Raw genomic sequence first — 230,686 nt, 5'->3', positions numbered from 1 at the left:
CCAATTAAATATCATTTAAACATTACTTACACATATAATTAGCTATCTTGCACTGCTAGCTTATCATCGGCTAAATGCTCATCTAAATCTATTTCTAGGGGTACCTGAATCCTAATTGTTGCACCACCATCGCTATTATTACTTGCCGTAATTTCGCCTTGATGAAGTGCTACAAACTCTCTACAAAGCGCAAGCCCTAAACCAGTACCACCAGCGCCACTGTTCGTTTTGCTGCTTTGTACAAATTTAGTAAACACGTGCTCTAATTCATCCTCAGGTATACCTATTCCATTGTCTATTACATCAATAATGGCGCTATCTTGATCAGCCATTAAGTTCACTTCAATACGACTTTTAGGTTCGCTAAATTTAAGTGCGTTACCTAACACATTGCGCAATAGCTGATTAATTTGCTCTTCATCACACTGCACAACCACTGGCCCGGGTTTTGAAAAAACAATTTCAATTTCTTTTTCCATAGCCGTACCAGAGACATCATCAATACTGGTTTTTATAATACTTTCTATATTGTATGGGCGTGGATTAAATGGAAATTTCCCCACATCCAATTTTGATAAATCAAGTAAGTTGTTTAATAACGACAATAAACGCTCGCCGCTGCTTTCAATACGCGACAAGTACTTTAAAAGTTTATCTTTAGCAAAATCACCTGCTTCTAACTTACTCAAGCCAAATCGAGAAAAGCTTAATATAGAGTGCATAGGGGTGCGTAACTCGTGCGACATGTTAGCCAAAAATTCCGATTTGCTTAAATTGGCAGCTTCGGCCACATTTTTAGCGTGCTCTAGCTGCGAAGTACGAGCTCGCACTTGCTCCTCAAGTAGGTCTTTGGCTTCAAGGAGTAATTCTTCTTTTTGTTTTAAGTGAGTTACATTTTTAAATATAACCGCCAACGCAATTTCGCCATGGTGGTCTATTTCGTTAAACGAGCCAACTAGCGGAATATACCCGCCGTCTGTTTTTTGCAAACGTAGGTCGCTACTAAATTGGCGGTTACGATTAAGTGTGCTGATTTTATTTTTTATTTCAGCACTTGATTCTTCATCTAAAAATTCAAATACCGAAAAGCCCGCGAGTTTGTCAAAGGGTAGCTTAAACAGCCTTAAGCAGGCATCGTTTGCTTCTATTACTTTGCCGCTGCGTTCAAATAGCATAATGGCGTCAGGCGTATTTTTATAAATAACTTGTAGTAGGCTGTCTTTTTCGATTAATGCATCAACGGTATCTTGTAAACGCTCAACTAGCTCAGCGTTACGGCGTTTTAAAAGCTCTGTTTGCCACAATTTATGTACCGATTGCAGCAGTACGCTATCGGTTAGAGGCTTTATTAAAACATCTTCAACCCCTTTACGAATTGCCTCAATCATTGAAACTTGCTCAGGGCGTGCGGTAAACAATAAGCATCGGCAATCTGGCTGAGACATTTTAATAGCAGAAAAAATATTTAAACCGGTGCCATCTTCAAAGCTAAAATCGCTAATTAAAATATCTATACTGTTTTCATTAGCCACTGCCACCGCTTCGGTTGCGCTGGTTGCGGTTAGCGTTTTGATATGCGCCCCGACTAAATTACTTTTCATTTTTTCAAGGCGCTCAGGCATATGATCAACAAGTAAAATAGTGGGGAGTTTTAAAACGTGGCTAGAGCCAAGCTCTAAGAGGTTTTCGAGTAATGAGGTAATTTCTTTATTTGAAAAAAACGGATAAATAACCGTTGCATCTGGGACTAACTTATTAAGCTCGCTAAAGGCGCTAAGTTGCTCACCGCTTTCGGCTTTAGGGGCAAGTAATACACAGCGGTCTTGTGAGATTTTTTGAGCTATCGACTTTACTACTTCACACGGCACTCCGTAAGCACCAATTACCAAGTCATACTGGCTGGTGTTAGAGTATAAATCAATCATAGAGTAATGAACGAGCTCAGCCTCACAACCTATTAATTCTAGTAAAACTTTCACTCTCATTGCGATAACACTGCTGCTATCTACAATTAAAATTTTTCGACTCATTAAGCCACACTATCGTAAACACTTTATATGTTAATAGCGTAGCCTATAATTTCTTAGTTGGTATAGGTTGTTAGACTTAATTTTGATTTTTTTACCGATAAGCTCCACAACTATTTTGGTAGATGCTTACCGAATATTGTTAAACTGTAGCGTGTGTTATCCATTACCGCGATATGAGGCAACTCACCCCATACGCTAAAACCAAAGTGCTTGAATAACTTAATACTTGGTAAGTTGTGGCTAAATATAAAACCAAGCAATACATCAATTTCGAGCTGTTTAGCCTCTATTTGGGCAAACTCCATCAGCTTTTTGCCAAGTCCTTTACCTTGCGCCGCTTTGGTAATATAAATGCTCATTTCGACGGTGCCATCGTATGCGGGGCGCCCATAAAACGATTTATAACTTAGCCAGGCAAGTACTTGGTCATTTTCGCAATAAACATAAATAGGCCGTTTATCGGTGTGGCTATTAAACCACTCACGTTTGCTCTGTACCGATACTTCTTCGGTATCGGCGGTCACCATACGCGAGGCGATCGTTTCGTTGTATATTGCGACAATGGCAGGTAAATCTTCTATAGTGGCTAAACGTGTAGTCATAACAGCTTAATATTGTTGATCACTTTTGTGCATATTAGCGTAAGATAGACTAGTCAAACAATTATAAATTTAGGCGTTGAGTATGTTAAAAAAAACGATACTAGGGCTCAGTATTTTTATTACGAGCTTAGCTGCCCAAGCAAATGACACGTTACCCAGCAAACAACAGCAGCAACAATGTGAAGACTTTACAAATGTAGAGATACGTAAGCTGCGCTCAAAAGAATCCTTAAACTTATGCCAATTTAAAAACCGCCCTTTGCTCATTGTAAATACGGCTAGCAATTGTGGTTTTACATCTCAATTTGAGGGCCTTGAAAAAGTACACCAACAATACAAAGATAAAGGTTTAGTGGTATTAGGTTTTCCATCTGATGATTTTTTTCAAGAAGAAAACGATGAAAAAGACATAGCAAAAGTGTGTTTTATTAATTACGGCGTTACGTTTACTATGTTTACTACCAGCGAAGTTCGCGGCAGTGATGCAAATCCAATATTTAAACACTTAAACGCGCAAACCAGCTCACCTAACTGGAACTTTTATAAATATTTAGTTTCAGCTGATCGTAAAACAATTAAACGCTTTAACAGTAAAGTAGCTCCTAATTCAAAAGAATTAATTGATGCAATTGAAAATACGCTACTCATCAATTAAGTTTATACTGGTACTGCGAGTTAAAACTAACTAGACTGGCTTTAATGGTTAAATACACCAACTTTAAACAGGAGATTTTATGGCAGTGGCAAGTGCAAGGCACATTTTAGTTGACAGCGAAGCAGAGTGCTTAGATTTAAAAGCTAAGATTGAACAAGGCGAAGACTTTGCAGAGCTTGCAAAAACATATTCAAACTGTCCTTCTGGTCAAGACGGCGGAGCACTTGGCGAGTTTGGCCCAGGTATGATGGTACCTGAGTTTGATAAAGTTGTATTTTCAGCGCCAATTAATCAAGTACAAGGCCCTGTACAAACACAGTTTGGCTATCACTTACTAGAAGTGACAAGCCGCTCAGAATAACGTTGACTTATCGCAACACAAAAAGCCGCTTATGCGGCTTTTTTTAGGAGCAATTATGAAACTTATAGGATCTAACCCTTCTCCATTTGCGCGCAGAGTAAGAATGTGGGCAGCACAAAACAATGTTGACTTAGCGCTAGTAAACCTAGATATTTTTTCTGAGCAAGACCGCCCTACCTTAGCCAGTAACAACCCAGGAAGAAAAATACCGGTTTTAATTGATGGCGATTTAACGCTAAGCGATTCAACCATTATTTTACGTTACCTTATTGCCAAGGCTGGTAAAACACCACTAAGCTGGTCGCAAGAGCACCTACTTAATATTATCAACGCCTGTAACGACTCGTTAGTAGAATTAGCACTTAGCAGACGCTCAGGATTTGATACTAGCGACGATAAATTATTTTTTAATCTGCAAAACGAACGAATTGCACAAACATTAAGCTATTTAAATAGTCATTTAAACGATGATGAATTTAAAGGCTGTGAATGCCTTAACATCAGTTTATACTGCCTACTTGATTGGATTTGCTTTCGTGAATTAACAGACTTTAGCCAACACGCTGCTTTAGTCAGTTTTTATAACGACTATGGCACGCGTCAAGCTGCAGTAAGCACCGATCCCAGACTCTAAACAAATAAGGTAAACACATGAGCGATATTGAAATTGAATCACAACTAGTTAGCTTTGTAGAAAAAGTACGTTTAAGCGAGCAAGTGTGGGCGTTAGGTGGCGACGACGGCGGCTTTGTAGTGTGCGAATCTAACCAGTTTGCCGAAACGGATGTACTGCTTTTATGGGAAAGCGAAGACGCAGCAAAAGCCCAGTGTAAAGAAGAGTGGCAAGAATTTACGCCTGTAGAAATTAATTTAGATGAATTTTTAGATGAGTGGGTAGAAGATTTAAACGAAGACAGCGCATTAGTTGGTTTAAATTGGAATGACGACCAAGTGTGTGTAGAAATAGAGCCTGTTGGCTTAGCACGCGCACTTAGCGAATAACTGCCACTATAAATTAAATAGTGAATACAACACCTGCTTTTTAAGTGGGTGTTTTTGTTTTGTAGCTAAAAACATAAATACTAGAATCGATACTCGCATGTTTATCTGTTTTAAGTATAAAATATAACATGTCATTAATTTCAAGGGATTACGTTGAAAACCCATCTTGGCCGCCGCCCTTTTTCAGCAATGGAGCTGCATACGCTTTATAACGGCTATATTTATGGCGATTTTAAAGTAGCAAGAGAGCAAGCAAAGCATTGGCATTTTTGGTTGCCTTTAATTGCCTATTACAGTGGCGCATATAGCGATGAAATTGGCTGCTTAACGCTTGACGATCTTGAGCTTAAAAATGGCATTTTATGTTTTAATTTTCATACTAATGGAAAAATAAAAGCGCGCTTGGTTCCGGTGCATCAAGCCTTAGTTGATGCAGGGCTTAACGACTTTATTGCCTTTGTTAAAGCACATAATCACACACGTTTGTTGTTTGATTTACCGGCTAAGTCTGGCCGTTACAGCGAAAAAGTACGCATTTGGTTTACTGGTGAAGGTGAACGTGCGGGTTATTTGCAAAAATGTGCCATTCCCACTGTTGATCAACTTGGTATGAAAACCGCCATAAGTAGCCTACGACTTAATTTTGAGCAACAAGTGCGTATTTACGCATTACAGGCTAATTCAAAAGACGCCTTTAATTATTTAATGGGGTTTAACGAATACCCCAATGATAAATTTGACGATACCGCCTTACTAAACAACGTAATACAGCAAATTCGCACCATTAACCCACAGCTGCATTGGCAGCGCTTTAAGCAGCGCCAGAGCCACTGACACTATTTGTTACTATTTTAAATCCAAGCAGCCACTTTATTAAATTACTCTCATAAAAAAAACTGCTAGGATATCTAAATCTCAATTTTTAAGGGCATAGAAATGCCTGTTTGAGTCAGTTTCTAACAACAACAATCTAGGGATCACTATGTTTTTAAAAAGCCTATTAACAGTAAGTGTTGCTTTAGCAATGACTACTGCCAACGCTAACGAGTTCGTTATCGAAAAGCTTGCTAAACCAAGTTCACAAAAGGTGTCGTTAACACTCGACCCAAGCCAAGACACCTTTACAGGGATGACAGAAATAGCCCTAGAAGTGTTAAAACCCACTCATTACATTGAACTTAACGGCGTGGCTTACGCTGTTAAAATGGCGCAGTTACTAGGCGATGAAAACTGCGACTTAAATAACGAAATGCTAAAAACAGAAAAAGTAAAATTTAGCTGTGATGAGCAAATTCAGCCGGGTAAGTACACCCTAAAAATAGATTTTTCTGCGCCGTATAATCGCCAAAGTGTGGGCTTATACAAAACAATTGATCAGGGCACACCTTATTTATTTACTCAGTTTGAAATGAATGATGCACGCCGTGCATTTCCGGTATTTGATGAACCAAGTTATAAAATACCGTTTCAGTTGACGATTACAGCGCCAACGTCTCAAAAGGTTTATGCCAATACGCCAGAGCTTAAAACCGCAGTTAACGGCGAGATGACAACGCATTACTTTGATAAAACGCCACCTATTCCTTCTTATTTAGTGGCTATGGCCGTGGGCCCTTTTGAAGAGCTTGAAATAAAAGACATGCCAATTCCAGGGCGTGTTATTACCCCGCAGGGTAAAATTCATTTAGCTGATTACGCAAAAGAGAACATGCCAAAAGTACTTGCTGCACTTGAGGCTTATTTTGGTATTCCTTATATTTATAAAAAGCTCGACTCGGTAGCAGTACCCGAGTTTCCTTTTGGCGCAATGGAAAACTCAGGCCTAGTAACCTACCGCGAAGATATATTACTGGTTGATTTAGCAGCTGCTACACGCAGTAAAAAACAGCGTAATGTGTCGATTATTGCTCACGAGCTTGCCCATCAATGGTACGGTAACTTAGTTACCATGAAGTGGTGGAACGACTTATGGTTAAACGAAGCATTTGCCAGCTGGATGGCGGCAAAGATTACTAAGCAGCTTAATCCAGAATTTGAATCTCACCTTGATTTACCACAAAACAACGTAATGGCATTAGATGCTCGCTTAAGCACTAAGCCGATTCGTAAACCAATTAAAACCGAAGCCGATATTATGGATGGTTTAGGGCTTGCCTACAGTAAAGGCAGCGCTGTACTGGCTATGGTTGAAAACTGGATTGGTGAAGACGCATTCCAAAAAGGGATTCAAAGTTACTTAAAAAAATTCTCGTATAAAAACGCCGAAGCAGCCGATTTATGGGAAGCACTAGGTAAAGCTTCTAATAAAGATGTTGCGAGTGTTTTAAAATCATTTATTGAACAGTCTTCTTTTCCGCTTGTAGATGTAAAACAAGACGGTAAAAAAATTACTATATCGCAAAGTCGCTTTGCTAATGCTGGTGTAGATGCCCCCGCACAGCTTTGGAATGTCCCTGTTGGGATAAAATATGGCGCTGGCGATAAAGTAAAAACAGCCAGTATTTTACTCAATAAGCAAAGCCAAACCTTAACACTTGATTTTGAGCCACAGTGGATTTATCCCGATGAAGGGGCGCTAGGTTATTACCGCTGGGTAATGGACGATGCGCAGTTTGATTCACTAATAAAACATGCTCCGCAAGCACTTAATGATCGTGAGCGCTTAGCGCTGCTCTCTGCCACTGATGCACTACTTGATGCGGGTGTAATATCGGCGGCTAAGTTAATGCAAACCTTAGAAGTATTTGTGAGCGATGATCACCCTCGTGTTGCAAATACAGCGCTGGGCTACTTGGTATCGCAAAAAAATACCTTTAAAGATGAAAGCAACGAAGCGTTATGGCCTGAGTTTATTCGCAGTGCAGTAATGCCTGCAGCTAAAAAATACTCACTAGAAGCACAAGCTGGCGAAGACGGTGCAGTATCGCAACTACGTGCGGGTGTTGTTTCCTTGCTTGGTTTTGATGGCGAAGATCAACGTGTGATCAGCAAAGCAAAAGAGCAAACGCAAGTGTACTTAAACGATCCGCAAAAAGTGGATCCGTATTTAGCAGCTACCTACTTAAAACTTGCCGCCTATAATGGGGATAAAGCCTTACTTGATCAATTTATGGCAACCTTTAAAACCACTAAAGATCCACAAGTACGCACAAACATGCTGGCTGCAATGGGCTTTATGGGTAAAGCGCAGTTACAAAAGCAAGTATTAGCGTACACCCTAACCGACGAAGTAACCGCGTCTGATATGCGCACTATTTTAGCAGGTCAAAGTTATAGCGAGCCACGCCAAGCATTATTTATTGAGTGGATATACAACAATTACGACAAGGTAACACAAAGCTTACCGCCGTTTTTTGTGCCTAACTTACCGTACTTTACGACCGCGCGTTGTGATGAACAAAGTTTAGCAACCACGCAAGCATTCTTTAAAGATAAAATTGAAGAAACACCGGGCTACGCGCGTACGCTAAGCAAGCTTGAAGAAAGTACCCATGATTGTATTGCGCTTAAAGAGCGTGAACTGGCATCAGTTAATGACTTTTTAAAAAGCAAATAAGTATAATTAAAAGTAAATATGTATAATTAAAAAAGCCGCTGAGTTATTCACTCAGCGGCTTTTATTTACCCGTTAATAATCTGTGTTAGCTTGGCAATAAAGTCTTTTGCTGCTTGCTCTGAGTTAATTTTAAAGGCCACACCATAGTGAATCGGCTGCGCACTTTTGTGAATACGTGTAGGAAAGCGCGTCATCTCGCTACTATGAAAATAACCCTGTACTCGTGTTACCTCATCAATTGTTGCAAAATCATCGCTAAACACCTCAAAGGCTGGGCGAATAATTATTTTGCCTTTACCCGCTTCGCTGTGGGTATAAATTGCTTCTTTAGAATTTGCTAACATGTACTCAGCAATGTTTTTAATTTTAAAGTTGCTTCTGCACTTTAACTGAATGAGCTGCTCTGTTAACTCATCTGCACTATAAGCCACGTGGTGATCCCTTTAATGTTTAATTGTGCATTACATTAGCCTATACGCGCTGCAAAGTCCGAATTATTTTACATCGCATACAAAGGCAAGTTTGTCATTTTTATAACTCATTCGCGTTATGTTTGTCTCGCAATATGGGCTTAAGTTAAGCCATTGAGAAACCTCATCGGTGCCACTTAAATTACGCATATATACACGGTTTTTAACCGCATAAGCCACTGTATTAGCATCTTTTAAAATAAAGTCTTGTACTTGCTCTGGCAATCTAAGTAAATCTTCTACCTGTTTAGATTGCGGGTTAAAGCTTGCTAAAGTATGCTGATCATTTTTTGTGTAGCTAAATAAAAATGTTGCGGTTTTACTGTTATAAATAAGCGTACGCCCTATGTTACTTGCTACCACCTCGCCTTTTGCCGCAGCAACCGAAGTATATTGCAATGTATGTGGCTCACCCAAAATAAACATCACTAAGTCGTTTTGAGCGCCCCACGCGTGGTAGCCAACAGGTTCAATCCAATCAAAAATACGGCTCGGTGCTTGCTCAGTATCAAGTGGGTATTGCCACAACTTTTGTTTGCTATCTTGCTCTACCACAATAGCCGATAAACTTTGTTTTGAGGGCATAACCGTGGGCGAATATTCGCTCACTGGCGTATTTGTTATGTTGCTTATTTGCTTGGTTGCTAAATCATAATAGGCAATATCGGTTTGACTTTGCTCGCTTGAAATAACTTCATGGGTGAAATAAATACCCTTGTTTGTTAAATAAGGTTGGTTGTTATAGCTATTTTTGTCGCTCACTATACTCACTTGCATACCGTAGGGTGTATTTAAATCAGCAAGTAATATTTGGCTTTTAGGCATGCTAGCCTGCGCTGTAGCAAGGCTTAGCGCCGCTAAAGAGACTAGCCCAAGCCATGGTTTAATAAGTTTCATGCTTTCTCTCGTTTTATTTTTAAGCACCTCATGATAACGTTATTTGCCGATGGCGTCACTTGACCTAAGTCAGTCAACTCTTTATAACTAACTTGGTCCTAAAAAAGAGAAAATACATGTCAGCTAAACATCCTATCATTGCTATTACAGGTTCGTCGGGTGCGGGAACTACCACTACCACCAATGCAATTAAACATATTTTTCGTAGCCTCAACATTGATGCGGCTTTTATCGAAGGAGATAGCTTTCATCGTTACACGCGCCCAGAAATGGATAAAAAAGTACGCGAAGCACAACAAGAAGGTAAACACATAAGTTACTTTGGCCGTGAAGCCAATGACTTTGGCGCATTAGAAACCTTATTTGGTACCTACGGCGAAACAGGCCAAGGCAAGTTACGCCGATACTTACATACCTTTGACGAAGCAGTGCCATACAATCAATTACCGGGGACCTTTACCCCTTGGCAAGATCTTGAAACAAACACTGATTTAATGTTTTACGAAGGCTTGCACGGTGGCGTGGTTGATCAAGATCATGATGTAGCTAAGCACGTGGATCTACTTATAGGCATGGTGCCTATTATTAACCTTGAATGGATCCAAAAATTGATCCGCGATACGCAAGACCGCGGCCACTCTCGCGAAAAAGTAATGGACTCAATTGTACGCAGTATGGATGACTACATTAATCACATTACACCACAGTTTTCGCGCACCCATATTAACTTTCAACGTGTGCCAACGGTTGATACGTCAAACCCATTTAGCGCAAAAGATATTCCTTCGCTAGATGAAAGCTTTGTGGTTATTCGCTTTAGAGGAATTGATGACGTTGATTTTCCGTATTATTTACAGATGATTGAAGGCAGCTTTATGTCGCGTATAAATACCCTTGTGGTGCCAGGCGGTAAAATGGGTTTAGCAATGGAGCTGGTGCTTACTCCGCTAATTAAAGACATTATTGTTAAAAAGCGTGCTCTTGAAAACCTAGCCCCTTTAGATATACCCATTTAGCCCCTCTTTTATGATTTACACTTCTGACGTACACTGCTGCTTTTGCTAACAGTGAGGGATAACGTGTCGCACTCATTAAAAATTATTGTGGGCTCTAAAAACCCAGTAAAAATTAACGCTGCAAAACATATTTTTGCAATGTACTTTCCTAGTTATGAAATTGATTGCCAAGGCGTTGATGCTCCCTCAAATGTTCCCGATCAACCAATTGGCGAGGAACAAACCCGTATAGGCGCACAAAACCGAGTTACTTACTGTAAAAGCATGTACCAAGCAGATTACTACTGTGCAATGGAAGGCGGTGCAGAGCAATTTAGCTATGGTGCTGCCACCTTTGCCTATGTTGTTATTAATAATCGCTCTGAGCAAGCGATAGGACGCAGCAGTAACCTGCCGTTACCGCAAGTGTTATATAACGCGCTGCTAAGCGGAGAAGAGCTTGGCGATGTGATGGATAAAGCATTTAACACCCATAATGTTAAGCAAAAAGGCGGCGCGATAGGGCTTCTCACAAACAACCATGCCACTCGTCAAAGCACCTACACCCAAGCGCTTACCTTAGCTATGGCTCCTTTTTTACACCCTAGCCTTTATCAGGAAAATTAATGAAATACAGTTATGTACTGTTTGATGCAGACGAAACACTATTCAGGTTTGATATTTTAGCGGGAATGACCCGCATGTTTAAAGCGTACAACATTGAGTTTACTCAAGCTGATTACATCCATTACCAAAAAACTAATAAGCAGCTGTGGATAGATTATCAAGATGGAAAAATTAGCGCCGATTACTTACAAGTAACCCGCTTTAACGAGTGGGCTGTAAAATTAGGGGTACCCGCTAAAGAGCTAAACGATGCATTTTTAGATGCTATGGCACAAATTTGTGAACCACTCCCCGGCGCAATCGATTTACTAAATGCACTCAAACCGCATGCACGATTGGGTATTATTACTAATGGCTTTGCACGTTTGCAAGCCCTGCGCCTAGCGCATACCGGCCTTGAAAATATGTTTGATTGGCTGGTTATTTCGGAACTGGTAGGCATTGCTAAGCCTAACAAGGCTATTTTTGAGCACACATTTGAGCTTATGGGTAACCCAGACAAAAGCAAAATATTAATGGTGGGCGACACTGCCTCTAGCGATATTTTAGGAGGCAATAATGCAGGTATTGATACCTGTTGGCTACAGCACCCTGGCGAGCAGTTACCAGCAGGCATAATCCCAACCTACACCATAACTGAACTGGCACAGTTACCAGCAATTTTAGCGCTTTAAGCTGCGCGTTAATTATTAAAAATTAATAGTAATTAGCTGCAACTCGCTAATTTAAGGCAAAAAAAATGACGCTATTAAGCGTCATTTTTTATAACTGTTTGTGAGCGTGTATTTTTAAAAAATACTAAATTAGGCCGTCGCTAATTCAAGGCCGGGTGCAGGCATCGTAACAGGCGTTTCAAATGTTGCCCACTCCCATGCTGACTCTGTTGCCATAATTTTGCGAAGTAACTTATTATTTAAATCGTGACCCGATTTATAAGCCGTTACTTTACCTAGTAGGTTATGACCTGTCATAAACATGTCGCCCACACAGTCTAATATTTTGTGTTTTACAAATTCATCGCTGTAGCGCAAACCATTTGGGTTTAGTACTTTAAAGTCATCAAGTACTACTGCGCTGTCCATGCTGCCACCAAGTGCTAGGTTATTAGCATGCATGTATTCAATGTCTTTCATAAAGCCAAAGGTACGTGCACGGCTAATTTCTTCAGTAAAGCTTTGCGCAGTAATATCTAAACCAATGCGCTGGCGGCTTTCATTAATGGCCGGGTGATCAAAGGCAATTTCAAAGTCGATATGAAAACCATCATATGGTTCTACTTCGGCCCATTTATCGCCTTCTTCAATACGTACTTTTTCTTTTATACGAATAAAGCGCTTCGCAACATTTTGCTCTTCAATGCCGCCTTTTTGTAACAAATAAATGAACGGTAATGCACTACCATCCATAATCGGCACTTCTGAGCTGTCTAATTCAACAACTAAATTATCGATACCCATTGCAGCAACCGCTGCAATTAGGTGCTCAGTCGTTGATAAGCGAACGCCATCTTTGTTAATTAAACAGGTACACAGCTGCGTATCACCAACGGCTTCAGGTGTTGTTTCAAAATCAACAACCGGATCAAGGTCGACACGACGAAATACAATCCCGGTATTTGCGCTCGCAGGTCGGAGAGTTATTGTGACCTTCTCACCTTTATGAAGTCCAATTCCTATGGCTTTGACTACTTGTGCAATCGTACGCTGTTTAATCATAGGTTCGCTCACTTTTAAATCAGTTACAGTTAGACGGCGGAGTTTAACATAAATCCTTTTGCCTTTCAATATTTGTACATATTTCAAACAAAAGCATTAGTAAATGTTAATCAGCCTGCTTACGTAAAAAAGCCGGAATATCAAAATAATCTCCGCCTTCTGATTTATCCGCTTTTTTACTGTTTTGCGCTGATGAACTTGCCGTGTTGCTTGAGCTTGTAGATGGCGCTTGTTCTTTGCTTTCTACTTGCGTGCTTGGCGTCGTTTCTTCAGTGCTTGTGCCCTGGCTTGCAAAGCTTGGTACGTACATGCTGCTAGATTGGTTTGATGAACTTGCTACATCAGAACCTGATGCCTTTTTAAAGCCGTTATCAACAATACCAAACTGCGGACGACGATCGCCGCCTAACCCCGTAGCAACAACGGTTACACGTAACTCGTCGCTCATTTCTGGGTCAATAACTGCACCCACAACCACGGTTGCATTTTCAGACGCTAGCGCTTTAACGTGGTTACCCACAATTTCAAATTCTTCAATCGCAATGTCCATACCCGCAGTAATATTAACCAAAATACCTTTAGCACCGGTTAAATCAACGTCTTCTAGTAATGGGCTTGAGATAGCCGCTTCTGCAGCTTCTTGAGCACGATCTGGGCCTGATGCAGAGGCTGTGCCCATCATGGCAGTACCCATTGCTGACATTACGGTACGTACGTCGGCGAAATCCACGTTAATTAAACCAGAACGTGTAATTAGCTCCGCAATACCTTGAACCGCACCAAAAAGTACATCGTTTGCTTTAGCGAAGGCATCTAACAGTGTAGTCCCTTTACCTAAAACTTTAAGCAATTTATTGTTCGGAATTGTAATAAGTGAGTCTACAATTTCTGACAATTCGTTAATGCCTTGTTCAGCAGCTGCTGCGCGCTTTTTGCCTTCAAAGTCAAAAGGACGCGTTACTACAGCAACCGTTAAAATACCTAATTCTTTGGCAATTTTAGCAACCACTGGTGCAGCACCAGTACCTGTACCACCACCCATGCCGGCAGCAATAAATACCATATCTGCGCCTTCAAGGCTGGCACGGATTGTTTCTGCATCTTCTTCAGCCGATTCGCGGCCTACTTCTGGGTTTGCACCTGCACCTAACCCTGAGGTTATTTGCGTGCCTAGTTGTACGGTAATATCGGCAGCGGAATTACGTAATGCTTGTGCATCCGTATTTGCGGCTATAAAGCGCACGCCTTCTATTTGTTGTTTTACCATGTGCTCAACAGCGTTACCGCCGCCACCGCCCACGCCAATTACCTTAATTACAGCTTCTTCGCTGTGTTGTTCCATCATATCAAACATGTTTACTCTCCGACTTGAGTACTTTAAAACTCGCCTTGGAACCATTTAGTAATGCGGTTCCACCAATTATTATTATCCTCTGCTTTCGACTTTTGTGCATTCATCGATTGCATAGTGCGCCCGTATTGTAACAAACCTACAGCGGTTGCGTACGAAGGATCGTCTACGTAGTCTGTCAAACCAACTATCCCGATTGGTTTGCCTATTCTCACTGGCATTTGGAAAATGTCTTCAGCCACTTCCATTGCGCCAGTCATTTTAGCAGTCCCGCCTGTAATAACGAGGCCTGCCGCAATTTGGTCTTCTAAACCTGAGCGACGAATTTCTTCCATCGCTAATTCAAATAATTCTCTAAAACGAGGCTCTACCACTTCAGATAAAGTATGGCGCGACATTAATCGTGCTGGTCGCCCGCCTACACTTGGTACTTCTATGGTGTCTTCGTTACTGGCCATTTGGCTACTTGCACATGCATATTGTACTTTGAGTGACTCAGCATGTGATATAGGTGTACGAAATATTTTTGCAATATCACCGGTTACTTGATTACCCGCCACTGGTATAACCGAAGAATGACGTAATGCCCCGTTAATATAAATAGTGATATCCATTGTACCACCACCAATATCAAGTACCGCTACACCAAGCTCTTTTTCGTCATCGGTTAAAACCGAGTAACACGATGCAAGTGCGGTAAATATAAGCTGATCAACCTCTAAACCACAGCGCTCAACACATTTTTCAATGTTTTTAGCCATGTCGTTTGAGCAGGTAATAATGTGTGCACGTGCTTCCATACGTACACCGCTCATACCAAGGGGGTTTTTAATGCCCTCTTGCATATCAATGCTGTATTCTTGCGGTAATGCATGCAGCATTTTACGCTCTGCCGAAATAGGCACAGAGCGCGCTATATGAATTACATTTTCAATGTCTTCATCGGTTACTTCTGTATTATTGATAGCAACCACGCCGCTTTCGTTTTGACATTGTATGTGCTTGCCAGAAATCCCTAAGTACACTGAGCTAATACGACAATCAGCCATTAACTCGGCTTCATCTATTGCTCGGCGAATCGACTCAGACACTAAGTTTAAATCGTTAACGCCGCCTTTATCCATACCATGAGATACTTGGCTGCCCACACCAACAATGCTGAGCTTGTTATCTGCGGTGATTTCACCTACCGTGGCCACCACTTTTGAGGTACCAACGTCTAATCCAATCACTAGGTTTCTTTCTGCTGACTTAGTCATGCCTTACTCTTATTTTGTAATTGCTGTTCTTGCACAGGCTTATAGCTAACTGCAAGGCCGGTATCATAGCGTAAATCTATTGCATCTATTTGTGCATCTGCACGCTTTTCCATGCGCGGGTACACATCTATAAACCGCTGTACTCGCTTTGCTTTGTCTTTGCGCCCTAAATTTAAGCGCACACCATTATCTAACCATAACTGCCACGAAAAACGCTCCGAAAGGGCTAAGCTTTTTAACGTTAATGCATTTACCTTTAGCATTTCGTCAAACTGCTTAAAGGCAATCCACGCTTCTTTTTCGCTGCCTTCTGGGCCGTAAAGTTGCGGTAAATCATTGGCGAGTTTATCGCTACTTGCTTCAAAGGCATCGCCACTTTGGTTTAGCAGTAAATCGCTATTCCAATGGGCTACGGCTTCGTGTTCAACTACGTACACTTGTATTGTATCGGGCCATTGCTTGCGTACCGATACGGTTGCAACCCAAGGTAAATCTTTTACCAGTTGCTGTACGCGTTTTACATCTAGCTCAAAAAAACTGCTTAAATCGGCCTTTTTTATTGCTTTTATTATGGCCTTTTCGTCAGTGTATTTGGGCTTTCCTAGCACTATTAAGTGCTTTATTTGTGCATCTTTGTTCTCTACTAGCCAATCAGATACACCGGTAGTTATTTGCACGAGCCCAATCACTACCACCAGAAAAAAGCTCACACCAAAAATTAGCGACCAATTAAAGTTAAGTTGCTGTTTTAACTGTTGAGCTTTTTCTAAAAGGGGATGCATATTAAAGCGTTTGCCCCAAAATGCGAACAACTAATTGCTCAAATGTTGCCCCGTTTGCTTTTGCCGCCATGGGCACCAGCGATTTTTCGGTCATGCCAGGGACTGTATTTACTTCTAATAAATAAAAATTCCCCAGCTCATCTTGCATGGCATCTACACGGCCCCAACCGCTTGCACCCACTAAATCAAACGCCTCTAACGAGATAGCCTGTAAATGCTGTGTATCTTGCGCCGATAAATCTGCAGGGCAATGATACTGTGTTGTATTTGATTGATACTTAGCTTGGTAATCGTAAAAACCATTTGGAGTCGTCATTTCAATCACAGGCTGTACTTCATCGCCTAATACAGTCACGGTAAATTCGCGCCCAGTTATCCACTGCTCCACTAACACTTGGCTATCAAACTTAAAAGCGTGTGTAAGGGCATCTTCAAGCTCTTGAGCGGTACTTGCTTGCGCCATACCTATGCTTGAGCCTTCGTGCGATGGCTTAACCATTACTTTTTTAAACTCATCCATAATGGCTTTTGCATCAAAGCCTTTTTTAGCATCAACAACTGCATAAGGCGCTGTGCTTAGCCCTGCAGATTTAAATAAATGCTTACAACGGACTTTATCCATTGCCAAGGCTGAGCCTAATACAGTGCTGCCCGTGTATGGCAAGTTCATAAATTCAAGCGCGCCTTGCACTGTCCCATCTTCGCCACCACGGCCATGCAAAGCAATAAAAACACGATCTACCTGTAATTCTTTTAGCTCCCACAAAGAGCGATTTTGCGGGTCAAAAGCAATGGCATCAACGCCGGCATTTTGTAGTGCATTAAGCACCGCTTGCCCTGAACGTAGTGACACTTCGCGCTCTGCTGAGTTACCCCCAAGCAGTACTGCTACTTTACCAAATTGCGCGTTTTCTTGCGTCATACTTCACCTTGCTTTAATTTTTCCACCGACATACCTGTTGCCGCTAATGTTTTAACCAATTGTCCTATATTACCAGCGCCTTGCGTTAAAACTAAGTCGTTATTTTGTAAGTTATCTGCCAATACACCAGCAAGCTCTGCGCTCGTTGCTACATGTAGAGGCTCTTTTCCGCGCTGACGTAAGCTGCGGCACAGGCTTTTACTGTCTGCGCCAACAATAGGCTCTTCGCCGGCACTGTACACATCTAGTAATAAAAGTTGATCTACATCTGCCAATACTTTTACAAAGTCTTCGTATAAATCGCGTGTACGGGTAAACCTGTGCGGTTGATAAACCATAACTAAACGTTTTTCTGGCCAGCCTTCGCGTACCGCTGCAATGGTGGCAGCAACTTCTGATGGGTGATGTCCGTAATCATCCACCAGCATGACATTGCCGCGCTCGTTTTCAAAATTGCCATAATGCTGGAAGCGTCGTCCTATGCCTTCAAATTTTTGCAGCGCCTCTAAAATTGCGTGGTTAGCAATGTTTTGATCTTTAGCCACTGCAATTGCCGCCGTGGCATTAAGTGCGTTGTGCTTACCTGGCATATTAAGCGTTGCACTTAAGCTTTCACCGCTTTTATGTGTCACTGTAAAAGTACAAGTACTTGCTGATTGGCTAAAGTCGCTCATGCGGTAGTCGGCATCTTTTGACTCGCCATACGTGATCACAGGGCGACCAAAACGCGGGATCAGCTCACTTGCTACCTGCGAGTCTATGCACACTACGGCTAAGCCATAAAATGGCAGGTTATGAATAAAGTCCACATAAGTGTCTTTCATTTTCTCAAGACTGCCGCCATAGGTTTCCATGTGATCTTCTTCAATATTGGTGATCACCGATACCATAGGCTGTAAATGCAAAAACGATGCATCGCTTTCATCTGCCTCAGCAATTAAAAAGTCGCTCTTGCCCACTTTTGCATTACTGCCCGCGCTATTTAATAAGCCGCCAATAATGAAAGTAGGATCAAGCCCCGCCTGAGCATAAATGCTGGCAATTAAACTGGTTGTTGTGGTTTTACCATGTGTGCCCGCAATGGCAATGCCATGGCGAAAACGCATTAATTCGGCAAGCATTTCTGCACGGCGAACTACCGGTATACGCGCTGCTTTTGCAGCAATAATCTCAGGGTTTGTTTCGTCAATAGCACTTGAAACAACAACTACGTTGGCATCTTTTACGTTGTTTTCGTGATGGCCTATAAATACTTCAGCACCGGCTTTAATTAAGCGTTCGGTCATTGCGCTGTGCGCTATATCTGAGCCTGTAATGCGGTAGCCTTCAAAAGCCAGTACTTCAGCAATGCCGCCCATACCCGCACCACCAATACCAATAAAATGGATGGTTTCTATTCGACGCATAGCAGGTCGAGTTTGTTGTTCTTGTATTGACTTATCTTTCACTTATTTTCTCTTATTTGTTACTTGCTCACAGTGCGAGGCAACGCTTGCTGTGGCATCTAAAATGGCTTGCTGCTTAGCATTGCTGGCCATTTGTTTAATTAATATAGGCTTTGCCAAATACGGGTTTAATAGCTCAACTATTGAATCTTTATTAAACTGCGGCTGAGGCATTAAAAGCGCGCCATTTGCGGTTACTAAATATTTTGCGTTGGCGGTTTGATGATCGTCTACCGCATGAGGAAACGGCACAAACACAGCCATTTTACCCGCGGCGGCAATTTCACTAACAGTCAGTGCACCAGCGCGGCAAATAACAATATCGGCCCACGCGTAGGCGGCGTCCATATCATCTATAAATTCAGCAACTTTTAGCTCTTCATCTGCAATGTTGTTTTTCGCATACGCGCTTTTCACGCCCTCAATATGGCCTTTACCTGTTTGGTGCCACACTTTAATTGGCGCTGTTTTAGCAAGTAAATTAAACGCCTCTGGCAGTGTTTGGTTAAGCACTTGTGCGCCTAGCGAGCCACCCACCACTAAAATATTAATAGGGCTTGAAACATCACGTTTAGCTACATTAGCAACGCTTGCACGAACTGGGTTACCGACTAATTCGGCTTGCCCTGGTGCAAAGGCGCTTGGAAACGCAGCAAGTACTCTGTTAGCAAATTTTGCCAACCACTTGTTGCTCATTCCTGCTACTGCATTTTGCTCATGAATCACTAGTGGAATGCCTAAACTTTTAGCGGCAATGCCGGTTGGCCCGGTTACATAGCCGCCCATAGCAAGCACTACATCTGGTTGCTGAGATTTCAATACCTTACGCGCCTGCAATATTGCATTAAGTACCATGAATGGGGCTTTAATAAGACGCTTTAAGCCATTACCGCGTACGCCCTTTACATTAATAAAATCAATTTCAATGTTATGCTTTGGTACAACATCCGCTTCCATTCTATCTGGCGTGCCTATCCAGCTTACTTGCCAGCCTTGCTCTTTTAAATAATCGGCTACAGCAATACCTGGGAATATATGCCCGCCTGTACCACCGGCCACAACTACTAATTTTTTACTCATCGCTTACCTCCGCGTGAGGTGGCTTGTTTGGTTGCCATTTTGGTTTCAAAATCAACACGCAATAAAATACCGGTGGCAATCGTCATTATTAATAAACTTGAACCACCATACGAAATAAACGGCAAGGTTAACCCTTTGGTCGGTAATAACCCCGCACTGGCGCCTACATTAACCATGGTTTGAAACGCAAACCAAATGCCAATAGCAAACGCAAAATAGCCTTCGTATTCTTTGCCACATTTTAAAGCTTGTTGGCCTATTAAAAGCGCCCTAAATACAAACACAGCCAACACACATAAAATACTTGCTACACCTACAAGGCCTAGCTCTTCACCTATAACGGCAAAAATAAAATCGTTATGCGCCTCGGGTAAATACTGTAACTTTTGCACGCTGTTACCTAACCCTTGGCCAAACCAGCCACCTTGGCTGTAGGCCATAAGCGACTGCACTAACTGATACCCTTTACCAAATGGGTCTTCCCAAGGGTCTAAAAAGCCCACCACTCGCGCCATTCTGTATGGCTCTACAATAATCAGTAATACAACAAGCCCTACGCCCGTTAAAATAAGTACAAAAAACTGCCATAACTTTGCGCCGGCCAAAAATAATAGCCCCACAGTTGTTACAAACATAACCACCACGGTTCCTAAATCGGGCTGCAGTAAAATAAGTAAGGCATATACCGCAAATACAGCGATAGGCTTAGCAAAGCCTTTAATATTTTCTTGTACTTCTTCTCGTTTTCTTACTAAGTAGCCTGCTATATAACTGAAAAAGTATAATTTAGCGGCCTCGGCTACCTGAAAACCAACAGGTCCAATGGGTATCCAACGCTTAGCTCCGTTGACTTCGCGGCCTATTATTAACACGGCAATAAGTAGCACCATACCAAGCAGCAACAAATACGGGTTTGAGCGTTTCCACCAATCCATAGGCACGCTGGCTGCAATCCAAAATAAAACAAATGCCATCGCTAAAAACATGCTATGGCGAATGGTAATATGGTATGAGTTATCAAACAGCCTTTCGGCTGTGGGCATTGAGGCGCTGGTCACCATTATAAAACCCACCCCTATAAGCATTAACATGCAATAAAGCAGTGGCACATCGTAAAGCTGTGCTGAGGGTTTTGGGGTGAGTGTTTCTTTTAAATCGGCAAAGGCAATCATAATTGCCCTTCCATTACACATTGCACAAAGTCATCACCGCGTTGCATGTAGTTGTTATACATATCAATGCTGGCACAGGCAGGCGCAAGTAATACAATGTCACCGCGCTTGCTAAGTACTTTAGCGAGCGATACCGCCTCTTGCATTGTGTTTACTAAGTGCGATTTACTCGTTAAAGCAGCAAGCTCTGCTGCATCTTTGCCAAAGCATACAAGCGCTTTTACATGACTTTTTATATATGGCTTTAACGCACTTAAATCAGCGCCTTTGGCATCACCACCGGCTATAACAATCAGGTTTTCGTGATCTGAGACCAAACTATCTATTGCCGCTATAGTGGCGCCAACATTGGTGGCTTTAGAGTCGTTAAAGTATTGAACACCATGTTGCTCATCAACAAACTGGCAACGGTGCGCTAAACCATTGAATTGAGAAAGCGCCGCTGCGTACTGTTCTTTACTAATATCAAACGGGCTTAATAACGCCATAACCGCAAGTGTATTTAAGTAATTGTGCTTACCAACGACCGCAAGCGTGCTAACAGGTAAGTACGCCTCGCCTTTTACTATAAAGTGCAGCTCATTATTGCGCTCAGCTAAGTGATAATCACCGTGGTCGGTGCCAAAGCTCATTTGCGGCGCTAAAGCGCGACTGATAGGCTTAGTTTGAATATCATCTGCGTTGCTTACTAAAAGCTCAGCATTGTTATAAATGCTTAATTTAGAGTTGATATAGGCTTGGTAGCTGTCGTAACGATCTAAATGATCTTCAGATATATTTAATACCGCTGCGCTTATTGGTTTTAAGCTTGAGCAGGTATCTAGCTGAAAACTCGAAAGCTCCAGCACATACACGTCAAAATCATCACTTAGTAAATCCAATACCGCAGTGCCAATATTGCCACCTAATGCCACCTTATAACCTGCTGCTTTTAATACCTCGTAGGCTAAGGTAACAACGGTTGATTTACCATTAGAGCCTGTAACAGCAACAACCGGTTTTGTATTTATACGAGCAAACAGCTCTACATCACCAATTACTTCAATGCCTGACTCTATTGCTTGAGCAATTGCGGGAATTTTTAAGCTAAGCCCGGGGCTTATGATGATCATATCGGTTTTACAAAGCGCGGCGCTAGCTAAATCACCAAAATGCGTATTAAGCTCAGGAGCATGCTCGCTAAGCCAATCCATACCTGGTGGCGCAACACGGCTATCAACGACCTTTGGTGCAAAACCATGAGATAATAAAAAACGCACAATGCCCAGACCGGTTACACCGAGTCCGAGCACTGTTATATGTTTGTTTTTTATCTCGTTTAAATACTGCATTTATCGAATCTTTAATGTCGCAAGGCCAGCAAGTACTAGCACAATTGAAATTATCCAAAAGCGCACAATAACACGTGGCTCTGGCCAACCTTTTAGCTCGTAATGATGATGAATCGGCGCCATTCTAAAAATGCGCTGTCCGCGTAATTTGTATGAGCCCACTTGTAAAATTACCGATAAAGCTTCCATCACAAACACGCCACCCATAATAATAAGCAGTAGCTCTTGGCGTACTAAAATAGCAATAATGCCCAGCGCGCCGCCAAGTGCCAGCGACCCTACATCACCCATAAACACTTGTGCTGGGTATGTGTTAAACCATAAAAAGCCTAACCCTGCGCCAACAATAGCGGTACACACAACCACCAGCTCACTAGCAAGCGGTAAATGCGGGATATGTAAGTAAGCCGAAAAGTTAATATTACCGGTTAAATACGCAATTATGGCAAGTGCTGCCGCCACTAAAATAGTCGGCACTATCGCCAGGCCATCTAAGCCATCAGTCAGATTTACCGCGTTTGAAGTGCCTACTAATGCAAAGTAAGTAATTACAATGTAAAACAAGCCTAGTTGTGGCAATACATCTTTAAAAAATGGCACAACAAGTGAGGTTTCTGACGCTTGCGTACTCGTTGCATACAGTGCAGTTGCCACCACTAGAGCAATAACCGATTGCCAAAAATACTTCCATTTAGCAATTAGCCCTTTAGGGTCTTTACGTATTACTTTGCGGTAGTCATCTATAAAGCCCACTAAACCTAATGAGCCAATTACAAATAAGGTTGCCCATACGTATTTGTTTGATAAATCAGCCCATAATAAGGTGCTGGTAAATATGGCGCCTAAAATAAGTAAGCCTCCCATAGTAGGAGTACCTTTTTTAGATAAGTGAGATTCGGGGCCATCATCTCGCACTACTTGGCCAATTTGCATTTTTTGTAACGAACGAATGAGCTTAGGGCCAAAATAAAGCGACATCATTAACGCTGTTAATATGCCTAAAATGGCACGTAAGGTTAAATACGAAAAAACATTAAAGCCACTGTAATATTGGGTTAAATACTCTGCCAGCCAAACTAACATTATGATACTCCATTGATGGCTTGTTGCTGGCCATTTACTAAATCGGTTACTAATAATTCCATGCGAGAACTGCGCGATCCTTTCACCACAAGCGTGGTTTTATTGTTTGTGTTATTAAGACTGGTTTGAATTTGCTTGAGCATCTCTTCGCGGTTAGAAAAATGACGGTTTGGCTTATCAAATACATCGCTTGCGTATTTACTTAACACACCCAGCGTATACAGCTCATCAATGCCTTGTTGTTTTGCGTATTCGCCTACTTCTTGATGATAAGTTCTGGCTTGCTCACCAAGCTCTCCCATATCGCCCAGTGCTAAAATACGGTGCCCTTGAATATCACTTAATAAATCAATGGCTGCTTTTACCGACTTAACGTTTGCATTGTAGGTATCATCAATAACAGTCAGTGAATCAGTTACTTTTATTAAATTTACCCGCCCCTTAACATCGCCCATGGTGGCAAGTGCGGTGGCTATCTCTTCAAGTGATACATCAAACTCGCTGGTTAAAGCCGCGGCAATAAGCGCATTGCTCACGTTATGCTTACCAGGAAGAGCAAGCGTTACTGGTACTTTTTTATCTTGTGTACACAATAAAAAGCTTGCGCGAGCGTTTTCGTCTAGGCTGATATTTTCAGCCCAAATATCAAGTTTTTCAGTACTTGAAAAACACTTAACAGTGCGCCCTTTTAATTTATCAAGCCAGTATTGGCTAAATTCGCTATCGCAGTTAACAATGGCAACGCCATCGTCTTTTAGGCCATCAAAAATCTCACCTTTTGCCTTAGCAACCCCCATTAGGCTGCCAAAGCCTTCTAAATGCGCTGCGGCCACATTACACACCACAGCTACATCGGGTTTTGCCATGGCGGTAGTGTAAGCAATTTCGCCTAAATGATTAGCGCCAAGCTCTATAACAGCAAAACGGTGCTGCGGCTCTAAACGTAATAGCGTAAGTGGTACGCCAATATCGTTATTAAAATTACCTTTTGTAGCAAGCACATCTCCGTGCACCGATAAAATAGCGGCGCACATTTCTTTTACCGTTGTTTTACCCACGCTGCCCGTAATAGCAATGGTTTTAGGGTTAACCTGCGCCATAACCGCCGCACCTATATTACCTAATGCAATACGGGTATCGCTAACAACAAACTGCACAATATCTACATCTACTTTATGCTGAACAATAACGCCAATAGCGCCTTTTTGTTTAGCGTCAGCAATAAATTTATGGCCATCAAAATTAGGCCCTTTTAAAGCTAAAAACACCTCACCATCGCAAATGCTGCGGGTATCGGTATTAATATTTACTACATTGAGATTATCACCTAGATAATCGGTTGCTAGCACATTTGCCAGCCAATCAAAGTCCATTGGGATCATTGAGTTATCCCTCTTACTGCTTTTTTTAGTTGTTCTTTTACATAACTGCGATCGCAAAAGTCGATACGTTGATCGCCAATAATTTGGTAATCCTCGTGGCCTTTGCCGGCAATTAAAATAACGTCATCCGCATTTGCATTTTCTATTGCATAGCGAATGGCTTTTGCTCTGTCAGCCTCTAAATGGGCTTTTTCAGGCTGCGATAAACCCGCTGCCACATCTGCTAAAATAGCATCTGGGTTTTCTGAACGCGGATTGTCGCTGGTAACAATAACCTTATCTGCATTTTGCTCTGCCGCTTGCGCCATTAAGGCACGCTTGCCTTTATCTCTGTCGCCGCCACAACCAAAAACACAACTAACCCCACCAGGCACATGCTTTTGCAATGCTTGTAAAGCCAGAGCAAGTGCATCAGGCGTATGGGCGTAATCAACAACGCACGTGGGTAAATTAACTTCGCTAAACGCTTGCATACGCCCAGCAACGGGGTGTAAATGCGCGCATCCGGCGGCTAACTGCTCAAGCGGATAACCTAGCCCCAACAATGTTGCCAGTGCCGCAGTTAAATTATATAAGTTAAACTCACCAAATAGAGGCGATGTTACGCTAATATCGCCCCAACTTGTGCTCAATTGCGCCGAAATACCATTTTTAGAATATTCAACATCAGAAAAATACACATACTGTGCATTTTTAGGTGCTAAATTTTTACGACCATAACAAATAAGATTTTTAAAACTGTATTTTTCAAGCCATTGCTCTGCTTGCCCATCGTCTTGATTAAGCACCACTAGCTGTGGGTCAAAATCGCGAAACAGCATAAGCTTAGCGTCGCCATAACTTGCCATATCGCCGTGATAGTCAAGGTGATCACGCGATAAATTAGTAAATACCGCCGCTTTAAATTGGCATTGTGCCACACGCTGTTGCACTAACCCGTGCGATGAAACCTCCATCGCCACAAGCTTTTTATGCTGCTGTTTTAAGTCATGCAATATGTGCTGAACGTCAACAGCCGAAGGCGTGGTATTAATAAGTGGCGTAAGTGTATCAGGGTGGCCATAACCTAATGTGCCTATAATGGCCGAAGGGGTACTACAAAACTGCGCTAAATGCGCCATCATGGCCGTTGTTGTAGATTTGCCATTAGTGCCCGTTACACCAATTAAATCGAGAGATTGGCTTGGGTTTTCATAAAATTGACTCGCTAGTTCTGGGAGTTTTTTATCAAGCTCAGTTACTAAATACAGTGGCTCAAAAGTGACATCAAATTCGCAGAGCCTATCGGCAATAATGGCTGTAGCGCCGTTTTCAATTGCTTTGGCAATAAACTGTCCGCCATCAAGCGCATGGCCTTTTATAGCCACAAATACATCGCCTGGCGTTACATCACGGCTATCAAGGCGTAAATCTTTAACTAGCTGCGAAGGTGCATCTATGTCGATGTATTTTAAAATAGCCTTTAAATCACGCATCGTTATCTTTACCTTTTACGTAAGCCACTTCTTCCTTATCAGGGGCTACGTTTAATATTCTTAATGCGTTAGAGACGATTTCTGCAAATGCAGGGCCTGCGGTGGCACCTCCATAGTACACATCGCCACCGGGCTCATTTATCATCACTACCACAGCCAAGCGTGGATTACTTGCCGGTGCTACACCTGCAAAATAACCTACGTATTCATCACCGTAACCACCAGCAACCGCCTTTTTAGAAGTACCGGTTTTGCCTGCCGCGCGATAGCCATCTACTTTTATGTTTCGGGCTGTACCGTCTTTTTCAAACACGCTTTCCATCATGTGAACAACGGCTTCTACGTCTTTTTGTTTAAAAATACGCTCGCCTTCTGGCACACCGTCTTGCTTTAAAATCGTTAACGGACGATTAATCCCACCGGCACCTAACATGGTGTAAAAGCGGGCCATTTGCGCCGTACTTACCGAAATAGCATAACCAAACGATAACGTGGCAATTTCAAAATCAGACCAGCGGCGGTTTGGATAAAATAAACCACTACTTTCACCAACCATGCCTGTGCCGGTATCGCTACCAAAGCCCACTTTTTGATATAAGCCAACTAAGTAATCTTTAGGTACTTGCTGCGTTACCTTGGCCACGCCCATGTTTGATGAATACTTTAAAATTTCGCGAAGCGTCATTTCACCGTGGTTACGGGTATCTTTTACTAAACTGCCGCCTAAACGCATCCAACCTGGGTAGGTATCAATGGTGTCGTCGGCTTTAATTGCGCCGTAGTCTAGCCCAGCTAAAATGGCTAGTGGCTTAACGGTTGAGCCTGGTTCAAACAAATCGGTAATTGCGCGGTTACGGCGTTTATGTGGTTGTGCATCGTTCAAATTATTTGGATTAAATGATGGGCTATTTACCATGGCCAAAACTTCACCGGTTTTAACATCAACCACCATGGCCGACCCCGATGTCGCTTTATACGTGAGTACAGCAGATTTTACTGCCTTATAAGCAATTGCTTGAATACGTTGATCAATACTCAGCTGAATATTTTCAGGCTCTACACGCTCACGCTCATCTAATACTTCAACTTCGCGGCCTTGGGCATCTTTACGAATAGTGCGGCGGCCTTCTTCGCCTGTTAAGGCATTTTCGTAGAGTTTTTCAATGCCTTCTATGCCTTTCCCATCAATATTTGTAAAACCAATAATGTGGGCCGTTACCTCTCCCGCGGGGTAATAACGTTTAGATTCATCTAACAAATGAATACCAGGTAAGCGTAATTGGCTAATGTAGTTGGCAACAGCCGGTGTAACTTGGCGCTTTAAATACACAAAACGACGGGTGGGATCATTTAATAAACGCGAATTTATTTTTTTAGGATCGATACGTAATACATCTGCCAGCTCACGCCAACGCAGATCATTTTCATAATAAACAGAGGTACGCTTATCAAGCTCAGCGGCATTTTCTGCAAGCGTTTTATGATCTTCACCGTTTTTACGTGCTTGTTTTATAACTTTAGCAACAAGTGACTTATGCAATGCTTTAGGATCGGCATACACACTGACTACCGGCACACTTACAGCAAGCTCTTTGTCTTGACGATCGAAGATCATACCGCGTTGTACATGTAGTTTTTCTACACGAACGGTGCGTTTATCGCTTTCTGAACGGGCTTTATCTGGCTCAATAACTTGTAAATAGGCAGCACGCGACACCAGTGTTACAAACACTAAAAACACCACAGTGCACACCAACATAAAGCGCCATGTGATTAAGTTATTGACCTGTTTTTTGCCGCGATTTCTCATTGTATTATTATTACCTGTTCATCCTGACTGGTAGGGCGCTTCATTTGAAGCTGCGTGGTAGCAACTTCTTCAATGCGCGCATGCTGCGAATAAAACTCTTCTTCTACAAGTAAATAACGCCATTCAAGGTCGAGCTCATCTCGCTCTTGTAGCAGCGTATCTTGCTTAATTAGCTGCGCGCGAGCCGAGTGCGTAACCTGTACTACTGCAAAGCTTGAAGCGAATATCACAACCAACAAGGCCGAGGTTAGCTTGTTAGCTCCTAGGCCTTTTAATATTTCTAAAAATAAATTGGGTTGGCGATGATTCGCTTTAGTGTTCATCCAAGCCTCTGTGCAATCCTAAGTACTGAGCTGCGAGAACGTGGATTACGCTCTATTTCTTCAGCACTTGGTTTAATAGCTTTACCCACTGCTTTTAACGTCAGGTTTTTATTTATTTGTGCGTCGGTTAAAGGCAGACCTCTGGGTATCGCTTCTCCCTTACTCTGTTTTCTAATAAATTGCTTCACTATTCTGTCTTCAAGTGAATGAAACGAAATAACCACTAAACGTCCACCTGGCTTTAATACTTTTACAGCAGCTTGCAGTGCGGTTTGAATTTCTTCCAGTTCACTGTTTATGTAAATTCTGATTGCCTGAAATGTACGTGTGGCTGGGTGTTTAAATTTATCTTTAACGGGCACCGCTTCATCGACTAAATCGGCAAGTTGCTTGGTTGTGGTAATTGGCGTGTGCTCTCTTACCTCAAGTACTTTGTGGGCAATACGCTTACCAAATTTTTCTTCACCGTAGGTTTTAATTACATGGGTAATGTCTTCAAGCTCAGCTTCGGCTAGCCACTGCGCTGCACTGCGCCCACTTGTTGGGTCCATGCGCATATCAAGAGGGCCGTCTTTCATAAAGCTAAAGCCACGCTCTGCGTCATCAAGCTGGGGTGAGGACACGCCAATATCTAATAAAATGCCATCAACTTTACCTAACAGATCGTTTTGCTCTGCAACATCGTATAAGTTAGAAAAGCGGGTGTGAGCTATAGCAAAGCGTGCGTCATCGGCAAATTTTTCAGCCGACTTTATTGCTTGTGGGTCTTGATCAATGGCCTGTAAACGCCCTTGCTCACCAAGTCGAGCAAGTATTTGACCTGAGTGTCCGCCACGTCCAAAAGTACCATCCATGTATATGCCGTCTGGCTTAATTGCAAGAGCATCGATGGTTTCGTCCATTAATACGGATACGTGTTCAAATTGCGCAGTCATTAGCTTGTGTTTGCCTTTTTTAGTGCCGTTAGAGTGTGAAATTATCTAAATCTTGGTTTGCTTCAAAATCGCCGAGCCTTTCCAGCTCAGTGTCTTGGCGCATTTGTTCGTGCCAACGCGCTTCATCCCAAATTTCAAATTTATTCATTAAACCAACTAGCATGATCTTTTTGCCAAGTTCTGCGTGGCTACGCAATGAAGGCGCCAGCAAAATTCGACCATTTTTATCAAGTTGATACTCTGTGGCATTACCTAACAACATACGTTGCATTCGGCGAGCGCGTGGATTCATATTAGAGATTTTAGATAAGCGGCTTTCTATTTCTTGCCACTGTGCAAGAGGATACAACCATAAACACGGCTCGTTTAGCGCAATGGTACATATTACCGTTCCTTGATCTTCAGACAGCAAAGCGTCTCGGTACTTAGTCGGTACCGCAAAACGTCCTTTATCATCCAAGCTCAGTGAACTAGCGCCACGAAACATAAAAAGCCTACTTTTAAATTGTGTAATCGAGTTTCGATTAATTTGATCCAGTTAGATCCACTAAAAACCACTTTTTACCACAGTGCTCCAGTTTAGGGCTTGACAAGCCTTTTTGTCAAGTAAGCTGACCAGCTTTAACGTCTCGCTAAGCTAGAAAAAATAAGGCTTTACGCAAAGCGATTGAATTACGTGGGAAAAAGTGGAGGTAGTAGATAAAATTTTTTTAAAGCGTTGCTAATAACGTTTGGTTTACATAATTTGCTTACTGAATAATCAATGAATAATTACAAAAAAATGAATCTAGAGCCTGTTGACCTTTAAGGATTATAATTTGTTCAATCTAGGGGGTATTTAATCGCGGCGTGAGGTTTGTAACCTAGTGGGCTAAGTAAAAACCGAGTAACAAAGAGTAAATGCCCCCTAGGCAGAACCCTTCGGGCAGCGCCTGTTTGACATTTATACGTCGTTATCGCCTATTTATGGGGAATAACCACACTACATAGGCTCTACCTTGCCTAAATCCCAAACAGACTGCTGCAAATTAAATCTCGAAAGGTAAACAGGCCCTAGGTTTATAGGCATGTAAAATTTACTTAGCACAGCAGCAATACTTACTTCATGCTGCTTTTTATTTAATCTACCGCACCCTACCTTAAATATATAAAAACAATAAAATCAAGTGGTTAAATTATTTTTAATGGTTGGTTTAATCGTTGCATCTGCCATAGCACCAGTTAAATTTTTTTATTTTATTTATTAAGGATTGATTATGGCTACTGCAACAAATACAAAACCGAATACTGAAACAAACATGAAACCTGATCTTAAACAAAAAGAGAGTGAGGCACCGTTGACTGAAAAAGCAACGTCTGTAGCACACGATGCAGTAGATGCACTTTCAAGCAAGGCATCAGTTGCTGAGTCAAGCGTACGTAAAGGCGCTTCAAGCTCTGCAGAAGCACTAAGCGAAAAACAACTTATTGCTCGTGAAAAACTATCTGAGTGCAGCGCAAAAACGCGTGCTTTTGCCTCAGAAAATCCGCTAGCAACAGCGGGTATTGCTTTTGCGGCGGGTATGCTTGTAACGTCACTATTTCGTCGTAAGTAATAAATAATGAGTAGCTCACAAACAACAGCAACCACGGACGGTAATGCTCAAAATCAAACAACTGACGACCCTAGCCAAAAGGATGATTGGCAGGATCATATAGCAAAGATCATTGAATACTCTGACCAGCTCAAGAAGGATTATAAAACGCAAGGAAAGCTTACCCACCAACTTGCAAAGGCTGAGTGGAAGCTGTCGTTACGATCAATGGCGTTGATCACTATATTTTTAGGATGTTTTGCCAGTGGTTTGATTTTGTTGTGGGCCGGCTTACTAGGTGCAATTGGCTACGGTGTATATGATTTATTTGGCTCGGTTTGGCTTAGCTTTGCTACTGCTGCACTCGCGCAAATAATTTGTTTAATTTGGCTTTGGCGAAATACCGTATACCTAAGCAATAAAATTGGCTTTAGTAAAACGATTAAAAGTGTGAAGCAACTTTTAAATCTATAAGGAAATAACCATGCTCGTTAATTTTCTAATTAAAGAACCCAATGAGAACGTTGACACGTTAAATAAGCAAATGGATTTACAGCATGCATTAAAACGCCAGCACCATGCAGCAATAAAGTATCGCTTTAAGCGCTTTGCAGCCACCAAGGTAGGATTGGCATCAGCCTTTTTAGCCGGAGCAACGGTTCAAGCTGGCAAAAGCGAAACCAGCTTTGTGCGAAAATACGGCTGGCTGGTAAAGTTATTTGCATAGCAGCAATTGCATTTATAAAAGCTTTTTTAAAAATGCAATTGCCGCTTACTTTAATGCCTTCTAATACCTCTTAGCCCAACTCATCTCTATTATGGTTTTGGCTAAAGTTTAACGCCGGCCCTTTTGGAATAATTTGCGTTGGGTTGATCATTGTGTGGCTAAAATAGTAATGCCGCTTAATATGCTCAAGGTTAACCGTACTGGCTACTCCCTCTATTTGGTATAACTCACGTACATAGTTACTCAGCGCTGGGTAGTTTTCAATGGTGCGTAAATTACACTTAAAATGCCCTACATACACGCTATCGAACCGAATGAGTGTGGTAAATAAACGCCAATCCGCTTCAGTTAATGTGCTCCCCATCAGGTAACGATTTTTACTTAGTATGCCCTCTACTTTATCAAGTGCTTTAAATAACGCAGTAAATGCATCTTCGTATGCTGTTTGTGTGGTTGCAAAACCCGCTTTATATACCCCATTATTAATATTGGTATAAACAAGGTCGTTAATTTCGTCAATATCAGCTTGTAGTGATTGTGGGTAATAGTCATCCGTATTATTCGTAATTTCATTAAATGCGGTATTAAACATACGAATAATATCTGCAGATTCATTACTAACAATTTTATTTTGCTGCTTATCCCAAAGCACAGGCACAGTTACTCGCCCACTGTAATTTTTATCGTGCTTGGTATAAATTTGATGTAAGTATTCACTATTAAATAAATCATCGCCGCTACTGAGGTTATCTTTATCAAAGCTCCACCCCTTATCTAACATATCTGGACTGACTACCGATACGCTAATAATATCGCTTAGGCCTTTTAGCTGTCTGAATATAAGTGTGCGATGCGCCCACGGGCACGCTAAGGCAACATATAAGTGGTAGCGATTTGCTTGCGCCTTAAACCCACCACTTCCTGTAGGTCCAGGGCTGCCATCTTTTGTGATCCAATTACGAAGCTGCGCTGCTTCGCGTTTAAATTTACCATTATTCGAGTCGGTGTCGTACCATTTGTCTTGCCATTGGCCATCAACTAATAAACCCATAATAACCTCCTCAATTAACTATTAAATGTTACCAAATTCACCGTTTTGATAATCACGCACCGCTTGTTTAATTTCTTCTTGCGTGGTCATTACAAATGGGCCCATATGTGCAATAGGTTGCTCAAGTGGGTTACCCGCTAAAATAAGTATCCCCGCCCCCTTTTGTGAAGATATATCAATGTCACTGTTTTCACTTAATATAAGCAACTTGCCAGCATTAAATGTTTGCTCGTCACCTGTAATAAGCTCACCTGTATGAACATAAATCATCACTTTACGTTGTTTAAGCCCTGCTAACTGCATGCGTGTATTAACGGGGAGAGTAACATTGGCCAGTGCAGCATTGGCCGCTAAGCTTTGCAAACTCGACGTTAACGTAGAATCTTCAAACTGCCAATTACCCGCAAGAGCTTTAAAGCTCACGCCGTGCTTGTTAGTTACTTCAGGTGCTGGATTTTGTGTAGTATCTTGATAACGTGGTGCACGCATTTTTTCGCCACTGGGCATATTGATCCAAATTTGAAAGCCATGCAGCCCCTCTTTTGCATCAGTCAGTGGCATTTCACTGTGCATTACGCCTCTACCTGTACTCATCCATTGTACATCGCCAGATCGGATCGCTTTTTTGTTGCCCATTTGATCTTGGTGTTCAAAGCCACCTTTAATAATGTACGTAAAGGTTTCAATGCCGCGATGAGGGTGCGGTGGAAAGCCACCAATATAGTCACTTTCATTGTTAGACTTTAGCTCATCAATCATTAAAAAAGGGTCGAGATATTTGCCATCAAAACCAGGTATTCGACTTATGTTTACACCATCACCATCTTGGGTGGCGTAAGCAGTTAACACTTTTGCTATGTTCATATTTAAAATACTGTAGTAGATTAATTAATGAGCTTATTAAAGCATTCATAAAACAATACGACTATGTCTTTAAATCGAGCAAAACATTCTATTTTTTAGAAAGTTGAGTGCTTATTTTGATAATTCGTTTATTTGGCATAATAAGCTTCATGATTAAAAACACAGACTTAAGCTGATTTCTAATAACTTTTTAGTGCAACCCTATATTTTGTATGGTTATTTTTGGCTTTTATGTCTACAATCACTTTTTAGGGACGCAGAGCTTAAGGAAAACTTATTTTTACTTCATCGCTTAAAAGTCAGCTGTATAGGCTACTCATCCTACTTAGTATTCCCGGCGCCGCTGTGACGGTATTTACGCTATGGTATGAGCGTGATGCTGCCATTGAAAAAAGTGAAGAAAGAATAGTAAATATAGCTAAGCAATTGACACAACATCAAAAAACAATGGTTGATGATGTTAAACGTATTACTATTTATTTAGCCGATAAAACAGCAAAAAATGAAACACTCCCCACAACCTGCCCTAATTACTTTTACGAAATAAAAGCCCTTTATAAGAATATTGCAAATATAGGTATTGTTGATAAAAATGGCGACCTACAGTGCGTGACAAATGGTCGTAGTAAAAATATTAATATTAGCGATCGTACTTATTTTCAAAATGCCATTAGTAATAAAAGTTTTTCGGTGGGGTATTTTCAATACGACCGAAGTATTCAAGCGCAAAGTGTCAATTTTGCCTACCCAATTATAGATAGTAATAACCAACTAAAAGGCACACTGGTTACCGTTATTGCATTGAATTGGTGGAATATCGCCTTAAGCGAAGCAAAATTACCTAACAATGCCAAGGCCGTTATTGCCGACTCTAATGGCTTAATACTGGCCAACTACCCTAATCAACCACGTAATTTAGGCCAAAAAATTACCGACATAGATTTACTTCACGATAAAAGCTCGTTAACCGTGTTTAAAAATGCAGAAGGCGAAAACCAGGTTTTTCATCGCTCAGTTATATACAAAGACGGCCATGATAATAATTTAGATATTTATATAGCCGTTTCGGTTGAAGATTTTATTAATAAAGTTAATGAAAGCTTTGCTAAAACCATTTTTGCGTTTTTATCGGCTATTGCCCTGTTGGTGCTGCTAGCTAGGCGCTTAATTAAACAAAGTATATTTAAGCCTATCGCTAATTTAACCAAAGCCACAGATGAACTGGCAAATGGCACTATGCCCAAACATATTAAAAAGCCCAATAGCCCAGAGCTGCGCGCGCTTTATGACCGTTTTGCTGTGATGGCACAAACCCGGCTATCTGCAGAGGCTAAATTAAAAAATAAGCACAACGAGTTAATGAGCTTATTAAATGCTTTACCCGATACCTACATACGTATAAATGCCCAAGGCAAAATCCTTTATATTGGCGGCTATATTAGCCCTGTGCTAAATGTTGAGACAGGCAAAGCTTTAAAATTAGTGGATGTACTCTCTGAGGCCAACGCAGAGTTACTGCTTTCTCAATTAGGTACTTTAGAGGGCTCACAAACCATTGAGTTTACATTGTTTAAAAAATCTAAAGAGCACTTTTTTGAGGCAAGAATCAATGCACTCACTAATAATGAATACATTATTGTTCTTAGAGATATAAGCCAAAAAAAGGTCAACGAAAAAGCACTTCATTTAGCGTCGCTTGTTTACAGTAATAGTAGTGAAGGGATGATGATTACAGACCCCGACGGCATTATTTATGACGTAAACCCTGCATTTTGCGAAACAACCCAATACAGCAAAGAAGAAGCGATAGGTAAAACCAGCCGTATTTTAGCATCTGGCAAACACTCAAAAGCATTTTATGAAAAAATGTGGGCAGAGCTCAGAGAAACTGGCCGTTGGCAGGGTGAGATAATTAATCGTAAAAAAAATGGCGACACCTATAGCGAATACCTCATTATAGATACCGTGTACGATGATAAAAATATGCCTACTCGCCGGGTGGCCATTTTTACCGACCTAACAGAAAAAAAACAAGCCGATGAAACCATATGGCGAAAAACTCACTTCGACCACTTAACTGATTTACCAAATAGGCTAGAGCTTAAAGAGCGTTTAAATAAGCGTTTTGATGAAGTAACAGGCGACAAATGCGAACTTGTTGTGATGCTGCTCGATATTGATCACTTTAAAGATATTAACGACACGTTAGGCCATCATTATGGCGATAATCTACTTAAGTTAGTTTCTCAACGGATAATTCAAGCTGCAATAAACGCCAGTTTTGTCGCACGTATTGGCGGTGATGAGTTTGTGATTGTATACGACCACGTTAAAAGCAGTCGCCATATAAACCAAATTGCCAGCAATATACTGCAAAGCCTTTCATCAAGTATACAGCTTGAAGACGAGGAGCTATTTATTAGCGCTAGTATGGGCATTGCATGCGCACCTAGCGATGGCCAAAGTACAGAGCTGCTATTAAAAGCTGCCGATCAAGCCATGTATAAAGCTAAAAATAACGGCCGTAATGGGTTTGAGTTTTTTTCAAAAGATATGCGTATTCATGCGCAAGCGCGTATGCAGCTATTAAAAGATTTACGCTCCGCCATAGAGCTTGAACAATTTGAGCTATTTTATCAGCCTATTGTGGCATTAAACGATTTGCACATTCATAAAGCCGAAGGGCTTATTCGCTGGCACCACCCTAAAAAGGGGTTAGTCTCGCCGGCGACGTTTATACCGCTTGCTGAGGAAACTAGGCAAATAAATGCGCTGGGCCAATTTGTATTTACACAAGCAATACACACCCTAAAAGAAATAAACACCACCATGGGGGAGCAATTTCAAATTAGTATAAATGTCTCTCCTGTGCAGTTATCAACAATCGATAGCGGAATTGACGATTGGTGTGAGATTTTAAAAGCAGCCAAACTACCCGCCTCCTCTATTGTGGCCGAGATCACAGAAGGGCTTATGGTCAACCCTGAGCCACTAACCCAAAGTCGCTTAAAAACATTAGTCCAGTCAGGTGTGCAATTAGCGCTAGATGACTTTGGCACCGGCTATTCATCGCTCGCGTACCTGCAAGAAATGGATACCGATTACCTAAAAATAGATAAACGCTTTATTGATAATATTAAAGCTGGGAGCCAGGAGCTTGCTTTATGTGAAGCCATTATTGTAATGGCCCACCAGCTTGGCCTAAAAGTTATTGCCGAAGGAATTGAAACGCAGCAACAAATGCAGCTACTACTAAAAGCAGGATGCGACTACGGGCAAGGTTATTTGTTTTCAAGGCCAGTCCCTAAAAAAGAGTTTATGACGCTGCTGAGCAGCAAAAAAATGGTTATTGCCAATAATAAATAAGTAGTTACGCAATAAATAGAGTGCCTACACGGTCAGGTAGTTTAATCAATAGTAAGTAGTAACAAGGTTTAAAATGGCAAAGGCAACACTCGAGCAATGGAGAATGTTTAAAGCTGTTGTAGAACATGGTGGGTTTGCCGGTGCTAGCAGCGCTGTATTTAAAAGCCAATCAACCGTGCACCATGCAGTGCAAAAGTTAGAGTCGGCACTGCAAGTAAAATTGCTTGAAGTAAAAGGCCGTAAAGCGTATTTAACCGAAAACGGTAAGCTTATATTGCGCCGCGCTGAATTTTTAATAGATGAAGCCAGCAAAATAGAATCGGTTGCTAATACATTAAGCGAAGGTATTGAAAGCACATTAAAAATAGCAGTAGATGAAGTGTTTCCGCAGCATTTATTGTACCAAGCGCTAAGCCATATTAATGAGCAATACCCACTGGTAAAAATAGAACTGATAGAAAGCGTACTTAACGGCGCAAACGAATTACTTACCAATGCAGTGGTCGACTTAGCAATTACCTCTATTGCGCTTTATGGCATTAATTGCCATAGCTTGTGCGACATAGAATTTATTGCCGTTGCGCACCCTGATCACCCCCTGCACCAGCGCACTGAACCACTGACCTACAGAGAGCTTAAATTACACAGGCAAATAGTTGTTCGCGATTCGGCCACCCACACCAGCCACGACGACGGCTGGCTTGGGGCTGATATGCGCTGGACAGTAAGTCACTTACGTAACTCTATTGATATGGTTAGCCAAAACTTTGGTTATGCATGGCTGCCTAGTGCACAAATTAAACCTTATCTTAAAAACAACACACTTAAGCCCCTTAATTTAGAGCAAGGTACAACCCGCTCCTTAAAGCTTTATTTAATGTGCACCGACAATGACCGTTTAGGCCCCGTTGGCCAAGCATTTACTCAGCATCTCATAAGCTTGTGCAATAACGAGCCGGGCTAAGAGTTTGTCGGCTCATCTACATCAAGGTGATCAGCAACATAGGCTCCGCGTTTACCGCGTTCTTTAGCGGGGCCTTTGGTACTATCTTTCGCTGTTTGTTGTTCGGTTGCCGCATTTATTACCGCCCCAAGCGTAATAATATAGGCACTTATATAGAGCCACATTAGCATAATCACTACCCCGCCTAACGAACCATACGTTTCGTTGTAGCTTGCAAAGTGAGACACATAAAACGAAAAACCAATTGAGGCTAAAATCCATAATACAGTCGCAATACACGAGCCAAGTGTGATCCAGCGCCATTTAGCGGGTTTTCGGTGTGGTGCATAGCGATACAAAAGCACCAATGCAAAATTAAACATAAAGGCGAGTAATGGCCACGATATTAACTTTATTAGTAAGTCTATACTTTCTTTTAAGCCCACTAAATTAAGAACTATGGGTAAAATACCTATAATTAGCAAAGCAAAAATAGCCACTAAAATAGCCCCTACCGAAAATAAAAAACGTACTAACTGAGCATGAAAAAAAGAGCGTTTTTCGTATTCATGATAACTAATATTACAGGCAGTAATAAGCGCTTGGCTGCCTTTAGAGCTACTCCAAATAGTAAGAATAAGTGTACCAATTGCACTTAAGCTTAAACTGGCGTTAGAGGTTTGAGCCAAGCTCGAGACCTGAGATAAAATTAAATCGCTCGTACTTTGCGGTAATAAGGTAACTATTTTACTTAAGTGTTCACTAATATCGGTGGGCGATGAAAAGTACGCATACACAGAAACCATTGCAGCAATAGCAGGAAAAATAGCAAGTAAGGCATAAAACGCAACGCCCGCTGCAACCAGCGATAAGTTGTCTTGGCTCATTTGCTTAAAAATACGTTTGGCTATGTCCCACCAACCAATAACCGGAATGTGCACTGGCTGCTCGGCATGTTGTCCCCGTTTAGGTTTGCTCATTGTTTGCTCCTTTTTATCCTATTATCGAGCAAAAAGTTTGCCAAGCTGTGCTTATGGCATTGGTATTAAACTTGCTGCTTGCTAGATTATTTAAAATACCAAGGTAATACACCATGAACAGCCTTATAACTATGCTAATTGCAGTGAACACCACGGCTGTGAATGCCTTAAACACCCCAGAAAGCGTGCTCAGTTGGCAGTATTTATACGCCCAAAGTTTGCAATTACTTCACGCAACAGCGCAAATATTACCCACTCTTTTATTAGGTTTTATACTTTTAACTATTAGCTACTTTGTCGCCAGTCCTTTGTCTAAGCTGTTAGTAAAACCGCTCATTTATATGACCGACAGTAAACTTGTGCACTTAGTGGCCAAACGCGGGATTAGCATTTTAATTTTATTGCTGGGCGTGTATTTATTTTTACGTTTAGCAGGACTTACCGAATTTGCTATTGCCATTATGAGCGGCACCGGATTAATAGGCTTAATATTGGGCTTTGCCTTTAGAGACATAGCAGAGAACTTTATTGCTAGTTTGCTGTTGAGCGTTCAACGGCCATTTAAAATAGACGATGTAATAGAAGTCGATGGCCGTTTAGGTGTGGTTAAAAAGGTCACCGCTCGCGCAACCACCTTAGTTGATTACGATGGCAACCATATACAAATACCTAACGCCACGGTTTATAAAAATACCATTAAAAACCTAACTGCAAATCCAAAAATGCGTGCCAAGGTGGTGATTGGCATAGGTTACGATAACGATATTCGCTACTGCCAAACACTCGCCCTTGAAATTGCAAACAAGCAAACGGGTGTGATTACTGAGCCACCAGCACAAGTGCTGATCAATAATTTAGGCAGCTCAACAATTAACTTTAATCTGTTTTTTTGGGTTAACAGCGAACAACATAGTCCGTTAAAAGTGGCCTCGCAGTTAATGCGTGAGCTAGTAACCGAATTTACAGCGCAAAACATCAGTATGCCAGATGATGCCCGCGAGCGTATTTTACTCAGTGCACCTGATGAGAGTGATACACAAAAGCCCACCAACAAAGCTGAGCAACCTTTAACTACTCAGCAAAGCTCTAAGCAGCTGCAGCAGCAAAATGAAACGGTTGATGATGTAAGTAGTGATACCGACGAAATTCGTGATCAAGCTGAAAAATCACGGGATCCTGAACAGGGTAAAAATATTATCTAAGCTAAACGTATAAGAAAAAATAAAACCACATACAGCCAATTTACAGCTTAATAATGTTTTAAACCCTAAAAAATCAAAAAATATGATTAATTAATGCATTAAATATAACTTTTGTTATACCAATAATAAAAGTTATACACCTATCAACTAATTGATTTTAAATGAGTTATTTATAAACCATCATTTAAGCCGCCTTTAACCCGCCTTTAATTATTAATAATTATTCAAAAAGTTATATTAACAAACCACCAACCAAAAACAATAAAACCAATAACATTCAATACGTTATTAACAAAACCGTGCTTGGCATTATTAATGCAATAACAATAATCTAACAACTTTAGAGCTTAATTATGCACGTGTACAAACAACCCCTATCTAAAAAGGCTAACGAAAGCTTGTCCATAAAATTGCAAGCCCCTTGTGCGGCCTGTGCACGTGCCAGTGCAATATGCGCGTTAACGCCCTAAGCAAAAGTTAAATAGCTCCCACTAAATATTATAAATAATTGGAATAACACTATGACCAGTACAACAAGTATTAATAACAACGAGCCTAAAAAAATGGCGCTCTGGCTAAAAATACTCATAGGTATGATAGCGGGTATTATTGCCGGCATGCTGTTAGGCAATAATGCTGAATATATAAAACCAATTGGCCAGCTATTTATTAGCGCCATTAAAATGTTAATTGTACCGCTTATATTTTGCTCATTAATTGTTGGTGTTACCTCAATGAAAGACACCACTAAAATGGGGCGTATTGGTGTTAAGTCAATCGTATTTTATTTAGCCACCACCGCAGTAGCTATTTCGATTGGTTTGGGTCTTGGGTTGTTGTTTGAACCTGGCGCAGGCTTAAATATGGTTGCAACCACAGTAGCCGATGCTAAACCAAGCCCTACCTTAGTAGACACCATTGTAGGTTTAGTACCAAAAAACCCAGTGGGATCATTAGCCTCAGGTAATATTTTACAAATTATAGTGTTTGCGTTGAGCTTAGGCATTGCTTTAAACCTAATTGGTGAAAAAGGCGAACCCGCTAGCAAAATGTTTGAAAGCCTAGCCGATGCAATGTACAAATTAACTGAGCTTGTAATGAAGCTGGCACCATACGGTGTATTTGCATTAATGGCTTGGGTATCTGGCAAGTACGGACTGGATGTTTTACTGCCACTTATAAAAGTAATTGGCTTAGTGTACCTAGGCTGTATTATTCACGTTTTAGTGTTGGGTGGCGGCTTTGTAGGCTTACTAGGCAAGCTTAATCCACAGCGTTTTTATAAAGGTATTATTGAAGCGCAAATTATTGCTTTTACCACCACAAGTAGCTCAGGTACTTTACCTGCCAGCATTAAATGCGCCACCCAAAACTTAGGTGTATCGCGCACTGTATCAAGCTTTGTACTGCCAGTAGGCGCCACTATTAACATGGATGGCACCGCTTTATACCAAGGCGTATTAGCACTGTTTATTGCCCAAGCCTTTGGTATTGACCTCACCACAACAGATTACTTAACCATTATAGCTACAGCTACTTTAGCCTCTGTAGGCACCGCTGGTGTACCCGGTGCAGGCCTTATTATGCTTTCGCTAGTACTGACCACCGTTGGCTTACCACTTGAAGGCATTGCAATAGTTGCCGGTATTGACCGAATTTTAGATATGGCGCGCACCACCATAAATGTAACTGGCGATTTAATGGTTACTTTATTAATTGGTAAAAGCGAAGGCGAGCTTGACGAAACCCTTTACAACCAAGACAACACAGCGTCTCAACCCGCTAAGCAATAACCCTCGATTTAGTAATTTTATAGAGACAAACCATGACTAGTAAACTTATCTATTTACCCGTTGCATTAGGTGTTATTGCCTTAGCTAAGCCTGCCCACGCAGATATTACAATTGAAGGTTTAAATGGCCTTGAAGCCGTTAAGCTATTTGGCGATATGCGTATGCGCTTTGAGCGCACCGAAGGCGATACAATTGACTCAACAAGCCGCGCCCGTTTGCGTGCCCGATTTGGTATTAAATACGCAGCTACCGAGAACTGGTCAGCGCAAATGCGCTTTAGAACAACCTCAAGCCAACACGATTCAACCCATCAAACCTTTGGTATCACCGATACCAGCGATAACGATGACTTTGGTTTAGACCGCGCCTTTATGAAGTACACAGGGCTTAGTAACACCCAAGTATATATTGGTAAGGCGGCACCCGTTTATATGCATTCATCAGAGCTGCTTTTTCGTGACGATATAGCGCTAGAAGGTGTACAAGCTAACTGGAGTAACAATACGTTTAGCGTTAATGCGGGGCATATTATTCTTGAAGAAAATGTCGATAATGGCGAAGGCAAGCGCGATGCTAGCTGGCAACAGCTACAAGGTGTATATGCTACAAGTTTTAATAACATTAACGTTAAAGCCGGTATTGGCGGAATTTTTGTTAGCGCCTCAGATACGGCCTATGCCAGTGCTGAGTCGGGCCTTGATGATGACCAAGCAGGCAACGTAATGACCTACAACCTTGATGTACGTTATGGCGCAGTGCGCTTTGCAGCCGATTACTACACAAGTGAAGCCGATAGCGAAAATACAGCGTTTACTGTACATGCTCGTTATCAAATTAATAAACAGTTTGGCCTGCGTTTTTACGTGCTACGTACCGAAGCCTATGCATTGCCTATGAATGGCGCGTTTACGCAAACTAATACTCCGGGTTCTTATACCAATATTAAAGGCACACGCGTACAGCTAGATTACAAAATTGCAGAGAACCTAAATGCCGATTTAAGGTGGTTTAGCGTGGATAATATTAATAACGATATACCCACTAACAACAATGGCCGCGATCGCATTCAAGTAAACCTAAACATGAAGTTTTAGTACTAAGGCATGTTGACCAATCGTGATTAAATTTACAGTAGTGAGTTTAGTATTTAGCAAAAGCGATTATTAAGCCCACTCGCTTAAAAGCCAAGCGCCTTGCTTAGACTGCCCTAGCTTGAAAAACGTTAATCTACACAGGTCAACATCCTCTAAATAGGCCCAACCAATAAAAGCGATTTAATAGCCGATATAAAATCGCTTTTATTTTATTAAACAGCCTTAAAAAGACATAACTGCCTTACAAAAAACCTTAATTAACAATTAATTTATTCTTATTTAGTTTAAAGTATAAATAGATAAGACTTAAAACCATGATAAATTCGTTAGTACCTAATTTATATAAAATTAAAATACAGACTATAGTCCCCTGCTGCCAACTAAAAACAACCTTTTTGCGGCTATAAAAGGAACATAAACGCCATTTTATTTGTACTGTTTAGACAATTTACTAACGCACTACCACAACTAAAAAATGCAGAGGTTTACTCACTTGTTTATTAAACAAAACGCTTGGTTTTATGTATTAAAAATAGCGCTACTAAGCCTACTGGGTATTAATAGCCTAAACTGCATTGCACAAGCTAATTTATCGCAGCCTAAACAAATTATAGTGGGCGGAGATTTTAACTACCCCCCTTATGAGTTTATTAACGAAGATGGCGAGCTTACAGGTTACAACGTAGAACTTAGCCAAGAAATAGCCGCTGTAATGGGGCTTAATATAAAAATAAAGCTAATGCCCTGGGCCGAAATAAGAGCCGAGTTTGACCGTGGAAATGTGGATATTTTACAAGGCATGGCCGCCACACCCGAGCGCACCGATCTGTATAACTTTAGCCCGCACACGTTTGTTAACCACTCTATATTTGCGCGCGACAATAGCCCTAAAATAACGCACTACAGCGAGCTTGAAAACTACCGCGTTATTGTACAAAGCAATGGCTCGGCATTTGATATGCTTAACCACTCAGGCTTAAACATTACCCTTATACCGGTTGAAACCCATGCCGATGCCCTGCGCTTGCTTGCCTCTGGCCGCTATGACTTTGCAGTGGTTTCAAACTTACCCGGTTTATATTTAAGTAAAAAATTGGGGCTATCAAACATCACTGCTATTTCTAGCCTAGAAAGAAACCGGCTTTATGGCTATGCCACTAAAACCGCAGATGAAGCGCTGTTATCGCAATTTACTCAAGGCTTAGCTATTTTAAAAAACACCGGCCGTCAGCAAGAAATTTACGACAAATGGTTTGGCCCGTTAAACGTATCACCTTGGTCAAAAGCTGGCGTAATAGCAGGTATATGTGTAGTGGTGCTGCTACTAATTAGTACCGTGGTGATAATTTGGAACAAAGCCCTGCGCAAAAAAGTAGAAAGCCGCACCAAAGAGCTACAAGCCCAGCAGTTACAGCTACTTCATGCAGATAAAATGGCCTCACTGGGGGTGTTGGTTTCGGGAGTAGCTCACGAAATTAATAATCCATGTAGTATTTTAACGTTAAATTTTCCGTTTATAAAAGAAGCCTTTGAAGATGCAACAGACATACTTGATGAGCATCAAGCACGCCAAGGCGACTTTCTTGTTGCCGGTGTAAGCTATCAGCGCTTTAAACATATGCTGCCAGAAATTTTAGACGATATGCACATTGCCAGTAACAAGGTAAAGGGCATAGTAGAGGATTTAAAAAGCTTTGCCGTAAAAGGTGAAGCATCGCATGAGAAAACTGAGCAGCTAGATTTAAACCTACTAACAAACCGCTCTATTCGCTTAGTCACAAATCAAATTAAAAACTCGACAAACCACTTAGAGGTTAACTTAGCCAACTCACTGCCTGCGTTTAAAGGCAGCGGCAGTCGCATTGAGCAGGTAATCGTAAATTTAATTTTAAATGCCTGCCAAGCGCTTGAAGACAAAACGCAAAAAATCATTATCACCAGCTATTTCCATACTAAACACAATCAGGTTGTGCTGAGCATTGAAGATCAAGGCGTAGGCATTGATCAACAGCACTTAATTAAGCTCACCGACCCGTTTTATACCACCAAACGACAATCTGGTGGCACTGGCTTAGGGCTTTCTGTATCAGCGGGGATCGTGGCAGATCACCAAGGCCAACTCACCTTTAAATCAACCCTCGGTAAAGGCACAAAAGTAAAGCTATCACTACCCTTATTACAACACGAGAGTGAACTATGAATACTAATTTATATCCTAGTTTTGAGGTCCTCATTTGTGATGACGATAACAGCTTTTTACGAAGCATATCGTTTGCAATAGAGCGCTACTGCGGCATTAACAACATTGTACAATGTAATGATAGCCGCGATGTAATTGCCAAACTAAACCAAGGGAATGTTCGCGTTGTATTGCTTGATTTAAACATGCCACATATCAGTGGCGATGAGCTTATAGCGCAAATTACAGAGCTTTTTCCGCATATTTCGGTGGTGATCATCAGCGGCATTAACCAAGTAGAAGCCGCTGTAAAATGTATAAAGTTAGGTGCTTATGGTTATCATGTAAAAACAGAAGATCCCGAACGCCTAAGCAATAGCATAATGCAAGTGGTACGTTTTCAAGAGCTAAACCTAGAAAACCAAGCCATGCGCGGCTATCTGCTAGAAAACCAAACAAGCCTGCATCCTGCGTTTTCTAAAATTATCAGTGTGGATCATCAAATGCATTCGGTGTTTAATTACATTGAGTCTATATCAAATAGCCAACAACCTATTCTTATAACCGGAGAAAGCGGCGTAGGAAAGGAGCTTATAGCCAGAGCCATTCACGAAACCAGTAGCTGCAGTGGCGAACTTGTGTGTGTAAACGTAGCCGGCCTTGACGATAACTTATTTTCGGATACCTTATTTGGCCATAAAAAAGGCGCTTTTACAGGTGCTGAGCAAGCCCGCAAAGGCATGATAGAACGCGCATCAGGCGGGATACTATTTCTTGATGAAATTGGCGATTTAAACCTGGCCTCGCAAGTAAAGTTATTAAGGCTTTTGCAAGAAGGCGAATATTACCCAGTAGGCAGCGATACCCCAAAGCGCATCAACGCGCGCATTATTGCAGCCACCCACCAAAACTTACTCACTAAAAAAGAAAATGGCGAATTTAGAAACGACTTATACTATCGTTTAAAAATTCATCATGTAAATATTCCGCCGCTTAGAGAGCGCAAGCAAGATATAGCCTTATTACTCGAGCACTTTTTAACGCTTGCCGCACAAGAATTTAATAAACCGGTGGCAAGTATTCCAAAAGAATTATTAATTTTACTCGAAAACTACGCTTTCCCGGGCAATATAAGAGAGCTGCGCGCCATGGCCTTTGATGCAATGAGCACCCACCAAAGCGGCGCACTGTCTATGAAAGCGTTTGAAAGCGTACGCAGCGCCGTGCCTAAATTAGATATGCAAGCCCAGCTTGCAAAGCCGTTATTTGAGTCAACATCAACACTACCCACTTTAAAACAAGCCGCAGAATTACTGGTGGCAGAAGCGATGAAACGTAGCAACTCAAATCAATCTATGGCAGCGCAACTACTCGGTATATCGCAGCCAGCACTCAGTAAGCGACTTAAAAAAGGACAGCCTGAGCCTTAAAAAACAACAAAGTACTTAATCAAATTTTAGGCACAAAAAAGCCCGCAGCGTTAACTGCGGGCTTTTTTGTTGAATGAGTGAGTTAGCCATATAAGCCGGGTTCTGTCCTTTCCGAAGAAAGTGATAATCATTCGTCTAGGCCATAAATCGCTCTATGGCTCAAGCAACCTACCCGGTTCCAACGTGGGCCACGCCATAAGGAACCCTATTTGGTCTTGCTCCGAGTGGAGTTTACCTTGCAACCAACTATTACTAGCGGCCCGGTGCGCTCTTACCGCACCCTTTCACCCTTACCAACCCGAGGGTTGGCGGTCTCCTCTCTGCTGCACTTGTCGTGGGCTCACGCCCCCCAGCCGTTAGCTGGCACTCTGCCCTGTGGAGCCCGGACTTTCCTCCCCCTGATCATTTTCGTCACAGGCAGCGATTATCTTGGCTAACTCGGCGCGAAGTATACATGAGCTGTGCCTTGTACGCAGTAAAGATTTACTCTTTTTCGTCAATAATTGTTTTATACAGGGCGTTTTTCTTCATTCCAAAGTATTCAGCAACAATACCACAGGCTTTTTTCATCGGCATTTCGCTTTCAAGTAGCGCCAGCATTTTACGCGCCTCTGGCGGTATATCATCTACTTGCTTGGGTTTACCTGGCAACATGAGCACTATTTCGCCGCGTTGCTTGGTTGGGTCATCAGTTAAAAACTGCTTTAACTCACTTACGCTACCATTAAAAAAGGTTTCAAAGGTTTTGGTAAGCTCTTTTGCAAATACCACTTGTTGCTCACTACCTAAGGCCGCTTCTAAATCATCTAGGCTTGCCATAATACGGTGGGTGCTTTCGTACATTATGCTGGTAATGCTTGAGTTTACAGCTTCTATGAAAAAATCTTGGCGGGCTTTACTTTTAGCCGGTGTAAAGCCAATAAACTGAAAACGATCTGTTGGCAGGCCTGAGCAACACACTGCAGTAATAGCAGCACACGCACCGGGCACGGGTGTTACATGCGCGCCTTGCTCGCGGCACAAGTTTACAACGGCATAACCTGGGTCGCTTATCAGCGGCGTGCCGGCATCTGAGACTAGCGCGATATTTTTGCCTTCGTTTAGCCAATCAATAATCTGCTGCGCTTTTTGTTTTTCGTTATGGTCATGTAATGCAAAGGTTTTAGCCTTTATACCAAAGTGGCTTAGTAGCTTACCGGTGTGGCGCGTGTCTTCAGCAGCGATTAAGTCAACTTGCGATAATGTCGCGATGGCACGCTGGCTTAAGTCGTCAAAATTGCCAATTGGGGTGGCAACAATGTAAAGAGTGCCAATTTTCTGTGAATTCTCCTCATTTAACATTGAGGTCTCCTGCGTCAGTCAGTAATATAAGCAAATCGCGTTAACGTATTGGGAAATCATTGTGCGACTTAAACTTGTTAGTCTATTAATTATATTGTCAGGGTTATCGGCCTGTAGCACAACCGAAAAACCAACTAAAAATAGCGATAGCATTAACACCAGTGCGAATGCGCTGCAAAATCAAGCAACCAGTGCCGATGCTATTTATAAATTAGCGCTTAATCGTACCGGTGCAGACAAAATTCAATTACTTTATAGTGCGCGTGATGCGGCTATTTCGGAGCAAAGCTGGCCGTTACTTGAAAATATTTGTAATGAGCTTGAGCAAACCCCAAGTGTAGATAAGATTCAAAACCGCTTATACATTGCTTATGCACAAAAGCAGCAAAATAAAAACGACCAAGCGCTCGTTATTTTGCAATCGCTCGATGGCCAACTTAAACAGCCTGAACACTTTGCTTGGCATCAATATTTAACTGCTAGCATATATGCATCGCAAAACTTTCCTAAGCGCGCCGCACCTTATTTTTTTAGAGCCTCAGAAACTGCGAATAAAAATAATATTGAGATCCCTGCTCTGCAAAGTGCGCTGTGGGATAACTTAACAAAGCTGTCTTCTTATGCGCTGGAGCGCTTTAATCGTGGCTCTGTTATTCAACAAGGTTGGACTAACTTAGCTTTATACCACCAAGTATATGCAAATAGCGGTGTAGAGCTTGACCAAGCCATTAATAATTGGCGCCGTCGCTACCCTGGGCACCCTGCCGTAGCTATTTTACCCGAGCAAGATGAAGCCCTAGCCGACCTAGCACCAGTTAATATAGAGCGTTTAGCTGTACTTTTACCGCAATCAGGCGCAAATGAGCGTTTAGGTGACGCCCTAAAAGCCGGCATTTTGGCAGGGCTTGATAAGCAAACTATTAGCGACACTGTTTTTATAGATGAGAACCTTTCAACCCAAGTGCTAAGCGAGCAGCTGAGCCAATTTAATCCAGACTTTGTGATTGGGCCATTATTAAAAGCGAATATAGATAAACTTGCGCAAGCTAAAACACTTATTGATACCCCAACATTACACTTAAATACATTTGATGGTGAGCGACTTTCGCTGCAGCATTACTTTTTTGCTTTAAACCCTGAGCATGAAGTGCAGCAAGCGCTGGAGCACTTTTTAGCTAAAGGTTATCAAAAGCCTATGTTATTAGCGCCTAATAATGCCAATGGTCAGCGTTTGGTTGATTACTTTAATATTCAGTGGCAGCGCTATAGCGAAACAAAACCGCAAATTGGGTTTTATAACGATAACAAAGACATGCCAAACACAATTACAAGCTTGTTAGAGGTTGATAAATCTAAGCAGCGCATTAAAACGGTTAAGTCTTTATTTAAACAAGAAGTAGAAAGTGAAACCCGCTCTCGTAGCGATATTGATGCGATTTACATTTTAGGCGACGCTATAGAAACACGCCTGATAAAACCTTATTTAGATGTAAATGTAAGTACTTTTGCACAGCGTATCCCGCTTTATGCCAGCTCTAAAAGCCATAGTAAGCAAATAGATCGCACTGATAAAGGCGATTTAGAAGGGCTTTACTTTACAGAGCTTCCGTGGATGCTTAATGCGACAGTTAAACAACATAACTTACGCAATCAATACAACACGCTGTGGCCTGAAAATGCCGATATAAGCCAACGCCTATTTGCCATGGCTTACGATGCCGTATCGGTGCTAAGCGACATTAGGCAATTGAGTGTAATGTCCGGTAATAAGTTTACAGGTTTAAGTGGGAAGCTTTCGGTGAATACAAGCGGACACATAGAGCGTACGCTTGATTGGGCACAATACACAAATAGACGCATAAAAGCCGTACAGCTAGAAACAAAGCAGCCCGTGCCTTTATTTATGCAATCAGCCAACGAAAGCAATACGCTTACGTTTGATTAATCTGGAGCGGCTATGTCGTGGTTTAAAGAGCTGTGGCAAAATAGCCGAGAAAAAGGCCAGTACTATGAACGCCAAGCAGAGAAATACTTAACCCGTGAAGGGCTTACGCCTATTGAGCGTAATTATTATTGCCCCTTTGGTGAGCTTGATGTAATTATGAAACACGGCGATACGCTTGTATTTGTAGAAGTTAAGTTTCGTAAAAACAATGCGAGAGGCGGTGCAAATTATGCCCTTGGCGCACAAAAACAAGCACGATTAAAACGCACTATTTATCACTACTTGGCAGCAAAAAACTTAACTAATCAGCCTATAAGAGTCGACTATGTTGCCATTACAGGTGAAGGCTCTGGCAATATAAATTGGATCAAAAGCGTACTTTAACACCACGCAAACAGATTAGTAAAACGCCCAGCAACAAACAAAAATGACGAATAAATTATTGGTAGTCTATGCAAGATACAATTAAAGAAATTTTTACAGAAAGCATTCAAGTACAAATAGCAGCAGGCGAAGTACTGCCAAGCGCACTAGAGTCTGCGGCATTTACCATTGCACAAAGTTTAATTAATGGTAACAAACTCCTTTGCTGTGGCACGGCAAACTGCCATATGCTAGCGCAGCACATGGCCGGCGTATTAGTTAATCACTACGAAACAGAGCGCCCCTGTTTACCTGCTATTGCGCTATCTCAAGAAAACATCAATTTAGGGCAAAGTAGCCAAGTAGATGAACATGATACCTTTGCTCGCCAAGTACGTGCCTTTGCACAACAAGGCGACTTACTGCTTGCGTTAGCAATTAATGGCAATGAAAAACATATTATTTCTGCTGTAGAAGCGGCACTTACTAAAGATATGAAGGTCATAGTGATGGTAGGTGACGATGGTGGAGAACTCGTTGGCTTATTAGGCCCTAATGATGTAGAAATTCGTACGCCTTCTAAGCGTCCTAGCCGCATTATTGAATCTCACTTAGTTAACTTACATTGTTTAAGTGAGCTGGTTGATTTAACTCTTTTCCCGCAGGATGAAAATTATGTTTAAACGCTCTCTTATTGTTTTAGGTACTGTTGTTTTACTGCAAGGCTGTGCAGCTGCAGTGGTTGCAGGAACAGCTGGTGCAGTAACAGCAGCAAATGATCGCCGCACCATTGGCTCACAAATAGACGACAATAATATAGAAATTAAAGCCAGTATTGCGCTTAGTGAAGTTGAACGACTAGAAAAGTTCGCCAATGTAGACGCTATAAGCGTTAATGGCATTGTTTTACTGGTAGGTCAGGTTGCCAATCAAGAAATGAAAAACCAAGCTCAGCAGAGCATTGAGGGGCTCTCAGGTATACGTAAAATACATAACCAAATTAGAATTGGCTCAAATATTGGAATTACCACACAAACGCACGACTCGTGGCTAACCTCTAAAGTAAAAGCACAGCTTTTAACAGCTAAAGATATACCGAGCAATAATATTAAAGTAGTGACCGAAAACGCCGAAGTATTTTTAATGGGATTAGTATCTGAATCTGAGTCTAACCAAGCGGTTAACATTGCACGCAATGTATCGGGTGTAGAGCGCGTTATTAAAGTGTTTGAATATTTATAAAATACATAAAAAGCCGTTTATGAGGCACATAAAAAAACCGCTTAATTAGCGGTTTTTTTGTATTTAAGCGTTACTTGATAACGCGTAAATGTGAGCCTTTTTTCTTTTCTGGCTTTTCTGGCGGGGTCTCATCAATAATCTCATCTGATGTTTCCACACTTTCAAGGTCAGGTGCAAAATCGTCTTCGTCCTCTAAAAACTCATCTGCAGTAAAGACTGTTCCTTCGCCATTTTCACGCGCATAAATAGCAAGCACCGCACCTAAAGGCACATATACTTGCATTGGCTGTCCGCCAAAGCGCGCATTAAAGCTTAGTTGTTCCATATCTAACGAAAATCCAGTAACGGCAGAAGGGCTAATATTAAGCACTATTTGGCCATCTTGTACAAACTGCGTAGGCACTTGTACTGCTGGGTACTGCGCATCAACCACTAAATGTGGTGTGCAGTCGTTATCTACGATCCAATCAAAAAAAGCACGTAGTAAATAAGGACGATTAGGCGTCATTATAAACGGATCTCACGCTCTGCTTCAGTTAAAGAAGCTTGGAATGACTCACGCTCAAATAAGCGGATCATGTACTCTTTTAGCTCTTTAGCGCCAGAGCCATTAAGCTCAATACCAAACTCTGGTAAACGCCATAATAGTGGTGCTAAATAACAATCTACTAAGCTAAACTCTTCACTCATAAAGTATGGAGCTTCGTTAAAGATTGGTGCAATTGCAAGTAACGCTTCAGTTAACTCTTTACGAGCTTGTGCAGCATCTGCTGTATTGTTAATGATTTTTTCAGCAAGGCTGTACCAATCAGTATCAATACGGTGCATCATTAAACGGCTACGACCACGCATTACCGGATACACAGGCATTAGTGGAGGATGAGGGAAACGTTCATCAAGGTATTCCATGATGATGTTTGCCTGATATAAGCCAAGCTCACGGTCAATCAGTGTGGGTACTGTACCGTAAGGGTTAATTTCGTGAAGTGCCTCTGGCAAGTTATCCTTTTCAGCCAAATGAATATCTACACTTACACCTTTTTCTGCAAGTACAATACGTACTTGGTGGCTATACATACAGTTAGCACCAGAAAAAAGGGTCATTACAGGGCGCTTATTGGCAGCTACGGCCATGCCTATACCTCCATTAAATAACTAAAACAGCAATAGGGGCTTAAGCCCCTATTGCAAAATTACCTTGTAAAATGCTCAAATTAATGAACATCTCTCCAGTATTCTTTCTTAAGCATAAATGCCAAGATAAACAGGATAACTAAAAATCCAATTACCTTAATACCTAACGCTTCTGACTCAAGGCGTGTAGGTTCACCTACATACTCTAAGAAATTCGTTAAATCACGAACCGCTTGATCGTATTCATCAACGCTTAATTCGCCCTTACCATCTGTTTCAGTACCAACAACTTTAGTCACTGTTTGACCATGTTGTTCAACTTCTTCAATGATAGGTGTTGGTAAACCTTGTAGTTCTTGAAGAACATGCGGCATACCCACCGATGGGAATAACGTATTATTTACGCCAAACGGACGAGATTCATCTTTATAAAACGATTTTAAGTAAGTGTAAATCCAATCACTGCCACGCACACGCGCCACATTGGTTAGATCCGGCGGAGCCGCACCAAACCATTTAGCAGCATCTTCTTTTGCGATAGCGTTAAGAATATGGCCACCTACTTTTGAACCATCAAAAATCAATTGCTCTTTGCCAAGCTCGGTTGGAATACCAATATCACGGAAAGTACGTTCATAACGTTGATACTGCATTTGGTGACAACCAAGACAGTAGTTCATGAACAACTTTGCGCCGCGCTGCAAAGAAGGCTGATCAGATATATCGTTACCCGCTTCCATAAGAGGAACCGAAGGTCCCGCAGCCATAACCATGTTAGGCAGCAAGTTTACTGATAAAGCAAATACACCAATAAGTAGCTTTTTCATCATTTCGTTAACCTCTCAGGCAATGGCTTAGTTTTTTCATTCTTACTGTATATAAATAACAGTACGAAGAACATAAAGTAAGTCACAGTACAGATTTGAGAAATTATCGTTTTCATATCAGTTTGTGGAGTTGCACCCACCCAACCTAAAAGAACGAAAGTTACAACGAAACCTGCAATGTTCCATTTGTGGAAACCACAACGGTAACGAACCGATTTAACACGACCACGGTCAATCCACGGTAACAATGCGAGTACCACAATTGACGCACCCATTGCCGCAACACCGATAAGCTTATCAGGGATTGCACGTAAGATTGCATAGAATGGCGTAAAGTACCAAACTGGGAAAATGTGCTCTGGTGTTTTAAGTGGGTTTGCTGCTTCAAAGTTTGGCGCTTCTAGGAAGAAACCATTCATCGCAGGCATAAAGAATACAACCCAACAGAACAAGATTAAGAAACCAACCACGCCCACAATATCTTTTACTGTGTAGTACGGGTGGAACGGTATCGCATCAACAATGTCTTTTTTGTCGGTGTAATACTCATGGAATTTAAATTTAGACTTATCTTCTTCAGCCACAGTGCCTTTTTTGCGTTTTATTTCAACACCGTCAGGGTTGTTAGAGCCCACTTCGTGTAGCGCAACAATGTGTAAGAACACTAAAATTACAATAACCAATGGTAGTGCAATAACGTGTAATGCAAAGAAGCGGTTAAGCGTTGCACCCGATATTACGTAGTCACCACGGATCCAAAGTGTTAAGTCGTCACCAATTACCGGAATAGCCCCGAATAACGAAATGATTACCTGCGCACCCCAGAACGACATTTGACCCCATGGTAGTAAGTAACCCATGAAGGCTTCAGCCATTAATGCTAAGAAAATAAACATACCGAACAACCACAGTAATTCACGTGGTTTTTGGTAAGAGCCGTAGATCATGCCACGGAACATATGCATATAAACAACGATGAAAAACGCAGATGCACCCGTTGAGTGTAAATAACGTAATAACCAACCGTATTCAACATCACGCATGATGTACTCTACTGATGCGAAAGCGCCTTCAGAAGAGGGAACAAAGTTCATCGTTAACCAAATACCAGTAAGTATTTGGTTTACTAGTACTAACATGGCTAGCGAGCCAAAAAAGTACCAGAAGTTAAAGTTTTTAGGTGCTGGATACTGTGCAATGTGCATGTTCCAAACACGTGTCATTGGGATACGGTCGTCAATCCAACTAACAATTTTACCAAACATTAGGCTACCCCTTTTTCTTCGCCCACTAAAATAGTGGTTTCATCAAGAAAAGTATAAGGTGGTACTTCTAAGTTCAATGGTGCAGGAACTGATTGAAATACTCGCCCAGCCATATCAAATTTAGAACCGTGACATGGACAGTAAAAACCATCATCTGTCCCTTCAACTTTTTCACTAAAGTTACCTTGGAAAAAGCCTGGAGAACACCCTAAATGCGTACAAATACCAACAGCGACAAAAATCTCTGGGCGTAATGAACGGTAATCATTTGTTGATGATTCTAGTTGTTGTGGCTCTTGCGATTGCGGATCACGAAGTTGACCTTCATGTTCTTTCATCTGCTCAAGCATTTTAGGGGTACGTGATACAACCCATACAGGTTTACCACGCCACTCTACACGTATTAATTGTCCTGGCTCAAGTTTGCTGATATCTACTTCTACAGGCGCACCCGCAGATTTAGCTCGCTCACTTGGATTCCAAGACGCAATAAAAGGAACAGCAGCCCCAGCCGCACCAACACCACCTACAACAGAGGTAGCTATGGTTAAAAAGCGACGTCGGCCATTGTCTACAGGCGCATTGCTCATCCACTTATCTCCACTATGATTCTCAACACTTGCTATATTGAGAACATCAGTTACAGCAGGTTAATTTTTCGAAATTTTTAAAATAGAAGCGATCATAATTAAAACCCTTGATTAAAACAAGGTTATTCACAGCCTCACGCTCGAATAACCCGACTTGATCAATAGTTTGATAAAGTAAGCTCGAGAATAAAGCCGAATGACTATAATAGCGCTTCTGTAAAAACAATATACTGACCAAGATCAACCCCACTACGAGGAAACAGATAAACTGTACATGGTGATGTTGAACTTGCTCATACTACTTGCCAGCCAATTGTAGCAAAAAATTCCACCAATTAACTGATGGATTTACACTAATTGCGATAATTATTTAACTTTTTTGCAGCGAAATGGGTATTTTAAAGCTTTCGTACATTAAATACGCAGTATTTATAAAATATGATCAGCGCCTAGCCTTAAAAAAGCGGGCTTGAGGCAGGTAAGTACTTAAATTTTAATGCCAAAAACAAAAAACCCAGCATAAGCTGGGTTTTTGAATTCTTGATAACGTAAAAATTAACGTTTTGAGAACTGTGGACGCTTACGCGCTTTCTTAAGACCCACTTTCTTACGTTCAACTTTACGTGCATCACGTGTAACAAAACCTGCTTTACGAAGTTGTGGACGTAATGACTCGTCAAACTCCATAAGTGCACGAGTGATACCGTGACGGATAGCACCAGCTTGACCAGTTGTACCACCACCGGCAACGGTGATGTGAAGGTCAAATTTTTCAGTCATGTCAACAAGCTCAAGAGCTTGACGAACAACCATGCGTGCTGTTTCGCGACCAAAGTACTCTTCTAAAGAGCGCTTGTTGATTACGATGTTACCAGTGCCTGGGCGTAAGAATACGCGAGCACTTGAACTTTTACGACGACCTGTACCGTAGTATTGATTTGCCATGATAGTGCTCCTTAAATGTCTAGAACCTGAGGCTGTTGTGCAGCATGGTTGTGCTCAGTACCTGCGTAAACTTTAAGTTTACGGTACATAGCGCGGCCTAAAGGACCACGTGGCAACATGCCTTTAACAGCTTTTTCGATGATCATTTCAGGCTTTGCAGCTTGAAGTTTATCAAAAGTAGTAGACTTAAGACCACCTGGGAAACCAGTATGAGCGTAGTACACTTTATCTTTGAATTTGTTACCAGTTACAGTAACTTTCTCAGCGTTGATAACGATGATGTAATCACCAGTATCTACGTGTGGAGTGTATTCAGCTTTGTGCTTACCGCGTAGGCGATGAGCGATTTCAGTAGCGATGCGACCTAAAGTTTTACCTTCAGCGTCAACTACGTACCAGTCACGTTTTACTGTTTCTGGTTTAGCAACAAACGTTTTCATTTATAAAAATCCAATGTTTTTCAATTAAAACCACAGGCAGTTATTATTAACTACCGCTCTAAGTATGCTATAACCCCTTCGAGTTTTAGACTTTAGCGCCGCTCACAAGTGGCTAAACTATATGAGGACATAGAACGCAACGTGGCAGACGCGGGAGTATACCAGCACTTAAAACACATTGCTACCGAGCGGTTGTTTTTTCCACAAGAAAATTACAAAAATTTATGCATTTATATAAAAACAACAATAAGGCCACTTTAAAGAGTCGATACAGTCGTATTAGCGCTATGCTAAATGCTCTTTTGCTAAATACTCTAAAGACTGCATTTCTTGCAGGCGGCTAATGCAGCGCTTAAATTCAAAGTTAAGATTACCTTGGGTATAAAGCTGCGTGATCGGTTTTTCAGCCGAAATAATTAATGTTACATGTCGCTCGTAAAACTCATCCACTAAAGCGATAAAGCGCCTAGCTGCATCATCGTTATTTTGTCCAAGCTGTTTAACATTAGAAATAATAACAGTGTTATATAAGCGGCTAATTTCCATGTAGTCGACTTGGCTACGTGCGGTTTCGCACAATTCGCTAAATTCAAACATCACTACACACTTAGCCACTTTGCGTGTGTTGATTAAGCGCCCTTCTATTTCTATGGGTTGATCAAGCTCCCCCGCCTCTGGCGAGAGCTTATCAAAATATTCAAATAAGTTTTTATCGGCTTGCTCATCTAACGGGCTGTGAAATATTTCGGCTTGCTCAAGTGTACGCAAGCGATAATCAATACCAGAGTCTACATTTACTATTTCTGTGTTCGCTTTTACCAGTTCAATGGCCGGAACAAAACGCGCACGCTGTAAGCCGTTTTTATATAAATCATCAGGCACTATATTAGAGGTGGCGACTAATACTATATTGCGTGCAAATAATGCCTGCATTAAGCCGCCGAGTAACATGGCATCTGTAATATCTTGAACAAAGAATTCATCAAAACAGATGATATCGGTTTCGGCTTTAAATATGTCGGCAACAATTTCCAGTGGATTGCTTTTATTATTTAGCTTTTTTAGTTCATCGTGAACTCGGTGCATAAAGCGATGAAAATGCACACGCATTTTACGCTCACCTGGCAGCGCTTCGTAAAAGGTATCTACTAAATAGGTTTTACCACGCCCTACACCACCCCAAAAATAAAGCCCTTTAATTGGCTCAGGTTCGCTTTTATTAAACAACTTTGCAAAAAAGCCTTGTTGCTGTGGTTTTTTATTTGTGAGGTCATCGTATAAACGTTGTAAATGGCGCACTGCATTTTCTTGTGCTTGGTCATGTACAAAGTCATCGCGCTTGAGATCTTGCTGGTAAGTTTGCCAAGGAGTCATATCTAATTACATTTTAAACACAGTTTAATTTGCACAACATATTAACACGCATCTTAACTCGGGGTATATTACCCACAGGATGATTTATATTTGAATCAGGCATTATTAGATATTTTTTCCCAAAGGGGTAAAGTTATGGGCACAGTTACGTGGGTAGGTTTAATTATTATTACTGCTGTAGTGGCATTTTTTGTTGGTGCATTCGTTACTAAAAAGCAATTTAAGCAAGATGAATTAAAAGAACAAGCCGAGCAAGCACAAAACGCGCTTGAGCAGTATCGCCAAGATGTGGCCGATCATTTAGCAAGCACAGGTAAGCTTGTGAATAAAATGAAAGAAAACTACGATCAACTACTCAGCCATGTTGAAGAAACCAATCAACTATTACTTGATGATAAAAACAAAGCACCTAGCGAGCCGTTTTTCTCTAAAGAAACAACAGAGCAATTACAAGCGTCTTTAAAAGAGCGCGAGGTTGACCGTTCATCTGCACAAGCACAACCTGCCGATTACGTCTCGGGTGAGTCTGGTTTATTTGCAGGGCAAAATGGTGATACAAAACCTGCAAAAGCCTCTTAACACACTGAGCACGCTAAAATGTTAGTGCTATCTTGAGGAACTTTTTTTTGACCCCATAGTCTTTAAATGTAACAGCTTTATATTTAAATTCGAAAAGGCTGCTTATGCAGCCTTTTTGCTTTTCCTGTGATGTGGAGTACACCCTGACTATGAAAATGAAATTATCACTTATTAGTGCTGCAATCTTATCTACAAGCTTATTACTAAGCCCTATGGCCTCTTATGCAAAACTGCCTATTGCAGTTAACGGCCAACAATTACCCACACTTGCGCCTATGCTTGAGCAAATTACCCCTGGCGTTGTGAGCATTCAGGTTTCTGGCTCAAAAGAAGTACGCCGCCGTGCAGACCCGCTTGAATACTTTTTTGGTAACCCTCAACCACGTAGTCAAAAGCGCCAATTTAGCGGTTTAGGCTCAGGGGTTATTATAGATGCCGACGAAGGCTATGTAGTAACAAATAACCACGTAATTCAAGATGCCGAAAAAATGGTGGTAACGCTAGAAGATGGGCGTGAATTTGAAGCCACCAAAATTGGTACCGATAAAGAGTCTGATATTGCGCTATTACAAATAGATGCAGATGACTTAACCGAAGTTAAACTGGCAAATTCAGATAAATTGCGTGTCGGCGACTTTGCAGTTGCAATTGGTAATCCATTTGGTTTAAGCCATACAGTAACCTCGGGCATTGTAAGTGCATTAGGGCGTAGTGGTTTAAATATTGAAGGCTACGAAGACTTTATTCAAACCGATGCAGCTATTAACCAAGGTAATTCAGGAGGCGCTTTAGTTAACCTAAATGGCGAACTCATTGGTATTAATACTGCTATTTTAGGTGCCTCGGGTGGAAATGTTGGTATTGGCTTTGCCATTCCATCAAATATGATGAAAAACTTAGTCGACCAAATTATTGAACATGGCGAAGTACGCCGTGGCTCACTGGGTATTTCTGGCCGTCCACTTGATGCAGGCCTTGCAAAAGCACAGCAACTTGACGTTAAACAAGGTGCTTACGTTATGCAAGTAATGGATGATACCGCAGCAAGCAAAGCAGGTATTAAAGCCGGCGATGTTATTATTAGTATTAATGGCAGCGACATTAGTGGCTTCCACGAGCTGCGCAGTAAAATAGCAACGTTAGGTGAAGGACGCGAAGTTAAATTAGGTATTTACCGCGATGGCAAAGTAAAAACCATTAAAGTAACGCTTGATGGTGCATCGGGTGTAACCGCCGCAGGCGATGAACTGCATCCTGCATTCCAAGGTGCAACGCTTGAAAACGTGCAAAAAAATGGCACTAAAGGTATTGAAGTCGCCACAGTAGATCCGCGCTCTCCTTCTGCACGTGTTGGTCTTGAAGAAGGTGATGTGATTGTTCAAGTTAACCGCCAACGTGTAGAAAACATTCGTCAAATGAACAAAATTATCGAAGATACCCAAGGTAATATCGTACTTGGCGTTAAACGTGGCAGAGAGTCTATCTTTGTACTTATCCAATAAGTAACACGTTATAAATAAGCAATAAAAATAACAGCAGCACTTGCCGCTGTTATTTTTTTTGTGCCATCATAAAGAATTGCTCACTAACAATAAGAATCTCGTGCTGAAATTACTAAAATTTGTACTTCCCCCTTTGTTTGTCGGTTTAGGTATCGCTTTTTTAGTGGTTTTTTTCAGCCCTAATATGCGCGCCTCTTTACTCCCTAATGTTCCCTTGCCCAGTGCTATGAGCTCAAATCACCTTAGTTTTGCTGACGCGGTTAAACGTGCTGCACCGTCGGTAGTAACTATTTTTTCAGAAAGCATTTCTAAAGAGCCTCGCTATAAGCAACAAAACACCGTTCAAGAGCTTGGCTCTGGCGTAATTATGGCGCAAGACGGCTACATATTAACTAACTACCACGTTATAAATAATGCAGATCAAATCTTGGTTATATTAACCGATGGCCGACGCTTTTTTGATGTGCAGTTAATTGGCTTTGACACCATTACCGATTTAGCCCTATTGAAAATTAACGCCGACCACCTGCCGGTGATCCCCGTAAACGATAATTACACCACCAGTGTAGGTGATGTAGTGCTGGCCATTGGTAACCCACTCAATTTAGGGCAAACCATCACCCAAGGTATAATTAGTGCCACCGGTAAACAAAAAATTACCGATAGTCCTTATAACAACTTATTGCAAATGGATGCTGCTATAAATGTAGGTAACTCTGGCGGTGCTTTGGTTAATTCAAATGGGGACTTAGTAGGGATCACGTCTGCGCAGTTTAAAACCCGTGAAAACCTAAATATCCAAGGAATATTTTTTGCTGTTCCCTATTCACTCGCTAAAGAAGTAATGGCAAAGCTAATACGCCATGGCCGTGTAGTACGTGGCTATTTAGGCTTTGAAGGCACTGCGGTTGATAGCACGGGCAAAGAGGTAAACGACAGCCTTACTGAGGTTGCAGGTATGCGCATCACCAATTTAGACCCATTAGGTCCTGCATGGCAAGCTGGCATTGAAGAGCAAGACATCGTTATTAAAATTGCAGGGTTAAGTGTCGCCAACCCGCAAAAAGTACTCGAAAAAATAGGCAATACACAGCCCGGTAAAGAAATAGAATTTGAGCTGTACCGTAACGGTAAAGTAGAAAAAATAATGGTTAGAGTTGCAGAGCTCGAAACTAAACTCTAACCAAAATGGCAATAAAAAGGTCGGATAGCAATACGCGTATCCGACCTTTTTTATGTCTAAAGTAAACTGTGTTTAACTCAGCGCACTTAATTAAGAAGCAAGTGTGCTCTCACCTCAAAACAAATAAATATTATTGCGAATGGGTATTAGCTACTTCTGCGCTTAATATTGGCACCTAAGCCACTGAGTTTATCTTCAATGCGTTGATAGCCTCGGTCTACGTGGTAAATACGATCGACTACCGTTTCACCTTGCGCCACAATACCGGTTAAAATTAAGCTTGCAGAGGCGCGTAAATCGGTTGCCATTACTTGTGCGCCACTTAAACTTTGCGTTTCACCACAAATAGCGGTGTGCCCTTCTAAACGAATATTAGCGCCCATGCGTTGTAACTCTGGTACGTGCATAAAGCGGTTTTCAAAAATGGTTTCGGTAATTGTTGCACTACCATTAGCCACTACATTTAACGCGGTGAACTGCGCTTGCATGTCGGTTGGAAAACCAGGGTGTGGCATGGTTTTAATATTAACGGCTTTGAGCTCACGATTACGCATATCTAAATAAATGCTGTCATCGTTTACTTCAACTAATGCATTCGCGGCACGTAATTTTTCAATAACAGGCTCAAGTGAATGAAAATCTGTTTTTTTACAAAGTACTTCACCTGCAGCCATCGCTGCTGCAACTAAAAAAGTGCCCGTTTCAATGCGGTCAGGTAAAATGCTGTGCTCACAGCCGCCTAAACGCTCTACGCCATCAATTTCTATACGGCTTGTACCCGCACCAGTAATTTTTGCACCCATAGCAATTAGGCAATTGGCCAGGTCAATAATTTCGGGCTCGCGTGCTGCGTTTTCAAGCACCGTTTTACCATCAGCAAGTGCTGCGGCCATTAGTAAGTTTTCGGTTGCGCCAACACTGACCATTTCCATGAAAATTTCAGCGCCTTTAAGGCGACCTTCTACCTTTGCATTGATATAGCCATTTTCAACGTTTATTTGTGCGCCCATGCGCTCTAAACCTTGAATATGTATATCAACCGGGCGTGCGCCTATAGCACAGCCACCAGGTAGCGATACCTGCGCCTCACCAAAACGCGCCACTAAAGGCCCAAGTGCCAAAACAGAGGCACGCATTTGCTTAACTAAATCATAAGGAGCAAGCGTTTTATTAACGGTTGCGCCATCGATATACAGTGTATCGCCTTGCCAATTTACAGTTGCGCCTAAGGTGCTTAAAAGCGCCTCAGTGGTCACAATATCGCGAAGGCGAGGAACATTCGTAAATGTACTTTTACCATCGGCAAGCAGTGCGGCAAACAAAATTGGTAATGCGGCATTTTTAGCGCCAGAAATAGTTACTTCACCCGCAAGTGAAGTGCCACCTTGAATTACAAACTGATCCATTAAGAGGCCTTAACTATTGAGGTAAAATAAATTTTTGTTCACGCTTCCACTCAGTTGGCGTAAATGCACGAATTGATACAGCGTGAATTGTACCGTCTGAAATAGTATTCATTAATGGGCCATAAACTAGCTGTTGCTTTTTAACGCGGCTTAAACCGTCAAAGCACTCACCTACTGCAATTACTTCATAATGGCTACCATTGGCTTTTACTTTTACTTCAGATAATTGAAGTTCGTCGCGTAATAATGTTTCGACTTGGCTAGTTTCCATAACTCTCACTCAAATAAAGTTGTTACCTGACCCAACTGCATTAAATTTTGCAATTGCTCAGGTGGATTTTGCAATTCAAGGCGTGTGCCTTGTTGCTTAAATTCAGCAAAAGAGTGAATTAACCAAGCTAAGCCCGCTGTGTCAACCCTCATTACCTCACAAAGGTCAAAATAGATGGTTTTATGCTTGCTTAATGACTTGGCGTTCAGAAGCTGTTCATTGCCAATTGAGCTGCGGGTAAGTTCACCACTTACCCTATAGTGCTGCTCATCTACTTGGCTAATTGCCAATTTAGTCATTGCTGTTGTTGCCTCTAAATTGCACAGGTAACTGGCTCTTTTGCTCTAGTAATTTACTTACGTGTGCAATACCTTGCTGGCGTAAAATACCTTGTAGCTCACTTTGTTTTGCATCGAGTAAGCTAATTCCTTCTGCAATCATATCGTATGCGCGCCACTCGCCGCTGCGATCTTCACGCACTTTAAAATCAATTTTTATGTCAGGTTTGCCATCTTCTATAATTTTAGTTTTTACTACAACTACATCTTTGCCTTTAAATGGCTGCTCTGCGCCAAATTCTACATGTTGGTCAGTGTATTGAGTAAATACCCCCGCGTAAGTAGCAACTAAATAGCCTCTAAACGCCCCAATAAATTCTTGGATGCCTTTAATTGCTTCGGCTTTTTCGGCTTCATCGGTAATTGCACGCACTTTAGACACTTCACTACCCAATACACGAAGTGCTGCATATTTGTAGTCTATGTATGGCATCAGCTCTTCTTCTACAATAACACGAAGGTGCTCTTTATCTTTAGTGATAAGCGGTTGATCTTTTTTAATGCGCTCAAATGTATGCTCTGCTACCTGACGCACCATTTTGTTAGGATCTGTCAGTTTAACTTCGGCTGCGCTAACACTTTGCACAGCTAGGGTTGCACTAAGTGCAATAACGGCTAAAAACTGTTTCAACATAATAATTACTCACTACCTTGGTTGAATAAAAACTGCCCTATTAACTCTTCTAAAACAAGTGCAGACTTAGTATCTGTGATTGAATCACCATCACCTAACGCTTTGCTCTCTACGCCAAATAACTCATCGATTGCTTGATCTTGTGCGTTTTCGGTCACTGTCTCACCTAAACAGCGCTGCTCTGCTGCATTAGGAGAAATAACAGGGTGAATACCTAAGTACTGCTCCCCTAAAATACCCGATGTTAAAATTGAGATTGAGCTAGTGTCTGAAAAACGACATAAATACTGTGCATCTATCGTCATATTTACCACAGGCAAAAACTCCTGTGGGTGTACATAAATAGATTCAACACGGCCAATCACTACACCGCCTACTTTTACCGGTGCACGCGCTTTAAGTGAGCCGATATTTTCAAACTTTGCATTTAGCGTGTAGGTTTCGCCCGACCCGCTAATACCCGAATTAGCCACTTTAAGTGCTAACATTGCAAACGCTAAAATGCCTAATGCGACAAAAAAGCCAACTAAAATCTCTAATTTCCGTGAATTCATTATCTATACCCTATTAGCTGGTAAACATTACCGCTGTCAAAATAAAGTCAAACCCTAATACTGCCAGTGATGAGTGAACGACTGTTTCTGTTGTTGCTTTACTGATCCCTTCTGATGTTGGGATACAGTCGTAGCCCTTATAAAGCGCAATCCAGGTCACTACCATGGCAAATACAAAACTTTTTATCATGCCGTTTAATACATCTTCTTGAAACGATACTTGCGATTGCATTATCGACCAAAAGCTGCCGGTATCTACGCCTAACCAATCAACCCCAACTAAATGAGCACCGATAATAGCAACCGCAGAAAAAATAAGTGCAAGCAATGGCATACTAATAAAACCTGCCCAAAAACGCGGTGCAATAATGCGCTTGAGAGGATCAATGGCCATCATTTCTAGTGAAGAGAGTTGCTCGGTGGCTTTCATTAAGCCTATTTCTGCCGTTAGCGCACTTCCAGCGCGACCAGCAAATAATAGCGCTGTAACCACAGGGCCTAGTTCGCGTAATAAACTAAGCGCAACTAATGGGCCTAGGCTGTCTTCGGCGCCATAGCCAACCAATACAGTGTAACCTTGCAGCGCAAGCACCATACCAATAAACAAACCCGACACCATAATAATTAATAATGATTGCGAACCAACCATATAAAGTTGGCGCACTAACAGCGGTGTGCCTTTTTTAAAGTTAGGTACATTCCACAATGCATTAAAAAGCATGTTGGCAGAGCGCCCTAATGCAGCAAAACGCCCCAGCGTTTTATGACCTAGCTTTTGAAATAAATCCAACATTAAGCGTTTTCTCCTAACAGCTCATCAGCATACGTTTGTGCAGGATAATGAAATGGCACAGGCCCATCCGATAACCCTTTTAAAAACTGCTGTACTAATGGAGATTCATGATTACGCATTTCATCCGGTGTCCCAGCCCCTATTACGCCTTGATCGGCAATAATAATAACGTGATCGGCAATACTCATTACCTCCGTCACATCGTGGGTTACAATAAGGGATGATAAACCTAGCACTTCATTTAACGACTTAATAAGCTTTACCAATACGCCCATAGATATTGGGTCTTGGCCGGCAAAAGGCTCATCATACATAATAAGTTCTGGGTCCAGTGCAATAGCACGTGCAAGTGCTGCTCGTCTGGCCATACCGCCAGAAAGCTCAGAAGGCATTAAATCTTTAGCACCGCGTAAACCCACCGCTTGCAGTTTCATTAATACGACTAGTTTAATTAACGCTTCACTTAACTTGGTGTGCTCTCGCAGAGGAAATGCAATGTTGTCAAATACCGACATATCAGTAAATAACGCACCGCTTTGAAACAGCATGCTCATTTTGGTTCGTGCCGCATATAACTCTTTGCGCGACATACTAGGAATACTGCCACCTTCGAATAAAATATCGCCGGCGTCAGGCTTAAGCTGCCCACCAATTAAGCGTAGCATTGTGGTTTTGCCAATTCCGCTTGGCCCCATAATCGCTGTTATCTTACCTTTAGGAACACTAAAACTCATATTTTTATATATGGTTCTATCGCCTCGCGAAAAGCTAACATCCTTGACTTCTACTATTGATTGCGACAAGTCGCTCTCCGTAACAATGTTCACTCGTGCTCCTATTTTAAGGGTTTTTTAGCCAAGATGGAAAAAACAATTCGTAAGATTTTGTAATACGCCTACAAAAAGCGCTCTAAGGCTGAAGTAAATTGCCTTAACCTTTGCTTAAGCGCATAAAATTCACGCACTGCAATAGTAGACCCTGCTCTTTTGCTTATACTTTCATGTTGGCTTTTGTTACTATTCGCGCCATCTGTATTTTGAACATCTGGCTTAACATAATGGTTACCTCGTTTGTTATTTTAATTCTTGGTTTTGCTGCACTTGTGTGGAGCGCCGACCGATTTGTATACGGTGCGGCAGCGCTTGCTAAAAACTTTGGAGTCCCTACTTTAATTGTTGGCTTAACGGTTGTTGCTATGGGTTCTTCGGCCCCTGAAATGATGGTATCGGCCTCGGCTGCTTTGGCAAATAAAACCGACACAGCGGTCGGTAACGCGGTAGGTTCAAATATAACAAACATCTTACTTGTGTTAGGTATTACTGCGCTGCTACGCCCTTTGAGTGTGTCATCAAGCACTTTAAAACGCGAAATGCCGCTTGTTATGCTGGTATCCTTGGCTACGTGGTATGTATTTTCAGACAACTACTTCTCGCTCACCGAAGGGGTGGCGTTGCTAGTCGCATTTGCTGTGTTTATTGGTGGCTTGATTGTGGTTTCTTTGCGCGCAAAAAATCAAGATGACCCTTTCGTTTCAGAAGCCTGCGATGAGGTTCCTAACGATGTACCAACTAAGAAAGCCGTTTTATGGCTAATTGTCGGCATGGTTTTATTACCTGTTAGCTCACACTTTTTAGTTAGTTCAGCAGTCGATATTGCTAAATACTTTGGTTTAAGCGACTTAGTTATTGGCTTAACCATTATCGCCATTGGCACAAGCTTGCCTGAACTTGCAGCTTCTGTAGCGGGTGTACTTAAAAACGAAGATGATTTAGCCCTAGGTAATATTGTGGGCTCAAATATATTTAATATTTTAGCGGTATTACCGCTTGCAGGTATTATTAACCCATCAGTAGTTGACCCGTCACTTGCAAACCGCGACATACTTATTATGTTAGGTGCTACGCTTGCGCTTATTATTATGTCATTGAACTTTAGAGGTTCTCAGCGTATCAATAGAGTAGAAGGTGGCCTATTACTCATCGCATTTTTGGCGTACCAAGGTTATATTTTTAGTCAAGTAGGGTAACAATGGCACAACTAAATTTTATAGAGCAAGGTTTACGCGTATTAAACATTGAACGCCAAGCGCTTGCTGATATTACACAATACGTTGACGAAAACTTTCATAGTGCGTGTCAGCTCATGTTTGATTGCCAAGGCCGCATTATTGTTATTGGCATGGGTAAATCAGGCCATATTGGTAATAAAATTGCAGCTACCCTTGCAAGTACAGGCAGCCCTGCTTTTTTTGTTCACCCAGGCGAAGCAAGCCATGGTGATTTAGGCATGATAACCAAAAATGACGTGGTTATGCTTATATCAAACTCGGGCGAAACCAGCGAAGTACTTAATATTATTCCGGTGCTTAAACGCCTTGGTGCAAAAATAATATCGATGACGGGCAACCCGCTCTCTACTATGGCAACACTTGCCGATGTGCACGTATGCATAAAAGTAGAACAAGAAGCCTGTTTATTAGGTTTAGCGCCTACAGCAAGCACCACAGCTACTTTAGCGATGGGTGATGCAATGGCGGTTGCGCTTTTAGAAGCACGCGGCTTTACCGCCGATGACTTTGCACTCTCTCACCCTGGCGGCAGTTTAGGTAAGCGATTGTTGCTCACTTTAAAAGATGTAATGCACAGCGGCACAAACACCCCTATTATAGGTGTAACGCAAACAATTAAAGACGCGTTAATAGAAATGTCAGCCAAAGGGCTGGGCATGACCGCTATTGTAGATAACAATCAACAGCTTGCCGGCCTTTTTACCGACGGTGACTTACGCCGTATTTTAGAGCAAAGAGTTGATATACATAGCACCACTATTAGCCAGGTTATGACTAAGTCATGCACAACCGCCACGGCCGATATACTTGCAGCTGAAGCCCTAAACATAATGGAAAATAAACGTATTAATGGTTTAATTGTTGTCAATGATAAAAACCAGCCAATAGGCGCCTTAAATATGCAAGACCTCTTAAAAGCAGGAGTATTATAAATGCAATTTGAAGATCTCTATCAACCGCTAAGCGATGATGCCAAAGCACGCGCCAAAAAAGTAAAACTACTCATATGCGACATTGATGGTGTATTTTCTGATGGCCGAATTTACCTCGGTAACCAAGGCGAAGAATTAAAAGCATTTAATACAAAAGATGGTTTTGGCATTAAAGCGCTGATCAATAGCGGCTTTGAAGTTGCGGTCATTACGGGGCGTCACTCAGAAATAGTACAAACTCGCATGAGCAGCTTAACCGTGCAGCACATTTATCAAGGCCAAGAAGACAAACTTATTGCTTATCAAGAACTCAAAAACACTTTAAAGTTAACTGATGAACAAATAGCCTATATTGGCGACGATGGTCCTGACATGCCAGTAATGGAGCGCGTTGGCTTTGCCGTTGCAGTAAACGATGCACACCCGCTTATTAAGCGCTTATCGCATTACACTACGCAAATGCCTGGCGGCTTTGGCGCCGTTAGAGAACTCACAGACTTACTTATGCTAGAGAATGGCATAGCGCTTACAACACAAGGCACCAGTTCATGAATGCAGCACGCGTTATACTCAGTGCGTTATTCATCGGCTGTATGGTTTGGCTTTGGTACCCTTATTTTACCCAAACCAATGTAGCGCCAGAGCAAGAACCTGAAGTAATTGCAAAGCCCGATTACACCGCTATAGAGCTTAAGCAAACAGCCTATGACGAGCAAGGCAAAATAAGCCATAAAGTCACAGCGGCTAAAATGGAGCTGTACCAACAGCTTGGTTTTACGTTTTTTGAAAAACCTATTTTCACCTTGTATAACGAAAAGCAAACATGGCGAATAAATGCAGACGAAGCAACGCTTTACGAAGATAAACAACTTATTTTAGAAGGCAATGTGGTTGCTAAAAATTTAGTTGATAACGCCATGATAGATAACATCGATGCCGATAACATCGAAGTCGACATTAAAGCGCTAACAATGCGCTCTGAGCAGCCAGTGGTTGTCACTGGGCCTAATTTAAAAATTGTCGGTAAAGGCCTTGAAGCCGATTTAAAAACCGAAGTAATAAAACTAATTAACCATACGCGAACAATATATTATGACCAATAAACTCACTAAAATACTTATTATCCCATCGCTAATGCTTGCATTTAGCGCCTCTGCTGCTGAGCCTGCTGCTCAACCGCCAGCAAATCAAATTTCTATTAGTGCAGACCGTCAAGAAGGCCAACTTAAAGAAAACGTAGGTATTTTTGAAAAGAACGTCGAAATTGTGCATGGCAATCGCAAAATTACAGCCGACCGACTCGAAGTACATAAACGTGAAGACTTAGGGGATAACAAACAACTCCTTATTGCCACTGGCAGCCCAGCCTACTTCGAAGAAAAACAAGACGATGGTACCGTAATGAGCGCCAGTGCAAACGAAGTACGTTACGACGTAGCAAAGCGCTTTTTAACGCTTGTTGGCGATGCTGAAGTCGCACAAGCCGGTCAAAAAATTAATGCTAAAAGTATTACCTACGACATGCAGCAGCAGCTTATTAGCGCAGAAAAAGACGAAAACTCCACGGATCGTGTCCACACAATTTTAGTGCCTGTTGAAGCAAAAATTAAAGAAAAAACAGGTAACGAAGGTCAACCATGAGCACCTTAAAAGCAGAACTATTAGCAAAAAGCTATAAAGGCCGCCAAGTTGTAAAAAATGTAGGCCTTGAAGTAGAAGCCGGCAGCATTGTTGGCTTATTGGGCCCTAATGGCGCAGGTAAAACCACCACCTTTTACATGATTGTAGGGTTAGTACCTAGCGACAAAGGTAAAATTTCTATTGATGATAACGACATTACGTTATTACCTATGCACAGCCGCGCCCGCTTAGGCATTGGCTATTTGCCGCAAGAGTCATCAATATTTAGAAAGCTAACAGTTTATCAAAACCTAATGGCTATTTTAGAAACGCGTAAAGAGCTCAATAAAGCCGCGCGAGAAGAAACGCTTAACAACTTACTTGATGAATTTAGTATTCAGCATATTCGCGATAGCCAAGGTATGGCGCTTTCTGGTGGTGAACGCCGCCGTGTAGAAATTGCCAGAGCACTGGCAGCAAACCCTAAATTTATTTTATTGGATGAGCCTTTTGCTGGTGTTGATCCGATTTCAGTGTTAGATATAAAGAAAATAATAGAACATCTTAAAAACCGTGGCATTGGCGTATTAATTACCGATCACAATGTAAGAGAAACCCTTGATGTTTGTGAAAAAGCCTACATTGTTTCTCATGGGGAGCTAATTGCATCTGGCACCCCAGAACACGTATTAAATGACAAAACTGTACGCGATGTTTATTTAGGCGAGCAATTTAGGCTGTAACATTTAAGCCACACCTACAAGCATCTGCTAATATTAATTATAACAACATAAAAGGATTGTTAGAGATACATGAGGCAATCATTACAGCTGCGCATGGGCCAGCAACTTACAATGACTCCACAATTGCAACAAGCGATTCGCTTGCTGCAGCTCAGTACATTGGATCTCCAGCAAGAAATACAAGAAGCACTTGATAGCAACCCGCTATTAGAAGTAGAAGAGCAAGATTACACGGAAGAGTCGGCTGGAAAAAATGAGCAAAAAGCAGATACGGATGATGTAACCGTAAGCGCATCGGCTGACGATACAACCAGCGAGTACGAGCAAGACAGTGGCGAAGCTTTAAATAAAGACACCGTTAGCGATGATATGGCAATGGATGTAACCTGGGATGAGTACATGAGCGCAGCCCCTGCTGCATCCTCAGGCCCAATGCCGGAAGATGAGTCTATTTATCAAGGTGCCTCTACTGAAACGCTACATGAGTATTTAATGTGGCAGCTTCAGCTTACTCCTTTTAGCCCAACTGACGAAGCCATTGCTATTGCCATTGTAGAAGCTGTAGATGACTCGGGTATTTTAACGCTAAGTTGCGAAGAAATTTTAGAGAGCTTTAACCAAGAAAACGATGACGAAGTTGAAGTTGAACTTGATGAAATAGAAGCCGTTTTAAAGCGTATTCAGTTATTTGACCCTGTAGGTATAGCCGCGCGCAGTTTACAAGAGTGCTTGTGTATTCAGCTAAACCAGTTTGATAAAGACACCCCTTTTATAGAACAAACTAAAATGATCTTAACCGATCACATTGATCTATTAGCGGCACGCGACTATCGTACATTAATGAAAAAGACTAAGCTTAAAGAAGACGAGCTTAAAGAGGTCATGACCCTAATACATACCCTCAACCCAAAACCTGCAGATACCATAGTAAGGGAAGAGTCGGAGTATGTAATACCGGATGTGTCGGTTAAAAAAATAAAAGGCCGCTGGGTGGTAGAGCTAAACCCAGATAGCATGCCAAAAATACGCGTAAATAGTCAGTACGCGGCTATGTCACGTACCGTAAAATCAAGTGGTGATAGCCAATTTATTCGCTCTCACTTACAAGAAGCTAAATGGTTTATAAAAAGCCTTGAAAGCAGAAACGACACGCTGCTCAAAGTAACAAACTGTATTGTAAAACAGCAACAAGCATTTTTTGAACATGGCCCAGAAGCCATGAAGCCAATGGTTTTAAACGATGTTGCTGAAATGGTAGAAATGCATGAATCGACAATTTCGCGTGTTACTACGCAAAAATATATGCATACGCCACGTGGTATTTTTGAGCTTAAGTATTTTTTCTCAAGCCACGTAAGCACTGAAAACGGCGGAGAGTGTTCATCAACCGCAATACGTGCCCTAATTAAAAAGCTAATTGCCGCGGAAAACTCAGCTAAACCATTGAGTGATAGTAAAATTGCGGATATATTGGCAGAGCAAGGAATTAAAGTAGCTAGACGCACAATAGCAAAATACCGTGAATCGCTAGCTATTCCACCGTCAAATCAGAGAAAGAGTTTGATATAAGACGTAAAAAACAAAGAGGAAATGCTTATGCAACTAAACCTAACTGGTCGTCACGTAGAAGTAACTGATTCACTTAGAGACTATGTAAATAATAAATTTGCAAAGCTAGAAAGGCACTCAGATCATATTAGCAATGTGCATGTCATTCTCGATGTAGAAAAACTCAACCAAAAAGCAGAAGCGACTATTCATGTAAGTGGCGCAGATTTATTTGCCTCAACAGAGCACCAAGATATGTATGCCGCTATAGACTCGTTGATTGACAAGCTCGATCGTCAAGTCATAAAACATAAAGAGAAGCTTGCTAGACACTAATATTATGAAATTAAGTACATTAGTATGCCAGGACTGCAGCAAAGCTGCGGTCCTTTTTAGTAGTAAAAAAAGAATTTTAGAGTTTATCAGTGAGCTTGCTCATGAAAAGCTCCCCTACTTACCACAACAAGATATTCTTAATGCGCTGGCAAGCAGAGAAAAGCTAGGCAGTACTGGTATTGGCCGGGGTATCGCCATTCCTCATGGCAGAATGGGTGGCGTAGAAGAGCCGCTGGCTTTAGTACTTGTTAGCGACACGCCTGTTAACTTTGATGCTATTGATAACTGCCCTGTTGATATTTTTGTTGCACTCATCGTACCAGATGGCGATAACCAACAGCACCTAAAGACTCTGGCAACCATAGCTGATAAACTGAGCAATAAAGAATTTTGTAAACAGCTGCGTAGTGCTAAAACCGATGCAGAGCTGTATCAAGTAATTGTTGATCAATCGTAGTAAATACTAAGGGCTATAAATGGAGTTAATTATCATAAGCGGCCGTTCTGGTTCAGGTAAGTCGGTTGCTTTACGCGTGGTTGAAGATTTAGGCTATTATTGCGTAGATAATATTCCGGTCAACTTACTGCCCTCTTTAGTGCGAAGTGTTTCAGATAACTATGACAAAATAGCCGTTAGTATAGATGTTCGTAATATCCCCAAAGAACAAGACGAATTTAACGATATTCTCGAGTACCTTCCTGACTTTGCTAAACCCACACTGTTTTATTTAGATAGTGATGATCAAACACTGATCAAACGTTTTTCAGAAACACGCAGATTACACCCTTTATCCATCGATTCGCTGCCGCTTGATTTAGCAATAAAAAAAGAAAAAGAACTGCTTGATGTACTCGTAACGCGCGCTGACTTTATGCTAGATACCACCGATTTAAGTGTGCACCAATTAGCAGAGTCAATTCGCGAAAAAATACTGGGTAAAAAAGATAAGCAACTTATTGTAACGTTTGAATCGTTTGGCTTTAAACACGGCATACCTAAAGAAGCTGATTATGTTTTTGATGCTCGCTTTTTGCCAAACCCCCACTGGGAGCCTGAACTCAAACCGCTTACGGGCCTTGATCAACCAGTAAAAGATTTTTTGGCAAATCACAGCATAGTGCAAAAATTCACTTGGCAAATTCAAACCTTTGTACAAACTTGGTTGCCACACTTAGAGCGTAATAACCGTAGTTACCTCACTATTGCAATTGGCTGTACTGGTGGTCAACACCGCTCGGTTTATTTAGCGCAAGCCATTGGTGAGAGCTTTGCTATGACGCATCCGAATGTCAAAATTCGTCATCGTGAGCAAGAAAAGTAACCTTAAAATAATAACCTGTTCAGTTTAGGTATAGTAATTTATGCGCTGTGAAGACACATTTTTAATAAAAAATAAATTAGGCTTACACGCCAGAGCGGCAACGGTCCTTGCGCAATTAGCTGTGCAGTTTGATGCTAAAATCACCTTACACCAAGATGATAAAGAAGCCGCAGGCGACAGCGTATTAGCTTTAATGCTACTTGAAAGCAGTAAAGGTAAAGAAGTTAAAGTAGTCTGTGAAGGCCCTGATTCAGAGCAAGCTTTGCATGCGGTTGGGCAATTAATTGCCCAACGATTTAACGAGCAAGAATAATTTAAAGCACCATAGCCTTATAAGTTAAAGACTTATCTGGCCAAATTATAAAGATTTAGTAAATTAGGGTATTCCGACTCGCCTAATTTAGTGCTTTAATTTAGGATAATAAAGCCATGCCCCTGCTAAATTTGGTTACTTAATTTTAAACACTAATTTAGTCCCAGCATTGGGTTTAGCACAAAAAATAAAGAAAATAACAGTGGGCAACTCCACTTACTAAACACCTTTCCATTACACAAAAATATTTAGGATGCCAATGCCAGAAGCGTTTGAACAAGACTATCCACTACAGCAACTAAAACAAGTGACTAAATCACTTAATAGTGGGCAATTTGTTCAAGTAAGACGCATGCTAGCAAAAACAGCACCTTGTGATACAGCACTGCTGCTTGAATCCTCTCCGCATAAAATTAGACGCATGCTTTGGCAACTGGTTGACCCAGATGTGCAAGGGGATGTGCTAGAAGAGCTCTCTGAAGATGTACGCTTAGGTATCATTGCACAAATGGAACCTGAGCATATTGCCGCGGCCACTGAGGATATGGGCCACGATGATTTAGGTGAAGTCCTACGTAGCCTACCTGATACCGTGTACAAAGATGTGGTTAGCGCTATGGATACGCAAGACCGCGAACGCGCTACACAGGCTTTATCATACCAAGAGCGCTCTGCAGGCGCGCTAATGAACACCGATACGGTGACCATTCGCCCAGACGTTACGCTTGATGTTGTACTGCGTTATATAAGGCTACGCGGCGAGCTGCCAGAGGGCACCGATGATTTATACGTTGTTGATAAACATAACTGTTTTTTAGGTGCATTATCACTTAGTACACTGTTAACTAATCCGCCTGAAAAAATTGTTCAAGATTTAATGGATGAAGACTGTGAGTCTATCCCTATTTCGATGGATGAAAGTGAAGTTGCTCAGTTATTTGAGCGCCACAACTGGATATCGGCCCCTGTAGTCGATGATAACGCCCACTTACTTGGACGTGTCACCATTGATGATATTGTTGATGTTATTCGTGAAGATGCTGAGCACAGCTTGTTAAGCCTTGCCGGTCTTGATGATGAAGAAGACACCTTTGCACCTGTTTTAAAAAGCTCGAAAAAACGCTCAGTATGGCTTGGCGTTAACTTACTCACAGCCTTAGCTGCCGCCTTTGTGGCCAGCTTTTTTGAAAGCACCTTAGATATATTACCTATTTTAGCTGTACTCAATGGCATTGTTCCCTCAATGGGTGGTGTAGCAGGTAGCCAGTCTTTAACTCTGGTTATTCGCGGTATTGCCGTAGGCCATATTAACCAAACTAACCAACGATTTTTAATGGCTAAAGAGCTGGCGATAGGCGCATTAAACGGGGTTACTTGGTCAATACTTATAGCCAGTGTAATTGCGCTTTGGCAATGGGATTTTATGCTTGGCGGCGTGCTAGCATTTGCGATGTTTATGAACCTAGTAGTGGCTGGTGTTGCTGGCGCATGTATTCCTATTTTATTGAAAAAAATGAATATAGACCCTGCACTTGCCGGTAGTGTTGTACTTACAACGGTGACTGATATTGTCGGTATTTTTGCCTTTTTAGGCACCGCAACGTGGCTACTTATTTAGCAACCTGAGCTCAGGTTAAGTAGCCACTACACACTAAAACATATAATTAAATTGGTGAGCCCGGTGGCATTGGTAAACCACTGAAGTTTTCAGGCCACTTACCTACTTTTAAAAACTGTTTTATTTGCTCTGCTAAATACTGTTTAAATGCGCTTTCTCCTACACTGGTATTACTTAACATTGAGTTTTGATTGTACTCTTTACTTAATTTTACCAAGTAGAAACGTAGCTGCGCCTGCACCTCTGGGCTTACCTTGTCACTAGTGACTAAATCAGCCATATTTTTTGCAGTTAAAAACTGCACCCGCTGGGTGATTTTGCCTTTCATTGTATTAGGTGATGACACATTAAACACTTGGCTGTAAAGCTGCTCTAACAACTCATCTAAGCTGTAAAAATTATAATTACGTACTTGTTGTTGAGCTAAACGATTTAAACGCTGTGGGTTTAATAATAACGATAAACTATGCTGCGCAGCTACTTCTGGCAAGGCCATCGCATCAAGTGTTATACCCGTACGCCCTGTTATGCTTTCACGCGATTTAGACTCGCCATATGCTTTTGGCGGAATAAGCGCTAACACCGACTCAGGCAAAATTAAATTAGCCGGTTTTAATGTTGTTAAAATAGCACTAAGCGCCGCTTGCTGCTGCGCTTTTGCAACCACTTGTGCGCCCTTAGCAGGTGAGTCGTTACGTGTTTCGTATTCGTAGTTAACCCCCGCAATTAACTTAACTGCAGCCTCGACTTGATAGCGATGAAATAAATAAAGCGGCACGAGTTTTTCTTCTAACTGCGAGAGTGCATCGCCCGTTTTAATGTTGTTAATACCAAATTGCGAAAGCGCTTTTTTACGTACATCAAGCACTCTAAGTAACTCTTGCGCTGGGTTAGTACCGTTATCCCATAAGTGCGCTGTAGGGTGTGCCCCGCCCTTTGCGCGTGCGTCGCTATCAGATATAAACTCAAGGCCCTTTGTTTTGTTCTCTTTTAATATTGTTGCAAGCTCAGCACTTTCATCTTGATTAGTGAAGTCGCTGTAACCATATTTAATAACTTGGGTATCCCATACTCCCATACCGCTTGCATAGCCGCGGGTTACATCAAGCTCGCCTTGCTCGTTAAAGCTAAGTAGTGGGTGCGGGTAATCCATAACCGACGCTCTATCCCCCACCGAGGCTGCAAAGTTATGTGCAATGCCCAGCGTATGGCCAATTTCGTGTGCACTTAACTGGCGAATCCTATCAAGTGCCATTGCCTGTAAGTTTTTAGCCACCTCGTTACCTTTTAAATAAGGCGCACCGAGGGCTTCTGCAATTAAAATATCTTGGCGTACACGCAATGAACCTAGTGTTACATGCCCTTTGAGTATTTCGCCGGTACGAGGGTCTATAACAGAGCTTCCGTAAGACCATCCACGTGTAGCACGATGCACCCACTGAATAACGTTATAGCGAATATCCATAGGATCAGCATTGCTCGGCAGTACTTTGACTATAAATGCGTTTTTATAGCCTGCTGCGCTAAAGGCATCATTCCACCACTTACCGCCTTCAAGTAACGCGCTTTTAACCGGCTCAGGCACGCCAGGGTCTAGGTAATAAGTAATGGGCTCTACGGGTTCACTAATCGGTAAACTTGGATCTTTTTTAGCTAAGCGATGACGCGGTATATAGCGCACAAACATAGATTCACCAAGGGGGGCTGCATAGTCTTTATGCTCAATGCTCCAATACCCTGATTGCGGGTCAAATTTGCGCGGCGTGTATTTATCATCAGGTAATTTAATAAGTGAGTGGTGCATATGTACAGTAAGTGCGTATGCATCGGCGCTTACTTGGCGCACAAATTTACCTGGTTTAGTACCCTTAAACGTTAATACTGCTTCAAGCTCGGTATTTTTTACAAACGCTTTTGAGCGATTCATATACACAGCGCTGCGTGATTCATCAAGGCTAAAGCTGCCTTGCTTGCGCGCTGCAAGGGTACGGCTTACCCCGTGTACATCGCTTAATAAATAGGGTGTGTAATCAATCAGGAGCGTTTTTTCGCTTTGCGCTACCACTTTAAAGCCCGCTAAAATACTGGATGAAAAAGCCTCTTTAATACTTTGCTGCTCAGCTTTGTTAGTGGTATTAGCGCGATAATATGTATTTAGCGCGCGCAACATTACTTTATCACCAAAACGCTCAAACTGAACTAAATGCGTGTTACCAAGTTGGCCTCTATCTAAGCCTATATCGTTAGAGCCAACACCATAGGGTAAGCTTTGCTGAAGCAAAAATTGCTGCTCTAATTTATCTACTTTTAAAAATACTTTGCCGTTTTGAGTATCGTAATAAAACGAAAAGTACCCAGGAAAGTGATTCATTTGCGCAGTAAATTCATCTATAGGCTTAATTGCTGCGTGCGCTTGGGTTATCATAGAGCACAGCACAGTAAAGAATATGTAACTTATTAGTGGTATTTTTTTCATAATCTTATCTTTGTTATTGGCGTTTTAAGTACGATTAGGTGGCACCATTATTACAGTGCTATTTAAACAATACAGGTATTTAAGACGAAATTCAGCGCACTAAGTTAATCTCTCTCACATTTAGATTAGCTAGTACACGTTATCAGGAAAATAGAATGCGTAGACTCCCACCAGTATTACTAGAAGACGGTTGTCCTAGAGAACTTTTATCGTTAATTAGAACCATTTTAGCAGCATGTAAAGAAATTTCGTTTCGTGTTGGCCAAGGTGCGCTTTCTGGCGTATTAGGCTCAACGCTTGATGAAAACATTCAAGGCGAAACCCAAAAAAAGCTCGATGTACTCTCTAATCAGCTTTTAAAAGATATTTTACTGGAGTCTGGGTCAGTTAAAGCCATCGCCTCAGAAGAAGAAGATTACACAGTAGCTGGCAACCAAGACACTAAATACATTGTGGCGTTTGACCCGCTTGATGGCTCATCAAATACCGATATTAACTCGCTAGTGGGTACTATATTTTCAATTATGGAAGCCCCAGAAGGCTCAGATGCCGCCGATCAAAGTATATTTATGCAGCCAGGCCACAAACAAGTTGCTGCAGGTTACGTGCTTTACGGCCCATCAACTATGCTTGCACTTACTACAGGTAAAGGCACACGCATGTTTACGCTAGATAAAACCCAAGGTAGCTTTTTACTAACACAAGACTTTGCCACTATCCCTGCTGATACAAACGAATTTGCCATTAATGCGTCAAACCAGCGTCATTGGCAGCCAGCAATGCAAAACTATATTAATGACTTACTCGCTGGCGATACCGGCCCACGTGCTAAAAACTTTAACATGCGCTGGATTGCCGCTATGGTTGGCGATGTGCACCGTGTACTTAGCCGTGGTGGTTTATTTACCTACCCAACCGACACCAAAGATGCAAATAAACCTAATAAGCTACGTTTACTGTACGAAGCCAACCCCATGGCTATGCTAGTTGAGCAAGCAGGTGGTATCGCCTCTACGGGTACTGAGCGTATTATGGATATTCAACCCGATGCAATCCACCAGCGTGTGGCGGTAATATTAGGCTCTAAAAACGAAGTAGAAACGTGCTTGGGATATCATAAGTAAATTAATTGTCAGTTGTAAAAAAATACTAAGCCGCATTTAATTTAAATACGGCTTTTTTATTTATTCGTTACATATAACCGCAGTAAGTTGGCATCTAAAATAAGAGTCAGCCTAAATATCTAGTCCTTCAATAATGTCAGTAATTGTTCAAGCTTTTGGCTATCAAGCTCTCCCATTTGCTCACTATTACTGAGCGCAAAAATAACCCCTTCGTGTTCGGCGCAATTTATATCATCTCGCGATTCAACCACATTTGCCCATAACTCTAAATCATCTATCTCTATTTCGTGGTTTACACAACGTGTTAGCACCTCAATCAATACCGGCTTTGTGAGTGTATAACAGGGGGTACTTTCTTCTGCTGGGGTAGAAATAATTACGCTAATAGCATCATCTCTTTGCTCACCAAAGGTAATAAATTCGGCCAATGCTTTTTGTATATTCATAATATTTGTTATTCTTGCTGCTCTACTGCTGATAAGACTTAAAATGACGAGATTAAACTGCTCACAATGCCACACTGCGCTTAGTTGTAATGTAAACGATATAAACGCATGCTGGTGTAACCAATTACCTGCTATTTTACCGCTTGAAGAGTCAGCAACAAGCTGTTTATGCCCGCAATGTACGCTTTATAAAATAAACGCTTATTTAGCGCATATTTATACTCAGCCAATCAAAGCACAAATTGAGTTTGCTAAAAAATTTAGAGGTAATGACAATTTAATTGAAGGGCTAGACTACACCATGCAAAATGGCTACATGGTGTTTAGTAAATGGTTTTTTTTAAAGCGAGGTACATGCTGTAAAAATGGCTGTAAAAATTGTCCTTACAGCTAAATCACAACATGTTGATATACAATACGCGGTTAAATAAGTTCGTTGGACACATCGTTGCTGTATTGTGCAAATTTATCCGCCCCTTTAAAACGTAACTCAATTGCTTTGATATGCTCTTCTTCGGCGTGTTTCCAAACGCCCGGCACACTATACACATGCTTTAAATAGCAAAAAAATTTATCGCGTAGTTGCGGATTAAACTGCCATCCTTGAGCTACATCTGCTACTTGGGCAACTAAGCCCTCACGAGTATCAGCATGCTTAACTAAGCCTTCTATATTATAACAAGCCTGCCCTACAGTAATTACGCGCTTATTTAGTAACAGTGCTTCTAAACCTACTGTAGAGTTGATAGTGATCACCGCTTCTGCGCATTCAATAAGTTCACAGGTTTTATTGCCGTTTGCAAATAGTGCAATTGGGTCTTTATCGTATAAATGGGTGTAATGCTTGTGCCACGACGGGTGTTCTTTAAAAACGATCTTTAAACTAGGGTTGTTCAATGCTTTCACTGCGCTTACAACTTCATCGTATAGCATTTCCATTGAGTCAATCCATGGCGAAAAGCTCGCTAATTGCGTATCGTGAGGCACTTGAAAAGGCACAAATATGTAGCGTTCAGGTATATTTTCAGCTGCAAAATCACAGCGTTTCTTATGGTTTTCTCGTGGGACAAGCGCCGGTGCATCAAAGTTTAAGGCATTATTTGCATTAAAACTTAAATAAAAATCAGGATCTCGACTTAGCGATGCATTAAAGTTAATCCCTTGAGGGTCTAAACTGGTGGTACCCGGAAGCAAACCATTTTCATAATAAAATTGCTTAATACCCAGTGCCTTGGCAGCCATAGCAACGGTAGTATTAGGCAGTTTATTACCATTCCATATCACCATTACATCAGGGTTAACTTCAGTTAATAAAGCTAAATATTTTGCGTAACGCAAACGCTCAAAAAAGCGCAGCCCCACTTTGTAAACCGCCGATACTAAAGCATTGTTCCAAAGGTTATTACGGGCGCGCTTACGTTTTAGTTGTGCATTAATAACATCGTTAAAATCAACTTTAAACGCTTTACTTAAATAGTGTATAGCTGAAAGCTTTGGCGCCCCCATAACATGCAGTTGGCAATCCATACTCAGCTTTTTGATTATTTTTTTATAGTACTTTGCGTGTACATTTTTGCGGGATATAAATAGGTAAGACATACAAGCTGTGCGCGCCAATTATTGTTTATAGGAAATAATACTAAGTGGACACTATTACAAAAGTAAGGTTCACTGCTACGAGTAAATAATTTACAGATGTTACCTAAATTCTTATTATTTTACTACGCAGCGGTGCCATCCTAGATAGAATCTCATTTTGTATGCTATGGCTAATATTTTGCTCTTCCATCGCATTTACAAGTAAGTCCACCACATGGTTAAAATCTTTCTCAGTTATGTGCATCCCAGTATGAATATCTACCATAGAGTCACCTTTATACTTGCATGGGCCATCAACTAGCATACACATATGCATAATAAAGCCTTCTCTAAAGTGGCTTATGTCGCTGTGTTCAAAATAATGCAGTACTTGTTCATCATTACCTATTTGGTAAATAAAACTGTCTACAATACGCGTAAGCCCCGCACGGCCATCAAGCTGTTGATAAAGCGATAAATTTGTTGAGCTTGCGCACCCTGCCAGGGCACTTAAACACAACCATAAAATGACAACGTTTTTCATTACCAATACCCTGTTACCGATAAGTACCACCCTGTTTGATCGCTCGTACCTGCAATGCTACCTAAATCTAAGTAAGCAGCGGTGACACTCACGTGTTTGTTTGGCATCCAAGCAACAAATAAATCTTTCCAGTCTTGTTCACCCAAATTAAGGTTATTAGACTTTTGCCTATACTCTATACCTACGGCAACACTTCGGCTCAAAAACACAGCCGTGCTGCCTTCAAATAAAATTTTTGCATCATTATTTGCCCCACCATAACCAAGCAAACCGAGTTGATTAGCCTCACTGTAGCGAGTTGTGACGTTCCAAAACCAGTTAAGCCCCCCTACAGCGCCTAAGTGGAGTTTACTCGCTGCGAGGTAGTAATCAGTGCCACTAGTATCTTGTGCACCTACTAGGGTCGCAACAGCGCCATCATCAAGAGATTTATGCTGTATACCCACACTCAATTGCGGCCAGTCACTGTAAACTATGTCGCCGTATAAACGAACTTTAGCGCCCGTGATAGATTGCTCTATTTCGGTATCAAGTGCAGGCACGTCAAAACGTTGTTGAGCGTAGCTAAGTTCCACACGATTAAATAGGTTAACTTGTGCTCCACATACATCTAAAGTGTAGTCTGTTACATCTGCACGGCTACAAAAGCCATTCACAGAGAACTCGTCTTCGCTGGCGTAACCTGCAAGTTGTGCCCAAGGCACAATACCGCCGCCCCCACTGCCTTCTATTTGCGAAACCCCGGGGGTCGCTAATAATTTACCATCACTTGCTAAACCAGAAAAACTCGAGCTAAGTAATAACCCAAGTAATAAACACTTAACTTTTTTCATAATATTCCTTTAGCCACTGTTCTAATAATTCTGCTTTTAAAGGCCTACTTAGGTAGTAACCCTGAGCATGGTCACAATTCATAAGTTTAAGTAAGTCTAACGAATCCCTGTTTTCAACGCCCTCTGCAACAACGCTAAAGCCTAGTTGATGCCCTAAGGTAATCGACGACTGCACTATGTATTGATCCTTGCGCGACTCATCTAACTTTAAAATAAAGCACTTATCTAACTTTAGCTCATCAATAGGCAGCATTTTTAATCTCCCCAGTGATGTTTGCCCTACGCCATAGTCATCCAATGAAATTTTTACACCGATGGCTTTTAAGTTTTGTAATGCTTTTATGCCTTTTTCTTCATTTTCAATCATGTCGCGCTCAGTTAATTCAACAGTAATGAGGGTTGGTTCAACATTGTATTTTTTTAGAGTACGCACTAACGCTGAATGAAAGCTCGGTGAGGCAATATCTTGTGCTGATACATTAATTGCTGCCTGCATTTCAATCCCTTTAGCCTGCCAATCAGCCACCTGAGAAACCACCGTGTTAACAACCCATGATGTAAGCTCAACAATAAGCCCCGATTGCTCAGCTAAATCAATAAACAGCTCTGGGTTTACCCAGCTGCCATCTTTACGTTGCCAGCGGATCAGTGATTCGACTTTATTTATTTTTTGTGTGTGTAAATGCAGTTTAGGCTGATAGGTCATAAATAATTGCCCATCATCATCGCTAATGGCTTGTTTAAGCTCATCTAACATTTTAAGACGATCTAAATGCGCTTCGTCTTCACCATTTTGGTAATAATGAATACTGTCTTGGCTATCTGTTGCATTGTCTACGGCAATAAGTACGCGTCGCATTAAATCATCGCTGGCAAGACCTTGCATAGGATACTCGACAACCCCAGCGCTAAAGCGTAAGTTAATTTTTAACGTTTTAATGGTATAACACGCTAATAGCTGTGCCATTAAACCAACAATACCGCTTTTTCTCTCTCTGGCAGCGGCGCTTGGAAACACAGTTAAAAACTCATCGCCACCAATACGCGCATGAAAGCCGCCAAGCTCGTCTGAAAAGCCACTAATTCGATTGGCAACCGCTTTTAAACATTCATCGCCTACGCGTGGACCAAGCTTATCGTTTATATGCCGTAAACCTTTTATATCAATAGCAACCAGAGTGTATTGTGTAGAGGGAGTCAGCTCATCATCAAGCACTTCAAGCATAGCCGAGCGGTTATAAAAGCCTGTAAGCGAGTCATGGCGTGCCTGAAAACTAATTTTTTGTTCACGCTCGTTAATATCGTTACCCATGTTATCAAAGGCGTTAGCAAGGGTTGCTATTTCAGTACTTTGTTTAGATGCATTAAATTCAAACGCGTAATTACCTTGTGCAAACTGCCTAGCAATAACTGCAAGCTGAGAGAGTGGAGTTGTTAAGTTATTTGCCAGTAAACTACTGGTAATAACCCCCACCAGCATAGTTAAAATGGCCATAATAATTAGCGTAAACAATAAGTTTTCAAAATCGTTATAGCTTTGCGTTAAATCAGCACTGAGTAAAATTGTTACCGCATCCCCTTGTAGGGAGGGCAACATAATATCTTGGTTTTTATATACAGGATAATCACCAAACAAACGCGTTGTTGTGGTGGTGTTAAAGTAGTTTTTAGGTGAAAAAAACTCTGGGCGATTAAGCAACGAGCTTCTTACGAGGTTGTCCTGCTCAGCAATAAAGCTGACATCCATTCCTGTTAGGTTTTTAAGTTCTAGGGCGACTTCGTCATCAATTTTAAAACCCACTAAGCTGTATGCGACCGTTCTAGGCGCCCTTACAGGTAGTAAAATAACTTGATATAACTGATTATTAAGAACAACAAAGCTCGATTGCTCTGGCGAAGTTAATAACTCATCCAGTAACGGCTTTAAATTTTGAGGGTACAAATCTGCATTAGTATTGGCTGAAATTAATTTACCTGATAAATCAATCAGTAGCATAAGCTCTGCATCAATACGCTGGCTGTGGTTAAACAACACACTACTTATGGTGCCTGCATCGCGAGTGGCAACCGCTTGCTTAAAGCCAAAGTCGGCAGTGAGTACTTTAGCAGCAGTAAGCAGTAGGCTTTCTTTTGCGCTCAGATATTGCTTATATACATTTTGCGCTACGCTAATATCTTGATTTACTTTTTCTTCTTGAAATTTACTTGTAGACCACCAAAAGCTAACAATGCTCACCATAGTGGTCAGTAACACTAAGCCTACACATAAAACAATAATGCGGTTTTTTAAACTGTTAGTCATTACCGCCCTTAAACTTACTGCCAAAAGTATTTCGCGGTGCTGGGGTGGAGGTATTAACCTTAATTAGTAACTCATTGTTATTGTTTATTGTTATCATTTTTTTATTTTCCAACGGTGCAGTTTGTAGCGCATGCCACACACTCAGCGTAGTCGGTAACGGCGTTATGTCTAAGGTTAACTTACCCGTATTATTAGTTTTATAAACGTATTCACTATTGGCTACATAAATATAGCCAACCATAGAGTCATGAATATTACAGCCTAGTACAACAACACCTTGTTGATCAAAAGTCACAGGCTCTTTAGGTTGGCCTGAATAGAGTTTTAGCTGAAAGGGCTTAGCCTGAGAAAAAGAGTAAACATGATGGCGAATATTATCGCTGTTAGGAAAGTTAACCTGCTGGCCTTTTTGCACCACCAGTAAATCAGGCAAAAACGCTTTATGTACTTGGTCCATTACCGCAACGGGTAACGTAGTGCGCTCTGACTTTGCCGCCTTATAAAGCTCAACGACTGCACCTTTTAGTGGCTGACCATGCTGGTCTTGAATGACTAAATCAATATTTGCACCCAGTACGCCTTGGCTAAAAAATAAAGTAGCGGCGAGTAAATAACCTCTTTTATTAAAAACTTGCTGCACTTGCCTAAACATATCAATACCTAAAAGTTAATCTTAGGTTAAGTTAATTAGAGACCAGCACTAATTGCAAGGAATATAGCCCAGTAACTAAAAATAAAGACTGGGCTTTGTTTGTTTTAATACTTTAGTTGTACTATTTTACAATAAGACCGTAATCAGTATCTAAAATATTAATTACTTCTTGGCGAGGATCTTCAGGAATTACAATCTCTTTACCAATGATTTTACTGGCAATGCCTACATAAGTGTTAGACACCTCAAGCATGACCGATTCTGGTAAAATAAAGTCTTTAGCAAGCTGCTCACGCTCACCCATGCGGTCTTTATTTAACAGCACGTCACTTTCTGGCACAGTAGAAATTAATAACTGGCGGAACCCTTCTTTAGAGTTTTCGATTATTTTACCATCGCGGTAAGCCGCGCCATCCCATATGCGCGAAGAATCTGGGGTGCCTACTTCATCAATATAAATAAGCTGTTGGTTACCGTCTAAATCCTCTACATAACCAAACTCAAATTTTGTATCTACAAATATTTGGTCAAGCTTTGCCAGCTCTTCACTAATTAGCTTAAAGCCCTCAACCAATAGCTTTTCGTATTTAGTCACATCCTCTGCCGATTTAAAATTAAATACGTCTAAATTATCAGTGATATTAGCGCGCGTAATATTCACATCATCAACAGGTGGAATATCAGCCACGCCTTCGATAATACCTTTTGTAGAAGGGGTTATTAGTACGTTTTCAAGCTTTTGGTTTGCCGTTAAGCCCTCAGGTAAATCTATGCCACAAAAGCTGCGAACCCCTTTACTGTAATCACGCCACATGCTGCCGGTTATATATTGACGCGCAATCGCTTCTACTTTTACGGTGCTTGCTTTGCGCACAATCCATACATAAGGATGTGGAATATCAACAATGTGGTTACCCGCAAGGCCAGCTTTATCAAATAACTTAAACCAATGAGATGCAACAGAGTTAAGCGCAATACCTTTACCCGGCACGCCGTTTAAGCCATTTTCGCCTTGCCAAATACAATCAAAAGCAGAAATACGGTCTGAAATAACCATAATTGCCAGCTCAGTTCCTTGCGGAACTTTATAGTTTTTTTCTTTAATGAGGCGTGCGCTGTCTTCATCTGTTAGCCAATAAACCGAACGAACTTTACCGCTGTGTACGGCACCTTTAGTGCGAATAGGTAAGTCATCGTTTACGTCTAAAACTTTATAGCTAGTCATGCTATCTCCGGGGTTAGGGATGCTCATAGAGCAAAGTATGGTATGGGGTTATAAGCGCTATATAATAAATCAGCCTACCCTAAAGCTCAATCAGCACTGAAAACTAAATAACCTGAATCTGGTTAAGTGACTGACTAGGGCGTGTTGTAATATGCTGATATTTAAATTTATTTTCTCTAGCCAAAGATTTTCAATGAAAGCAAGGCGAATTTACGCGTCAATAGCTGGCCTATTGCAAGTAAAATCAACGCAGTTAGCGCTGAAAATAGCTGCTAGAAATAGGTTTATTACCCAGAGCTCAGTTTAAATAACCACGCAATATTTATATGGCTGTAATAATGCGGTAAACTTAGCGTGCTAACTAGAGGAGTAACGCTTGGACTACCTAACTGCGACCGCAAATAAAAAATACCTAATGTATATTTCGCAAAATTATTCATACGCTATTTTAAGGCCGCTTCAGGCGCAAATTTTAGCCCATGGTGGAGAAGTTCGGTGGTTTTTAGCGGGTAATGAAGTAAACCCCGACTTTTTAGATGATGATGAGCAGCGCTTGCATACAATATCTGATGTGAGAAGTTGGCACCCTGATATAACTTATATTCCAGGCAATATTGTTCCAAGCTTTATTCCTGGTAAAAAAGTTGCTGTTTTTCATGGTTTTAATTCTGAGAAGCGCAGCTCAGAGGGCAATCATGGCCACTTTGCAATACGAGGCTGCTACGACCTATATTGTACACAGGGCCCTAATACAACCACCCGATTTAAAGAGTTGGCGCAACAACATGGTTTTTTTAAAGTAGTAGAAACCGGCTGGCCAACGCTCGACCCCCTATTTACCGATACACAAACTAACCCATTCGAAAGCGACGACCCACGTCCAACATTGCTTATTTGCTCTACTTTTTCAAAAAAATTATCACTTGCTCCCAAATTATATGAGCAAATAAAGCATTTTAGCCGACAAGGGAAGTGGCGTATTTTAATGCAGTTTCATCCTAAAATGCCCCAAGAATGGGTTGAGAGATATAAAGCATTAAATAATGAAAACTTAACCTTTATAGAAACCGACAACGTACTCCCTTTGCTTAAAGCTGCAGATGTAATGCTGTGTGATACATCCTCGGTATTATTGATGTTTTTATTACTTAGAAAGCCAGTTGTTACGTTTTGCAATCAAAAACCACTCCCTCACTTACTTGATGTAACTGAAGCCGATAAAGTAGAAGCAGCAATAGAACATGCGTTAACTAAACCTAATAAATTAATGCAAAGTATTGAAGACTATTGCCTAGAGCTCCACCCATATACTGATGGTAAATCTAGCCAACGCGTGCTTAATGCTGCAAATGAATTTTTGCACATAAAAGAAAAGCTAAAACCTAAACCGCTTAACCTATTTAGAAATCTTAAAATGCGTAAAGAATTCAACTTTTGGGGTTGGTAACACCACACTGTATGATTGAGCTTGATAATGTAACCTTTAAATGGCATAAAAATGATGCCAAGCCTACGCTAAATATCCCAACCCTTAGAATTGATAAAGGCGAGCATATTTTTTTACATGGTCCCAGCGGCGCCGGTAAATCAACCCTGCTTGCGCTACTGGCAGGTATAAACACACCAAGTAGTGGCAACATACGTATTTTAAATCGTGATTTAAATACACTTAGCAATACGCAAAGAGATGTATTTAGAGCGGAGAATATTGGCTATATTTTTCAAAACTTTAATTTATTACCGTATTTAACACCCATTGAGAATGTCACGCTTGGCTGTGAATTTTCAAAAAGCAGAAAACAAAAAGCCTTACAGCAAACAACAGAGCCCAAGCCAAGCTTACAAAAAGAAGCGATACGCTTATTAACAGCATTAGGCTTAAGTGAGTCTTATCATAGTAAAGATGTTGCCTCGCTCAGCATTGGTCAGCAACAGCGGGTTGCCGCCGCTCGCGCATTTATTGGCAGCCCAGAGCTTATAATTGCTGATGAGCCTACCTCGGCACTCGATACCGCAAATAGAGAAAGCTTTATAAAGCTGTTATTCGAACAGGCTAAGCGCGCCAACAGTACGTTAGTTTTTGTAAGCCATGACGAAACATTAAAACCGCTATTTAATCGTGCAATTAGCCTAGTTAGCTTACAGGAGCAGTTATGATCCTGACTAAGTTAGCTTATAAAAGTTTGCTAAATCGCCGAGCAAGTGTACTGCTCACATTGTTTACCATTGCCATTAGCGTGATGCTTTTACTAAGTATTGAGCGAATTCGCGTGGATGCAAAAACCAGTTTTAGTAATACCATCTCTGGGACAGACCTAATTGTAGGCGCCCGCACCGGCGATATTCAATTACTGCTTTCCTCTGTATTTAGAATAGGTTATGCCAATAATGGGGTGAGCTGGCAAAGTTATCAGTACATCGCAGCTCAACGTGGTGTTAAATGGAGCATTCCTATTAGTTTAGGCGACAGCCACAAAGGCCAAGCTGTACTAGGTACAAGCCGTGATTACTTTACCCACTATCGCTTTGGTAAAAAACAAACGTTAAGTTTTCAACAAGGCCACGCGTTTGAGCATTTAAACCAGGTGGTACTTGGCAGCGATGTAGCGAGCCGTTTAGGGTATACGCTAGGTGATAACATAGTAATTTCACACGGCATGGGTAATACGAGCTTTCATCATCATAAAGACAACCCGTTTACTGTTATCGGTATTTTAAACGCCACTGGCACGCCAGTAGATAAAACCTTACACATACCTCTAGCAGCTATTGATTTAATACATGGTGGTTCACATTCTGCGAATAATGAGCACGATGAGCATAACAACCTAATCGGTGAGCCAAGTCAAATTACTGCGTTTTTAATGGGATTCGACTCGCCTTTATACACATTGCAAATTAGGCGTAATATCAACCAATACAAAAAAGAGCCACTTCTAGCCATTATGCCCACAGTTACTCTAAAAGAGCTGTGGCAAATGCTCGCCATTGTCGAAAAAGTACTCTTACTGTTTTCAGGCGTTGTTATATTAGTCAGTTTATTGGGTATGTTGACCACACTACTGGCCAATTTAAATCAACGCCGAAGAGAACTTGCTATATTGCGCTCAGTCGGCGCACGGCCATGGCAGCTATTTACACTAATAAGCATGGAATCGTTATTTACAACATTATTAGGCTGCCTAGTTGGCTGTGGTTTGTATTATGGCGTTATGCTTATCAGTAGCAGCTATTTGCAAAGCCATGCAGGCATAAGCGTTAATATTGCCATGCTCTCTTACTATGAACTCACTTTAATAGGCGTTATTATGGCCGCTGGGTTTATAATTGGCTTAATACCAGCTACCCGCGCTTACTTTTATTCGCTTAGCGATGGTATGAGTATAAAAACTTAACTTTAGGAATTTCATGATACTTTTTAAATCCGCGCTTTATTACTGCACGCTAGTAAGCTGCCTACTTATTAGCTTTGTCAGTAGTGCAAACCCGCCGAAAGAAATTTTTTGGGAAGACTTAATCCCGCAAGGGCATGTACAAATAGATACCCAAGCACAGGCTAACCACGAAGGCAGTGAACAAAACTGGGTGCAACCAGAGCTAGATGCTCCTGTGGTTGAAGCATTAAATGGCCAATCAGTGAGCTTACCGGGGTTTGTTGTCCCACTTGAGGGCGACAGTGAAGTTATTACTGAGTTTTTGCTTGTGCCATACTTTGGCGCGTGTATTCACGTACCGCCCCCGCCGCCAAATCAAATCGTTCATGTAACAGTAAAAGGCGGCGTACCCATAGAGAGCCTGTATGATGCGATTGTAGTTACCGGCGTTATCAGTACCGAAACCTGGTCTGGTGAAATAGCCCAAGTGGGCTATAAGATGAAAGCCGTCGGTGTGGCACCGTTTGAGCTATAACACGGCTATTTTTGGCAGTGCTTACAAAACACCGTACTGCGCTGCCCTAGCCTAATTTCTTCAAGTGGCGTTTTACACGTTACGCACGGCTCTCCTTTTCGCCCGTACACTAACAACTGCTGTGCAAAATAACCTGGTTTGCCATCACTTTGGGCAAAGTCTTTAAGGGTTGTACCGCCTTGTGTTATTGCCGCTGCTAGAGTGTCTTTAATAATAGGGATCAGGGTTTGATATCGCTTTAGCGATACTTTGCCTGCTTCGCGTCTTGGGTGTATTCCCGCCTTAAATAACGACTCATTGGCATAAATATTACCTACGCCCACTACCACCGCGTTATCCATGATAAATTGCTTCACGGGGACTTTTTTATTTCGCGACTGCTCGTATACACGCTTTGCAAAAAAATCATCCGTAAGCGGCTCAGGGCCAAGTTTTGAAAGTAACTTATGAACATCCCCCGGTGCTTGCCATAAACAGCAACCAAACCGGCGTGGGTCGTTTAATCGCAGTGCCTTGTCATTACTAAGAACAAACTCAACATGATCATGCTTTTTAAGCGGCTCGCGTTTATCCACAACGCGCAAATTGCCCGACATTCCCAGATGTAAAATAGCACTCCCTAATTCGCAGTGCAGCAATAAATACTTTGCACGGCGCTCAATTCGCTCTACCCTCTGCCCTTCTAACTGATAAACATCATCAGGCACAGGCCATCGCATGCTGGCATTATAAATATTTACCTTCGTCACCACCTGGTTTTCTACATGCGGGGTGATCCCCAGTCTACTTACTTCTACCTCTGGTAATTCAGGCATTAATGCAACTCACTTTTTGAAAAATCAACACTTGGAAATAACTGCTTTGCAGTCGCTAAATCAAGCCCCATCACGCGCTGGCTATTTTTTTCCAACAAATAATACTTACCGTTACCTTTGTACAGTAAATAAACCCAAGGTAAGCGCTCGCCAGCCAACTCAAAGGTGGCCACGTACAATGGTGAGTTTGGATTAAATACAACAGACTCATTTACCTGCATCAACGCAGCCGTTTGCCAATGGTTAATTAGCTCAGCTAATTGCTGCTGTGATGCATCCCACCTCACGGGCGTATTTTCTTTTAATGCGGTTGTACGCCAACTTGTACCAATACGTTCAATTTTCTGTTCAACAAAGCTCAGTGTTAACACAAAACTTTGTAATGGCAGCACCGGTTGTAATGTAGGCTCGTCTTCGCCCCCTAAAAACTGCTTATGCCAGCCATTTAAAAAGAAGATCATAATCAACATCGAAAAAATAATAACGTTGTTCCAACCTTTGCGGCCCAGTCGCATATTTATACACCCAGTAAATTCAAGATTTTAAAGTGTAACTAAAACTTAATTGCACTGTCTATATGTTAAAGGCCACAGACTTTGGTAGAATATCGGCAAATTTAAAGGAGTTCCGTCAATGTCTATGTATGTAGTGGGCCATAAAATCCCAGATTCAGATTCTATTTGTGGTGCAATTGCACTTGCTTATTTAAAAAACCAAATCGATGAGCCAGCAATTCCAACACGCCTTGGTGAAGTGTCACCAGAAACTCAATTTATCCTAGATAAATTTGGCTTCGAAGCACCTGAGCTTAAATTAAGCTACGCTGGCGAAGATGTATATATTGTTGACCACACAGAAAAAACACAAGCACCAGATGATATCGACCAAGCACGTGTTGTTGGCGTAGTCGATCACCATAAACTAGGCGATTTAACGTCATCTACACCGCTTGAGTGTTGGATCCGTCCGGTAGGCTGTTCAAACACCATTATTAAAATGATGTATGACTTCTACAACGTAGAAATCCCTAAAGATATTGCTGGCATCATGCTATGTGCAATTTTAAGCGATACCGTTATTTTTAAATCGCCGACCTGTACAACGGCTGATATTAAATGTGTAGAAGCACTAGCAGAAATTGCCGGCATTGAAGACTTTAAAGAACTAGGCATGGACATGTTCCGTGTTAAGTCAGCTGTTGAAGACACCCCTGTGCGTGACTTAGTAATGCGTGACTTTAAAGACTTCAACATGAACGGTCACCTAGTGGGCATTGGCCAGCTAGAGGTTATTGACCTTGCAGTGTTTGACGAAATCAAAGCAGACTTAGAGGCCGATATTGCTAAGCTAAAAATTGAAGGCAACCGCCACTCAGTATTTTTACTGCTTACCGACATCATGAAAGAAGGCTCACAAATGCTGATCGCTTCAGATGATGCAAACCTTGTAGAGCAAGCTTACGGTGAAAAGCCGAGCGAAGATAAAGTATGGCTAGATGGCGTATTAAGCCGTAAAAAGCAAGTAGTGCCACCACTACAAGACGTGTTTGCCAAGCTGTAAGCTGTAAGCTGTAAGCTGTAAGCTGTAAGCTGTAAGCTGTAAGCTGTAAAAATAATGACCTTGTGGGTTTTACCTGCAAGGTTTTTTTATGCCTAAATTATATCTGTTGATTTAATAAAATATTTTAGGGGCTGTTTAATATTGATAAGTGCTAAAAACAAAAAACCCAGCATAAGCTGGGTTTTTACAATTCTGAAAGAAAACTAAATTACTTGATTTTAGCTTCTTTGAAAATCACATGTTTACGAGCCTTAGGATCGAACTTTTTGATTTCCATCTTTTCAGGCATGTTACGCTTGTTTTTGTCGGTAGTGTAGAAAAAACCAGTACCAGCAGTTGAAACTAAACGGATTTTATCGCGCATGATTCAGTTCCTTAAACTTTTTCGCCGCGAGCACGGATATCTGTAAGTACCGCGTCGATGCCTTTTTTATCGATAATACGCATACCTTTAGTAGTAGTGCGTAGTGTTACAAAACGTTTTTCACTTTCAACCCAAAAACGGTGTGTTTGTAGGTTAGGTAGGAAACGACGTCTAGTCGCGTTTCTCGCGTGTGAACGGTGATTACCAACCGTTGGACGCTTACCTGTAACTTGACATACTTTAGACATGTCTATATATCTCCAATAACTTCGCTCGAGCTTAATTTAACCTAAGGCCATGTATTTGTGCCCTAGATAAATCGAAGGGCGCTCTTTATACAGCTTTTACAGGCAAAGATCAAATACTGATCTATCCAACCAGCTCATATGTAAATTTGATAGCGGCTAATTATAAAGATCGAATGCCCTTAGGGAAAGTAAAAACTGCATTTAAATTAAACTAATTTGCTAAAACCGTCCAAACCGCTCATTTTTAACACACTTATTCATCAAGCAACCTTAAATCAAGCCTCGCTGTGCAAAAGAAACACAGGTTTCTCCTCCTACAATGATGTGATCAAGCACATTTATGTCTACTAATTGCAGTGCTTGTTGTAATTTATTAGTGATAAGTTTGTCTGCTTGGCTTGGTTCGGCAATCCCGCTTGGGTGATTGTGTGCCAAAATAATGGCCGCAGCATTATTTTTTAAGGCCGCTTTTAGAACTTCTCTGGGGTAAACGCTGGCTGAGTTTATCGTGCCATAAAACAAAATTTCGTCTTTTACTAAACGGTTTTGGCTATCGAGATAAAGCACCATAAACACTTCTTGCTGTAGCCCGCGCATTTGCAGCGTTAAATATTCATACACCGCATTTGGCGAATTAAACACCGCATCGCGCTGGCAACGCTCCTGCATGTAACGCTGACTCAGCTCGAGCACCGCTTGCAATTGCACATATTTTGCCATCCCTAACCCTTTTTGTGCGCAAAACTCATCTTGGCTGGCGTTAAATAAATTATGCAATGTTTTGTTTTCGTTAAGCAGGTGCTGTGCAAGCTCAATCACATTCATACCGGGTAAGCCCGTACGCAAAAATATCGCTAATAACTCAGCATCGGTCAATGCTTTAGGGCCTTTTGCAATGAGTTTTTCGCGTGGGCGAAGTGAGTTAGGTAACGATGTTAATTGCATTATTCATCCTTGATGATTAAAAAACAGTCTTATAACTGTAATGCAATTTTTAAAATTAGCCTGATTATTTAATCCTAAAAACTTAGCTCAAAGCACAAAGATTTGTTATTTTAGCCTGCATATACACTCAAGCAAAAAACACTCATGACTAACTTAACAAACAAAAAAATCGTACTTGGTATCACCGGCGGCATCGCGGCCTATAAATGTGCCGAGCTCGTTAGGCGCTTAAAAGAGGCAGGTTGCGAAGTAAAAGTAGTTATGAGCGAGTCAGCTAAGCATTTTATAACCCCATTAACCATGCAAGCGGTGAGTGGTGAAATGGTGTCTGATTCATTACTTGACCCCTCAGCAGAGGCCGCAATGGGCCATATAGAATTTGCCAAATGGGCTGATTTAATTTTGGTCGCGCCTGCAACGAGTAATACCATTGCCAAAATGGCCGCAGGCATAGCCGATGATTTACTTACCACACTATTACTGGCAACCCCTGCTAAAGTGGCAATAGCCCCAGCAATGAACCAGCAAATGTATGCACACCCTGCAACACAAGCAAATTTAGCCACTTTAAAAGCACGTGACGTACTTATTTGGGGCCCAGGCAAAGGCGAGCAAGCCTGTGGCGATGTAGGAGCTGGGCGCATGCTAGAGCCGCATGAGCTTGTGGCTTTGTGCACTGCCACAGAGCAGCCGCAATTATTAGCAGGTAAAACCATTACAATTACGGCAGGGCCAACCCGCGAACCGCTTGACCCTGTACGTTTTATCTCTAATCACAGCTCTGGAAAAATGGGCTTTGCCCTGGCTGAGGCCGCTTTAAAGCTTGGTGCTCATGTCAATTTAATTTCAGGGCCTGTCACTATTAAAGCCCCTGTTGGCGTTAATTTAATAAACATTGAAAGCGCTGAGCAGCTATTAAATGAGTCATTAACCTATGCCCCACTCTCTGATGCTTTTATTGGCTGTGCAGCCGTAGCCGATTATAGAGCGGCTAATGTAGCAACTCAAAAAATGAAAAAACAAGGCGATGAGCTTACCCTCACCCTTGTTAAAAACCCCGATGTAATAGCCGCCGTGGCAAACTTAACGCAAAACCGCCCTTACACTGTGGGTTTTGCTGCTGAAACGCAAAATGTAGAGAGCTATGCAAAGGGTAAACTTAAAAATAAAAATCTCGATATGATCTGCGCTAACGATGTATCGCAAAGTGGTTTAGGGTTTAATTCCGATCACAATGCTTTAACACTTTACTGGCAAAATGAGCAGTTAGCACTTGCGGTAAATAGTAAAACACGCATTGCTCTTGAGGTAATTAAACAACTTGCCAAGCAACTATAAAGTGCTGGAAACAAACTGAATAAAACATTAACATAAGCCACTCATTTGAACAAAAAATGATTAGCAGCTAAAAATAACAAATAAAAAAGGAAGGTTCATGCCTGCGACAAAAAGAAGTAATCGCAAAGAGCAAATACTGCAAGCCCTCGCGCAAATGTTAGAAACCAGCCCAGGACAACGGATTACAACTGCAAAGCTTGCTGCTGAAGTGGGTGTGTCTGAAGCTGCGCTTTACCGTCACTTTCCAAGTAAAGCACGTATGTTTGAAGGCCTAATAGAGTTTATCGAAGACACGCTTTTATCGCGCATTAACCTTATTTTAGAAAACGAAAAAGAAAGCCAAACACGCGTTTATAATATTTTGTTGTTGCTACTAACGTTTGCAGAAAAAAACCCAGGTATTACACGCATACTTACCGGCGACGCCCTACAAGGCGAGCAAGAGCGTTTACGCGAACGTGTACAAGGGCTATTTGAAAAGCTAGAAACGCAATTTAAACAAGTACTGCGCGAGCGAAAACTTCGTGAAGGTAAAACCTTTCAAAGTGACGAACTCACCCTTGCTAACTTTTTACTAGCTTATGTTGAAGGTAAAATGAACCAGTTTGTGCGCAGCGACTTTAAAGTAAAACCAAGTTCGCAATTTGAAAAACAATGGCCAGAACTACAAAAAATTTGGTTATAACCTTACTTTATTATTTTACCGTTAGCGCTAGTTAATCGCGCTAACGTTTACCCTTTCATCCCTTTTCTTATACCGCTTATCTGATCCGCTCGAAATATAAACCAAACTCGCTACAATACTTATTACATTAAAAGTACTGTGAAAAACGAGAATCAATAATGAAAACAACGCTCACCTTTTTAAGCTCAGCACTGCTTGCAAGCTTAGCAAGCCCAGCTGCTTGGGCTCAAAAGCCGTTAGAATTTAAAGACGTATTCGATTTTAAGTACGCAAAAAACACTCAACTTTCAGATGATGGTAAAATCCTCAGCTTTAGCGCTAAGCCTTACCGTGGCAATGCAAATGGGCAAGTTTATGACTTAACAACAAACACCCTCATTAGCACCGTGGCGCGCGGCACCAAGCCCGTTATTAACAAAGCGGCTAATTGGGTGGCATTTACACAAGTACCCACCCTGCTTGAGCAAGAGACCAGCGAGAAAAAGTCAGCACTTAAAAACAATCTCATTTTAGTCAATACCCAAACCGGCGAAAAACAGCAATTTGCCGACGTAAAAGACTATGTTTTAGGTAACAATGGCCAGTGGCTTGCTTATCGAGTTGATAAAAAAGCAGAAAAAGACACACCCACTGAAGATAACAGCGAAGAAAAAAGCGCGATCACACCAGATAAAAAAGATAAAAGCTTTGAGCTAGTAATAATAAATTTAAAAAACAGCACCACCCACAGCTTAAATAATGTATTTAGTTATGCGCTAAGCCCAAGTGGCGCTCAGCTACTTGCCAGCCAAAGCTTTAGCGATGGCAACAACAATCAGCTTGTACTGCTTGAACTTAATAATAACTTTGCGCAAAGCGTATTAATTGATGAGCCAGGCGTGGTTGCACAATCAATTAGTTGGCACCCTGATAAAGAAATAGCCGCATTTAACCTCGGTAACTACGTAAACGATGATGAGCGTCGCAGACAATACTCTCTAAAGCTTTGGCAAAATAACACCCTTAGCACTATCGACTCCCCTAATAAAGAGTGGGTAATAGGTAAAACAGCATCGATTAGCTGGTCTGAAAATGGCGAGCGCTTATATTTTGAAAACCACCCAAAGCTGGCCGCTAAAATAAAAGCAAAAGAGTACACCGACCAAGCATCACTGTACGACTTTGACACGATTCGTGAACATAAAGCGCTAAACGTGTGGCACAACAACGATGCCCAAATAAAACCACGAGAAGAGCAACAGTGGAACAAGGTTAATAAAAACCGCCATTACAGCGCAGTTTTTCATTTAAAAAGCCAAAAAGCAGTACAACTAAGCAATGAAAAAGTCAGCGATTTAGCACTTAACACTAACCGTAGCCAAAGTGTATTAGGCTATTCTGACCAAGCCCACCTAGAAAAAATTATGTACGGTGGCTTTTTTGCCGACTACTACAGCATAAACATTAATACCGGTGAGCAAACTCCCATTATTAAAAACTCACCGTTTACACCAAGCCTTGCGCCTAATGGGCGCTACGCAGCCTACTTTGCACAAAGCCAAGTGCAACTTAAAGATTTAAAAACCAACAAAGTTACCACCCTTAGCAAAGCTATTAATGCCACGTTTGCCGATGATAAACACGACTATCCATCACCGCAACCTGGTTATGGGTTTGCTGGTTGGTTAAATAACAGCAGCCAAGTATTGGTTTATAGCAAATACGATATTTGGGCGTTTGATGTCAACACTCAACGCGCTGAGCGCTTAACTAATGGTAAACCAAGCAAAACGCAATATCGCGTTATTAAGCTTGATAAAAACCACGTAGGCTTTGCCCAAAACGATACATTACTTGTATCAGCCGTTAACTTACAATCAAAGCAACGTGAAGTAGCCAAGCTTGATTTAGCCTCACAAACGGTTACTAACGTACTGAGTGGAAAAAAACGTATTGATGTAGTCAAAAAGGCAAAACATGCCGATAAATACCTCTTTACCGAGCAAACCTATCATCAGTTTCCTGATTACTACCAAAGCGACTTTAGCTTTACAGCGCCTAAAAAAGTTACCAACTTAAATCCACAAATGGCGGATTTTACCTGGGGCGAAAAGCCAGAGCTAATTAGCTACAAAGGCTTTGACGGCGAAAACCTACAAGGGGTATTAATTAAACCTGCAGGCTACAAAAAAGGCGTTAAAGTGCCCGTTGTTGTATATTTTTACCGCTACATGAGCCAGCGCATGTATGATTTTCCTAAAATGGAGCTAAATCATCGACCTAACTTCCCTATGTTTACCTCAAATGGTTATGCAATCTTTTTACCTGACATCCGCTTTGAAATAGGCCACCCAGGTAAATCGTCAACGCAAACCATGATCAACGCCACGCAAAAGCTTATAGACCTAGGCATAGCCGACCCAGATAAAATAGGCCTACAAGGGCATTCATGGGCAGGTTATCAAAGTGCGTTTATGATCACCCAAACAGATATGTTTAAAGCGGTTGTATCGGGCGCGCCGGTATCAAACATGACCAGCGCCTACAGCGGCATACGTTTAAAGTCGGGTCTTGCGCGTCAATTTCAATACGAAACAGGGCAAAGCCGCATAGGTAAAAATTTATTTGAAGCTCCCGAGCTATACATCGAAAACTCACCAGTGTTTTTTGCCGATAAAGTAAATACCCCTATTTTAATTATGTTTGGGGATAAAGACGACGCAGTGCCTTGGCACGAAGGCGTGCAATATTACTTAGCCCTGCGCCGTGCGGGTAAAGAGGCCACCTTTTTACAATACGAAGGTGAACCACATCATTTGAAAAAGTTTCCTAATCAGGTCGATTTTTCAGTGCGTATGATGCAGTACTTTGACCATTACTTAAAAGGCAAGCCAGCAGCTAAGTGGATGACAGAAGGTGAACCGTACGTTGAAGAGTAAAACCCATTCGCAATAACACTTAGTTAAGGAGTCGGTTTAAATACTAAAAAAGCCGATATTGTATAAATCAATATCGGCTTTTTGTTTTAACGTTTCTATTATTAAGCTACAAACACAGCTCTCTAAATGGCAAAGTGGCTGCACCAATGGAGACCGGAAAGTTATTAATGTTTGAGACCACCAGCTTAGGCATTGGGCGTTTAGCACCGCGTCTAAATTGTGCGTAAACCTCAGTACGCGCTATTACTTTTTCGGCCAGCTCTTTAGGTATATGGCCGCCAATAATAATGGCTTCTGCATCTAATAGCGCCGAGCAACAAGTTGCTACTAAATCAAACGAGTCTTGAACTTTAAATAGCCACTCTTCAACGCCTGGCCATTCTGGGTCAAAGTTATCGTGCAGGTCGTAAATTGAATCAACCGCTACACCATTTTTTTTCAAAATGCGCTTTAGTAACTCTAAATTGGGATGAGCGTATAACTTTGGCGGTAACATATCGCCAAGCTCGCCAGCATTACCGTAAGTACCACGCAGTACATCGCCGTTATTTACGATTCCGCCACCAAATGCAGCCGAGACAAACATATACACAAAGTTTTTATACTCGCGGCCTATACCTGCAACCCCTTCGCCAGCGGCGGCGCCTGTAGCGTCATTCACCACCCACGTAGGGAGTTGAAAATGCTTAGAGACAATATCGATAATATCAACCTGCGACCACTCCTCTAGCATATGGTGGGTATTCATTTTCCCGTCCATAGAACTAAAAAAGCCCGATATACCCACGCCCATTCCCAGCACTTTTTCGCTCGCAATGTTATGCTCTGCGCTTATATCGTCCACCAGCTTTTGCGCACTTTTAAGTACGTTATTAATACTCATGTCTGACATAAGCTGCATATGGGTGTAAATAACTTTGCCGGTAAAATCCATGACTGCTACAGAAATAGCATCAAGCAAAATAGCTAAGCCAAAGGTAAAGCCGTATTCGGGGTTAAGCGCAATACCAAACCCAGGCTTACCCTTTTTATTAGGGATAAGCGTATCGGTTTGCATTATTACGCCATGCTGAGTTAACGATTTAAGTAAACGCGAGACAGTTTGCTGCGGAATTCGGGTGGCGCTCACAATATGGCTTTGTGTTACGCATTGCTCCCAAAACACCACCTTAATAATATCACGTTCAATGTCTTGAAAAAGTTTATCGCCTTTTCCAAGCTCAAATCCTGAGCGTAATAAGTTACTGTTATTTAGCGAAAACATAGCTATTAACCCTAATAAAATTGGAGCACAAGGTTACGTTAAACCACTTTAAAGAACAAGTAGGCGAGCGCGCCTACTCAACCACTATCACTCTAAAATCGTTAACGTTAGTATTGGTTGGCCCAGTAATAATTAAATCATCAATGGCTTTAAAAAACTGATGGCTATTATGACCTTCTAACTGAGCGTGTAAGTTTTCGCCAGCATCAAGTGCGCGCGCAATCGTGCTGCTATTTATATACGCACCGGCAACGTCTTTACTGCCATCTACACCATCGGTATCACACGCTATGGCATAAATACCCGCCTCGGCGTTAAGCGCCTCAGCCAATGCCATTAAGTACTCTTGATTAGGGCCGCCATCACCATAAACATCGGCTACCGTTACTGTAAGCTCACCGCCAGAGAACAACATAACGCGCTTACCTTGCGCTTTTTGCTCAAGGGCAATTTTAGCATGTGCGCGGGCAACCTCTTTTGCCTCACCTTGAATGTCGTACCCAAGTACTTGCGTATCCCAGCCTTGGTGCTGCGCTACATCAATAGCACTGTCAATCGCGTGCTGGGCATTAGCCACAATAAAGTGTTTGCCTTGAGTATCAGCCGCGCGTGGTTGCTCAGGCTTTAATAAATACGCTTCAATTTCGTTAATAACCGGCCAGTTGTACTTTTGTAAAATAGCCAGCGCATCAGCTTTAGTGCTGTTATCGCTAATTGTGGGGCCTGATGCAATGTCACTTGGCTTATCCCCTACTACATCCGAAATAATCAGCGTGACATAATCCGACTTAGCCGCTTGTGCTAACTTACCGCCTTTAACAAGCGAGAGCTGTTTGCGCACAACGTTAATTTCATCAACGCTTGCACCGCTTTTAAGTAAAAACTGATTAAGCGCCTGCTTTTGCTCAAACGGTACATCATCTACCGGCAAACACATAAGCGACGAGCCGCCGCCTGATATAATAAACAAAATAGGAATATCGGCCGGGTTATTTTTTACAAGCGCCAATAACTCTTTACCTGCTGCTAAGCTGTTATCATCAGGCGTTGGGTGATTAGCACTAAGTACTTTAATGCGCCCAGTATCGCCGACACTTTCGTAACCGTAACGTGTCACTACCGCACCAAAGCATTTATCACCATAAAAACGGTTAACCTCTGCGGCCATTTCTGCGGCGGCCTTACCGGCGCCCACCACACATAAACCATTACTGGCATCTATATTTTCCAAGTACTTGCTCATACACGCACTGGGTTTACAGGCATTTACCGCCGTGGTAAATAAATCGATTAAAAATGACTTTTTAGAATCCATGGGTTAACGCTCACGAAAAAATTGATGGAATAGCAAGGCAAATTAATACCATCACAACAAACATGCTAAGCAGCATAACGATATCTTTACCGGTTAAAATTGAGTTTGAGATAGTCTCAGCGTTTTGCGCTTTAGCAACCTCGTTTACTTCGCGTGGAATCGCAATGCTTGTCGTAAGGGTAATCACGGCAGTGGCCACAAAGCCAATAAAGTTCCACCAAAACCAAAATACGTCTGGCGCAAATACCGACACCAACAAGTTAATTAACACACCACTAATTAAGCCTATGTTTGCATGCAGCGCAGCACTGCGCTTACTAACTACGGCAATTAAAAATACCGCCAGTATTGGGCCATAAAATAACGAGCCTACTTTGTTAATGGCTTCAATAATAGTAGGTGCGATATCACCAGCATAAAGCGATAAAATTAACGTAATTGCACCCCAAATAAGCCCTAAGTATTTAGCCAGTTTTAAGTACGTTGGTTGGTCTAGCTCTTTATTTGAAATACGGCTGTAGTCTTCAATACTTACCGCCGAAAGCGAGTTAATAGCTGAGCTAAGTGATGACATAGCCGCAGATAAAATAGCCACCACTAATAAACCAATTAAGCCATGTGGTAAGTAATCTAAAATAAAGATTGGCATCATCCAATCTGGGTTATCGGCTGGAATTTTGGCTAAAAACTCAGGATTGCTCATAGCCAGTGTGCCTACAATTAAGCCCGACACACAATATAAAATAGTAATAGGAAAACGCACTACGCCGTTGGCTAAAATCATATAGCGTAAGTTTTTAGGATCTTTTGCACTAAGTGCACGTTGCGCTTGTGTTTGGTCACACCCATAGTAAGAGGCGTAAAGCACCACACCACCAAAAATCATAGGTAAAAAGCCAAAACCATCGCCACTAAATCCAAACGAATCAAATTTTATGGCTTCTAATCGGCTCGAATCAACATTAGCAATAAAGGTATCAACCCCACCTAAGTGATAAAGTCCAAAGCCAATACAAGCAATAGTACCTAGTACAATGATGATCATTTGAATTGCATCACCATACACCACGGCTTTCATACCGCCTTGCAGTGAATATAACACCGTGATCACGCCGGTAAGCACAATGGCCTGCCATGCTTCTATGCCCATGGTGCCTTGGAGAATAAGCGATACCGCATAAATCATAATACCGGTGGCAAATGCGCGGCTAAACTGAAACACCACACTAATAAGCACACGGGTAGAACGACCAAAACGCATTTCTAAGTAATCATAAATACTTACAATGCCGCTTTTATAAAGCTTAGGTAAAATAGTCGCTAAAATTAAAATCATCGCCAGCGGCACACCTAACTCATACGAGAGCCATTGCATACCACCGCCTTCACGCAAACCAACAAATGCAGGAGCCGAAATAAAGCTAATAGCCGAAAGCTGAGTGGCCATTACCGACAAAGCTAAAGGTTTCCACCCTAAGCTTTTGCCTCCTAAAAAGTAATCACTTTTATTGGTTTGTCCGCGTAGCATAAACCCCATTACCAATAAGGCACCAAGGTAAAGAGCAACTATTGAAAAATCTAATATATTCATAATTATTTCGCGTATTCACATTAAGAAAACACAGCGCCTTCTCAAAAATAAAAAACTAAACAGCTATATGCTTACTTCTAAAACAGTCCCTAAAAACAAGCCTATCGCTAACTTAGCTGAAAAATGCATCACAATGCAAAAAGCCTATTAACCACAAAACAGGTTAATAGGCGTAAAGCATTTATTTAAAAGTCGTATTTGACTCTAAATGTAACGCGTCGTGGGAGAATTGGGCGGCCTACAAAGTAAGGATTGTCTGACGTTTGGCTGTTGCCTAAACGCGGCGAGCCTTCGGTAACACCATCAGAGTCAAACAAATTAAATACCCCTACGCTTAAACGTACGGTTTGCTCTGGGGCGATTTGCCAGTTATAACCCGCATCAAATCTAAACAAGTGGAATGAATCAAGCTCTACAGAGTTAGCATCGTTAGCAAAGTTTTTACCTGTAAAGTTATGATATAAAGCAGCATCCCAATTATCTGCGGTGTAGCTTATAGAAGAGTTAAATAATACTTTTGGTTTACGACGTAACTCGTTACCAATAATAGAAGGGTCTGAGTCAAACTCAGTAAATTCGTGGTCAGTGTAGGTCATGTTGGCATCAACCGCCCACTCGTCGGTAATATCGTAACGACCAGTAAGCTCCACACCCGTAGCTTTGGTTGATTGCATAACAGGCAGCTCTAATACCCCACCGTTGCCATCGTTAACAAAGTCTACGCTGCGTCTGTCTTTTAGGTCGGTTCTAAATAACGCAATGCTACCGCTAAAGTCGTTATCAAAAAACTTAACACCAAGCTCGCCTTGTTCAACAATTTCGGCTTCGTAGCTGGCAGGCTCACCTAAATCATTAAACTGAATCCCTCTAATTTCAGGGAAGAAAAACCCGCGAGATGCATTCGCGTATACGTTTAAGTTATCGGTTAATCGGTATAACGCTGCACCCGATACGGCAAATTCAGAGGTGTCTACTTCGCCGTAGGTCATTACACCACTGCCTGTGGTGTTTACCTGTAAATTAGGCGCAAGTGATGGATCATCAGAAATTTGTACAACTTGGCTGCCTTCACGGCTAATTTTGCCGTCAATTTCTTCATAACGTACACCAAAGTCGATAATCCAGTCATCGCTTTCCATTTGGTCCGCTATATAAAGCGCACGACGGGTAGCGCTTATTGTTTGGTTGGTGTAAGAAATACCTGGGCCACTAATACCATTTTGTGTGTACTGAACAACATCACCATCGGCATTAGTGTACGTTAAATCAACCAGTTCTGGGTTATTGTTAAATTCCCCTAAGTAGGTCGTAATAACGTTATCGTCATCGGCTTCACTGTGAGAGAAAAACGTACCTACGGTAATATCGTGGCTAAAATCGCCAACAAAAATACTTTTAACAATATTAAATTCGGCAGAAAAATCCTCTGCTGGGCGGTCTCTATCTAAAATACGATTAGCAAATAATAAGTCATCGCTTGCCAGTGCCTGCCCCGATGCAGTGTAAGTAAACGCTGCATCGCTTACATCACCTAAGCCACGGTTAGCTAAAAACTCTTCCTGGCTCTCAGGTACATTAATAATACCGTCGCCATCTAAAAATAGATTAAATTCGTGTTGGTACTTTGCGTATTTACTGCGCATGTTAATAGCAAAATCGTTAGCGAGCTCTTTTTCAAATACGACCGAGATTGAGCCGCCTTTAGTTACCACCCCATCACTAATTGGCGATTCATAACGACCATTAGCAGTATCGTAGGACAGGTTAGACACATTAGCAGTTTGCAATGACTCCACTTCGCGTCCATCGTTACCAGTTAAACGTTCGCGGCTGTCGCCATCAAGCGGAATAGGCAGGTAAAACTGCGCTTGGTCGTCAATGTATTGGCCATACACAGTAAATGAGCCAGAGCCGTCATCAAATTCTTTACGAATATTACCGCGCAGCTGAGTGCCTTTAGTCTCAAGCCCTGTATCTAACGGACCCTCATCGTAACGGTAAAAGCCCGACAGCGCATAATAAAGGCCATCTTCGTTAAGCGGCCCGCTTGTAGCAAAATCTAAACGGGTACGGCCCTGATCAGAAAGCTCCATTTGCACAGTACTTTGCGGATCATCGCTGCCTGTTTTAGAAATATAGTTAATAATACCCGCTACAGAGCCTTGGCCAAATAAGTTAGACACACCGCCACGCACAAATTCTACACGCTCAATACCTAAGTCGTTTCGGTAGTACACATCAAACGCCGATGAGTTTAAGCCAAAAACACTCAAACTAGGTGAACCGTCATACGACAGTGGCGTAAACTGAAACTGACCCGATGAAGGTAAGCCTCTTACTTGTAGGTTTGTTCCAACCTCACCACCGCCCCCTTCTACTTTAATACCTGGGATATAACGTAATACATCTGCTTGGCTGCTTGATGAAAGCTTTATTAACTCATCTTCGCTAATAGAGGTTACTGACTGTGGGGTATCTGAAATAACGCGTCCTTTGCTGGTACCAGAGACGATAATACGTTCAACGTTATTTTCTTTTTTTGCTGTATCTGGCGCAGTCTCTTCTGCGGCAAACGCGCCTTGTGTGAGGCATAAAGATACAATAGAGGCGATCGTAGTTTTATTCACGGGTATTCTCCAATTGTGCTAGTTGTCTGTGTGTAATTACTTAGAGTGTGGCTAAGTAAGTGCGAAATAATCAAGTATACATGTTAGTTTTTTGTTACTTCGAACAGGATTTAAGCACAGAAAAAAAACATTTACAACCCATAATGAGTGCTTTAATATTATCCAAATCGAAAATAACACTCAAAGAGCACCCAATATGACTACTACAATCAACGGTAAACTTGATGCAGCCACAGCGGCATCGCTTACAGAACTTGCTACTAAAACACTTATAGCAAACGATTTAGGTGGCTATACCGTCCCTACGCATGGCCTTTACCCGTTTCAGTGGAACTGGGATTCAGCGATTACAGCCCTAGGGTGGATGAAGTCTGACGAGAGCCGTGCGTGGCAAGAAATTGATGTGTTATTTTCAGGCCAGTGGGATGACGGCATGGTGCCACATATCTTATTTCATAAAGATTCAACTACCTACTTTCCTGGTCCAGATGTGTGGGGCTCTGATAAAAAAATTAAAAGTACGTCTATTTCGCAGCCACCGGTTGTGGCAACAGTAATGAAAGAAATGCTTGCTAGCGCACAAGATAAAACCCTTGCAGAGCAAAAAGTTAAAGCATTATTTTCTCAAGTTGTTGATTACCATTTATGGTGGTACAACGACCGCGATCCTGAAAACACAGGCTTAGTGGTCACTTATCATCCGTGGGAATCGGGTATGGATAACAGCCCATCGTGGGATGATGCCCTTGAAGCTGTACCTGGTGTTGATTGGGAATACACCCGCCGCGACACCAGCCATGTTGATTCGTCGCAGCGCCCGCATAAAAGCGAGTACGACCGTTTCTTATACCTAGTAGACTTTTTTAAACGTAACAATTTTGATAGCAAAGTAATTTACGAAACCTGCCCGTACAAAATGAACGACCTAGGTATTATTGCTATTTTGCACCGTGCGACAAAAGATTTACTCAAAATGGGTGAACAACTCGGTTTAAACGATGCACGTACCGATTATTTAGCACAGCGTCTAGAACTAACTCAAACAGCAATTAACACGTTATGGTGTGAGCAAAGCGAATACTTTTACTGTAAAAACGTGTTAACCAACAGCCTAGCGAAAGTTAAAACATCAGCGGCACTACTAACCGTTTATGCTGGTTTAACAACTGACGAGCAAACGCGTATTATTAATACCGCAACAGAAGATTTTATTGAGTCGAGTCAATTTAGTGTGGCATCTACCCACCCTAAAGAAGAAAAATACGAGCCACAGCGTTACTGGCGCGGCCCTATTTGGTTACACATTAACTGGATGATAGCCATCGGCCTTAAAGAAGCAGGGTTTGTGACCACGGCAGATAAAATTCAGGACGACACGCGCGATTTAGTGCTTAAATCGGGTTACTACGAATATTTTAACCCAGAAACAGGCGCTGGCTGTGGTGGTAAAGATTTCTCATGGACAGCCGCTATTGCGCTGCATTGGCTACTTGATTAATAACTAAGGCAGCATTATGAAACACACAATATGTTTTGGTGAAGTATTGGTTGATTTACTCTCTGATAAATTAAGCCAAAACAACAGCGAGCACGAAGCGTTTACTAAGTTTGCAGGCGGTGCGCCTGCAAACGTAAGCGTAGCTATTGCAAAGCTAGGTGGTAACGCCTACTTTGCTGGCATGCTAAGCACCGACAGCTTTGGTGATTTTTTACATAACGCCTTAAAAGAGCAAGGCGTAAAAACCGACTTTATGCGCTTTACCGACCAAGCAAAAACCGCCCTTGCGTTTGTATCACTTGATAAGGACGGCGACCGTACGTTTGAGTTTTACCGTGATAACACGGCCGATCTGCACTTTACTAATAGTGACTTTAGCAGTGAATGGTTTGAGCAATGCGATATTTTTCATATTTGCTCAAATACCTTAACCGATGAGCGCATACGTAAAACCACCGCGTATGGCGTTGAGTTTGCCAAGCAAAATAACTCAATTGTCAGTTTTGATATTAACTTACGCCTCAACTTATGGCCTAGTAATGCTAACCCGCGTGAACACATTTTACCCTTACTAAAGCACTGCTCTATTATTAAGGCCTCTAAAGAAGAGCTTGAATACTTAGCGGGTGAGCAAACGGGTGAAGTATTTATAGCCGACACTCTCAATAATGGCTGTGAGTTATTTGTGGTTACCGATGCAGGCAACCCGATGCATTGGTATACCAAAAATGCCAAGCAAACGCTTCACCCTAAAAAGGTTACTATGGTTGATGCTACCGCCGCAGGAGATGCGTTTGTAGGTGGATTGCTGTATCAACTAGGCTTACAAAACCTCACACCTAGCTCTTTTAGTAAGCTTTGCGACAACCCCGAAACACTAACAACTATTTTTGAATTTGCTTCGTTATGTGGTGCTCATGCAGCATCTTACAAAGGGGCATTTACGTCTCTTCCTAACGAAAAATCGCTTAACGATTTTAGGAGCGCACTATGAGCCACACACCTGATAACTTTAAAAGCCGCGAATTTTTAACACAACATATTGCCGATACGCTGGCGTTTTACGAGCCAAACATAGACGACGAACACGGCGGTTTTTACCAAAACTTTTCGGATAATGGTGAGGTATTTGATAAGCAAACTCGCCACCTAGTAAGCTCTACTCGGTTTGTATTTAACTATGCACGTGCGTACCAAACCTTTAATGATGAAAAGTACCTAAACCGTGTTAAATCGGGTATTGAGTTTATTCGTAAGCACCACTTTGTTGAGCAAACAGGCGGTTACAATTGGTTATTGAGTGTTGAGCAAGGTAACGCCACTGTACTTGATGATACCAACCACTGCTATGGCTTTGCGTTCGTGATTTTAGCCTACAGCTGGGCATACCGCGTAGGTGTTACAGAGGCGCGCGAATACCTAAACGATACATTTCAAACAATGGAAACGCATTTTTGGGATGCAAAAGCGGGTTTATATAAAGATCAGCACAACAGTGACTTTACTAAGTGCGATCCGTATCGCGGGCAAAACGCCAATATGCATACGTGCGAAGCACTTATTGCCGCTTATGAAGCAACTCAAGATGAGCTATTTTTAAATCGCGCGCTCACACTGGCTGATAACATGGTTAATCGCCAAGCTAATTTAATGGGTGGGCTTATTTGGGAGCACTACGATATAAATTGGCAGGTTGATTTAGAGTACAACAAAGACGATCCTAAAAATTTGTTTCGCCCGTGGGGTTTTCAGCCAGGTCACCAAACTGAGTGGTCAAAACTATTAATGTTTTTAAATAAGCATAAGCCACAAACTTGGCTTGTAGAGCGCGCTCAAGCGTTATTTGATAATTCAATAGACGTTGCGTGGGATAGACAACATGGCGGTATTTGTTACGGCTTTGCGCCAGATAAAAGCATATGCGATGACGACAAGTACTTTTGGGTGCAAGCCGAAACACTGTGCTGTGCGGCCTACCTTTATGAAACCACAGGAGATGAAAAATACCAGCAGTGGTATGACAAAATTTGGCAGTACTCGTGGCAGCACTTAGTTGATCATCAATACGGTGCGTGGTTTAGAATTTTAACCGTAGATAACAAAAAAATAGATACCATGAAAAGCCCAATTGGTAAAACGGATTACCATACTATGGGTGCCTGCTTTGATGTGTTGGCGTTATTAAAATAACCCAATAAGGTAAAACATTTAATTGTGTTGTGTAGACCTTTAAACCGCCTTTTTGGCGGTTTTTTTTGCCTAAATGATTACGCCTTTAACACCCTAAAAATAATCACCACAAAATATAATTTTGTGCGCCCCCTACTTTTTAAACCTCATATTTTGAATAAACACCTAATAATAAAAAATTTTGCACGCCAGCGGCGTATAGTAATATAAAAGATAATAAAAAAGAGAAACAGGCAATGCCAAACGGGAACGACCCCCACACTATTAATAGCAACGAACTTGTTGCCTGGCCGCGCATTGCAGCCATAGCCGCTATGCTCAGCTTTTCGCTGCCCACTTTTATCACCGGCCTAGAAATACATCAAAGTTCAAGTGTGAGTAATACACTGTGGGCGTTAGTTATTGGCTCACTTATATTAACCCTTATTGGTGGGGCTATGGGCACCATAGGTGTAAAAAGCCGCTTAAGCTCTTATTTATTGGTAAAAATAGCGTTTGGTAATGCTGGCGCGGGCATTGTTAATATTGCCTTTGCTTTATCATTAATTGGCTGGTTTGGCGTAAATATTGATTTGTTTTCTAATGCCGTGGTGCGCTTACTCAGTGCAGAATTTAATATTATTATGCCCGAATGGCCCATCGATATAGTCGCAGGTTGCGCCATGCTCATAACCACACTGTATGGGTTTAAAGCCATTAATGTGCTGGCCTCTATCATGATCCCTATTTTGGCTGCGGTCACCGCTATGATGCTTTTTGGCGCGCTCGATAGTATGCCACTGGTTGATTTTATTAATTTAGAAAAATCAGCAGCGCTTTCTCTTGAAGATGGTGTAGCTGCCATTGTTGGCGGCGTTATTATTGGCGCAATAATATTGCCCGACATAACCCGTTTTTCTAAGCAAAAACGTGGCGGCGTGTACACCTCATTTATTGCGTATATGGTTATTGAGCTTTTGGTTATTTTTGTGGCTGTATTTGCCGCAGCCGCCATGCAAGAAACCGAAATATTAAGCTTAATGCTTGCGCTTAATTTAGGGTTTTCAGCGTTTTTTATTGTGATAGCAGGCAGCTGGATTTTAAATTCGTTAAACCTTTACAGTACCGCACTTAGCGTGGAGGCTACCTTCCCGCATTGGCATAAAAAGTGGGTTATTGTGTTATTAGGTTTGGTGGGAATTGGCGCAGCCTTTATAAATATTTTAGATATGTTTATAAGCTTTTTAGTGTTTTTGTCTGATATTTTTGTACCGGTAGCGGGCGTAATTATTGTTGATGCACTGTTTATTAAACCCCATGCTTATAACGCAGCGGCTTTGGTAAATAACGCTAACTTCTCTCTCCCCGCGTTTAGCGCGTGGTTTGTAGGCGCGGCATATGCGGTGTGTAATGGCGCTTTATTTAACGTATCAATGAGTGGTATTACCGTGATTGACGCCATTATATTAACGGCCGTTATTTATACCCTGTTTGCAAAAGCCATTGCGCCCAAACCGGTTATCCAGCAATAACTTTAAACAATAAAAAGGCGCATAAAGCGCCTTTTTATTAATCTAAATTAGGGAGCTACTCTTCGTCGTCTACTTTCATTTCGTCTCGCCATTTAAGTTTTTCCAGCGGGTAGCCTAAAAAGAACTTAGCGCGCTCAAGCACTATGCGTGTAGTCAGCTTTTTAATTGCATACTGTGAGCTGCCGGTTAGCCTGTCGCACATTGCATTAAGCGCTTGAATATCGGCAAAACAACAAAAAGAAATATAATCAATATCACCACTTAATTGCATGCAATCCATTATTTCGGGAATGTTGTGTATGTCAGCTAAAAACTTACGCCGCGCTGCTAGGTTATTGTCCTCTAGGGTAAATTCCATATAGGCAAACACGTGCTCACAAATTTGCTCTAAATTTATATCAGCATGAAAGGTTCTAAAATATCCCGCCTCTTTTAATGCTTTTACTCGCTGAAAACATGCACTGGGCGACAAGTTAACTTGCTCGGCCAATTCAACGTTTGTTAAATCGGCAGTTAGGTGCAGAATTGCCAGTATTTTTTGATTATACCTGTCTATTTTTATCGTTTTTTTCATAACCGGTTTCACATTTAATAATAATTAATTTTGTAAATTTAAGGTCAACAAATACATAAAATTACGCGCTTAAGCGTTATTTTCAGCAATTTGTGTGTGCTGTATTAAGGGTTTACAAAATATTATTTTGTCTGAAAAAGCGACAATGTTTATCACTAAGTAACATCACCAAGATAGTCACATTAGGACATAGAACATGAGCAGATACAACAAAATACGCTTTCGTAAAACACTATTAGCATCGGCAGTTACCCTGTCGTGCATAAACTATGTGCATGCGCAAGAACAACAACAAACAGTAACTGACACTATAGAAAAAATTTCGGTGATATCGCGCGGGCGTGTTGAGTCGATACAAAACGTGCCCGACTCTGTTACCGCATTTAGCGCCGAGACAATCGAAAATTCACGTATTACTAACTTTCGTGATGTTGCTAATTTAACTCCCAACCTATCGCAGCTTGATAATTTTAGGCCCGGCCTTGCCCGTATTACTATTCGTGGCTTAATTACACCGCAGGTGGGCGATCCGCCATTAGCGTTTGTAGTTGATGGTGTTACCGCCCCCGATTTAGAGTTTATAAACCAAGACCTAGTTGATATTGAACGTATTGAAGTTATGCGTGGTGCACAAGGCGCACTGTATGGCCGCGGCGCCATTGGTGGTGCGGTTATTGTGACAACTAAAAAACCTATTGAAGACTTTGAAGGTAAAATTAAAGGCTCTGTAGGTAATGGCAACACGTATAATTTGAATGCGGTTGTATCGGGTTCGCTTAACGATGAAAACACCGCTTATTTTAGAGCCGGTGGTTACATTAAAGATACCGACGGGCTGATTAAAAATACCTACACAGGCGATTACGCCGACCCGTTAAAAGAGCAATCGGTTTTCTCTCAGTTAGAGTTTGAGCTAAGCGAAGACACCTCAATAAATCTTAAAGGTAAATACACCTCAAGCGAAGCTGGGTTTGCTTACTACCAAGGGGTGAGCGATGACACCATTGAAGACTTTTCAATTAATACCTCACAAAATATTATTAACCAAGATGAGCGTGATGTGTATGAGCTAAGCGCCAAGCTAACCCAACATTACGATTTAGGTAAATTTGAGTTTGTAACCGCGTACAGCAATTCAGAAAACGAGCACTTTTACGATGGCGACTACTCTGCCGATGCCACCTTTATTGACGAAGATGGCTTTTTTAGAGCCCCATTTGGTACTGAAGGGTTATACGATATTGAATCGTTAACGCTAGAGTCGCGGTTTATATCCCAGTCGGATCAGATTTTTAGATGGTCGGTGTCGGCGTTTTATCAACAGCGCGACCGCGATACTGCGGTATTATTTTACGATGATTTTACCGATGCCGAAATTTTAACGCGTGCAGATTTTGCCAACGACGAGCCCTACCTTTCAATTATCGATAATAACAGCAGCGATGCATGGGCACTTGCTGGGCAGTTTAACTACGATATAAACGAGCAGTTAGAGCTTACCGGTGCGATGCGCTACGATCACGATACTCGCGAGTCGTTCGACCCAACCAATAAAGACGCCACTTACGCTAAAAAATCGTTTAGCCAATTACAACCTAAAGTTACCTTGGCGTACCAAATGAATGACGACCTACTGCTTTACACCGGCTACTCGCGTGGTTTTAGAAGTGGGGGCTTTAACGAGCCGGCCGACGGTATTAGCCGCACCTTTGATAAAGAAATTTCTGACAGCTACGAAATAGGCTTTAAAACCGCTTTGTTTAATAACAAAGTTACCCTTAATGGCGCCGCGTTTATTATTGAGCAAGACGATGCGCAATTTACCCAATTTAATATAGATACCTTCACCCTTGAAAATCTCTCTATTGACGAAGTACAAACCAAAGGCTTAGAGCTAGAAGCCGCCTTTGCTGCCACCAGCAATTTAAGTATTAACCTCAGTGCAGGTATTGTTGATTCAGAAATTAAACGCTTTGCACTGCGCCCCGAACTGGCTGGCAGGCCACAATTTTGGGTGCCTGAGTATAACTACGGGCTGTCGGCAAATCATAACTTAGCACTAAACGGTGAGTGGTCATTGTTCTCGCGCGCTGAGCTATTAATTGAAGGCCCTAAAACATTCAGTATTGATATTCCTGATGTTGAGTCGTCGCGTTATACCTACCTAAATGCCGGTGTAGGGCTCAAATCAGAGCAGTGGAGCGTTCAAGTTTACGTAGACAACCTTACGGATGAGCGCGCTATTGAAGATATTTTTCTACTGGCCGATGGGGTTACAGACCTAGTGCGCCAACCTAATAAGCCTCGTAGTTACGGTATAGAGCTCAGCTACCAATTTTAATTTTTTCACCTTTACAGCAGGTATTTTTTTAATGCCTGCTGTTTTTATACCAATCCGCTTAATTAAGTGATCTATTTTGGGGATGGGTATGAGTTAACCAATAGCGATACACACATGCAAATTCTTAATCGTGACCAACTTATTGATATTTTATACGGCTGCGCCATTTTAGGCACTGGCGGCGGCGGTGAGTTAAGTGAAGGCATTGCCTATATTGACGAAGCACTCGCACAGGGTAAAACCTTTAAACTAATTAGTGCCGATGAAGTCCCCGCGGGTGAGCTTGTTTGTACGCCTTACATGTTAGGCGCTATTTCTGCTTTAAGTGAACAAGAAGAACGCGCGTATGCAAACCTGCCCCGCAGCACTAAGCACGCTATTTTAGCTGCTTACCAGCGCACCCTTGAATACACAGGTAACGATGCTATTTATGGCACTATTTGTTGTGAGCTTGGCGGCTCAAACACCGCAGTATCGTTTTACTTAGCTGCAATGTTTGACGGCTACATTATTGATGCCGACCCCGCTGGGCGCGCAGTACCGGAGATCACCCATTCAACCTATTATTTAAATAACTTACCCGCAGCGCCCATTATTACCGCGAATGAATTTGGTGAGTGCTTTATTTGCGAAAATGTAATGGACGACTTACGCGCCGAAACAGTCGTGCGAGCACTGGCTAAAATTAGCCGTAACGACATAGCAGCCATTGATCATATTTTACCTATTGAGCAAATGAAAAACGCGGTTATTCATGGCACCATTAGTAAAGCCCTTAAACTTGGTAAAGCAATGCGTGAAGCCAACGAGCAGCACGCTAACACCGCACACATAATTGCCAAGCACGGCGGCGGCTTTGTTGCCTTTGAAGGCGAGGTAAGCACATTTGAATTTAACACCGTAGAGGGGTTTACGTTAGGCGAAGTAACACTTAAAGGGTTAGGCGAGTTTGTAAATAACAACTACAAAATAACGGTTAAAAACGAAAACATGGCCGCGTTTTTAAATGACGAAGTGCACGTAACCATTCCTGATTTAATATGCTGTATTAACAGCCAAACAGGCACACCCATTACTAATCCTAATTACGAGGTAGGCATGAAAGTAGCCGTTGTAATTTTACCAGCGCCAAAGGAATTTACAGGCCCTAAAGGTTTAGAAATATTTGGCCCGCGTTACGCAGGCGTTAACACCCCATATAAAGCAGCGATTGCAAATTAATTATTGCTAAGGGCGTGCTGCAGCTTGCTATACAATGCAGCATGGCCTTTACCAAACTCGGTGGCGTTTCTATCAATGCGACTAAGCCATTCTTTCGCTTGTACCTTTTTACCTATTTGTAAATATACCTGCGCTAAACGTAAGCTATAAATAGCATGGTAAATGCTTGAGGGCTCAGTAAATTTGAATGCGGTTTTATAATAATTTATAGCTTCTAAATACTCTTTATTTTGCTGATAACTGTACGCTAAGTTACCGCTAGCAAGCACTATTTTAGCAGCGTGGTTGGTGTTTTTTATGGCGTTATAGGCCATTAAATTACTTTTTACTGCGTGCTCGTATTGCTGCCACTTTAAGTAAATATGCGCTTTGTTAATGTGCAGCTCTAAATGAAAAATAGGATCGTTATTTTTTGCAAAGCGCTGCTCGGCATCTCTTAGTAATCGCATCGCTGCTTTTTTACTACCAAACACATAGTGTAGGTTAGCCAACTCCACTAATCTTAAAGGGTCACCAAAAGCATTATATATCCCGTCTAACTGGGTAAACGCTTTAGCGGCATACGTTTTAGCTTCTGCTTTTTTGCCAATATAGTTAAGTGCTTTCGCGTAATAAAAATACATTTGTAGCTTAAATACATCGGGCAGCTTATCTTGCTCTAAAAAAGGAGTAATAGCGTTGAGTAAGTTTTCGAACTGTTGGTAGTCGTAGTAGTAATCAAATTGGTAGGTTTTTATTTTGTACCACTGTGCAGGGCTGTCTTTGACTTCATTAAGGCGCGTTTCAATATAAGTTAAACAGTGCGTTTTGGGCTGTTGCAAGCAAAACGCTTCATGATCGCTGTAGTTTTCTGATGCTAATGCATTAAAACTTGTAGCGACAATACTTAACAGCAAAAATATACGCACCAATATTACACTCTTTAAAATCACCTTAATTAAGAGTGTAATATTTTTATCTCATCTATCACAATACGCTGAAATACTTATGCATATTGCCCACATGCAAACCCACAGCTCCACGCATACTGGAAGTTGTAGCCCCCAAGCCAGCCCGTTACATCGGTTACTTCGCCTATAAAATATAAGCCTTTGGCTTTTTTAGCTTCAAAGGTTTTAGAGCTCAGCTCATCGGTATCAACGCCGCCCAAAGTTACCTCGGCGGTACGATAGCCCTCTGTGCCATTAGGTTTTATTTGCCATGCGTGAATATAGCTTGCTAACTCATCTATTTGAGCATGGGTAAGCTGATTAATATTACAATCTGGAATAGCTTTACTGTCGTGCAGTATGTCTATAAAGCGTTTGGGTAAAATAGTCGCAAGGCTGTTTTTTAATGATTTTTGGGCTTGTGTTTCTCGCCAATCAGCCAGCTGCTGTTTTAAATCGAGATCAGGGAGCAAGTTTATGCTTACTGCCTGCCCTGCTCGCCAAAATGAGCTTATTTGCAATATGGCAGGCCCCGATAAACCTCGGTGAGTAAACAAAATATTCTCTTTAAATACAGTGCCGTCTTCGCTAGACACTTCGCACGGTATACTAATTCCTGAAAGCCCTTCAAAGCGCTCTTTATCGTGTTGATGCAAAGTAAATGGCACAAGCGCCGCCATGGTAGGTAGTACGTTTAAGCCAAACTGCTCTGCAATTTTATAGCCTATAGGAGTGGCGCCAAGCTTGGGCATTGTTAAACCGCCCGATGCGATAACTAGCGATTCACAAGTAAGTGTTTCTTGCTCAGTGGTAACACGGTAGCCAATATCGGTTTTAGCCACATTTAACACTTCGCTGCGCAATTTAATATTAACACCAGCCCACTCGCATTCGGTAAGTAGTATATCAACTATATCTTGCGCGCTGTTATCGCAAAACAATTGGCCTAAGGTTTTATGATGGTATGCCAAGCCGTGGCGGTCCACCAGCTCAATAAAATCGTGTTGGGTATAGCGGCTTAAGCACGATTTAACAAAGTGAGGGTTACTGCATAAGTAGTTTTCTGGACTGGCATTTTCATTGGTAAAATTACAACGCCCACCACCACTTATTAAAATTTTTCGACCAGGCTTTTTGCCCATATCAAGCACTGTAACGCTACGCCCGCGATAACCTGCTTGTGCTGCACTCATTAATCCGGCTGCACCTGCGCCAATCACAATTACATCTACTTGATTCATTACTTCGCCCTACTCAAAAATTTGCCCGATTATAGCAAAGTTTGTTTAAACACTCTGAATAGAATTTATTATTAAATTTATAGCAACAAATGTAACTGGGACTAGTCATGGGCTTTTCTAAACAGTGTAAAAATAACAATCCTTTATACTTATTTTTGTTTTATATGATAAATACTAAACAACGACAAAGGCACCGTACACCTAGGTTATAACTAAAAGAAATAGGTACATAAGCAATTATTATTTTAAAGAAATTAACAGATCATTTACCTTTGTTTCTGTTTCGTAATTTAATATTACGAACTAACTAATAACAACTAGGGATAATTATGACAACAAGTAAATCATTTAAGCGTTGCGCTATCGCGCTCACTATTAGTACGGTATTTGCAGCATCTGCAAGTGTTGCCCAAGATGTGTCTACCTCTATGGCAGAAACCACAGCCAAACTACAAAGCCAATCGGGTTTTGAAACTCAGTTTATTATTAAGTACAAAAATAGCGCGAACGATATGCTAAGCATTTCGTCTGCTGACGCAAGCCCTGCAAATATGAAAAAGCGTGCTCAACGCTTTGTAAAAAATTTCGCTTCTAAAAAAGGTAAAGTAAAAGCGAAGTACATCCGTGCAATGGCGCTTAATAACCACCATGTTATGCGCGCAGATAAAAAACTGAGCGCTGCAGAAGCACAAGAATTTATGCAAGAAATGATTGATTCTGGCAATGTTGAATACATTGAAGTGGATCAAATGTTAAAACCATTTGCAACGCCTAACGACCCTCGTTACGGCGACCAATGGCACTACTATGAGCAAGCTGGCGGCCTAAACTTACCAACCGCATGGGATACTGCAACAGGCAGTGGCGTAGTGGTTGCGGTACTTGATACTGGCTACCGCCCTCATGTTGATTTAAATGCTAACATTTTACCGGGTTACGATATGATCTCTAACCTATCGGTAGCTAATGATGGCGGCGGTCGCGACAGTGACGCACGCGATCCGGGCGATGCTGTAGCTGCTGGCGAATGTGGAAATAACGGCGCACAAGGCTCAAGCTGGCACGGTACGCACGTAGCAGGTACGGTTGCGGCTGTTACTAATAACGGTGAAGGTGTTGCCGGTGTGGCTTATGGCGCTAAAGTTGTGCCTGTACGTGTACTTGGTAAGTGTGGTGGTTTAACGTCAGACATTGCTGACGGCATTATTTGGGCATCTGGCGGAAGTGTATCGGGCATTCCTGCCAACTCAAACCCTGCTGATGTAATTAACATGAGCTTAGGTGGCAGCGGCTCGTGTAGCTCTACCACACAAAACGCAATTAACACGGCACGCAGCAACGGTGCAGTCGTGGTTATTGCTGCCGGTAATGATAACGATAACTCAGCAAACTATAACCCAGGTAACTGTAGTGGCGTTGTTAATGTTGCCTCTGTTGGACGTAACGGCGGACGAGCATATTATTCAAACTATGGTAGCAATATTGATGTTGCAGCGCCGGGCGGCGCACAAAGCTTTGCAAACGACTCTGAAGGCGTTTTATCAACCTATAATTCAGGCTCGTCTACACCTTCAAGCGATAACTATGCGTTCTCTCAAGGTACATCAATGGCGGCGCCTCATGTTGCCGGTGTTGCAGCCCTGATAAAGCAAGCTAAACCAAATGCTACCCCAGATGAAATAGAAAGCATTTTAAAATCGACCACCCGCTCATTCCCAGCAACGTGTACAAGTTGTGGTACAGGTATTGTTGATGCAGCAGCCGCTGTAGCCGCAGCAAGTGGCGGTACAACACCTCCTACCGGTGGCGATAGCGAACTGACAGATGGCGAAGCTAAAACAGGCTTAAGCGGCGCTGCAAGTTCACAAGCGTATTACACGATGACTGTGCCAAGTGGTGCAACGAATGTTACATTCACAATGAGTGGCGGTAGCGGCGATGCAGATTTATACGTACGCGCAGGCAGCCAACCAACTACCTCAAGCTACGATTGTCGTCCGTACAAAGGCGGTAATAGCGAGGAGTGTTCTATTGATAACCCAACCGCTGGTACATACCATGTAATGCTTCGTGGCTACTCGGCTTATTCAGGCGTTAGTTTAGTGGGTAATATTACAGGTGGTTCTACAGGTGGCGGTTCAACTACACCAGAAGCCGGTGGCGGCACGGTCAGCGATGTAACGGCTACAACAGGTAACTGGAAGCACTACACTTTAGATGTGCCAGCAGGAATGAGCACATTTACAGTCACCACCTCAGGTGGTACAGGTGATGCCGACTTATTTGTTAAGTTTGGCAGCCAACCTACTGCATCTAGCTACGATTGTCGTCCTTATAAAAACGGCAACGCAGAAACATGTACGTTTAGCAATCCGCAAGCGGGTACGTGGCATTTAAGCGTTAACGCTTACAGAACTTTTTCGGGTTTAACATTAAGTGGCCAATACCAGCCATAATTAAAAAGGCCCTAAGTGCATGCACTTAGGGCTTTAATAATGCGATTATAGTTTTTCTAACACAGATTCAGCACGACTTACTGAAAACTCTTTGTCTTTTTCAACAAACAGTCCTGTTACTACATTATCGTCGACTACCATTGCATAGCGAGTAGAGCGTGTTCCACCAAAACTGCCGGTGTCTTTATCAAGCCCTAACGCTTTAGTAAAACTGCCATCGCCATCTGCTAACATATCGATTTGTTGGGCATTTTGAGATTCTCCCCACGCTTTCATTACAAAAGCATCGTTAACCGATACACAGTAAATTGCCGCAATACCTTTTGCTTTAATTTTATCACTAAGGGTTATAAATTCAGGTAAATGCGCATTTGAACAGGTAGGCGTAAATGCACCCGGTACAGCAAAAAGCACAACCTTTTTACCATTAAAAAGCTCAGCGTTAGTGTGAGTTTGCATGCCTTCGTCTGTTAGCTGCGTTAATGTAACTGCGGGTAACGTTTGACCTTGTTCAATCATGATAAATCCTTAAAGCATTTGATTAATGAGCCTACAGTATAACGCTAATTACCTTCGTGTTAGCAGGTATTTACAAGCCAAGGTTTACTTTTATGGTTTGCATTTGCTGTTGTAACTGGCTATGAATATCGTCAACAAGTAAGCTTGATTCGCTTACTTGGCCTTTCATACTTTGCATTGACTGGCTAAAGTTATCTAGCAAATTACTTTGCTGTTTAGCCAGCTCCATGGCCTCAAATGCCACTTTGTTGGCCTGCTGAGCGTTATCGGCCACGCCCTCTGAGTTTACTTTTAGCTCTTGCGCGTTTTGTGTTTGCGACTGCGCGCCATCTGCTAAGGCCGCAATTTGTGTAGATACTGTGCCCGACTTTTCGCTCAGCAGTGTAAGCTGCTCATTAATATCGCTCAATGAGCCTTGAGTTTGGCGGGCAAGCTGGCGTACTTCATCAGCTACAACAGCAAAGCCTCGGCCATGCTCGCCAGCACGTGCTGATTCAATTGCTGCATTTAACGCTAATAAGTTTGTTTGATCGGCAATATTGCGGATCACTTCAATAATTTGCCCAACGCCTTCAACCCCCGCAAGCAGCTCTTGTAGGTTTTGCATACTTTGCTCAACCCGTGTTTGCGTATCTGAACTGGCACTTAGCATGCTTTGTGCAAAGCCTAAACTTTGCTCCATTGCACTAAAAGTGTGTTGGGCGTTATCAGCCACTTGGGCATTAATATTATTTACCTGCTCGCCAATTTGTTGAATATCAGCAAGCAAATGTTGGTTTTGCTCCACTTGCCCATGACTTGTAGACGCTTTTTGGCTAATAGTTTGCAAATGCTCACTCATTTGCTGCATAAAATCATTTACCACTTTTAGCATTTGGGCACGCTCTTGTGCCTCTTTGCGCTGTCGCTCAATTAATAAATTAAAGTAACTGGCTATTTCGCCAACCTCTGTTTTTGGGTTCTTACTTTCAATGTTTTTCAGCTCGTTACTTTCAATTAAAAAGGCAAACCCGTCTCTGAGTTGCCTTAATGGGTTGAGCACTTGGTTACGCTGCACAATATAAACACCCGCGGCTAGCATCACCAAAGCGCCAATAGCAAAGCAAAATACCCAAAATACGTTTTCTTTAAGCGCCCCTTGTGCGTGTTTTAGTTGCTGCTCTGCATTGATAACGGTTTTAGAGAGCAAGCTAATTTGCTCACGCAATTCATTGGTGCCGGCTTCACGTTGCTGAGCTTGCGCTAAAGTACTGGCTAAATCACGGGGGTAGCGGTTAGGCCAGCTGGTAATTTCAGATTTTATTTCATCGGCCAAATCTTCAGCTTCTTCGTCAAAAAATAAAGCATCTTCGTCAACTTCGCTCATAACACCTAAATTAGGGAGTTGCTCTATTTTGGCTGCTAACGCATTTAAATTAGCAATACTTTGCTGCAAACTTTGTTCAGTATTGCTGTCGTAACTTACGATTAGTTGATAAGTAAATAAGGCAAGGTTGGTCACCTCGTTATAGTAATCAGCGCCAAGTGTGTAATAAGCTTGCGCATCGCTATTTTGATTAGGGGATTTTTTTGCATAACCAATCAGTGACGAGGCTGAGCCGGCCATTTGGCGAATTGCATTATCAAGTAACGCCGTTTCGTTGCCCGATAATTTACCCAGCGCTCTGTACTTACCTTTAATATCAGTATCTAACGTGCTGAGCTGATCATTTAATTGCTCGGCAAGTACCGAGGGGAGTACTGCGAGTTGCTGCGTTTTTACTTGCTCAATTAGGGCTGATGATTGATTTAAGTATTGGCTATCACCTTGTTCTAGATAACTGCCTAAGTCACCGGCTAAATCCACTAAAATCGTGTTTTTTAATTTACTGTATGCGCTGTCTTGTTGCTCAAGCTTAAGTAAAGTTTGGCTTGCCCAAAATAATGTGATGGCTAATAAAATACTTGCCAATGTTAACAGTATGGCTAACAGCCGAGTAAAAGATGATACGCGCATAAATAACAACCCCTATTGTTTAAGCGCGTAGACTATTAACTATTTATGACAATTTTATGTAACTCAGAGAAAACACGTATATTTGCCTCAAATATACGAGTAAAGGCTTAGCGAATACAGCGCCTTTATTAAACCAACCGACTTAATTTATATGCTATTAAAGATAAGAAACGCAGGTTAATTACAAGGTGAGAGTTTCATCACTTGGGTGTGCAAATTAAAATAGGCTTAATACAGCTATCACCATTACTAAAGCGCTGCGTATTAGCTAACGCCAGGCACAAAAAAACCGCGACTCGCGCGGTTTTTATTTTATTGTGTTAATTAAAGGCCAGCACGGTCTTTAATTACAGCAATTAACGGTGAGCCACCGTGGCCATTGCCTTCGGCCCATGCTATATCAGCGCCATCAGACAGTGCGCTTTTTGATAAGTTTTTAACTATGTACTCGCCCGAGTCAACAGCGTTACTAACTACAGCATGGCGAAGTAAATTATTACCATTACATTGAATAGCATCGTAAATATTGCGAATTTTTACACGTGAGCTTTTTAGTTTACTACGTAAACGGTTTTTATCATCAGCTGCGATATATTCACAAATAGATACTGCTAATTGATCATTGGCTTTAGCAGGCACGGTATACATTAACGAACCAGCAGCAACGGCTGTAATAACAATTAGCTTTGACAATTTAAACATGAAACACCCTTTATGGTACTTTTTACCTATGTTGATTGTCTAATATTGTACCAACCTGCTGTAAGTTTCGCAATAATGTTAATCTTTTTTATATAAAGTTACGAATTTATAACTATATTGATTCTTTTCGTCGGGTTTATTTGCCTGTTCGTCGACGCTTTCCCACGTTGCTACCGCTTGGTAATCTGGAAACTGCGTATCCCCTTCAACCTCTAAATCTATAAAGGTTAAATATAAACGATCGGCACTTGGTAAAAACTGCTGATAAATATTACCACCGCCAATTATCATCACCTCTTCTTCGGCTTTAACCAGCTCTAGCGCAGCCTCTGGGGTGCTGACCGTCTCAATACCTTGAGCGCTATACTGGCTATTACGGGTAATAATTATGTTGCGACGCCCAGGTAAAGGACGACCTATCGATTCAAATGTTTTACGCCCCATAACGACAGGTTTGCCTGTTGTTACCTTTTTAAAATGCTGTAGATCGGCGGGTAAATGCCACGGCATTTTATTATCAAGACCAATTACACGGTTGTTTGCCATTGCGGCGATCATTGAAATTATCACATCAAATACCTAGTACTTTATTCTTAAAAAATAAAAAAGGAGCTTATGCTCCTTTTTAAAATATGTTTTTTATTAACGCTCGTAGACGACTTCTACATCGTAGTCGTCTTCATCCCAGTCGTCCCAATCATCATCATCGCCTTTGGTTGCTTTTTGATGATAAGTATCCCACTTGAACTCAACTTCTTCGTCTTCAATCTCAACGAACTTCTCTTTAGGCATGCTATCAAGTAATGCCATAATATCGTGAATTAATGGCTGAGTATTAAGCTTATTGACTGCTGAAATACGGTAAACGTTTTCTTCTTCACCTAGCTCTTGCGCAATTTGCTCACACAAAGCTTGCGCTTCATCTTCTGGCAAGAGGTCTATTTTATTAAACACTAACCAGCGTGGCTTTTCAGCAAGCTTAGGGCTGTATTGGTGTAACTCGTTAATAATGGCAAATGCATTATCAACAGGGTTTGAACCATCAACAGGCATAACATCAATCACGTGTAACAATACACGACAACGCTCTAAATGCTTCAAAAAGCGAATACCTAGGCCTGCACCGTCTGAGGCACCTTCAATTAAACCCGGAATATCGGCTATTACAAACGATTTGTTAGCCTCTGGGCGTACCACCCCTAAATTAGGAATTAGCGTGGTAAACGGGTAATCAGCTACTTTTGGCTTTGCTGCCGATACACTGCGAATAAACGTTGATTTACCTGCATTTGGCAACCCTAATAGGCCTACATCGGCAAGTAGCATAAGCTCTAATTTAAGGTTACGAACTTCACCTGGAGTACCTAACGTTTTTTGACGTGGGGCACGGTTAGTACTTGATTTAAAACGTGCATTCCCCAAGCCATGGAAACCACCTTTTGCAACCACAATTTTTTGACCATGCTGCGTTAAATCGCCTAACGCCTCTTGAGTGTCAACGTCGGTAATACGTGTACCCACAGGTACTTTTACTACCAAGTCTTCGCCCTTTTTACCTGTACAGTTACGGCTTTGACCATTAGTACCACGCTCTGCACGGTGAAAACGCTCAAACTGGTAATCAATTAGGGTATTTAAGTTTTCATCAGCTTGTAGATAAACACTACCACCGTCTCCACCGTCACCGCCGTCTGGGCCACCGTCTGGTACATATTTTTCTCGACGGAAAGACACGACACCGCTGCCGCCGTCACCAGCTTCTGCGCGAATTTCTACTTCATCTACAAACTTCATGATTACTCACTTTAGGGATTGGCTTTAATTTAACTATTATATACCCAAGCCAACGTAAATGCAGGCTTGGGTATATATTTGACGTTTCTGAAAACAAAAAACCCCGCAAAGGCGGGGTTTTTTACTACCTTACTGATTACTCAGCTACGATAGTTACGTATTTACGGTTTAAAGGACCTTTTTGTTCAAATTGAACTTTACCATCTGCTTTTGCGAAGATAGTGTGGTCTTTACCGATACCTACGTTTGCGCCAGCGTGGAAACGAGTACCACGTTGACGAACAATGATGCTACCCGCTAGAACTGATTCGCCACCAAAACGCTTAACACCTAGGCGTTTGCTTTCTGAATCGCGACCGTTACGAGTACTACCAGCTGCTTTTTTATGTGCCATTTCTAAGTACCTCTAATTAAGCGCTAATGCCAGTGATTTTAACTTCAGTGAACCATTGACGATGGCCCATTTGCTTACGAGAATGCTTACGGCGTCTAAATTTAACAACCTTAATCTTCTCACCGCGACCATGTGAAACAACCTCAGCTGTTACTTTACCACCGTTTACGAACGGTACACCGATCTCGATTTTCTCACCATCAGCAACTAAAAGTACTGAATCAAATTCAACTGCTGCACCAGTTTCAACGTCTAATTTTTCAAGACGAATCGTTTGACCTTCAGTCACACGATGCTGTTTACCACCACTTTGGAAAACCGCGTACATAATTAACTCCGTCTGTGCGCCCTCAAATCGACGCAACTAAAATATTCTTCGATAGGGCGCGAAGTTTACGCTAATGCATAAAAACTAGCAAGCCTATTTTGTAATTAAAATGAATAAAAAGTAGCTGCATTGAGAGCAATTCAATATTTCCCCCATTTTATATTAAATTGCCCTGTTGCCAAGCGCTTTTTAGTGCAAAGACAAAATAAATTTACGTGTCGCTATGCCTACTCCAGAACCCATTGACTGCGCAATAAATAGTCGCGCTTTGAGTGTGAAATATACAATTAAATACCCTAATTAAGCGCTAATTAAGGTTTTTAACTCGGTTTTTTTAATGAATCGTCACAAAATATCGAGCTAGTGCTTTTTTTGTTGTACAATCGGCGCCGTTCACACATAAAAATTGGCTCGGAGATCAATGGATATAAAAGCTATCCAGGCGTTAATCGAAAGCGATATGAATGACGTCAATCAACTTATACACGCGCAAATGCGCTCAGATGTGGCGTTAGTCAATCAACTTGGTTTGTACATCGTTAACAGCGGCGGCAAACGCGTACGCCCGATGCTGGCAATATTGGCAGCAAGAGCTTTGGGTTACCAAGGTAAAGATCACATTACTTTGGCAACGATTGTTGAATTTATTCATACTGCAACACTATTACATGATGATGTTGTTGATGAATCTAACCTGCGCCGTGGTACACCGACTGCAAATGCCGAATTTGGTAATGCTGCCAGCGTGCTGGTTGGGGATTTTATTTACACCCGCTCGTTTCAACTTATGGTGGGGCTGGGCAAAATGCAAATTATGCAAGTGCTTGCTGATGCCACCAACGTGATTGCTGAGGGTGAAGTATTGCAACTTATGAATTGCAACGACCCTAATACCACCGAAGCAAGTTACATGCAGGTTATTTACTCTAAAACGGCTAAATTATTTGAAGCCGCTACAGGGCTTGCAGCTATTATTACCGAGCAAGATAACAGTGTGTTAGATGCGCTTAATTTATATGGTATGCATTTAGGTACTGCTTTTCAGTTAGTTGATGACGTACTTGATTACAACGCAGACGCTGACCAATTAGGTAAAAATATTGGTGATGATTTAGCAGAAGGTAAGCCAACCTTGCCGCTAATATATGCGATGAAGCACGGCAGTGATCAGCAAAGAGCCCTTATTCGTGATGCCATTGAGCATTGCAATGGTATGGATAACCTTGAGGCTATTTTAACGGCACTTAAACAAACCAACGCACTTGAATTTACAATGCAAAAGGCGCAGCAAGAAGCAGACAAGGCCATTGCCTGTTTAGACTTTTTAGCAGAGTCGCAGTACAAGCAAGCGTTAATCAGCTTAGCGCGTATAGCTGTAGAGCGAGATCACTAACTTTGCAGCCTCCCTTAATCAGTATTTAAGGGCCATAATTTTCGAGCAATAAAAAAGCCTGCATAAGCAGGCTTTTTTGTGCATAACTTGGCTATTACGCCATGAAATCAACACCTTCTTTGATGTCTTTTTTCAGAGTTTCAAGCATGTCGTTTTTAGCTTTTTCTTCAAATGCGCTTAGCTCGCCGTAAGAAAGAATTTCTTCTACGCCGTTTGTGCCTAAACGTACTGGGTGAGCAAAGTACTCTGCATCGCCATTTTCAACAGCAACGTATGCGTAATCTACTACGTCTTCACCTTGTAGGCCTTTAACTAAAGACATACAAAAACGTGCTGCAGCAGCACCCATAGATAATGTAGCTGAACCACCGCCCGCTTTAGCATTTACTACTTCAGTACCTGCATTTTGGATACGTGGAGTAAGTGTAGCTACTTCTTCTTCAGTGAAGCTTACGCCTTCAACTTGAGAAAGTAGAGGTAGAATGGTTGTGCCAGAGTGGCCACCAATTACTGGTACTTTAACGGTTGCTACGTCTACGCCTTTAAGCTCAGCAACAAATGCTTCTGAACGAATTACGTCAAGCGTAGTGATACCAAATACGCGCTTAGCGTCGTAAGTACCTGCTTTTTTGAATACTTCAGCAACAATTGGCACAGTGCCGTTTACTGGGTTAGTGATAACACCCACTAACGCTTTAGGACAGCTAGCTACAATGCCTTCTGCTAATGTTTTGATGATACCTGCGTTTACGTTAAATAAATCCGCACGATCCATACCTGGTTTACGTGGCATACCCGCTGGGATAAGTACGATATCACACCCTTCAAGCGCTTTATTTAAATCGTCTGCGCCAAAACCTGCCACTTTAACATCTGTAGGGATGTGAGATAGGTCAACCGCAACACCTGGTACAACTGGTGCAACATCGTAAAGTGATAATTCAGAACCAGCTGGTAAGCCTGTTTTTAATAATAAAGACAACGCTTGACCGATACCGCCTGCAGCACCTAATACAGCAACTTTCATTGGAATTCTCCGTAATTTGAGGTAGGAAATATTTGTGGCTCTTAAGATAATGAAATTAGCGACTAAAAACAAATTTATCCTGCTTATTTCAGGTATATTTTCGACCATAGTTGTAAACTTTGTTGGTTTATCGCAGCAAACTGGCAAGTTAACTAAACAACTGCTGCATAATTATTCATTTTTGTGTAGAATTTGCATTATAAATAACAAAAATGAATAAAGACTATGCAACCACAAGACAAACAAGAAGCGCTGGTAAAAGCGTTTAAAGCACTTTTAAAAGAAGAGAACTTTGGCTCGCAAGGCGAAATAGTCGAAGCATTAAAAGAGCAAGGCTTTGACAATATAAGCCAAAGTAAAGTGTCACGCATGCTTAGCAAGTTTGGCGCTGTGCGTACTCGTAATGCTAAACAAGAAATGGTTTATTGCCTACCCGCAGAAATGGGCGTACCGACTGCTAAAAGCCCACTACGTCAGCTTGTTATTGATATTATGCATAACGAAATGATGATTATTATAACCACCAGCCCAGGCGCTGCGCAGTTAATTGCCCGCTTATTAGACTCACTAGGCAAAGCGGATGGTGTATTGGGCACAATTGCCGGAGATGACACTATTTTTATTGCACCAGCAAAAATATCTGAAATAGACATTACACTAGAGCGCGTACGCATTTTATTTGATACGGTTTAAAGCTGTTTTAAAAAACTAACTGACGGCGCAAAAAACGCTGAGCCCATATCGGCTTGAGTAAAATCAAGCCAGTGGTCGTAACACTCCCCTTTTCCTATGCGGCTGTTAAGTACCTTTTCAAACGCACTTCCCGATGCAGAGCATGTAATACTTAGCATGCCTTGCTCGTAAACATCGCCATACGGCATGCTTTGGTTAAGCAGTATTGCTTGGCCGCTTTCATCTTTTAGCTCACTTCTAGTCGCGTGGCTCGTATCTACCTTAGGCTCAATTAAGGTGTTATCTAAACGTGTACGCCCCATAATATGCTCTTGCTCGCTTAGTGATAAATGCTGCCATACGCTCAGGTCATGCTTATAACGCTGTACATGAATATAGCTGCCTTGGTGTTCAAAGCTGTCGGGGTTATTAACCAGTGCCGTGATTCGTTTTTGGCGTCCATGTGGGGTGTCGCCTGCATAAATAAAGCCGTTAAAGTCTCGCCCATCTAAAAACCTAAAATTGCGAATTTGTTCAACCAGCTCTACATCGGGCGAAAACAACTTTAATATTTGCAATGCAAAAAGGTGATTAACATCTTCTCGGTCTGAGCGAATTTGTATGAATAAATCACATGGCTGTACGCGCATAACAAAATCACTGTGATTTATATTAGGAAAGCTTTGCAGCTCGCTTGGGATATATTCAGGTAGTATATGCGGCCAATATTGCGCGCCTATAGCCACCATGCAAGAGAGCATGGCTTCGGAAAACTGATCACTAAACTCTTCTTCAATTGCGCTTACGCGCTTAAGCTTTGCGCGCAATGACTCGTCTTGACCATCAAATACATTAAAAAATAAATGCAAACCGTGTAAGTTTGCTTCAGCACAAATCCCAGATTGCGCTTGCGCCATTGTTATTCCTTAGCTTTATAAAACACAGCGAATAACACATTTGTTATGATTCGAAAAAATTCACCGTGTGAGGTTTTATTTTTATTATAACCTGCTCATTTATTTCAAATGACTGGCCATATTGTGCGGCAACTTCAATCTCTTGCTCTGCAATTACAACAGTGTAAACATAAGCCGAGCCTATAAACCGACGGCTTAAAATGCTCACACCTTGAGGGTTATCGGCCTGCGTATTTTGCGCAAGCTCAATATGGTGCGGGCGAATATACACCACCCCTTTTATTGCACTGTGCGTATGCTCATGCTGCGATTGCACGACACCAAAAGGCGTTGTGTATTCAGTTGCCGTTAACACTTCTGCGCCTAAGTATATGCCCTGACCCAGAAACTCTGCAACCTCCTTTGTCTTTGGCATGGCAAAAAGCTGCTCTGGTGTACCTTGTTGGGCTATTTTTCCTTGGTGCATAATGGCTAGCGTGTCTGAAAACGCAAAGGCTTCTTCTTTTGAGTGGCTAACAAATACCGCAGAAACCTGCTGCGCTTTAATAATGCGCCTAATATCAGCAATTAACTCAAAGCGTACTTGTGTATCTATGTTCGAAAAAGGCTCATCAAGAAGCAATAAACTTGGCTTATAAGCCAAAGCCCGCGCAATAGCCACGCGTTGCTGCTGGCCGCCCGAGAGCTGATGAGGGTAGCGTTTTGCACACCCTGTTAAATGCACTAGCTCTAGCATTTCCTCTACCCGTTGCTGTTTTTGAACTTTGCTTATTTTACCCAGCCCAAACGCAATATTATCGGCCACACTGAGGTGCGGAAACAAGGCATAATCTTGAAACATCATCCCTATATTACGATGCTCTGGTGATACAAATGTATGCTTATCGCTTACACATTTGCCATCTATAAATACGCTACCTTCATTTATTTCAATAAGGCCAGCAATTGCTTTTAAGGTGGTTGTTTTACCGCAGCCGCTGGCCCCGAGCAAACACACAATTTCGTCTTGACCCACCGTTAAATCTAAATTGTGTAGCACGTGCGTGCCACTGTAGTGATAACCCACACCTTGTAAATTTAAACGGCTCATTTAACTGCGTTGCTCCATAGAACGATTAATAAAATACAAGGGGATCAACCCAACCAAAACAATAAATAAAGCGGAAATAGAAGCAAGCTCAAGCTGCTCATCGCTCACATATTGAAATACATGTGTGGCTAAACTTTCAAAGTCAAAAGGCCTTAATAGCAATGCGGCTGGCAGCTCTTTCATACACTCAATAAATACAAGCAATGCAGCTGTTAAAAGACCCCGACGTAATAAAGGAAGGTGCACTAAGCGCAGTGTTTGCCCTTGGCTTTTACCCATAGATTGGCTAGCCATATCCAGTGATGGACTAATACGTACAAAGCTCGATTCTATAGCACCGTGCGCAATGGCATAAAAGCGCACTAAGTAAGCCAGTATAATAGTGATAATGCTGCCGGTTAGTAATAAACCTATATCTAGGTTGTAGCTCTCAAGGGCTGCATTTATTGAGTTTTCTAATGCGCTAAGCGGTAATAACACAGCAATAGCCAGTACCGTACCTGGCAGTGCATAGCCGGTGCTCGCTAAGCGACCAGGTATTAAAGAATAGCCTTGCTTTGCCACACGCTGATAAAAAACGATTAGTGTAGCGAGTATTATGCTGGCTACGCTTACAATAATAGCTACTTTTAAACTTTGCCACGCGTAACTAAAAAATGCCGTGTTCCACGCTTTATCAAAGTAAGTTATTGCATAATTTAGCAATACCAACATAGGTATAATAAAAGCAATGAGCAAAATAACACTGCAAAATGACGTAGCCAGCCATGCATGTTTACCTTTAAGTTTGTATAACGACTCGCTATTAACACCTGATTGGCGCTCAAACACGGCTTGGTTACGCCGACTAAAGCGCTCCGCCATTAAAGCTAAAAACAGCAGTAACAGCATAACGCCCGATATTTTCGCTGCAGCCGTGAGTGAGTAATAACCAAACCATGTATCGTACACTGCGGTGGTTAAAGTGCTCACTGCAAAGTAACTTACCGTTGCATAGTCGGCCATGGTTTCCATGCTTATGAGCGCAAGGGCTGCCACAATTGAGCCACGAGAAAGCACTATACTTACCTTAAAAAAGCTTTGCCAAGGCGATAAACCCATTAATTGACTAGCTTGCACTAACTTAAATGACTGCTCTCGCAGTGCGGTTTTAAAAATTAAAAATAAATACGGATACAGCACAAGTGCAATCATCACCATAGCGCCGGGCAAAGTGCGAATATCAAAAAACCAATAATCCGTTGGCGAGTGCCAATCAAACCACTCTCTTAGGGCTATTTGCACAGGGCCTGCGTAATCTAGCAAATCGGTATACACATAGGCTATTAAATAGGTGGGCATTGCAAGGGGCAGCATAAGCGCCCATTCAAATTGCTTTTTTCCGGGGAAGGAGCAATACGCACTGAGCCAACCAAGCGGAAGCGCAATTGCACAGCTAAGCAGGCATACGCCAAAAATAAGCAGTACGGTATTAGTAATATAATCCCACAGCACGGTATCCCACAGATGAGAAAATACCTCTGAGTCGCCTTGTAAAGATTCATATATCAGAAAAAACAGCGGGGCCGACAATAAAAGCCCTGTCGACCAAGCAAAGAGCTGCCATTTAGACAGCTTAAATATAAAATTCATTAAAGGTCGAACTTCACCTCATCTATTAGCTTAAGGGCTAACGGACGATATTTACTGATCTCATCAAGTGCTAGGCCATCTTCTTTAAAGCTTCCCCAAGAGGCCACTAAACTTGACAGCTCAACGCCTTGCTTAACCGGGTACTCCATATTTACAGAGGCATACATATTTTGTGCTTTGGTTTCGCTCATAAACTCAATAAGCTTAAGGGCATTATCAGGATTTTTTGCATATTTAGTAATGACAGCACCCGAAACATTTATGTGTGAGCCGCGATTTTGCTGATTAGGAAAATTAATATAAACAGACTCAGCCCACGCTTTTTGCTCGTCGTCTTGAAGCATTTTGCCAAGGTAGTAACTATTACCTAAAGCAAGATTACACAAACCTTCTTTTACCGCTTTTACCTGCGCGCGATCGTTCCCTTGTGGCTTACGTGCTAAATTAGCTTTAACACCTTCTAACCATGTTTTAGTTTTTTCCTCGCCGTGATGAGCAATCATCGAAGCAACTAAGCCAAGGTTATAAGGGTGCTTGCCAGAGCGTGTACAAATTTGTCCTTTGTACTGTGGGTTAGCCAAATCTTCGTAGGTGAGTTCAGGTAATGCACCTAGGCGCTCTTTTGATGAATACACATTACGAACCCGCTTAGTTAATGCCACCCACTGCCCGTCGCTATCTCTATACGACGCAGGAATATTGTTTTTAATGCGATCACTTTTAATACTTTGCGTTAAATTTAGATCTTCTAGCTGAATAAGCGCACTAAAGTTAGATGTTAATACTAAATCGGCTTTACTGTGTTTTCCTTCACGCTTAACACGCTCTATTAACCCTTTTTTTGCAAAAACCACATTCGTTTTAATGCCTGTTTGCTTAGTGAAGTCAGTTAAAATAGGTTGAATTAAAAACGGTTGACGAAAAGAGTAAATATTAACAACATCGCTCGCAAACGCAGGCGAAGCGCTAATAATACAAGTAAGTATAGCCAGTGCAGTTCTCATATCAATTTACCTAAATAGTAATTATTTACAGGGGATTTTATCGTGATACGTGAAAATATACACTCTTTACATAAATGTAAATAAGTAATTAATGACCAAAAGGGAAATACCGCGTAAGACATCTCTTACAGAGCTGACAGCTAATGAGTAAAAAAACCTATAACAACCCACTAAAAACAATGTAAGCATCTGTTTTTATTTGATTTGTTATAAATACTCACTTTTTATAAGTAAATCCATAGCCGTTTTAACCTATTTTAGTTGCACCAGCACGCTACAATTACTACATCAACCAAGCAGTGATGCTTATCGAGTAAAAGGAAATGGACTGCTTACTCGAACAACCAATGATTAGGTTACTACGGACAACACGGAAATTAGGACAGGCTCAGGATGAGTATCGCAATGGATTGTTGCACAAAGGAACGTATCAGGACGATACAGCAAGGATAACAACAGCGGATAGTTGTTTAACAGGATGTGATAGGAATTAAATGGACAGGCCCTTGAGGCAACACAATGGAATTGTAAATTAATGGACTGCACTAGGATGTGCCAAAAGGAATAGGTAATAGTTTTTACCACTACAGGATGTACAGGGATTTAAAGGAGATAGGCCCGGATAGCCTAAATTACATAGAACTAAAAAGTAATATCGTAATCACATGGATAAGTAAAAATTGGAGTTGATTAAGTTCAATTGCAGGATGCAAAATTAGAAGATTCCGCAAGCGCGCCTAGAGATAGAGCGCGCTTTTCTTTGCCTAAAATTAAGTTACTGTGGCCTGCCCTTATTTCGCTTACCAAGTAAGTACGCATCACGAAATTTTATAAAGTGCTGTTCAAGTTTTAAGGCGGCATCTTGCTCACCTGCGAGCGCTAACACCATAATGCCTACCTCAGCAGTGCCTAACTGGTATGCGTGAGGTGCAACGCGTAAACGGTAATCTGATAATTTATCAGCTGTGATCGACAACACCGGTAAATTATCTAGATACGGGCTTTTGCGGATCATTTTTTTAGCTTCGCGCCAGGTGCCATCTAAAAATATAAATAATGGCTTTTTGCCAGGCTCAATGTTTACTTCGGTAGTTGCCCTGCCCGGCTCTACATCTTCAGCTGGAAATATCACCATAGGTTGATAATCAGCGTTGTTTAATAAAGCTAATAGCTCAGCGCTTGGCTCTGTTCTGTCCCATCTAAATGCATAGTTGTCAGGGACTATTTCAGCAATTAAACGCCCTGTGTTTGACGGTTTAAAGCTTTCATTATGATACATTAATAAACACACGCCAGCATCGCACTGCGCCTGTTCTACACCCTCACATATACAGTAATGCTTAGCAATTAAACACTGCTCACAGCGAGCCATTTTGCCGCCACGGGCATTAAATTCGCGACGCGATTCGCTAATTTGCTGAGCACGCAAAACTAATACTGAGTTATGTTGGGGATTTTTCAAGAGGGCTATTACCTAAAATTTGTTCGGCGCGTATTGTAGCTAAAATAAAAGGGAATAGATATCAGCTATCAGCTATCAGCTATCAGCTATCAGCTATCAGCTATCAGCTATCAGCTATCAGCTATCAGCTATCAGCTATCAGCTATCAGCTATCAGCTATCAGCTATCAGCTATCAGCTATCAGCTAGAAATTTTGCTCATATTAACTTACGTGTCAAGACGAGCTTGTCTTAAACTGACGGCTGACGGCTGACGGCTATAAAAACAAAAAACCCAAGCCGAGGCCTGGGTTTTTAAACAGTTAACTAAAAGAGTTTACTTCTTCTTTTTAACCGCTTTTTTGTTTGGTAAATCAGTGATTGAACCTTCAAAAATCTCAGCTGCAAGGCCAATAGACTCGTTCAATGTTGGGTGAGCATGAATAGTAAGTGCTAAATCTTCACCGTCTGCGCCCATTTCAACTGCTAAGCCGATTTCGCCAAGCATTTCGCCTGCGTTAATACCCACCATAGCACCACCGATTACACGGCCACTGTCTTTATCAAAGATAAGCTTAGTAGAACCTTCAGTACGAGCAGATGCAATTGCGCGACCTGATGCTGCCCACGGGAATACCGCAGTTTCAATGCTTAAGCCTTGCTCTTTTGCTTCTTTCTCAGTAACACCTACCCAAGCGATTTCTGGGTCAGTGTACGCAATTGAAGGAATACATTTAGGGTCGAAGAAGTGCTTCTGACCAGAGATAACCTCTGCTGCAACATGGCCTTCGTGTACCGCTTTATGCGCAAGCATAGGCTGGCCAACTAAGTCACCAATCGCAAAAATATGGTTTACGTTAGTACGTAATTGCTTATCAACATTAATAAAGCCACGCTCATCTACATTAACACCTGCCTTATCAGCATCAAGCAAGTTACCGTTAGGCGTACGGCCTACTGCAACAAGTACTTTGTCGTAACGTACTGGTTCAGCTGGTGCATTTTTACCTTCAAAAGTAACGTATAAGCCATCATCTTTCGCTTCAACGCCAACAACTTTAGTTGAAAGCATAACATTGAATTTTTTGCTTACGTATTTTTGGTAAATCTTGATGATATCTTTATCCGCAGCCGGAACTAACTGATCTGCAAATTCAACTACATCAATGTCAGAACCCAATGCGCGGTAAACAGTACCCATTTCAAGACCGATAATACCACCGCCTAAAACAAGTAGCTTCTCTGGAATGTCTTTAAGCTCTAATGCGCCCGTTGAATCAATTACACGGTCATCTTCTGGGATGAACGGTAAGCTTACAGGTTTAGAACCCGCAGCAATGATTGCGTTATCAAATGTAATAGTTGTAGTGCCGTCAGCACCTTCAACGTCTAAAGTGTTGCTGCCAGTGAATTTACCGTAACCTGGTACAACTTTAACTTTACGCATCTTAGCCATGCCGTCTAAGCCACCTGTAAGCTGGCCAACAACCGACTCTTTCCAAGAGCGAATTTTGTCTAAATCAATTTGCGGAGCGCCAAAAGTAACACCGTGAGATGACATTTCTGCAGCGTCATCAATCACTTTAGCCACGTGTAAAAGTGCTTTTGAAGGAATACAACCAACATTAAGACATACGCCGCCTAATGTTTCACGCGATTCTACTAATGTAACTTCTAAGCCCAAGTCAGCAGCACGGAAAGCCGCAGAGTAACCACCAGGACCACCGCCTAGTACAACAACTTGAGTTTTTAATTCGTTGCTCATGCTATTACCTTAATTGTTTGAACGGGACACTGCCCTAAAATTTAACTGCCATGTTTCTGCATGGGCAGAAAATCAGAGCAATTCACAAATAGTGCAAAGATTGTATCATTGCATATAGTAAAAATCCCAGCTAAAAACAACTGGCTGGGATTTGATTTTGTTTTTTTGCAAACATCAATTGAATTAAATTAGCGAGCAATTATCGCGACAGCAAAATAGCGCTATAACAAGGTAGAAATTACGCTGTATAGTTTTTCCTATATAAGTAATTTCTGAAGCAGTTAAAGTGCTATTTAAATCGCTAGAATGATCGCCTTTTTAATAAAATTGGTGTCACATCACTAATTGACGTATGTCGCTCATGTAGCTAGCAAGCGTTGCGGTAAAGCGCGCAGCTAGAGCACCGTCAATCACACGGTGATCGTACGACATAGAAAGCGGAACCATTAATTTTGGTTCAAAGTCTTTACCATTCCACTTAGGTTTCATTTCAGATTTAGATACACCTAAAATAGCCACCTCTGGTGCATTAACAATCGGCGTAAATGCCGTACCGCCAATACCGCCTAAGCTTGAAATAGTAAAACAGCCGCCTTGCATATCAGATGACGTTAACTTACCTTCACGCGCCTTTTTAGAAATATCCATCAGCTCGCGAGATAATTCAATAATGCCTTTTTTGTCCACATCTTTAAATACAGGAACAACTAAGCCATTTGGCGTATCTACTGCCACACCAATATTGATGTACTTTTTAAGGATAAGGCTTTCACCGTCTTCAGACAATGACGAGTTAAACGTTGGGAACTCAGCAAGTACTTTCGCTACCGCTTTCATCACAAACACAAGTGGTGTGATTTTAACGCCGAGCTTTTTCTTCTCGCTTAACACGTTTTGTTCTTTACGGAACACTTCAAGGCTTGTGATATCAGCTTCGTCAAACTGTGTAACATGTGGGATTTGCACCCAGTTACGGTGTAGGTTTTTACCCGACAGCTTTTGAATACGCGATAGTTTTTTCTCTTCAATTTCGCCAAATTTAGCAAAATCTACTTTCGGCCACGGAATTAAGCCAAGCTCACCACCGCCCGCATTGCCTTTACCAGCTGGTAATTGGCCTGATTCAACTTGCTTAACTAGGTTTTTAACATAGTTTTGCACGTCTTCTTTTACTACGCGGTTTTTACGCCCAGAACCTTTAACGTTTGCTAAGTTAATACCAAACTCACGCGCTAAACGACGAACAACTGGCGATGCATGGGCATACGCGCTGTTGTTTTCAAAGCTTTCGTTGCTTGCTTTAGCCGCAGGTGCTGCTTGAGCTGGCGCAGACTCGGTTTTTGCTGGTGCAGCCGCTGGCTTTTGCTCAGCCGGGGCTGCTGCTTTTGCTGGCGCACTGCCTGCAACTTCAAAAACAAACACAAGTGAGCCAGTTTTGACTTTATCGCCAGCGGCCACTTTAATTTCTTTAACGGTACCAGCAAACGGGGCTGGTACTTCCATTGCCGCTTTGTCGCCTTCAACGTTTAAGATAGATTGCTCTTCTTCAACCGTATCGCCAACAGCAACCATGATTTCAGTTACTTCAACTTCATCATCGCCAATATCAGGCACGTTTACTTCTTTTGTGCTAGGCTCGGCGCTTTGAGTAGTCTCTGCTGGCGCAGATTCTTGCTTTGGCGCATCTGATGCAGGTGCACTTGAGCCAGCAACTTCAAAAACAAACACTAAAGAGCCTGTTTTTACTTTGTCGCCTTCGGCTACTTTAATTTCTTTTACAATACCGGCAAAAGGAGCTGGTACTTCCATAGATGCTTTATCGCCTTCAACACTTAAAATTGACTGCTCTTCATCTACGCTGTCACCAACAGCGACCATGATTTCTGTTACTTCAACTTCGTCGTCACCAATATCTGGTACGGTTACTTCTTTAGTTGAAGAACCTGAAGCTTCTGCAGGTGCAGATGCCTCAGTTTTAGCTGGCGCTTCTGGCTCACTTTGTGAACCTGACTCTTCGCCTTCAAAAATCATGATTAACGACCCTGTTGTTACCGTGTCGCCTTCGCTTACTTTAATTTCTTTGACTGTACCTGCTTGCGCAGCAGGTACTTCCATTGATGCTTTATCGCCTTCAACGGTTAGTAGCGATTGATCAACATCTACTTTGTCGCCAACGCTTACTAAGATTTCGGTTACTTCTACGTCATCGCCACCGATATCTGGTACATTAATTTCAATACTCATTGCAAACCTCTTATGCGTACAGTGGATTTAGTTTGTTTGTGTCAATGTCGAACTTTTTAATTGCTTCAACAACCACTGACTTTTCAACATCACCACGTTTAGCAAGTTCAGATAACGTAGCAACAACCACGTAGCTTGCATTAACTTCAAAGTGACGACGTAAGTTTTCACGGCTATCAGAGCGTCCGTAACCATCTGTACCAAGCACTTTATAGTTGCTGCTTGGAATAAATGAACGCGCTTGCTCTGCGTAGTTTTTCATGTAGTCGGTTGCAGCAACAGTCACTGAATCGTTTAATACGCTAGTGATGTATGGCGTTTTTTGCTCGCTTTCTGGGTTAAGCATGTTGAAACGCTCAACGTCTTGACCGTCACGGGTAAGCTCATTGAATGATGTTACTGAATAAACATCAGAAGCAATACCGTACTCTTCGCTTAAAATGGCTGCAGCTTTGCGCACTTCAGTCATAATAGTACCTGAGCTTAATAGCTGTACGTTGGCTTTTTTACCTTCGTAGCTTTCAAGCTTGTAAATACCTTTACGAATACCTTCTTCAGCGCCTTCTGGCATTGCTGGTTGATGGTAGTTTTCGTTCATAAGCGTTAGGTAGTAGTAAATGTTTTCTTGGTTTTCACCGTACATACGACGAATACCATCTTGAATAATTACCGCTACTTCAAATGCGTACGTTGGGTCGTAAGAAATACAGTTAGGAACCGTATTTGCAAGAATATGGCTGTGACCATCTTCGTGCTGTAGACCTTCACCATTTAGCGTAGTTCGACCTGCTGTTGCACCTAATAAGAAACCACGTGCTTGCTGGTCACCCGCCATCCATGCCATGTCGCCAACACGTTGGAAACCAAACATAGAGTAGTAAATGTAGAATGGGATCATAGGTAAATCGTTAGTGCTGTAAGATGTTGCAGCAGCTACCCATGACGACATTGCACCTAGCTCGTTAATACCCTCTTGTAGCACTTGGCCTGATGTAGCTTCTTTGTAGTAAGAAACAATATCGCGGTCTTGAGGGGTGTAGTTTTGGCCATGTGGATTGTAAATACCGATTTGACGGAATAAACCTTCCATACCAAATGTACGCGCTTCATCAGCAATAATTGGCACAATGTTTTTGCCAATGCCTTTGTCTTTTAGTAACACGTTAAGTGCACGTACAAAGCCCATTGTGGTAGAAATATCACGTTTTTGCTCTTCAAGTAGCGGCTTAAATGCGTCTACTTCTGGCAGTTTTAGCTCTTCAGTAAACTTAGGAATACGTGTAGGTGTGTAACCTTTAAGTGCATCACGGCGTGCGTGTAAGTACTTATATTCTTCTGAGCCTTCTTCAAGCGTTAAGTACGGAAGATCTTTAATTTGCTCTTCTGATACTAAATCTTGTAGGCCTAAACGGTCACGTAAGTGTTCAACATGGCTCATGTCCATTTTTTTCACTTGGTGCGCAATGTTTTTACCTTCAGCCGCTTCACCCATGCCGTAACCTTTTACAGTTTTAGCAAGAATTACGGTAGGACGGTCGTTGGTTTGCTCAGCTTTTTTAAATGCAGCATAAAGTTTTGATGGTTCATGACCACCACGCTTAAGCGCAAAAATTTCGTCATCAGTCATATCTGCAACAAGTGCAGCTGTTTCTGGATAACGGCCAAAGAAATGCTCACGTACGTACGCGCCATCTTTGGCTTTATATGTTTGGTAATCACCATCAATTGTTTCGTTCATCAATTGTAGTAATTTACCTGATGTATCTTTAGCTAGCAGAATATCCCATCCGCTGCCCCATACAACTTTAATTACGTTCCAACCAGCGCCTTTAAATAGGCCTTCTAGTTCTTGAATAATTTTACCGTTACCCATTACTGGGCCATCTAAACGCTGTAAGTTACAGTTAATTAAGTAACATAGGTTGTCTAGCTTTTCACGTGCAGCAAAAGAGATTGCGCCGCGTGATTCTGGCTCATCCATTTCACCGTCACCTAAAAACGCGTATACACGTTGGTTTTTAGTGTCTTTTAAGCCACGGCCGTCTAGGTATTTTAAAAAGCGTGCTTGGTAAATAGACGCAATTGGACCTAAGCCCATTGATACCGTTGGGAACTGCCAAAATTCAGGCATTAATTTAGGATGCGGGTATGACGGTAAACCTTTGCCATCTACTTCTTGACGGAAGTTATCAAGCTGCTCAGCCGTAAGACGACCTTCAACAAATGCACGCGCATAAATACCCGGAGAAATATGACCTTGGTAGTAAACTAAGTCACCGCCGTCTACCTCATTTGGCGCTTTGAAAAAGTGGTTAAAACACACTTCATAAAACGCAGCTGATGATTGGTAAGACGCCATATGGCCGCCTAAGTCGAGATCTTTTTTCGATGCACGTAATACAATCATGATTGCATTCCAACGAATAATCGAACGAATACGACGCTCAAGGTTTACATCCCCTGGGTACGCCGGTTCTTGATCTACTGGAATAGTATTAACGTAGTTAGTTGTTGTGCCAGTTGGCATATCAACGCCGTCTAAACGGGCTTGCTCTAACACTTGCTCAAGTAAATATTGAGCTCGTTCAACACCTTCTTCGCGCACAACTGATTCAAGAGCTTGTAACCACTCTTGTGTTTCTAGCGCGTCTACGTCAATTTTATTGACTTCAGACATATGGAGGTTTCCTTATGTTTAAAATACGAATGTTGTTAATTTAATACCACGTATACCTAAGTTAGTGTGTTCTAAGTACAGCGTATTAGCTTAATTTTGTTTTGTGCGTCTTAAACTACGTTCAATTCGCGAATGCTCTTTACCCGCTTCAAGTAATGCTTCTTCAATAAAGGCTAAATGGGCATTACTTGCTAAACGGGCTTGTTCTGGATTGCCCTCAATTACGGCATCCATTAATAAGCGCCTGTGCTGGGCTAATTGATTGCTAATATCTGGTTTTTTTAATAAAACCGTTAAGTTTTGCAATACATTTTGCTCCAGTAGCGCTTGCATGCCTCGCACTAAGTGAAGTAAAACCACGTTGTGTGAGGCTTCGGCTACACTAAAGTGAAACGCATTAATTGCTTTGGCTTTTAATTGTAAATCGTTATTAACTTGAGCAATTTTATCAAAGCTTTGTTTAACCTTGGTAAAATCGGTGCTGGTACCACGAAGCGCCGCATAATATGCAGCAATTCCTTCAAGTGCATGACGAAATTCAAGTAAATCGAACTGTGATTCAGGATGCTTACTGATCAAATCAAACAGCGGATCAGTGAGTCCTTCTTCAAGCTGATTTTTTACAAACGTGCCACCGCCTTGCCTGCGAGTGACCAATCCTTTTGCTTCTAGCTTTTGGATAGCTTCACGCAGTGAGGGGCGAGACACCTCAAACTGTTTTGCTAGTTCGCGCTCTGGCGGCAGTTTTTCACCTGGCGCTAATGAGCCCTCAAGAATCATATTCTCAAGTTGCTGTAAAATAACATCAGATAACTTTGCTGCTTTAATCTTTAAAGACATTAATCAACGTCCACGTTGCATAAATACTAAAAAGCCTAATTTTTAAGGCCTAGAGCTTGACGATTTACCCAAAAGGTAAATTGGTCATACCAAAAATTTTCAATAAGGTATCAAAAAGGCAAATAACTGTCAATTTACGGGTTATTTGAGCAATTAGAGTAGCGTAACGCATTTTGAACGAAGTTCAAACAATGCACAATTGAGGTTGTTTTATTCAAACGTTAACAAGATGAAAAAAGTGGTCTGACCAGAGCGAATTAGAATATTCGCTCTAGTTGAATTTATTGAAGAAATTAATTTTTGAATCAAAGAAGGTCGTAGCTGCGGGTTTACCCCGCGACTAACACCCTCACCCCGAGACTCACCCTAAGCGCGGCGTACATTGCGCGATGTAAAATCGCGACTACGATAAACCGCCAAATAAAGTAAGCAGTGCAATCAGTACTAAATAAAAAAGCACGTTGCGTTTAACTAATTTAATCATACAAGTGGCTTCAATAGCACATCCGTAATAACGCTGTTCTACTTGTTCAGCCGCAAGCGCTGTACACGTAACTACTTTGCGGTTTGGTGTTTTAAAATCCAATACATAATGTAGCCAGCAGCTTGTACCTTTATTAAAGTTACCAATGACTAAATAGCCAAAGCTTGCAACACGTGCTGGCAGCCAATCTAGCCAAAATAATAATTTATGCAGCAGCGTAAAACGATTTGCAAACACCACTTTATGGTTTTCTTTAACTAAATCGGCCAACGTACGCACTATTGCATACAACACGGCACCTGGGGCGCCAAGCATTACAAACCAAAAAATAACGGCGCAATAAAATCTAAAATTAATCCACGCTAAGGTTTGCCCAAATGTTTCTCCGCCCTCTTCATCCTCTAGGTGTTTTTGCCCCATTTGTAGTGCGTATAATGAGGCCGCGGTTTTATCATCCCGCGTTAGTGCATTTAAATACGACTTATATAAAGCTCGGTGCTTAGCACAACCAAAACAAACCAATAAAACCGCAACATTTATAGCTAACTGCCACAGTACAAAGTCAGAGAGTACATATATAAGCGCAATAGCCACTACCGGCAAAACTAACCAAATTAAAAAGCCAATTGCCGTGCCAAACAATCCGTTTTCACTAAGTAATCTACCCGAGCGGTTTAAATAACCATTAACGTAATGGCTTATTTGCCAATACTGTGATCGCGCACCTAAACGCTCAAGTATTAGTGCAATAATTATAGAAACTAAAATCATGATAGCGACTCACTTAATTTGCTTGTTCTAGCCTGCTTATATAAGCAGGCCAATTAAAACTTTCCCCAGGGTCGGTTTTTCGCCCAGGTGCTATATCGCAATGCCCTACAACTCGCTTAGTGGTGATAAGCGGGTAACGGGTCATAATTGCCTTTGTTAGGTTATGTAAGCTGGTGTACTGCGCCTGAGTGTAAGGTGTGGTATCTGTACCCTCAAGCTCAATACCTATACTAAAGTTATTACATGCGCTTTGCCCTTCATATTCAGATTGCCCGGCATGCCACGCGCGTTTATTAAATGGCACATATTGAATAATCTCGCCAGTACGTTTTATAAAGCAGTGCGCTGACACTCTAAGCCCATTTAAATCACAAAAACTGGGGTGCGCATTACAGTCAATCTCACCCATAAACAGTGCATCAACATATTCGGTGCCAAATTGCCCAGCCGGCAAGGAAATATTATGAATTACCAACAGCGAAATATCGGTATTTTCAGGGCGCTCATCAAAATGCGTACACGGCCGCTGTGTTATATTAGCGACAACTCCGCTTGAATCTATCTGCATTATTTTAATACCACGGTATACATAAACTTGATGCTAAAGGATTTATATAAAGAATGATAGCCATTGCCGCTAGCTAACATTCAGCTGGTAGCATTACTTTTAGCAGCCACGCTATATATGTAGGTGTAATAAACCCCGCTCATTTAAAAGCGCTTCTATTAGTTATTTAAACATAGTAAAATTTGCTTAATTTATTAACACTTATGAGCCTTCATATGTCAATTTCGCACACGCTTATTACTCAACTTGTCACCCTCGCCTTAGATGAAGATCTAAATTATCAATCAGCACAAGACGGCGACATTACCGCGCAGCTTATTCCACAAAACGAGCACGCAAATGCTAAAGTAATTACCCGCGAAGACTGCGTTTTTTGCGGTAAAGACATCATTATAGAAGTGTTTAAGCAAGTAGATCCAAGCGTTGAAGTAAACGTATTAGTAAATGATGGCGATTTTGTGCCAGCAAATAGCACCTTATTTACAGCTAAGGGCTCTGCCCGTGCTATTTTAACTGCAGAGCGTACCGCGCTTAATTTTGTACAAACGCTTTCGGGTACCGCAACCACAACTGCAAATTATGTAAAAGAGCTTAGCGGCACCACAACCCAGCTGCTCGATACCCGTAAAACAATGCCAGGACTCAGGCTACTTCAAAAATACGCTGTTAAATGCGGCGGCGGTGCAAATCACCGTATAGGCTTATTTGATGCGTTTTTAATTAAAGAAAACCACATAGCAGCGTGTGGCGGAATTGATAAAGCAGTCGCACAAGCCAAGCAAAACCATCCTACAAAACCCGTAGAAGTAGAGGTTGAGTCGTTAAATGAACTTGAGCAAGCCATTAATGCAGGCGCCGACATAATCATGCTCGACAATTTTAGCGTTGAACAAATTCAGCAAGCTGTGGTCACTACTAATAAGCGCGCTAAATTAGAGGTTTCTGGCAATATGACGCTAGAAACGCTTAAAACTTACTCGCAGGCAGGTGTCGACTTTATATCCAGCGGCGCACTTACAAAAAATTTACAATCAATCGATTTATCGATGCGTTTTGTATAAAAGCACGACAACAATTTAGTTTTATTGATGCTAATTAATTGACAAAACGCATGAAAAGACTTTTAATAATCCAAAAGGCTTACTTTGTAACATTTTGTTAAATAAAGTATCCTTTTTAGAAAATTTTGTGTGCTTTAAGCATAAAAAAAGTGTTAGACTAACCCTGTTGTATTACTTCCTTGAAAAATATAGTAATAAGTAACTGCTTTTTGTTTTAATCTTCAAAAAATACCTAAAAGATTAAAGCAAATGGTCAGTATGTTTCCTATATTTAGTCTACTTTGTGTTTAGGTAGCCTACGCAAGTTGCAACATAATGAACTCACATTTAGCTTTTGTGTTTCATACCTAAGGCTAAAAGTACGTGAAAATTTATTTTTAAGTAAATCTGTAAAGTTAATCAGGTAAATTAAGTTTGGCACTTTCGCCACTAACCTGACTATCTTACAAAACATTATCCTTTAGGAGAGGAAACATGAAAACAATGACTCAAAAACAACAGGGTTTCACCCTAATCGAATTAATGATTGTTGTAGCAATCATCGGTATTCTTGCCGCAGTAGCACTGCCTGCTTATTCAAATTACCAAGCATCTTCAAAGTTGACAGCTGGTTTAGCTGAAATTTCTGCTGGTAAAACTGGTTTTGAAGTAGCTGCGAACGCAGGCGAAACTCCTGATATTGATGATGCAGGGTTACAAGCCACTACTGCTAACTGTAATATAACAGTTACTGGAACCTCTATTGAATGTGAAGTTATTAATGCCCCAACACAAATATCAGGCGCAAAACTAACTTGGACAAGAACATCAACTGGTGGTTGGTCATGTGCCACAACAGGGATCACTGATGCAGCCAACCAAGAGCTAGCCCCGAAAAGCTGCCCTCACTCTTAAAGTTATCATTTCCTAAAAAGCGCCAACTAGGCGCTTTTTTAATATCTAGATTCAGTACCAATGATTGTAAATAAAAGAATCAGTTCAATCCTTATAATTGTGTTTTTATTTAGCACGCTACTACCCTTCATACCTATAGCGTCATACGATTATCATAACCATCAACGAATAATCCAAATTTCCTTTTTGGTAAGTATAAGTCTTCTTACTATCACTGATTTCATCTTGAAAAACAAAGTCGTTAGAAAATCATTATTAGATAAAAAAAGTGGCATCTTGTTATTTATCTTTTGTGGCTTCTTGTCATCATTAATGAGTCAGGAGTCAAGCTTTAGTTTGCTTTATACATTTCATATAAGTTTACTTATTGTATGTATGTACTATGTAAGTACCATAAGTGATAAGAAATCTATTTTATTTATCATTTATGCATTATTAATATCCCACACAAGCTTAGTATTAATTTGTTTGCTCAATATCATTTTTACACTTTCTGAGCAGCAACCACTAAATCCTTACATAATATATTCTGGCTTTATCAATATTCGCTTTTTTAATCAGGTACAGGTCTTTATTCTTCCTTTTTTAATACTACTTCTGAAATTTAAGAATATTCAACGCATCGTATTCATGGTTTTATTTTTAAACCTGTTACTCGTATTTATTGGGCAAGCCCGTGGCGCTTTACTCTCTTTTTTAACCTTTTCGGTGTTAGCACTTATATTAAAAACCTCTTTAAAAAAACAAATACTAACAGGGTTAGCTTGCCTAGTTGTAAGCTATATTAGTTTTTATGTACTGGATTCACTAAATCAAGGAGGTGCTGAAATACTCCGCACAAGCTCATCAGGGCGAATTGACTTGTGGCAGAATACGTTATCCAATTTAACTTGGAAGAACTTACTAATAGGAAATGGTCCCGGGGTATTTGAAATGTCGCTGGGAAGCTCTGCACCCTTTAGCCATCCACATAACTCATTAATTGAAATTTTGAATGAATGGGGTGGAATTGCTCTTATATGTATTGTTGTGTTGGTATTTACAATGCTAAAAAAAGCATTTACACACCTAAAAAAACATAAAAATGATATAGTTACAGAAGCTATTTTTTATTCCTTTACTATAGGTTTAACCTATTCGCTATTCTCTGGTGTGCACGTGATGCCTGTTTCACAGACTTTATTATTTATTATGTGGGGCTTACTAATTGGCAGGGTTTATAAGAAGAAAAGCCAGCCACTTTCTATTAATATGTATGTAAAATTTTTTTTAGCATGTGTATTTATTCTCGGATGGGCATTCTACTTACAAAAAGCAATAGAAATTTATAATAATATAGACCCTGATAAAGGCTATATATACGGCCCACGGTTTTGGTCTGTTGGCCAGCGTTTTTGACAAAACATATTTTCTACCAAGAATCATTAGTTTAAGTTATGCTTATGATGATTATAAATCTTTAACCCGAATAAAACTGAGTACTTCCAATGGCAAAAAAACAAGAAGATAAAAGCCTTGATACCTTTCAATGGGTAGGCGTAAGTGCACGAGGGAAAAAACTTGAAGGGGAGCTAACAGGCTCTAGTGTTGCCCTAGTTAAAGCCCAGCTTAGAAAACAAGGTATCACCCCATCAAAAGTTAAGCGCAAGCCTAAGCCGTTATTTGGCATACAAAGTGTTCAAAAAATTATTCCTAAAGATATTGCGTTAGTTACACGCCAAATTGCCACTATGTTAATGGCAGGTGTACCACTCATTCAAGCCATTGAAATGATTGGCTCTGGCTCAACCAACAAAAGTGTTGGTAAGTTAATGGAAACCATTGGCGATGAGGTAAAAGCAGGTCAACCTCTCTCACAGGCACTTAGAAAACACCCTCGCTATTTTGATGATTTGTATTGTGATTTAGTGGCATCGGGCGAGCAATCGGGTGCGCTTGATAAAATATTTGACCGTGTTGCTTTATATAAAGAGAAATCTGAAGCGCTTAAATCAAAAATTAAAAAAGCGATGTTTTACCCTATTTCAGTATTAGTTATAGCTGGTATTGTTACGTCTATATTGCTTATTTTTGTAGTACCTCAGTTTCAAGATATATTTGCAGGATTTGGCGCACAACTACCTGCCTTTACCTTATTTGTTATTGGTATATCTGAATTTATGCAGGAATATTGGTGGGTGATTTTAATAGCCATTGTTGGCTTTGGCTATGCTTTTAAAGAAGCTAAGCTCAGAAGTTTAAAACTTAGAGATGCAACCGACAGAGCTATATTAAAACTACCTGTAATTGGTATGATTTTAAATAAAGCCGCTGTTGCACGATATGCTCGTACGCTTTCGACCACCTTTGCTGCAGGTGTACCACTTGTTGATGCACTCGACTCAGCTGCTGGTGCATCCGGTAATGCTGTGTATCGCTATGCTATTTTAGATATTAAAGCAGAGGTGAGCTCGGGTAATCAAATGAACTGGGCAATGCGTAACTCTAAAATATTCCCTGATATGGTTATTCAAATGGTAGCCATTGGTGAAGAGTCTGGCTCGTTAGATGGTATGCTAGCCAAAGTAGCAACAATTTACGAACAAGAGGTTGATGATGCAGTTGATGGCTTATCTAGCTTATTAGAGCCGCTTATTATGGCAGTACTGGGTGTGCTTGTAGGTGGCTTAATTGTTGCCATGTACTTGCCAATTTTCCAGTTAGGCTCTGTAATTTAAAAACATAGCTGTAAGCTGTAAGCTGTAAGCTGTAAGCTGTAAGCTGTAAGCTGTAAGCTGTAAGCTGTAAGCTGTAAGCTGTAAGCAAAATTTCAAACGCTAATTAATAGCTTGCAAGATAAAATGAATAGTAAAAACTATTCAACTCAGCGAAATAAAATTGGCCTATAGATGGCCTGAAGTTAGGTATTTTAATGGAAAATCTTTTTCTTGATATAACCACTGCGATGCAAAGTCAGCAGTGGTTTTATTTAACCACGGTTGGCTTAGTTAGTTTATGTGTAGGCAGCTTTTTAAATGTAGTTATTTATCGATTGCCGTTAATGATGCAGCGAGAATGGCAAAGTGAATGTAGATTATTATTAGAAGATGAACTAACAGCAAAACCTACACAAGCCAGTAACAGTGAGCCATTTAATTTAGTAAAACCTAACTCTACCTGCCCTAAATGTAAAACCGCGATTAAGCCTTGGCAAAATATTCCTATTATTAGTTGGATTATGCTTAAAGGTAAATGTGCTAATTGCAGTAACCCAATATCAGCGCGTTACCCGATAGTTGAAGCTATTACCGCACTATTAAGTTTAGTTATTGCCTACAGCTTTGGCGCTACTGAGCACGCCCTTTTATATATTTTTGTTACCTGGGTTTTAGTAGCTCTCACTTTTATTGATATTGACCACATGCTACTGCCCGATCAGCTCACTTTACCTTTAGTATGGCTTGCACTTATAGCCGCTGTAATGGGTATAACAATAAGCCCAAGCGATGCGATAGTAGGGGCAGCCTGCGGCTATTTAAGCCTGTGGAGTGTATTTTGGCTATTTAAGCTATTAACCGGTAAAGAAGGCATGGGCTATGGCGATTTTAAGTTACTGGCCGTGTTTGGCGCACTGCTTGGCTGGCAGTCACTATTAACCATTATTTTGCTTTCTAGCGTGGTGGGCGCCATTATTGGTATTGCCCTTTTAAGTATCCAAGGTAAAGACAAAGCAACACCCATTCCATTTGGCCCCTACTTAGCTATCGCGGGTTGGATAACCCTGCTGTGGGGCGCTCAAATTCAAGCTGCGTATTTTAATTTAATTGGTTATTAGTATGAATAAGCCAGCAACTAAAATAAACAATTGGGTATTGGGTTTAACAGGTGGTATTGGCTGCGGTAAAACGGCTGTTAGTAATATGTTTGAAGAACTGGGTATTTGCGTTGTTGATGCGGACATTATTGCCCGCCAAGTGGTAGCGCCTAATAGCACAGGGCTAAATGCAATCATTGAACACTTTAGCGAGGGTATTTTACTGCCCGATGGTACATTAAACAGAGCAGCGCTGCGCACTAAAATATTTACCAACAATGATGATAAAAAGTGGCTTAACGCACTATTACACCCACTTATTCGGGAAAAAATACTCACCGATTTAAATAATGCAAGCAGTGCTTATGTTGTATTGGTTGCACCATTATTGTTTGAAAATAAACTTAACAAATACTGCAACCGTACTTTATTAATTGATGTACCACAGCCTGTGCAGATTGAACGTACTATAAAACGCGACAATATTAGCCTTGAGCAAGTAAATAGCATTATAGCGTCACAAATGCCGCGTGAAGAAAAACAACAAAAAGCCGATGATATTCTAAATAATGACCGCGATTTATCGCTTGTTCATGCAGAACTTGTTGTTCTTCATAAAAATTACCTACAATATGCAGTATAAAATACAACTAATGCCCCTTAATGCGGTCATAACAACATAAACTCGTAATTTGGTTAGCAAAAAAGGTGTTGATAAGCACAGCGAATTTAATCACCTGCTTTTTTCTGATAAATTGTTAACTATTGAAGGACTAAAATAGGTGCGCAATGAATATTAACTCACCGTTATTGAGAAAATTTATAACGCTTGGCCGCATTGATGCCGATACCGTAAAAGCAAAACAGCAAGAGTTTGCCTCAACCGCTGAGCTTATATCTAAATGTGGAAAAATTGATAGCAACGACTTAGCTGAACAATGTATAGACTTATTCCGCGTACCGTATTTTGATTTAAAAGACTTCGACCCTGCACAAATCCCCGAAGACTTAGTTAAAGAAAAACTAATACGTAAACACCATATTTTACCGCTGGTTCAAAAAGGCAGAAAAGTATACATTGCCGCCTCAGATCCGACTGACTACGGTGCCTTTGAAAACTTTGAATTTAGCACCGGCTTATCGTGCGAAATAGTCGTGGTTGACTATATTCAGCTAGATAACAAAATTGAGCAACTACTTGATGCTGCAGGCAGCTTAGATTTAAGCGCCGATGAATTTAAAGAGTTTGCCGACCTAGATAGTGAAGGCCCTAAAGAAACCACACCTAAAGATGATGATAAAGACGATGCTCCAATCATTGTTTATATCAATAAAATATTAATGGATGCCATTAAAAAAGGCGCTTCTGATTTACACTTTGAACCTTACGAGCACAAATACCGTATTCGCTTTCGTATTGATGGTATTTTGCATGAAGTTGCCAACCCACCCAATACCTTAGCAAGTAAGCTATCGGCGCGTATCAAAGTAATGTCGAGGCTCGATATTGCTGAAAAACGTAAACCACAAGATGGCCGTATTAAATTAAAAATTACAGAGCGTAAAAGCATCGATTTTCGTGTAAGTACTATGCCTACGTTATGGGGCGAAAAAATAGTAATGCGTATTCTTGATTCATCAAGCGCTATGCTAGGTATTGATGTATTAGGTTACGAAGAGGATCAGAAAAAGCTTTATATGGATGCGCTTGGGCAACCACAAGGCATGATACTTGTGACCGGCCCAACGGGCTCTGGTAAAACCGTATCGCTTTATACCGGTTTAAATATACTTAACCAGCCAGAGCGTAACATTAGTACAGCCGAGGATCCGGTTGAGATAAACCTTGAAGGGGTTAACCAAGTACAAATTAACCCTAAAGCCGAAATGACCTTTGCTAACGCCCTGCGTGCATTTTTACGTCAAGATCCAGATGTAGTGATGGTAGGTGAAATACGTGACCTAGAAACCGCAGAAATTTCAATTAAAGCGGCGCAAACGGGTCACTTAGTGTTATCTACACTACATACCAACTCAGCGCCCGAAACCATAACGCGTTTGTTAAATATGGGCGTGCCTGCGTATAACGTGGCAAGCTCTATAAGTTTGATTATTGCCCAGCGCTTAGCTAGGCGTTTATGCCCTAAGTGTAAAACCCCTGAAACACTGCCAGCAGAAGAGTTGGCTCGTCAAGGATTTAGCACAACACAAATTGAAGATATGACACTATACGCACCCAAAGGCTGCGAAAATTGCACCGATGGTTACAAAGGCCGAGTGGGTATTTACGAAGTCATGCAAATTACTCCTGAAATTGCACAAATTATTATGCGCGGTGGCAACTCGCTCGAAATCGCAGAGGTATCGCTACAAGCTGGGTTTAATAACTTGCGATTATCGGGTTTACGAAAAGCCGCCGATGGTTTAACGTCTCTGGCTGAAATTAATCGCGTAACCAATATGTAAAAGTGATAGCCCTAATTAGGGCTAAAACACATTGTAGAGAGTAAAGTATGCCAACAATTGTTAACTGTCCAACCTGTAAAAACAAAGTTGAATGGTCACAGCAAAGCCCACATCGTCCTTTTTGTTCTAAGCGCTGTCAGCTTATTGATTTAGGTGAATGGTCTTTTGAGAACAATAAAATATCAACGCCTATTACCTCGGCTAACCAAATTAGCCAAGATATGATTGAAGATATTGAAGAGATGATGGCTAAAAACGATGACGACTTTTTTAAATAAGCGTTTTTCACCCTCTTAAACGACAAAAGCCAGCATTAAGCTGGCTTTTTAGTGTTTAATTTATAAATTAATCTCTTTGCTTACGGTGTTTTTTACCCATACGCTTTTGCATTTTTGCAAACTTTTCTTGCTGCTCTGCGTTAAGTACCTGCATTACTTGATGCTGTGTTTTTAGCTTAATTAAGCCAAACTCAGTGCCTTTTTCGTGGCGTGCAGCTAATAGCTCTTTTGCAGCGTTTTCGTCAAATGTTGGTGCGCTAAGTAAAGCATCCATTTTCTCTTTTTGAGCCTTACGCTGTGCTTTACGGGCTTCTTTATCATCGCCGCGCAGTGCTTTCATCTGTGTTTTTTGCGCTTCAAAAATAGCTTCAAGCTTAGTTTGCTGTTCTTGCGTTAAATCAAGCTTGTCGGCACCGCGCTCAGATAATAAAAAACGCGCTTGAGAATGGCCTTGCTTATCGTGCATGCCGCCTTTTGCTAATACGCTACCGGCGCCAAGTGTAGCCGTTGCTAGACCACAAATAAGTACTAATTTTGAAAGTGTATTTACTTTAGTCATAATCATCACCTTAATATTGGATGGATTGAATTTGGTTGTGACTGCTAAGCCAGTAAGTTAACTATACATAACTCAACGCAAAGTAACGCAAAGCAGTGTAAAGGTTGTGTAAAGATTCACTTTTGCACAATTTAAGAAGTAAAATAACCATATAGAAATTGCCTAAGGGTTTGAAATGAAGCTATTAATGATTGATGACGACACAGGTTTGTGCGAACTACTTACTGAATATTTAGCCGCGCAAGGTTTTGACGTACAAAGCGTTCACGATGGCGAGCAAGGCTTAAAGCTTGCTCTATCAAATGACTACGCGCTGATATTGCTTGATGTCATGCTCCCCACCCTTGATGGCTTTGAAGTACTTAAACAACTTAGGCAAACAAAGCTAACACCGGTTATTATGCTCACTGCAAAAGGCGAAGACTTTGATCGCATTTTTGGCTTAGAGCTTGGCGCAGACGATTACATACCCAAACCCTTTAATCACCGCGAGTTACTTGCCCGAGTAAAAGCCATTACCCGTCGTATAGAGCACATAAATAGCCTAAACGTTGCAACGCCTAGCAAAATGAATATAAATGGCATTACGGTTAATTTGGCAGCCCGAGAAGCCGCTATTAACGAGCACACCCTCACGCTTACTGGCACAGAGTACGAAGTACTGGTGTTATTAATTAAAAATGCCGGCGAAGTTGTCAGTAAAGAGCAAATAAGTGAAGAAGTGCTAGGCAGGCGCTTAGCTTCGTTCGACCGCTCAATTGATATGCACGTTAGCAATATTCGTAAAAAAATAGCTGAGCATATTCAAGGCGAGCGAATAAAAACAATGCGAGGAACAGGTTATGTCTTCATCCAAGGTGAGTAATAAACATTACTTTGCATGGCTAAAGCACCCTCGGCATTATTTATTTTTTAAAATATTTATTTGGTTTTGGCTAACAATAACAGGCACGGTGGCTGCGCTTATATTTTTAAGCAATATTACGGCAATTAATGCAGTAAGCACCGAGCCTTTGCGGGGGCCAATGAAAAAAAACCTAATTTATACTGCCAAAAGTATTGAGCGAAGTGCCACTAAACACAAGCGCACCCTTGCTGATGTTTTATCGCACCCTAGGCTTTCAAAACGAAAAATTTTATTTTTAGGCGCAGTACAACCCGAAGATGCATTAAGTAATAAAGAGATCCCCGCTGAAATAGATTTAAACTTACTTAGCTTTAGTCAAAACTTGGCGCCACAGGTCATTTTTACCGAAAAATACCAAGCTTTCGGCCCTGTTAATATTAACGTGCCAGAGGGGCAGTTTTACCTCTACGAAATAGACATTAACCACCAACCTCCTTTGCTCATGCGCTTTAAGTTAATGCCGAATTGGATGAAAGTACTCGTGGCTATTTTTGCCTCTTTAATCCTGAGTTTTATTTTTAGTCGCAATTTAATCGCCCCAATTAACAGCCTTAAAAAAGCAGCTATAAAGCTTTCATCAGGCGATTTATCAGCGCGAGTTGCCATACCTGCAAGCAGAAAAGACGAGTTAGGAGTACTTGGGCGCGACTTTAACAGCATGGCTAATCAGCTTGAGCAACTTATTAGTGCTCAAAAGCGCTTACTGGCTGATATATCTCATGAGTTACGCTCCCCGCTTACGCGTTTAAAAATGGCAACAGGCCTTGCACAAATGCAAGCCAACGAAGCAAGCCAATCGTATTTATTACGTATAGAAAAAGAAGCAAACCAGCTTGATAAAATGATTGCTGACGTGCTGCAAGTGTCGCGTTTAGAAGCGCAAAGCCAAACACTGTCACTGCAAAAGCAATCGTTAAAAGATATAGTAGAGCACGTATTAAACGATGCGCAGTTTGAAGCCAAGCAAAATACTAAAACACTTACTTTTAGTGGCAATGCCGATGTAATGCTAAGCTGCGATGAATCATTAATTGCCAGCGCACTCGAAAACCTATTACGTAACGCAATAAAATACGCGCATAGCAACATTAGCTTTAACGTACACTACAACAACCAAATCTATATAGAGATTTGCGACGATGGCCCTGGCGTTCCAAATGAGCAACTGAGCAAGCTTTGTGAGCCCTTTTTTAGGCAATCTGACGCTCGCGACAGAGTAAGTGGCGGCACAGGGCTTGGCTTAGCTATCGCTAAAAATGCTATTATTGCCCACGGCGGTAGTTTAGCGCTATCTAATAAAGAAAAAGGCGGGCTTTGTGCCAATATCACCCTGCCACTAATTAAAGAGTAAGCATGTTTTACAGTACCGAATCAGCGCTTGAAAGTAACCAAGCACGCATTAATCACTTTTACGAAAATGTACTTAATAAAAACTATTTTAATGCATCTGAAGGTAAACTGTTTTTTGCTTACGCAGTGCCAGAGACAGCTAACACTGCCATAGTAATTAGCTCTGGGCGCATAGAAGGGCTTGAAAAATACAAAGAGCTACTGTGGGAGCTTTACACTAATAACTATGCGGTATTTATAGCCGACCACCAAGGGCAAGGCCGCTCTTATCGACCGTTAAAAAATAAGCACAAGGGTTATGTAAAACGCTTTAGTGACTACAGTGCCGACTTAGATTTATTTAACCAACATATTGTAAATAAACACTGGCAAGGCAAAAAAATATTATTAGCCCACTCTATGGGCGGCGCTATAGCGTACGATTATTTTGCAAATTACCCGCATACTTTCAGCGGCGCGTTTTTATCTGCGCCCATGTTTGATATTTACACTAAAGGCATTCCTAAACCGGTAGCTAAATTCATAGCCCGCGCCGCCACAAAGCTCGGTTTTGGCTACAGTTATGCGCTAGGGCAAAACGATTACAACCCAGAAGAATTTGCGCTTAATACTTTAACCAGCAGCCAAGTGCGGTACAACCTCTTTAGGCTCACTTATCAACAACAGCCACTTTTACAGTTAGGCGGCGTTACATATGGCTGGTTAAATGCAAGCTTTGCTTTTATGTCAGCCGTGGATACCCACACAATCAACCTCCCTATTTTTATTGCCAGCGCACAAAACGATGAAGTGGTTGATAACAACGCGCAACAAAAGCTCGTAAATAGGCTCCCTAATGCCGAGCTGAAAAGCTTTGCAGGGGCTAAGCACGAGCTATTGTTTGAACGCGACGAAATTAGAAAACCTGTGCTTATGCGCTTGTATCAGTTTTGTTCTTCGTTTGATACTTAGGTACCACCGAAAGCGGATCTAGATGAATTAAAATATCAACCTCAGAGTCAAAGCGCTCGGCAAGCGCCTTTTCTACATCGTCAGCCACATTGTGGGCACGTATTAAACTTAAATGATCATCAAGCTCTAAGTGCATTTGCATAAACTTAATTTTACCGCCTTGGCGAGTGCGAATATCATGTACACCGTGTACATCTTTATGTGCGTTAGCAATATCTAAAATACTTTGCTTTTCATCATCTGGAAGTTCTTTATCCATTAGATGATCGGCACTCTCACACGCAATATCCCAACTGTTATAAAGTAAGTAACCGGCAACGCCTATGGCAAACAGCGGATCTGCGTATAACACCCCATAATACGAGAGCAAAATAGCAAGTAATACCGCGGCATTTAAAATTAAATCCCCTTTGTAATGCACCGAGTCTGCTTTAATCGCGATGGATTCGGTATGCTTAACCACTTTGATCTGAAAAAACACAATCACTAACGTACAAGCAATAGCAAATATACTCACCCACACACCTAACAGTGAATGACTAAGCACAATTGGGTTAAATAATCGCTCAATACCGTGAAACGCCAATAAGCACCCCGACCCTGCTATAAACGCAGCCTGACCAAGTCCGGCTAGGGCTTCAGCTTTGCCATGACCAAAACGGTGATCGTCATCTGCTGGGCGCAGTGCATACCCTAGCACTAAAAAGCTCATGGCCGTGGCGGTAATATCCATTAATGAGTCGGTTAATGAGCCAAGCATAGAAGCTGAACCCGATGCCAACCACGCCCAGGTTTTAGCGGCTATCATTAAGCTAACCATAACCATGGTAACTATGCTTGATGTTTTAACCCAAAATTCGTAACTACGGTGATGCACGTTAATATTCACTACTTGCGGTATTCAATGGCGCGAGTATATCATTTTTTTTACCGGTTTCGTGTATACTGCCACTCGTCAAATTATAGATTAATAGAAAGGCGCATTATGCTGGATATCGTTTTATATCAACCTGAAATCCCACCAAATACAGGAAATATCATACGCTTGTGTGCAAACACAGGTTACTCATTGCATTTAATTGAGCCATTAGGTTTTGAGTGGGACGATAAGCGAGTAAAACGTGCCGGGCTAGATTACCACGAGTTTAGTAACGTACAGCGCCATGCCTCGTTTGAAGCCTACCTTGAAAAGTGCCAACCTAAAAAAGTGTATGCATGCACTACTAAAGGCAGCCAGTTTCATCACGAAGCCAGTTATGAAGCCGGTGATTGCTTGGTATTTGGGCCAGAAACTCGCGGTCTCCCCGATGAGATGATTCTAGCGCTACCTAACGATCAGCGTGTGCGCATTCCTATGCAGCCCAATAGCCGTAGTATGAACTTATCTAACGCTGTGGCAGTATTTGTTTATGAATCATGGCGCCAGCTAGGCTTTCCTAACGCGCAATAAGCACCTTGTACCAAACAATAAAAAACCGACATAGCGTCGGTTTTTTAATAACAAAGCATGTTCATGCTTTTAATAAAGTGAGCATTATATGCTCACTTTATTCAGCGCGCTGCTCTCGGCCTAATAACGCCATGGCGGCTTCTTTCATATCTTTATTTTCATAAAGTACTTTATAAATTTGCTCAGTAATAGGCATTTCTACACCCGCGCGTTGTGCTAATAAATACACTTCTTTTGTGTTTCTAAAGCCTTCAACAACTTGCCCGATAGACTCAATAGCAGCATCAACCCCTTCACCTTTACCCAATGCCAAACCAAAGCGACGGTTGCGCGATTGATTGTCGGTACATGTTAAGATTAAATCGCCAAGTCCAGCCATACCCATAAAGGTTTCTTGTTTTGCGCCTAGCGCGCAGCCTAAACGTGTAAGCTCGGCAAGGCCACGGGTAATCAAAGCGGTTCGTGCATTGGCACCAAAACCAACCCCGTCCGACATACCTGCACCAATAGCAATAACGTTTTTAACGGCTCCACCTAACTGAATGCCAATAAAATCATCGTTGTTATATACACGAAACGAGCGACCACAATGTAGTAAGTCAGCAAGTTGCTGAGCAAACTCAGTTGAAGTAGACGACACCGAAATAGCCGTAGGTAAACCCATTGCCATTTCTTTAGCAAATGTAGGCCCAGATAAAACCGCAAGTGGTATATCATCACCTAGCTCTTGCAATGCTACCTCTTGTAACAAGCGCCCCGTATTTGGTTCAAGCCCTTTAGTTGCCCATGCTACTTGCGCTCCGTCAACCAATGCAGGTTTAATTTGCTGTAACGTATCGCCAAATGCATGGCTAGGAACAACCACAAGTACAATGGCACTATTAGCTACGGCTTGTTGTAAATCGGCTTGTAATAAAAGAGTGTCGGGGAAAGGTACATCAGGTAAGTAACGTTGATTTTTCCGCTCAGCTGCAAGCGTGGCAACGTCGTCGCTATTGCGACCCCAAAGTGTCACTTGGTGACCATTTCGGGCTAAGCAAATAGCAAGAGCGGTGCCGTAAGACCCCGCTCCTAATACAGTAACAGCTGAAGTTGCTGTACTCATAAATTATGCGTCTGCTGAAACCTGCTCAGCTTGCGCAGTACGTTGTTGCATGTATTGTGCAAATAACGCATCAAAGTTCACTGGCGCAAGGTTAAGCTGTGGGAAAGTACCACGGTTAACAAGATTAGATACGGCTTCACGCGCGTATGGGAATAACACGTTAGGGCAGTATGCACCTAGCATATGTGCTAGTTGTACTTCTTCAAGCTCACCAACTGTAAAAATACCGGCTTGCTGAATTTCACATAAAAACGCAGTTTCTTCACCAATAGAAGCAGTAACCGTTAATGCTAAAACCACTTCAAACACACCTTCGTCTAGCTTATTAGAGCGCGTGTCTAGGTCTAGCTTAACTTCTGGCGTCCATTCTTTTTGAAAAATCGCAGGCGAGTTAGGCGTTTCAAACGATACATCTTTAGTGTAAATACGTTGAATAGTAAATTGTGCGCCACCTTCTTGTGCTGCTGCGTTTTGATTTTCTTCGTTCATTGTGCTTCCTACGTGTTAGTTTTTATAATTAAAATTAAGCATTTAGCTTAGCGTCAAGTTTACCTTGCGCTTCAATAGCCATCATGTCGTCGCAGCCACCGATATGTTCATCATTAATAAAAATTTGCGGTACTGTGCTTGCGCCACCTGCTTTAGCAATCATTTCATCGCGAAGCTCTGGTTGAACACCAATATCAATATTTGTGTACTCGACGCCTTTACTGTTTAAAAGTGCAAGAGCACGTTGGCAAAATGGACAGTACGCTTTGGTGTATAAAACAACATTACTCATAATAAATCCTCTATCGGTACTACTAAACTGATTAGCGACCTGTTGTAGTTGGAAGGCTGGCAGATTGCCACGACCCCATACCACCTGATAATACATAAACCGATTCAAAGCCTGCTTTATGCATTGCATTAGCAATACCTTGAGCAGTCATGCCTGTGGCACATACTAGTATAATGGGTTTGCTCTTGTGCTTTTCAAGGCTTGAAAAGTCAGATTGTTTTGCTTTTTCAGGGCTTAAGTGTTCAGCACCCGCAATACGACCTGCGTTAAATTCTTTTTGAGCACGAATATCAACTACTTTGCCATCTTCACGATTAATAAGAAGTGTTAATTGCTGTGGGTTTATTTCTCTCACTGCTGAAAACTTGCTCTTTATCCAGCCGCTTACAATAAGGAATACAAGACCAACCCAAGCTAGGCTTAAAATAGGATGATTTGTAATAAATTCAATATATTGATCCATTCTACTTCCACTATGAAATTATGTTCTAAACCTAGGGCGTGTTGGCCTTTGTGGATTGAAATTTGTTCAATCTAGGGGCGATTAAATCGCGGCGCGAGATTTGTAACCTAGTGGGCTAAGTAAAAACCAAGCAAAGCTTCCGCGTCCTGCTCACGCCCCTTACCTACATCCATGTAGGCAACAAAAAGGTAATAGCCCCTAGAAAAAACCCTACGGGCAGCGCATGTTTGGTATTTATGCTACGTTATCGCCTATTTATGGGGAGTAACCACACTTCATAGGCTCTGCCTTACCTAAAAACCAAACATACTGCTGCAAATTCAGCCACCAAAGTGCAACACGCCCTAATATTCTAGGTATTTTGTACTTTAGCCACGCAAGTATACCCAAACCAAGTTAAAATGCGAGTTTGCTGCGCTTTAAAAACACATAAAGCACCCCATATATGAAAGTAAGTAAAAAATTTAATATCTTGTTCTCAGTGCTGATTCTGGCGCTAAAACACGGTATGCTAAAACTAACCAGATAACCTTTCGGCGCACAGTACCCATCAACAGGTGCTAATTTTCAGGAGCTATTATGACAGAGCATAAAAAACCACTGGTATTAATGATTTTAGACGGTTGGGGATACCGCGAAGATGAGCAAAGCAATGCGATTCTTGCAGCCAACACCCCCGTTTTAGACAACCTATGGGCAACCCGTCCACGTACATTAATTTCAGGCTCAGGTTTAGATGTAGGCTTACCTGAAGGGCAAATGGGTAACTCAGAAGTAGGCCATGTAAATTTAGGTGCTGGTCGTGTTGTTTATCAAGATTTTACTCGCATTACCAAAGCAATCAACGATGGCGAATTTGACTCAACCCCTGCCCTTGTTGAAAACATCGATAAAGCAGTCGCTGCAGGCAAAGCCGTGCATATTATGGGTTTATTAAGCCCAGGTGGTGTTCACAGCCACGAAGATCATATTGTCGCGAGTATTCAATTAGCCGCTAAACGCGGTGCAAAAGAAGTATACTTTCATGGCTTTTTAGATGGCCGTGATACACCACCACGCAGTGCTAAAGCATCAATAGAGCGTATAGAAGCCTTATTTTCCGAGCTAAATTGTGGCCGCTTAGCGTCTCTTGTGGGGCGTTATTACGCTATGGACAGAGACAACCGTTGGAACCGTGTAGAAAAAGCCTACAATGTAATGGCATTAGGTGAAGGCGAATTTAATTATGCTGATGGTGTATCGGCATTAGAAGCCGCCTATGAGCGCGACGAAAACGATGAGTTTGTAGCTCCAACCACCATCACGCCACAAGGCACTGAAGCAGCACAAATTAATGATGGCGACACCATCATCTTTGCTAATTTTAGAGCCGACCGTGCCCGTGAAATTACCCGTGCCTTTGTAGAGCCAGGCTTTGACGGGTTCGAAAAGAAAAAATCACCACAGTTAAGCGCATTTGTAATGATGACAGAATACTCAGCCGATATTGATGCCCCTGTCGCATTTGGTCCTTCGCCATTGGTAAACGTATTAGGTGAATGGCTTGAAAAAAATGGCAAAACGCAGCTACGTATTTCTGAAACAGAAAAATACGCTCATGTTACGTTTTTCTTTAGTGGCGGACGCGAAGATGAATTTGAAGGCGAATCACGCGAATTAATTCCTTCTCCACAGGTTGCCACTTACGACCTTCAGCCAGAAATGAATTCAGAAATGCTAACCGACAAACTTATTGAAGCTATTAAAAGCGGTAAGTTTGATGCCATTATTTGTAATTACCCGAATGGCGATATGGTGGGTCACTCTGGTGTGTTTGAAGCCGCGGTTAAAGCCTGTGAAGCTGTTGATGCATGTATAGGCCGCGTGGTAGAAGCGCTAGATGAGTTTGGCGGTGAAGCACTTATCACAGCTGATCACGGTAATGCAGAGCAAATGGCAAATACTGCCACGGGCCAAGCTCATACCGCTCACACTAGCGAGCCAGTGCCATTTATTTATGTAGGACGCGATGCAACGCCAAGTGAAGGCAAAGCATTAAGTGATGTAGCACCTACTATGCTACACCTTATGGGCATGGAGCAACCAAGCGAAATGACCGGCACGCCAATCATGACGTTGAAATAACACATGAGCAAACCAGTAAATTGGTTTAGTGTTTATACAGTTGTATTGGTTTCGTTAGTGGTTGCACCTGCAACTGCTAACGAAAACCGCACTAAAAAAGACCTATCTGAAGTGCAATCTGCATTAGAACAAAGCCAAGCAGAGTACAACGCACAGCGAAAAAAAATTGCCGCACTGCAAAAAAACTTAAAAAAACACGAGCTAGAAATAGCTAAAAATGCCAAAGCCCTCAATATGGCTGAGCAATCAGTAAAAGAAACCGAGCAAAAACAACAAGCCCAGCAACAAAAAGCACAGCAATTAAAAGCGCAACACGCGCAATTTCAAGCCATTTTAGCGGCCCAGCTAAAAAGTGCTTACATGGCTGGGGGCGACGACTACCCCAAAATGCTTTTAAACCAGCAAGACACAGCTAAATTTGAGCGTACCTTAAGCTATTACAACTATTTAAATAAAGCGCGCATAGAGCAAATTGAAGAGCTTAAAGTACTACAACAACAAATTGCAGAAAACCAAGCTGCACTTGCCAAAACCAAACAAAAATTAGCCGCCTTATTTGAAGAACAAAAAAGACGCCAAAGCGCGCTAGTAAATGCTCAAAGCGAGCGCCAAACTAACCTTAAAAACTTACAAGCACAGCTCAATAGCACTAAAAGCTCGATTAATTACTTAAAAGACAACGAGCAAACATTAATCACCACCATTGAAGAACTTGAGCAAGAGAAGACTCAAAAAATTGAATTACTCGGCCTTAATAAAAGTAAAGGCAAGCTTAATTGGCCCAGCAAAGGAAAGTTAAAACACACATTTGGTCAGCGCAAACATGGCGGCATAGACTGGAAAGGCGTGTTAATTGGTGCAAAAGAAGGCACTAATGTAAACAGTATTAATAATGGCCAAGTTGTTTTTGCTGATTGGCTTAAAGGCTTTGGCTGGGTTATTGTGGTTGATCATGGTGAGGGCTTTATGAGCCTATACGGCCATGCGCAAACATTATTAAAAGATGTGGGCGACATGGTTCGAGAAGGCGAAACGCTGGCATTAGTAGGTCAAAGCGGCGGACAATCGAGTTCTGGTCTATACTTTGAAATACGCCACAAAGGACGCGCAGTAAATCCTGTTAAATGGTGCAGACGTATTTAAGTGAATAAAACAGCTGCACCGCATTAGGAGCAGCTGATGACTCAAAAAATACCACAAACACGCTCATTTCCCTCTTCCCGTACGCGCTATTTGTTTTTATTGTGCGCATTGACCTGTATTGCTATTTTTTGTTTTAGCAATTCATTACTTGCCAGCTCAGTTAAAGATCTTAAAAGTCAGCAAATTTCTGAAATACTCTTCAACATTAAAGCCTATTATGTTGATGACTTATCACTGACAAAAGGTGCACAGGGTGCCTTTAATAATCAGCAAGTAGAAATTTTACTCGACCAGCTAGACCCTTATTCTAAATACCTCAATGAAAATGACTTAGACGCTTTGTTTAATAATACAAATGGCCATTACACTGGCGTGGGCATTGAAGTGAAAGACATTGACAGTGACATTACTATTGTTGGTGTCGTTAAAAACTCCCCAGCCAAAAAGGCCGGTATTTTAGCGGGCGATATTATTGTTAGTGTTAATGATATAAACACGCAAACAGGTAGCTTAGAGCAAGTAGCCGCGTTGATAAAAGATACCCGCTTTAACGCGGTTAAACTAACAATAAAGCGCACAGGGCAGCAGCAACCAATTAGCTTTGCGGTAAATCGCAAAGAAATAAACTTAGAAAGCGCCACTAGCCAATTACTCGACTCAGGCACTGGGTATTTAGCCATAAATAATTTTTCTAATCACACCTTACATGAAGTGGCGCTGCAGGTAGCTGCACTTAAAAATGATTATCGCACACCCCTTAAAGGGTTAGTCATTGATTTACGTGACAACCCAGGTGGTACTTTACAAAGCGCAGTGGCGGTAGCGGATCTATTTTTACAAAGCGGCACTATAGTCACTACTAAAGGGCGCTATTACGACGCTAACCAAGCCTACTACGCTAAACGAGGTGACATACTAAAAGGCTTGCCTATTGTGGTGCTTATTAATGAAAATTCGGCCTCTGCGGCTGAAATACTCGCCGCTGCTTTAAAAGATAATAAGCGTGCTACAGTGGTTGGTAATCAGTCTTATGGCAAAGGCTCGGTGCAATCTTTGATCCCACTTGGTGATGGTAATACAGCGCTAAAATTAACAACTGCTAAGTACTTTACACCTGCGGGCGTATCGATTGAAGGCGTAGGCGTTACCCCCGATGTAGCAATTGCGCAAGCAACCCTTCCACAATCAAATAAAGCCGTTATAATAAAAAATGAGCAGAACAAAAATGCACCACAATTTGAACATGAAATACTGGGCGACTTGCAGTTAGTAAAAGCTAAGCAATTACTTAGCATGCAATAGTAAATAATCTAAACTTTAGGTAAGCGATTTAATAACAGAATAAATATTAACACTATTAGATTCTGCTATTCTTTAGCTATAAATTTTAAGTAAATTCAAGGCAGTTAGCGCTAAAAATGGCTGCTGAGATAGCTTTATTACCCGGCGTTGAGATTAAAAAATACCCTTAATAAATTAAAAAGATAATAAAAACTATAAACGTGAAAATAATAAAATGGCTGTTGTTGGCTATCTGCTTTGTATCTAGCACTGCTTGGGCAAAGCAAATAGCCATCGTAATTGATGATATTGGCTATCATCAGCGAGATTTAGAATTTCTTACCTTACCAGGGCAATTGTCGTATTCAATTTTGCCCCACACACCCTACTCTCAAATTTTTGCCACGCTTGCCAGCCAAGCAAATAAAGAGCTTTTATTGCATGTACCTATGCAAGCCTTAAACGGTAAAGCACTCGGCCCTGGCGGGCTCACCATAAATATGGATAAAGAACAGCTACAAAAAACTTTAGGCACTGCATTGGCAAGCTTACCGCAAGTAAAAGGAGTTAATAACCATATGGGGTCGGCACTCACTCAACAAAGCCAAGCCATGAAGTGGACTATGGAAGTACTTAAAAAACGTAATTTATTCTTTTTAGATAGCCGTACTACCGACTTAAGCCAAGCGCAAAATGCGGCAAATTTTATCGGGGTTGAAAATATTGTCCGCCATGTGTTTTTAGACAATATAACCACGCATGAGCAACTGCAGCAAAGGCTGGATGAGCTAAAATATAAAGCGACTAAACACCACTTTGCCATAGCGATTGCCCACCCCTATCCAGAAACCATCGACTTTTTACGCCAAGCGCTACCTGAGCTCACCGAGCAAGGCTTTGAGTTAGTTCCGGTATCGCAACTAGTGCATAAAAAATACATACAATTAGCGCAGGCGCAAGGTAAAGGGATCAACGCTAGGTAGCTTTAGGCGGTATTTTAAGTATATTTAAGCCATACAACTAAGCTAACAAAAACAATATTAAATAGCTAAAACGTTGATTAAAATACTCATAGCCACAAAGCAAAAGCCCCGCATATTAATGCAGGGCTTTTTAAGTTTTACTATTTTTGCGCTATTAGCTCATAGCACTTTGCAGCTTTTTCATCGCTGTTTTTTCTAGCTGGCGAACACGCTCAGCAGATACACTGTATTTTTCAGCAAGCTCTTGTAGTGTTGCTTTGTCATCAGACAACCAGCGTGCACTTACAATGTCTTGTGAGCGTTCGTCTAGCGTTTTAAGCGCGCTAAATAAACGAGTATGTGACTGCTCTTGCCATTGTTGCTGCTCAATATCGTCAGCTAAATCAGCTGAGCCGTCTGTTAAATATTGTACTGGTGAATATGTACTTGTTGGTGCGTCGTCGTTATCGTCGCCCGTTAAGTCAAAGCCCATGTCTTGGCCGCTCATGCGCGATTCCATTTCACGAACTTCTTTTTCACTCACACCTAGCTCATTCGCTACAGTGCTTACTTCAGCTTGGTTAAACCAACCTAAACGTTTTTTGTTTTTACGAAGATTAAAAAACAATTTACGTTGCGCTTTAGTGGTCGCAACTTTTACGATGCGCCAGTTTTTAAGCACAAACTCATGAATTTCTGCTTTAATCCAATGTACAGCGAAAGACACTAAACGTACACCCACACTCGGGTCGAAACGCTTAACCGCTTTCATCAGGCCTATATTGCCCTCTTGGATTAAATCGGCTTGCGGTAAACCATAACCCGAGTAGCTTTTAGCAATATGTGCTACAAAGCGTAAATGCGACATAATGAGTTGCTTTGCAGCACTAAGATCGCCTTCTTCTTGAAGTCGTGTTGCTAGCTCTTTCTCTTGCTCAGCTTTAAGCATAGGAATTGTGCTAACCGCTTGAAGGTAGCCGTCCATGCTTGCGCTTTGTTGCCCAACTGTAAGTGCCATTGCGTATAAATCTTTACTCATTTTTCACCTCGGTGATAAACATTTGAAACCATCTTAGCACTCTTTCTCTAAGAGTGCTAACCCCAATTTAAAACTTTTTTTAAGCGTAAATCAAGCGGTTTTTTAGTGTATGTTAAGTCTACTACATGCGACTGAATAAGTGATGAACTAAGGGATTGCAAGAGATTAGCGCAAGCGTAACAGCGCATTTACAACTAATCTCATTTAAGGATAATAATATACAAACATGACATTTTTGAGTCAGCCATTAGCAGCCATACTTATACTTTATCAGGCTCAATTTCTTTTATATATCGGTTAACCGATAAGTAAGAACCAATAAAGCCTAAGCTGGTTGCTAGCAATACTAATGCGCCAAACTCATTAAGCGTTAAACCAATTAACGAAAAGCTTGTTTGATACACGCCTGCAACGCTGCTTACTGCGCTAGTTAACCACCACATCATTAAGGCAATACAAATAAATGCAAACAAGCCCCCTATAACGCCATACCAAATGCCGGTCCACAAAAACGGAGCGTGTATAAACGTATTGGTAGCACCTACTAACTTCATTACTTGTATTTCTTCTTTTTTATCCATAATCGATAAACGAATCGTATTACCAATAATAAGCGTGACAGAGGTAAGAAGTAATAAAGCAATTGTGATAACGCTTTCTTTTAATAAGTCTAATAATGCATTTAGGCGCTCAAGCCAAGCAATATCAAGCTTACCAAAATCTACTTCGCGCTCGTTCTCAAGCTTTGTAAGCAGCGCTTTAGCCGCATTAGGCTGGCGATGCCGCTTAGTAGGTGTCACTAATACAACATCGGGTAGCGGGTTGCTATCTAGGTACTCTAAAGCTTGCCCAAACCCCGACACATCTTTAAATTCAGTTAATGCTTGTTGCTTAGAAATAAATTCAACACTTTCTACCTCGGCGTAAAGTGCTAAACGCTTTACTAAGGTTTGTGTTTCTTGTTCGCTCATACTTTCTTTTACAAAAAGCGATATTTCACTGGCTTCTTCAAACCCGCTACTGACTTGCTGTACATTTTTTACGACTAAATAAAGCGTTGCAGGCAATGTTAAACTTAGCCCAAGTACCGCAATTGTCATTAATGATGCAAGTGGCGTACGCCACATTTCACCTAAACTGTGCACCCCTTGGCGAAAAATATTAATAATAAAAAAATAACCGCCAGCTATGACTGATTTTTTTTGTTTGTCGTTTGAGTTTTGGCGTCCTTTAAATAACAAGCTCACAGCGTGCCCTCCGCAAGTGGGTCTTCAAGCATTCGGCCATCTTTTAAAGTCAGGCTACGGTATTTTAAACGCGACACCAGACCAAGGTCGTGTGTTGCTATAAGTACTGTCGTACCGTGTTTATTAAAATCTTCAAATAGCCTTAATATTTCCATAGAGAGCTCGGGGTCAAGGTTACCCGTTGGTTCATCAGCTAATAAAATAGGCGGAGAATTTACAATCGCTCTGGCAATACCTACGCGTTGCTGCTCACCACCAGAGAGTGTAGAAGGATGACATTTAACTTTATCTAACAGCCCTACTTTATCTAGCGCACCATGAACTCGTTTAGCGATTTGTTTATGATGAGTGCCTTCAATAATCAACGGCAGTGCAACGTTATCAAACACAGTGTAACGCTCTAACAAACGATGATTTTGAAAAATAATACCAATATCGCGGCGTGCATAAGGAATTTGCCGAGAATTAACTTTATTTAAATCAACACCATTAATTAGCACGTTGCCTGCAGAGGGGCGCTCCATTAAGCTAATGAGCTTTAATAAGGTACTTTTACCCGCACCACTGTGGCCTGTTAAAAAAGCCAGTTCGCCAGGCTTAATATGAAATGTAACTTTTTCGAGAGCGCGATGCCCACCCGGATAGGTTTTACTTACTTGCTGAAAATTTATCATTTTTTATTATGCCAGTCCCAAATTAGTAAAATGGAATTCCTTAGCTAGGGCCTGTTGACCTTTCAGGATTGAAATTTGCTCTGCCTAGAGACTATTTAATCGCGGCGCAAGGTTTATAGCCCAGAAGGCTAAGTAAAAACCGAGCAATAAAAAGTAAATAGTTCAAAGGGCAGCGCATGTTTAATCTCAAAAGATAAACAGACCAAAAAAGGGAGCAAGCTCCCTTTTATGTATTAAGCGTCATCCTCATCTTGGCTAAATAAAGCGTCAATAAAGTCATCGCTTTTAAATGCGCGTAAATCATCAATACCTTCGCCAACACCAATGTAACGAATAGGAATATTAAACTTATCTGCAACCGCAAATATAACCCCACCTTTAGCAGTACCATCAAGTTTTGAGAGGGTAATACCGGTTAACCCAACACATTGATTAAATAAGTTTACTTGGCTAATTGCATTTTGACCTGTACCCGCATCAATGGTTAGCATAACTTCATGCGGTGCATCAGGGTCAATTTTCTTCATTACGCGGGCTATTTTTTCAAGCTCTTGCATTAAGTTATCTTTATTTTGCAAGCGCCCTGCTGTATCAGCAATTAATACATCTACATTACGCGCTTTAGCGGCCTGAAATGCATCAAACACCACCGAGGCACTATCTGCACCAGTGTGCTGGGCAATAACAGGAATGCTGTTACGCTCTCCCCACACTTGCAGCTGCTCTACGGCTGCTGCGCGAAAGGTATCACCTGCGGCCAACATAACCGACTTACCTTCATTTTGAAATTGCTTAGCTAACTTACCAATGGTTGTCGTTTTACCTACGCCGTTTACACCGACCATTAATATAACAAATGGTTTTTTATCAGCATGTATCTCAAGCGGTTGCTCAGCTGTTTTAAGCATTGCGGCCATTTCTTGCTTCATTAAGTCATAAAGCGCATCGCCATCTTTAAGCTGCTTGCGATCGGCGGCATCAGTAAGGCTATCAATCAGCTTCATGGTGGTATCAACACCTAAATCGGCGGTAAGAAGCTGTGTTTCTAAATCTTCAAATAAATCATCGTCTATTTTTTTACCACTAAAAATAGATGCAAAGCCAGAGCCTATATTTACACGGGTTTTTAATAACCCTTTTTTAAGACGTGAAAAAAAGCCTTCTTTTTTAGGCTTTTCGGCAAGTTTAGCTTCTTCTTTTGCAAGCTCTGCCGTAATGCGCTCTTGCTCTAAACGATCAGCTTCGGCCTCTGCTGCAATACGTTCTTGCTCTGCACGTTCAGCTTCTGCCTGTTCTTGTGCAATACGCTCTTGTTCTAAGCGCTCAGCTTCTGCTTGCTCTGCGGCAATTCGCTGTTGCTCTAAACGCTCAGCTTCCGCTTCTGCAGCAATACGCTCTTGCTCTAAACGTTCAGCTTCTGCTTGTTCTGCAGCAATTCGCTGTTGCTCTAAACGCTCAGCTTCTGCTTCTGCAGCAATACGTTCTTGCTCTGCGCGTTCAGCTTCTGCCTGTTCTTGTGCAATACGCTCTTGTTCTAAGCGTTCAGCCTCTGCCTGTTCTGCTGCAATACGCTCTTGCTCTACACGTTCAGCTTCTGCCTGTTCTGCTGCAATACGCTCTTGCTCTACACGTTCAGCTTCTGCCTGTTCTGCGGCAATTCGCTGTTGCTCTGCACGTTCAGCTTCTGCTTGTTCTGTGGCAATTCGCTGTTGCTCTACACGTTCAGCTTCTGCTTTTTCTGCTGCAACACGCTCTTGCTCTAAACGCATTTGCGCTTCTTGCTCTGCTAAACGAGCGGCTTGTGCTTGTTGTTGCGCCTGTGCTTCAGCTTGCTCTTTCGCAAGCAACTCAGCGTTGGCTTTTTCAATTGCTAATTTTTCATCTTGCTCAGCTTGCTCGCGCTCTGTGTCTAAACGTTGTTGCTCAGCTCGCTGTGCAGCCATGCGCTCTTGCTCTAAACGCATTTGCGCTTCTTGCTCAGCTAGACGAGCAGCTTGTGCTTGTTGTTGCGCCTGTGCTTCGGCTTGCTCTTTTGCAAGCAACTCTGCATTAGCCTTTTCAATTGCTAAACGCTCTGCTTGTGCTTTTTCAGCAGCAATACGCGCTTGTTCTTCACGCTCTGCTTCGGCCTTTTCTGCCGCTAAGCGCTCAGCTTCTTGTTGCTGAGCTAATGCCTGTTGTTTATCAGCTTCTGCTTGTTTTTTATCTGACTTACCAAAACCGAGCCAAGACATGAATTTACTTTTTTTTGCCATACTTGCTAATAACCACTTATAAAAATCTGATAAACTAAAATTTGAAATAGCTTGGTGTGGCTCAGCAAAGCGTGCCGGCCAAACAACCGTTCAAAACGTAAGTGCTAAATAGTAACACTTTTAATGCGGTTGAAAAATGAAGCTAAACGTAAACTACGCACAATATTATCTGAGCTAGATCCCTTATACCATTTTTTAGTGACCTAAATGAGAAAAAAAACAACGAAAAATAAAGCAATTAGCAAATCTACTGACGGCTTTATTAGAGTAATTAGCGGGCAATTTCGTGGCCGTAAACTGCCGGTAAAAAATGTAGAAGGGCTACGCCCAACAACAGACCGCATTAAAGAAACCGTGTTTAATTGGTTAATGCAAGATACGCGCGATGCAACAGTACTCGATTGCTTTGCAGGCTCTGGCGGGCTTGGCTTTGAAGCGCTTTCTCGGTTTGCTAAAAGCACCACGTTTATCGAACTAGATGCCTCGGCTGCTAAGCAAATTGAGCAAAATATTAGTACCTTAAAGCTTGAAAATGCACAGGTAAAACACACTAATGCACTCTCATATTTAGAGCAAAAGAATACAAATTCACCATTTAATTTAGTTTTTGTTGACCCACCATTTCGTAAAAACTTAGCGCAAAGTAGCTGTGATTTATTAGAAAATAACCAATGGCTTAGCGAAGACGCGCTCATTTATGTTGAGGTAGAAACCGAACTAAGCAGCTTTTCACAACCAGATAACTGGCTGTTAATTAAAGAAAAAAAAGCAGGGCAAGTATTCTGTAGGCTATACCAACGCCAGCCAAATTAACACTATTTAAGCCGCTGCATTTCTGTTAATATTATCCTTTACATGTGGTGTTGCTTCGGATTACAATACCGCACCATTTTTGAACCACTTGATCAATGTTTGATCAACTTGAGCAACGCTCATAATTTAGGTAGGTGAATTTTTAATGCCAGTAATTAAAGTAAGAGAGAACGAACCGTTTGACGTAGCACTTCGTCGCTTCAAGCGTTCATGTGAAAAAGCAGGTATCCTTTCAGAAGTTCGTCGTCGCGAGCACTATGAAAAGCCAACAGCTGAGCGTAAGCGTAAAAAAGCTGCAGCGGTTAAGCGTCACATGAAGAAGCTTTCTCGCGATAACGCACGTCGCGTTAAATTATACTAATAGTATTAGGTCTTGTATAAATGAGCCTTTTAATAACGCTAAAAGATGCGCAAAAAGATGCGATGAGAGCGAAAGACAAACAACGTCTTAACCCTATTCGCATGGTGCTTGCCGCAATCAAGCAACGTGAGATTGACGAGCAAATAACACTAGACGACGCAGGTATTACCTCCGTTATAGTGAAGCTTGTTAAACAACGTCGTGATTCTTACACTCAGTACAAAGATGCTGGGCGTGAAGATTTAGCCGAAATTGAAGCCAATGAGATCGCAGCACTAGAAACTTTTTTACCTCAACAATTGAGTGAAGAAGAAATAGTTGCCCTTATTGATGCGGCTATTGCTGATACTAATGCAGCAGGTATGCAAGACATGGGTAAAGTAATGGGCATAATCAAAAGCAAAGCCGAAGGACGTGCCGATATGGGCAAGCTTTCTGGTTTAATTAAGCAACGATTAACAGCCTAATACTCCCACATACACAAAGTATGATTAAAGTAAACCGAGCCTAGTGCTCGGTTTCTTCGTTTAAGTAGACAAACAAAACGCTTTTAAGTAATGCTCGTGCATGTAATTAAGTGATTTATTGTGTAACTACAAAAGCACATCGAGGGCTAGGTAAAATGGGTTATTTAGGGCTATCACTTACTGCGCCTGCACTGCTCTACCTTCAATATCCTAGCTTTGTATGCTGTTAGCGTCAGGTTTAGCACCTAAAAATGATTAAGTATTATTGCCCATGGATATAATGTAACTTTTTAGCTTACCGATACCCCTTTTATAAATGCGCGCATTGTGTTGAAATTACACCTCACCAATTGTTAGGACTACTTACAAAACATGGCTGGAAAGATCCCACGAAATTTTATTGACGATTTACTCGCCAGAACAGATATTGTAGAGCTAATAGACTCTAAAGTTGGTCTTAAAAAAGCAGGTAAAGACTACCAAGCTTGCTGCCCTTTCCATAACGAAAAATCCCCCTCGTTTACTGTTTCTCAAGATAAACAGTTTTACCACTGCTTTGGCTGTGGTGCTAATGGCAACGCTATTTCGTTTGTTATGGAATACGACAAGCTTGAATTTGTTGATGCCATAGAAGAGCTCGCAAGCCTTTTAAATTTAGACGTACCTCGCGAGAAAGGCAGTAGCTCAGCACCTGAGCGCACAGCAGCGCAAAAGCGCTCAGATTACGATTTAATGTTACACACAGCACGCTTTTACCAGCATCAATTAAAGCACCACAGTAACTCTGCTACGGTGATTGACTATGTAAAAGGGCGTGGTTTAAGTGGCGAAACCGTTAAAAAGTTTATGATTGGTTATGCGCCGAGCGAATGGGAAGCGCTGTGCCAACAACTTGGCCGAACAAAAGAGCAAAAAGAACAGCTGGTCGAGCTTAAGCTCGCCTCCGAAAAAACACCAGGTAGGCAGTTTGATTTTTTCCGCGATCGGTTAATGTTCCCTATTCGTGATAAACGTGGCCGTGTTATCGCCTTTGGCGGGCGTGTAATGCAAGCCGACCAAGGGCCAAAATACCTCAACTCACCAGAGACCCGCATTTTTCATAAAGGTTTTGAGCTATATGGCCTTTATGAGGCAAAACAAGCACATAAAAAGCTTGAACATGTACTCATTGTAGAAGGTTACATGGATGTAGTTGCACTTGCAGAGCAAGGTATTGAATATGCCGTAGCTGCGCTTGGTACCGCAACCACAAGCGAGCATATGCATACGCTATTTAGAACCACCGACAAAGTTATTTGTTGTTACGATGGCGACAGAGCGGGCCGCGACGCTGCATGGCGAGCACTAGAAAATGCCCTGCCCTACTTAAACGATGGCAAAGCATTACACTTTGTATTTTTACCTGACGGCGAAGACCCCGATTCACTGGTTCAGCAAGAAGGTAAAACACAGTTTGAGCAACGCTTAAGCCAAGCAGATGATTTTACCAAAGTGTTATTTAATAAGCTTAGCCAAGAAGTAGACCTAACACTCGACTCAGGCAAAGCTAAGCTATTAAGTGCCGCTTTGCCGTTAATTGAAAAAATTCCGAGTGAATTTTACCAAGAAAATATTTTAGAGCAGTTAGGGCGATTAATTGGCCGTACGCGTGAGCAGCTAAATAGCCGCTTAAAAACACCAAAGCAACAACACGCTGTTGAGCGAAAATTTAAAATTACCCCAATGCGCCAAGCTATTGGTATTTTAATTCAGCACCCACAGTTAGCTAAAAGTGTGCCCCATTTGCCAGAATTGGCACAAATGAACATAGCGGGTATTGGTTTGCTACTGCGCTTACAAGAGCGCGCACTGCAAAAAGACAATGCTAACACAGCGGTTTTACTCGAGTCATTTAGAGATTCCGAAGATTACGAACCGCTAGTAAAGCTTGCCACATGGCAGCACCAAATTAGTGATGAGCGTTTAGAGACTGTTTTTCAAAATACTTTTAAATTTATTGAAGATCAGTGTTTAAATTATCGACTAGAGACCCTATTAATAAAGGACAAGACACAGGGCTTATCAAGTGATGAAAAACTAGAATGTCATTTACTTATGACAGCGCTAAAAGCGAGTAACAGCTAGTCAGGCTTGATTTAAACTGTTATACTGTGCTATTCACTGCGTCACATTATTAAAGTTAGTTAAAAGGCTAACTCTATGATGACGCCTGTTGTATCAACTTATCAGAGTGGAAGAAACAATCTCTATGGATCCAACTCCTCAGTCACAATTAAAACTTCTGATTCAAAAAGGTAAAGAGCAAGGCTACTTAACTTTTGCTGAAGTAAATGATCACCTTCCACAAGACATAATCGACTCAGATCAAGTAGAAGATATCATTAGCATGATTAATGACATGGGTATCAAGGTTAGCGAAAACGCGCCCGATGCTGATGAATTAATGATGCAAGAAACCACGACAGACGAAGACGCAGCAGAAGCTGCTGCTGCAGCCCTTGCAACTGTAGAAAAAGAAATTGGCCGTACAACTGACCCAGTGCGCATGTATATGCGTGAAATGGGTACTGTTGAACTTCTTACACGTGAAGGTGAAATTGTAATCGCTAAGCGTATTGAAGAAGGTATCAACCAGGTACAAATTTCTGTTGCCGAATACCCTGAAGCGATTACTTACCTACTTGAACAGTGGGATAAGTTTGAAGCTGAAGAAATGCGCTTAAGCGACATTATTTCAGGCTTTTTCGACCCTAACGAAGACGAAGCGCAAATCTCAGCAACTCACATCGGCTCTGAATTAAGTGAAGAACAACTTGATGAAGACGATGATGAAGATGACAAAGACAGCGATGACGATGAAGACGAAGAAGAAGTAGATACAGGCCCAGATCCAGAAGAAGCCCGTATTCACTTTGAAAACTTACGTGATTTATACGTTAAAGCTCGCGCTACCTTTGATGAAAAAGGGCGTTCGCACCCAGATTCTCAAGCCGCTATTTTTGAAATTGGCGAGCTTTTCAGAACCTTTAAATTAGTACCAAAACAGTTTGATCGCATGGTTAACAACATGCGTGAAATGATGGATAGAGTGCGTATTCAAGAACGCCTTATCATGAAACAAGCGGTACAAATTGCTAAGCTACCTAAGAAAACGTTTATTAAGCACTTTGCTAATAACGAAACTGACTCAGCGTGGCTTGACCTAGAAATAAATGCTAACGAAAAACATTCAGCTAAACTTGAAGAAGTGAAGCCTGAAATTATTCGTTGCATCCAAAAGCTATGTGTAATTGAAGAAAGCACAGGCTTAAGCATTGAGCGTATTAAAGACATTAACCGTCGTATGAGCATTGGTGAAGCAAAAGCGCGCCGTGCGAAAAAAGAAATGGTTGAAGCTAACTTACGTCTTGTAATCTCAATTGCTAAAAAATACACAAACCGTGGTTTACAGTTCTTAGATTTAATCCAAGAAGGTAACATTGGCTTGATGAAAGCGGTAGATAAGTTTGAATACCGCCGTGGTTATAAGTTCTCAACTTATGCTACGTGGTGGATTCGCCAAGCGATTACCCGCTCAATTGCTGACCAAGCAAGAACAATCCGTATTCCAGTACATATGATAGAAACGATTAATAAACTTAACCGTATCTCTCGTCAAATGTTACAAGAAATGGGTCGTGAGCCAAATCCTGAAGAATTAGCAGAACGCATGATGATGCCTGAGGATAAAATCCGTAAGGTACTTAAAATTGCTAAAGAGCCAATTTCGATGGAAACACCAATCGGTGATGATGAAGATTCGCACTTAGGTGACTTTATCGAAGATACCACTATTGATTCGCCAATCGACTCGGCAACAATGGAATCTCTTCGTGGCGCAACAAACGACGTGCTAGCAGGCCTTACAGCCCGTGAAGCTAAAGTACTTCGTATGCGCTTTGGTATTGATATGAATACCGACCACACCTTAGAAGAAGTAGGTAAACAGTTTGACGTAACACGTGAGCGTATTCGTCAAATAGAAGCGAAAGCACTGCGTAAATTACGCCACCCTTCTCGCTCTGATTTACTAAAAAGCTTTTTAGACGCTAAATAATTTAGCGCTTCATATAAACTAAAAAGGCCGCTGTAGCGGCCTTTTTTCTATTTAAAGGAAACAACCATGGCTTGGATCCAAATCCGTATCAATGCCAATGCTGCTACCGCAGATGCAGTGAGTGACTTATTAATGGAGGCAGGCAGCGCCTCTGTTACTTTTATTGATGCTAAAGACACACCTATTTATGAGCCTAAAATTGGCACCGTTGAGTTTTGGGCCGATACCACTGTAATTGGTCTATTTGAAGCCAATCATGATATGAACGCGGTAATTGCATTACTTAAGCGTCATGATGAAATTAAAGACACGCTGGTATACAAAATTGAGCAACTAGAAGATAAAGACTGGGAACGTGAGTGGATGGATAACTTTCACCCAATCCAGTTCGGCGAAAAACTGTGGATATGCCCAAGCTGGCGCGACATTCCAGACCCTGATGCAGTTAATGTACTGCTCGACCCAGGCCTTGCATTTGGTACGGGTACGCATGCAACAACGGCACTGTGCCTTAAATGGCTAGAAAGCCAAGATTTAAGTGGTAAAACAGTGGTTGATTTTGGTTGTGGATCGGGCATTTTAGGCATTGCAGCCATAAAACTTGGCGCAGAGCGCATGATAGGTATTGATATTGACCCGCAAGCACTAGAAGCAAGCTTAGATAACGCACAACGTAATGGCGTAGCCGATAAGCTTGAGGTATACCTACCAGAAAACCAACCTGAGTTTAGTGCTGATATTGTAGTAGCGAATATTTTAGCGCAGCCGCTGCGTGAGCTTCACAGTGTAATTTTGGGATTACTTAAACCGGGTGGCAAAATTGCTATGTCGGGCATATTAGAAGAACAAGCCCAATCGGTTGCCGATATTTACGCACCGTTTATTGAGCTTGACGATATTGCACTAGAGGGTGATTGGACCCGTGTAAGCGGTACAAAAAATAGCTAACCGCATATATTTATGAATTTAGAGTTTTAACTCAAAACTTGCATGTAAAGCCTGTATTTAACAGGCTTTACTATTTTTTTACAGTTAGAAAATTAGCACGCATAATTTGACAAAATTATTTTTTGTTTAAATTTCAAACAAATCGACCCACTTGTCATGCGGTTATCAAAAGTCAATACGAAAAGGGCAAAAAAAAGTCACTTTTGTTCAATTTATAGCCTTTGATTTTTCCTAAAAAAACCGTAAACTTAGCGCCCCTTGAAAAGAGGCCTATTGAATACAGTGCGTATCGGTTCATACCAACTTGAGAATAATGTAATAGTCGCGCCAATGGCAGGTATTACAGACAGACCATTTAGACAGCTTTGCCGCCGCTTAGGCGCAGGCTTGGCCGTGTCTGAAATGTTATCGTCAAACCCGAAGGTTTGGAAAACTGAAAAATCGATGAACCGTATGGATCACAGCGGTGAGTCGGGTATACGCGCGGTGCAAATTGCAGGAGCAGATCCTGAGCTTATGGCGCAGGCCGCACAATTCAATGTTGCTAACGGTGCACAGATCATAGATATCAATATGGGGTGCCCAGCAAAAAAAGTGAACAAGAAACTCGCAGGCTCTGCATTATTACAGTTTCCTGAACTTGTGGAAGAGATAGTTGATGCAGTGGTTAACGCTGTTGATATCCCGGTCACACTTAAAATCCGCACAGGATGGGATCAGGACAACCGTAATGGTGTAGAGATTGCGAGAATAGCTGAGCGTTATGGCATTGCGTCACTTGCCGTACATGGGCGTACACGCGCATGTATGTACAAAGGTGAAGCAGAATATGCCACGATTAGGGATATAAAACGCTCAGTGTCGATACCTGTGGTTGCTAATGGTGATATTACATCTCCAGAAAAAGCAAAGCAGGTTTTGGACTATACGGGTGCAGATGCCATCATGATAGGCCGAGCCGCCCAAGGTCGCCCTTGGATATTTAGGGAGATAGACCACTATTTGCGAACTGGAGAACACTTACCACCACCTGCTATTTCAGAGGTGCGAAGTATTTTAATGGAGCATTTAGATAACCTCCATGCGTTTTACGGCGAGCCAATGGGAGCGCGAATCGCTCGCAAACATGTATCTTGGTATTTGCAAACCCATGACAGTGACGGTCAGTTTAGGCGAGTATTTAATGCGCTCGACAACCCACAAGCACAGGTTGACGCATTAACGCAATACTTTAAAACACTAGCAGCTAACTAAGAAAGAAAGAGATTAAATAATGTTCGAACAAAACGTGACTTCTCCATTTATCACAAACCCTCATGTTCAGTCACACGAGAAACCGCAGCCATTGCGTGATGCAGTAAAAAAAGCTGTTCACCACTATTTAAAGCAGCTTAACGGTCAAGATGTGCAAGACGTTTACGACCTTGTTCTTTCAGAGCTAGAAGCGCCATTACTTGAAGAAGTAATGACATACACACGTGGTAACCAAACTCGTGCGGCAATTTTACTAGGTATCAACCGTGGTACTTTACGTAAAAAGCTTAAAAAATACGGCATGAACTAATACCAATTATATTGAAAGCGTAAGCATGCTAACGAGCTAAACAAGCCCATAACGGCGTTAAAAATTTCTTATGTAGAATAACTACACTGTGAAATTTTTGCCATGTTATAGAGTTGTTTTTCTATCGCTATAACTGCTTACTAATCCAATACAATTGGTATCATGCAAAAAAAGCACCTTAGGGTGCTTTTTTTATGCACACAATTTAGTATAGATGTTGCAAAATGCTCACGCTTATTGGCGCTTTATAAGTCGTTTTTTGAGTAGTAATCAGTTAAAATGCCCGCTTCTAAGCTAGCTCATTAACTGAGGAAATTAAACTACAATGGATACTCATCGTCCTATTCGTCGCGCACTATTAAGTGTGTCTGATAAAACCGGTATTGTTGAATTTGCCCGCGCACTAGAAGCGCAAGGTGTAGATATTTTATCAACTGGCGGTACCTGCAAACTCCTTGCTGATAACGGCATAAAAGTGACTGAAGTATCAGATCACACAGGTCATCCTGAAATCATGGATGGTCGCGTAAAAACCCTTCATCCTAAAATTCACGGCGGTATTTTAGCGCGTCGCGGACAAGATGAAAGCGTAATGGCAGATAACAACATCTCTGCTATCGATATTGTTGTAGTTAACTTATACCCCTTTGCGAATACTGTCGCTCAAGAAAACTGCAGCCTTGAAGATGCTATTGAAAACATTGATATTGGCGGACCTACCATGGTTCGTGCAGCCGCTAAAAACCACAAAGACGTCACCATCGTGGTAAACGCAAACGATTACGAGCGCGTTATTAGCGAAATGCAAAGCAACAATGGCTCAACAACGCACAAAACACGTTTTGATTTAGCCATTGCCGCGTATGAGCACACAGCTCAGTACGATGGCATGATTGCTAACTACTTTGGCAAAATGGTACCTGATTACACTGAAGAGGCCGCTGAAGAAACTAAATTCCCACGCACTATCAATATGCAGTTCACTAAAAAGCAAGATATGCGTTACGGTGAAAACTCGCATCAAGATGCTGCTTTTTATGTTGAAAACAACGTAAGCGAAGCGTCTGTTGCAACAGCTACTCAGCTACAAGGTAAAGCCCTGTCGTTTAATAACATTGCAGATACCGACGCAGCACTTGAGTGTGTTAAAGAATTTGATGTACCTGCATGTGTTATTGTTAAACACGCAAACCCATGTGGCGTTTCAATTGGCGAAGATATTCTTAGTGCTTACGACCGCGCCTTTAAAACAGATCCAACCTCAGCGTTTGGTGGCATTATTGCCTTTAACCGCGAGCTTGACGCTGCAACAGCACAAGCCATTGTTGAGCGTCAATTTGTTGAAGTAATTATTGCTCCTAGCGTTTCAAGCGAAGCAGCAAAAATTGTTGAAGCGAAAAAGAACGTACGCTTATTAGCGTGTGGTCAATGGAGTGGCAAAGCAACTGGCCACGATATTAAACGCGTTAACGGCGGTGTTTTGGTACAAGACCGCGACCTAGGCATGGTTACCCAAGGCGATTTAAAAGTCGTATCTAAGCGCCAACCTTCTGAGCAAGAACTTAAAGATTTACTATTTTGCTGGAAAGTGGCTAAGTTTGTTAAATCAAACGCGATTGTATATGCCCGCGACGGTATGACCATTGGCGTAGGCGCAGGCCAAATGAGCCGTGTTTACTCAGCTAAAATAGCGGGTATTAAAGCCGCTGATGAAAATCTAGAAGTACCTGGCTCTGTAATGGCATCAGATGCGTTTTTCCCATTCCGTGATGGTATAGACGCAGCCGCAGCCGCTGGTATTACCGCGGTTATTCAACCGGGTGGTTCAATGCGCGATGAAGAAGTTATCGCCGCCGCTGACGAAGCTGGCATGGCGATGGTATTTACCGGCATGCGCCACTTCCGCCACTAATCACACAAAGGGTTAAACACAACGTTTAGCCCTTTTTGTTTGCAATCAATTCACGTATTCTGGTTCAACACCTATATAAAATGTTAAGGAACAAACGATGAAATTTGCACTAAAGTCACTACTTGTTGCCTCGCTTACGCTGACCTCAACAATGGCACTTAGCCATAACCATGAGTCAAGCCTTAGCCATGCTATTCAATCAAGCGAGCGTAGCGCTAAAAATAGCGCCCGCGATGAATACCGTCACCCTGAGCAAACACTGGCATTTTTTGGTTTTAAACCAACAATGACCGTGGTTGAAATTGCCCCTGGTGGTGGTTGGTACAGCGAAATTTTAGCCCCTGCACTTAAAGAGCAAGGCTTATATTACGCAGCGCATTTTCCGAGTGATTCATCGGTAGGTTACTACCAGCGCTCTTTAGCCGGCTTTAAGAAAAAAGTGGCCGAAGATGAGCGTTTTAGCAAAGTAAAAATTTCTGAGTTTGCCCCATTAACGCACACTGATATTGCCCCTGCCGGCACTGCCGACATGGTATTAACCTTTCGCAATGTACATAACTGGTACATGGGTAAAGACACTAAAGGCGCACTCAGTGCATTTAAGTCTTTTTATAAAGCGTTAAAACCAGGTGGCGTATTAGGTGTAGTTGAACATCGCTTAGATGAAAGCCGACCTGATGAGGATCAAAAATCAACCGGCTACATGAAGCAAAGTTACGTGGTCGATTTAGCTAAAAAAGCTGGATTTGAATTAGTTGCAAGCAGTGAGATTAACGCCAATCCAAAAGATACAGCCGATCACCCTAAAGGGGTGTGGACGCTACCACCTAGCTTACGCCTTGGCGAACAAGACGCTGATAAATACAAAGCTATTGGTGAAAGCGACCGTATGACGCTGAAATTTAAAAAACCGCTTTAAATAGGAATATTTCGCCATGAATGTATTAGTCATTGGCAGCGGCGGCCGCGAACACGCACTTGCGTTTAAGGCCGCTCAAAACACGAAAGTAAACACTGTATTTGTAGCACCGGGTAATGCCGGTACTGCACTTGAGCCAAAACTAGAAAACGTTGCAATTAACGTTGAAGACCTAGATGGCCTATTAAGCTTTGCGCAACAAAACAATGTAGAACTTACTATTGTTGGCCCAGAAGTACCGCTTGTATTAGGTGTAGTAGATAAGTTCCGTGAACACGGTCTCGCTATTTTTGGTCCAACAGCCGGTGCAGCGCAGCTAGAAGGCTCTAAGTCGTTTACTAAAGACTTTTTAGCTCGCCATGCCATCCCAACCGCTGATTACCAAACGTTTGAACAAATTGACCCTGCCCTTGCTTATTTAAAAGAAAAAGGCGCGCCAATTGTAATAAAAGCAGATGGCCTAGCAGCTGGTAAAGGCGTTATTGTGGCAATGGATGAACGCGAAGCTGAAGATGCTATTCGCGATATGCTTGCCGGTAATGCTTTTGGCGAGGCTGGCAGCCGCGTCGTGATCGAAGAGTTTTTAGAAGGCGAAGAAGCCTCTTTTATTGTTATGGTTGATGGTAAAAACATTTTGCCATTTGCAACAAGCCAAGATCATAAGCGTGCATACAATGGCGATGAAGGTCCAAATACTGGCGGCATGGGCGCATACTCACCGGCACCTGTAGTAACCGACGAAATCCACCAGCGCATTATGAACGAAGTAATCGTTCCTACCGTTGAGGGTATGGCAAGCGAAGGCCATCCCTACACTGGCTTTTTATACGCAGGCTTAATGATTGATGCCCAAGGCACGCCTAAAGTAATTGAGTACAACTGTCGTTTTGGTGACCCTGAAACGCAACCTATGATGCTTCGTCTTAAATCAGACTTAGTTGAACTAGTTGAAGCGGCTAACCGCGAAGAACTTGATAAAACAACCATTGAGTTTGACCCGCGCGCAGCCGTAGGTGTTGTACTTGCTGCTAAAGGCTACCCAGGTGATTACCCTAAAGGTGATGCAATATCAGGCCTTAAAGTTAACTACCCTGCTGATGAAAAAGTATTTCATGCGGGTACTAAGCAAGATGGCGAAAACGTTGTCACCGCAGGTGGACGTGTATTATGTGCAACGGCACTCGGCAATACCGTTACCGAGGCACAGCAACGTGCATACGAGCTTGTAAAACAAATTAGCTGGGAAGGTATGGAGTACCGCACCGATATTGCTTACAGAGCGATTGCCCGAGAGCAGTAGCCTGTAACTAAATTATTGGTTTAACTTAGGGCCTGTTTATCTTTCGAGATTAAATTTGCAGCAGTGTGTTTGGTATTTAGGCAAGGCAGAGCCTATGTAGTGTGGTTATTCCCCATAAATAGGCGATAACGCAGTATAAATACCAAACACGCGCTGCACGAAGGTTCGTCCTAGGGACGATTAACTCTTTGTTGCTCGGTTTTTACTTAGCCCACTAGGTTACAAACCTCGCGCCACGATTAAATCGTCCCTAGTTAGAACAAATTTTAATCCTGAAGGATAAGCAAGCCCTAAAAATTTAACTAAAAAAGCGCAGTTTATATGCGCTTTTTTAGTGCTACACTAATTAAAAGAGTTATTACAAGTATACAACGTTGGAAACGAAAACTTTACGTTATCATGCCGCGGCCATAGCCATACTGATTTTCATATTTTATATTATTAGCACACTCGCTTCTAACCTGGTTGTGCCGACTCGCTATACCATCGATAAAACCACGCCTGTATATTTAGACTTTGCCTACTACATAGATGAAAGTAAATCTCACACACTCAACGATATTATTTTAAATCCCGAGCTAATCACCCACCAGCCGTTAACCGATATTCAATGGAGCTTTAAGCAGCAAAACTATTGGCTATTTATAGACCTTGAAAATAAAAGTTTGGATGCTCAAGACATTGTTGCCCATTTTGATAACCCGATGGTTGATCACCTAAGCGTGTATCGGTTAAACAAAAGAAATAAGCTTATAGAAAGCTATAAATTAGGTGATAAAGTAAAGTCTCTCACGCTTTTCCAATATAGCGTACCGCATATACGTTTTGCACTTGAGAGTAAAACAACAGAGCGCTTAGCCATAAAAATAGATACAACGGGGATCAGCAAAACCCCAGTTAATTTGTATCGCCATAAAGAATTTGTTGATTTAGTTCGCTCGCAAACCGGCATTTGGGGCATATTTGCCGGCGTGTTATTAATGGCTGCTCTGTATAATTTAGTGCTTTATTTTGGGATTAAAGACCGCGTTTATTTAGTTTATATAGGCTATATAATTAGTGCGCTGTGTTTAATGGGCATTGTAATGGGCTTTGGCTTTTACTTGTGGCCCCTAGAGTGGCAATTGTACTTACACGAAAAAGTGATTTTTTCAAACTACGCAATGGCCTTTTTTACGCTTGCCTTTTGCACCATGTTTTTGCGCTACCACAAGGACAAATGCTGGCGCTATAAAATGAGTAAAGCGCTACTTATTTTAATATCTTTATTATCAATCACCACTTTATTTATACCCGAGTACATTGCAGCACCCATCTTTTTTTGTGTATTAAGCTTGTTATATATCACGTGTGTTATTTTAATTTATAACAAACTACGCACGGGCTTTAGGTGGGCGAAGTTCTACGTTTTTTCGTGGGTTCCCCTCATTGTTGGCGCGGCAATACAGCCATTAGAATTAACGGGCTATTTGGATTATAGCTTTGCGATTCGTCACGCGTTTTTAGTGGCTATATTGTGTGAAGTTATTTTAATGGCTATGGCACTTGCCGATAGAGTGCGCTACCAGCGCGAGCGTGCGCTTTATCATGCTACACATACTCAGCAAACTAAATTACTTAACAGTGCCAAATTAAAACAAGCGTTTATGAGCTTACAAGCACAGGGGCGTAATACCACCTTGTGTTTAATTAAAATTCGCCATTTTAACTCGCTCAATACCATTATTACCCCATCGCAGGGCTACACTTTAATAAAGCACGTGGCTAAACAAATAGAGTTAGAGCTTAGCCATGAGCGCGAATTTACCAACCTAGATACAGATTTTAATAACAGCCCCCGCTTAGCCGACTTAGGCAGCGGGGTATTTGCCTGCATATCTACTAAAAACCAAAACCAGGAGTCACTTGAAGGGGCCTTAATTAAAGTTATAAATAGCCTGCCCAAACAATACGAAATTCAAGGCTTAAACTTACAACTTACCTATAACATAGGGATTAGTAGCGCAGCCCACAGTGACGACTTTGAATACTGGACAAAACGGGGTTACTTGGCACTTAAAAAAGCTAAAAGTAATAACGATTTAGTAGTAAGCGCCTCTAACGGCAGTAATATATTAATGGATGTGGCATTGGCCGCTAAATTACAACAAGCGATTAAAAACAACCAACTTGCGTTGTATTACCAACCTCAAATAGGGCTGAACTTTAATCAAGTATGTGGCGCTGAAGCGCTGCTACGTTGGCCCGATCCGGCTTTTAAAGGCGTATCGATAGAAGAGCTGATCACCCTTGCTGAGCACACAGGTATTATTAACGAGCTTACCTTATGGGTTATTGAGCAAGCCTGTAAAGATATCGTCAAACTAACCGAGCAAGGCTATAACGATCACCCAATTAGCGTAAATTTAAGTGCTAAAAATCTGTCGATTAAAAACCTAGCCGAAAAAGTCGAAAACATTCTTATAAAATACCAAGTTCCGGCGCAGCTTCTTAAGTTTGAATTAACGGAGTCAGCATTAGTCGAAAGCCACGAAGCGCTTATTTCGTTGGTTAATGAGCTTTCTGATTTAGGGGTGCGCGTGGTCCTTGATGACTTTGGCACTGGCTATTCATCGCTAAGTTATTTGGTTAATTACCGCTTTACGGAGCTCAAAGTAGATAAATCGTTTGTATTTGATTTAACGAATAACACCGCCAATAAAGTGATTGTGCAAACCGCTATAGATATGGCACATAACCTAGGGCTATCTATAACCATGGAAGGCATAGAAACCCAAGATGTGCACCACTTATTAAAAGAAATGGGCGCCGACAGAGCGCAAGGTTACCTATACGCTAAGCCACTCCCCCTAGATGACTATTTGTATTTCTTAAAAAGCCAATACAGTTTAAAGATGTTAAACTCCACGTTTTAATATCAACATCTTTAGGGGCCAAGTAAAGATGCAAGGCACTTTGCGTAAATTAAAATCGAGCTTAACAGAGCCGGTTCAATATCATCTTCCTGTGGGCGACAACCTAGTCGACCTAAACGCACTCATTGGTAAAGAGTTAACGCTGACGTTTAGCGGTACCATTTTATGCTCAAACTGTGGCAAAAAAACCAAAAAGAGTTACTCGCAAGGCCACTGTTTTGTGTGTATGCGCAAGCTTGCTAGCTGCGATATGTGCATTATGAAACCAGAAACTTGCCATTACGATAAAGGCACTTGCCGCGAGCCGCAATGGGGCGAAGAAAACTGCATGATCCCGCATTATGTCTATTTAGCCAACACCTCTGGGCTTAAAGTAGGCATTACTCGCCATACGCAAATACCGACACGTTGGGTTGATCAAGGCGCCACTCAAGCACTGCCTATTTTTAAAGTGCAAACACGTTTGCAATCAGGCTTAGTTGAGGTGGCATTGGCCGAGTTTATTGCCGATAAAACCAATTGGCGTAACATGCTAAAAGGTCAAAACGAAGCCATTGACCTTAAAGCCGCTGCGGCAGAGCTGATCCCGCAAATTAGCGATAAATTAAACGAGCTAAGCGAGTTATTTGGTGCCACAGCCATAGAGCAACTTGATGAAGACGTGGTTGATTTAAACTTTCCGGTAACAGAGTACCCTACTAAAATTAGCTCGTTTAATTTTGATAAAAACCCAGTAGTAAGCGGCGTGCTGCAAGGTATAAAAGGTCAGTACTTAATTTTTGATACTGGCGTTATTAATGTGCGTAAATTTACCTCATACGAGGTAACCGTAGGGTAACTATGCTAAACAGCTTTCCACAGTTATTAATTGTTTATAATGAGCTTGAAATAGCGCACGATAAACAAGAACAAGAAGCGTGTTTGCACAGCGTTACGCAAAGTGAGCTTAGTAATGTGCGCGTGTTAAACAAGCAAGGTGAGTACGTTGACCTGCAAGGCGCTGCATGCGCTCCTCTTTCACAGGAGCAGCTAGCGCAACTGGTAACCACTTATTTATTAAATGAAGGGCAATGCTGCCTTGGCAAAATTAAAACCCTTAATACCAAGCAGGCGTTTGATTTACTGGGTTTATAACCCTTAGTTATACCAATTCGCTTAATTAAGTATTATTGCGGATTGGTATTAGTACTCACTAAGCACTTTTATATGCGCTACAGCACTTCTTCCTAATGCTGATAGCGCATAGCCTCCTTCTAGGTAAGATATAACACCTTTGCAGCCACTCTCTTTTGCAACGTCGCATAATTGCTCTGTAAGCCAGCTGTAGTCATCTTCTACAAACTTTAAACTTGCCATGTCATCTTCTAGGTGGGCATCAAACCCTGCACTAATAAATAGCAGCTCTGGCTTAAAGGCTTTTAATTTTGGTAACCATTGGGTATTAAACACTTCTTTTAAATCATCGCCACTACTGGCAATTGGTAAAGGGGAATTTACTATGTGGCTGTTATTTTTTACGGCCGTGTTTGGGTAAAATGGGTATTGAAATAGCGAACAAAGTAATATGTTTTCATCGTTTATAAATATGTCTTGGGTGCCATTACCATGGTGTACGTCAAAATCAGCAATTGCTATACGTTTAATGCCTTTACTTTGGGCATACTTAACCGCTATAGCTAAATTATTAAATACACAAAACCCAGAAGAAGCGTGTGCATTGGCATGATGCCCTGGCGGGCGTACAGCGCAAAACGCCGCATCGAGTTTATCTGCGAGTATTTCATCTACAGCCAACAACCCTGCTCCTACGGCGCGTTCTACCGCTTTAAACGAATCAGGGCAAAGCCAGGTGTCGCCATCAAGGTTATGTAGCCCCTGCTCAGGAACTAAGCGCTCCACAAGGTTAACTAACGACTCATCATGGGCTAATAAGTAATGCTCACGCTGCGCTTTAGGCGCTTGTAGATGCGTTAAGCCAATATCTACACCACTTGCCAAAAGTCTATCGGCAATAGCGTCTAGGCGCTCTGGGCACTCAGGATGATCGTCAATCATTTTATGTTTACGGCAATGAGGATGTGAAATAACTGCAGTACGCATAAACGCTCCTTTAATGTGAGTGCTTAATATAACAAAGCCACCTTACGGTGGCTTTGCGACTTTGGTGTATAGCATCACTACTTAGCTTTTAAATTTAGGTTTCTAAAATCAAAACTAAAGTCTGTTACCGCTGTTGATACCGCGCGCATTTTTGCGCTATTAACACGGTTGTTTGCGCCCATATCAAAACGAATAAACGCATCGGCCTCGAGTAGCTTTTCATCCCACTTAACAATAAACGTATTACCCGTGTAATGCTCAAGCGTGCCTTTTAAGCGTTTGGTATGGGTAAAATCAATACGTAGTTTGCCATCGAGTTGCTCAATAATTACATCGCCGTACCAATCGTCGTGTAACGTGCCGGTGTAATTTATATTAGGTAACTGTGGCTGGTAATCAGCTGGGGTGTCGGGTTTTGCATTGGCGTAGGCTTTTTGTTTACTCGCAAAATGTTTTTTAGCCAACTCTTCAACCCAGTCTTTATCTTCAAGCTCAAGGGCATCTTCAAGCACTTCGTGGGTTACTGCCGAAAGTGCACTAAATGCTTGCTGATTAGATAAAATAACAATGCCGAGCTTTTTCTCAGGCAATAATGTAACTTGCGACACCATACCTAAAATGCCCCCGCCGTGGCCTAGCTTTTTAAAGCCATGGTAATCTTCAATGCTCCAACCTAGCCCATAGCCTCTAAATTGCTGATGATAGGCCTCATACGCACTTTTAGAAGCCATAGAGGTAATATGCGGGTGCCACATTTGCGCTTGCTGTTTTTCACTAAATAGTTGCTCGCCGCTTGGCATTTTTCCGCCAGCTAACTGCGTTAGTAACCATTGGCTCATATCGTTTACGCTTGATGCAATAGCCCCTGCGCCTCTAAAATCTTCTAGGTAGTTAACAAAAAAAGGATTGAGCTTGCCATCCATTGGTATGTGGCCAATTGCCCAGTTTTTATTACTTTTTGGAATACGCGAAAAGCCCGCGCGCGAGTTATCCATGTGCAAAGGCTGTAATATATTTTTTTCGATGTAATCGTTCCAGCTCATACCTGATACACGTGCCACCACTTCGCCTGCGGTTACAAACATTAAGTTGTTATAGGCATACTGGCTGCGAAAGCTGCTGGCTGGCTTTAAATACTGTAGGCCGGCTAAAATATCCTCTATAGATTTATCAGTACTTGGCCAAATCATTAAATCGCCCTGCCCAAGCCCTAAGCCACTGCGATGGCTTAATAAATCACGAACACGCATTTCGCGGGTGACGTAGGAGTCGTATAACCTAAACTCAGGTAAATGGTCAATTACCCTGTCATCCCAGCTTAACTTACCTTCATCAACCAACTTAGCCAGCGCTGCACTGGTAAACGCTTTTGTGTTTGAGGCAATACCAAAAAGTGTGTCTTTGTTCACTTTTGCATTTGTATTGAGGTTGCTTATCCCAAACCCTTTAGCAAATACAACTTTATCGTCTTGCACAACCGCTACCGCCATACCCGGTACGTCAAAGCGTGCCATTGAGGTGTTAATGACCTCTTCTAAGTCCGTGGTATTAATTTGTGCCCAACTATTAAAAGTGGCACTGGCAAGCAACGCTAAACTGGCTAATTTGGTGAGTTTCATGGTTATCCTTATTATTTTTGGTGCACTGCAAATTCAATATCAGCACGCTCTTTATTTGTATCGGGCTTATGCGGCCGATTAAGTATTGCATCACTGTATTCTTTTGGTACGCCCGCCTCAAGCGCGCCGCGATGAACGTGCTGAATATACCAGTCGTATGGCAGTACATCGTTATCGTGAGTGTTAGCAATATAGCAATGGGCCTCTATTTGCTCACCATCTAACAAAGTGGGCTTAATAGCCACGCAATCGTAGCCTGGGCCTTCTATGGTATCTAAAATTGCTTTTTCGGCTTCATCAAGTTCATACACCACGCCATATACCAAGGCGTTTTTGTCATCACTTTTTTGAATACTGCACTTGCCCGAGCCATCTTTAAATAACATATTAAACGTAAGCTCGTAGCCTTTTAGTACAGCTGTGCCAACTCGCTTTGCTTTTGGCAAACGCGCAAGCAAGCGGTTAGAGGACATATTCGATCCAAACGAAAAATTATAAATAGGCATGACTTCTCCCTAGGGTTAAATTACTACACGAATGGCTAAAGCAATTAAAATAACACCTATACCCCGGTCAAACCAATAGCCGCTTTTTTGAAAAAACGCCCGTACACTGGGTTTTGACAACACTAAAGAAAGCATAGAAAACCACACCCACGTTGCCAGAGCCATATAAACCCCATACACAATTTGCACGCTAGTTGGTGTAGTTACACTAATAACTAAGGTAAATAACGACATAAAAAAGAGAGTGGCTTTAGGATTAAGCGCGTTGGTTAAAAAGCCGCGCCTAAATGCATGCCATACGCTTTCTTGTGGGGTTGTTTTGTTTTCTATGTTGTCTGTTTTATTTACCGGTGGTTTGGCAGCCCTTAATGCTTGTACGCCTAAATAGGCTAAATACGCCCCTGCAACGTACTTTAATGCCATAAATAAATTAGGCGATTGCGTTAAAATTAGCGCAACCCCTAATACGCAGTATCCTACGTGTAATAAAATAGCAGCGCCCACACCAGCGCTTGTCCATAGGGCGTTACGCCTGCCCTGCTGTATACTTTGTTTGAGCACCACGGCAAAGTCGGGGCCTGGGCTGGCTACTGCAAAAAAGTGGGCGATGGCAATCAGTAAAAATTCGTCTAAGTAGTTCACAAGTATCCGGTTTAAGTTGGTGCATAGGCAAGCAATAGCGGATTAGCAGAGTTATCAACTAATGCTTTGATCTCTTTTTGGGCTTTTTTAAATTGGCTGCGCAAATGTGGCTTTAAATGTTTTTTAGAGTCACGATCGTTTTTAAAATAACTAATCAGCGCGTGCATAAATACGGTATGAGTTTCGCTTAGCTTCGCTTCACGATTAGCATAAGGGTTATAGCACGAGCCACACCCGCCTTTAAATTGATACACAGTGTTGCTCATCATTACCCCAAACCCTAAAAAACAGGCCAGCGCATCTGCCGCTTGTGGCAAGTAGTCTTTACCGCCTGGCGGTAACACCCCAACATGATGAATTAATACAGTAGCCAGCGTGCCGGCAAAGCTAGCTACTAGATCTTGCGGCTGATTAATTTGATTAGGATTAAACGAGACATTAATCGTATGGCTTGGCGGTACAATAAGCTGGCTTTGCTCTCCGCGTAAGTGCTCAGCAAATTCAAAATGCGGAAATACTTGCGGTTGTAACTGCTGTGGCGCAACTAATTGTATTGGCCACGCACTCATACCTGCGTAATCACGTACTCGTACAAATACCTTAGTGGCCATTTCCTCAATACTCGATACCGAATCAGGAAAGTGCGCCACCGTTGGCAATATTATTTGCGTGTGCTTGGTAAAAAATGCGGCATCAAAGTGCTCTACCGCCCAAATAAAGGTATCAATTAGCCACTGCTGCTCGGCTTGTTCAAGCAGCGGCTTTGATTTAAATAACGCTAACATAGTGTGCTCTTATTTTTGTTCAAGTGCCCAGTTCCAAGCTTGTGTATTGTATAAAGGCACAGTTGAAAGTGCGTGGTGGTGGCTGCCGCTCGACTCTTTAGTCGAGTACGATAAGTACAGTAATGTGCGGTTTTGTGCATCGTAAATACGGCGCACTTTTAGCGATTTAAATAAAATACTTTTTGATGACTTAAACACCACTTCGCCCGACTTACTGCGATCTATTGCTTGTAACATATCGGCTGTAATTGGCCCAGTTTGGCGACACGCAATAGACATATCAGAGGGATCTGAAAAATCTAGGTCGGCCTCAATATGGCTAATATGGCACGTAACCCCTTTTACTAGCGGATCTTGCTGCGAATTTACCACTACATCTTTAGTAGTAAACAGCCCTAAGCTCACCGATGCAACATCATCTGAGCAGGCACTTAAGGTAACCACTGCACTTAATAGCACAGCTAAACGTTTAAAGCGGTGTGGTAATTTCATATTAATCCTTAATTTTGCTTTATAAGCGAAGGTTCACGTGACTGTTTTTATACTATCATCAAAAATTAATACAACTAAATTTAGGCCATTGAGGGGTTAGCGCACAGTTCAGGCTTTGGTACAATTATACGTACGCCCACGTAGTAACTCATAATAGGAAACGCGTAAATGCCGCACATTATTATTGAACACTCTGAAGATCTTCCTGTATTACCGCAAGTACTTGTTGAAAAAGTGCACAACGCGACTTTTCAAAGTGGTTTGTTTGACTTAGAAACCATTAAAACCCGCGCTATTGCTTATCAGCAATACCAGCTAGGTGAAGGAAAAGAAGGGTTTATTCATATTGCGGCGCATATCATGGCCGGGCGCTCTATTGAACAAAAACAAATGTTAAGCGAGAGCTTGCTTGAGTGTTTAAAAACTTATTGCCGAGATTCTGACAGCTTAAGCGTTAATATTTACGACATTCAACACGAAATTTACCGTAAAAATTAACCCGTTTAAAAACGCGTTGTTATTAACCTAAACTTTGGATAATAAACCTCTTAACCAAAGCTTAGGTTAACTAAGTTACAACGCGTTTTTTAGCTTAATGTTGTCACTTTTTTAAAGTGTAAACTTACCCAGTAAGTCTTTTAATATATTCGACTCTTCATTTAGCCCATTGCATAGCTGCTCTGAGGTTTTCATATTTTGTTTTGTTTGCTCAGCAGAATCAGAAATCATCACCACATTTTGACTAATTTCTGAGGTAGCCAACGTTTGCTCGCGGGTGGCTGTAGCCACTGAGCTATTTAGCTCACTTAGCGTAACAATTTCTTGAGATATACCCGTTAAGGTACTCCCTGTTACTTTTAAACGTTCGGCGTTTTCTAGGGTATTTTTACTGCCAAGCTCTATAGCCGACACCGTACTTGAAGCCTTAGAATTTAACGTGTCTATCATTTCGTTAATTTGCTCGGTCGACTCTGCAGTACGCATAGCAAGGGTTCTTACTTCATCGGCTACAACGGCAAAACCACGACCGTGTTCGCCTGCCCGCGCAGCTTCTATGGCAGCATTGAGTGCCAGTAAGTTAGTTTGCTCTGATATTGCTTTAATAACATCAAGCACCTGCGTAATTGACTTTATCTCTCCTGAAAGCTCAGTTACCGAGGCAACCGAGGTAGCCATGGCGTTTTCTAGCTGCTCCATTTGCTTTATCGTGCTATTTACAAACTCCACCCCTTTATGAGTCGCTTCTTCTGTTGAAGTCGCAATGTCAGAGGCGTTACTGGCACTGTTTGAAATGTCTTGTACGGTTACTTCCATTTCGTTAACGGCTGCCGCCACCGTTTGCGTGCTAGATGATTGTACCTCGGCCAAGTTGGCCGCGCCTTGTACTTGTACTAACACATTTTCTGAAATGCTTTTAACATGGTTTGCTGAGTCCGACACTTGCTTAAACATGCCATGTAACTGCTCTAAAAATAAATTAAAGTTAGCGGCAAGCTCTGATATTTCGTTGTTATCGTTAGTAGGCAGCCTTACGGTTAAATCGCCATCTTTTTTAGTTAACGCGCTCACTGCAGCGGTTATGTTTTCAATGGGTTTAAATATTTGCGACACTAAAACTCTGGCCAGGGCAAAGCCAATAATGGCAATGATCACACCAAATAATAAATTGCTATTAATGGCACTATTTATTGGCCCGTATAACTGCTGCTCGGGCACTTCAGCCACTAAATGCCAACCTAATGACTCAATAGGCGTACTCGACACAACATAATCTTCACCTGCCATTGTTTTACTAATAATGGCACCATTTTTTATATCGTTAATATTAATTTTTTGACCCATTTTACTTCTGTCACTGTGAAGCATTACCTCACCTTCATCAGAGACCAAATACACCACGCCGGCTTCGCCAATACGGTATTCGTTAATTAAGTTGATCATAGAATCGAGCGAGCGCCCCACGCCGGTAATGGCAGTACGCTCACCGTTAATTTGCAGTGCATAGTTAATAAAAACCACCATGCTATTTGTGGTTTTATCAATATCCAGTGCTATTTCAAAGGGCCTGTTAGAGGATAAAAACTGATCAAACCATACATCTTCACTTCTATCTACCTGTCTAGATATGCCAATATCGGTGTAATAGTTGTTGGTATTTTTGGAAATTATATAAGCAATAACTGCGTTGTTATCTTTTTTAATACTGGCTAAATAATTAATATAATCGGCTCTTGCTTGCTCACTCTCACCGTTACTTAGCCACTGTTTAACAAAGCTGTTTTGCGCAATTTCTTTGGCAACAATTATAGGAGTGGCAAGTTCGAGTTCAATTTTGCTTTTTACTTCACTCAGTGCGGTGGGTAAATCAACCTTTGCGAGCTTTTCATCGGTATGATTTTGAATACTATTTGAAAATAAAAATGTAGAAACCGCTAACGGCACAACAATAGCCAAAATAAGACTAATATAAACTTTTTGTTTAAGTAACATACGATACCTGTAAATGGATAAAGGACTTAACTAACACTTGCTTAGAATAAATATAGGATCGGCTGAGCAATAAGCCCAATAATTAGAAAAAATAGAACATAAAAGAAGAGCGTGTATTTTAATTTAATCCACCACAGGAAAGCGAATTAAATTTAAAGGCGCAAGGCTAGCAACACTAACCTCGCGTAAGGTGCACTAGGGTGAATCGGACCACTCTTGCTCGTTAATTACCCCTTGCGCAATCAGGTTTTTTCTTAATTGGCTAATAGTGTGTTTTAACTCATCACGAATAAGCCTAATGGCAGGCGTTATAAGCTGGCGGCTAGGCAGTACTAACCACATTTCAGTGAGGGGGATTTTGTAATCGGGCATTAACCTTTTTAGCCTGCCCGCTAATAAATCTTCAGCTACATCAATGGCCGATTTTTTGGCTATCCCGGTGCCATCAACACACCAACGCCTTACTATATCGCCATCGTTAACGGCGCGGTCGCTGCTCATTTTAACCTTGTATTTTTGGTTATCGTTATACAGCTCCCACCCATCATGCACTACCTCGTAGAGCTTATATAAAAGGGCATTATGATTCAGTAGGTCATCTGGCGTTAACGGCTCACCGTGCTTTTTAATGTAATCTGGCGAGGCGCATAGCACGTGTGCTATGTTACAAATTTTAAAGCCGTATAAATTTAGCTCCTGTGCGGCCTCTTTAGTTAAGGCGCGCAGCGCAACATCAATTCCATCACGGTAAAAATCAGCGCGGCTGTCGCTTGCTTGTAAGCGCAGCGTCACTTCACTGTGTTTATCCATAATATTATTTAGCAATACCCGCATAAGGTTGCGCCCCATTTCCGATGACACTGCTATTCGCACTTCACCACTAATAGATTGCTGCTCCTCATGAATAAGCACTTGCCCTTGTTGCAATAAATCGAGAGCCTGCTGACACAGAGGTAAATATCGTTCCCCTTCGGGCGTGAGGCGAATTTGCCTTGTTGTGCGTACAAATATTTGTGCCCCAAGCGCCTGCTCTATTCGCTTTAATGAGACACTTGCAGCCGATGAGCTCATATCTAATTGATTTGCAGCAGCTGTAATTGATTGCAGCTCAGCCACTTTGAGTAATACTTGTAAATCAGCTATTTTCATCAAACCCTCTTATTGCATAAACCAGCATGCGTAACTATAGCGTTATTATCCACGTTTTTGCGAAAGTGTATTTAACTTATGCCCATTTATTGACTGAATTTTAAGCCGTACTATAGCGCTATACCAACTTAACGGAGCTTTTAAATGAAATTTTTACTAAACGCATCAACTCTTGCACTGGTTGCAACACTGATATCAACGCCAGTCTCTGCAGAGCAAAGCGCATCAAAAGTTGTTGCTGCAAGCAATATTGACTGGGGTTACTTAAACCCGCTACGTGGTGATAAAAGCCCTGGCGCAGCAGATTTATGGGGAAACCGCACAACCGACACTGCAACAGGCATGTTAGTACGCTTTAAAAAAGGCTTTGAATCTCCGCCGCACATTCACAACATTACCTACCGCGGTATCGTTATTGAAGGGCAAATGCATAATGACGACCCAACAGCTGAAAAAATGTGGATGCCAGCGGGTTCGTTTTGGACACAACCTGCAGGTGAAAACCACACCACTGCAGCCAATGCTGAAACAAATTTAATTTACTTAGAAATCGACTCAGGGCCGTACTTAGTTAAACCAACTAATGCCCAGTTTGATAATGGTGAGCGCCCGTTAAACCTACATGCAGACAACATAGTATGGTTAAACAGCAGCGATTTAAACGACATTAACGCCCAAGGCGTGCAAACCGCCTATCTTTGGGGAAGTACAGCCGATATGAACGGCTCAATGATTAAACTTCCTGCCGGCTTTAAAGGTGAAATAAAAACAGATGCAAGCGAATTTCGTGCTGTTGTTATAGCCGGCGCCGTTGAGTACAACTCAAGCGAGCAAGATAAAGCGCAAAACCTAAGCGCAGGCAGCTATGTAGAATCAACCGGTAACTTTACCCACACGATTGAGAACACTAACGACAAAACAGCCACTATTTACATTCGTACTAACAGTAAGTACCAAGTAGATTAGAAACTACTTATAAAAAGTAAATGGCATAAAAAAAGCGCACTGCTTAGTGCGCTTATTTTTTATTTATTAATACTTAAAAGCTATAACGAGCAGTTAAGCTTACTAAATCTAGCTCGTCCAATGAGGTGTAATTAGCCCCAAGTGAAACGTTGTTATTAATGTAGTAACGTGCGCCCACACTGAAAGATGTTTCACTCTCATCTGCAATATCGACATTGCCTACTCGGCCATCTAGCTCAATATTATCACTTACCATAGAGCGAACACCTACAGATAGACTATAGCCATTTTCGTCATTCGAAGCATTACTTCCACGATACGATGCCTCTAGCTCTACGTTTTCGTATGTTGCTAAACCATAGAAGTCAGTGTTCGCGCCAATAGCTGTGCGATAACCTATTCCAGCACTAAGCCAGTTTAAGTCCACATCTACACCATCATCTGAATTACCCAGAGTTTGGTATTGACCAGATAGGAAAAAGTTTTCGCCTAATAGCGTACTACCATCAAATGTCCATCCATCTGCATCATCGCCATCAATATCACCGTCAAGATAACCAGCAGCTACATAGTTAAAGTTAGGTGACTCTGCAAAAGCAGCTGGACTTGTAATAACAGCAGTCACTAGCAAGATTGCAATTTTATTCTTTTTCATAATACTTCCTTTTAAATTTATTTTAACAACCTTAAATTGCCCCTAAAAAGTACACAACTAGGATCTTGATTGCAAATATGAATCTAGCAACCGAACCAACATATGTCGCTGTTATTAGTAAAAAAGAAAAATGATTGAAGCTGGTTTTTAAATAATAGAGGCGGTATAGGCACACAAACAACTAACCTAAATACTGCATAAAAAGTACCGTAGAAAATATTTTGTATTGGCTATAACTATTTAAAAAATTGGAAAGCTTTGAAAAGTGGTGGCCCCTCCCAGACTCGAACTGGGGACCTAACGATTATGAGTCGTGTGCTCTAACCAACTGAGCTAAGGGGCCAACTTTGTATAACTACGAGGTAGTTAATTTTTGAAGCGTTTAGCCACTGAGCGACTAAAGCGGGTTGCAGTATAAAAAGTTTTTTAAGGCTTGTCACTAGCAAAAACCTTTATTTTAACAATCAGTAAGCTGACTGCTTAAATAGTAATCTTTTTGCATGCGAATAGGCAGGAAATAACAGAAAAATAAACGCAGAAGTATGTAAGCCGCTTTTTTACAATTTTAATAATTATAAAAAAGTGGCCGGCTCACATTGAACACACCACACATTATTTTTTAGCAATAATGTAGATAGCGTGAATTAAACCAGGGAAGTAACCTAGTAAAGTTAGTAAAATATTTAGCCAAAAATGCATACCTAAACCAACTTGTAAAAATACACCCAGTGGCGGTAATAAAATCGACAGTATTATACGAATGATATCCATGATATAGCTCCTTTAAAAATGACAAGCAAAAAGCCCAGCTAAGCTGGGCTTTTTAGTATAGTGTATTATTCAGCAACAATAGTTAGTTCATCTACTACGTCACGAACATCTTCAGCATTTTTAGCAATTTTTACTGCTAACTGCTTTTCAGCTTCTGTTTCAACAGAACCTTTAAGTTTTACTATACCGTTGTCGGTATCAACGTCGATATCTGTACCGTCAACTTCTGAGTCAAATAAGAAACGTGTAGTAATTACTGTGGTGATTTTAGCGTCAGTTAAGTCGTTATCGTCATCATCCATAGTGTCACGATCTCTGTCGTCCATATCCATGTTTTTCACAACAGTTAGGTTGTTTTCTACATCAGATACGCCATCTAGGCTAATTACAAGTTCTTCAGCTAGCTCTTTATCAAGGTCGCTGTTTACTTTACCTGTAAGTACTACCTTGCCATTTTTTACATCAGTGTTAATGTCAAAGTTGTTTAGATTAGTGTTCATAAGAAGCACTGTTTCTGCCTTACCATCAATCCAAGCATCTTTACTTTCATTTTCCCAAGTGCCCGCTTGAGCACCCATAGCTGTAGTACCTAGAACTAAAGCCGCAATCATAGATTTGTTGAATGTTTTCATAATCTTTCTCCTTTTGATTAAAGACACTTTTATGTATGCGAGCTTTAGGCCAACTTTATTAATACTTTAAATTCATAAAGTTAGCTATTTTATTGGGTATAAATAAAAATACCTCCGAGTAAACATTTACAGGCTATTAGGTAAAACTTTCTTAAGTGGTGAAAATAACGATTATATTGCTGTTTTGGTTAATCTATCGTTAATATAATAAATTAAGCGGAGTTATTAAAATAATAAGCCATTGATATATAAATAGTTAAGTTTTGGTACACCACTTGCTATGTACAGTGGTAACTCATATAAAAAGGATTATTCCCATGTCTGTAAAAATTGAAGACCGCCCAATAGAGCAAGTTCGCGAACAAGTGATAGACCAACTTATTTATAACTACAGCCATGGCGTTATTTCAGCTGAAGCCTTTGAAAGGCGCTTAGACAGTGCAATGGAAGCAACCGATAATACTGCGTTACTTAATTTAGTAGAGGATTTAACCCTTACTACAGATACCCAGTACAGTGCTCAAAAGCAAACGCAATTTGCCCCTAACTACAGCGCCCAACAAGCGGATGAAGAAAATTTAACACTGCGAAGCATTTTAGGCTCAAGCGAGCGTAGCGGCCAATGGGTGGTGCCTAAAGATATTTATATTCAAAACTATATGGGGTCGATTGTTTTAGATTTTACTGATGCTATTTTTGCCCACCAACATGTTACCGTGCATGTAAATTGTATTTTTGGCAGCGAAGAAATTTACGTACCAGAGCACGTTAATGTAGTTTCTAAAATGTTTTGTATATTAGGTAGTTTTGAAAACAAAACGGTGTCGCTTAATAAGCGCCAAGGCCCCACAATTAACCTAGAAGGTAAAACAGTTTTAGGTTCGGTGGAGGTAAAAGTTAAACGCACCATTAAAGAAAAGTTTATGAGTTTTGCTAATGATTTAAAGGCCCAGCTTGGGGTGAGTAATAAATAATACGGGTAAAAACACAATGGGTAGAAAAGCCATAGTATGCGCTTTTCTACACCGTTATTTATGCCTATTTTATAAGTCGTTATTACGCTCGCTTGGAATGTCACTCATATACTGCACAAACTCAACCTCGAACCCTGCTGGGTCTAAGTAATATACGTTTTTTCTAAATGGGTTTTCTGCGCCCTCTTTATCAATGCTAAATCCGGCGTGTTTTAAGCGCTGTATAACAGCGTCTAGGTTGTTTGTAACGTAGGCAAAATGAGCCAGCCCGACTTGATGCCCTGCCAAATCTCTGTTTTTATGCTCGCCATTATCGCTTATAGCAATGTAGTGATTATCGTCGCCAAAATGTACCCAGCGCTTAGGTTTGCCATACCAGGTGTTATGCCCTTCACTTCTAATAGACCAATAAGGAAAGGCTGCTTGGTAAAATTTAAGCATGGCATTTATATCGTTTACTACTAAATGTACGTGTTCTAATTTCATTATTATTTACCCAAGTTGAATGCTTAAACACAAGGTAAAACCTCAAGCTAACTTTAGGTAAAGCACTTTTTTTACTTTTTAGTATTATTGGCGTGTATTGCCCTTGTAAGATTAATTTTTACAACAGTATGTTTGCTAGCAGGACACGGAAGTTTTGCCTACATGGATGTAGGTAAGGGGCGTGAGCAGGACGCGGAAGCTTTGCCTACATGGATGTAGGTAAGGAGCGTGAGCAGGACGCGGAAGCTTTGCTTCATGGAAGTTATTGAGCTCCCAAGGCTTCGCACTTCGCGCTGTGATTAAGTTGCCCTTTGGTTGAACAAATTTCAATCCATACACGCCAACATGTCTTAGATACGAATAAATTTACATGCATTTCAAGGCCGTACAAAAAACGCACAAAAGTATTTAGGGTTTATTGTTTACTTTATGGCAAAAGTCGCTAAAATACGCCGGCTTAAATATATAAACGTTCTTTTACAACCCAAAGGTAATACCATGCATCCAATGTTAAACATTGCGGTTCGCGCTGCGCGCAACGCAGGCAAAATTTTACTTCGCGCAAGTGAAGATTTATCAAAAGTTGAAATTCAACAAAAAGGCACTAACGACTTAGTGACTAACATTGATAAAGAAGCCGAAGCCGTAATTCGTGATACAATTTTAAAATCTTACCCTGATCACTGCATTGTTGGTGAAGAACTAGGTGAGCACAAAGGCAAAGATGCAGATTACCAATGGATTGTTGACCCGCTTGATGGCACAACTAACTTCATCAAGGGTATCCCTCATTTCGCGGTTTCTATCGCACTTAAAGTAAAAGGTCGTTTAGACCAAGCTGTAATTTACGATCCAGTCCGTGGCGAGCTTTTCACTGCATCTCGTGGTCAAGGCGCACAGCTAAACAGCAAGCGTTTACGCGTTACTAAAACCGTAGAATTAGCTGGTTCAATTTTAGCAACAGGCTTCCCTTTCAAACAAAAACACCACTTAGATGCATACACAGACGCGTTTAAAGCATTGTTTACACAAACTGCTGATATTCGTCGTGCAGGTTCTGCAGCGCTAGATATGGCATATGTAGCGGCGGGCCGTGTTGATGGCTTTTTTGAAATTGGTTTAAAACCGTGGGACACAGCAGCAGGCGAGTTACTTGTAAAAGAAGCTGGCGGCATGGTTGTTGATTTTGCAGGTGGCGTTAACTACAACAATAGCGGTAACATTATTTGTGGTGCACCTAAGCTTACTCAAGCAATTATCCGTGAAATTCGCCCAGTATTACCTGAAGCGTTACTTCGCTAATAAAGTGCATGTAACCCTATTATAAAAAAGGAGCCTATGGCTCCTTTTTTGTTTTAAAAGTAAGGGTTATCGAGCTTTAGCTCCGTGGTATAACCTTTTGTGAAAGGGAGAGAGTTTATGTCTTTTGCAAAATACTCATCAAATAACGCATCAAACTCTCCGCTGTTTTGCATGTTTTGCATGTTTTGCAACCCAAGCTCTATGGCTTGCGCTAAAGCTGGCTTACTACTTACAACAAAATAATAAATACCGGTGGGATAACTAATAAATAAATTAGGCACAATAACTAAGTTACTCTGCGCATTGGCAGCAAGCTCAGAATTAACTTCGATAAATGAGCGAGGAAAGTAATCGATTCTGCCCCGGCTAGTGAGCGTAAACATAGCTTGATAGTTACTCAGCGGCCTTACATGTAAGCCGTTATAGGCCATTATTTTTGTATCTGGCCAATCATGCCCTTGCACTGCCGAGAGCTCACTTAATTGCGCTAAAGTGGTAATGCCTTTAAATTTTTCGACATTTTTTTTACTGGTTAATAAAACGCGCTTGCCTATAAAGCCTTTAAATAGCGGGACTTTAACGGCTATTGCCCGTGCCTCTCGTTCTGGGCTGCTCATGCTCCAATAAACATCTAACTCTGTTTTATCTAGCTCAATCAGGTCACGCTGTTGCTGTAAGCTCACTGGCTGCATTTTTATGTCTACAGGGTAATTAGCCCGCTCTAGGGCTCGTGTTAATAGCTCACTTAGGTATTCTTCACGGGCATTTTGCACACTTTGCTTTTGAGCAACATTAACAATTTCTACCCCTTGCACAAAAAAGCTAACCGCAAATAAAGCAAACCCACCAACAACTACTTTTAATGGCAACATAATAATTACCTATTTTTTATACCACCTGTTTATTCTCTGGTGCTAAGCGCACTACGGCAGGCGCAGGCTTTCTGCGCTTACAAATAAACAAATAACTATGGCGATACCGCTTAGCCTCTTTTTTAGCATCTGTTGCAAGTGCTGCAACTTGATGGCTGTTTTTACATTCTTGTAAGTCGGGCTCCACAAGGCCAATTGATAACGTAAGTAAAGGTACAAATTGCTTTTCTCCCTCACGATTTGTAGCCCAGTAGCCTTTGCTCTTAATGTGCTCAGGCGTAAAAAAAGTGCGTGATTGCAGTTCAAACTGCTCAATTATGGTATTACAAATATACACAGCATCTGATTGGTCAAACACAACCATAAAGTCATCACCACCTATATGTCCTACAAAGTTAGCACTGTTTTCGCATGCTTGCACGGTTACATCTGCCAATAATTTAATCACACTATCGCCACTGGCATAGCCGTATAAATCATTGAACTGCTTAAAGTGATTAAGATCTATATAGGCAAGCGAAAACGCACTTTGTGAGCGTAACCTTTGCTCTATTGCCTCATTAATCGCTACATTACCAGGGAGCATGGTGAGTGGGTTAGCATGCTGGGCGTGACGAATTTTTTCTTCTGTTATGTGCTTTAAAATATCACGCAATGGGGCAAGCCCTAGGTAACGTTTATTTCGGGTGATCACAATATGGCGGCGGATATCAAAGTCTTGCTCTGTAATTTGCTGACTCACGGTATCAAGAAGTTGGTTTTCATCCACCACTAAAGGTTGTTTATCCATAAAGTCAGTTACGGGGCACTTGTCGTAAAGTGCATGGCCATAGGGCGCAGCAAACACCTCAGTGAGCTGATCTTTATGTAGTAATCCAACCGGTTGGCCGGCTTTATTTAAAACCGCTAGGCTCATCACGGCTTTGTCTTTTTCGAATAGCTTGTGGGCGTCTTTGCAACGGGTTTCGCTGTCTATTGCTTCTTGTGTAACAGCAAGCCAGCCAATCGCCATTGATTGATCAAACGTATTGCTTGGCTGTTTAAAGTTTAATGCTTGTAATTGCTCTGAGCTGTAATCAAGGCTTGGATTTGAGTTTGGTTTTTCCAGTAAAAAACCTTGTACGTTTGCTATTCCTAAGCTTTCAACATAGGCAAGCTCTTCTACTCTTTCTATGCCTTCGGCTATTACGGCGGTGTTTGTTGCTTTTGCTAGTACCGTAATCGATTTTAAAAACTCTTTTTTAACTTCGCTTTCATCGCAATGATCAATAAAGTAACGGTCGATTTTTACAAAATCGGGGCATAGTTCAGACCACTGTTTTAAACCCGAGTAGCCAGCACCTAAGTCGTCAATGGCAATGGTAAAACCCAGCTCGCGGTAGTGTGCAATTGTTTTTAATAATAAAAAACCATCGTCGACCTTTTCTTGCTCTGTTACCTCAATTACCACGCGGTTTGCTGCTAAACCAAACTGCTCTATTAAGTGCAGGGTTTCACCTTTTGGGTGGCAAGGGTCGAGCAAGGTTTTAGGGCTTACATTTAAAAATAACTTACCGTTTAGATTAAGCTTTACAAAGTTTTCAATTGCTTTTGAGCGGCATAATAGCTCAAGCTCTGAAATTAAAGCGTGCTCACTGGCCGCTTCAAACAGTCGGTTAGGCATTTCCAAAGGGCTGTTTTTAGGCCCTCGACTTAGCGCTTCGTAACCTATAATTGTTTGATTAGCTATATCAAAAATAGGCTGAAATAACGTGGTTATTTCACCGTTACTTAAAATGTACTCTAGTACTTTGCGCTGCATCGTCACTGCAAAACCTGATTGTCGTTTAATAGGGGCATTAAAGTAGCAAGCCTGTATGACAATTTTATGGCATTAGCTGCTATTGACCATTCCGGATTAAATTTGCTCAATTTAGGGGCGGTACAATATAAGCGCTAAGTTTATAGCCTAATATACTGTTAACTATTCATACGTTATTGTAATGCCTTAATTATATAACCGGCTCAAGGCTTTAAGTTCAGCCTAAAAAGCGTGTACGTTTAATCTTAAAGCAACCAAGCTCTATAAAACCGCGCGCAATAAAAAACCGCTCAATTGAGCGGTTTTATTTAGCGGTAACTCTATTACGGCAATGCGTCTAGGTCTGCGCCTTCTTTTTCAATTACCTCTGGTATTAAATCTTCTTTACTTACGCCCATGGTAATAGCTACCGAGCTTGCAACGTAAACTGAAGAATAAGTACCAATGAACACACCAAATAACAGGGCTGTAGCAAAGCCATGAATGGTTTGTCCGCCCCACACAAATAGCGCAATCAATACCAAAATAGTGGTGATTGACGTTACAAGTGTACGGTTAAGTGTTTGCGTTAACGACATGTCGATAATTTCGATAGTGTCGTCGATGCGTACTTTACGGAAGTTTTCACGAATACGGTCAGATACAACAATAGTATCGTTAAGTGAGTAACCAATTACCGCCAATATTGCCGCTAAAATAGTTAAGTCAAACTCTAACCCTAATACAGAAAACAAACCAACTGTAATAATTACATCGTGTAGTAGTGCACCTACCGCGCCCACAGCAAAACGCCACTCAAAGCGAAATGCCACGTAAATCAAAATACAAATAAGCGCAGTTAACATGGCAAGGCCACCCTGCTCTTTTAAGTCTTCCCCTACGCTTGGGCCTACAAACTCAATGCGGCGCATTACTACGCTCTCATCAGCTTGCTTTAAGGCAGTAATAACTTGGTTACCAATAACTTCGGCTTTTACTTCACTGCCACGCGGCGCTAAACGAACCAAAATATCTTGGCTAGAGCCAAACAGCTGCACTGAGGCATCGGCAAACCCGTTTTCAGCTAATACTGAGCGTACTTTTTTCAAATCTGCAGGTTGCGAAAAACCAACCTCTACAGCGGTACCGCCAGTAAAATCTAAACCAAAGTTTAAACCTTTGATAAAAATTGAGGCAAACGACGCTAAAATTAATAGCGTAGAAAAACCCATAGCCACTTTACGAAGTGACATGAAACGTAGGGTTTTACCACCCAAACTTAAAATTTGCATGTCCGCTCCTTAAATTGAAAGTTTATCAATGCGCTTACCACCAATAAATAAGTTAATTACCGCACGGGTACCAACTATGGCTGTAAACATTGAAGTTAAAATACCAATTGCCAGTGTTACGGCAAAACCTGCAATAGGGCCAGTGCCCACTGCAAATAAAATAACCGCAGCAATTAAAGTGGTAATATTGGCATCAAAAATAGTACTAAAGGCGCTATCGTAACCAAAATGAACGGCTTGTTGAGGGCTGCGGCCATCGGCCAGCTCTTCACGAATACGCTCAAAAATAAGTACGTTAGCATCAACCGCCATACCCACTGTTAATACAATACCGGCAATACCTGGCAGCGTTAATGTGGCTCCTGGAATTAACGACATTACACCTACAATAAGCACTAAGTTAGCTGCTAGTGCAATGTTGGCAACTAAACCAAACCCTTTGTAGTAAATAAGCATAAAGGCAAGTACAAACGCAAAGCCAAGGGCTACAGCTGTCATACCGGCTTCAATGTTTTCTTGACCTAAGCTTGGGCCTACTGTGCGCTCTTCAACAATTTGAATTGGCGCTACTAATGCACCGGCGCGTAATAGTAAGCTTAAGTTGTGGGCTTCGGCTGGGTTATCAATACCTGTAATACGGAATGAGCGGTCAAGACGAGCTTGAATAGTCGCAACGTTAATAACCTCTTCTACCTTAATAGGTGGAAGTGCTTTACCGTCAGCATCTTTTTTACCCGATGGCTTGTATTCAATAAATACCGTTGCCATGCGCTTACCAATTGCACGCTTGGTAAAGGCATTCATTTTTGCCCCGCCTTTGCTATCTAAGGTAATGCTTACTTGTGGGCGCTGGTATTCGTCGTTTCCTGATTGTGCACCAGTGATATGGCTACCTTCAAGAATGACACGTTTTTTAAGTACCACAGGGTAGCCATCACGGCTCATGATCATTTCTGTGCCCGCAGGAATACGTCCTTGAGCAGCAGCACTTGGGTCTGCGTTTTCGTCTACTTCACGAAATTCAAGCGTGGCCGTTGCACCTAAAATTTCTTTAGCGCGTGCTGTATCTTGTACACCTGGTAGTTGCACAATAATACGCTCAGCACCTTGGCGCTGTACGTTAGGCTCTGCAACACCAATTTGGTTAATACGATTACGAATAATGGTTTCGTTTTGCTTAATAGCGTAGTCACGTATTTCTTTAAGCTTTTGCTCACTCATAGTGGCAAAAAATGCGCGATCGTTACTGCTATCATCAATGTATACGTTTAGTGGGTAGCGCGATGCTAAAAAGCGTTCAGCCGCTTCTTTATCTTCTTCGGTACGCATTTCTACACGCATACGTTCAGAGCCCGCTACGCGGCGAACACTACGGTAACGAAGTTTTTCTTCGCGTAGGTCGCTACGAAAATCTTGTTCCATTTGCTCTAGCTGATTATCTACCGCGGTTGCCATGTCGATTTCCATGGTGAAGTGAACACCACCACTTAAATCAAGACCTAGCTTCATAGGGTTACCACCCAATGATTTTAACCATGCAGGTTGCGCAGGTGCCATATTAATAGCAGAGATATAATCGTCGCTGAGAGAATTACGCAGTAAGTCTTGCGCTTTTAGCTGTTCTTCAACATTTTTAAAACGTACTAATACTTGGCCGCCTTCAAGCACGGTAGACTTAGCTGTTACATTATGTTGTTTGAGGGTTGCGTTTACTTTGTCTACTACACTGAGATCGACATCTGCGCCTTTTGCCCCCGAAACCTGAATGGCCGGATCGCGGCCATACAAGTTTGGAGAAGCATATAAAAGGCCAATGGCTACCACAGCTAAAACAAGTAAATACTTCCAAATTGGAAACTTGTTTAACACAGGCATGTCCTTTTTATTTTTATAGTGACTTCATTGTGCCTTTAGGCAATACAGCAGATACTGCCGATTTTTGTACTGTTACTTCAGCTTGCTCATTTAAAGAAATCACGATGAAATCTTTATCTTCAGTAATTTTAACAATTTTACCTACTAAACCGCCTTGGGTAAGTACTTCATCACCTTTAGCCATCGCGCTCATAAGGCTTTTGTGCTCTTTAACACGCTTAGCTTGTGGACGGTAAATTAAAAAGTAAAAAACTAAACCGAAAATAGCTAACATAATTAGCATTTCCCAGCCACCACTTGCAGCAGGTTGACCAGCAGCGGCGTGTGCGTTTGAAATAAATAAACTCATAATACTTCCTCTATATTTTTAAATTTTAATTTATATCTGCAAGCTCTGGCACGTCTTGGCCACGGCGAGCATAAAAATCACTAACAAATTCTTCTAGTTTACCTTCGCTAATTGCATTGCGTAGGCCTTCCATAACACGTTGATAGTAACGTAAGTTATGGATTGTGTTTAGTCGTGCGCCTAAAATTTCGTTACATTTATCAAGGTGATGCAAATAAGCACGCGAATAGTTTTTACAGGTATGGCAATCACACTCAGGATCAAGTGGGCCAGTATCTGTTTTATGTACTGCGTTACGAATTTTAATTGTACCTGTGGTAATAAATAAATGACCATTACGTGCATTACGGGTAGGCATTACACAGTCAAACATATCAATACCACGGCGTACAGACTCAACTAAGTCTTCAGGTTTACCTACACCCATTAAGTAGCGCGGTTTGTCTTCTGGCATTTTGTACGCACAATGATCAAGAATATTCATCATTTCGTTTTTAGGCTCACCAACCGATAGGCCGCCTAATGCGTAACCATCAAAGCCAATTTCTTCTAGACCTTTTTGTGATTGTGCACGTAACTCTGGGTACATACCACCTTGAATAATACCAAATAAGGCTGATGGGTTATCGCCGTGGCCTTCTTTAGAGCGCTTAGCCCAACGAAGCGATAACTCCATTGAGTCTTTTGCTTCTTTTTCGGTGGCAGGGTATGGCGTACATTCGTCAAAAATCATTACGATGTCTGAGCCTAAATCACGCTGTACTTCCATTGATTTTTCAGGCGACATCATAATTTGGTCACCATTTACCGGCGATTGGAACAACACGCCTTCTTCGGTAATTTTACGCATAGCACCAAGGCTAAATACTTGGAAACCACCTGAGTCGGTTAAAATTGGAAAGTCCCAATTCATAAAGTCGTGTAAATCACCGTGTTGTTTAATGATTTCAGTACCTGGGCGTAGCATTAAATGAAAGGTGTTACCCAAACAAATTTGTGCCCCTGTGGCTTTAACTTCATCTGGGGTCATGCCCTTAACAGTACCGTAAGTACCTACTGGCATAAATGCAGGCGTTTCTATTACACCACGGTCAAAAATCAAGCGGCCGCGGCGCGCTTTTCCGTCGGTGCGGTCTAATTCAAATTTCATATCATCCTCAATGTCGGAAAAACAGTCCAACAAGCTATAATTTAACCGCTCGATTCTACCCTTTTTGCCCCGTTATTACTATTAGCTGCGCTAAATTCACTGCGTATTAGCGCAGGCAAATAAAAACCCAGCGTGCGAGCTGGGCTTTTTAAAACGGTACCGGATAAAAACGTGCTTATTTACGTGTTAAAAACATCGCATCGCCGTAGCTAAAAAAGCGGTACTTTTGTTCTATAGCCGTGTTGTACGCGCCCATAATGTTATCTTGGCCGCTAAAGGCACTTACTAGCATTATGAGGGTTGATTCTGGCAAGTGAAAGTTAGTCACCATGGCATCAACTACATTAAACTGATAACCTGGAAAAATAAAAATATCGGTATCGCCAAAATAGCTCTCTAATTTACCGCCGTGTACTTTTGCTGCCGACTCCAACGAGCGTACAGAAGTAGTTCCCACAGCTATAACACGCCCACCGTTAGCTTTTGTATTAGCAACAGCGTGAACCACCTCATCAGGTACTTCAATGTATTCAGAGTGCATTACATGCTCATCTACGCTTTCTACACGCACCGGCTGAAACGTACCTGCGCCAACATGTAGCGTAACAAACGCCATGTTTACGCCTTTTTGTTTTAGTGCCGCCATTAACTTATCGTCAAAATGCAGCCCTGCTGTAGGCGCTGCTACTGCACCGGGCTTTTCGCCATAAACGGTTTGATAACGCTCGCGGTCAGCTTCGGTGTCTGGGCGGTCAATGTAAGGAGGTAAAGGCATGTGGCCAATGTCGTTTAGAATATCGAGTACATTTTGGCTACGATCAAATTCAAGCTCAAATAACGTATCTTGACGCGCAATCATTGTCGCTTTGGCTTTGCCTTCTAAAATAACTTCGTTACCAGGCTTTAACGACTTACTTGCTCTTACATGGGCAAGTACGCGGTGTTCATCAACTACACGCTCTACAAGTACTTCGACCTTACCGCCAGAGGCTTTTTGGCCAAACATACGAGCAGGAATAACGCGGGTATTATTAAATACTAATAAGTCACCTTCGTTTACTAAATCAAGTAGGTCGCTAAACACTTTGTGTTCAACGTTGCCAGTTGGGCCATCTAGGGTTAGTAAACGGCTGCTGGTTCTGTCTTGTTTAGGAAAACGAGCAATTAATTCATCAGGTAAGTCAAAGCTAAAGTCAGCCACGCGCATAGTCGGTATTCCACATCATTAAAATCGCGCCAAGTGTATATCTATCCTCGGCTAAGCTCAAGATATCTACCACAGTTGAGAGGATTCGCCCTATTTTAGATACATTTGAGTAACTACTTTAAATAATCTTGTTCTTATTGGTAAATATCATTATTCTTACTGTCCTTAATAATGATGGTTTAGTTTTGGGGTTATAAAAAAGTGGCAGATAAGCTGAAGTTGCTCATTCTAAACGCAAGTAGCGAAGAACGCCGCACTATACGCGCCACTTTAGAGTACTTAAACGTATTTGAATTTATTGAAGCCGCAGATAGCCTAGATGCACTCACCCTGTTAAAAAAGCAGCCAGTAAATATGATTATTACGGGCTTAAGCGTGGGGAAAATAGATGGCTGGCGTTTTTCACGCATGATCCGCTCAGGCTTACTTAACACCCCAAAAAACACCCCAATTTTACTTATTCCGCCTATTTACTGTGAGCGTATAGCAGAAACCACCGCTCGTAGTTATGGCATAGATGCTGTACTGCCCTTTGAGCACCAAGATATGCTGCCGCAGGTGCTGGCCAATGTTCTGTCTACGCATTTAGAAAAAAGCAGCCGCCTTAATTTACTCTTGCTTGAGCCAATAGCGCAAAAAGCCGATGAAATAGCGGAGCAACTTAAGCTTAATTTTGCCATTACCCATGTCACCTCAAGCCAAAGTGCTTTAAATGCTTACAACCAACAACAATTTGCTATTGTACTGCTTGATGCAACCGCGTCGCGCGCAGATACTTCAAGTGTTTTAGTTGAAGAAATACTGCAACATAACCCTAAACAAGCCATTGTAACTATTATTGATAATAACGATGCCGACTATGCAGAGCAGCTGCTGCTATCCGGTGTTACCGACTTTATAAGAGCGCCATACGACCCGTCGTTTTTAAATAAAGTATGTGACCATGCTGCGCGCCGTGAAGACTTTATGGTTAGTTATGCTGAGTTTGCCCAAAAGGTTGAGCAGTTAAGTATTAGCGAAGTACGCTACAAAGAGCTGTTTTCGGCGCACCAACGCATTTTGCTGCATTTAAATACGGTGGTTTTAGAGCTCGACCAACAAGGTAAAATTCGCTTTATCAATCCTGCTTGGGAAACACTAAGTGGCTTTGGGGTTAAATCGTCTTTGCAAAAATCATTAATCGATTATTGCTCTGATGAGTGCCAAGTAAAACTAAATACGACCATTAACGATATTCTTAATGGCGGCATGCACCAGCAGCAAGTCGAGATTCAACTTAATCATAAAAATGGCAATCAGATTTGGGTGGAATGCCGCTTACAGCTAATAAAAAACAGCCGTAATAATGCCACCATTACTGCCACAATCGACAACATACACGAGCGTAAACAAGCTGAATTAAAGCTGCGCCACTTAGCCTTGCACGATACGCTAACAGGTTTACATAATCGTTATTATTTTGATCAACAACTCAATAAAATATGCCAAACCAAGCACACCTATGGTGATGTAGAGCACGCACTTATTTACATCGATTTAGATCATTTTAAAATAATTAACGACAGCAAAGGCCATCAACAAGGCGACATTGTACTAAAAGATGTAGCTCAATTATTTGAAGCAAACATTAGCGCTAAGCATTTAGTGTGTAGAATAGGCGGTGACGAATTTGCTGTTATTTTAAAAAATACGCAGCTGCTTGACGCTCACCTAATTGCAGAGAGTATTTGTAGCGCGATTGAACAGCACGAGTTTAAATCAGAAGACCAAGTGTATTCAATTAGCTGCTCTATTGGCTTAACGCAAATAACGGCTAAAAATTGCGACCCGAGTGAGTGCCTCAAGCAAGCCGATATTGCCTTATATATTGCTAAAAGTTTAGGCCGTAACCTAGTGCACTGCTACTCAAAAGAAGATGCGCAAAATAACACCTTGCAAACCGGGCTTGAGTGGGGGCATGAGATTCGACAAGCACTTCAGCAGGATAACGTAGAGCTGCACTATCAGCCAATATGGGACTTTAAAGCCAATAAAGTGGCTTATTTTGAAGCGTTACTGCGTTTAAAAGTAGACGATAAACTTATTTTCCCTAATCAATTTATTCCCTCTCTTGAGCTGCTAAACGACACCTTTTTAATGGACCAATGTGTTATTCGCAATGCCATTGCTAGCGTGGCTGAGCACCCAGATTTAAACCAAGTGGCTATTAACCTTTCTGCTCAATCGTTTTTAGATGAGCGCTTAGTGCCACATATAGAATCGAGCCTAGAAAAATACCACGTACCGCCTTCGCGTATTATTTTTGAAATTACCGAGTCAGCCTCAGTTAACAATTTAAAAGCCACCCGTAAAATGATAGAAAAACTAAACAGTTTAGGCTGTCATTTTTCTATTGATGATTTTGGTACAGGCTTTAGCACATTTAACTATTTAAAACAGTTACCTGCACAACATGTAAAAATAGATGGCTCGTTTGTACGCGACATGATTAACGACCCCATTGACTTAGCACTGGTTAAGGCCATTAACGATATAAGCCGCTCCCTTGATAAGCGCTCTGTGGCAGAATACGTAGAAAGCGAAGAGATATTTTTTGCACTAAAAGAGATTGGTGTTGACTACGGACAAGGCTATTTTATTGCCCGTCCTGTGCCTGTAGAAAAAGTACAATCGACGCTTAAAATTATTTACCAGAAGAAACCTTTTATCCAACAACACACTAGCGCCAGCTAAACATTTTTAAACAGTTTTAAGCATTTTATTACTATCATTATTGCACTTATTGCCTATACTTTACGTACCACTTAGTAAATGTCTTGTTATTTTGATGATTTAACAATAAAAACATGACATTACCTATAAGCATACATGACTAGCAATTACATAGAGGTTAAAGCTTGTCAGGTTTAAGGAGGAAGGTATGGCGCAGCTGATTATTTTACTTCTCGTAATACATTGTGTAATTGCGTATCAGTGCTACCGGTACGCGCAGCTAAAGGGCTACCCAGTAGGCGTATTTGCTACTTTAGGCCTACTCCCGTATTTTAATGTAGTGGTTTGGATTTACTTGCTTTTTCTACCCGAACTCGAACCCTTTGAAAGCCAAACACATAGCAAACAGCAGCCCTTGTAGGCTGCTGTTTTGTTTATGCTACGCGAGTGCTTAATAGTGGCCAATAACCACACTGCACAAACCCTGTTTACCTAAAACAGCATATTACTGCTGCACTTTAACCTTAAAGGTAAATAGGCTTAACTCTCAAAATCTAAGCTACATTGGCGAGCTAAAAACACTTCTAGCTGTTGGCTGAATAACTTAAAGTCGCGAATTCTTCCTGTGGTTTTACGCCACAATATGCCTATATCTCTGTAGGCATCGCCTTGCGATGGGGTTGCTATCATGTTTTTATCTTTAAGAATGCCCGCATTAATCGCCATTTGCGGTAAAAATGTAACCCCCAACTGATGCTCTACCATGCTTAATAAGGTATGTAAGCTTGCAGCTTCAAAAGGATTAATACAGCTTGAGCGGTTTAAGTGGCACGCACTCAATGCATGCCCCGTCATACAATGCTCTCGCTCTAATAAAAACACACTAGCATCGGGTAGCAAGTTAAAGTCTTCAACGCCTTTAGCAGGGCTGTAATCTTTATGGTGCACTAAACTAAAGTGATCTTTAGCCAATACTTGAGTATGAAACTTCTCCGTTTGGTACGGTAAGGCTAATAAGGCTAAATCAATATGGCCGTGTTCAAGCTTATCTAATAACTTGTCGCTGGTATCTTCAACAAGTACCAACTCTAAATCACAAAAGGTTTGCTTACAAAAGTGATACAAAGGCGCCGCTATAAAGCTGGCGATAGTGGGTATAACCCCTACCACTAACTTACCACTGAGTGGCGTTAAAAAGCTTTTGGTTAGCTCTTTTAAACTAATTGTATCGTTAATAATTTTACGAGAGCGCTCAACGACCTCTTCACCAATACTGGTAAACATAAGGCTGCGATTTTCTCGCTCAATTAGCTGACAACCGAGTGTTTCTTCAAGGTTTTGAATAGCACTGCTTAAAGTAGATTGCCCAATAAAGCACGCACTTGCTGCACGGCCAAAATGCTGGTGCTGATGTACAGCTAATAAATACTGTAGCTGTTTAATACTTGGTAGGTTGGTCATTTTTTCTTTCCACAAATAAAAAGACCCCAACACCTAGGGCGTTGAGATCTTTTCAAGCTAAAAGTCTTTGAGTACTTTTTTGTTAAACCCCAAACGCGGTTCTTAGTACGTAGAAAATAACAATAGCAAGGGCAGCGCCAACTGGCAATGTAATTACCCAAGAAACTACAATGTTTCTGATAACACCCATGTTAAGTGCAGCAATACCACGTGCCATACCTACACCTAATACCGCACCAACTAAGGTTTGTGTAGTAGAAATTGGCATACCTGTACCTGATGCAATAACAACGGTAGACGCAGCAGCTAATTCGGCAGCAAAACCACGGCTAGGCGTTAAGTGAGTAATACCTTCACCTATCGTTTTAATTACCTTTTTACCTAAAATAGCAAGACCGGCAACAATACCAAAACCACCTAGTGGTAAAATCCACCAAGCAATAGCCGCTTTTTTAGCAATTTCACCGTTGCTTTCAACAATGTTCACAACCGCAGCAAGTGGACCAATTGCATTCGCTACATCGTTTGAGCCATGCGCAAACGCCATACAACACGCTGTTAATACCATTAATACCGCAAATACTTTTTCTACGTTATTAAATTGCATTTGTTTATCGGCTTTAGGGTCGATATTTAAACGTGAAATCGCAATTTTACCAATAATAGCTACAATCACAGCAATCGCTATTGCAATTAAATAGCCTTCAGTAGCGCCTAGGTTAATACCTATATGCTTTAAGCCTTTTTTAATTGTTACTAGCGCCATAATAAAGCCCGCTAAACCCATGTACAAAGGTACAAAGCGTTTTGCGTTTTTAAGCGGTGCATCAGTATCAAAAATCAGCTTTTGCGCACTCATAAAGATTAAGTAAGCAATAAAGCCAGATATAGCTGGGGTTATAATCCAGCTACCAACAATACCACCTACTTTATTCCATTGAATTGCTTCTGTACCTACTGCTACTAGTGCAAAACCAATGATTGCACCAATGATTGAGTGGGTAGTTGAAACAGGCCAACCTAAAAATGAAGCAATTAATAGCCAAGTACCCGCTGCAAAAAGCGCAGAGATCATGCCTAAAACCATTAAATCAGGGAGAGCAGCAAAAGGCGCAGCATCAATAATACCTTTACGGATTGTTGATGTAACCTCACCACCTGCTAAGTAAGCACCAGCAAATTCAAAAATCATAGCAATAATAATTGCTTGTTTAATTGTTAACGCTTTTGAACCTACCGAAGTACCCATCGCATTAGCAACGTCGTTCGCGCCAATACCATAAGCCATAAAAAAGCCGACTGCTGCGGCAATTAAAACTAATACCGTGCCGTAAGATGCAATGATATCCATTGTGTAACCTTAATCTTTCGTTTGAACTGATTTTTATAAATTAACGAGCTAGCATCAGCTCAAGACGTGATCCTACGCGCTCTGCAATATCTGCAAGTTCGCCAACCCATTCAATTATTTTGTATAAAAACATAACATCAATTGGGTTTAGCTCGCTTTCTACATCGCGTAGTTGGCGGCGTACTTTAATTTGCATTTCATCCGTGTCTTGTTCTATGGCATCCAATTCTACGAGCATTTTTTCTACTAAAGTCACCTCGCGACCTTTAAAGCCCGTTTCTAACAATTCTTCTAACTCATTAATTGCTTTTGATGCTTGTTTAGTCGCATCAACACAACGTGTTAGATAAGCTAAAAAGTCTGCTTGCATAGCACTAGGAATTGTCATTTCACGGCCAATTACGCGCCCTGCAATGTCTTTAGCCTTATTTGCTATTTTATCTTGTTGAGTTACGAGTTCGAGCAGATCTGTACGCTCTACCGGCATGAATAAACCACGCGGTAATTGTAAGCGTATATCTCTTTTCATATCATCAGCTTCACGCTCTAAATTACGAATAGTTAAGCGAAGCTCTTCTGCTTGCTGCCACTCTTCTTTAAATACGTGATTAAAAAAAGGTATCAAGGCTTTACTTGCTTGATGAACCTTCTTGATGTGTTCTTCCATTGGTTTGATAGGAGATTTTGCAAATACTCCTAAAAACGCGTTTGTAGGCATAACTGACCCTTTAATCAAATTGATATGCTTTGCAGCATGAATTTTACAGTATTAGCCGCGATTGTGAACGCTTTTTATTATTTCATCATGGCTAACAATGCATAAAGCGGCACTAAGCCGCTTTAATAAAAAAGAATGATAGATAAAAACCTACAACGATTTTTCTATATCTTCTTGAGATGTATGACGAATATCTTTGCCGTTTACAAAATAAATAATGTATTCCGCAATATTTTGGCAACGGTCGCCAATACGCTCTAATGAACGTACAGACCACACTAAATCCATAATTTTAGGAATTGAACGTGGGTCTTCCATCATGTAAGTCATAATTTGACGTGTGATTGCTTCATATTCACGGTCAACTTTTGCATCTTCTTTATGTACTTCAAAGGCGCGTTGTACATCCATGCGTGCAAACGCATCAAGTACATCATGTAGCATTTTTAAAACTTGGCGACCCATGTTTTCAATATTCACTAATAAATCTTGCTGATCTTTAGTAAATGAATCCAAAGCCACTTTAGCAATGCGTTCTGCTTCATCGCCAATGCGCTCTAAATCGGCAATCGTTTTTGCAATGGCTACTACTAGGCGTAAATCACTTGCTGCTGGCTGACGACGAGCAATGATGCGCGTACATTCATCATCAATGCTAACTTCCATTGCATTAACTTTGTAATCGTTCTGGCGTACTTTTTGTGCCAGTTCAGCATCATTGCGACTTACTGCATCTAATGCACTGCTTAGCTGCTGCTCAACTAGGCCACCCATGTTAAGTACATGGTTACGAACATTTTCTAGCTCTTGGTTAAAGCGCCCAGAAATATGCTTATTTATATTATGTTCCATAATTACCTTCTCTTAAATTCGTTTACAACACTAAAACGTATACGATTAACCGTAACGGCCTGTAATGTAGTCTTCCGTTTTCTTTTTGCTTGGCGTTGTAAATAAGGTATTTGTGTCTGAGTATTCAATCAACTCGCCCATATACATAAAGGCCGTTTGATCAGATACACGCGCTGCTTGTTGCATATTATGTGTCACAATAACAACGGTAAATTTGTTCTTTAAATCGTTAATTAGCTCTTCAATAACCAAAGTAGAAATTGGGTCAAGTGCCGATGTTGGTTCATCAAGTAATAGTACTTCAGGTTCAATCGCAATTGAACGGGCAATAACTAAACGCTGTTGCTGACCACCTGATAGACCAAATGCGCTATCGTGTAATCTGTCTTTTACTTCATCCCATAAAGCCGCACCGCGAAGTGATTGTTCTACCACTTCATCTAGCTTACGCTTTTCTTTAATACCTTGTAAGCGTAGGCCATAAACCACATTTTCATAAATTGATTTAGGAAATGGGTTAGGACGCTGAAACACCATACCCACGTTACGACGTAGCGCGGCTACATCTACACTTTTATCGTAAATGTTTTGGCCGTGAAGTAATATTTCACCTTCAATACGACACACATCAACTAAATCGTTCATGCGGTTAATACAACGCAATAGCGTTGATTTACCACAACCAGATGGACCGATAAACGCCGTAACTTGGCCTTTCGGGATATTCATATTTACTTTGCTAAGCGCTTGCTTTTCACCATAGTAAAGATCAAGGTCCTTAATCTCTAACGCTTTTTGGTCATCAGTTAAGTTTTCTAAGTCTAACTTCAAGCTTTTGTTAGCTTGGTTTACTTGTGGAGCGACTGTAATCATGTTTGTTACCTATAATTCTTTACTAATTAGTGTTCAAGCGATCTGAATTTTTCACGTAAATGGTTACGTATGCCTATCGCTGTTATGTTGAGGGTAATAATCACCGACACTAATAAGAAGGCCGTTGCGTATACCAGCGGGCGTGCCGCTTCAACATTCGGGCTTTGAAAGCCCACATCATAAATATGAAAGCCTAAGTGCATGAACTTTCTATCTAAGTGAAAATAAGGGAAGTTGCCATCGAGTGGTAACGTAGGGGCCATTTTTACAACACCTACGAGCATTAACGGCGCAACTTCACCGGCCGCTCGAGCAACTGCAAGTATTAAACCTGTCATAATTGCTGGGCTTGCCATAGGAATAATAATACGCCATAAGGTTTCAACTTTGGTTGCACCAAGCGCTAATGAACCATCACGCACTGTACTAGGAATACGCGATAAACCTTCCTCGGTTGATACAATAACAACCGGTAATGTAAGAATAGCTAATGTAAGCGCAGACCACATAACACCCGGCGTACCAAATACTGGCGTAGGCGCAGCTTCTGGGTAAAACAGTTGGTCAAGGCTACCACCTAACATGTAAACAAAAAAGCCTAAGCCAAATACACCGTAAACAATAGACGGTACACCGGCAAGGTTAATTACCGCAATACGAATCATCTTAGTTACTGCATTTTTAGCTGCGTACTCATGTAAGTAAATTGCAGCAACAACACCAAATGGGGTCACAATAACGGCCATCAGCATAACCATAAATACTGTACCAAATATAGCAGGGAATACGCCGCCTTCGGTGTTTGCTTCACGTGGGTCGTCTGATACAAACTTACCCAGTTGCACAAAGTAATGACCTAATTTTGAGAAAAAGCCCATGTCGTTAGGCAACCAAACATCAAGCACTTGATACAGTGGAATGGTGACTACTTCACCACGCATGTCCTTAACTAAAACTTGGTCACGTTTGGCTTTTTTACGCAGTGCAAATAACTCTTTTTCAAGTACTGCGTATTCGTTACGTAACTCGGCACGTGCTTGAGCAAGCTCAGCAACACGCTCATCGGTTAGTTCGTCATCAAGTAGGTACGCTTTTTCTTGTAAGCGAAGACGCTCTAATTCGTAGTTGATATGACCGATGTCGCCATTTTGTAAATCAAGCGCTTCGTCGTTTAAATCAACCGCACGCTCTACTAGCTCATGTAAGGTTTCGATTTTATCGCCAGTAACCGGCTTTCCATCTTTAATTACACCTTCTATGTAGCCATAAAAGTTACCGTTTTTACTGCGCTCAAATACAGCAAGCGTAGCCGGTGTACTTTGCTCAGTAATATCGGTTTCTAATATCCAACGAAAATCTAAATCTACATATTCGCGGTTACCTGTTTTTATAAGTAAACGCTCAACTTCGTCTTTATTAAAATCTGATACATCAATACCTGTTGCAGCTAAACGCGCTGTAGGCACAAGTTCTCGGTCGTAAACTTCACCAATTATGGTTTGTTTTGAAATAGACCCTTCTAGCTCAAATTGAACTACCTCTGATGGCCAGAAAAAGCTTAATCCCTTCCAAGCTATCATTGCTAATAAACCGAGAACTGAAATTAAGCTGATACTTACCGCACCACCTGTCATCCAAATCCAAGGAGAACCAGACTTAAACCACTGCTTTACCATGTCGTGTCTCTCCACTTACATTGAGCTGTATTTTTCACGCAGTTGCTGACGAACAAACTCAGCCACTGTGTTGAAAATAAAGGTGAATATGAATAGTACAAATGCTGCTAAGAATAATATTCTATAGTGCGAGCTGCCTACTTCTGATTCAGGCATTTCTACCGCAATGTTTGCTGCAAGCGTACGCATACCTTGGAAAATACTCCAATCCATAATTGGCGTATTACCTGTTGCCATTAATACAATCATGGTTTCGCCTACTGCACGGCCAAGTCCCATCATTACAGCAGAGAAAATACCTGGGCTTGCTGTAAGTAGTACAACACGTACTAGCGTTTGCCACTGCGTAGCACCAAGTGCTAGTGAGCCATTTGATAAATGTTTAGGAACACTAAATACGGCATCTTCTGCAATCGAGAATATAGTAGGAATAACGGCAAAGCCCATCGCAATCCCCACCACTAAAGAGTTACGTTGGTCAAACGTCATACCCAGCTCGTTAGTTAGGTACTGACGTACATTTCCGTCAAACATCCAAAGCTCTACTGTTTCGCTCATTGCAAACGATACCCAGCCTATAAATAATACAACCGGAATAAGTAAAATAGAGTGCGACCCTTCAGGGATTTTATGGCGAATACTCGCTGGTAACTTAGTCCAACCTAGTGCTGTTGCTAGCACACCTAACGGTAATAAAATCAATAAGCCGACAATAGCTGGTAGGTGCTCTTCTATAAGTGGCGCTAACCACAGGCCTGCTAAAAAGCCTAATATTACAGTCGGGAGGGCTTCCATAATTTCTACCGTTGGCTTTACCACTTTACGCAGCTCGCTCGACATAAAGTAAGCGGTGTAAATAGCGGCAGAAAGCGCAATGGGTACTGCAAATAGCATGGCGTAAAGCGCTGCTTTTAACGTACCAAACGAAATTGGAACCAAAGAAAATTTAGACTCAAAGTCATCACTTGCTGATGTAGATTGCCAAATATAACCAGGCTCAGGGTAACCTTCGTACCACACTTCTTGCCAAAGTGCAGACCAGGTAACCTCTGGGTGCTCATTATGAATTTCTAATACGGTTAGTTGGTTATCGGCTAAAATAAGGGCAGCATTTGAGCGCGGAGCTATAGCAAAGTTTTTAATCTCGCCATCACTTACTTTACCTTGCCAAAGTTTTGCCTCACTTGTGGTGTAATACACACCTAGCTCACCATTACTGCTTGTAGTGAAGAAAGTTCGACGATAAAACTCGGTAAAAATGTTCAGCTTGCTTTGTTTAGTTGTTTCAAACGAGCGAATTTTTTGATACTCACGGCCGCTGTCTGTATTTACTTCAAACCACTGCGATACTTCACCGTTATCGTTTGCAAGCATGAGTGAGTTAGCACCAGCAAGTAGCTGCGCAGACACTAAGTTAGCACTTTCTTCGTTAGCCGAAAGCAGCTGAATTTGCTCTACTTCGCTTGGGTAGCGTGTATCGTAAACATAAATTTGATTCGCCGAACGTACAAATGTGCGGGTGGTATCTGGCGAAATTAAAAGCTCATCAACACGGCCTTCAATATTAAGCTCAGTGCGCTCAACTACCCATTCTACTTCACCGGTAAACATGTTTTCTTCAGCAACAAAGCTGCTAAATAAAACGCGTTTGTCTTCGGTTAAAGCAACCACAGCTGTTTTATCTTCGTAATGACTAAATGCAAAACGCTTAATGGCAGCACCTTGCTCGTCAACTTCTAATGCCATTTTGCCAAGTGGGTAATCTAAACGTGGCGTTAGCTTTCTTTCGTTGTTAGGAAAAGTAACTAAAAACTTAGGTGCTACCAGCACCACTGAGCCATTTTCTAAACCAAACGCATAATGCCCCTGAAACGGCGCACTGTTTGCAAAGCTTGATGCATCACTAGGTAGCTCGGCGCTTAATGTTTTAAGCTTTTTACCAAAGCTGCCATCTTGCACACTATAAAAATCTACCTTTCCTTGCTGAGAGAGTAAAAAAGCAACCTCAGTTTGCTCCTCAACACCTAAGCCCACAATTTGTTCAGCATTAGCAACGTTAAAACTGTTACGTTTTTCTACTTTTGCTGATTCAAAAATTGGTTGTACTACATAAAGAAGGTAAAAGAATATTAATAACAATGCTATTAATACCATTACTCCGCCTGCGGAAATACCCCACTTTGCAAACCGGTCTTTAAATAGACGGCTTCGATCCGTATTTAAAGTCGGCTTATTCGGATTGGAAGTCATCAAAACACCCTTTAATTCTGTCGTTGTACAAATTATATTTCATCAAGATGACAGTAATGTTACAGATGTAATAAATACCCGCCTAAACGCTTTAAAATCAGTCCTTTTTTCTAATGACAGCCCTTGCTTAATTGTTACTCACTGATATGACACAACATAAATCGATACAAAAAAGGGGAAATATTTAATATAAATGCCCTAAATTAGTGCCTATTTAGCTATTTAATAACGCGTTTTACTGCCCTGCTGGAGATGACTAAATTTATGCTTTTATTGCGCATTAGTTGTTAACACTTTTATGGTTAAATAAAGTGCATAGCGCTCAAAGCATGGAAAAAATAAATGTTATGGTTCATAAATGACACTTATTATCAAAAGTGCTATAAAATTGTTAATAAATTCAGTGTGAGTTTATCTTCTTATGGGAACTAATTTGTGCTTTTATTGGACAAACAATTTAACGCAGACAATACTAAATCTATGTATAACGAAACAAGACCGCAGCGCTAAAGTTAAAAAATTCAACGATAAAGACACAAATAAGTAATAATAAACAATTAGTTTTTTATGGGTTTATATTACCCACTACAATGATAGAAACGTTATAAACACTTAATGCCTACGCATTTACATTTTCAGGCTTAGAGAGAGCTATTTATGAAGCAGTTGGTGATCACCATTTTAGGGCAAGACCGGCCCGGATTAGTAGAAAGTATTTCATCGGTTATCTTGCAAAATAAGGGTAACTGGCTGAGCAGTAATTTAAGCCACTTACTAGGCCACTTTGCCGGTATTATTCAGGTAGAAGTAGCGCAAGAGCACTTTGAAGCATTGCAAAACGCATTAAATGCCTTACCTAAACTCGACGTGCGGATTGAAACTGGCAACACAGAAGTAGAGCCAAGTAGCAAAGAACAAATAAATTTTGTCATTACTGGCAATGACCGCCCGGGCATTGTTCAGGAGCTGGCAAGTGTAATACGCCACAAAGGCGCTAGCATTACTCACTTAAACTCAAGGCAACAAAGTGCGCCAAATTGGGGAGTGCCTATTTTTAGTGCCGTAGCTACAGTCACCTTACCCAGTGGTATGAATAAAGAAGAAGTTATTGATGCACTTGAATCGATTACCAGTGATTTAATTGTAGATATTGAAGAGGCATAGCCCAAACGCCGTTGACATAAAAATGACATGGTAGTCATTTTTATGTCATCTAACTGGCGTATGTTTGAGTAAAAAGGGCTGATTATTACTACCTTTATCGTTTTTTACATTGTAAACCTCATAAGCGCACGCACAGCCCCAAATTAAATTTGAAACATATCCTGATAACGGAATAGATATGAATGCCCATATAGAGCCCCCTCAAACAACTGAATATTTTGCAAAAGAATTAAGCTGGCTGTCATTCAACGAGCGTGTACTACAAGAGGCTAAAGATAAAAATAACCCGATTATTGAGCGCATGCGTTTTTTGGGCATTTTCTCTAATAATTTAGATGAATTTTTTAGAGTGCGCGTTGCTGATGTAAAGCGCCGAATTTTATTAAATAAACTCCCCGATGCTAATTTTGAAGAAGACGAAATACTGCTTAGTGAGATACAAAAAAAAGTACTCCAGTTAGGTAAAAAATTTAACCACATACATCAGCAGGTATTAACAGACTTAAACCATCATAACATTCATGTTAGTCGCCCCGATGAGCTCAGTGAGTTTCATTTAAACTGGTTAAAAAATTACTTTCATGATCACGTTCTTCAACATACTTCTCCTATTTTGCTAAACGAGAACAAAGACTTCTCTACCTATATAAACGACACCATGACCTACTTATTTGTAGAAATGAGTGATGAAAAAAGTTATTACGCAATGCTTGAGGTACCCACCGACAGGGTTGATCGCTTTATAAACCTGCCTCCAGAAAAAACCCGCCGCCATAAAACCATTGTAATGCTTGATGATGTCATCACTTACTTTTTAAACGATGTATTTAGTAGCTTTTTTTCTTATAAAAGCATTGCCGGTTATGCAATAAAATTAACTCGCGATGCAGAGTACAACCTAGACGACGAGCTAGAGGCTGGCTTACTTGATAAAATGTCCAAAGGGTTAAAACAACGTATTTATGCTGAGCCGGTAAGATTGGTTTACGATCAAGCCATGCCTGAAAACATGCTAAAAGTGATGAAAAAGCGCCTCGGTGTCACGCATCATGATGCGTTAATTCCTGGGGGGCGTTATCGTAATTTTAGAGACTTTATATCGTTTCCTAATGTAGGGCGCCAATATTTAGAAAACAAACCCCTCCCAGCATTGCAAAGTAGTGCGTTTAATAAACATGCCAGTGTATTTGACGCTATTAGCGAGCAAGATATTTTACTGTATTACCCCTATCATACTTTTAATCATGTGCTTGAATATGTGCGCCAAGCGGCCTTCGACCCTAATGTTACGCAAATAAAGGTTAATATTTATCGTGTAGCGAGTAAATCTAGGCTAATTTCATCGTTAATTAATGCCGCTCAAAACGGTAAATTAGTGACCGTTATGGTTGAGTTAAAAGCACGTTTTGACGAGCAAAATAATATTGAATGGGCAAAGGTGCTAAGCAGTGCAGGTATTAAAGTAATTTTTGGTATACCCGCACTAAAAGTGCACAGCAAATTATGTGTGGTGCACCGTAAAGAAAAAGGCCAAATAGTAAAATATGCTCATATTGGCACAGGTAATTTCCATGAAAAAACAGCCAAAATTTACACTGACTTTAGCCTATTTACTCGCCACACTGGTATTTGTGAAGAAAGCGACAGCGTATTTAGATTTATAGAAAGCAGTTATAAACCGTTCAAATTTGACTACTTAATGCTTTCGCCAATTAATGCCCGTGAAACGCTGCTTAATTTAATCAATAACGAAATTGACCATGTTGAAAACAACAAACCAGGCAAAATAACAGTAAAAATAAATAACCTCGTCGATAAAGAGCTGGTAGACAGGCTTTACCTAGCTGGTCAAATCGGCGTTAAAATTAGAATTATTGTACGTGGCATGTGCTCGCTCATCCCTGGCGTGCCTAAACTTAGCGATAATATTAAGGTAATTAGTATTGTTGATCGCTTTTTAGAGCATCCTCGCGTAATGGTATTTGGTAACAATGGCGATGAAAAAGTATTTATATCCTCTGCTGATTGGATGACACGTAACCTAGATCATCGTGTTGAAGTAGGTGTTCCTATTTTGGATGTTAAGTTAAAACGCCTTATAGTTGATATATTAGAGCTACAATTTAAAGACCGTACCAAAGCACGCATTATTGATAGCGAGCAAAAAAACGCTTATGTAAGAAGGGGTAACCGTAAAAAAATCCGCTCTCAAATAGCAATTTACGATTATCTAAAAAAATGGGAACACACTTATTATAATGAATGATCACCCTTCAATAGCCGCAGTTGATTTAGGCTCCAACAGCTTTCATTTAGTGGTTGCCCGAGAAGTAAACGGCACTTTGCAAATTTTGCACAAAGAAAAACAACGCGTTTATTTAGCCGATGGGCTAGATGATAAATTTCGCTTAAGCCAAGCTGCAATAGACCGCGCCCTCGTGGTACTAAAGCAATTTGCTAAAACCTTACATGAGTTCCCCGCAAGTAATGTAAAGGTAGCTGCCACTTACACTTTTAGGCGCGCTAAAAATATTAACGCCTTTTTAGCCCAAGCTAGCGCTGTGTTTCCTTTTCATATTGATGTAATTGCAGGTCAAGAAGAAGCACGCCTTATTTATCAGGGCGTTGCGCATTATGTTCATAATGAAGAAAACCGTTTAGTGATCGATATTGGCGGTGGCAGTACCGAGCTTATAATAGGTAAACATTTTAAGCATAAGCTTTTATCTAGCCGTAATATGGGCTGTGTTAGCTTTACAAAGCAGTTTTTTAGCGATGGAAAAATAACGGCCAAACGCTTTAACAAAGCGCAAATAAGAGCCGAGCAAGAGCTTGAAGCCATTTTTTCTAATTATGTAAGCGAAAATTGGCAAACAGTAATTGGCACGTCGGGCACTATAAAGTCAATTTTAGCGATGATAAGCGCCACAAATCCGCAACAACCTAACATCACTTACGACGATTTACTCGCGTTAAAACAACAGTTTATTAGTGCTAAACATATTGATAACTTAACTATTGCAGGGCTTACACCCGAGCGCCAACAAAGCATATGCGGTGGCTTAGCAATTTTAATTGCGATATTTACAGAGTTTGCCATTAAAGAGCTGACCTACAGCGATTTTTCTTTGCGCGAAGGGTTGCTGCACGAAATGCAGCAAAAGCTGGCCCATAAAGATATTCGCTCAAACACTATTAATAACTTAAGTGAGCGCTACACTGCTGATAAAGCGCATGCAGCGCGTGTTGCTGATACGGCTATTTGGCTCTATAAACAGTTAAAAAATGTATGGCATTTAGATAATAACGACGATATTGCTTTGTTAACTTGGGCTGCAAAATTACACGAAATTGGTTTATCAATTAACTCATCGGGGATTAACAAACACAGCGCTTATATAGTAGCAAATAGTCAATTACCCGGTTTTACGCAGCAAGAGCAACTTATTTTAAGCTCACTTATACGCTTTTATCGTAAAAAAATTAAACTGACTGAGCTGCCTGAGTTTTTAACTATTTCTCAAAAGCACGTGCTTAAACTGATTGTTATTTTACGCTTGGCCATTTTATTTAATCAAAAGCGCCAAGTGAGCTTAAAGCCGGATATGGAAATAAGCGCAAGCAACTTAGGCTTATTTATTAAGTTTAGTAACAGCTACTTGCAAGAGCATACATTGCTACAAGCAGATCTGGAGCAAGAGCAGCTCTATCTTAAAAAAGCAGGGATTCAGTTTGAGTGCGTTTAATTTTATAAGGCTTAAAAGCCTGTGACATTTTTTGTGCAGAAGTAATGTAACTGCGACGCGCGCCTTTTAATATGAGCTTGCAGCTTTACTTACCCCCCATGTAAAGCACACATAATAAAGCGCCCTCAGGTAAACCCAAGGGCGTTTAAAGCTTTACCTATAAAGGTATTCACCTATAAAGGTAACAACCGAGTTATTTTATCAGGTTTACATATCCATATGGCGGTTTGAGCTTTGCATCATTTGCTTAACGCCTTGCTTTTCAAGCTCTAAAATTTGCTCGAGCTTTTCTTTACCGTTTTCTGTCTCAGCGCGCTCTAATAAGTACTCGTAAAGTTCGATTACTTTTTTGTGCTGCTCAGAGAGGTAGTTTTGAATCACCTTTTCATCAAATTCTTGGTCTTTGCTAATATCGTTAAACGTAATTAACTCGGGGTTGTCTGCAAAGTATTCGTAGCTGTAAGTATCTAAGGTGTTGATCTCTGTAATTGCTTTAAAGCCAACTAAGTCTTCAGCTAACTTTTTTTCATAATCTAAATAATAGTCCACTAGCATCGCGTTACGTTCATCAAGTAACTCCTTAACGCTGTAAAAATTTGCCGCCATTTGTGTGTGAAATAAAACGGTCCAATCGTACACTTCTTTAATTGTTTTAACTTGCATGTGCATTCCTTACTAAGTTGACTGTATAAGGTATAGGTTGCGTAAACCGTGCCAACATAAAATCAATTAAAAACAATGCATTAAAAATAAAAAACAAGAGCTAGGCGGATTATTTGGTACAAGTTACAAAATACGGGTAATTTTTATAGGGCAATAAAATAGGTATTGCCCACAGTGTGCTATTAGAGCCTGCTGAAATAGGGGCAGCTATCAAGCTCACAAGGGTACAAACCGTACACCGCAATTTAACCGCCCCTACATTCAGCAAGTTTTAACTCACAAAGAACAACACCTATTGACTAATATGCTGCTTTTTCCACAGTAAATACACCGCAGGTATAACCAATAACGTAAGTATAATTGCGCTTAGCATCCCGCCTACCATCGGCGCTGCTATTCTGCTCATCACTTCGCTACCGGTGCCGGTGCCGTATAAAACGGGTAATAAGCCAGCAATAATGGTAGCTACCGTCATCATTACGGGGCGCACTCTTAGCCCTGCACCTTGCATAATAGCGTGTTGTAGCGCTTGTAAGTTAAATGCAGTTCCAGTTTGCTCGCACTGCTGGCGTTGCTCTGTATAAGCTTGGTTTAAATATACAAGCATTATGACGCCTATTTCTACGGCAACACCGGCCAATGCAATAAACCCTACACCCACTGCCACCGAAAAGTTAAACGCTTCAAAGTACATTAGCCAAATGCCGCCCACCATAGCCAAAGGAAGGGTGGCAATAATAATAAGTACTTCGCTTAGGCATTTAAAATTAAGGTATAGCAGTATTACAATAATCGCGAGTGTAAGCGGGATCACATAAGTAAGCTTTGCTTTTGCGCGTTGCATGTATTCGTACTGCCCTGCCCAAGTAATTGAATAACCAGCGGGTAATTGTAGGTTATCGCCAAGCACTTGCTGAGCTTGTGCTACATAGCTGCCAATATCACTGCCTTTAATATCAATTAAGCTCCACCCATTTAAACGCGCATTTTCGCTTTTAATGCCGGTAGGGCCATCTTCAATAAATACTTTAGCAACATCACCAAGTGCAATATGTTGGCCTGATGGTGTAATAATAGGTAATAATTTTAAATCTTCAGGCGAAGCACGAAAGCTCTGCGGGTAGCGTAAATTTACCGGGTAACGCTGTTGCCCTTCGATTGTTTCAGTCACGTTTGAGCCGCCAATTGCTGTGGCTACAACCTGTTGTATGTCGGCTATATTTAGATTATACCGTGCTGCTTTTTCGCGGTTTATATCCACTTTAATATAACGCCCTGTGGCTACACGCTCTGAATACACTGAGGCTGTGCCGGGCACATCTTTTAACAATTGCTCAATTTGCTGCCCAATATTTTGAATTTCTAACAAGCTTGGGCCCGCGATTTTAATACCTACAGGCGTTTTAATACCGGTGGCAAGCATATCAATTCGCGTTTTTATTGGCATAACCCACGCATTTGTAAGGCCCGGTAATGTAACTAAGCTTTCCAGCTCGGCTTTAATTTTTTGCTTCGTCATGCCCTCTCGCCACTGTGATTTGGGCTTAAACTGAATAAAGGTTTCAATCATTGTCAGCGGTGCGGGGTCGGTTGCGGTATCGGCGCGCCCTATTTTACCAAATACAGTTTTTACTTCAGGCACAGAGGCTATGAGCTTGTCTGTTTGCTGTAAAATTTTTCGCGCTTCACCAATAGAGAGCCCAGGGTAAGTTGTAGGCATATACATTAAGTCGCCTTCATCTAGCAAAGGAATAAACTCACTGCCTATTTTGTTTACCGGATAAAAGCCTATAACCGTCACTATAAATGCAATAAATAACGTACTTTTTGGAAATTTAAGTACGGTAGCTAACAGCGGTTTATACCCTGCAACCAAGGCTCTATTAACAGGATTTTTGTGCTCAGAAATGACCTTACCCCGAATAAAGTAGCCCATTAGCACCGGCACTAAGGTTATAGCTAAGCCGGCAGAGGCTGCCATCGCATACGTTTTTGTATAAGCAAGCGGGGCAAACATGCGCCCTTCTTGCGCCTCTAAAATAAATACAGGCATGAAGCTTACTGTAATAATGAGCAAACTAAAAAATAACGCAGGGCCTACCTCGGTGGCCGATTTAGTCACTATTTGCCAGCGGTTTTGCTTGGTCAGTGGCGTTTTTTCCATGTGTTTATGCATGTTTTCTATCATTACAATAGCACCATCTGTCATAGCGCCAATAGCAATAGCAATCCCGCCTAACGACATAATATTAGCGTTTACACCTTGCCAATACATCACAATAAAAGCAATTAATATACCCATAGGCAAGGTAATAATAGCCACCAGCGATGAGCGCACATGAAATAAAAATACCACGCACACTAAGGCTACAATAATGAGCT

At 41.5% G+C, this 230,686-nt stretch carries 212 protein-coding genes, 1 tRNA gene, 1 other RNA gene and 1 pseudogene (1 of these 215 running past the window's edge); 96 read left to right on the top strand and 119 right to left on the bottom strand.

Annotated elements, in window-relative coordinates; all coding sequences use genetic code 11:
- Nucleotides 1–38 precede the first annotated feature (38 nt).
- Together PSH41_RS01340 and PSH41_RS01335 are read right to left on the bottom strand one after the other, a co-directional pair.
- The gene (locus tag PSH41_RS01340; protein ID WP_096740160.1) at nt 39–2,030 is read right to left on the bottom strand and encodes a sensor histidine kinase; all 1,992 of its coding nucleotides are present in this window, start codon (nt 2,028–2,030) and stop codon (nt 39–41) included.
- 110 nt (nt 2,031–2,140) lie between these two features.
- Nucleotides 2,141–2,632, bottom strand: coding sequence for a GNAT family N-acetyltransferase (locus PSH41_RS01335; protein WP_264390532.1), 492 nt, complete (start codon nt 2,630–2,632; stop codon nt 2,141–2,143).
- An 82-nt stretch (nt 2,633–2,714) separates the two neighbouring features.
- Between PSH41_RS01335 and PSH41_RS01330 the strand changes: the two genes are divergently transcribed.
- From PSH41_RS01330 to PSH41_RS01305, 6 genes are all read left to right on the top strand, one after another.
- Nucleotides 2,715–3,287, top strand: coding sequence for a glutathione peroxidase (locus PSH41_RS01330; protein ID WP_004589433.1), 573 nt, complete (start codon nt 2,715–2,717; stop codon nt 3,285–3,287).
- A 79-nt stretch (nt 3,288–3,366) separates the two neighbouring features.
- On the top strand, nt 3,367–3,648 hold the full coding sequence (locus tag PSH41_RS01325; protein ID WP_004589432.1) for a peptidylprolyl isomerase: 282 nt from the start codon (nt 3,367–3,369) through the stop codon (nt 3,646–3,648).
- 55 nt (nt 3,649–3,703) lie between these two features.
- Nucleotides 3,704–4,282 (top strand): glutathione S-transferase family protein, encoded by a 579-nt coding sequence (locus PSH41_RS01320; RefSeq protein WP_029774054.1) that lies wholly within the window; start codon nt 3,704–3,706, stop codon nt 4,280–4,282.
- A gap of 17 nt (nt 4,283–4,299) precedes the next feature.
- Nucleotides 4,300–4,650: a DUF2750 domain-containing protein gene (locus PSH41_RS01315; protein ID WP_004589430.1), complete on the top strand. Its 351-nt coding sequence runs from the start codon at nt 4,300–4,302 to the stop codon at nt 4,648–4,650.
- Between the two features lie 153 nt (nt 4,651–4,803).
- Nucleotides 4,804–5,484, top strand: coding sequence for a hypothetical protein (locus tag PSH41_RS01310; RefSeq protein WP_004589429.1), 681 nt, complete (start codon nt 4,804–4,806; stop codon nt 5,482–5,484).
- Nucleotides 5,485–5,632: 148 nt separating this feature from the next.
- Nucleotides 5,633–8,206, top strand: a complete 2,574-nt coding sequence (locus PSH41_RS01305) for a M1 family metallopeptidase (RefSeq protein WP_054982325.1) — start codon at nt 5,633–5,635, stop codon at nt 8,204–8,206.
- A 65-nt stretch (nt 8,207–8,271) separates the two neighbouring features.
- Here the strand turns inward: PSH41_RS01305 and PSH41_RS01300 are convergent, their stop codons facing one another.
- Together PSH41_RS01300 and PSH41_RS01295 are read right to left on the bottom strand one after the other, a co-directional pair.
- Nucleotides 8,272–8,637: a hypothetical protein gene (locus PSH41_RS01300; protein ID WP_004589427.1), complete on the bottom strand. Its 366-nt coding sequence runs from the start codon at nt 8,635–8,637 to the stop codon at nt 8,272–8,274.
- Nucleotides 8,638–8,700: 63 nt separating this feature from the next.
- Nucleotides 8,701–9,573 (bottom strand): hypothetical protein, encoded by an 873-nt coding sequence (locus PSH41_RS01295; protein ID WP_273588649.1) that lies wholly within the window; start codon nt 9,571–9,573, stop codon nt 8,701–8,703.
- 116 nt (nt 9,574–9,689) lie between these two features.
- Here PSH41_RS01295 and PSH41_RS01290 point away from each other — a divergent pair, with 116 nt between their 5' ends.
- The 3 genes from PSH41_RS01290 (at nt 9,690) to yjjG (ending at nt 11,869) form a co-directional block, all read left to right on the top strand.
- The gene (locus PSH41_RS01290) at nt 9,690–10,589 is read left to right on the top strand and encodes a phosphoribulokinase (protein WP_004589425.1); all 900 of its coding nucleotides are present in this window, start codon (nt 9,690–9,692) and stop codon (nt 10,587–10,589) included.
- Nucleotides 10,590–10,652: 63 nt separating this feature from the next.
- A complete protein-coding gene (gene yjjX, locus PSH41_RS01285; RefSeq protein WP_273588648.1) occupies nt 10,653–11,195 on the top strand; it encodes an inosine/xanthosine triphosphatase in 543 nt (180 codons plus the stop codon).
- The gene (gene yjjG / locus PSH41_RS01280) at nt 11,195–11,869 is read left to right on the top strand and encodes a pyrimidine 5'-nucleotidase (protein WP_273588647.1); all 675 of its coding nucleotides are present in this window, start codon (nt 11,195–11,197) and stop codon (nt 11,867–11,869) included. The genes yjjX and yjjG overlap by 1 nt, the downstream gene beginning before the upstream one ends.
- 129 nt (nt 11,870–11,998) lie before the next feature.
- Here the strand turns inward: yjjG and lpxC are convergent, their stop codons facing one another.
- From lpxC to mraZ, 16 genes are all read right to left on the bottom strand, one after another.
- A complete protein-coding gene (gene lpxC, locus PSH41_RS01275) occupies nt 11,999–12,910 on the bottom strand; it encodes a UDP-3-O-acyl-N-acetylglucosamine deacetylase (protein ID WP_273588646.1) in 912 nt (303 codons plus the stop codon).
- A gap of 106 nt (nt 12,911–13,016) precedes the next feature.
- Entirely contained in the window at nt 13,017–14,264 is a 1,248-nt protein-coding gene (ftsZ, locus tag PSH41_RS01270; RefSeq protein WP_004589421.1) for a cell division protein FtsZ, read from the bottom strand.
- Nucleotides 14,265–14,287: 23 nt separating this feature from the next.
- The gene (gene ftsA / locus PSH41_RS01265) at nt 14,288–15,520 is read right to left on the bottom strand and encodes a cell division protein FtsA (protein ID WP_004589420.1); all 1,233 of its coding nucleotides are present in this window, start codon (nt 15,518–15,520) and stop codon (nt 14,288–14,290) included.
- On the bottom strand, nt 15,517–16,302 hold the full coding sequence (locus tag PSH41_RS01260; RefSeq protein WP_273588645.1) for a cell division protein FtsQ/DivIB: 786 nt from the start codon (nt 16,300–16,302) through the stop codon (nt 15,517–15,519). The genes ftsA and PSH41_RS01260 overlap by 4 nt, the downstream gene beginning before the upstream one ends.
- 1 nt (nt 16,303) lies before the next feature.
- The gene (locus PSH41_RS01255; protein WP_248530534.1) at nt 16,304–17,224 is read right to left on the bottom strand and encodes a D-alanine--D-alanine ligase; all 921 of its coding nucleotides are present in this window, start codon (nt 17,222–17,224) and stop codon (nt 16,304–16,306) included.
- Nucleotides 17,221–18,630 (bottom strand): UDP-N-acetylmuramate--L-alanine ligase, encoded by a 1,410-nt coding sequence (murC, locus tag PSH41_RS01250; RefSeq protein ID WP_051063459.1) that lies wholly within the window; start codon nt 18,628–18,630, stop codon nt 17,221–17,223. The genes PSH41_RS01255 and murC overlap by 4 nt, the downstream gene beginning before the upstream one ends.
- Before the next feature lie 42 nt (nt 18,631–18,672).
- Nucleotides 18,673–19,749, bottom strand: coding sequence for an undecaprenyldiphospho-muramoylpentapeptide beta-N-acetylglucosaminyltransferase (gene murG, locus PSH41_RS01245; protein ID WP_096740165.1), 1,077 nt, complete (start codon nt 19,747–19,749; stop codon nt 18,673–18,675).
- A complete protein-coding gene (gene ftsW, locus PSH41_RS01240; protein ID WP_004589415.1) occupies nt 19,746–20,921 on the bottom strand; it encodes a cell division protein FtsW in 1,176 nt (391 codons plus the stop codon). The genes murG and ftsW overlap by 4 nt, the downstream gene beginning before the upstream one ends.
- Nucleotides 20,918–22,252, bottom strand: coding sequence for a UDP-N-acetylmuramoyl-L-alanine--D-glutamate ligase (gene murD / locus PSH41_RS01235; protein ID WP_273588644.1), 1,335 nt, complete (start codon nt 22,250–22,252; stop codon nt 20,918–20,920). The genes ftsW and murD overlap by 4 nt, the downstream gene beginning before the upstream one ends.
- Complete coding sequence (mraY, locus tag PSH41_RS01230) at nt 22,253–23,335, bottom strand: phospho-N-acetylmuramoyl-pentapeptide-transferase (protein ID WP_004589413.1); 1,083 nt, start codon at nt 23,333–23,335, stop codon at nt 22,253–22,255. It abuts the gene before it with no gap.
- Complete coding sequence (locus PSH41_RS01225) at nt 23,335–24,717, bottom strand: UDP-N-acetylmuramoyl-tripeptide--D-alanyl-D-alanine ligase (RefSeq protein ID WP_126008186.1); 1,383 nt, start codon at nt 24,715–24,717, stop codon at nt 23,335–23,337. The genes mraY and PSH41_RS01225 overlap by 1 nt, the downstream gene beginning before the upstream one ends.
- On the bottom strand, nt 24,714–26,192 hold the full coding sequence (gene murE, locus PSH41_RS01220; RefSeq protein WP_273588643.1) for a UDP-N-acetylmuramoyl-L-alanyl-D-glutamate--2,6-diaminopimelate ligase: 1,479 nt from the start codon (nt 26,190–26,192) through the stop codon (nt 24,714–24,716). The genes PSH41_RS01225 and murE overlap by 4 nt, the downstream gene beginning before the upstream one ends.
- Complete coding sequence (locus tag PSH41_RS01215) at nt 26,185–28,002, bottom strand: penicillin-binding transpeptidase domain-containing protein (RefSeq protein ID WP_273588642.1); 1,818 nt, start codon at nt 28,000–28,002, stop codon at nt 26,185–26,187. The genes murE and PSH41_RS01215 overlap by 8 nt, the downstream gene beginning before the upstream one ends.
- On the bottom strand, nt 27,999–28,325 hold the full coding sequence (ftsL, locus tag PSH41_RS01210; RefSeq protein WP_024033306.1) for a cell division protein FtsL: 327 nt from the start codon (nt 28,323–28,325) through the stop codon (nt 27,999–28,001). Before ftsL ends, PSH41_RS01215 begins: the two co-directional genes overlap by 4 nt.
- Nucleotides 28,322–29,260, bottom strand: a complete 939-nt coding sequence (rsmH, locus tag PSH41_RS01205) for a 16S rRNA (cytosine(1402)-N(4))-methyltransferase RsmH (RefSeq protein ID WP_004589408.1) — start codon at nt 29,258–29,260, stop codon at nt 28,322–28,324. Before rsmH ends, ftsL begins: the two co-directional genes overlap by 4 nt.
- A 28-nt stretch (nt 29,261–29,288) precedes the next feature.
- Complete coding sequence (gene mraZ, locus PSH41_RS01200) at nt 29,289–29,747, bottom strand: division/cell wall cluster transcriptional repressor MraZ (RefSeq protein ID WP_004589407.1); 459 nt, start codon at nt 29,745–29,747, stop codon at nt 29,289–29,291.
- Nucleotides 29,748–30,516: 769 nt separating this feature from the next.
- Between mraZ and PSH41_RS01195 the strand changes: the two genes are divergently transcribed.
- The 3 genes from PSH41_RS01195 to PSH41_RS01185 are packed head-to-tail and all read left to right on the top strand — an operon-like array spanning nt 30,517 to nt 31,561.
- Nucleotides 30,517–30,855, top strand: coding sequence for a DUF883 domain-containing protein (locus PSH41_RS01195; protein WP_096042303.1), 339 nt, complete (start codon nt 30,517–30,519; stop codon nt 30,853–30,855).
- A 6-nt stretch (nt 30,856–30,861) separates the two neighbouring features.
- Nucleotides 30,862–31,308, top strand: coding sequence for a hypothetical protein (locus PSH41_RS01190; RefSeq protein WP_273588641.1), 447 nt, complete (start codon nt 30,862–30,864; stop codon nt 31,306–31,308).
- Between the two features lie 10 nt (nt 31,309–31,318).
- Nucleotides 31,319–31,561 (top strand): hypothetical protein, encoded by a 243-nt coding sequence (locus tag PSH41_RS01185; protein WP_004589129.1) that lies wholly within the window; start codon nt 31,319–31,321, stop codon nt 31,559–31,561.
- A gap of 70 nt (nt 31,562–31,631) precedes the next feature.
- On the opposite strand, the gene PSH41_RS01180 is transcribed toward PSH41_RS01185, so the two are convergent.
- Together PSH41_RS01180 and PSH41_RS01175 are read right to left on the bottom strand one after the other, a co-directional pair.
- The gene (locus tag PSH41_RS01180; protein WP_273588640.1) at nt 31,632–32,612 is read right to left on the bottom strand and encodes a glutathione S-transferase family protein; all 981 of its coding nucleotides are present in this window, start codon (nt 32,610–32,612) and stop codon (nt 31,632–31,634) included.
- Nucleotides 32,613–32,633: 21 nt separating this feature from the next.
- A complete protein-coding gene (locus tag PSH41_RS01175; protein ID WP_256851425.1) occupies nt 32,634–33,476 on the bottom strand; it encodes a pirin family protein in 843 nt (280 codons plus the stop codon).
- 345 nt (nt 33,477–33,821) lie between these two features.
- On the opposite strand from PSH41_RS01175, the gene PSH41_RS01170 reads away from it, so the two are divergent.
- Together PSH41_RS01170 and PSH41_RS01165 are read left to right on the top strand one after the other, a co-directional pair.
- Nucleotides 33,822–36,842 (top strand): bifunctional diguanylate cyclase/phosphodiesterase, encoded by a 3,021-nt coding sequence (locus tag PSH41_RS01170; protein ID WP_273588639.1) that lies wholly within the window; start codon nt 33,822–33,824, stop codon nt 36,840–36,842.
- A 73-nt stretch (nt 36,843–36,915) separates the two neighbouring features.
- Nucleotides 36,916–37,806: a LysR family transcriptional regulator gene (locus tag PSH41_RS01165; protein ID WP_004589125.1), complete on the top strand. Its 891-nt coding sequence runs from the start codon at nt 36,916–36,918 to the stop codon at nt 37,804–37,806.
- Here the strand turns inward: PSH41_RS01165 and PSH41_RS01160 are convergent.
- A complete protein-coding gene (locus PSH41_RS01160) occupies nt 37,803–38,765 on the bottom strand; it encodes a YihY/virulence factor BrkB family protein (RefSeq protein WP_004589124.1) in 963 nt (320 codons plus the stop codon). The genes PSH41_RS01165 and PSH41_RS01160 overlap by 4 nt on opposite strands.
- Before the next feature lie 131 nt (nt 38,766–38,896).
- Here PSH41_RS01160 and PSH41_RS01155 point away from each other — a divergent pair, with 131 nt between their 5' ends.
- The 5 genes from PSH41_RS01155 (at nt 38,897) to PSH41_RS01135 (ending at nt 46,463) form a co-directional block, all read left to right on the top strand.
- The gene (locus tag PSH41_RS01155) at nt 38,897–39,967 is read left to right on the top strand and encodes a mechanosensitive ion channel family protein (RefSeq protein ID WP_054982666.1); all 1,071 of its coding nucleotides are present in this window, start codon (nt 38,897–38,899) and stop codon (nt 39,965–39,967) included.
- 521 nt (nt 39,968–40,488) lie between these two features.
- On the top strand, nt 40,489–41,760 hold the full coding sequence (locus PSH41_RS01150) for a dicarboxylate/amino acid:cation symporter (RefSeq protein ID WP_273588638.1): 1,272 nt from the start codon (nt 40,489–40,491) through the stop codon (nt 41,758–41,760).
- Nucleotides 41,761–41,792: 32 nt separating this feature from the next.
- On the top strand, nt 41,793–42,854 hold the full coding sequence (locus PSH41_RS01145; RefSeq protein ID WP_273588637.1) for a putative porin: 1,062 nt from the start codon (nt 41,793–41,795) through the stop codon (nt 42,852–42,854).
- A 493-nt stretch (nt 42,855–43,347) separates the two neighbouring features.
- Nucleotides 43,348–45,054 (top strand): transporter substrate-binding domain-containing protein, encoded by a 1,707-nt coding sequence (locus PSH41_RS01140; protein ID WP_273588636.1) that lies wholly within the window; start codon nt 43,348–43,350, stop codon nt 45,052–45,054.
- A complete protein-coding gene (locus PSH41_RS01135) occupies nt 45,051–46,463 on the top strand; it encodes a sigma-54-dependent transcriptional regulator (protein WP_004589118.1) in 1,413 nt (470 codons plus the stop codon). Before PSH41_RS01140 ends, PSH41_RS01135 begins: the two co-directional genes overlap by 4 nt.
- 75 nt (nt 46,464–46,538) lie before the next feature.
- Here PSH41_RS01135 and rnpB read toward each other — a convergent pair.
- Nucleotides 46,539–46,903, bottom strand: an RNA gene (rnpB, locus tag PSH41_RS01130) — RNase P RNA component class A.
- Between the two features lie 43 nt (nt 46,904–46,946).
- Nucleotides 46,947–47,804 carry a 16S rRNA (cytidine(1402)-2'-O)-methyltransferase gene (gene rsmI, locus PSH41_RS01125; RefSeq protein WP_024033320.1) on the bottom strand — a complete coding sequence of 286 codons (858 nt, stop codon included), beginning with the start codon at nt 47,802–47,804 and terminating at the stop codon, nt 46,947–46,949.
- Nucleotides 47,805–47,865: 61 nt separating this feature from the next.
- Here rsmI and PSH41_RS01120 point away from each other — a divergent pair, with 61 nt between their 5' ends.
- From PSH41_RS01120 to dolP, 4 genes are all read left to right on the top strand, one after another.
- Nucleotides 47,866–49,749: a penicillin-binding protein activator gene (locus PSH41_RS01120; protein WP_273588635.1), complete on the top strand. Its 1,884-nt coding sequence runs from the start codon at nt 47,866–47,868 to the stop codon at nt 49,747–49,749.
- Nucleotides 49,750–49,761: 12 nt separating this feature from the next.
- Nucleotides 49,762–50,133: a YraN family protein gene (locus tag PSH41_RS01115; protein ID WP_004589112.1), complete on the top strand. Its 372-nt coding sequence runs from the start codon at nt 49,762–49,764 to the stop codon at nt 50,131–50,133.
- 68 nt (nt 50,134–50,201) lie between these two features.
- On the top strand, nt 50,202–50,795 hold the full coding sequence (locus PSH41_RS01110) for an SIS domain-containing protein (RefSeq protein WP_004589111.1): 594 nt from the start codon (nt 50,202–50,204) through the stop codon (nt 50,793–50,795).
- Nucleotides 50,788–51,354: a division/outer membrane stress-associated lipid-binding lipoprotein gene (gene dolP / locus PSH41_RS01105; RefSeq protein ID WP_004589110.1), complete on the top strand. Its 567-nt coding sequence runs from the start codon at nt 50,788–50,790 to the stop codon at nt 51,352–51,354. The genes PSH41_RS01110 and dolP overlap by 8 nt, the downstream gene beginning before the upstream one ends.
- A gap of 70 nt (nt 51,355–51,424) precedes the next feature.
- Here dolP and PSH41_RS01100 read toward each other — a convergent pair whose 3' ends face one another.
- The 9 genes and pseudogenes from PSH41_RS01100 to PSH41_RS20110 all read right to left on the bottom strand — a co-directional run.
- Entirely contained in the window at nt 51,425–51,862 is a 438-nt protein-coding gene (locus PSH41_RS01100; RefSeq protein ID WP_004589109.1) for a ClpXP protease specificity-enhancing factor, read from the bottom strand.
- Nucleotides 51,862–52,488 (bottom strand): stringent starvation protein SspA, encoded by a 627-nt coding sequence (sspA, locus tag PSH41_RS01095; RefSeq protein ID WP_004589108.1) that lies wholly within the window; start codon nt 52,486–52,488, stop codon nt 51,862–51,864. The genes PSH41_RS01100 and sspA overlap by 1 nt, the downstream gene beginning before the upstream one ends.
- A gap of 80 nt (nt 52,489–52,568) precedes the next feature.
- Nucleotides 52,569–53,318, bottom strand: coding sequence for a cytochrome c1 (locus PSH41_RS01090; RefSeq protein WP_024033324.1), 750 nt, complete (start codon nt 53,316–53,318; stop codon nt 52,569–52,571).
- Nucleotides 53,315–54,580, bottom strand: a complete 1,266-nt coding sequence (locus PSH41_RS01085; RefSeq protein WP_004589106.1) for a cytochrome b — start codon at nt 54,578–54,580, stop codon at nt 53,315–53,317. Before PSH41_RS01085 ends, PSH41_RS01090 begins: the two co-directional genes overlap by 4 nt.
- On the bottom strand, nt 54,580–55,170 hold the full coding sequence (gene petA, locus PSH41_RS01080; protein WP_004589105.1) for a ubiquinol-cytochrome c reductase iron-sulfur subunit: 591 nt from the start codon (nt 55,168–55,170) through the stop codon (nt 54,580–54,582). Before petA ends, PSH41_RS01085 begins: the two co-directional genes overlap by 1 nt.
- Before the next feature lie 555 nt (nt 55,171–55,725).
- Nucleotides 55,726–56,118 carry a 30S ribosomal protein S9 gene (rpsI, locus tag PSH41_RS01075; RefSeq protein WP_024600778.1) on the bottom strand — a complete coding sequence of 131 codons (393 nt, stop codon included), beginning with the start codon at nt 56,116–56,118 and terminating at the stop codon, nt 55,726–55,728.
- Between the two features lie 8 nt (nt 56,119–56,126).
- Nucleotides 56,127–56,555, bottom strand: coding sequence for a 50S ribosomal protein L13 (gene rplM / locus PSH41_RS01070; RefSeq protein ID WP_004589103.1), 429 nt, complete (start codon nt 56,553–56,555; stop codon nt 56,127–56,129).
- Between the two features lie 285 nt (nt 56,556–56,840).
- Entirely contained in the window at nt 56,841–57,929 is a 1,089-nt protein-coding gene (gene zapE / locus PSH41_RS01065) for a cell division protein ZapE (RefSeq protein WP_064384781.1), read from the bottom strand.
- Nucleotides 57,930–58,024: 95 nt separating this feature from the next.
- Nucleotides 58,025–58,153 (bottom strand): annotated as a pseudogene (locus PSH41_RS20110) (hypothetical protein); the annotation flags it as partial.
- Here PSH41_RS20110 and PSH41_RS01060 point away from each other — a divergent pair.
- The 3 genes from PSH41_RS01060 to PSH41_RS01050 all read left to right on the top strand — a co-directional run bounded on the left by PSH41_RS01060 (nt 58,092) and on the right by PSH41_RS01050 (nt 61,193).
- Complete coding sequence (locus PSH41_RS01060; protein WP_353683220.1) at nt 58,092–58,508, top strand: YhcB family protein; 417 nt, start codon at nt 58,092–58,094, stop codon at nt 58,506–58,508. The pseudogene PSH41_RS20110 and the gene PSH41_RS01060 sit on opposite strands and share 62 nt — an antisense overlap.
- A 149-nt stretch (nt 58,509–58,657) precedes the next feature.
- Entirely contained in the window at nt 58,658–60,010 is a 1,353-nt protein-coding gene (locus tag PSH41_RS01055) for a Do family serine endopeptidase (protein WP_004589100.1), read from the top strand.
- Nucleotides 60,011–60,110: 100 nt separating this feature from the next.
- On the top strand, nt 60,111–61,193 hold the full coding sequence (locus PSH41_RS01050; RefSeq protein ID WP_024033328.1) for a trypsin-like peptidase domain-containing protein: 1,083 nt from the start codon (nt 60,111–60,113) through the stop codon (nt 61,191–61,193).
- Nucleotides 61,194–61,339: 146 nt separating this feature from the next.
- Here the strand turns inward: PSH41_RS01050 and murA are convergent, their stop codons facing one another.
- From murA to PSH41_RS01015, 7 genes are read right to left on the bottom strand one after another with little or no spacing between them, the layout of a single operon-like run.
- The gene (murA, locus tag PSH41_RS01045) at nt 61,340–62,599 is read right to left on the bottom strand and encodes a UDP-N-acetylglucosamine 1-carboxyvinyltransferase (RefSeq protein ID WP_004589098.1); all 1,260 of its coding nucleotides are present in this window, start codon (nt 62,597–62,599) and stop codon (nt 61,340–61,342) included.
- A gap of 13 nt (nt 62,600–62,612) precedes the next feature.
- The gene (locus tag PSH41_RS01040; protein WP_004589097.1) at nt 62,613–62,870 is read right to left on the bottom strand and encodes a BolA family protein; all 258 of its coding nucleotides are present in this window, start codon (nt 62,868–62,870) and stop codon (nt 62,613–62,615) included.
- 5 nt (nt 62,871–62,875) lie between these two features.
- Entirely contained in the window at nt 62,876–63,169 is a 294-nt protein-coding gene (locus tag PSH41_RS01035; protein ID WP_024033329.1) for an STAS domain-containing protein, read from the bottom strand.
- Nucleotides 63,162–63,842 (bottom strand): MlaC/ttg2D family ABC transporter substrate-binding protein, encoded by a 681-nt coding sequence (locus PSH41_RS01030; protein ID WP_273588634.1) that lies wholly within the window; start codon nt 63,840–63,842, stop codon nt 63,162–63,164. Before PSH41_RS01030 ends, PSH41_RS01035 begins: the two co-directional genes overlap by 8 nt.
- A 5-nt stretch (nt 63,843–63,847) precedes the next feature.
- The gene (mlaD, locus tag PSH41_RS01025) at nt 63,848–64,396 is read right to left on the bottom strand and encodes an outer membrane lipid asymmetry maintenance protein MlaD (protein WP_004589094.1); all 549 of its coding nucleotides are present in this window, start codon (nt 64,394–64,396) and stop codon (nt 63,848–63,850) included.
- 13 nt (nt 64,397–64,409) lie between these two features.
- The gene (gene mlaE / locus PSH41_RS01020) at nt 64,410–65,189 is read right to left on the bottom strand and encodes a lipid asymmetry maintenance ABC transporter permease subunit MlaE (protein ID WP_024033330.1); all 780 of its coding nucleotides are present in this window, start codon (nt 65,187–65,189) and stop codon (nt 64,410–64,412) included.
- Complete coding sequence (locus tag PSH41_RS01015) at nt 65,189–65,992, bottom strand: ATP-binding cassette domain-containing protein (RefSeq protein WP_004589092.1); 804 nt, start codon at nt 65,990–65,992, stop codon at nt 65,189–65,191. The genes mlaE and PSH41_RS01015 overlap by 1 nt, the downstream gene beginning before the upstream one ends.
- Nucleotides 65,993–66,246: 254 nt before the next feature.
- Between PSH41_RS01015 and PSH41_RS01010 the strand changes: the two genes are divergently transcribed.
- The 12 genes from PSH41_RS01010 (at nt 66,247) to mgtE (ending at nt 75,689) form a co-directional block, all read left to right on the top strand.
- Nucleotides 66,247–67,215: a calcium/sodium antiporter gene (locus PSH41_RS01010; protein ID WP_064384784.1), complete on the top strand. Its 969-nt coding sequence runs from the start codon at nt 66,247–66,249 to the stop codon at nt 67,213–67,215.
- A 2-nt stretch (nt 67,216–67,217) separates the two neighbouring features.
- Nucleotides 67,218–68,189 (top strand): KpsF/GutQ family sugar-phosphate isomerase, encoded by a 972-nt coding sequence (locus PSH41_RS01005; protein ID WP_055252725.1) that lies wholly within the window; start codon nt 67,218–67,220, stop codon nt 68,187–68,189.
- Nucleotides 68,190–68,741, top strand: coding sequence for a 3-deoxy-manno-octulosonate-8-phosphatase KdsC (gene kdsC / locus PSH41_RS01000; protein WP_004589089.1), 552 nt, complete (start codon nt 68,190–68,192; stop codon nt 68,739–68,741).
- The gene (lptC, locus tag PSH41_RS00995) at nt 68,738–69,292 is read left to right on the top strand and encodes an LPS export ABC transporter periplasmic protein LptC (protein ID WP_054982305.1); all 555 of its coding nucleotides are present in this window, start codon (nt 68,738–68,740) and stop codon (nt 69,290–69,292) included. Before kdsC ends, lptC begins: the two co-directional genes overlap by 4 nt.
- Nucleotides 69,282–69,830: a lipopolysaccharide transport periplasmic protein LptA gene (gene lptA, locus PSH41_RS00990; protein ID WP_004589087.1), complete on the top strand. Its 549-nt coding sequence runs from the start codon at nt 69,282–69,284 to the stop codon at nt 69,828–69,830. The genes lptC and lptA overlap by 11 nt, the downstream gene beginning before the upstream one ends.
- Nucleotides 69,827–70,552, top strand: a complete 726-nt coding sequence (gene lptB / locus PSH41_RS00985) for an LPS export ABC transporter ATP-binding protein (RefSeq protein WP_004589086.1) — start codon at nt 69,827–69,829, stop codon at nt 70,550–70,552. Before lptA ends, lptB begins: the two co-directional genes overlap by 4 nt.
- Nucleotides 70,553–70,621: 69 nt before the next feature.
- Nucleotides 70,622–72,121, top strand: coding sequence for an RNA polymerase factor sigma-54 (locus tag PSH41_RS00980; protein ID WP_004589085.1), 1,500 nt, complete (start codon nt 70,622–70,624; stop codon nt 72,119–72,121).
- 27 nt (nt 72,122–72,148) lie between these two features.
- Nucleotides 72,149–72,436 carry a ribosome hibernation promoting factor gene (gene hpf / locus PSH41_RS00975; RefSeq protein WP_004589084.1) on the top strand — a complete coding sequence of 96 codons (288 nt, stop codon included), beginning with the start codon at nt 72,149–72,151 and terminating at the stop codon, nt 72,434–72,436.
- 4 nt (nt 72,437–72,440) lie between these two features.
- Nucleotides 72,441–72,893, top strand: coding sequence for a PTS sugar transporter subunit IIA (locus PSH41_RS00970; protein WP_004589083.1), 453 nt, complete (start codon nt 72,441–72,443; stop codon nt 72,891–72,893).
- 19 nt (nt 72,894–72,912) lie between these two features.
- Nucleotides 72,913–73,758, top strand: a complete 846-nt coding sequence (gene rapZ, locus PSH41_RS00965; protein ID WP_004589082.1) for an RNase adapter RapZ — start codon at nt 72,913–72,915, stop codon at nt 73,756–73,758.
- A 40-nt stretch (nt 73,759–73,798) separates the two neighbouring features.
- Nucleotides 73,799–74,071, top strand: a complete 273-nt coding sequence (locus PSH41_RS00960) for an HPr family phosphocarrier protein (protein ID WP_004589081.1) — start codon at nt 73,799–73,801, stop codon at nt 74,069–74,071.
- A 259-nt stretch (nt 74,072–74,330) separates the two neighbouring features.
- On the top strand, nt 74,331–75,689 hold the full coding sequence (mgtE, locus tag PSH41_RS00955) for a magnesium transporter (protein ID WP_273588633.1): 1,359 nt from the start codon (nt 74,331–74,333) through the stop codon (nt 75,687–75,689).
- Between the two features lie 46 nt (nt 75,690–75,735).
- Here mgtE and PSH41_RS00950 read toward each other — a convergent pair whose 3' ends face one another.
- Nucleotides 75,736–78,165: a zinc-dependent metalloprotease gene (locus PSH41_RS00950; RefSeq protein WP_064384792.1), complete on the bottom strand. Its 2,430-nt coding sequence runs from the start codon at nt 78,163–78,165 to the stop codon at nt 75,736–75,738.
- Nucleotides 78,166–78,320: 155 nt separating this feature from the next.
- Here PSH41_RS00950 and PSH41_RS00945 point away from each other — a divergent pair, with 155 nt between their 5' ends.
- Nucleotides 78,321–79,289, top strand: a complete 969-nt coding sequence (locus PSH41_RS00945; protein ID WP_064384794.1) for a class 1 fructose-bisphosphatase — start codon at nt 78,321–78,323, stop codon at nt 79,287–79,289.
- A gap of 119 nt (nt 79,290–79,408) precedes the next feature.
- Here PSH41_RS00945 and PSH41_RS00940 read toward each other — a convergent pair whose 3' ends face one another.
- Nucleotides 79,409–79,735, bottom strand: a complete 327-nt coding sequence (locus PSH41_RS00940; RefSeq protein ID WP_064384796.1) for a hypothetical protein — start codon at nt 79,733–79,735, stop codon at nt 79,409–79,411.
- 43 nt (nt 79,736–79,778) lie between these two features.
- Between PSH41_RS00940 and PSH41_RS00935 the strand changes: the two genes are divergently transcribed.
- The gene (locus PSH41_RS00935; RefSeq protein ID WP_064384798.1) at nt 79,779–80,129 is read left to right on the top strand and encodes a DUF5522 domain-containing protein; all 351 of its coding nucleotides are present in this window, start codon (nt 79,779–79,781) and stop codon (nt 80,127–80,129) included.
- 29 nt (nt 80,130–80,158) lie between these two features.
- Here PSH41_RS00935 and PSH41_RS00930 read toward each other — a convergent pair whose 3' ends face one another.
- The 6 genes from PSH41_RS00930 to PSH41_RS00905 form a co-directional block, all read right to left on the bottom strand.
- Complete coding sequence (locus PSH41_RS00930) at nt 80,159–81,262, bottom strand: capsular polysaccharide export protein, LipB/KpsS family (protein ID WP_273588632.1); 1,104 nt, start codon at nt 81,260–81,262, stop codon at nt 80,159–80,161.
- Nucleotides 81,263–81,437: 175 nt separating this feature from the next.
- On the bottom strand, nt 81,438–81,857 hold the full coding sequence (locus tag PSH41_RS00925) for a group I truncated hemoglobin (RefSeq protein WP_029773274.1): 420 nt from the start codon (nt 81,855–81,857) through the stop codon (nt 81,438–81,440).
- Nucleotides 81,857–82,690 carry a DUF3034 family protein gene (locus PSH41_RS00920; protein ID WP_273588631.1) on the bottom strand — a complete coding sequence of 278 codons (834 nt, stop codon included), beginning with the start codon at nt 82,688–82,690 and terminating at the stop codon, nt 81,857–81,859. The genes PSH41_RS00925 and PSH41_RS00920 overlap by 1 nt, the downstream gene beginning before the upstream one ends.
- The gene (locus PSH41_RS00915; RefSeq protein ID WP_273588630.1) at nt 82,677–84,992 is read right to left on the bottom strand and encodes a bifunctional diguanylate cyclase/phosphodiesterase; all 2,316 of its coding nucleotides are present in this window, start codon (nt 84,990–84,992) and stop codon (nt 82,677–82,679) included. The genes PSH41_RS00920 and PSH41_RS00915 overlap by 14 nt, the downstream gene beginning before the upstream one ends.
- Nucleotides 84,985–85,644 carry a methylamine utilization protein gene (locus tag PSH41_RS00910; RefSeq protein ID WP_273588629.1) on the bottom strand — a complete coding sequence of 220 codons (660 nt, stop codon included), beginning with the start codon at nt 85,642–85,644 and terminating at the stop codon, nt 84,985–84,987. Before PSH41_RS00910 ends, PSH41_RS00915 begins: the two co-directional genes overlap by 8 nt.
- Before the next feature lie 121 nt (nt 85,645–85,765).
- Nucleotides 85,766–86,869, bottom strand: a complete 1,104-nt coding sequence (locus tag PSH41_RS00905; protein ID WP_273588628.1) for a phosphoribosylaminoimidazolesuccinocarboxamide synthase — start codon at nt 86,867–86,869, stop codon at nt 85,766–85,768.
- Between the two features lie 376 nt (nt 86,870–87,245).
- Between PSH41_RS00905 and PSH41_RS00900 the strand changes: the two genes are divergently transcribed.
- The 4 genes from PSH41_RS00900 to PSH41_RS00885 are packed head-to-tail and all read left to right on the top strand — an operon-like array spanning nt 87,246 to nt 90,778.
- Nucleotides 87,246–88,316, top strand: coding sequence for a CDP-glycerol glycerophosphotransferase family protein (locus tag PSH41_RS00900; protein WP_273588627.1), 1,071 nt, complete (start codon nt 87,246–87,248; stop codon nt 88,314–88,316).
- Between the two features lie 11 nt (nt 88,317–88,327).
- Nucleotides 88,328–89,026, top strand: a complete 699-nt coding sequence (locus PSH41_RS00895; protein ID WP_273588626.1) for an ABC transporter ATP-binding protein — start codon at nt 88,328–88,330, stop codon at nt 89,024–89,026.
- Entirely contained in the window at nt 89,023–90,264 is a 1,242-nt protein-coding gene (locus PSH41_RS00890) for an ABC transporter permease (RefSeq protein WP_273588625.1), read from the top strand. Before PSH41_RS00895 ends, PSH41_RS00890 begins: the two co-directional genes overlap by 4 nt.
- A gap of 13 nt (nt 90,265–90,277) precedes the next feature.
- The gene (locus tag PSH41_RS00885; RefSeq protein ID WP_004589066.1) at nt 90,278–90,778 is read left to right on the top strand and encodes a DUF3299 domain-containing protein; all 501 of its coding nucleotides are present in this window, start codon (nt 90,278–90,280) and stop codon (nt 90,776–90,778) included.
- 5 nt (nt 90,779–90,783) lie between these two features.
- Here the strand turns inward: PSH41_RS00885 and mutM are convergent, their stop codons facing one another.
- The gene (mutM, locus tag PSH41_RS00880; protein WP_273588624.1) at nt 90,784–91,593 is read right to left on the bottom strand and encodes a bifunctional DNA-formamidopyrimidine glycosylase/DNA-(apurinic or apyrimidinic site) lyase; all 810 of its coding nucleotides are present in this window, start codon (nt 91,591–91,593) and stop codon (nt 90,784–90,786) included.
- Nucleotides 91,593–92,108 carry a hypothetical protein gene (locus PSH41_RS00875; protein ID WP_273588623.1) on the bottom strand — a complete coding sequence of 172 codons (516 nt, stop codon included), beginning with the start codon at nt 92,106–92,108 and terminating at the stop codon, nt 91,593–91,595. The genes mutM and PSH41_RS00875 overlap by 1 nt, the downstream gene beginning before the upstream one ends.
- A 118-nt stretch (nt 92,109–92,226) precedes the next feature.
- Between PSH41_RS00875 and PSH41_RS00870 the strand changes: the two genes are divergently transcribed.
- Nucleotides 92,227–93,153 (top strand): manganese-dependent inorganic pyrophosphatase, encoded by a 927-nt coding sequence (locus tag PSH41_RS00870; RefSeq protein ID WP_004589063.1) that lies wholly within the window; start codon nt 92,227–92,229, stop codon nt 93,151–93,153.
- Between the two features lie 208 nt (nt 93,154–93,361).
- Here PSH41_RS00870 and rpmG read toward each other — a convergent pair whose 3' ends face one another.
- From rpmG to radC, 3 genes are all read right to left on the bottom strand, one after another.
- Nucleotides 93,362–93,517 carry a 50S ribosomal protein L33 gene (rpmG, locus tag PSH41_RS00865; RefSeq protein WP_004587947.1) on the bottom strand — a complete coding sequence of 52 codons (156 nt, stop codon included), beginning with the start codon at nt 93,515–93,517 and terminating at the stop codon, nt 93,362–93,364.
- A gap of 11 nt (nt 93,518–93,528) precedes the next feature.
- On the bottom strand, nt 93,529–93,765 hold the full coding sequence (gene rpmB / locus PSH41_RS00860) for a 50S ribosomal protein L28 (RefSeq protein ID WP_004587946.1): 237 nt from the start codon (nt 93,763–93,765) through the stop codon (nt 93,529–93,531).
- A gap of 270 nt (nt 93,766–94,035) precedes the next feature.
- Nucleotides 94,036–94,710, bottom strand: a complete 675-nt coding sequence (gene radC, locus PSH41_RS00855; RefSeq protein ID WP_024033348.1) for a RadC family protein — start codon at nt 94,708–94,710, stop codon at nt 94,036–94,038.
- 144 nt (nt 94,711–94,854) lie between these two features.
- Here radC and coaBC point away from each other — a divergent pair, with 144 nt between their 5' ends.
- From coaBC to PSH41_RS00840, 3 genes are all read left to right on the top strand, one after another.
- The gene (gene coaBC, locus PSH41_RS00850) at nt 94,855–96,048 is read left to right on the top strand and encodes a bifunctional phosphopantothenoylcysteine decarboxylase/phosphopantothenate--cysteine ligase CoaBC (protein WP_004587944.1); all 1,194 of its coding nucleotides are present in this window, start codon (nt 94,855–94,857) and stop codon (nt 96,046–96,048) included.
- A 97-nt stretch (nt 96,049–96,145) separates the two neighbouring features.
- Entirely contained in the window at nt 96,146–96,733 is a 588-nt protein-coding gene (gene slmA, locus PSH41_RS00845; RefSeq protein WP_004587943.1) for a nucleoid occlusion factor SlmA, read from the top strand.
- Nucleotides 96,734–96,891: 158 nt separating this feature from the next.
- Entirely contained in the window at nt 96,892–99,651 is a 2,760-nt protein-coding gene (locus tag PSH41_RS00840; RefSeq protein ID WP_273588622.1) for a S9 family peptidase, read from the top strand.
- A 106-nt stretch (nt 99,652–99,757) separates the two neighbouring features.
- Here PSH41_RS00840 and PSH41_RS00835 read toward each other — a convergent pair whose 3' ends face one another.
- From PSH41_RS00835 to PSH41_RS00820, 4 genes are all read right to left on the bottom strand, one after another.
- A complete protein-coding gene (locus PSH41_RS00835) occupies nt 99,758–100,915 on the bottom strand; it encodes an ROK family transcriptional regulator (RefSeq protein WP_024031368.1) in 1,158 nt (385 codons plus the stop codon).
- Between the two features lie 73 nt (nt 100,916–100,988).
- Entirely contained in the window at nt 100,989–102,230 is a 1,242-nt protein-coding gene (locus PSH41_RS00830; RefSeq protein WP_273588621.1) for a glycerate kinase type-2 family protein, read from the bottom strand.
- Nucleotides 102,231–102,240: 10 nt separating this feature from the next.
- Nucleotides 102,241–103,821 (bottom strand): sodium:solute symporter, encoded by a 1,581-nt coding sequence (locus PSH41_RS00825; RefSeq protein WP_273588620.1) that lies wholly within the window; start codon nt 103,819–103,821, stop codon nt 102,241–102,243.
- A 185-nt stretch (nt 103,822–104,006) separates the two neighbouring features.
- The gene (locus PSH41_RS00820) at nt 104,007–106,448 is read right to left on the bottom strand and encodes a TonB-dependent receptor (protein ID WP_273588619.1); all 2,442 of its coding nucleotides are present in this window, start codon (nt 106,446–106,448) and stop codon (nt 104,007–104,009) included.
- A gap of 196 nt (nt 106,449–106,644) precedes the next feature.
- Between PSH41_RS00820 and PSH41_RS00815 the strand changes: the two genes are divergently transcribed.
- From PSH41_RS00815 to PSH41_RS00800, 4 genes are all read left to right on the top strand, one after another.
- Nucleotides 106,645–107,946, top strand: a complete 1,302-nt coding sequence (locus PSH41_RS00815; protein ID WP_096740191.1) for an MGH1-like glycoside hydrolase domain-containing protein — start codon at nt 106,645–106,647, stop codon at nt 107,944–107,946.
- A gap of 16 nt (nt 107,947–107,962) precedes the next feature.
- Complete coding sequence (locus tag PSH41_RS00810; RefSeq protein WP_096740192.1) at nt 107,963–108,940, top strand: carbohydrate kinase family protein; 978 nt, start codon at nt 107,963–107,965, stop codon at nt 108,938–108,940.
- Nucleotides 108,937–110,136 carry an AGE family epimerase/isomerase gene (locus tag PSH41_RS00805; RefSeq protein WP_273588618.1) on the top strand — a complete coding sequence of 400 codons (1,200 nt, stop codon included), beginning with the start codon at nt 108,937–108,939 and terminating at the stop codon, nt 110,134–110,136. The genes PSH41_RS00810 and PSH41_RS00805 overlap by 4 nt, the downstream gene beginning before the upstream one ends.
- 236 nt (nt 110,137–110,372) lie before the next feature.
- The gene (locus PSH41_RS00800) at nt 110,373–111,647 is read left to right on the top strand and encodes a purine-cytosine permease family protein (RefSeq protein ID WP_273588617.1); all 1,275 of its coding nucleotides are present in this window, start codon (nt 110,373–110,375) and stop codon (nt 111,645–111,647) included.
- A gap of 55 nt (nt 111,648–111,702) precedes the next feature.
- Here PSH41_RS00800 and PSH41_RS00795 read toward each other — a convergent pair whose 3' ends face one another.
- Entirely contained in the window at nt 111,703–112,221 is a 519-nt protein-coding gene (locus PSH41_RS00795) for an Lrp/AsnC family transcriptional regulator (protein ID WP_024031376.1), read from the bottom strand.
- A 196-nt stretch (nt 112,222–112,417) separates the two neighbouring features.
- Here PSH41_RS00795 and PSH41_RS00790 point away from each other — a divergent pair, with 196 nt between their 5' ends.
- Together PSH41_RS00790 and PSH41_RS00785 are read left to right on the top strand one after the other, a co-directional pair.
- A complete protein-coding gene (locus PSH41_RS00790) occupies nt 112,418–114,562 on the top strand; it encodes a TonB-dependent receptor (RefSeq protein WP_273588616.1) in 2,145 nt (714 codons plus the stop codon).
- 114 nt (nt 114,563–114,676) lie between these two features.
- Entirely contained in the window at nt 114,677–115,783 is a 1,107-nt protein-coding gene (locus PSH41_RS00785) for a DUF917 domain-containing protein (protein ID WP_256851404.1), read from the top strand.
- Here PSH41_RS00785 and PSH41_RS00780 read toward each other — a convergent pair.
- The gene (locus PSH41_RS00780) at nt 115,780–116,691 is read right to left on the bottom strand and encodes a tetratricopeptide repeat protein (RefSeq protein ID WP_235576550.1); all 912 of its coding nucleotides are present in this window, start codon (nt 116,689–116,691) and stop codon (nt 115,780–115,782) included. The two genes, PSH41_RS00785 and PSH41_RS00780, sit on opposite strands and share 4 nt — an antisense overlap.
- Nucleotides 116,692–116,768: 77 nt before the next feature.
- Entirely contained in the window at nt 116,769–117,953 is a 1,185-nt protein-coding gene (locus PSH41_RS00775; RefSeq protein ID WP_029774315.1) for an NAD(P)/FAD-dependent oxidoreductase, read from the bottom strand.
- Between the two features lie 329 nt (nt 117,954–118,282).
- Here PSH41_RS00775 and PSH41_RS00770 point away from each other — a divergent pair, with 329 nt between their 5' ends.
- On the top strand, nt 118,283–120,409 hold the full coding sequence (locus PSH41_RS00770; RefSeq protein WP_273588615.1) for a S8 family peptidase: 2,127 nt from the start codon (nt 118,283–118,285) through the stop codon (nt 120,407–120,409).
- Nucleotides 120,410–120,454: 45 nt separating this feature from the next.
- On the opposite strand, the gene PSH41_RS00765 is transcribed toward PSH41_RS00770, so the two are convergent.
- From PSH41_RS00765 to rplU, 7 genes are all read right to left on the bottom strand, one after another.
- Nucleotides 120,455–120,928 (bottom strand): peroxiredoxin, encoded by a 474-nt coding sequence (locus PSH41_RS00765; RefSeq protein WP_029773342.1) that lies wholly within the window; start codon nt 120,926–120,928, stop codon nt 120,455–120,457.
- A gap of 70 nt (nt 120,929–120,998) precedes the next feature.
- Entirely contained in the window at nt 120,999–122,924 is a 1,926-nt protein-coding gene (locus PSH41_RS00760; protein ID WP_055252696.1) for a methyl-accepting chemotaxis protein, read from the bottom strand.
- 324 nt (nt 122,925–123,248) lie between these two features.
- On the bottom strand, nt 123,249–123,626 hold the full coding sequence (locus tag PSH41_RS00755; protein WP_004587925.1) for a DUF3718 domain-containing protein: 378 nt from the start codon (nt 123,624–123,626) through the stop codon (nt 123,249–123,251).
- A gap of 78 nt (nt 123,627–123,704) precedes the next feature.
- Nucleotides 123,705–124,196, bottom strand: a complete 492-nt coding sequence (folA, locus tag PSH41_RS00750; RefSeq protein WP_273588614.1) for a type 3 dihydrofolate reductase — start codon at nt 124,194–124,196, stop codon at nt 123,705–123,707.
- Nucleotides 124,197–124,268: 72 nt separating this feature from the next.
- The gene (gene cgtA / locus PSH41_RS00745) at nt 124,269–125,420 is read right to left on the bottom strand and encodes an Obg family GTPase CgtA (protein WP_004587923.1); all 1,152 of its coding nucleotides are present in this window, start codon (nt 125,418–125,420) and stop codon (nt 124,269–124,271) included.
- 136 nt (nt 125,421–125,556) lie between these two features.
- A complete protein-coding gene (gene rpmA / locus PSH41_RS00740; RefSeq protein ID WP_004587922.1) occupies nt 125,557–125,814 on the bottom strand; it encodes a 50S ribosomal protein L27 in 258 nt (85 codons plus the stop codon).
- Nucleotides 125,815–125,830: 16 nt separating this feature from the next.
- Complete coding sequence (gene rplU / locus PSH41_RS00735) at nt 125,831–126,142, bottom strand: 50S ribosomal protein L21 (RefSeq protein ID WP_004587921.1); 312 nt, start codon at nt 126,140–126,142, stop codon at nt 125,831–125,833.
- 421 nt (nt 126,143–126,563) lie between these two features.
- Here rplU and ispB point away from each other — a divergent pair, with 421 nt between their 5' ends.
- Nucleotides 126,564–127,535 carry an octaprenyl diphosphate synthase gene (gene ispB / locus PSH41_RS00730; RefSeq protein WP_054982281.1) on the top strand — a complete coding sequence of 324 codons (972 nt, stop codon included), beginning with the start codon at nt 126,564–126,566 and terminating at the stop codon, nt 127,533–127,535.
- Between the two features lie 94 nt (nt 127,536–127,629).
- Here the strand turns inward: ispB and mdh are convergent, their stop codons facing one another.
- Nucleotides 127,630–128,562, bottom strand: a complete 933-nt coding sequence (gene mdh / locus PSH41_RS00725) for a malate dehydrogenase (RefSeq protein WP_004587919.1) — start codon at nt 128,560–128,562, stop codon at nt 127,630–127,632.
- A gap of 225 nt (nt 128,563–128,787) precedes the next feature.
- Between mdh and argR the strand changes: the two genes are divergently transcribed.
- Nucleotides 128,788–129,255, top strand: coding sequence for a transcriptional regulator ArgR (gene argR / locus PSH41_RS00720; RefSeq protein ID WP_004587918.1), 468 nt, complete (start codon nt 128,788–128,790; stop codon nt 129,253–129,255).
- Here argR and PSH41_RS00715 read toward each other — a convergent pair.
- The 11 genes from PSH41_RS00715 to ampD all read right to left on the bottom strand — a co-directional run bounded on the left by PSH41_RS00715 (nt 129,252) and on the right by ampD (nt 144,666).
- Nucleotides 129,252–130,151: a Dyp-type peroxidase gene (locus tag PSH41_RS00715; RefSeq protein WP_004587917.1), complete on the bottom strand. Its 900-nt coding sequence runs from the start codon at nt 130,149–130,151 to the stop codon at nt 129,252–129,254. The genes argR and PSH41_RS00715 overlap by 4 nt on opposite strands.
- 43 nt (nt 130,152–130,194) lie before the next feature.
- Nucleotides 130,195–131,241, bottom strand: a complete 1,047-nt coding sequence (locus PSH41_RS00710) for an ABC transporter ATP-binding protein (protein WP_273588613.1) — start codon at nt 131,239–131,241, stop codon at nt 130,195–130,197.
- Complete coding sequence (locus PSH41_RS00705; RefSeq protein ID WP_273588612.1) at nt 131,242–132,873, bottom strand: ABC transporter permease; 1,632 nt, start codon at nt 132,871–132,873, stop codon at nt 131,242–131,244.
- Nucleotides 132,873–133,877 carry a Fe(3+) ABC transporter substrate-binding protein gene (locus tag PSH41_RS00700; RefSeq protein ID WP_029773350.1) on the bottom strand — a complete coding sequence of 335 codons (1,005 nt, stop codon included), beginning with the start codon at nt 133,875–133,877 and terminating at the stop codon, nt 132,873–132,875. Before PSH41_RS00700 ends, PSH41_RS00705 begins: the two co-directional genes overlap by 1 nt.
- A 775-nt stretch (nt 133,878–134,652) precedes the next feature.
- Nucleotides 134,653–135,339, bottom strand: coding sequence for a tRNA-uridine aminocarboxypropyltransferase (locus PSH41_RS00695; RefSeq protein ID WP_273588611.1), 687 nt, complete (start codon nt 135,337–135,339; stop codon nt 134,653–134,655).
- A gap of 315 nt (nt 135,340–135,654) precedes the next feature.
- Nucleotides 135,655–137,082, bottom strand: a complete 1,428-nt coding sequence (gene lpdA / locus PSH41_RS00690) for a dihydrolipoyl dehydrogenase (protein WP_055014755.1) — start codon at nt 137,080–137,082, stop codon at nt 135,655–135,657.
- 333 nt (nt 137,083–137,415) lie between these two features.
- Entirely contained in the window at nt 137,416–139,326 is a 1,911-nt protein-coding gene (aceF, locus tag PSH41_RS00685) for a pyruvate dehydrogenase complex dihydrolipoyllysine-residue acetyltransferase (protein WP_273589369.1), read from the bottom strand.
- A gap of 10 nt (nt 139,327–139,336) precedes the next feature.
- Complete coding sequence (gene aceE / locus PSH41_RS00680; RefSeq protein ID WP_024031395.1) at nt 139,337–142,003, bottom strand: pyruvate dehydrogenase (acetyl-transferring), homodimeric type; 2,667 nt, start codon at nt 142,001–142,003, stop codon at nt 139,337–139,339.
- 90 nt (nt 142,004–142,093) lie between these two features.
- Nucleotides 142,094–142,843 (bottom strand): pyruvate dehydrogenase complex transcriptional repressor PdhR, encoded by a 750-nt coding sequence (gene pdhR, locus PSH41_RS00675; protein WP_004588597.1) that lies wholly within the window; start codon nt 142,841–142,843, stop codon nt 142,094–142,096.
- 403 nt (nt 142,844–143,246) lie between these two features.
- Entirely contained in the window at nt 143,247–144,098 is an 852-nt protein-coding gene (gene ampE / locus PSH41_RS00670) for a beta-lactamase regulator AmpE (RefSeq protein WP_154945873.1), read from the bottom strand.
- A gap of 13 nt (nt 144,099–144,111) precedes the next feature.
- Entirely contained in the window at nt 144,112–144,666 is a 555-nt protein-coding gene (gene ampD, locus PSH41_RS00665) for a 1,6-anhydro-N-acetylmuramyl-L-alanine amidase AmpD (RefSeq protein ID WP_248530498.1), read from the bottom strand.
- Nucleotides 144,667–144,881: 215 nt separating this feature from the next.
- Here ampD and nadC point away from each other — a divergent pair, with 215 nt between their 5' ends.
- From nadC to yacG, 8 genes are all read left to right on the top strand, one after another.
- Nucleotides 144,882–145,727 (top strand): carboxylating nicotinate-nucleotide diphosphorylase, encoded by an 846-nt coding sequence (gene nadC / locus PSH41_RS00660; protein ID WP_273589368.1) that lies wholly within the window; start codon nt 144,882–144,884, stop codon nt 145,725–145,727.
- Between the two features lie 474 nt (nt 145,728–146,201).
- The gene (locus PSH41_RS00655) at nt 146,202–146,621 is read left to right on the top strand and encodes a pilin (protein WP_273589367.1); all 420 of its coding nucleotides are present in this window, start codon (nt 146,202–146,204) and stop codon (nt 146,619–146,621) included.
- 225 nt (nt 146,622–146,846) lie between these two features.
- Nucleotides 146,847–148,019: an O-antigen ligase family protein gene (locus tag PSH41_RS00650; protein WP_273589366.1), complete on the top strand. Its 1,173-nt coding sequence runs from the start codon at nt 146,847–146,849 to the stop codon at nt 148,017–148,019.
- 89 nt (nt 148,020–148,108) lie between these two features.
- A complete protein-coding gene (locus PSH41_RS00645; RefSeq protein WP_273589365.1) occupies nt 148,109–149,338 on the top strand; it encodes a type II secretion system F family protein in 1,230 nt (409 codons plus the stop codon).
- Between the two features lie 194 nt (nt 149,339–149,532).
- Nucleotides 149,533–150,435 (top strand): prepilin peptidase, encoded by a 903-nt coding sequence (locus PSH41_RS00640; RefSeq protein WP_273589364.1) that lies wholly within the window; start codon nt 149,533–149,535, stop codon nt 150,433–150,435.
- A 1-nt stretch (nt 150,436) separates the two neighbouring features.
- The gene (gene coaE, locus PSH41_RS00635) at nt 150,437–151,057 is read left to right on the top strand and encodes a dephospho-CoA kinase (protein ID WP_064387356.1); all 621 of its coding nucleotides are present in this window, start codon (nt 150,437–150,439) and stop codon (nt 151,055–151,057) included.
- Nucleotides 151,058–151,203: 146 nt separating this feature from the next.
- Nucleotides 151,204–152,880 (top strand): type IV-A pilus assembly ATPase PilB, encoded by a 1,677-nt coding sequence (gene pilB, locus PSH41_RS00630; RefSeq protein ID WP_029773362.1) that lies wholly within the window; start codon nt 151,204–151,206, stop codon nt 152,878–152,880.
- A 47-nt stretch (nt 152,881–152,927) separates the two neighbouring features.
- A complete protein-coding gene (gene yacG, locus PSH41_RS00625) occupies nt 152,928–153,158 on the top strand; it encodes a DNA gyrase inhibitor YacG (RefSeq protein ID WP_024031401.1) in 231 nt (76 codons plus the stop codon).
- Nucleotides 153,159–153,225: 67 nt separating this feature from the next.
- Here yacG and PSH41_RS00620 read toward each other — a convergent pair whose 3' ends face one another.
- A complete protein-coding gene (locus PSH41_RS00620; protein ID WP_004588607.1) occupies nt 153,226–153,717 on the bottom strand; it encodes a Spy/CpxP family protein refolding chaperone in 492 nt (163 codons plus the stop codon).
- A gap of 175 nt (nt 153,718–153,892) precedes the next feature.
- Here PSH41_RS00620 and PSH41_RS00615 point away from each other — a divergent pair, with 175 nt between their 5' ends.
- Genes PSH41_RS00615 through PSH41_RS00605 form a run of 3 tightly spaced genes read left to right on the top strand, consistent with a single transcriptional unit; the run spans nt 153,893 to nt 156,925 of the window.
- Complete coding sequence (locus PSH41_RS00615; RefSeq protein WP_004588608.1) at nt 153,893–154,582, top strand: response regulator; 690 nt, start codon at nt 153,893–153,895, stop codon at nt 154,580–154,582.
- Nucleotides 154,560–155,975, top strand: a complete 1,416-nt coding sequence (locus PSH41_RS00610) for an ATP-binding protein (RefSeq protein WP_064387357.1) — start codon at nt 154,560–154,562, stop codon at nt 155,973–155,975. Before PSH41_RS00615 ends, PSH41_RS00610 begins: the two co-directional genes overlap by 23 nt.
- 2 nt (nt 155,976–155,977) lie before the next feature.
- A complete protein-coding gene (locus PSH41_RS00605) occupies nt 155,978–156,925 on the top strand; it encodes an alpha/beta fold hydrolase (protein WP_055252664.1) in 948 nt (315 codons plus the stop codon).
- Here PSH41_RS00605 and PSH41_RS00600 read toward each other — a convergent pair.
- Nucleotides 156,885–157,802, bottom strand: a complete 918-nt coding sequence (locus tag PSH41_RS00600; protein WP_029773365.1) for a cation diffusion facilitator family transporter — start codon at nt 157,800–157,802, stop codon at nt 156,885–156,887. The genes PSH41_RS00605 and PSH41_RS00600 overlap by 41 nt on opposite strands.
- A gap of 108 nt (nt 157,803–157,910) precedes the next feature.
- On the opposite strand from PSH41_RS00600, the gene trmL reads away from it, so the two are divergent.
- Nucleotides 157,911–158,375 carry a tRNA (uridine(34)/cytosine(34)/5-carboxymethylaminomethyluridine(34)-2'-O)-methyltransferase TrmL gene (gene trmL, locus PSH41_RS00595; RefSeq protein WP_273589363.1) on the top strand — a complete coding sequence of 155 codons (465 nt, stop codon included), beginning with the start codon at nt 157,911–157,913 and terminating at the stop codon, nt 158,373–158,375.
- Nucleotides 158,376–158,472: 97 nt separating this feature from the next.
- Here trmL and gpsA read toward each other — a convergent pair whose 3' ends face one another.
- The 4 genes from gpsA to PSH41_RS00575 are packed head-to-tail and all read right to left on the bottom strand — an operon-like array spanning nt 158,473 to nt 160,724.
- Nucleotides 158,473–159,480: an NAD(P)H-dependent glycerol-3-phosphate dehydrogenase gene (gene gpsA / locus PSH41_RS00590; protein ID WP_273589362.1), complete on the bottom strand. Its 1,008-nt coding sequence runs from the start codon at nt 159,478–159,480 to the stop codon at nt 158,473–158,475.
- 3 nt (nt 159,481–159,483) lie between these two features.
- Complete coding sequence (secB, locus tag PSH41_RS00585; RefSeq protein WP_004588614.1) at nt 159,484–159,969, bottom strand: protein-export chaperone SecB; 486 nt, start codon at nt 159,967–159,969, stop codon at nt 159,484–159,486.
- Between the two features lie 34 nt (nt 159,970–160,003).
- Nucleotides 160,004–160,261, bottom strand: a complete 258-nt coding sequence (gene grxC / locus PSH41_RS00580; RefSeq protein ID WP_004588615.1) for a glutaredoxin 3 — start codon at nt 160,259–160,261, stop codon at nt 160,004–160,006.
- A 31-nt stretch (nt 160,262–160,292) separates the two neighbouring features.
- Nucleotides 160,293–160,724 (bottom strand): rhodanese-like domain-containing protein, encoded by a 432-nt coding sequence (locus PSH41_RS00575; protein ID WP_004588616.1) that lies wholly within the window; start codon nt 160,722–160,724, stop codon nt 160,293–160,295.
- Nucleotides 160,725–161,303: 579 nt separating this feature from the next.
- On the opposite strand from PSH41_RS00575, the gene gpmM reads away from it, so the two are divergent.
- From gpmM to PSH41_RS00555, 4 genes are all read left to right on the top strand, one after another.
- Nucleotides 161,304–162,848, top strand: a complete 1,545-nt coding sequence (gene gpmM / locus PSH41_RS00570; RefSeq protein WP_273589361.1) for a 2,3-bisphosphoglycerate-independent phosphoglycerate mutase — start codon at nt 161,304–161,306, stop codon at nt 162,846–162,848.
- 3 nt (nt 162,849–162,851) lie between these two features.
- Entirely contained in the window at nt 162,852–163,991 is a 1,140-nt protein-coding gene (locus tag PSH41_RS00565) for a murein hydrolase activator EnvC family protein (RefSeq protein ID WP_096042350.1), read from the top strand.
- 36 nt (nt 163,992–164,027) lie between these two features.
- Nucleotides 164,028–165,293: a S41 family peptidase gene (locus tag PSH41_RS00560; protein WP_273589360.1), complete on the top strand. Its 1,266-nt coding sequence runs from the start codon at nt 164,028–164,030 to the stop codon at nt 165,291–165,293.
- A 200-nt stretch (nt 165,294–165,493) separates the two neighbouring features.
- A complete protein-coding gene (locus PSH41_RS00555) occupies nt 165,494–166,255 on the top strand; it encodes a divergent polysaccharide deacetylase family protein (protein WP_273589359.1) in 762 nt (253 codons plus the stop codon).
- Nucleotides 166,256–166,409: 154 nt separating this feature from the next.
- On the opposite strand, the gene rpoH is transcribed toward PSH41_RS00555, so the two are convergent.
- From rpoH to ftsY, 4 genes are all read right to left on the bottom strand, one after another.
- Nucleotides 166,410–167,273, bottom strand: coding sequence for an RNA polymerase sigma factor RpoH (gene rpoH / locus PSH41_RS00550; protein ID WP_004588621.1), 864 nt, complete (start codon nt 167,271–167,273; stop codon nt 166,410–166,412).
- Between the two features lie 260 nt (nt 167,274–167,533).
- Nucleotides 167,534–168,520 (bottom strand): permease-like cell division protein FtsX, encoded by a 987-nt coding sequence (gene ftsX, locus PSH41_RS00545; RefSeq protein WP_121638025.1) that lies wholly within the window; start codon nt 168,518–168,520, stop codon nt 167,534–167,536.
- Nucleotides 168,517–169,194, bottom strand: coding sequence for a cell division ATP-binding protein FtsE (gene ftsE / locus PSH41_RS00540; RefSeq protein WP_004588623.1), 678 nt, complete (start codon nt 169,192–169,194; stop codon nt 168,517–168,519). The genes ftsX and ftsE overlap by 4 nt, the downstream gene beginning before the upstream one ends.
- A gap of 233 nt (nt 169,195–169,427) precedes the next feature.
- A complete protein-coding gene (gene ftsY / locus PSH41_RS00535; protein ID WP_273589358.1) occupies nt 169,428–171,449 on the bottom strand; it encodes a signal recognition particle-docking protein FtsY in 2,022 nt (673 codons plus the stop codon).
- Between the two features lie 207 nt (nt 171,450–171,656).
- Between ftsY and rsmD the strand changes: the two genes are divergently transcribed.
- The 14 genes from rsmD (at nt 171,657) to PSH41_RS00465 (ending at nt 187,878) form a co-directional block, all read left to right on the top strand.
- Complete coding sequence (rsmD, locus tag PSH41_RS00530) at nt 171,657–172,262, top strand: 16S rRNA (guanine(966)-N(2))-methyltransferase RsmD (protein ID WP_273589357.1); 606 nt, start codon at nt 171,657–171,659, stop codon at nt 172,260–172,262.
- A gap of 145 nt (nt 172,263–172,407) precedes the next feature.
- Nucleotides 172,408–172,623: a 30S ribosomal protein S21 gene (gene rpsU / locus PSH41_RS00525; RefSeq protein WP_002957797.1), complete on the top strand. Its 216-nt coding sequence runs from the start codon at nt 172,408–172,410 to the stop codon at nt 172,621–172,623.
- A gap of 20 nt (nt 172,624–172,643) precedes the next feature.
- Nucleotides 172,644–173,090, top strand: coding sequence for a GatB/YqeY domain-containing protein (locus PSH41_RS00520; protein ID WP_004588626.1), 447 nt, complete (start codon nt 172,644–172,646; stop codon nt 173,088–173,090).
- A 372-nt stretch (nt 173,091–173,462) separates the two neighbouring features.
- The gene (dnaG, locus tag PSH41_RS00515) at nt 173,463–175,214 is read left to right on the top strand and encodes a DNA primase (protein WP_273589356.1); all 1,752 of its coding nucleotides are present in this window, start codon (nt 173,463–173,465) and stop codon (nt 175,212–175,214) included.
- A 124-nt stretch (nt 175,215–175,338) separates the two neighbouring features.
- A complete protein-coding gene (gene rpoD, locus PSH41_RS00510; protein ID WP_054983281.1) occupies nt 175,339–177,186 on the top strand; it encodes an RNA polymerase sigma factor RpoD in 1,848 nt (615 codons plus the stop codon).
- Nucleotides 177,187–177,252: 66 nt separating this feature from the next.
- Nucleotides 177,253–178,134: a 50S ribosomal protein L11 methyltransferase gene (prmA, locus tag PSH41_RS00505; protein ID WP_121638027.1), complete on the top strand. Its 882-nt coding sequence runs from the start codon at nt 177,253–177,255 to the stop codon at nt 178,132–178,134.
- A 282-nt stretch (nt 178,135–178,416) separates the two neighbouring features.
- On the top strand, nt 178,417–179,388 hold the full coding sequence (dusB, locus tag PSH41_RS00500) for a tRNA dihydrouridine synthase DusB (protein ID WP_004588630.1): 972 nt from the start codon (nt 178,417–178,419) through the stop codon (nt 179,386–179,388).
- Between the two features lie 19 nt (nt 179,389–179,407).
- Entirely contained in the window at nt 179,408–179,698 is a 291-nt protein-coding gene (gene fis / locus PSH41_RS00495; RefSeq protein ID WP_002957804.1) for a DNA-binding transcriptional regulator Fis, read from the top strand.
- Between the two features lie 325 nt (nt 179,699–180,023).
- A complete protein-coding gene (purH, locus tag PSH41_RS00490; RefSeq protein ID WP_273589355.1) occupies nt 180,024–181,610 on the top strand; it encodes a bifunctional phosphoribosylaminoimidazolecarboxamide formyltransferase/IMP cyclohydrolase in 1,587 nt (528 codons plus the stop codon).
- 97 nt (nt 181,611–181,707) lie between these two features.
- Nucleotides 181,708–182,529, top strand: coding sequence for a class I SAM-dependent methyltransferase (locus PSH41_RS00485; RefSeq protein WP_024031417.1), 822 nt, complete (start codon nt 181,708–181,710; stop codon nt 182,527–182,529).
- 16 nt (nt 182,530–182,545) lie between these two features.
- Nucleotides 182,546–183,829 (top strand): phosphoribosylamine--glycine ligase, encoded by a 1,284-nt coding sequence (purD, locus tag PSH41_RS00480; RefSeq protein WP_024031418.1) that lies wholly within the window; start codon nt 182,546–182,548, stop codon nt 183,827–183,829.
- Between the two features lie 374 nt (nt 183,830–184,203).
- Nucleotides 184,204–186,744 (top strand): EAL domain-containing protein, encoded by a 2,541-nt coding sequence (locus tag PSH41_RS00475; protein WP_273589354.1) that lies wholly within the window; start codon nt 184,204–184,206, stop codon nt 186,742–186,744.
- A 28-nt stretch (nt 186,745–186,772) separates the two neighbouring features.
- Complete coding sequence (locus tag PSH41_RS00470) at nt 186,773–187,582, top strand: DUF2797 domain-containing protein (RefSeq protein ID WP_055252638.1); 810 nt, start codon at nt 186,773–186,775, stop codon at nt 187,580–187,582.
- Between the two features lie 2 nt (nt 187,583–187,584).
- Nucleotides 187,585–187,878: a hypothetical protein gene (locus PSH41_RS00465; RefSeq protein WP_004588636.1), complete on the top strand. Its 294-nt coding sequence runs from the start codon at nt 187,585–187,587 to the stop codon at nt 187,876–187,878.
- A 48-nt stretch (nt 187,879–187,926) separates the two neighbouring features.
- Here the strand turns inward: PSH41_RS00465 and PSH41_RS00460 are convergent, their stop codons facing one another.
- From PSH41_RS00460 to PSH41_RS00435, 6 genes are all read right to left on the bottom strand, one after another.
- Nucleotides 187,927–188,844, bottom strand: a complete 918-nt coding sequence (locus PSH41_RS00460) for a histone deacetylase family protein (RefSeq protein ID WP_256851380.1) — start codon at nt 188,842–188,844, stop codon at nt 187,927–187,929.
- Between the two features lie 77 nt (nt 188,845–188,921).
- Entirely contained in the window at nt 188,922–190,463 is a 1,542-nt protein-coding gene (locus PSH41_RS00455) for a serine hydrolase (RefSeq protein ID WP_024031422.1), read from the bottom strand.
- A gap of 11 nt (nt 190,464–190,474) precedes the next feature.
- On the bottom strand, nt 190,475–190,969 hold the full coding sequence (locus PSH41_RS00450) for a gamma-glutamylcyclotransferase family protein (RefSeq protein ID WP_029772759.1): 495 nt from the start codon (nt 190,967–190,969) through the stop codon (nt 190,475–190,477).
- Between the two features lie 15 nt (nt 190,970–190,984).
- Nucleotides 190,985–191,611 (bottom strand): LysE family translocator, encoded by a 627-nt coding sequence (locus PSH41_RS00445; RefSeq protein WP_054983275.1) that lies wholly within the window; start codon nt 191,609–191,611, stop codon nt 190,985–190,987.
- Nucleotides 191,612–191,622: 11 nt separating this feature from the next.
- On the bottom strand, nt 191,623–192,396 hold the full coding sequence (locus tag PSH41_RS00440) for a hypothetical protein (RefSeq protein ID WP_096740215.1): 774 nt from the start codon (nt 192,394–192,396) through the stop codon (nt 191,623–191,625).
- A gap of 9 nt (nt 192,397–192,405) precedes the next feature.
- A complete protein-coding gene (locus PSH41_RS00435; RefSeq protein WP_004588642.1) occupies nt 192,406–192,888 on the bottom strand; it encodes a CreA family protein in 483 nt (160 codons plus the stop codon).
- 168 nt (nt 192,889–193,056) lie between these two features.
- Here PSH41_RS00435 and PSH41_RS00430 point away from each other — a divergent pair, with 168 nt between their 5' ends.
- Nucleotides 193,057–193,386, top strand: a complete 330-nt coding sequence (locus tag PSH41_RS00430) for a 5-carboxymethyl-2-hydroxymuconate Delta-isomerase (RefSeq protein WP_004588643.1) — start codon at nt 193,057–193,059, stop codon at nt 193,384–193,386.
- A 111-nt stretch (nt 193,387–193,497) separates the two neighbouring features.
- On the opposite strand, the gene PSH41_RS00425 is transcribed toward PSH41_RS00430, so the two are convergent.
- Both PSH41_RS00425 and PSH41_RS00420 read right to left on the bottom strand, forming a co-directional pair.
- Nucleotides 193,498–195,378, bottom strand: coding sequence for a methyl-accepting chemotaxis protein (locus tag PSH41_RS00425; protein WP_273589353.1), 1,881 nt, complete (start codon nt 195,376–195,378; stop codon nt 193,498–193,500).
- 195 nt (nt 195,379–195,573) lie between these two features.
- Nucleotides 195,574–196,527 carry a LysR family transcriptional regulator gene (locus PSH41_RS00420; protein ID WP_273589352.1) on the bottom strand — a complete coding sequence of 318 codons (954 nt, stop codon included), beginning with the start codon at nt 196,525–196,527 and terminating at the stop codon, nt 195,574–195,576.
- A gap of 144 nt (nt 196,528–196,671) precedes the next feature.
- On the opposite strand from PSH41_RS00420, the gene PSH41_RS00415 reads away from it, so the two are divergent.
- Nucleotides 196,672–197,493 (top strand): DUF4437 domain-containing protein, encoded by an 822-nt coding sequence (locus PSH41_RS00415; protein ID WP_273589351.1) that lies wholly within the window; start codon nt 196,672–196,674, stop codon nt 197,491–197,493.
- A 73-nt stretch (nt 197,494–197,566) separates the two neighbouring features.
- Here PSH41_RS00415 and PSH41_RS00410 read toward each other — a convergent pair whose 3' ends face one another.
- The 4 genes from PSH41_RS00410 to PSH41_RS00395 all read right to left on the bottom strand — a co-directional run bounded on the left by PSH41_RS00410 (nt 197,567) and on the right by PSH41_RS00395 (nt 199,551).
- Nucleotides 197,567–198,148 carry an outer membrane beta-barrel protein gene (locus tag PSH41_RS00410; RefSeq protein ID WP_273589350.1) on the bottom strand — a complete coding sequence of 194 codons (582 nt, stop codon included), beginning with the start codon at nt 198,146–198,148 and terminating at the stop codon, nt 197,567–197,569.
- A 266-nt stretch (nt 198,149–198,414) separates the two neighbouring features.
- A tRNA-Ile gene (locus tag PSH41_RS00405) sits at nt 198,415–198,491 on the bottom strand.
- A gap of 269 nt (nt 198,492–198,760) precedes the next feature.
- Entirely contained in the window at nt 198,761–198,919 is a 159-nt protein-coding gene (locus tag PSH41_RS00400; protein ID WP_004587604.1) for a YqaE/Pmp3 family membrane protein, read from the bottom strand.
- A gap of 65 nt (nt 198,920–198,984) precedes the next feature.
- Complete coding sequence (locus PSH41_RS00395; RefSeq protein ID WP_024031433.1) at nt 198,985–199,551, bottom strand: BON domain-containing protein; 567 nt, start codon at nt 199,549–199,551, stop codon at nt 198,985–198,987.
- Nucleotides 199,552–199,868: 317 nt separating this feature from the next.
- Between PSH41_RS00395 and PSH41_RS00390 the strand changes: the two genes are divergently transcribed.
- Entirely contained in the window at nt 199,869–200,525 is a 657-nt protein-coding gene (locus tag PSH41_RS00390; RefSeq protein ID WP_273589349.1) for a LiaF domain-containing protein, read from the top strand.
- Nucleotides 200,526–200,594: 69 nt separating this feature from the next.
- Here the strand turns inward: PSH41_RS00390 and PSH41_RS00385 are convergent, their stop codons facing one another.
- The gene (locus tag PSH41_RS00385) at nt 200,595–201,011 is read right to left on the bottom strand and encodes a VOC family protein (RefSeq protein WP_004587607.1); all 417 of its coding nucleotides are present in this window, start codon (nt 201,009–201,011) and stop codon (nt 200,595–200,597) included.
- 498 nt (nt 201,012–201,509) lie between these two features.
- Here PSH41_RS00385 and suhB point away from each other — a divergent pair, with 498 nt between their 5' ends.
- On the top strand, nt 201,510–202,313 hold the full coding sequence (gene suhB / locus PSH41_RS00380) for an inositol-1-monophosphatase (RefSeq protein WP_024031435.1): 804 nt from the start codon (nt 201,510–201,512) through the stop codon (nt 202,311–202,313).
- A gap of 53 nt (nt 202,314–202,366) precedes the next feature.
- Here suhB and PSH41_RS00375 read toward each other — a convergent pair whose 3' ends face one another.
- From PSH41_RS00375 to queA, 7 genes are all read right to left on the bottom strand, one after another.
- Complete coding sequence (locus tag PSH41_RS00375) at nt 202,367–203,185, bottom strand: substrate-binding periplasmic protein (protein ID WP_273589348.1); 819 nt, start codon at nt 203,183–203,185, stop codon at nt 202,367–202,369.
- Nucleotides 203,186–203,201: 16 nt separating this feature from the next.
- On the bottom strand, nt 203,202–204,992 hold the full coding sequence (locus PSH41_RS00370; RefSeq protein ID WP_054983266.1) for a GGDEF domain-containing protein: 1,791 nt from the start codon (nt 204,990–204,992) through the stop codon (nt 203,202–203,204).
- A gap of 317 nt (nt 204,993–205,309) precedes the next feature.
- Nucleotides 205,310–206,257: a protein translocase subunit SecF gene (gene secF / locus PSH41_RS00365; RefSeq protein WP_004587611.1), complete on the bottom strand. Its 948-nt coding sequence runs from the start codon at nt 206,255–206,257 to the stop codon at nt 205,310–205,312.
- Between the two features lie 9 nt (nt 206,258–206,266).
- Nucleotides 206,267–208,126: a protein translocase subunit SecD gene (gene secD / locus PSH41_RS00360; RefSeq protein ID WP_004587612.1), complete on the bottom strand. Its 1,860-nt coding sequence runs from the start codon at nt 208,124–208,126 to the stop codon at nt 206,267–206,269.
- A 19-nt stretch (nt 208,127–208,145) separates the two neighbouring features.
- Nucleotides 208,146–208,481, bottom strand: coding sequence for a preprotein translocase subunit YajC (gene yajC / locus PSH41_RS00355; RefSeq protein ID WP_004587613.1), 336 nt, complete (start codon nt 208,479–208,481; stop codon nt 208,146–208,148).
- Nucleotides 208,482–208,506: 25 nt separating this feature from the next.
- Complete coding sequence (gene tgt / locus PSH41_RS00350; RefSeq protein WP_004587614.1) at nt 208,507–209,631, bottom strand: tRNA guanosine(34) transglycosylase Tgt; 1,125 nt, start codon at nt 209,629–209,631, stop codon at nt 208,507–208,509.
- Nucleotides 209,632–209,806: 175 nt separating this feature from the next.
- Complete coding sequence (gene queA, locus PSH41_RS00345; protein WP_273589347.1) at nt 209,807–210,838, bottom strand: tRNA preQ1(34) S-adenosylmethionine ribosyltransferase-isomerase QueA; 1,032 nt, start codon at nt 210,836–210,838, stop codon at nt 209,807–209,809.
- 201 nt (nt 210,839–211,039) lie between these two features.
- Between queA and PSH41_RS00340 the strand changes: the two genes are divergently transcribed.
- Both PSH41_RS00340 and PSH41_RS00335 read left to right on the top strand, forming a co-directional pair.
- On the top strand, nt 211,040–213,571 hold the full coding sequence (locus PSH41_RS00340; protein ID WP_121638044.1) for an EAL domain-containing protein: 2,532 nt from the start codon (nt 211,040–211,042) through the stop codon (nt 213,569–213,571).
- A gap of 187 nt (nt 213,572–213,758) precedes the next feature.
- The gene (locus tag PSH41_RS00335; RefSeq protein WP_024031438.1) at nt 213,759–213,971 is read left to right on the top strand and encodes a hypothetical protein; all 213 of its coding nucleotides are present in this window, start codon (nt 213,759–213,761) and stop codon (nt 213,969–213,971) included.
- Nucleotides 213,972–214,090: 119 nt separating this feature from the next.
- Here PSH41_RS00335 and PSH41_RS00330 read toward each other — a convergent pair whose 3' ends face one another.
- The 7 genes from PSH41_RS00330 to PSH41_RS00300 form a co-directional block, all read right to left on the bottom strand.
- Nucleotides 214,091–215,011, bottom strand: coding sequence for a hydrogen peroxide-inducible genes activator (locus tag PSH41_RS00330; protein WP_004587618.1), 921 nt, complete (start codon nt 215,009–215,011; stop codon nt 214,091–214,093).
- Between the two features lie 82 nt (nt 215,012–215,093).
- Nucleotides 215,094–216,362, bottom strand: a complete 1,269-nt coding sequence (locus PSH41_RS00325; RefSeq protein ID WP_024031439.1) for an inorganic phosphate transporter — start codon at nt 216,360–216,362, stop codon at nt 215,094–215,096.
- A 40-nt stretch (nt 216,363–216,402) separates the two neighbouring features.
- On the bottom strand, nt 216,403–217,080 hold the full coding sequence (locus PSH41_RS00320) for a TIGR00153 family protein (protein ID WP_004587620.1): 678 nt from the start codon (nt 217,078–217,080) through the stop codon (nt 216,403–216,405).
- Nucleotides 217,081–217,230: 150 nt separating this feature from the next.
- Nucleotides 217,231–217,932 carry a phosphate signaling complex protein PhoU gene (gene phoU, locus PSH41_RS00315; RefSeq protein WP_273589346.1) on the bottom strand — a complete coding sequence of 234 codons (702 nt, stop codon included), beginning with the start codon at nt 217,930–217,932 and terminating at the stop codon, nt 217,231–217,233.
- A gap of 45 nt (nt 217,933–217,977) precedes the next feature.
- Nucleotides 217,978–218,805: a phosphate ABC transporter ATP-binding protein PstB gene (gene pstB, locus PSH41_RS00310; RefSeq protein WP_004587622.1), complete on the bottom strand. Its 828-nt coding sequence runs from the start codon at nt 218,803–218,805 to the stop codon at nt 217,978–217,980.
- Nucleotides 218,806–218,831: 26 nt separating this feature from the next.
- Nucleotides 218,832–220,481, bottom strand: a complete 1,650-nt coding sequence (pstA, locus tag PSH41_RS00305; protein WP_004587623.1) for a phosphate ABC transporter permease PstA — start codon at nt 220,479–220,481, stop codon at nt 218,832–218,834.
- A 15-nt stretch (nt 220,482–220,496) separates the two neighbouring features.
- Nucleotides 220,497–222,731 (bottom strand): ABC transporter permease subunit, encoded by a 2,235-nt coding sequence (locus PSH41_RS00300; protein WP_039972240.1) that lies wholly within the window; start codon nt 222,729–222,731, stop codon nt 220,497–220,499.
- A 657-nt stretch (nt 222,732–223,388) separates the two neighbouring features.
- Here PSH41_RS00300 and PSH41_RS00295 point away from each other — a divergent pair.
- From PSH41_RS00295 to ppx, 3 genes are all read left to right on the top strand, one after another.
- Complete coding sequence (locus tag PSH41_RS00295; RefSeq protein ID WP_024031441.1) at nt 223,389–223,895, top strand: glycine cleavage system protein R; 507 nt, start codon at nt 223,389–223,391, stop codon at nt 223,893–223,895.
- A gap of 178 nt (nt 223,896–224,073) precedes the next feature.
- Complete coding sequence (gene ppk1, locus PSH41_RS00290; RefSeq protein ID WP_273589345.1) at nt 224,074–226,161, top strand: polyphosphate kinase 1; 2,088 nt, start codon at nt 224,074–224,076, stop codon at nt 226,159–226,161.
- Nucleotides 226,154–227,641, top strand: coding sequence for an exopolyphosphatase (ppx, locus tag PSH41_RS00285; protein WP_273589344.1), 1,488 nt, complete (start codon nt 226,154–226,156; stop codon nt 227,639–227,641). Before ppk1 ends, ppx begins: the two co-directional genes overlap by 8 nt.
- A gap of 207 nt (nt 227,642–227,848) precedes the next feature.
- Here the strand turns inward: ppx and PSH41_RS00280 are convergent, their stop codons facing one another.
- Together PSH41_RS00280 and PSH41_RS00275 are read right to left on the bottom strand one after the other, a co-directional pair.
- On the bottom strand, nt 227,849–228,304 hold the full coding sequence (locus PSH41_RS00280) for a hypothetical protein (RefSeq protein WP_004587628.1): 456 nt from the start codon (nt 228,302–228,304) through the stop codon (nt 227,849–227,851).
- A gap of 292 nt (nt 228,305–228,596) precedes the next feature.
- A protein-coding gene (locus PSH41_RS00275) for an efflux RND transporter permease subunit (protein ID WP_273589343.1) crosses the window boundary here: on the bottom strand, nt 228,597–230,686 show its 3' portion. Its footprint extends 1,033 nt past the window's final position; 2,090 of the gene's 3,123 nt are visible here — the last part of the coding sequence; its start codon lies beyond the right edge, outside the window — the gene reads right to left on this strand; its stop codon occupies nt 228,597–228,599.

The sequence above is a fragment of the Pseudoalteromonas sp. CST2 genome (genome assembly GCF_028599385.1).
Lineage (GTDB): Bacteria > Pseudomonadota > Gammaproteobacteria > Enterobacterales > Alteromonadaceae > Pseudoalteromonas > Pseudoalteromonas atlantica.
The sequence above is the reverse complement of the archived record's forward strand: the minus strand, read 5'-3'. Positions and strand labels throughout refer to the sequence as shown.

Excerpts from the sequence above, each read along its gene's own strand:
- PSH41_RS00455 (WP_024031422.1), bottom strand. The coding sequence starts at position 190,463 with ATGAAACTCACCAAATTAGCCAGTTTAGCGTTGCTTGCCAGTGCCACT.
- PSH41_RS00785 (WP_256851404.1), top strand. The coding sequence starts at position 114,677 with ATGCAAATTCTTAATCGTGACCAACTTATTGATATTTTATACGGCTGC.
- PSH41_RS00760 (WP_055252696.1), bottom strand. The coding sequence starts at position 122,924 with ATGCGCGTATCATCTTTTACTCGGCTGTTAGCCATACTGTTAACATTG.
- PSH41_RS00790 (WP_273588616.1), top strand. The coding sequence starts at position 112,418 with ATGAGCAGATACAACAAAATACGCTTTCGTAAAACACTATTAGCATCG.
- PSH41_RS00810 (WP_096740192.1), top strand. The coding sequence starts at position 107,963 with ATGAAACACACAATATGTTTTGGTGAAGTATTGGTTGATTTACTCTCT.
- PSH41_RS01330 (WP_004589433.1), top strand. The coding sequence starts at position 2,715 with ATGTTAAAAAAAACGATACTAGGGCTCAGTATTTTTATTACGAGCTTA.
- purH (WP_273589355.1), top strand. The coding sequence starts at position 180,024 with ATGGATACTCATCGTCCTATTCGTCGCGCACTATTAAGTGTGTCTGAT.
- mraY (WP_004589413.1), bottom strand. The coding sequence starts at position 23,335 with ATGTTAGTTTGGCTGGCAGAGTATTTAACCCAATATTACAGTGGCTTT.
- PSH41_RS01005 (WP_055252725.1), top strand. The coding sequence starts at position 67,218 with ATGGCACAACTAAATTTTATAGAGCAAGGTTTACGCGTATTAAACATT.
- mraZ (WP_004589407.1), bottom strand. The coding sequence starts at position 29,747 with ATGTTTCGTGGCGCTAGTTCACTGAGCTTGGATGATAAAGGACGTTTT.
- PSH41_RS01185 (WP_004589129.1), top strand. The coding sequence starts at position 31,319 with ATGCTCGTTAATTTTCTAATTAAAGAACCCAATGAGAACGTTGACACG.
- PSH41_RS00840 (WP_273588622.1), top strand. The coding sequence starts at position 96,892 with ATGAAAACAACGCTCACCTTTTTAAGCTCAGCACTGCTTGCAAGCTTA.
- PSH41_RS00940 (WP_064384796.1), bottom strand. The coding sequence starts at position 79,735 with ATGAATATACAAAAAGCATTGGCCGAATTTATTACCTTTGGTGAGCAA.
- PSH41_RS00945 (WP_064384794.1), top strand. The coding sequence starts at position 78,321 with ATGCGTAGACTCCCACCAGTATTACTAGAAGACGGTTGTCCTAGAGAA.
- PSH41_RS00715 (WP_004587917.1), bottom strand. The coding sequence starts at position 130,151 with ATGGCGCAAGCGCAATCTGGGATTTGTGCTGAAGCAAACTTACACGGT.
- hpf (WP_004589084.1), top strand. The coding sequence starts at position 72,149 with ATGCAACTAAACCTAACTGGTCGTCACGTAGAAGTAACTGATTCACTT.
- PSH41_RS00710 (WP_273588613.1), bottom strand. The coding sequence starts at position 131,241 with ATGAGCCGTTTAAATTTACAAGGTGTGGGTTATCACTACAGTGGCACG.
- PSH41_RS00415 (WP_273589351.1), top strand. The coding sequence starts at position 196,672 with ATGAAATTTTTACTAAACGCATCAACTCTTGCACTGGTTGCAACACTG.
- PSH41_RS00935 (WP_064384798.1), top strand. The coding sequence starts at position 79,779 with ATGACGAGATTAAACTGCTCACAATGCCACACTGCGCTTAGTTGTAAT.
- PSH41_RS00700 (WP_029773350.1), bottom strand. The coding sequence starts at position 133,877 with ATGAGAACTGCACTGGCTATACTTACTTGTATTATTAGCGCTTCGCCT.
- coaE (WP_064387356.1), top strand. The coding sequence starts at position 150,437 with ATGAATAAGCCAGCAACTAAAATAAACAATTGGGTATTGGGTTTAACA.
- PSH41_RS01035 (WP_024033329.1), bottom strand. The coding sequence starts at position 63,169 with ATGACTAAATTGGCAATTAGCCAAGTAGATGAGCAGCACTATAGGGTA.
- ftsZ (WP_004589421.1), bottom strand. The coding sequence starts at position 14,264 with ATGTTTGATATGATGGAACAACACAGCGAAGAAGCTGTAATTAAGGTA.
- yjjG (WP_273588647.1), top strand. The coding sequence starts at position 11,195 with ATGAAATACAGTTATGTACTGTTTGATGCAGACGAAACACTATTCAGG.
- PSH41_RS01290 (WP_004589425.1), top strand. The coding sequence starts at position 9,690 with ATGTCAGCTAAACATCCTATCATTGCTATTACAGGTTCGTCGGGTGCG.
- PSH41_RS00520 (WP_004588626.1), top strand. The coding sequence starts at position 172,644 with ATGAGCCTTTTAATAACGCTAAAAGATGCGCAAAAAGATGCGATGAGA.
- PSH41_RS00640 (WP_273589364.1), top strand. The coding sequence starts at position 149,533 with ATGGAAAATCTTTTTCTTGATATAACCACTGCGATGCAAAGTCAGCAG.
- PSH41_RS00890 (WP_273588625.1), top strand. The coding sequence starts at position 89,023 with ATGATCCTGACTAAGTTAGCTTATAAAAGTTTGCTAAATCGCCGAGCA.
- PSH41_RS01295 (WP_273588649.1), bottom strand. The coding sequence starts at position 9,573 with ATGAAACTTATTAAACCATGGCTTGGGCTAGTCTCTTTAGCGGCGCTA.
- gpsA (WP_273589362.1), bottom strand. The coding sequence starts at position 159,480 with ATGAGTACAGCAACTTCAGCTGTTACTGTATTAGGAGCGGGGTCTTAC.
- PSH41_RS01010 (WP_064384784.1), top strand. The coding sequence starts at position 66,247 with ATGGTTACCTCGTTTGTTATTTTAATTCTTGGTTTTGCTGCACTTGTG.
- PSH41_RS00335 (WP_024031438.1), top strand. The coding sequence starts at position 213,759 with ATGGCGCAGCTGATTATTTTACTTCTCGTAATACATTGTGTAATTGCG.
- PSH41_RS00420 (WP_273589352.1), bottom strand. The coding sequence starts at position 196,527 with ATGAAAATAGCTGATTTACAAGTATTACTCAAAGTGGCTGAGCTGCAA.
- PSH41_RS00395 (WP_024031433.1), bottom strand. The coding sequence starts at position 199,551 with ATGAAAACATTCAACAAATCTATGATTGCGGCTTTAGTTCTAGGTACT.
- PSH41_RS01160 (WP_004589124.1), bottom strand. The coding sequence starts at position 38,765 with ATGAGCAAACCTAAACGGGGACAACATGCCGAGCAGCCAGTGCACATT.
- rpmA (WP_004587922.1), bottom strand. The coding sequence starts at position 125,814 with ATGGCACATAAAAAAGCAGCTGGTAGTACTCGTAACGGTCGCGATTCA.
- PSH41_RS00320 (WP_004587620.1), bottom strand. The coding sequence starts at position 217,080 with ATGCCTACAAACGCGTTTTTAGGAGTATTTGCAAAATCTCCTATCAAA.
- lptA (WP_004589087.1), top strand. The coding sequence starts at position 69,282 with ATGACCAATAAACTCACTAAAATACTTATTATCCCATCGCTAATGCTT.
- rpmB (WP_004587946.1), bottom strand. The coding sequence starts at position 93,765 with ATGTCTAAAGTATGTCAAGTTACAGGTAAGCGTCCAACGGTTGGTAAT.
- PSH41_RS00775 (WP_029774315.1), bottom strand. The coding sequence starts at position 117,953 with ATGAATCAAGTAGATGTAATTGTGATTGGCGCAGGTGCAGCCGGATTA.
- sspA (WP_004589108.1), bottom strand. The coding sequence starts at position 52,488 with ATGGCCGTAGCTGCCAATAAGCGCCCTGTAATGACCCTTTTTTCTGGT.
- PSH41_RS01040 (WP_004589097.1), bottom strand. The coding sequence starts at position 62,870 with ATGGAAACTAGCCAAGTCGAAACATTATTACGCGACGAACTTCAATTA.
- murA (WP_004589098.1), bottom strand. The coding sequence starts at position 62,599 with ATGGATCAGTTTGTAATTCAAGGTGGCACTTCACTTGCGGGTGAAGTA.
- aceE (WP_024031395.1), bottom strand. The coding sequence starts at position 142,003 with ATGTCTGAAGTCAATAAAATTGACGTAGACGCGCTAGAAACACAAGAG.
- zapE (WP_064384781.1), bottom strand. The coding sequence starts at position 57,929 with ATGACTCCTTGGCAAACTTACCAGCAAGATCTCAAGCGCGATGACTTT.
- PSH41_RS00300 (WP_039972240.1), bottom strand. The coding sequence starts at position 222,731 with ATGACTTCCAATCCGAATAAGCCGACTTTAAATACGGATCGAAGCCGT.
- secB (WP_004588614.1), bottom strand. The coding sequence starts at position 159,969 with ATGAACGAAGAAAATCAAAACGCAGCAGCACAAGAAGGTGGCGCACAA.
- coaBC (WP_004587944.1), top strand. The coding sequence starts at position 94,855 with ATGACTAACTTAACAAACAAAAAAATCGTACTTGGTATCACCGGCGGC.
- PSH41_RS00920 (WP_273588631.1), bottom strand. The coding sequence starts at position 82,690 with ATGAAAAAAGTTAAGTGTTTATTACTTGGGTTATTACTTAGCTCGAGT.
- ftsY (WP_273589358.1), bottom strand. The coding sequence starts at position 171,449 with ATGGCAAAAAAAAGTAAATTCATGTCTTGGCTCGGTTTTGGTAAGTCA.
- PSH41_RS00655 (WP_273589367.1), top strand. The coding sequence starts at position 146,202 with ATGAAAACAATGACTCAAAAACAACAGGGTTTCACCCTAATCGAATTA.
- rsmI (WP_024033320.1), bottom strand. The coding sequence starts at position 47,804 with ATGTTAAATGAGGAGAATTCACAGAAAATTGGCACTCTTTACATTGTT.
- PSH41_RS01190 (WP_273588641.1), top strand. The coding sequence starts at position 30,862 with ATGAGTAGCTCACAAACAACAGCAACCACGGACGGTAATGCTCAAAAT.
- PSH41_RS01335 (WP_264390532.1), bottom strand. The coding sequence starts at position 2,632 with ATGACTACACGTTTAGCCACTATAGAAGATTTACCTGCCATTGTCGCA.
- PSH41_RS00915 (WP_273588630.1), bottom strand. The coding sequence starts at position 84,992 with ATGACTAACAGTTTAAAAAACCGCATTATTGTTTTATGTGTAGGCTTA.
- PSH41_RS00485 (WP_024031417.1), top strand. The coding sequence starts at position 181,708 with ATGAAATTTGCACTAAAGTCACTACTTGTTGCCTCGCTTACGCTGACC.
- PSH41_RS00980 (WP_004589085.1), top strand. The coding sequence starts at position 70,622 with ATGAGGCAATCATTACAGCTGCGCATGGGCCAGCAACTTACAATGACT.
- slmA (WP_004587943.1), top strand. The coding sequence starts at position 96,146 with ATGCCTGCGACAAAAAGAAGTAATCGCAAAGAGCAAATACTGCAAGCC.
- mgtE (WP_273588633.1), top strand. The coding sequence starts at position 74,331 with ATGCCAGAAGCGTTTGAACAAGACTATCCACTACAGCAACTAAAACAA.
- PSH41_RS00705 (WP_273588612.1), bottom strand. The coding sequence starts at position 132,873 with ATGAATTTTATATTTAAGCTGTCTAAATGGCAGCTCTTTGCTTGGTCG.
- PSH41_RS00430 (WP_004588643.1), top strand. The coding sequence starts at position 193,057 with ATGCCGCACATTATTATTGAACACTCTGAAGATCTTCCTGTATTACCG.
- PSH41_RS00325 (WP_024031439.1), bottom strand. The coding sequence starts at position 216,362 with ATGGATATCATTGCATCTTACGGCACGGTATTAGTTTTAATTGCCGCA.
- PSH41_RS01030 (WP_273588634.1), bottom strand. The coding sequence starts at position 63,842 with ATGTTGAAACAGTTTTTAGCCGTTATTGCACTTAGTGCAACCCTAGCT.
- rsmD (WP_273589357.1), top strand. The coding sequence starts at position 171,657 with ATGAGAAAAAAAACAACGAAAAATAAAGCAATTAGCAAATCTACTGAC.
- rplU (WP_004587921.1), bottom strand. The coding sequence starts at position 126,142 with ATGTACGCGGTTTTCCAAAGTGGTGGTAAACAGCATCGTGTGACTGAA.
- PSH41_RS00615 (WP_004588608.1), top strand. The coding sequence starts at position 153,893 with ATGAAGCTATTAATGATTGATGACGACACAGGTTTGTGCGAACTACTT.
- ppk1 (WP_273589345.1), top strand. The coding sequence starts at position 224,074 with ATGAATGCCCATATAGAGCCCCCTCAAACAACTGAATATTTTGCAAAA.
- aceF (WP_273589369.1), bottom strand. The coding sequence starts at position 139,326 with ATGAGTATTGAAATTAATGTACCAGATATCGGTGGCGATGACGTAGAA.
- PSH41_RS00930 (WP_273588632.1), bottom strand. The coding sequence starts at position 81,262 with ATGGATTGCCAACTGCATGTTATGGGGGCGCCAAAGCTTTCAGCTATA.
- PSH41_RS00450 (WP_029772759.1), bottom strand. The coding sequence starts at position 190,969 with ATGCCTATTTATAATTTTTCGTTTGGATCGAATATGTCCTCTAACCGC.
- ispB (WP_054982281.1), top strand. The coding sequence starts at position 126,564 with ATGGATATAAAAGCTATCCAGGCGTTAATCGAAAGCGATATGAATGAC.
- dolP (WP_004589110.1), top strand. The coding sequence starts at position 50,788 with ATGTTTAAACGCTCTCTTATTGTTTTAGGTACTGTTGTTTTACTGCAA.
- PSH41_RS00970 (WP_004589083.1), top strand. The coding sequence starts at position 72,441 with ATGAAATTAAGTACATTAGTATGCCAGGACTGCAGCAAAGCTGCGGTC.
- ampE (WP_154945873.1), bottom strand. The coding sequence starts at position 144,098 with ATGATTTTAGTTTCTATAATTATTGCACTAATACTTGAGCGTTTAGGT.
- PSH41_RS00885 (WP_004589066.1), top strand. The coding sequence starts at position 90,278 with ATGATACTTTTTAAATCCGCGCTTTATTACTGCACGCTAGTAAGCTGC.
- PSH41_RS00620 (WP_004588607.1), bottom strand. The coding sequence starts at position 153,717 with ATGACTAAAGTAAATACACTTTCAAAATTAGTACTTATTTGTGGTCTA.
- PSH41_RS00390 (WP_273589349.1), top strand. The coding sequence starts at position 199,869 with ATGTCTGTAAAAATTGAAGACCGCCCAATAGAGCAAGTTCGCGAACAA.
- pdhR (WP_004588597.1), bottom strand. The coding sequence starts at position 142,843 with ATGTCTTTAAAGATTAAAGCAGCAAAGTTATCTGATGTTATTTTACAG.
- ppx (WP_273589344.1), top strand. The coding sequence starts at position 226,154 with ATGAATGATCACCCTTCAATAGCCGCAGTTGATTTAGGCTCCAACAGC.
- ampD (WP_248530498.1), bottom strand. The coding sequence starts at position 144,666 with ATGCAGATAGATTCAAGCGGAGTTGTCGCTAATATAACACAGCGGCCG.
- radC (WP_024033348.1), bottom strand. The coding sequence starts at position 94,710 with ATGCAATTAACATCGTTACCTAACTCACTTCGCCCACGCGAAAAACTC.
- PSH41_RS00425 (WP_273589353.1), bottom strand. The coding sequence starts at position 195,378 with ATGTTACTTAAACAAAAAGTTTATATTAGTCTTATTTTGGCTATTGTT.
- murD (WP_273588644.1), bottom strand. The coding sequence starts at position 22,252 with ATGCAGTATTTAAACGAGATAAAAAACAAACATATAACAGTGCTCGGA.
- PSH41_RS00800 (WP_273588617.1), top strand. The coding sequence starts at position 110,373 with ATGCCAAACGGGAACGACCCCCACACTATTAATAGCAACGAACTTGTT.
- PSH41_RS01255 (WP_248530534.1), bottom strand. The coding sequence starts at position 17,224 with ATGACGCAAGAAAACGCGCAATTTGGTAAAGTAGCAGTACTGCTTGGG.
- ftsW (WP_004589415.1), bottom strand. The coding sequence starts at position 20,921 with ATGATTGCCTTTGCCGATTTAAAAGAAACACTCACCCCAAAACCCTCA.
- dnaG (WP_273589356.1), top strand. The coding sequence starts at position 173,463 with ATGGCTGGAAAGATCCCACGAAATTTTATTGACGATTTACTCGCCAGA.
- rpoD (WP_054983281.1), top strand. The coding sequence starts at position 175,339 with ATGGATCCAACTCCTCAGTCACAATTAAAACTTCTGATTCAAAAAGGT.
- cgtA (WP_004587923.1), bottom strand. The coding sequence starts at position 125,420 with ATGAAGTTTGTAGATGAAGTAGAAATTCGCGCAGAAGCTGGTGACGGC.
- argR (WP_004587918.1), top strand. The coding sequence starts at position 128,788 with ATGCAACCACAAGACAAACAAGAAGCGCTGGTAAAAGCGTTTAAAGCA.
- PSH41_RS00805 (WP_273588618.1), top strand. The coding sequence starts at position 108,937 with ATGAGCCACACACCTGATAACTTTAAAAGCCGCGAATTTTTAACACAA.
- PSH41_RS01175 (WP_256851425.1), bottom strand. The coding sequence starts at position 33,476 with ATGAACATAGCAAAAGTGTTAACTGCTTACGCCACCCAAGATGGTGAT.
- yajC (WP_004587613.1), bottom strand. The coding sequence starts at position 208,481 with ATGAGTTTATTTATTTCAAACGCACACGCCGCTGCTGGTCAACCTGCT.
- PSH41_RS00825 (WP_273588620.1), bottom strand. The coding sequence starts at position 103,821 with ATGAATATATTAGATTTTTCAATAGTTGCTCTTTACCTTGGTGCCTTA.
- PSH41_RS00330 (WP_004587618.1), bottom strand. The coding sequence starts at position 215,011 with ATGACCAACCTACCAAGTATTAAACAGCTACAGTATTTATTAGCTGTA.
- PSH41_RS01195 (WP_096042303.1), top strand. The coding sequence starts at position 30,517 with ATGGCTACTGCAACAAATACAAAACCGAATACTGAAACAAACATGAAA.
- murG (WP_096740165.1), bottom strand. The coding sequence starts at position 19,749 with ATGAGTAAAAAATTAGTAGTTGTGGCCGGTGGTACAGGCGGGCATATA.
- PSH41_RS01305 (WP_054982325.1), top strand. The coding sequence starts at position 5,633 with ATGTTTTTAAAAAGCCTATTAACAGTAAGTGTTGCTTTAGCAATGACT.
- purD (WP_024031418.1), top strand. The coding sequence starts at position 182,546 with ATGAATGTATTAGTCATTGGCAGCGGCGGCCGCGAACACGCACTTGCG.
- PSH41_RS00925 (WP_029773274.1), bottom strand. The coding sequence starts at position 81,857 with ATGAAAAACGTTGTCATTTTATGGTTGTGTTTAAGTGCCCTGGCAGGG.
- PSH41_RS00795 (WP_024031376.1), bottom strand. The coding sequence starts at position 112,221 with ATGAAAAAAACGATAAAAATAGACAGGTATAATCAAAAAATACTGGCA.
- PSH41_RS00610 (WP_064387357.1), top strand. The coding sequence starts at position 154,560 with ATGTCTTCATCCAAGGTGAGTAATAAACATTACTTTGCATGGCTAAAG.
- PSH41_RS01135 (WP_004589118.1), top strand. The coding sequence starts at position 45,051 with ATGAATACTAATTTATATCCTAGTTTTGAGGTCCTCATTTGTGATGAC.
- mdh (WP_004587919.1), bottom strand. The coding sequence starts at position 128,562 with ATGAAAGTTGCTGTATTAGGTGCTGCAGGCGGTATCGGTCAAGCGTTG.
- PSH41_RS00410 (WP_273589350.1), bottom strand. The coding sequence starts at position 198,148 with ATGAAAAAGAATAAAATTGCAATCTTGCTAGTGACTGCTGTTATTACA.
- suhB (WP_024031435.1), top strand. The coding sequence starts at position 201,510 with ATGCATCCAATGTTAAACATTGCGGTTCGCGCTGCGCGCAACGCAGGC.
- PSH41_RS01100 (WP_004589109.1), bottom strand. The coding sequence starts at position 51,862 with ATGACGCCTAATCGTCCTTATTTACTACGTGCTTTTTTTGATTGGATC.
- murC (WP_051063459.1), bottom strand. The coding sequence starts at position 18,630 with ATGCGTCGAATAGAAACCATCCATTTTATTGGTATTGGTGGTGCGGGT.
- gpmM (WP_273589361.1), top strand. The coding sequence starts at position 161,304 with ATGACAGAGCATAAAAAACCACTGGTATTAATGATTTTAGACGGTTGG.
- rplM (WP_004589103.1), bottom strand. The coding sequence starts at position 56,555 with ATGAAAACGTTTGTTGCTAAACCAGAAACAGTAAAACGTGACTGGTAC.
- PSH41_RS00560 (WP_273589360.1), top strand. The coding sequence starts at position 164,028 with ATGACTCAAAAAATACCACAAACACGCTCATTTCCCTCTTCCCGTACG.
- PSH41_RS01325 (WP_004589432.1), top strand. The coding sequence starts at position 3,367 with ATGGCAGTGGCAAGTGCAAGGCACATTTTAGTTGACAGCGAAGCAGAG.
- yacG (WP_024031401.1), top strand. The coding sequence starts at position 152,928 with ATGCCAACAATTGTTAACTGTCCAACCTGTAAAAACAAAGTTGAATGG.
- ftsL (WP_024033306.1), bottom strand. The coding sequence starts at position 28,325 with ATGAACACTAAAGCGAATCATCGCCAACCCAATTTATTTTTAGAAATA.
- PSH41_RS00295 (WP_024031441.1), top strand. The coding sequence starts at position 223,389 with ATGAAGCAGTTGGTGATCACCATTTTAGGGCAAGACCGGCCCGGATTA.
- trmL (WP_273589363.1), top strand. The coding sequence starts at position 157,911 with ATGCTGGATATCGTTTTATATCAACCTGAAATCCCACCAAATACAGGA.
- pstA (WP_004587623.1), bottom strand. The coding sequence starts at position 220,481 with ATGGTAAAGCAGTGGTTTAAGTCTGGTTCTCCTTGGATTTGGATGACA.
- PSH41_RS01055 (WP_004589100.1), top strand. The coding sequence starts at position 58,658 with ATGAAAATGAAATTATCACTTATTAGTGCTGCAATCTTATCTACAAGC.
- rapZ (WP_004589082.1), top strand. The coding sequence starts at position 72,913 with ATGGAGTTAATTATCATAAGCGGCCGTTCTGGTTCAGGTAAGTCGGTT.
- PSH41_RS00950 (WP_064384792.1), bottom strand. The coding sequence starts at position 78,165 with ATGAAAAAAATACCACTAATAAGTTACATATTCTTTACTGTGCTGTGC.
- kdsC (WP_004589089.1), top strand. The coding sequence starts at position 68,190 with ATGCAATTTGAAGATCTCTATCAACCGCTAAGCGATGATGCCAAAGCA.
- PSH41_RS01315 (WP_004589430.1), top strand. The coding sequence starts at position 4,300 with ATGAGCGATATTGAAATTGAATCACAACTAGTTAGCTTTGTAGAAAAA.
- ftsA (WP_004589420.1), bottom strand. The coding sequence starts at position 15,520 with ATGACTAAGTCAGCAGAAAGAAACCTAGTGATTGGATTAGACGTTGGT.
- PSH41_RS00385 (WP_004587607.1), bottom strand. The coding sequence starts at position 201,011 with ATGAAATTAGAACACGTACATTTAGTAGTAAACGATATAAATGCCATG.
- PSH41_RS00465 (WP_004588636.1), top strand. The coding sequence starts at position 187,585 with ATGCTAAACAGCTTTCCACAGTTATTAATTGTTTATAATGAGCTTGAA.
- PSH41_RS01090 (WP_024033324.1), bottom strand. The coding sequence starts at position 53,318 with ATGATGAAAAAGCTACTTATTGGTGTATTTGCTTTATCAGTAAACTTG.
- PSH41_RS00835 (WP_024031368.1), bottom strand. The coding sequence starts at position 100,915 with ATGTTTTCGCTAAATAACAGTAACTTATTACGCTCAGGATTTGAGCTT.
- lptB (WP_004589086.1), top strand. The coding sequence starts at position 69,827 with ATGAGCACCTTAAAAGCAGAACTATTAGCAAAAAGCTATAAAGGCCGC.
- PSH41_RS01165 (WP_004589125.1), top strand. The coding sequence starts at position 36,916 with ATGGCAAAGGCAACACTCGAGCAATGGAGAATGTTTAAAGCTGTTGTA.
- secF (WP_004587611.1), bottom strand. The coding sequence starts at position 206,257 with ATGCAAATTTTAAGTTTGGGTGGTAAAACCCTACGTTTCATGTCACTT.
- prmA (WP_121638027.1), top strand. The coding sequence starts at position 177,253 with ATGGCTTGGATCCAAATCCGTATCAATGCCAATGCTGCTACCGCAGAT.
- pstB (WP_004587622.1), bottom strand. The coding sequence starts at position 218,805 with ATGATTACAGTCGCTCCACAAGTAAACCAAGCTAACAAAAGCTTGAAG.
- PSH41_RS00875 (WP_273588623.1), bottom strand. The coding sequence starts at position 92,108 with ATGCGACTGGGCCGCAAAGGTTGGAACAACGTTATTATTTTTTCGATG.
- queA (WP_273589347.1), bottom strand. The coding sequence starts at position 210,838 with ATGCGCGTGGCTGACTTTAGCTTTGACTTACCTGATGAATTAATTGCT.
- PSH41_RS01340 (WP_096740160.1), bottom strand. The coding sequence starts at position 2,030 with ATGAGTCGAAAAATTTTAATTGTAGATAGCAGCAGTGTTATCGCAATG.
- phoU (WP_273589346.1), bottom strand. The coding sequence starts at position 217,932 with ATGGAACATAATATAAATAAGCATATTTCTGGGCGCTTTAACCAAGAG.
- lpdA (WP_055014755.1), bottom strand. The coding sequence starts at position 137,082 with ATGAGCAACGAATTAAAAACTCAAGTTGTTGTACTAGGCGGTGGTCCT.
- PSH41_RS00400 (WP_004587604.1), bottom strand. The coding sequence starts at position 198,919 with ATGGATATCATTCGTATAATACTGTCGATTTTATTACCGCCACTGGGT.
- PSH41_RS01155 (WP_054982666.1), top strand. The coding sequence starts at position 38,897 with ATGCTAATTGCAGTGAACACCACGGCTGTGAATGCCTTAAACACCCCA.
- PSH41_RS00375 (WP_273589348.1), bottom strand. The coding sequence starts at position 203,185 with ATGTTGCCATTAAAAGTAGTTGTTGGTGGGTTTGCTTTATTTGCGGTT.
- grxC (WP_004588615.1), bottom strand. The coding sequence starts at position 160,261 with ATGAGTAATGTTGTTTTATACACCAAAGCGTACTGTCCATTTTGCCAA.
- PSH41_RS01115 (WP_004589112.1), top strand. The coding sequence starts at position 49,762 with ATGTCGTGGTTTAAAGAGCTGTGGCAAAATAGCCGAGAAAAAGGCCAG.
- PSH41_RS00910 (WP_273588629.1), bottom strand. The coding sequence starts at position 85,644 with ATGTTTAGGCAAGTGCAGCAAGTTTTTAATAAAAGAGGTTATTTACTC.
- rpoH (WP_004588621.1), bottom strand. The coding sequence starts at position 167,273 with ATGAGTAAAGATTTATACGCAATGGCACTTACAGTTGGGCAACAAAGC.
- PSH41_RS00830 (WP_273588621.1), bottom strand. The coding sequence starts at position 102,230 with ATGGATTCTAAAAAGTCATTTTTAATCGATTTATTTACCACGGCGGTA.
- rsmH (WP_004589408.1), bottom strand. The coding sequence starts at position 29,260 with ATGACTGCGCAATTTGAACACGTATCCGTATTAATGGACGAAACCATC.
- nadC (WP_273589368.1), top strand. The coding sequence starts at position 144,882 with ATGTCAATTTCGCACACGCTTATTACTCAACTTGTCACCCTCGCCTTA.
- PSH41_RS01225 (WP_126008186.1), bottom strand. The coding sequence starts at position 24,717 with ATGATCCCAATGGACTTTGATTGGCTGGCAAATGTGCTAGCAACCGAT.
- PSH41_RS00815 (WP_096740191.1), top strand. The coding sequence starts at position 106,645 with ATGACTACTACAATCAACGGTAAACTTGATGCAGCCACAGCGGCATCG.
- PSH41_RS00905 (WP_273588628.1), bottom strand. The coding sequence starts at position 86,869 with ATGACTAGCTATAAAGTTTTAGACGTAAACGATGACTTACCTATTCGC.
- PSH41_RS01150 (WP_273588638.1), top strand. The coding sequence starts at position 40,489 with ATGACCAGTACAACAAGTATTAATAACAACGAGCCTAAAAAAATGGCG.
- PSH41_RS01085 (WP_004589106.1), bottom strand. The coding sequence starts at position 54,580 with ATGTTTGGTAAAATTGTTAGTTGGATTGACGACCGTATCCCAATGACA.
- lpxC (WP_273588646.1), bottom strand. The coding sequence starts at position 12,910 with ATGATTAAACAGCGTACGATTGCACAAGTAGTCAAAGCCATAGGAATT.
- PSH41_RS00280 (WP_004587628.1), bottom strand. The coding sequence starts at position 228,304 with ATGCAAGTTAAAACAATTAAAGAAGTGTACGATTGGACCGTTTTATTT.
- PSH41_RS00565 (WP_096042350.1), top strand. The coding sequence starts at position 162,852 with ATGAGCAAACCAGTAAATTGGTTTAGTGTTTATACAGTTGTATTGGTT.
- ftsE (WP_004588623.1), bottom strand. The coding sequence starts at position 169,194 with ATGATAAATTTTCAGCAAGTAAGTAAAACCTATCCGGGTGGGCATCGC.
- rpsU (WP_002957797.1), top strand. The coding sequence starts at position 172,408 with ATGCCAGTAATTAAAGTAAGAGAGAACGAACCGTTTGACGTAGCACTT.
- PSH41_RS01180 (WP_273588640.1), bottom strand. The coding sequence starts at position 32,612 with ATGGGTTTATTAGTTGATGGCCAATGGCAAGACAAATGGTACGACACC.
- PSH41_RS00960 (WP_004589081.1), top strand. The coding sequence starts at position 73,799 with ATGCGCTGTGAAGACACATTTTTAATAAAAAATAAATTAGGCTTACAC.
- PSH41_RS00435 (WP_004588642.1), bottom strand. The coding sequence starts at position 192,888 with ATGAAATTACCACACCGCTTTAAACGTTTAGCTGTGCTATTAAGTGCA.
- PSH41_RS00645 (WP_273589365.1), top strand. The coding sequence starts at position 148,109 with ATGGCAAAAAAACAAGAAGATAAAAGCCTTGATACCTTTCAATGGGTA.
- mlaE (WP_024033330.1), bottom strand. The coding sequence starts at position 65,189 with ATGTTGGATTTATTTCAAAAGCTAGGTCATAAAACGCTGGGGCGTTTT.
- PSH41_RS00765 (WP_029773342.1), bottom strand. The coding sequence starts at position 120,928 with ATGATTGAACAAGGTCAAACGTTACCCGCAGTTACATTAACGCAGCTA.
- PSH41_RS00470 (WP_055252638.1), top strand. The coding sequence starts at position 186,773 with ATGCAAGGCACTTTGCGTAAATTAAAATCGAGCTTAACAGAGCCGGTT.
- PSH41_RS01260 (WP_273588645.1), bottom strand. The coding sequence starts at position 16,302 with ATGCATCCCCTTTTAGAAAAAGCTCAACAGTTAAAACAGCAACTTAAC.
- petA (WP_004589105.1), bottom strand. The coding sequence starts at position 55,170 with ATGAGCAATGCGCCTGTAGACAATGGCCGACGTCGCTTTTTAACCATA.
- PSH41_RS01145 (WP_273588637.1), top strand. The coding sequence starts at position 41,793 with ATGACTAGTAAACTTATCTATTTACCCGTTGCATTAGGTGTTATTGCC.
- murE (WP_273588643.1), bottom strand. The coding sequence starts at position 26,192 with ATGCGTGATTTAAAGGCTATTTTAAAATACATCGACATAGATGCACCT.
- PSH41_RS00755 (WP_004587925.1), bottom strand. The coding sequence starts at position 123,626 with ATGTTTAAATTGTCAAAGCTAATTGTTATTACAGCCGTTGCTGCTGGT.
- PSH41_RS00440 (WP_096740215.1), bottom strand. The coding sequence starts at position 192,396 with ATGTTAGCGTTATTTAAATCAAAGCCGCTGCTTGAACAAGCCGAGCAG.
- rpmG (WP_004587947.1), bottom strand. The coding sequence starts at position 93,517 with ATGCGCGATAAAATCCGTTTAGTTTCAACTGCTGGTACTGGTTTTTTC.
- PSH41_RS01215 (WP_273588642.1), bottom strand. The coding sequence starts at position 28,002 with ATGAGAAATCGCGGCAAAAAACAGGTCAATAACTTAATCACATGGCGC.
- PSH41_RS00605 (WP_055252664.1), top strand. The coding sequence starts at position 155,978 with ATGTTTTACAGTACCGAATCAGCGCTTGAAAGTAACCAAGCACGCATT.
- PSH41_RS01110 (WP_004589111.1), top strand. The coding sequence starts at position 50,202 with ATGCAAGATACAATTAAAGAAATTTTTACAGAAAGCATTCAAGTACAA.
- mlaD (WP_004589094.1), bottom strand. The coding sequence starts at position 64,396 with ATGAATTCACGGAAATTAGAGATTTTAGTTGGCTTTTTTGTCGCATTA.
- PSH41_RS00460 (WP_256851380.1), bottom strand. The coding sequence starts at position 188,844 with ATGCGTACTGCAGTTATTTCACATCCTCATTGCCGTAAACATAAAATG.
- tgt (WP_004587614.1), bottom strand. The coding sequence starts at position 209,631 with ATGAAATTTGAATTAGACCGCACCGACGGAAAAGCGCGCCGCGGCCGC.
- lptC (WP_054982305.1), top strand. The coding sequence starts at position 68,738 with ATGAATGCAGCACGCGTTATACTCAGTGCGTTATTCATCGGCTGTATG.
- PSH41_RS00870 (WP_004589063.1), top strand. The coding sequence starts at position 92,227 with ATGTCTATGTATGTAGTGGGCCATAAAATCCCAGATTCAGATTCTATT.
- PSH41_RS00770 (WP_273588615.1), top strand. The coding sequence starts at position 118,283 with ATGACAACAAGTAAATCATTTAAGCGTTGCGCTATCGCGCTCACTATT.
- mutM (WP_273588624.1), bottom strand. The coding sequence starts at position 91,593 with ATGCCTGAATTACCAGAGGTAGAAGTAAGTAGACTGGGGATCACCCCG.
- PSH41_RS00895 (WP_273588626.1), top strand. The coding sequence starts at position 88,328 with ATGATTGAGCTTGATAATGTAACCTTTAAATGGCATAAAAATGATGCC.
- fis (WP_002957804.1), top strand. The coding sequence starts at position 179,408 with ATGTTCGAACAAAACGTGACTTCTCCATTTATCACAAACCCTCATGTT.
- pilB (WP_029773362.1), top strand. The coding sequence starts at position 151,204 with ATGAATATTAACTCACCGTTATTGAGAAAATTTATAACGCTTGGCCGC.
- PSH41_RS00575 (WP_004588616.1), bottom strand. The coding sequence starts at position 160,724 with ATGGATCAATATATTGAATTTATTACAAATCATCCTATTTTAAGCCTA.
- PSH41_RS01320 (WP_029774054.1), top strand. The coding sequence starts at position 3,704 with ATGAAACTTATAGGATCTAACCCTTCTCCATTTGCGCGCAGAGTAAGA.